General features: G+C 71.1%; 218 protein-coding genes, 1 tRNA gene, 4 pseudogenes and 1 riboswitch (2 of these 224 running past the window's edge). Of the genes and pseudogenes, 97 read left to right on the top strand and 126 right to left on the bottom strand.

Features of this window, described 5'->3' with window-relative positions:
• Positions 1-771: the 5' portion of a carboxymuconolactone decarboxylase family protein gene (locus OHA21_RS11255; protein ID WP_328472960.1), read on the bottom strand. The gene continues 219 nt to the left of window position 1, outside the view; only the first 771 of its 990 coding nucleotides appear in the window; its start codon is at positions 769-771; the stop codon falls past the left edge of the window.
• 144 nt (positions 772-915) lie between these two features.
• Between OHA21_RS11255 and OHA21_RS11250 the strand changes: the two genes are divergently transcribed.
• Both OHA21_RS11250 and OHA21_RS11245 read left to right on the top strand, forming a co-directional pair.
• Positions 916-2,046, top strand: coding sequence for a sensor histidine kinase (locus tag OHA21_RS11250; RefSeq protein WP_328472958.1), 1,131 nt, complete (start codon positions 916-918; stop codon positions 2,044-2,046).
• The gene (locus OHA21_RS11245; protein ID WP_328472956.1) at positions 2,043-2,705 is read left to right on the top strand and encodes a response regulator transcription factor; all 663 of its coding nucleotides are present in this window, start codon (positions 2,043-2,045) and stop codon (positions 2,703-2,705) included. The genes OHA21_RS11250 and OHA21_RS11245 overlap by 4 nt, the downstream gene beginning before the upstream one ends.
• Here the strand turns inward: OHA21_RS11245 and OHA21_RS11240 are convergent.
• Together OHA21_RS11240 and OHA21_RS11235 are read right to left on the bottom strand one after the other, a co-directional pair.
• Positions 2,683-5,184, bottom strand: a complete 2,502-nt coding sequence (locus OHA21_RS11240; protein ID WP_328472954.1) for an FtsX-like permease family protein — start codon at positions 5,182-5,184, stop codon at positions 2,683-2,685. The genes OHA21_RS11245 and OHA21_RS11240 overlap by 23 nt on opposite strands.
• Complete coding sequence (locus OHA21_RS11235; RefSeq protein ID WP_328472952.1) at positions 5,181-5,930, bottom strand: ABC transporter ATP-binding protein; 750 nt, start codon at positions 5,928-5,930, stop codon at positions 5,181-5,183. Before OHA21_RS11235 ends, OHA21_RS11240 begins: the two co-directional genes overlap by 4 nt.
• Positions 5,931-6,022: 92 nt before the next feature.
• On the opposite strand from OHA21_RS11235, the gene OHA21_RS11230 reads away from it, so the two are divergent.
• Entirely contained in the window at positions 6,023-7,171 is a 1,149-nt protein-coding gene (locus OHA21_RS11230; RefSeq protein WP_328472951.1) for a sensor histidine kinase, read from the top strand.
• Entirely contained in the window at positions 7,159-7,815 is a 657-nt protein-coding gene (locus OHA21_RS11225) for a response regulator transcription factor (RefSeq protein WP_328472949.1), read from the top strand. Before OHA21_RS11230 ends, OHA21_RS11225 begins: the two co-directional genes overlap by 13 nt.
• A gap of 104 nt (positions 7,816-7,919) precedes the next feature.
• Here OHA21_RS11225 and OHA21_RS11220 read toward each other — a convergent pair whose 3' ends face one another.
• The 7 genes from OHA21_RS11220 to OHA21_RS11190 form a co-directional block, all read right to left on the bottom strand.
• Positions 7,920-8,450, bottom strand: coding sequence for a hypothetical protein (locus OHA21_RS11220; RefSeq protein WP_328472947.1), 531 nt, complete (start codon positions 8,448-8,450; stop codon positions 7,920-7,922).
• On the bottom strand, positions 8,447-10,504 hold the full coding sequence (locus OHA21_RS11215; RefSeq protein ID WP_328472945.1) for a galactose oxidase early set domain-containing protein: 2,058 nt from the start codon (positions 10,502-10,504) through the stop codon (positions 8,447-8,449). The genes OHA21_RS11220 and OHA21_RS11215 overlap by 4 nt, the downstream gene beginning before the upstream one ends.
• Positions 10,501-11,658 carry a glycosyltransferase family 2 protein gene (locus tag OHA21_RS11210; RefSeq protein WP_328472943.1) on the bottom strand — a complete coding sequence of 386 codons (1,158 nt, stop codon included), beginning with the start codon at positions 11,656-11,658 and terminating at the stop codon, positions 10,501-10,503. The genes OHA21_RS11215 and OHA21_RS11210 overlap by 4 nt, the downstream gene beginning before the upstream one ends.
• Positions 11,655-13,223 (bottom strand): ArnT family glycosyltransferase, encoded by a 1,569-nt coding sequence (locus tag OHA21_RS11205; protein WP_328472941.1) that lies wholly within the window; start codon positions 13,221-13,223, stop codon positions 11,655-11,657. The genes OHA21_RS11210 and OHA21_RS11205 overlap by 4 nt, the downstream gene beginning before the upstream one ends.
• Positions 13,220-14,458, bottom strand: a complete 1,239-nt coding sequence (locus OHA21_RS11200; protein WP_328472939.1) for a glycosyltransferase — start codon at positions 14,456-14,458, stop codon at positions 13,220-13,222. Before OHA21_RS11200 ends, OHA21_RS11205 begins: the two co-directional genes overlap by 4 nt.
• Before the next feature lie 296 nt (positions 14,459-14,754).
• Complete coding sequence (locus tag OHA21_RS11195) at positions 14,755-17,640, bottom strand: hypothetical protein (protein ID WP_328472937.1); 2,886 nt, start codon at positions 17,638-17,640, stop codon at positions 14,755-14,757.
• Positions 17,641-19,156: 1,516 nt separating this feature from the next.
• Positions 19,157-19,753 (bottom strand): TetR/AcrR family transcriptional regulator, encoded by a 597-nt coding sequence (locus OHA21_RS11190; protein ID WP_328472935.1) that lies wholly within the window; start codon positions 19,751-19,753, stop codon positions 19,157-19,159.
• Between the two features lie 38 nt (positions 19,754-19,791).
• On the opposite strand from OHA21_RS11190, the gene OHA21_RS11185 reads away from it, so the two are divergent.
• Together OHA21_RS11185 and OHA21_RS11180 are read left to right on the top strand one after the other, a co-directional pair.
• On the top strand, positions 19,792-20,439 hold the full coding sequence (locus tag OHA21_RS11185; protein WP_328472932.1) for a hypothetical protein: 648 nt from the start codon (positions 19,792-19,794) through the stop codon (positions 20,437-20,439).
• A gap of 121 nt (positions 20,440-20,560) precedes the next feature.
• A complete protein-coding gene (locus OHA21_RS11180; protein ID WP_328472930.1) occupies positions 20,561-21,049 on the top strand; it encodes a hypothetical protein in 489 nt (162 codons plus the stop codon).
• Here OHA21_RS11180 and OHA21_RS11175 read toward each other — a convergent pair.
• Positions 21,046-21,927 (bottom strand): DUF5996 family protein, encoded by an 882-nt coding sequence (locus tag OHA21_RS11175; protein WP_328472928.1) that lies wholly within the window; start codon positions 21,925-21,927, stop codon positions 21,046-21,048. The two genes, OHA21_RS11180 and OHA21_RS11175, sit on opposite strands and share 4 nt — an antisense overlap.
• A 62-nt stretch (positions 21,928-21,989) precedes the next feature.
• Between OHA21_RS11175 and OHA21_RS11170 the strand changes: the two genes are divergently transcribed.
• The 4 genes from OHA21_RS11170 to OHA21_RS11155 all read left to right on the top strand — a co-directional run bounded on the left by OHA21_RS11170 (position 21,990) and on the right by OHA21_RS11155 (position 24,825).
• A complete protein-coding gene (locus tag OHA21_RS11170; protein ID WP_328472926.1) occupies positions 21,990-22,427 on the top strand; it encodes a hypothetical protein in 438 nt (145 codons plus the stop codon).
• Between the two features lie 52 nt (positions 22,428-22,479).
• Entirely contained in the window at positions 22,480-22,968 is a 489-nt protein-coding gene (locus OHA21_RS11165; protein WP_328472924.1) for a SigE family RNA polymerase sigma factor, read from the top strand.
• Positions 22,961-23,659 carry a hypothetical protein gene (locus OHA21_RS11160; protein ID WP_328472922.1) on the top strand — a complete coding sequence of 233 codons (699 nt, stop codon included), beginning with the start codon at positions 22,961-22,963 and terminating at the stop codon, positions 23,657-23,659. The genes OHA21_RS11165 and OHA21_RS11160 overlap by 8 nt, the downstream gene beginning before the upstream one ends.
• A gap of 527 nt (positions 23,660-24,186) precedes the next feature.
• Complete coding sequence (locus tag OHA21_RS11155) at positions 24,187-24,825, top strand: GNAT family N-acetyltransferase (RefSeq protein WP_328472920.1); 639 nt, start codon at positions 24,187-24,189, stop codon at positions 24,823-24,825.
• On the opposite strand, the gene OHA21_RS11150 is transcribed toward OHA21_RS11155, so the two are convergent.
• On the bottom strand, positions 24,813-25,781 hold the full coding sequence (locus OHA21_RS11150) for a helix-turn-helix transcriptional regulator (protein WP_328472918.1): 969 nt from the start codon (positions 25,779-25,781) through the stop codon (positions 24,813-24,815). The genes OHA21_RS11155 and OHA21_RS11150 overlap by 13 nt on opposite strands.
• A gap of 64 nt (positions 25,782-25,845) precedes the next feature.
• Here OHA21_RS11150 and OHA21_RS11145 point away from each other — a divergent pair, with 64 nt between their 5' ends.
• The gene (locus OHA21_RS11145; protein ID WP_328472916.1) at positions 25,846-26,196 is read left to right on the top strand and encodes a YybH family protein; all 351 of its coding nucleotides are present in this window, start codon (positions 25,846-25,848) and stop codon (positions 26,194-26,196) included.
• Here OHA21_RS11145 and OHA21_RS11140 read toward each other — a convergent pair.
• Positions 26,175-26,363 carry a hypothetical protein gene (locus OHA21_RS11140; protein ID WP_328472914.1) on the bottom strand — a complete coding sequence of 63 codons (189 nt, stop codon included), beginning with the start codon at positions 26,361-26,363 and terminating at the stop codon, positions 26,175-26,177. The two genes, OHA21_RS11145 and OHA21_RS11140, sit on opposite strands and share 22 nt — an antisense overlap.
• Before the next feature lie 48 nt (positions 26,364-26,411).
• Here OHA21_RS11140 and OHA21_RS11135 point away from each other — a divergent pair, with 48 nt between their 5' ends.
• The 3 genes from OHA21_RS11135 to OHA21_RS11125 all read left to right on the top strand — a co-directional run bounded on the left by OHA21_RS11135 (position 26,412) and on the right by OHA21_RS11125 (position 29,345).
• A complete protein-coding gene (locus OHA21_RS11135) occupies positions 26,412-27,230 on the top strand; it encodes an alpha/beta hydrolase fold domain-containing protein (protein WP_328472912.1) in 819 nt (272 codons plus the stop codon).
• Positions 27,203-28,060, top strand: a complete 858-nt coding sequence (locus tag OHA21_RS11130; RefSeq protein WP_328472910.1) for a sigma-70 family RNA polymerase sigma factor — start codon at positions 27,203-27,205, stop codon at positions 28,058-28,060. Before OHA21_RS11135 ends, OHA21_RS11130 begins: the two co-directional genes overlap by 28 nt.
• 637 nt (positions 28,061-28,697) lie before the next feature.
• On the top strand, positions 28,698-29,345 hold the full coding sequence (locus OHA21_RS11125; protein ID WP_328472908.1) for a phosphatase PAP2 family protein: 648 nt from the start codon (positions 28,698-28,700) through the stop codon (positions 29,343-29,345).
• Between the two features lie 142 nt (positions 29,346-29,487).
• On the opposite strand, the gene OHA21_RS11120 is transcribed toward OHA21_RS11125, so the two are convergent.
• Positions 29,488-30,072 carry a dihydrofolate reductase family protein gene (locus OHA21_RS11120; protein WP_328472906.1) on the bottom strand — a complete coding sequence of 195 codons (585 nt, stop codon included), beginning with the start codon at positions 30,070-30,072 and terminating at the stop codon, positions 29,488-29,490.
• Between the two features lie 38 nt (positions 30,073-30,110).
• Positions 30,111-30,995, bottom strand: coding sequence for a S1 family peptidase (locus OHA21_RS11115; protein ID WP_328472904.1), 885 nt, complete (start codon positions 30,993-30,995; stop codon positions 30,111-30,113).
• Between the two features lie 140 nt (positions 30,996-31,135).
• Between OHA21_RS11115 and OHA21_RS11110 the strand changes: the two genes are divergently transcribed.
• Both OHA21_RS11110 and OHA21_RS11105 read left to right on the top strand, forming a co-directional pair.
• Entirely contained in the window at positions 31,136-31,795 is a 660-nt protein-coding gene (locus OHA21_RS11110; protein ID WP_328472902.1) for a response regulator transcription factor, read from the top strand.
• Complete coding sequence (locus OHA21_RS11105) at positions 31,792-32,883, top strand: sensor histidine kinase (RefSeq protein ID WP_328472900.1); 1,092 nt, start codon at positions 31,792-31,794, stop codon at positions 32,881-32,883. The genes OHA21_RS11110 and OHA21_RS11105 overlap by 4 nt, the downstream gene beginning before the upstream one ends.
• Before the next feature lie 87 nt (positions 32,884-32,970).
• Here the strand turns inward: OHA21_RS11105 and OHA21_RS11100 are convergent, their stop codons facing one another.
• The 3 genes from OHA21_RS11100 to OHA21_RS11090 form a co-directional block, all read right to left on the bottom strand.
• On the bottom strand, positions 32,971-33,972 hold the full coding sequence (locus OHA21_RS11100) for an NAD(P)H-dependent glycerol-3-phosphate dehydrogenase (protein ID WP_328472898.1): 1,002 nt from the start codon (positions 33,970-33,972) through the stop codon (positions 32,971-32,973).
• Positions 33,973-34,042: 70 nt separating this feature from the next.
• Positions 34,043-35,215 (bottom strand): hypothetical protein, encoded by a 1,173-nt coding sequence (locus OHA21_RS11095; protein WP_328472896.1) that lies wholly within the window; start codon positions 35,213-35,215, stop codon positions 34,043-34,045.
• Positions 35,212-35,934 (bottom strand): DUF6308 family protein, encoded by a 723-nt coding sequence (locus OHA21_RS11090; protein ID WP_328472894.1) that lies wholly within the window; start codon positions 35,932-35,934, stop codon positions 35,212-35,214. The genes OHA21_RS11095 and OHA21_RS11090 overlap by 4 nt, the downstream gene beginning before the upstream one ends.
• 196 nt (positions 35,935-36,130) lie before the next feature.
• On the opposite strand from OHA21_RS11090, the gene OHA21_RS11085 reads away from it, so the two are divergent.
• Positions 36,131-36,847 carry an HAD family hydrolase gene (locus tag OHA21_RS11085; protein WP_328472892.1) on the top strand — a complete coding sequence of 239 codons (717 nt, stop codon included), beginning with the start codon at positions 36,131-36,133 and terminating at the stop codon, positions 36,845-36,847.
• On the opposite strand, the gene OHA21_RS11080 is transcribed toward OHA21_RS11085, so the two are convergent.
• The gene (locus tag OHA21_RS11080; RefSeq protein ID WP_328472890.1) at positions 36,817-37,977 is read right to left on the bottom strand and encodes a winged helix DNA-binding domain-containing protein; all 1,161 of its coding nucleotides are present in this window, start codon (positions 37,975-37,977) and stop codon (positions 36,817-36,819) included. The two genes, OHA21_RS11085 and OHA21_RS11080, sit on opposite strands and share 31 nt — an antisense overlap.
• Positions 37,974-38,915: a helix-turn-helix transcriptional regulator gene (locus OHA21_RS11075; protein ID WP_328472888.1), complete on the bottom strand. Its 942-nt coding sequence runs from the start codon at positions 38,913-38,915 to the stop codon at positions 37,974-37,976. The genes OHA21_RS11080 and OHA21_RS11075 overlap by 4 nt, the downstream gene beginning before the upstream one ends.
• A 104-nt stretch (positions 38,916-39,019) precedes the next feature.
• Between OHA21_RS11075 and OHA21_RS11070 the strand changes: the two genes are divergently transcribed.
• Positions 39,020-39,424 carry a VOC family protein gene (locus tag OHA21_RS11070; RefSeq protein WP_328472886.1) on the top strand — a complete coding sequence of 135 codons (405 nt, stop codon included), beginning with the start codon at positions 39,020-39,022 and terminating at the stop codon, positions 39,422-39,424.
• A 101-nt stretch (positions 39,425-39,525) separates the two neighbouring features.
• Here the strand turns inward: OHA21_RS11070 and OHA21_RS11065 are convergent, their stop codons facing one another.
• The 3 genes from OHA21_RS11065 to OHA21_RS11055 form a co-directional block, all read right to left on the bottom strand.
• A complete protein-coding gene (locus OHA21_RS11065; protein ID WP_328472884.1) occupies positions 39,526-40,410 on the bottom strand; it encodes a GNAT family N-acetyltransferase in 885 nt (294 codons plus the stop codon).
• Between the two features lie 139 nt (positions 40,411-40,549).
• Positions 40,550-41,671 carry a sensor histidine kinase gene (locus tag OHA21_RS11060; RefSeq protein WP_328472882.1) on the bottom strand — a complete coding sequence of 374 codons (1,122 nt, stop codon included), beginning with the start codon at positions 41,669-41,671 and terminating at the stop codon, positions 40,550-40,552.
• A 2-nt stretch (positions 41,672-41,673) separates the two neighbouring features.
• A complete protein-coding gene (locus OHA21_RS11055) occupies positions 41,674-42,327 on the bottom strand; it encodes a response regulator transcription factor (protein WP_328472880.1) in 654 nt (217 codons plus the stop codon).
• 110 nt (positions 42,328-42,437) lie between these two features.
• On the opposite strand from OHA21_RS11055, the gene OHA21_RS11050 reads away from it, so the two are divergent.
• The 3 genes from OHA21_RS11050 (at position 42,438) to OHA21_RS11040 (ending at position 44,806) form a co-directional block, all read left to right on the top strand.
• Positions 42,438-43,163 carry an ABC transporter ATP-binding protein gene (locus tag OHA21_RS11050; RefSeq protein ID WP_328472878.1) on the top strand — a complete coding sequence of 242 codons (726 nt, stop codon included), beginning with the start codon at positions 42,438-42,440 and terminating at the stop codon, positions 43,161-43,163.
• A complete protein-coding gene (locus OHA21_RS11045) occupies positions 43,160-44,158 on the top strand; it encodes a transmembrane transport protein (RefSeq protein ID WP_328472876.1) in 999 nt (332 codons plus the stop codon). Before OHA21_RS11050 ends, OHA21_RS11045 begins: the two co-directional genes overlap by 4 nt.
• Before the next feature lie 321 nt (positions 44,159-44,479).
• On the top strand, positions 44,480-44,806 hold the full coding sequence (locus tag OHA21_RS11040; RefSeq protein WP_328472874.1) for a hypothetical protein: 327 nt from the start codon (positions 44,480-44,482) through the stop codon (positions 44,804-44,806).
• A gap of 10 nt (positions 44,807-44,816) precedes the next feature.
• On the opposite strand, the gene OHA21_RS11035 is transcribed toward OHA21_RS11040, so the two are convergent.
• From OHA21_RS11035 to OHA21_RS11020, 4 genes are all read right to left on the bottom strand, one after another.
• On the bottom strand, positions 44,817-45,230 hold the full coding sequence (locus tag OHA21_RS11035; protein ID WP_328472872.1) for a pyridoxamine 5'-phosphate oxidase family protein: 414 nt from the start codon (positions 45,228-45,230) through the stop codon (positions 44,817-44,819).
• A gap of 19 nt (positions 45,231-45,249) precedes the next feature.
• Positions 45,250-46,188, bottom strand: coding sequence for an alpha/beta hydrolase family esterase (locus OHA21_RS11030; protein WP_328472870.1), 939 nt, complete (start codon positions 46,186-46,188; stop codon positions 45,250-45,252).
• Positions 46,189-46,233: 45 nt separating this feature from the next.
• Positions 46,234-46,455: a hypothetical protein gene (locus tag OHA21_RS11025; protein WP_328472868.1), complete on the bottom strand. Its 222-nt coding sequence runs from the start codon at positions 46,453-46,455 to the stop codon at positions 46,234-46,236.
• A 359-nt stretch (positions 46,456-46,814) separates the two neighbouring features.
• Positions 46,815-48,269 (bottom strand): hypothetical protein, encoded by a 1,455-nt coding sequence (locus OHA21_RS11020; RefSeq protein ID WP_328472866.1) that lies wholly within the window; start codon positions 48,267-48,269, stop codon positions 46,815-46,817.
• 150 nt (positions 48,270-48,419) lie between these two features.
• Between OHA21_RS11020 and OHA21_RS11015 the strand changes: the two genes are divergently transcribed.
• From OHA21_RS11015 to OHA21_RS11005, 3 genes are all read left to right on the top strand, one after another.
• Positions 48,420-48,812, top strand: a complete 393-nt coding sequence (locus OHA21_RS11015) for a nuclear transport factor 2 family protein (protein ID WP_328472864.1) — start codon at positions 48,420-48,422, stop codon at positions 48,810-48,812.
• Positions 48,813-48,917: 105 nt separating this feature from the next.
• Positions 48,918-49,139 (top strand): hypothetical protein, encoded by a 222-nt coding sequence (locus OHA21_RS11010; protein ID WP_328472862.1) that lies wholly within the window; start codon positions 48,918-48,920, stop codon positions 49,137-49,139.
• A gap of 44 nt (positions 49,140-49,183) precedes the next feature.
• A complete protein-coding gene (locus OHA21_RS11005) occupies positions 49,184-49,774 on the top strand; it encodes a VanZ family protein (RefSeq protein ID WP_328472860.1) in 591 nt (196 codons plus the stop codon).
• Here the strand turns inward: OHA21_RS11005 and OHA21_RS11000 are convergent.
• Positions 49,736-50,611 (bottom strand): alpha/beta fold hydrolase, encoded by an 876-nt coding sequence (locus OHA21_RS11000; protein WP_328472858.1) that lies wholly within the window; start codon positions 50,609-50,611, stop codon positions 49,736-49,738. The genes OHA21_RS11005 and OHA21_RS11000 overlap by 39 nt on opposite strands.
• A gap of 62 nt (positions 50,612-50,673) precedes the next feature.
• Between OHA21_RS11000 and OHA21_RS10995 the strand changes: the two genes are divergently transcribed.
• On the top strand, positions 50,674-51,312 hold the full coding sequence (locus OHA21_RS10995; protein ID WP_328472856.1) for a TetR/AcrR family transcriptional regulator: 639 nt from the start codon (positions 50,674-50,676) through the stop codon (positions 51,310-51,312).
• A 13-nt stretch (positions 51,313-51,325) separates the two neighbouring features.
• On the opposite strand, the gene OHA21_RS10990 is transcribed toward OHA21_RS10995, so the two are convergent.
• Positions 51,326-52,825 (bottom strand): serine/threonine-protein kinase, encoded by a 1,500-nt coding sequence (locus tag OHA21_RS10990; protein ID WP_328472853.1) that lies wholly within the window; start codon positions 52,823-52,825, stop codon positions 51,326-51,328.
• 110 nt (positions 52,826-52,935) lie between these two features.
• On the opposite strand from OHA21_RS10990, the gene OHA21_RS10985 reads away from it, so the two are divergent.
• Positions 52,936-54,075 carry an MFS transporter gene (locus tag OHA21_RS10985; protein WP_328472851.1) on the top strand — a complete coding sequence of 380 codons (1,140 nt, stop codon included), beginning with the start codon at positions 52,936-52,938 and terminating at the stop codon, positions 54,073-54,075.
• Here the strand turns inward: OHA21_RS10985 and OHA21_RS10980 are convergent.
• Positions 54,065-54,571 (bottom strand): putative immunity protein, encoded by a 507-nt coding sequence (locus OHA21_RS10980; protein ID WP_328472849.1) that lies wholly within the window; start codon positions 54,569-54,571, stop codon positions 54,065-54,067. The two genes, OHA21_RS10985 and OHA21_RS10980, sit on opposite strands and share 11 nt — an antisense overlap.
• A complete protein-coding gene (locus tag OHA21_RS10975) occupies positions 54,568-55,098 on the bottom strand; it encodes a putative immunity protein (protein ID WP_328472847.1) in 531 nt (176 codons plus the stop codon). Before OHA21_RS10975 ends, OHA21_RS10980 begins: the two co-directional genes overlap by 4 nt.
• A 72-nt stretch (positions 55,099-55,170) precedes the next feature.
• Between OHA21_RS10975 and OHA21_RS10970 the strand changes: the two genes are divergently transcribed.
• The 4 genes from OHA21_RS10970 (at position 55,171) to OHA21_RS10955 (ending at position 58,959) form a co-directional block, all read left to right on the top strand.
• A complete protein-coding gene (locus OHA21_RS10970; protein ID WP_328472845.1) occupies positions 55,171-55,671 on the top strand; it encodes an ArsR/SmtB family transcription factor in 501 nt (166 codons plus the stop codon).
• Positions 55,668-56,531, top strand: a complete 864-nt coding sequence (locus OHA21_RS10965) for a M23 family metallopeptidase (protein ID WP_328472843.1) — start codon at positions 55,668-55,670, stop codon at positions 56,529-56,531. Before OHA21_RS10970 ends, OHA21_RS10965 begins: the two co-directional genes overlap by 4 nt.
• 98 nt (positions 56,532-56,629) lie before the next feature.
• The gene (locus OHA21_RS10960; protein ID WP_328472841.1) at positions 56,630-58,705 is read left to right on the top strand and encodes a HelD family protein; all 2,076 of its coding nucleotides are present in this window, start codon (positions 56,630-56,632) and stop codon (positions 58,703-58,705) included.
• Positions 58,706-58,788: 83 nt separating this feature from the next.
• Positions 58,789-58,959: a hypothetical protein gene (locus OHA21_RS10955; protein WP_328472839.1), complete on the top strand. Its 171-nt coding sequence runs from the start codon at positions 58,789-58,791 to the stop codon at positions 58,957-58,959.
• Here OHA21_RS10955 and OHA21_RS10950 read toward each other — a convergent pair.
• Positions 58,956-59,402, bottom strand: a complete 447-nt coding sequence (locus tag OHA21_RS10950) for a DoxX family protein (protein WP_328472837.1) — start codon at positions 59,400-59,402, stop codon at positions 58,956-58,958. The genes OHA21_RS10955 and OHA21_RS10950 overlap by 4 nt on opposite strands.
• Positions 59,403-59,566: 164 nt before the next feature.
• Positions 59,567-60,562 (bottom strand): SEC-C domain-containing protein, encoded by a 996-nt coding sequence (locus tag OHA21_RS10945; protein ID WP_328472835.1) that lies wholly within the window; start codon positions 60,560-60,562, stop codon positions 59,567-59,569.
• Between the two features lie 85 nt (positions 60,563-60,647).
• On the opposite strand from OHA21_RS10945, the gene paaK reads away from it, so the two are divergent.
• The gene (gene paaK, locus OHA21_RS10940) at positions 60,648-61,964 is read left to right on the top strand and encodes a phenylacetate--CoA ligase PaaK (protein ID WP_328472833.1); all 1,317 of its coding nucleotides are present in this window, start codon (positions 60,648-60,650) and stop codon (positions 61,962-61,964) included.
• Positions 61,965-61,976: 12 nt separating this feature from the next.
• Positions 61,977-62,609, top strand: coding sequence for a TetR/AcrR family transcriptional regulator (locus OHA21_RS10935; protein ID WP_328472831.1), 633 nt, complete (start codon positions 61,977-61,979; stop codon positions 62,607-62,609).
• A gap of 106 nt (positions 62,610-62,715) precedes the next feature.
• Here OHA21_RS10935 and paaI read toward each other — a convergent pair whose 3' ends face one another.
• Genes paaI through paaA form a run of 8 tightly spaced genes read right to left on the bottom strand, consistent with a single transcriptional unit; the run spans position 62,716 to position 68,924 of the window.
• Positions 62,716-63,090 (bottom strand): hydroxyphenylacetyl-CoA thioesterase PaaI, encoded by a 375-nt coding sequence (paaI, locus tag OHA21_RS10930; RefSeq protein ID WP_442875160.1) that lies wholly within the window; start codon positions 63,088-63,090, stop codon positions 62,716-62,718.
• Positions 63,091-63,131: 41 nt separating this feature from the next.
• A complete protein-coding gene (locus OHA21_RS10925; protein WP_442875089.1) occupies positions 63,132-63,953 on the bottom strand; it encodes a 3-hydroxyacyl-CoA dehydrogenase family protein in 822 nt (273 codons plus the stop codon).
• A complete protein-coding gene (locus OHA21_RS10920; protein ID WP_328472827.1) occupies positions 63,950-65,122 on the bottom strand; it encodes a thiolase family protein in 1,173 nt (390 codons plus the stop codon). Before OHA21_RS10920 ends, OHA21_RS10925 begins: the two co-directional genes overlap by 4 nt.
• Before the next feature lie 13 nt (positions 65,123-65,135).
• Complete coding sequence (gene paaE, locus OHA21_RS10915) at positions 65,136-66,188, bottom strand: 1,2-phenylacetyl-CoA epoxidase subunit PaaE (protein WP_328472825.1); 1,053 nt, start codon at positions 66,186-66,188, stop codon at positions 65,136-65,138.
• Positions 66,189-66,797 carry a 1,2-phenylacetyl-CoA epoxidase subunit PaaD gene (paaD, locus tag OHA21_RS10910; protein ID WP_328472823.1) on the bottom strand — a complete coding sequence of 203 codons (609 nt, stop codon included), beginning with the start codon at positions 66,795-66,797 and terminating at the stop codon, positions 66,189-66,191.
• Positions 66,794-67,696, bottom strand: coding sequence for a 1,2-phenylacetyl-CoA epoxidase subunit PaaC (gene paaC, locus OHA21_RS10905; RefSeq protein WP_442875088.1), 903 nt, complete (start codon positions 67,694-67,696; stop codon positions 66,794-66,796). Before paaC ends, paaD begins: the two co-directional genes overlap by 4 nt.
• Positions 67,697-67,707: 11 nt before the next feature.
• Positions 67,708-68,001, bottom strand: a complete 294-nt coding sequence (gene paaB / locus OHA21_RS10900) for a 1,2-phenylacetyl-CoA epoxidase subunit PaaB (protein WP_328472821.1) — start codon at positions 67,999-68,001, stop codon at positions 67,708-67,710.
• Positions 67,998-68,924: a 1,2-phenylacetyl-CoA epoxidase subunit PaaA gene (gene paaA / locus OHA21_RS10895; RefSeq protein ID WP_328472819.1), complete on the bottom strand. Its 927-nt coding sequence runs from the start codon at positions 68,922-68,924 to the stop codon at positions 67,998-68,000. Before paaA ends, paaB begins: the two co-directional genes overlap by 4 nt.
• Positions 68,925-69,017: 93 nt before the next feature.
• On the opposite strand from paaA, the gene paaZ reads away from it, so the two are divergent.
• Positions 69,018-71,063: a phenylacetic acid degradation bifunctional protein PaaZ gene (gene paaZ, locus OHA21_RS10890; RefSeq protein ID WP_328472817.1), complete on the top strand. Its 2,046-nt coding sequence runs from the start codon at positions 69,018-69,020 to the stop codon at positions 71,061-71,063.
• On the opposite strand, the gene OHA21_RS10885 is transcribed toward paaZ, so the two are convergent.
• Together OHA21_RS10885 and OHA21_RS10880 are read right to left on the bottom strand one after the other, a co-directional pair.
• Entirely contained in the window at positions 71,050-72,009 is a 960-nt protein-coding gene (locus OHA21_RS10885; protein WP_328472815.1) for a hypothetical protein, read from the bottom strand. The genes paaZ and OHA21_RS10885 overlap by 14 nt on opposite strands.
• A gap of 940 nt (positions 72,010-72,949) precedes the next feature.
• Complete coding sequence (locus OHA21_RS10880; protein ID WP_328472813.1) at positions 72,950-73,669, bottom strand: glycosyltransferase family 2 protein; 720 nt, start codon at positions 73,667-73,669, stop codon at positions 72,950-72,952.
• Positions 73,670-73,747: 78 nt separating this feature from the next.
• Here OHA21_RS10880 and OHA21_RS10875 point away from each other — a divergent pair, with 78 nt between their 5' ends.
• Complete coding sequence (locus OHA21_RS10875; protein WP_328472811.1) at positions 73,748-74,638, top strand: LLM class flavin-dependent oxidoreductase; 891 nt, start codon at positions 73,748-73,750, stop codon at positions 74,636-74,638.
• On the opposite strand, the gene OHA21_RS10870 is transcribed toward OHA21_RS10875, so the two are convergent.
• The gene (locus OHA21_RS10870; protein ID WP_328472809.1) at positions 74,622-74,876 is read right to left on the bottom strand and encodes a hypothetical protein; all 255 of its coding nucleotides are present in this window, start codon (positions 74,874-74,876) and stop codon (positions 74,622-74,624) included. The two genes, OHA21_RS10875 and OHA21_RS10870, sit on opposite strands and share 17 nt — an antisense overlap.
• 283 nt (positions 74,877-75,159) lie before the next feature.
• On the opposite strand from OHA21_RS10870, the gene OHA21_RS10865 reads away from it, so the two are divergent.
• The 4 genes from OHA21_RS10865 to OHA21_RS10850 all read left to right on the top strand — a co-directional run bounded on the left by OHA21_RS10865 (position 75,160) and on the right by OHA21_RS10850 (position 76,733).
• Positions 75,160-75,363 carry a cold-shock protein gene (locus OHA21_RS10865; protein WP_328472807.1) on the top strand — a complete coding sequence of 68 codons (204 nt, stop codon included), beginning with the start codon at positions 75,160-75,162 and terminating at the stop codon, positions 75,361-75,363.
• Positions 75,364-75,436: 73 nt separating this feature from the next.
• Positions 75,437-75,673, top strand: a complete 237-nt coding sequence (locus OHA21_RS10860) for a hypothetical protein (protein ID WP_328472805.1) — start codon at positions 75,437-75,439, stop codon at positions 75,671-75,673.
• 75 nt (positions 75,674-75,748) lie between these two features.
• Complete coding sequence (locus tag OHA21_RS10855; protein ID WP_328472803.1) at positions 75,749-76,357, top strand: TMEM175 family protein; 609 nt, start codon at positions 75,749-75,751, stop codon at positions 76,355-76,357.
• Between the two features lie 34 nt (positions 76,358-76,391).
• The gene (locus OHA21_RS10850) at positions 76,392-76,733 is read left to right on the top strand and encodes a DUF6506 family protein (RefSeq protein ID WP_328472801.1); all 342 of its coding nucleotides are present in this window, start codon (positions 76,392-76,394) and stop codon (positions 76,731-76,733) included.
• Here the strand turns inward: OHA21_RS10850 and OHA21_RS10845 are convergent.
• Together OHA21_RS10845 and OHA21_RS10840 are read right to left on the bottom strand one after the other, a co-directional pair.
• Positions 76,690-78,012 carry a M1 family metallopeptidase gene (locus tag OHA21_RS10845; protein WP_328478369.1) on the bottom strand — a complete coding sequence of 441 codons (1,323 nt, stop codon included), beginning with the start codon at positions 78,010-78,012 and terminating at the stop codon, positions 76,690-76,692. The two genes, OHA21_RS10850 and OHA21_RS10845, sit on opposite strands and share 44 nt — an antisense overlap.
• A complete protein-coding gene (locus OHA21_RS10840; protein WP_328472799.1) occupies positions 78,009-81,920 on the bottom strand; it encodes a Pls/PosA family non-ribosomal peptide synthetase in 3,912 nt (1,303 codons plus the stop codon). The genes OHA21_RS10845 and OHA21_RS10840 overlap by 4 nt, the downstream gene beginning before the upstream one ends.
• Before the next feature lie 213 nt (positions 81,921-82,133).
• On the opposite strand from OHA21_RS10840, the gene OHA21_RS10835 reads away from it, so the two are divergent.
• Genes OHA21_RS10835 through OHA21_RS10820 form a run of 4 tightly spaced genes read left to right on the top strand, consistent with a single transcriptional unit; the run spans position 82,134 to position 85,643 of the window.
• Positions 82,134-83,045 (top strand): ABC transporter ATP-binding protein, encoded by a 912-nt coding sequence (locus OHA21_RS10835; protein ID WP_328472797.1) that lies wholly within the window; start codon positions 82,134-82,136, stop codon positions 83,043-83,045.
• Positions 83,042-83,815: a hypothetical protein gene (locus OHA21_RS10830; protein ID WP_328472794.1), complete on the top strand. Its 774-nt coding sequence runs from the start codon at positions 83,042-83,044 to the stop codon at positions 83,813-83,815. The genes OHA21_RS10835 and OHA21_RS10830 overlap by 4 nt, the downstream gene beginning before the upstream one ends.
• Positions 83,816-83,844: 29 nt before the next feature.
• A complete protein-coding gene (locus OHA21_RS10825) occupies positions 83,845-84,996 on the top strand; it encodes a sensor histidine kinase (RefSeq protein WP_328472792.1) in 1,152 nt (383 codons plus the stop codon).
• Positions 84,993-85,643, top strand: coding sequence for a response regulator transcription factor (locus tag OHA21_RS10820; RefSeq protein ID WP_328472790.1), 651 nt, complete (start codon positions 84,993-84,995; stop codon positions 85,641-85,643). The genes OHA21_RS10825 and OHA21_RS10820 overlap by 4 nt, the downstream gene beginning before the upstream one ends.
• A gap of 1,238 nt (positions 85,644-86,881) precedes the next feature.
• On the opposite strand, the gene OHA21_RS10815 is transcribed toward OHA21_RS10820, so the two are convergent.
• A complete protein-coding gene (locus OHA21_RS10815; RefSeq protein ID WP_328472787.1) occupies positions 86,882-87,766 on the bottom strand; it encodes a LysR family transcriptional regulator in 885 nt (294 codons plus the stop codon).
• 84 nt (positions 87,767-87,850) lie between these two features.
• Between OHA21_RS10815 and OHA21_RS10810 the strand changes: the two genes are divergently transcribed.
• Positions 87,851-89,152 carry an aspartate aminotransferase family protein gene (locus tag OHA21_RS10810; RefSeq protein ID WP_328472785.1) on the top strand — a complete coding sequence of 434 codons (1,302 nt, stop codon included), beginning with the start codon at positions 87,851-87,853 and terminating at the stop codon, positions 89,150-89,152.
• A gap of 139 nt (positions 89,153-89,291) precedes the next feature.
• Complete coding sequence (locus OHA21_RS10805) at positions 89,292-89,852, top strand: DUF3455 domain-containing protein (RefSeq protein WP_328472784.1); 561 nt, start codon at positions 89,292-89,294, stop codon at positions 89,850-89,852.
• A 48-nt stretch (positions 89,853-89,900) separates the two neighbouring features.
• Here the strand turns inward: OHA21_RS10805 and OHA21_RS10800 are convergent, their stop codons facing one another.
• The 4 genes from OHA21_RS10800 to OHA21_RS10785 form a co-directional block, all read right to left on the bottom strand.
• Positions 89,901-90,170: a hypothetical protein gene (locus OHA21_RS10800; protein WP_328472782.1), complete on the bottom strand. Its 270-nt coding sequence runs from the start codon at positions 90,168-90,170 to the stop codon at positions 89,901-89,903.
• Positions 90,171-90,217: 47 nt separating this feature from the next.
• Positions 90,218-90,733 (bottom strand): hypothetical protein, encoded by a 516-nt coding sequence (locus OHA21_RS10795; protein ID WP_328472780.1) that lies wholly within the window; start codon positions 90,731-90,733, stop codon positions 90,218-90,220.
• Between the two features lie 176 nt (positions 90,734-90,909).
• Positions 90,910-91,296 (bottom strand): VOC family protein, encoded by a 387-nt coding sequence (locus OHA21_RS10790; RefSeq protein WP_328472778.1) that lies wholly within the window; start codon positions 91,294-91,296, stop codon positions 90,910-90,912.
• A 78-nt stretch (positions 91,297-91,374) separates the two neighbouring features.
• A complete protein-coding gene (locus OHA21_RS10785; RefSeq protein WP_328472776.1) occupies positions 91,375-92,112 on the bottom strand; it encodes a GH25 family lysozyme in 738 nt (245 codons plus the stop codon).
• Between the two features lie 105 nt (positions 92,113-92,217).
• Between OHA21_RS10785 and OHA21_RS10780 the strand changes: the two genes are divergently transcribed.
• Together OHA21_RS10780 and OHA21_RS10775 are read left to right on the top strand one after the other, a co-directional pair.
• Positions 92,218-93,975, top strand: coding sequence for a hypothetical protein (locus tag OHA21_RS10780; RefSeq protein ID WP_328472774.1), 1,758 nt, complete (start codon positions 92,218-92,220; stop codon positions 93,973-93,975).
• Positions 93,976-94,010: 35 nt separating this feature from the next.
• Entirely contained in the window at positions 94,011-95,204 is a 1,194-nt protein-coding gene (locus OHA21_RS10775) for an FAD-binding oxidoreductase (protein WP_328472772.1), read from the top strand.
• On the opposite strand, the gene OHA21_RS10770 is transcribed toward OHA21_RS10775, so the two are convergent.
• Positions 95,168-95,962, bottom strand: coding sequence for an alpha/beta fold hydrolase (locus OHA21_RS10770; protein WP_328472770.1), 795 nt, complete (start codon positions 95,960-95,962; stop codon positions 95,168-95,170). The two genes, OHA21_RS10775 and OHA21_RS10770, sit on opposite strands and share 37 nt — an antisense overlap.
• A gap of 79 nt (positions 95,963-96,041) precedes the next feature.
• Complete coding sequence (locus OHA21_RS10765) at positions 96,042-96,521, bottom strand: LURP-one-related/scramblase family protein (RefSeq protein ID WP_328472768.1); 480 nt, start codon at positions 96,519-96,521, stop codon at positions 96,042-96,044.
• Between the two features lie 46 nt (positions 96,522-96,567).
• Here OHA21_RS10765 and OHA21_RS10760 point away from each other — a divergent pair, with 46 nt between their 5' ends.
• The gene (locus OHA21_RS10760) at positions 96,568-97,407 is read left to right on the top strand and encodes a patatin-like phospholipase family protein (RefSeq protein WP_328472766.1); all 840 of its coding nucleotides are present in this window, start codon (positions 96,568-96,570) and stop codon (positions 97,405-97,407) included.
• A 4-nt stretch (positions 97,408-97,411) separates the two neighbouring features.
• On the opposite strand, the gene OHA21_RS10755 is transcribed toward OHA21_RS10760, so the two are convergent.
• A complete protein-coding gene (locus OHA21_RS10755) occupies positions 97,412-97,798 on the bottom strand; it encodes a YybH family protein (RefSeq protein WP_328472764.1) in 387 nt (128 codons plus the stop codon).
• Here OHA21_RS10755 and OHA21_RS10750 point away from each other — a divergent pair.
• From OHA21_RS10750 to OHA21_RS10740, 3 genes are all read left to right on the top strand, one after another.
• Complete coding sequence (locus OHA21_RS10750) at positions 97,787-98,005, top strand: hypothetical protein (protein WP_328472762.1); 219 nt, start codon at positions 97,787-97,789, stop codon at positions 98,003-98,005. The genes OHA21_RS10755 and OHA21_RS10750 overlap by 12 nt on opposite strands.
• 139 nt (positions 98,006-98,144) lie before the next feature.
• A complete protein-coding gene (locus OHA21_RS10745; RefSeq protein WP_328472760.1) occupies positions 98,145-99,890 on the top strand; it encodes a serine/threonine-protein kinase in 1,746 nt (581 codons plus the stop codon).
• Positions 99,891-100,106: 216 nt separating this feature from the next.
• A complete protein-coding gene (locus OHA21_RS10740; protein ID WP_328472758.1) occupies positions 100,107-102,458 on the top strand; it encodes an AbfB domain-containing protein in 2,352 nt (783 codons plus the stop codon).
• Between the two features lie 25 nt (positions 102,459-102,483).
• Here OHA21_RS10740 and OHA21_RS10735 read toward each other — a convergent pair whose 3' ends face one another.
• Positions 102,484-103,392 carry a helix-turn-helix transcriptional regulator gene (locus OHA21_RS10735; protein WP_328472756.1) on the bottom strand — a complete coding sequence of 303 codons (909 nt, stop codon included), beginning with the start codon at positions 103,390-103,392 and terminating at the stop codon, positions 102,484-102,486.
• Between the two features lie 9 nt (positions 103,393-103,401).
• Between OHA21_RS10735 and OHA21_RS10730 the strand changes: the two genes are divergently transcribed.
• Entirely contained in the window at positions 103,402-104,445 is a 1,044-nt protein-coding gene (locus OHA21_RS10730) for an alpha/beta fold hydrolase (RefSeq protein ID WP_328472754.1), read from the top strand.
• A 54-nt stretch (positions 104,446-104,499) separates the two neighbouring features.
• Here OHA21_RS10730 and OHA21_RS10725 read toward each other — a convergent pair whose 3' ends face one another.
• Together OHA21_RS10725 and OHA21_RS10720 are read right to left on the bottom strand one after the other, a co-directional pair.
• Positions 104,500-104,757, bottom strand: a complete 258-nt coding sequence (locus tag OHA21_RS10725) for a hypothetical protein (protein WP_328472752.1) — start codon at positions 104,755-104,757, stop codon at positions 104,500-104,502.
• A 14-nt stretch (positions 104,758-104,771) separates the two neighbouring features.
• Positions 104,772-105,563 carry an SAM-dependent methyltransferase gene (locus OHA21_RS10720; RefSeq protein WP_328472750.1) on the bottom strand — a complete coding sequence of 264 codons (792 nt, stop codon included), beginning with the start codon at positions 105,561-105,563 and terminating at the stop codon, positions 104,772-104,774.
• Between the two features lie 89 nt (positions 105,564-105,652).
• Here OHA21_RS10720 and OHA21_RS10715 point away from each other — a divergent pair, with 89 nt between their 5' ends.
• Positions 105,653-106,768, top strand: coding sequence for a hypothetical protein (locus OHA21_RS10715; RefSeq protein ID WP_328472748.1), 1,116 nt, complete (start codon positions 105,653-105,655; stop codon positions 106,766-106,768).
• Between the two features lie 7 nt (positions 106,769-106,775).
• On the opposite strand, the gene OHA21_RS10710 is transcribed toward OHA21_RS10715, so the two are convergent.
• The 5 genes from OHA21_RS10710 to pdxR all read right to left on the bottom strand — a co-directional run bounded on the left by OHA21_RS10710 (position 106,776) and on the right by pdxR (position 112,305).
• Positions 106,776-107,555 (bottom strand): sulfite exporter TauE/SafE family protein, encoded by a 780-nt coding sequence (locus OHA21_RS10710; protein WP_328472745.1) that lies wholly within the window; start codon positions 107,553-107,555, stop codon positions 106,776-106,778.
• 986 nt (positions 107,556-108,541) lie between these two features.
• The gene (chrA, locus tag OHA21_RS10705; protein WP_328472743.1) at positions 108,542-109,918 is read right to left on the bottom strand and encodes a chromate efflux transporter; all 1,377 of its coding nucleotides are present in this window, start codon (positions 109,916-109,918) and stop codon (positions 108,542-108,544) included.
• Positions 109,915-110,346 (bottom strand): chromate resistance protein ChrB domain-containing protein, encoded by a 432-nt coding sequence (locus OHA21_RS10700; RefSeq protein WP_328472741.1) that lies wholly within the window; start codon positions 110,344-110,346, stop codon positions 109,915-109,917. Before OHA21_RS10700 ends, chrA begins: the two co-directional genes overlap by 4 nt.
• Positions 110,343-110,861, bottom strand: a complete 519-nt coding sequence (locus OHA21_RS10695; RefSeq protein WP_328472739.1) for a Chromate resistance protein ChrB — start codon at positions 110,859-110,861, stop codon at positions 110,343-110,345. Before OHA21_RS10695 ends, OHA21_RS10700 begins: the two co-directional genes overlap by 4 nt.
• A 55-nt stretch (positions 110,862-110,916) precedes the next feature.
• Positions 110,917-112,305 (bottom strand): MocR-like pyridoxine biosynthesis transcription factor PdxR, encoded by a 1,389-nt coding sequence (pdxR, locus tag OHA21_RS10690; RefSeq protein WP_328472737.1) that lies wholly within the window; start codon positions 112,303-112,305, stop codon positions 110,917-110,919.
• Positions 112,306-112,352: 47 nt separating this feature from the next.
• Here pdxR and OHA21_RS10685 point away from each other — a divergent pair, with 47 nt between their 5' ends.
• Positions 112,353-113,528, top strand: a complete 1,176-nt coding sequence (locus tag OHA21_RS10685; protein ID WP_328472735.1) for an MFS transporter — start codon at positions 112,353-112,355, stop codon at positions 113,526-113,528.
• Here the strand turns inward: OHA21_RS10685 and OHA21_RS10680 are convergent.
• Positions 113,485-114,126 carry a TetR/AcrR family transcriptional regulator gene (locus OHA21_RS10680; RefSeq protein WP_328472733.1) on the bottom strand — a complete coding sequence of 214 codons (642 nt, stop codon included), beginning with the start codon at positions 114,124-114,126 and terminating at the stop codon, positions 113,485-113,487. The two genes, OHA21_RS10685 and OHA21_RS10680, sit on opposite strands and share 44 nt — an antisense overlap.
• A 68-nt stretch (positions 114,127-114,194) precedes the next feature.
• On the opposite strand from OHA21_RS10680, the pseudogene OHA21_RS10675 reads away from it, so the two are divergent.
• Positions 114,195-115,151: pseudogene (locus OHA21_RS10675) on the top strand (serine hydrolase domain-containing protein); the annotation flags it as partial.
• A gap of 272 nt (positions 115,152-115,423) precedes the next feature.
• Here the strand turns inward: OHA21_RS10675 and OHA21_RS10670 are convergent.
• Positions 115,424-116,098, bottom strand: coding sequence for a GNAT family N-acetyltransferase (locus OHA21_RS10670; protein ID WP_328472731.1), 675 nt, complete (start codon positions 116,096-116,098; stop codon positions 115,424-115,426).
• A gap of 59 nt (positions 116,099-116,157) precedes the next feature.
• Between OHA21_RS10670 and OHA21_RS10665 the strand changes: the two genes are divergently transcribed.
• Positions 116,158-116,625 (top strand): GyrI-like domain-containing protein, encoded by a 468-nt coding sequence (locus tag OHA21_RS10665; RefSeq protein WP_328472729.1) that lies wholly within the window; start codon positions 116,158-116,160, stop codon positions 116,623-116,625.
• Between the two features lie 38 nt (positions 116,626-116,663).
• Here OHA21_RS10665 and OHA21_RS10660 read toward each other — a convergent pair whose 3' ends face one another.
• The 3 genes from OHA21_RS10660 to OHA21_RS10650 all read right to left on the bottom strand — a co-directional run bounded on the left by OHA21_RS10660 (position 116,664) and on the right by OHA21_RS10650 (position 120,907).
• The gene (locus OHA21_RS10660) at positions 116,664-118,076 is read right to left on the bottom strand and encodes a glycosyl hydrolase family 18 protein (RefSeq protein WP_328472727.1); all 1,413 of its coding nucleotides are present in this window, start codon (positions 118,074-118,076) and stop codon (positions 116,664-116,666) included.
• A 375-nt stretch (positions 118,077-118,451) separates the two neighbouring features.
• Entirely contained in the window at positions 118,452-119,465 is a 1,014-nt protein-coding gene (locus tag OHA21_RS10655; protein WP_328472725.1) for a LacI family DNA-binding transcriptional regulator, read from the bottom strand.
• The gene (locus OHA21_RS10650) at positions 119,462-120,907 is read right to left on the bottom strand and encodes a glycoside hydrolase family 43 protein (protein WP_328472723.1); all 1,446 of its coding nucleotides are present in this window, start codon (positions 120,905-120,907) and stop codon (positions 119,462-119,464) included. Before OHA21_RS10650 ends, OHA21_RS10655 begins: the two co-directional genes overlap by 4 nt.
• Positions 120,908-121,118: 211 nt before the next feature.
• Here OHA21_RS10650 and OHA21_RS10645 point away from each other — a divergent pair, with 211 nt between their 5' ends.
• Positions 121,119-122,156 (top strand): lytic polysaccharide monooxygenase auxiliary activity family 9 protein, encoded by a 1,038-nt coding sequence (locus tag OHA21_RS10645; RefSeq protein WP_328472721.1) that lies wholly within the window; start codon positions 121,119-121,121, stop codon positions 122,154-122,156.
• 15 nt (positions 122,157-122,171) lie between these two features.
• Positions 122,172-124,220, top strand: coding sequence for a cellulase family glycosylhydrolase (locus tag OHA21_RS10640; RefSeq protein WP_328472719.1), 2,049 nt, complete (start codon positions 122,172-122,174; stop codon positions 124,218-124,220).
• A 19-nt stretch (positions 124,221-124,239) separates the two neighbouring features.
• Here the strand turns inward: OHA21_RS10640 and OHA21_RS10635 are convergent, their stop codons facing one another.
• From OHA21_RS10635 to OHA21_RS10620, 4 genes are read right to left on the bottom strand one after another with little or no spacing between them, the layout of a single operon-like run.
• Entirely contained in the window at positions 124,240-126,357 is a 2,118-nt protein-coding gene (locus OHA21_RS10635; protein ID WP_328472716.1) for an alpha-galactosidase, read from the bottom strand.
• Complete coding sequence (locus OHA21_RS10630; RefSeq protein WP_328472714.1) at positions 126,354-127,724, bottom strand: ABC transporter substrate-binding protein; 1,371 nt, start codon at positions 127,722-127,724, stop codon at positions 126,354-126,356. The genes OHA21_RS10635 and OHA21_RS10630 overlap by 4 nt, the downstream gene beginning before the upstream one ends.
• 10 nt (positions 127,725-127,734) lie before the next feature.
• Entirely contained in the window at positions 127,735-128,688 is a 954-nt protein-coding gene (locus OHA21_RS10625; protein ID WP_328472712.1) for a carbohydrate ABC transporter permease, read from the bottom strand.
• A gap of 11 nt (positions 128,689-128,699) precedes the next feature.
• Positions 128,700-129,596 carry a carbohydrate ABC transporter permease gene (locus OHA21_RS10620; RefSeq protein WP_328472710.1) on the bottom strand — a complete coding sequence of 299 codons (897 nt, stop codon included), beginning with the start codon at positions 129,594-129,596 and terminating at the stop codon, positions 128,700-128,702.
• 96 nt (positions 129,597-129,692) lie between these two features.
• Here OHA21_RS10620 and OHA21_RS10615 point away from each other — a divergent pair, with 96 nt between their 5' ends.
• Positions 129,693-130,829, top strand: coding sequence for an ROK family transcriptional regulator (locus tag OHA21_RS10615; RefSeq protein ID WP_328472708.1), 1,137 nt, complete (start codon positions 129,693-129,695; stop codon positions 130,827-130,829).
• Here OHA21_RS10615 and OHA21_RS10610 read toward each other — a convergent pair.
• The 3 genes from OHA21_RS10610 to OHA21_RS10600 form a co-directional block, all read right to left on the bottom strand.
• The gene (locus OHA21_RS10610) at positions 130,826-131,908 is read right to left on the bottom strand and encodes a PQQ-dependent sugar dehydrogenase (RefSeq protein WP_328472706.1); all 1,083 of its coding nucleotides are present in this window, start codon (positions 131,906-131,908) and stop codon (positions 130,826-130,828) included. The genes OHA21_RS10615 and OHA21_RS10610 overlap by 4 nt on opposite strands.
• A gap of 44 nt (positions 131,909-131,952) precedes the next feature.
• Positions 131,953-135,363: an NACHT and WD repeat domain-containing protein gene (locus tag OHA21_RS10605; protein WP_328472704.1), complete on the bottom strand. Its 3,411-nt coding sequence runs from the start codon at positions 135,361-135,363 to the stop codon at positions 131,953-131,955.
• Positions 135,364-135,440: 77 nt separating this feature from the next.
• On the bottom strand, positions 135,441-137,108 hold the full coding sequence (locus OHA21_RS10600; RefSeq protein ID WP_328472702.1) for a serine/threonine-protein kinase: 1,668 nt from the start codon (positions 137,106-137,108) through the stop codon (positions 135,441-135,443).
• 140 nt (positions 137,109-137,248) lie between these two features.
• Between OHA21_RS10600 and OHA21_RS10595 the strand changes: the two genes are divergently transcribed.
• The gene (locus tag OHA21_RS10595; RefSeq protein WP_328472700.1) at positions 137,249-137,848 is read left to right on the top strand and encodes an AbfB domain-containing protein; all 600 of its coding nucleotides are present in this window, start codon (positions 137,249-137,251) and stop codon (positions 137,846-137,848) included.
• Here the strand turns inward: OHA21_RS10595 and OHA21_RS10590 are convergent.
• Positions 137,826-138,692: a helix-turn-helix transcriptional regulator gene (locus OHA21_RS10590; RefSeq protein ID WP_328472698.1), complete on the bottom strand. Its 867-nt coding sequence runs from the start codon at positions 138,690-138,692 to the stop codon at positions 137,826-137,828. The genes OHA21_RS10595 and OHA21_RS10590 overlap by 23 nt on opposite strands.
• A 128-nt stretch (positions 138,693-138,820) precedes the next feature.
• Between OHA21_RS10590 and OHA21_RS10585 the strand changes: the two genes are divergently transcribed.
• A complete protein-coding gene (locus OHA21_RS10585; protein WP_328472696.1) occupies positions 138,821-139,843 on the top strand; it encodes a zinc-dependent alcohol dehydrogenase family protein in 1,023 nt (340 codons plus the stop codon).
• Positions 139,840-141,144, top strand: coding sequence for a multidrug effflux MFS transporter (locus OHA21_RS10580; RefSeq protein ID WP_328472694.1), 1,305 nt, complete (start codon positions 139,840-139,842; stop codon positions 141,142-141,144). The genes OHA21_RS10585 and OHA21_RS10580 overlap by 4 nt, the downstream gene beginning before the upstream one ends.
• Here OHA21_RS10580 and OHA21_RS10575 read toward each other — a convergent pair.
• From OHA21_RS10575 to OHA21_RS10550, 6 genes and pseudogenes are all read right to left on the bottom strand, one after another.
• Positions 141,130-142,020, bottom strand: a pseudogene (locus OHA21_RS10575) (sensor histidine kinase); the annotation flags it as partial. The gene OHA21_RS10580 and the pseudogene OHA21_RS10575 overlap by 15 nt on opposite strands.
• 164 nt (positions 142,021-142,184) lie before the next feature.
• A complete protein-coding gene (locus OHA21_RS10570; protein ID WP_328472691.1) occupies positions 142,185-142,868 on the bottom strand; it encodes a response regulator transcription factor in 684 nt (227 codons plus the stop codon).
• A 7-nt stretch (positions 142,869-142,875) separates the two neighbouring features.
• Positions 142,876-143,727 carry a S1C family serine protease gene (locus tag OHA21_RS10565; RefSeq protein WP_328472689.1) on the bottom strand — a complete coding sequence of 284 codons (852 nt, stop codon included), beginning with the start codon at positions 143,725-143,727 and terminating at the stop codon, positions 142,876-142,878.
• A gap of 86 nt (positions 143,728-143,813) precedes the next feature.
• Positions 143,814-144,764, bottom strand: coding sequence for a VWA domain-containing protein (locus OHA21_RS10560; protein ID WP_328472687.1), 951 nt, complete (start codon positions 144,762-144,764; stop codon positions 143,814-143,816).
• On the bottom strand, positions 144,761-145,738 hold the full coding sequence (locus OHA21_RS10555) for a DUF58 domain-containing protein (protein ID WP_328472685.1): 978 nt from the start codon (positions 145,736-145,738) through the stop codon (positions 144,761-144,763). Before OHA21_RS10555 ends, OHA21_RS10560 begins: the two co-directional genes overlap by 4 nt.
• Positions 145,735-146,742 (bottom strand): AAA family ATPase, encoded by a 1,008-nt coding sequence (locus OHA21_RS10550; RefSeq protein WP_328472683.1) that lies wholly within the window; start codon positions 146,740-146,742, stop codon positions 145,735-145,737. The genes OHA21_RS10555 and OHA21_RS10550 overlap by 4 nt, the downstream gene beginning before the upstream one ends.
• Positions 146,743-146,863: 121 nt before the next feature.
• Between OHA21_RS10550 and OHA21_RS10545 the strand changes: the two genes are divergently transcribed.
• Entirely contained in the window at positions 146,864-147,484 is a 621-nt protein-coding gene (locus tag OHA21_RS10545) for a dihydrofolate reductase family protein (RefSeq protein ID WP_328472681.1), read from the top strand.
• Here the strand turns inward: OHA21_RS10545 and cpt are convergent.
• From cpt to OHA21_RS10525, 4 genes and pseudogenes are all read right to left on the bottom strand, one after another.
• Positions 147,477-148,010: a chloramphenicol phosphotransferase CPT gene (gene cpt, locus OHA21_RS10540; protein ID WP_328472679.1), complete on the bottom strand. Its 534-nt coding sequence runs from the start codon at positions 148,008-148,010 to the stop codon at positions 147,477-147,479. The genes OHA21_RS10545 and cpt overlap by 8 nt on opposite strands.
• Positions 148,000-148,212 (bottom strand): annotated as a pseudogene (locus tag OHA21_RS10535) (N-acetyltransferase); the annotation flags it as partial. The gene cpt and the pseudogene OHA21_RS10535, both read right to left, overlap by 11 nt.
• Before the next feature lie 11 nt (positions 148,213-148,223).
• On the bottom strand, positions 148,224-148,436 hold the full coding sequence (locus tag OHA21_RS10530) for a hypothetical protein (RefSeq protein ID WP_328472677.1): 213 nt from the start codon (positions 148,434-148,436) through the stop codon (positions 148,224-148,226).
• Positions 148,437-148,453: 17 nt separating this feature from the next.
• Positions 148,454-148,525: transfer RNA gene (locus tag OHA21_RS10525), tRNA-Gln, on the bottom strand.
• 649 nt (positions 148,526-149,174) lie between these two features.
• Between OHA21_RS10525 and OHA21_RS10520 the strand changes: the two genes are divergently transcribed.
• From OHA21_RS10520 to OHA21_RS10490, 7 genes are all read left to right on the top strand, one after another.
• Positions 149,175-149,741 (top strand): AAA family ATPase, encoded by a 567-nt coding sequence (locus tag OHA21_RS10520; protein ID WP_328472675.1) that lies wholly within the window; start codon positions 149,175-149,177, stop codon positions 149,739-149,741.
• 97 nt (positions 149,742-149,838) lie between these two features.
• Positions 149,839-150,873, top strand: coding sequence for an iron-siderophore ABC transporter substrate-binding protein (locus OHA21_RS10515; RefSeq protein WP_328472673.1), 1,035 nt, complete (start codon positions 149,839-149,841; stop codon positions 150,871-150,873).
• Entirely contained in the window at positions 150,873-151,916 is a 1,044-nt protein-coding gene (locus tag OHA21_RS10510) for a FecCD family ABC transporter permease (protein ID WP_328472671.1), read from the top strand. Before OHA21_RS10515 ends, OHA21_RS10510 begins: the two co-directional genes overlap by 1 nt.
• A gap of 5 nt (positions 151,917-151,921) precedes the next feature.
• Positions 151,922-152,947, top strand: coding sequence for a FecCD family ABC transporter permease (locus OHA21_RS10505; protein WP_328478367.1), 1,026 nt, complete (start codon positions 151,922-151,924; stop codon positions 152,945-152,947).
• Positions 152,944-153,759 (top strand): ABC transporter ATP-binding protein, encoded by an 816-nt coding sequence (locus OHA21_RS10500; protein ID WP_328472669.1) that lies wholly within the window; start codon positions 152,944-152,946, stop codon positions 153,757-153,759. Before OHA21_RS10505 ends, OHA21_RS10500 begins: the two co-directional genes overlap by 4 nt.
• 133 nt (positions 153,760-153,892) lie before the next feature.
• Complete coding sequence (locus tag OHA21_RS10495; RefSeq protein WP_328472667.1) at positions 153,893-154,375, top strand: hypothetical protein; 483 nt, start codon at positions 153,893-153,895, stop codon at positions 154,373-154,375.
• Positions 154,376-154,397: 22 nt separating this feature from the next.
• The gene (locus OHA21_RS10490; RefSeq protein WP_328472665.1) at positions 154,398-154,766 is read left to right on the top strand and encodes a BlaI/MecI/CopY family transcriptional regulator; all 369 of its coding nucleotides are present in this window, start codon (positions 154,398-154,400) and stop codon (positions 154,764-154,766) included.
• Between the two features lie 441 nt (positions 154,767-155,207).
• Here the strand turns inward: OHA21_RS10490 and OHA21_RS10485 are convergent, their stop codons facing one another.
• On the bottom strand, positions 155,208-156,134 hold the full coding sequence (locus OHA21_RS10485) for a M56 family metallopeptidase (RefSeq protein WP_328472663.1): 927 nt from the start codon (positions 156,132-156,134) through the stop codon (positions 155,208-155,210).
• Positions 156,135-156,272: 138 nt separating this feature from the next.
• Here OHA21_RS10485 and efeU point away from each other — a divergent pair, with 138 nt between their 5' ends.
• Genes efeU through efeB form a run of 3 tightly spaced genes read left to right on the top strand, consistent with a single transcriptional unit; the run spans position 156,273 to position 159,443 of the window.
• Positions 156,273-157,121 carry an iron uptake transporter permease EfeU gene (gene efeU, locus OHA21_RS10480; RefSeq protein ID WP_328478365.1) on the top strand — a complete coding sequence of 283 codons (849 nt, stop codon included), beginning with the start codon at positions 156,273-156,275 and terminating at the stop codon, positions 157,119-157,121.
• Positions 157,114-158,238 carry an iron uptake system protein EfeO gene (gene efeO, locus OHA21_RS10475; RefSeq protein WP_328472660.1) on the top strand — a complete coding sequence of 375 codons (1,125 nt, stop codon included), beginning with the start codon at positions 157,114-157,116 and terminating at the stop codon, positions 158,236-158,238. Before efeU ends, efeO begins: the two co-directional genes overlap by 8 nt.
• A 2-nt stretch (positions 158,239-158,240) precedes the next feature.
• Positions 158,241-159,443, top strand: coding sequence for an iron uptake transporter deferrochelatase/peroxidase subunit (gene efeB / locus OHA21_RS10470; RefSeq protein ID WP_328472658.1), 1,203 nt, complete (start codon positions 158,241-158,243; stop codon positions 159,441-159,443).
• On the opposite strand, the gene OHA21_RS10465 is transcribed toward efeB, so the two are convergent.
• Complete coding sequence (locus tag OHA21_RS10465) at positions 159,436-159,735, bottom strand: hypothetical protein (protein WP_328472656.1); 300 nt, start codon at positions 159,733-159,735, stop codon at positions 159,436-159,438. The two genes, efeB and OHA21_RS10465, sit on opposite strands and share 8 nt — an antisense overlap.
• Before the next feature lie 147 nt (positions 159,736-159,882).
• Here OHA21_RS10465 and OHA21_RS10460 point away from each other — a divergent pair, with 147 nt between their 5' ends.
• The gene (locus OHA21_RS10460) at positions 159,883-160,338 is read left to right on the top strand and encodes a hypothetical protein (RefSeq protein ID WP_328472654.1); all 456 of its coding nucleotides are present in this window, start codon (positions 159,883-159,885) and stop codon (positions 160,336-160,338) included.
• Between the two features lie 3 nt (positions 160,339-160,341).
• Here the strand turns inward: OHA21_RS10460 and OHA21_RS10455 are convergent.
• Both OHA21_RS10455 and OHA21_RS10450 read right to left on the bottom strand, forming a co-directional pair.
• Positions 160,342-160,443: pseudogene (locus OHA21_RS10455) on the bottom strand (helix-turn-helix domain-containing protein); the annotation flags it as partial.
• A 1,435-nt stretch (positions 160,444-161,878) separates the two neighbouring features.
• Complete coding sequence (locus OHA21_RS10450) at positions 161,879-162,010, bottom strand: hypothetical protein (RefSeq protein WP_328472652.1); 132 nt, start codon at positions 162,008-162,010, stop codon at positions 161,879-161,881.
• A 287-nt stretch (positions 162,011-162,297) separates the two neighbouring features.
• Between OHA21_RS10450 and OHA21_RS10445 the strand changes: the two genes are divergently transcribed.
• The 4 genes from OHA21_RS10445 (at position 162,298) to OHA21_RS10430 (ending at position 163,764) form a co-directional block, all read left to right on the top strand.
• Positions 162,298-162,432 (top strand): hypothetical protein, encoded by a 135-nt coding sequence (locus OHA21_RS10445; RefSeq protein ID WP_328472650.1) that lies wholly within the window; start codon positions 162,298-162,300, stop codon positions 162,430-162,432.
• Positions 162,433-162,521: 89 nt separating this feature from the next.
• Positions 162,522-162,983, top strand: a complete 462-nt coding sequence (locus OHA21_RS10440; protein WP_328472648.1) for an SRPBCC family protein — start codon at positions 162,522-162,524, stop codon at positions 162,981-162,983.
• Entirely contained in the window at positions 162,980-163,318 is a 339-nt protein-coding gene (locus OHA21_RS10435; RefSeq protein ID WP_328472646.1) for an ArsR/SmtB family transcription factor, read from the top strand. Before OHA21_RS10440 ends, OHA21_RS10435 begins: the two co-directional genes overlap by 4 nt.
• Entirely contained in the window at positions 163,318-163,764 is a 447-nt protein-coding gene (locus OHA21_RS10430) for an SRPBCC family protein (RefSeq protein WP_328472644.1), read from the top strand. The genes OHA21_RS10435 and OHA21_RS10430 overlap by 1 nt, the downstream gene beginning before the upstream one ends.
• Here OHA21_RS10430 and OHA21_RS10425 read toward each other — a convergent pair.
• From OHA21_RS10425 to OHA21_RS10400, 6 genes are all read right to left on the bottom strand, one after another.
• Positions 163,748-164,503, bottom strand: a complete 756-nt coding sequence (locus OHA21_RS10425) for a class I SAM-dependent methyltransferase (protein ID WP_328472642.1) — start codon at positions 164,501-164,503, stop codon at positions 163,748-163,750. The two genes, OHA21_RS10430 and OHA21_RS10425, sit on opposite strands and share 17 nt — an antisense overlap.
• Positions 164,500-165,564, bottom strand: coding sequence for a serine hydrolase domain-containing protein (locus tag OHA21_RS10420; protein ID WP_328472640.1), 1,065 nt, complete (start codon positions 165,562-165,564; stop codon positions 164,500-164,502). The genes OHA21_RS10425 and OHA21_RS10420 overlap by 4 nt, the downstream gene beginning before the upstream one ends.
• Complete coding sequence (locus OHA21_RS10415) at positions 165,561-165,980, bottom strand: VOC family protein (RefSeq protein ID WP_328472638.1); 420 nt, start codon at positions 165,978-165,980, stop codon at positions 165,561-165,563. The genes OHA21_RS10420 and OHA21_RS10415 overlap by 4 nt, the downstream gene beginning before the upstream one ends.
• A 67-nt stretch (positions 165,981-166,047) precedes the next feature.
• Positions 166,048-168,942 (bottom strand): BREX system ATP-binding domain-containing protein, encoded by a 2,895-nt coding sequence (locus OHA21_RS10410; RefSeq protein WP_328472636.1) that lies wholly within the window; start codon positions 168,940-168,942, stop codon positions 166,048-166,050.
• A gap of 20 nt (positions 168,943-168,962) precedes the next feature.
• Positions 168,963-169,961 (bottom strand): S1C family serine protease, encoded by a 999-nt coding sequence (locus tag OHA21_RS10405; RefSeq protein ID WP_328472634.1) that lies wholly within the window; start codon positions 169,959-169,961, stop codon positions 168,963-168,965.
• A 218-nt stretch (positions 169,962-170,179) separates the two neighbouring features.
• On the bottom strand, positions 170,180-170,632 hold the full coding sequence (locus OHA21_RS10400) for an NUDIX hydrolase (protein WP_328472632.1): 453 nt from the start codon (positions 170,630-170,632) through the stop codon (positions 170,180-170,182).
• A gap of 45 nt (positions 170,633-170,677) precedes the next feature.
• Here OHA21_RS10400 and OHA21_RS10395 point away from each other — a divergent pair, with 45 nt between their 5' ends.
• The 5 genes from OHA21_RS10395 to OHA21_RS10375 all read left to right on the top strand — a co-directional run bounded on the left by OHA21_RS10395 (position 170,678) and on the right by OHA21_RS10375 (position 178,879).
• Positions 170,678-171,919: a YqgE/AlgH family protein gene (locus OHA21_RS10395; RefSeq protein WP_328472630.1), complete on the top strand. Its 1,242-nt coding sequence runs from the start codon at positions 170,678-170,680 to the stop codon at positions 171,917-171,919.
• Entirely contained in the window at positions 171,916-173,922 is a 2,007-nt protein-coding gene (locus tag OHA21_RS10390) for a hypothetical protein (protein ID WP_328472628.1), read from the top strand. The genes OHA21_RS10395 and OHA21_RS10390 overlap by 4 nt, the downstream gene beginning before the upstream one ends.
• Positions 173,923-174,057: 135 nt before the next feature.
• Positions 174,058-176,853, top strand: coding sequence for a S8 family serine peptidase (locus OHA21_RS10385; protein ID WP_328472626.1), 2,796 nt, complete (start codon positions 174,058-174,060; stop codon positions 176,851-176,853).
• Between the two features lie 109 nt (positions 176,854-176,962).
• On the top strand, positions 176,963-177,979 hold the full coding sequence (locus OHA21_RS10380; protein ID WP_328472624.1) for an anti-sigma factor RsbA family regulatory protein: 1,017 nt from the start codon (positions 176,963-176,965) through the stop codon (positions 177,977-177,979).
• 33 nt (positions 177,980-178,012) lie between these two features.
• A complete protein-coding gene (locus OHA21_RS10375; protein ID WP_328472622.1) occupies positions 178,013-178,879 on the top strand; it encodes an MEDS domain-containing protein in 867 nt (288 codons plus the stop codon).
• Between the two features lie 16 nt (positions 178,880-178,895).
• Here the strand turns inward: OHA21_RS10375 and OHA21_RS10370 are convergent, their stop codons facing one another.
• The 3 genes from OHA21_RS10370 to OHA21_RS10360 all read right to left on the bottom strand — a co-directional run bounded on the left by OHA21_RS10370 (position 178,896) and on the right by OHA21_RS10360 (position 182,094).
• Positions 178,896-180,197 carry an MFS transporter gene (locus tag OHA21_RS10370; protein WP_328472620.1) on the bottom strand — a complete coding sequence of 434 codons (1,302 nt, stop codon included), beginning with the start codon at positions 180,195-180,197 and terminating at the stop codon, positions 178,896-178,898.
• A 143-nt stretch (positions 180,198-180,340) separates the two neighbouring features.
• The gene (locus tag OHA21_RS10365; protein WP_328472618.1) at positions 180,341-180,979 is read right to left on the bottom strand and encodes a response regulator transcription factor; all 639 of its coding nucleotides are present in this window, start codon (positions 180,977-180,979) and stop codon (positions 180,341-180,343) included.
• Positions 180,976-182,094, bottom strand: a complete 1,119-nt coding sequence (locus OHA21_RS10360; protein WP_328472616.1) for a sensor histidine kinase — start codon at positions 182,092-182,094, stop codon at positions 180,976-180,978. Before OHA21_RS10360 ends, OHA21_RS10365 begins: the two co-directional genes overlap by 4 nt.
• A 111-nt stretch (positions 182,095-182,205) precedes the next feature.
• Between OHA21_RS10360 and OHA21_RS10355 the strand changes: the two genes are divergently transcribed.
• Entirely contained in the window at positions 182,206-182,919 is a 714-nt protein-coding gene (locus OHA21_RS10355) for an ABC transporter ATP-binding protein (protein WP_328472614.1), read from the top strand.
• The gene (locus tag OHA21_RS10350; protein WP_328472612.1) at positions 182,916-183,629 is read left to right on the top strand and encodes an ABC transporter permease; all 714 of its coding nucleotides are present in this window, start codon (positions 182,916-182,918) and stop codon (positions 183,627-183,629) included. The genes OHA21_RS10355 and OHA21_RS10350 overlap by 4 nt, the downstream gene beginning before the upstream one ends.
• Positions 183,630-184,065: 436 nt before the next feature.
• On the opposite strand, the gene OHA21_RS10345 is transcribed toward OHA21_RS10350, so the two are convergent.
• Positions 184,066-184,323 (bottom strand): hypothetical protein, encoded by a 258-nt coding sequence (locus OHA21_RS10345; RefSeq protein WP_328472610.1) that lies wholly within the window; start codon positions 184,321-184,323, stop codon positions 184,066-184,068.
• On the bottom strand, positions 184,323-185,000 hold the full coding sequence (locus OHA21_RS10340; RefSeq protein WP_328472608.1) for an epoxide hydrolase family protein: 678 nt from the start codon (positions 184,998-185,000) through the stop codon (positions 184,323-184,325). The genes OHA21_RS10345 and OHA21_RS10340 overlap by 1 nt, the downstream gene beginning before the upstream one ends.
• Before the next feature lie 101 nt (positions 185,001-185,101).
• Between OHA21_RS10340 and ligD the strand changes: the two genes are divergently transcribed.
• The gene (gene ligD, locus OHA21_RS10335; RefSeq protein WP_328472606.1) at positions 185,102-186,259 is read left to right on the top strand and encodes a non-homologous end-joining DNA ligase; all 1,158 of its coding nucleotides are present in this window, start codon (positions 185,102-185,104) and stop codon (positions 186,257-186,259) included.
• Here the strand turns inward: ligD and OHA21_RS10330 are convergent.
• From OHA21_RS10330 to OHA21_RS10320, 3 genes are read right to left on the bottom strand one after another with little or no spacing between them, the layout of a single operon-like run.
• A complete protein-coding gene (locus OHA21_RS10330) occupies positions 186,219-187,862 on the bottom strand; it encodes a hypothetical protein (RefSeq protein WP_328472604.1) in 1,644 nt (547 codons plus the stop codon). The genes ligD and OHA21_RS10330 overlap by 41 nt on opposite strands.
• 14 nt (positions 187,863-187,876) lie before the next feature.
• Positions 187,877-188,200, bottom strand: coding sequence for a hypothetical protein (locus OHA21_RS10325; protein ID WP_328472602.1), 324 nt, complete (start codon positions 188,198-188,200; stop codon positions 187,877-187,879).
• A gap of 9 nt (positions 188,201-188,209) precedes the next feature.
• Positions 188,210-188,884, bottom strand: a complete 675-nt coding sequence (locus OHA21_RS10320; RefSeq protein WP_328472600.1) for a TetR/AcrR family transcriptional regulator — start codon at positions 188,882-188,884, stop codon at positions 188,210-188,212.
• A gap of 57 nt (positions 188,885-188,941) precedes the next feature.
• Here OHA21_RS10320 and OHA21_RS10315 point away from each other — a divergent pair, with 57 nt between their 5' ends.
• Complete coding sequence (locus OHA21_RS10315) at positions 188,942-189,325, top strand: VOC family protein (RefSeq protein ID WP_328472598.1); 384 nt, start codon at positions 188,942-188,944, stop codon at positions 189,323-189,325.
• A 10-nt stretch (positions 189,326-189,335) separates the two neighbouring features.
• On the top strand, positions 189,336-190,127 hold the full coding sequence (locus OHA21_RS10310; protein WP_328472596.1) for an alpha/beta fold hydrolase: 792 nt from the start codon (positions 189,336-189,338) through the stop codon (positions 190,125-190,127).
• On the opposite strand, the gene OHA21_RS10305 is transcribed toward OHA21_RS10310, so the two are convergent.
• A complete protein-coding gene (locus OHA21_RS10305; protein WP_328472594.1) occupies positions 190,108-190,965 on the bottom strand; it encodes a nucleoside hydrolase in 858 nt (285 codons plus the stop codon). The two genes, OHA21_RS10310 and OHA21_RS10305, sit on opposite strands and share 20 nt — an antisense overlap.
• Before the next feature lie 18 nt (positions 190,966-190,983).
• Between OHA21_RS10305 and OHA21_RS10300 the strand changes: the two genes are divergently transcribed.
• Both OHA21_RS10300 and OHA21_RS10295 read left to right on the top strand, forming a co-directional pair.
• The gene (locus tag OHA21_RS10300; RefSeq protein ID WP_328472592.1) at positions 190,984-191,364 is read left to right on the top strand and encodes a hypothetical protein; all 381 of its coding nucleotides are present in this window, start codon (positions 190,984-190,986) and stop codon (positions 191,362-191,364) included.
• A complete protein-coding gene (locus OHA21_RS10295; protein WP_328472590.1) occupies positions 191,361-191,561 on the top strand; it encodes a DUF6186 family protein in 201 nt (66 codons plus the stop codon). The genes OHA21_RS10300 and OHA21_RS10295 overlap by 4 nt, the downstream gene beginning before the upstream one ends.
• 45 nt (positions 191,562-191,606) lie before the next feature.
• Here OHA21_RS10295 and OHA21_RS10290 read toward each other — a convergent pair whose 3' ends face one another.
• The 5 genes from OHA21_RS10290 to OHA21_RS10270 form a co-directional block, all read right to left on the bottom strand.
• On the bottom strand, positions 191,607-191,927 hold the full coding sequence (locus tag OHA21_RS10290) for a hypothetical protein (protein ID WP_328472588.1): 321 nt from the start codon (positions 191,925-191,927) through the stop codon (positions 191,607-191,609).
• A gap of 115 nt (positions 191,928-192,042) precedes the next feature.
• Entirely contained in the window at positions 192,043-192,519 is a 477-nt protein-coding gene (locus OHA21_RS10285; protein WP_328472586.1) for a (2Fe-2S)-binding protein, read from the bottom strand.
• Complete coding sequence (locus tag OHA21_RS10280) at positions 192,512-194,755, bottom strand: molybdopterin cofactor-binding domain-containing protein (protein WP_328472584.1); 2,244 nt, start codon at positions 194,753-194,755, stop codon at positions 192,512-192,514. The genes OHA21_RS10285 and OHA21_RS10280 overlap by 8 nt, the downstream gene beginning before the upstream one ends.
• On the bottom strand, positions 194,752-195,963 hold the full coding sequence (locus OHA21_RS10275; RefSeq protein WP_328472582.1) for an oxygenase MpaB family protein: 1,212 nt from the start codon (positions 195,961-195,963) through the stop codon (positions 194,752-194,754). Before OHA21_RS10275 ends, OHA21_RS10280 begins: the two co-directional genes overlap by 4 nt.
• 5 nt (positions 195,964-195,968) lie before the next feature.
• A complete protein-coding gene (locus OHA21_RS10270; protein WP_442875159.1) occupies positions 195,969-197,162 on the bottom strand; it encodes an oxygenase MpaB family protein in 1,194 nt (397 codons plus the stop codon).
• A gap of 168 nt (positions 197,163-197,330) precedes the next feature.
• Here OHA21_RS10270 and OHA21_RS10265 point away from each other — a divergent pair, with 168 nt between their 5' ends.
• Positions 197,331-198,044, top strand: coding sequence for a TetR/AcrR family transcriptional regulator (locus OHA21_RS10265; RefSeq protein ID WP_328472578.1), 714 nt, complete (start codon positions 197,331-197,333; stop codon positions 198,042-198,044).
• Between the two features lie 31 nt (positions 198,045-198,075).
• A complete protein-coding gene (locus tag OHA21_RS10260) occupies positions 198,076-199,617 on the top strand; it encodes a GGDEF domain-containing protein (protein WP_328472576.1) in 1,542 nt (513 codons plus the stop codon).
• Here OHA21_RS10260 and OHA21_RS10255 read toward each other — a convergent pair.
• Positions 199,599-199,988: a DUF6188 family protein gene (locus tag OHA21_RS10255; RefSeq protein ID WP_328472574.1), complete on the bottom strand. Its 390-nt coding sequence runs from the start codon at positions 199,986-199,988 to the stop codon at positions 199,599-199,601. The two genes, OHA21_RS10260 and OHA21_RS10255, sit on opposite strands and share 19 nt — an antisense overlap.
• A gap of 98 nt (positions 199,989-200,086) precedes the next feature.
• Here OHA21_RS10255 and OHA21_RS10250 point away from each other — a divergent pair, with 98 nt between their 5' ends.
• The 4 genes from OHA21_RS10250 to OHA21_RS10235 all read left to right on the top strand — a co-directional run bounded on the left by OHA21_RS10250 (position 200,087) and on the right by OHA21_RS10235 (position 204,997).
• Complete coding sequence (locus OHA21_RS10250; RefSeq protein ID WP_328472572.1) at positions 200,087-200,530, top strand: Fur family transcriptional regulator; 444 nt, start codon at positions 200,087-200,089, stop codon at positions 200,528-200,530.
• Entirely contained in the window at positions 200,527-202,764 is a 2,238-nt protein-coding gene (katG, locus tag OHA21_RS10245; protein ID WP_328472570.1) for a catalase/peroxidase HPI, read from the top strand. The genes OHA21_RS10250 and katG overlap by 4 nt, the downstream gene beginning before the upstream one ends.
• 147 nt (positions 202,765-202,911) lie before the next feature.
• Positions 202,912-204,090: an epoxide hydrolase family protein gene (locus OHA21_RS10240; protein WP_328472568.1), complete on the top strand. Its 1,179-nt coding sequence runs from the start codon at positions 202,912-202,914 to the stop codon at positions 204,088-204,090.
• Positions 204,091-204,094: 4 nt separating this feature from the next.
• Positions 204,095-204,997, top strand: a complete 903-nt coding sequence (locus OHA21_RS10235; RefSeq protein ID WP_328472566.1) for a redoxin domain-containing protein — start codon at positions 204,095-204,097, stop codon at positions 204,995-204,997.
• A 270-nt stretch (positions 204,998-205,267) separates the two neighbouring features.
• Here the strand turns inward: OHA21_RS10235 and OHA21_RS10230 are convergent, their stop codons facing one another.
• From OHA21_RS10230 to OHA21_RS10200, 7 genes are read right to left on the bottom strand one after another with little or no spacing between them, the layout of a single operon-like run.
• On the bottom strand, positions 205,268-205,774 hold the full coding sequence (locus OHA21_RS10230; protein ID WP_328472564.1) for a flavin reductase family protein: 507 nt from the start codon (positions 205,772-205,774) through the stop codon (positions 205,268-205,270).
• A complete protein-coding gene (locus tag OHA21_RS10225) occupies positions 205,771-207,462 on the bottom strand; it encodes an ABC transporter ATP-binding protein (RefSeq protein WP_328472562.1) in 1,692 nt (563 codons plus the stop codon). The genes OHA21_RS10230 and OHA21_RS10225 overlap by 4 nt, the downstream gene beginning before the upstream one ends.
• Positions 207,459-208,313, bottom strand: coding sequence for an ABC transporter permease (locus OHA21_RS10220; protein ID WP_328472560.1), 855 nt, complete (start codon positions 208,311-208,313; stop codon positions 207,459-207,461). Before OHA21_RS10220 ends, OHA21_RS10225 begins: the two co-directional genes overlap by 4 nt.
• Positions 208,310-209,263, bottom strand: coding sequence for an ABC transporter permease (locus tag OHA21_RS10215; RefSeq protein WP_328472558.1), 954 nt, complete (start codon positions 209,261-209,263; stop codon positions 208,310-208,312). Before OHA21_RS10215 ends, OHA21_RS10220 begins: the two co-directional genes overlap by 4 nt.
• Entirely contained in the window at positions 209,263-210,894 is a 1,632-nt protein-coding gene (locus OHA21_RS10210) for an ABC transporter substrate-binding protein (RefSeq protein WP_328472556.1), read from the bottom strand. Before OHA21_RS10210 ends, OHA21_RS10215 begins: the two co-directional genes overlap by 1 nt.
• Positions 210,895-210,906: 12 nt before the next feature.
• Entirely contained in the window at positions 210,907-212,304 is a 1,398-nt protein-coding gene (locus OHA21_RS10205) for an NtaA/DmoA family FMN-dependent monooxygenase (RefSeq protein WP_328472554.1), read from the bottom strand.
• Positions 212,301-213,677: an LLM class flavin-dependent oxidoreductase gene (locus OHA21_RS10200; RefSeq protein WP_328472552.1), complete on the bottom strand. Its 1,377-nt coding sequence runs from the start codon at positions 213,675-213,677 to the stop codon at positions 212,301-212,303. The genes OHA21_RS10205 and OHA21_RS10200 overlap by 4 nt, the downstream gene beginning before the upstream one ends.
• 123 nt (positions 213,678-213,800) lie before the next feature.
• Between OHA21_RS10200 and OHA21_RS10195 the strand changes: the two genes are divergently transcribed.
• On the top strand, positions 213,801-214,715 hold the full coding sequence (locus tag OHA21_RS10195; RefSeq protein ID WP_328472550.1) for a LysR family transcriptional regulator: 915 nt from the start codon (positions 213,801-213,803) through the stop codon (positions 214,713-214,715).
• On the opposite strand, the gene nadE is transcribed toward OHA21_RS10195, so the two are convergent.
• The 9 genes from nadE to OHA21_RS10150 form a co-directional block, all read right to left on the bottom strand.
• A complete protein-coding gene (gene nadE / locus OHA21_RS10190; RefSeq protein ID WP_328472548.1) occupies positions 214,716-215,507 on the bottom strand; it encodes an ammonia-dependent NAD(+) synthetase in 792 nt (263 codons plus the stop codon).
• A gap of 38 nt (positions 215,508-215,545) precedes the next feature.
• Positions 215,546-216,625 (bottom strand): M15 family metallopeptidase, encoded by a 1,080-nt coding sequence (locus OHA21_RS10185; protein WP_328472546.1) that lies wholly within the window; start codon positions 216,623-216,625, stop codon positions 215,546-215,548.
• 105 nt (positions 216,626-216,730) lie between these two features.
• On the bottom strand, positions 216,731-217,492 hold the full coding sequence (locus tag OHA21_RS10180) for an ABC transporter permease (RefSeq protein ID WP_328472544.1): 762 nt from the start codon (positions 217,490-217,492) through the stop codon (positions 216,731-216,733).
• A complete protein-coding gene (locus OHA21_RS10175) occupies positions 217,492-218,262 on the bottom strand; it encodes an ABC transporter ATP-binding protein (protein ID WP_442875086.1) in 771 nt (256 codons plus the stop codon). The genes OHA21_RS10180 and OHA21_RS10175 overlap by 1 nt, the downstream gene beginning before the upstream one ends.
• 9 nt (positions 218,263-218,271) lie before the next feature.
• Entirely contained in the window at positions 218,272-219,129 is an 858-nt protein-coding gene (locus OHA21_RS10170; RefSeq protein ID WP_328472542.1) for a pentapeptide repeat-containing protein, read from the bottom strand.
• 13 nt (positions 219,130-219,142) lie between these two features.
• Positions 219,143-219,472 (bottom strand): PadR family transcriptional regulator, encoded by a 330-nt coding sequence (locus OHA21_RS10165; RefSeq protein WP_328472540.1) that lies wholly within the window; start codon positions 219,470-219,472, stop codon positions 219,143-219,145.
• 114 nt (positions 219,473-219,586) lie between these two features.
• Entirely contained in the window at positions 219,587-220,234 is a 648-nt protein-coding gene (locus OHA21_RS10160; RefSeq protein ID WP_328472538.1) for a class I SAM-dependent methyltransferase, read from the bottom strand.
• A gap of 2 nt (positions 220,235-220,236) precedes the next feature.
• Positions 220,237-220,593 carry a hypothetical protein gene (locus OHA21_RS10155; protein WP_328472536.1) on the bottom strand — a complete coding sequence of 119 codons (357 nt, stop codon included), beginning with the start codon at positions 220,591-220,593 and terminating at the stop codon, positions 220,237-220,239.
• A gap of 12 nt (positions 220,594-220,605) precedes the next feature.
• Positions 220,606-221,229 carry a GNAT family N-acetyltransferase gene (locus OHA21_RS10150; RefSeq protein ID WP_328472533.1) on the bottom strand — a complete coding sequence of 208 codons (624 nt, stop codon included), beginning with the start codon at positions 221,227-221,229 and terminating at the stop codon, positions 220,606-220,608.
• Between the two features lie 10 nt (positions 221,230-221,239).
• Positions 221,240-221,354, bottom strand: a riboswitch (SAM riboswitch).
• 79 nt (positions 221,355-221,433) lie between these two features.
• Between OHA21_RS10150 and OHA21_RS10145 the strand changes: the two genes are divergently transcribed.
• Positions 221,434-221,610: the 5' end (the start) of a hypothetical protein gene (locus tag OHA21_RS10145; protein ID WP_328472531.1), read on the top strand. The gene runs 489 nt beyond the window's last position; the window shows 177 of its 666 coding nt (coding positions 1-177); its start codon is at positions 221,434-221,436; its stop codon lies beyond the right edge, outside the window.

Genomic DNA, 221,610 nt, shown 5'->3' with positions numbered 1-221,610 from the left:
GTCGTCGGGCCGGCTCGGATGGCGGCCGTCCTCCCAGCTGACGGTTGCGGTCAGGGTCCGGCGGGCGGTGTCGCTGAGCAGGTCGCCGCCGGCCTCGGCGGCTTCGATCAGAGCGGCGTACGCGACACCGACCGGACTGTCCCCCGCCCAGGCCGGTGGCGCCGTGGTCGCCGGATCGAGCAGGGTCAGACCGTCGCCGGGCCGCTTGGGTTGGCGGGCGGCACGGGCGTAGATCCGCCCGCCGACGTTGCGGACCGCGGGCAGCCGTTGCAGGCCGCCGGGCAGCAGATCCGGGGCGAGCAGGGCGGACACCACGCGGTTGAGGAAGTGGAAGGTGAGCAGGGTGCCGGTCAGCTGCGGGCCGTACGGGCTGGTCCAGCCGGTCGCCCGCGGGGTGCGGCTGGTGGCGGCCCAGTGGACGAGTTCGGCGTGTCGGGGCCGGTCGGGCGTGCCGCCACCGGCGACGGTTTCGGCGAGCTCGTGTTCGCCGTGCGCGTGCAGCAGGGTGGCGTGCGCGTCGACGCAGAACCGGCAGCGGTTGGCGAGCGACACCGCCGAGGCGACGACCTCGCGGTCCACCCGGCCGGCCCCGCCGGCCAGCAGGGATTCGCGCATCAGCGCCCAGGTGGCGGCCATCAGCTGCGGAACCGCGGACAGCGCCTGGAAGGCGGGTGCGGGCCCGATGAAGTCGTCGCGCATCTGCCGGTAGACCTGCGCGGTGCGGCCGGTCGCCGCCTTCGCCGGCACCGGTGTGAAGAAGCGGTATGTCATGACTGTCGATGCTGGTCGCACCGGGCCGCGGAAGCGTCGTGCCGGTGGAGACACTTCGGCGGGCGCCGATACCGCGCCAGTGGTACGCCGGATCTACTGCGGGCGCAGGATGACCCGTGGGCGGGGCCGTCCTACAGTTCGCTCATGCGTCCCGATCTGCCCTACGCCCTCGGCGGTGTCGTCCTCGGAGTGCTGCTGCTCGGCAACGCGGCGCTGGCGCCCGGCGCCGACGCGGTGGGACTGCTCGACGTCGTCCTGATCGTGGTGATGGCGGCGGCGCTGGCGCTGTGCCGGCGGTTCCCGGTGCCGGCGCTGGCCGTGGTGACCGCGGCCATGCTGCTCCTGCACGTGCGGGTGCATGCCGGGGTGTCCGCCTCGTTCCCGGTGATCGGCGCGGTCTATCTGGCCGCCTGGCGCGGGCACCGGCTCGCCGCCGCCCTGGCCAGCCTGGTCTATCTCGGCGGGTTCCTGATCTCCGAGGTGTCGGCCGCGCCGCCCGGGCTGCCCGGTCAGCAGATGCTGGAACGCACCAGCCTGCTGGTCGGCTGGTTCGTGGCGGCCAACGTCGCGGGCCTGGTCGCCCGCCAGCATCGCGCCTACCTGGAACAGGTCGAGCAGCGGGCCGCCGAGGCCGAGCGCACCCGCGAGGAGATGGCGCTGCGCCGGGCCGGCGAGGAACGGCTGCGCATCGCCCGGGACCTGCACGACTCGCTGACCCACAGCATCTCGGTGATCAAGGTGCAGGCCGGGATCGCCGTGCACCTGGACCGCAAGAACGGTGACCAGCCGTCGGCGGCGCTGCTGGCGATCCAGGAGGCGAGCAGCACCGCGATGCGGGAGCTGCGGGCGACGCTGACCGTGCTGCGTACCCCCGCCGAGGAGGACCGGGTCGGGCTGGCGCTGCTGGACTCGCTCGCCGAGCGGACCCGGGCGGCCGGGGTGCCGGTGCAGGTGCGCGTGTCCGGGGAGCCCGCGGAGCTGCCGGCCGAGGTGGATCAGGCCGGGTACCGGGTGGTGCAGGAGGCGCTGACCAATGTGACCCGGCACGCCGGGCCGGCGATCGCGCAGGTCCACGTCGGCTACTCCCCCACCGAGCTGACCGTGGCGGTCAGCGACGACGGGCAGACGGCGGCCGGTGGGCCGGTCACGCCGGGGGTGGGGTTGCGCGGCATGCGGGAACGGGTCACCGGGCTGGGCGGGACGCTGCACGCGGATCACGGCGACGAGGGCGGGTTCACCGTACGGGCGACGTTCCCGCTGGACGGCCCGGCGTGATCCGGGTGTTGCTGGTCGACGACCAGGCGCTGATGCGGGCCGGGTTCCGGGCGCTGCTGGACGCCGAGGACGATGTGCAGGTCGTCGGCGAGGCCACCGACGGGGTGACCGGGGTCGAGCTCACTCGGCGCCTGCGGCCGGATGTGGTGCTGATGGACGTACAGATGCCGGTTCTGGATGGGATTGAAGCGACCCGGCGGATCAGTGCCGACCCGCAGCTGGCGGCGGTCCGGGTGCTGATCCTGACCAACTACGAGTTGGACAACTACGTGTTCGACGCGCTGCGCGCGGGCGCCAGCGGTTTCCTGCTCAAGGACGCCGACCCGGCCGAGCTGCTGCAGGCCATCGCGGTGGTGGCCCGTGGGGAGGCGCTGCTCGCGCCGACGGTCACCCGCACGCTGATCAGCGAGTTCGTGACCGGTGCGCCACCCGGTGACCCGGCGGCCGGGCGCGAGGTGCTGACCGCCCGCGAGCAGGAGGTCGTCGAGCTGGTGGCGCGGGGGCTGAGCAACGACGAGATCGCCGAGCGGATGGTGATCAGTCCGTTGACGGCGAAGACGCACGTCAACCGGGCGATGACGAAGTTGCACTGCCGGGATCGGGCGCAGTTGGTGGTGTGGGCGTACGAATCGGGGCTCATCGCACCGCGTCGCCGCTGACCGCACGCATGGCGATCCGGGTCGAGGTCATCACGGCGGCCCAGCCGAGCAGCGCGGCGACCGCGACGATGCCGAGATAGGTCAGCGGGTCGACGGACGGGATCAGGGTCCTGGTCAGGCCGATGCTGGTGCCGACCAGGGCCGGGATCGCGGCGAGCGTGCCGATGACGACGGCGGCGACCACGACGATCCGGGTCTCACGGTGCATCATCGCGCGGACCTGCCGGCGGGTCGCGCCGATCAGTTGCAGCAGGGCGAACTCGCGGAAGCGGGCGGCCGTCGCCATCACCAGGGTGTTCACCACGGCGATCGCGAGGTAGCCGAGCAGGACCGCGTTGAGGATCAGCCCGGCCGCCGATTCGCCGGTGGCGGCGTCGCGTTGCGCGGCGGCGAACGCGTCGCGGGTGTCGACGTGGACGGTCGGCAGGTGCCGCAAGGCGGAACGCAGCGCCTCGAGGTCGGCGCCGGCGACCAGCACCGCGAAGTCCAGGCGTTCGGTGGTGTGCTCCAGCACGACCTCGTGCGGCAGGGTGATGTCACCGAGGCCGAGGCCCCGCTCGTAGACAGCCACCACGGTGGGGGTGATCGGCGTGCCGTCGCCGAGGCGCAGATCGACGGTGTCGCCGAGCCCGGCGCCGAGGGTGCCGGCGGCGATCCGGCTCAGCGCCACGGTGTCGCCCCGCAGGCCGGCGACGTCGCCGTGCAGCACGCCGAGATCCATGGTCTCGGCGAGCCGGTCGGCGGTGACGCCCTGCGCCGCGTACGCCCTGGTCTGCACACTGTCGCCGGAGGGAAAGGTCGCCAGCGTGCGGGTGCGCACGACCGGGGTGACCGCCGCGACCCCGGGCACATCGCCCAGCAGGCCGGCGAGCCCGGGTGACAGGCCGGCGGCCGTGGAGGTGACGACGTAGTCGGCGCGCAGGCTCTGCGCGGCCTGGTCCTGCCCGGCCGCGGTCGCGGTCGTCGCGCTGAACAGCTGCCCGGCAGCGAGGGTGATCCCCATGATCAGCGGGGTGGTCGCGGCGGCGAGTCGCCGCGAGTTGGCGTGCGCGTTCGCGGTGGCGAGGAATCCGCTGACTTCGGAGCCGCGGTTCAGCCAGGGGCCGAGCAGGGTGACAGCGCCGCCGAGCAGCCGCGGCCCCAGCAGCGCGACGGCGAACACCAGCAGGAATGCCGAGAACGCGGCGCTCTCGGCGGCGGCGTCACCGGGCAGCCGCCACGGCAGGACCAGCGCGACGACCAGCCCGGCAGGGATCAGCAGCAGGCCGGCGGTCAGCCGCAGCCGGCCGAGCTTCGGCGGTTCCACCGCGGCTTCACCGAGCGCGTCCACCGGCCGCAGCCGGGCCGCGCGGCGGGCCGCGATCCGGCCGCCCAGACGGGCGGCGAGCAGGCACAACGCCATCGCCACCAGGACCGGCAGCGGGCTGATCGACAGGGTGAAGCCGGCGGGCGCGACACCGGCCAGGAACAGGTAGCTCAGTCCGATGCCCGGGATCACGCCGAGCGCCGCCCCGAGTGTGCCGACCACCGTGGTCTCCGCGGCGATCATGCCGAGGACCTGCTTCGGGGTGGCGCCGATCGCCCGCAGCAGGGCCAGTTCCCGCAACCGCTGCCGCACGGTCAGGGCCAGGGTGCTCGCCACCACGACCATGATCACCAGGACCATGCTGGCGCCGAACGCCAGGGACAGCTCGCTGAGGAACGACCGGGCGCCGCCGATGTCGAGGAACTCGGCCTCGCTGCGGGCTTCGCCGGTGTGGACGGCCACATCGGAGAACCTCGCCGCGATGCTTTCGGCCAGCTCGCCGGCGTCGGCACCGGGCGCGGCCAGCACGCCGATGGTGTCGACGCGGCCGGGCTGCCCGGTCAGCTCGCGGGCCCGGTCGTCGGTGAAGAACAGCGCGGACTGCCGGGCCGGGCCGCCGGGCAGCTCGGCGATGCCGCTCACCCGGTACGCCGACGTGGTCGACCCGACCGTGAGCCGCACCTGCTCACCGGCGGTCACACCGGCCTGCCTCGCCAGCGCCGCGTCCAGCACCACCTCGCCAGGTCCGGCCGGCGGCTGCCCGGCGCTGGTGGTGAACGGGCCGAGCGCAGCCGACTCCCAGCCGTGCCCGAGCGCGGCGACCTCGCCGTCTCCCGTCGACAGGCTGATCGCGACGCTGACATCGGGGATCGCCGCCCGCACGCCCGGCACCCGCGCGATCTCGGCGACCCGCCCGGCCGGCAGGGTGGCCCGCTCGGCGAACCGCGGATCCACGTCGTCGGCGATCGGGAGCGCCTGCGGAGCGCTGACCACGACGTCGGCAGCCCGATAGCGCTCGGTCGGCACGCTCGACCGCTGGCTGCTCTCCAGCAGGATCCCGCAGGCCGTGATCACCGCCGAGCCGAACAGCACCGCGACGAACGCCGCGACGAATCCGCCCTTGCGGCCCCGGATCGTGCTCCAGGCCAGTGCCAGCGCGCGTCTCGACATCATGCGGCCGCTCCCAGCTCGCCCAGGTGGGTCATCTGCTCGGCGATCTGCTCGGCCGACGGCCGGTTCAGCCGCCCGGCCATCCGACCGTCGGCGAGGAACGCCACGGTGTCGGCGTGCGCGGCCGCGACCGGGTCGTGCGTGACCATCAGCACGGTCTGCCCCAGCTCGTCGACGATGCTGCGCAGCAGGGCCAGGACCTGGCGGCCGCTGCGGCTGTCCAGCGCGCCGGTCGGCTCGTCGGCGCAGACCAGGTCGGGCCGGTTGATCAGGGCCCGGGCGATCGCGACCCGCTGCTGCTGGCCGCCGGAGAGCCGGCTCGGGCGGCGGTCGTGGTGCCCGGCGAGCCCGACCGCGGCGAGCACCTCGGCCAGATGTGCGGTGTCGACCGGTCGCCCGGCGAGACGGACCGGCAGGGTCACGTTGTCGGCCACGTTCAGCGCGCCGAGCAGGTTGTACGCCTGGAACACGAACCCGATCTGGTCACGGCGCAGCTCGGTCAGCCCGGTCTCGGACAGGGTGGACAGATCGGTGTCGCCCACCACGACCCGGCCCGACGTCGGCCGGTCCAGTCCCGCCGCGCAGTTGAGGAACGTGCTCTTGCCGGACCCGGACGGGCCCATCACCGCGGTGAACGTGCCGCGCGGGAACTCGGCGGACACCGCGTCCAGGGCGCGCACAGCGTTCCGGCCGGACCCGTACTGTTTCGACACCGCGTCCAGGCGCACCGCGTACCGATCAGATCTCATGCCTTCTGACGCTAGGGACGGCGCGGCGGCGACCCAATACGACCTGCTACCGGGCCGACGGTACAGCTGGCTGTAGTGCGAGACTTGGCGCCGTGCCGAAGACATGGGGGCGGGCGTGGCGCGGTACGGCGTACCTGCTGCTGTCGCTGGCCACCGGCATCGCCACACTGCTCGCGCTGCCGCTGCTGTGCTTCCCGCAACTCACCCGCCGCTGGGCGGAGCGGCACCGTGCCCGCGCCGGCCGGCTGCTCGGCGCCCCGGTCCCGCACCGGCCGCCGCCGACCACCCGCCGCGACCTGCCCTGGCTGCCGGTGAACGCGCTGACCGGCCTGCTGTTCGGCCTGCCCGCGCTGATGTGCGTGGGCAACATGGTGCTCGCCACCATCGCCACCCCGCTGTGGTGGGCGTTCACCGAACCGAACCGGCCACGGCTGTTCATCGACGTGCCCATCACCGGCTGGGCGATCGCCCTGACCCTCGGCCCGCTGCAGTTCCTGCTGCTCGCTGCCCTGGCCTACCTGCTCTTCCCGCCGATCGCGCGAGCCCACGCCCGGATCTGCATGGCGGTGCTGACGGTCCCGGACACCGAGCACCTCGCCGAGCGGGTCGCCGAACTGACCCGGACCCGCGCCGACGTGCTCGACGCCCACGGCGCGGAGCTGCGCCGCATCGAACGCGACCTGCACGACGGCACCCAGGCCCGGCTGGTGTCGATCGCGATGCGGCTGGCGGTGGCCCGGCAGGCGCTGCACGACGTTCCGCGCGACGACGCATTCGTGGAAGGGCTGCTGCGCGACGCCCACGAGGGGGTCGAGGAGGCGATGACCGAGCTGCGGGAGGTGATCCGCAGTGTGTACCCGCCTATCCTGGCTGACCGGGGCCTGGCCGGTGCGCTGAGCGCGGTGACGACCCGCAGCAACGTGCCGACCCGGCTGGACATCGGCGAGCTCGACCGGGTGCCGGCGGCGGTGGAGGCGGTCGTCTACTTCGCGGTCGCCGAGGCGCTCACCAACGTGGCCCGGCACAGCAGGGCGACCAAGGCGAGCGTACGCGTGACCCGCACCGCCTCGCGCCTGTCGGTGGTGATCGCCGACGACGGCACCGGCGGCGCCGACGACCGCCGTGGCACCGGCCTGGCCGGAATCCGCCGCCGGGTGCTCGCCCTCGACGGCGCCGTCGACGTCGACAGCCCGCCCGGCGGGCCGACCACCATCACCCTGGAGCTGCCGTGCGGGTCGTGATCGCCGAGGACAACGTGCTGCTGTCGGCCGGGCTGGAGCTGCTGCTCACCCGGTTCGGCTTCGACATCGCCGCGATCGCCGGCGACGCCGGCACCTTCCTCGCCGCGGTGCGCGAGCACCGCCCCGACGTGACGATCGTCGACGTACGCCTGCCACCGTCCTTCCGCGACGAGGGCATCCGGGCCGCCCTGCAGGCCCGCCGCGAACAGCCCGGCCTGCCGGTGCTGGTGCTCTCCCAGTACGTCGAACAGCAGTACGCCGCCGAACTGCTGTCCACGAGCGGCGGCGGCGTCGGCTACCTGCTCAAGGACCGGGTCAGCCGGGTCGACGAGTTCGCCGACGCGCTGCGCCGGGTCGCAGCCGGCGGCACCGCCATGGACCCCGAGGTGATCGCGCAGCTCGTCCAGCGGGCCGGCGACCCGATCGCCGCGCTCACCCCACGCGAACGCGAGGTCCTGGGTCTGATGGCCCAGGGCCACGACAACACCACGATCGCCGGCCAGTTGGTGATCACCGACAACGCGGTGCACAAGCACATCGGCAACATCTTCACCAAGCTCGGCCTGGCCGTCACCGACAACGGCCACCGCCGCGTCCTGGCCGTCCTCACCTACCTCAACGCGGCCGGCCTGAGCGGCCGCTGACCGGTGATGACGTCATCACCCGCGAGACCTGCACCGGGCCGGTCGCCGCGCCGTATCTGGACTTCGCCCCCTGCTCGGAGCCGGAAACCGTCTCGAAGTGACGCTCAGGTGTCGCAGGCGATGCCGTTGCCGTCGGGGTCGAGTTTCTGCCGGTCCTGGCCGGCGACCGCCAGCGGCGGATCCAGGTAGCCGCGTTCGGCCAGCCAGGCGCACTTGTCGGTGACTCCGGGCGGGAAGACCCACGGTACGCATTGCGCGCGGGTGCCGTAGGAACGGTCGCAGCCGTCCACGTTGGCCGGGACCGCGAGCGGGGCGGTCGGTGACGGCTTGCGGGGCAGCGGGCGCACGCCGGGCTGGCCGGCGAAGGTGTGCACGAACGGCGCCGGGGTGGCTTCCCGGCCGGTGGGCGCAGGCGCCGGCCCGGTGGTGGGAGGCGGCGTCGACGCCGACGAAGCCGCCGGGACCGCGACCGGGACGGAGAGCGGCCAGGTGCTGTCGGTGGGCCGCGGCACCGGCGGCGGGGCGCCGGGCTGCAGCCGGCCGGCGGCCGGGTCGCCGCCGAACCGGATGGTCAACAGCCCGGCCCCGACCAGGACCACGGCGGCCAGCATGAGCAGGACGAATCGGGTTCTCATCCGACCTTCACCCACTCCGCGACCGCCGGCACACCGTTGGTGCCCTGCAGGAACAGCATGTACCAGCCGGGCGGCGCCAGGTTCGGGTTGCTGGTCAGGTTGAGCCCGATCCGGTTGCCGTCCACGCTCATCGGCAGGTCGACCGAACGCTGGTTGGGGTCGCTGGAGTGGGTGACCGCGGCCGGCCGGATCAGGGACGCCTTGAGGATCGGCGCGTCGACGGTGACGGTGTGACTCGACCCGTACGCCCACTGCCGGTCGACCTCCCCGAGGATCTGCGGGCGCGCCCCATGGAACAGGTACGGCGGCGTGTACACCGACAGCCGCATGTCGAACGAGCCGTCCCCCGGGTTGTCCCCGACCGCCATGACCCGCCCGTCCGGCAGCAGGAACGCCGACGAGTGATAGCCGCGCGGCACCGGGTCGACCGCCATGCCGGGCGTGAACGTGTTGGTCATCGGGTCGAACATCGACGCCTCGTACACCGGGTCGGCCCGGTTGTGCAGCGCCCCGCCGGTCTCGAACACCTTGCCGTCGGGCAGCAGGACCGCGGAGACGTACATCTTGCCGGCCGGGATCGGCGGCCCGGCGGTGTAGGCCGGGCTCGGCTGTTTGAGGTCGATGATGTCGGTCAGCGGGTTGGCGTCCGGGTTGCTGTCGATGTTGCCGCCGCCGAGGGTGAGCACCCGCTGGTCCTGCGCCGGTGGCAGCAGCACGCTCATCGACTGGTCACGTTCGTCCTTGTTCTGCAGGCCGGGCACCGGGGTGATCGAACCGGCGTCGTAGTCGTAGATCGACGCGCCGGTGCCGGGCAGCCCGTTACCGAAGACGTGGCTGCCGGTGTAGAAGAGCCGGCCGTCCTGCATCAGGATCATCGACGGGTACAGACCCCAGAAACTCCACGTCTGGTTCGCCTCGTTGATGCCGAGCCAGCGTTCCTCGGCGGCGTCGAAATACTGCGTGGCGACGGTGCCGGAGGAGTCCTCGCCGAGGCCGCCGAGCGCGATCACGTCACCGTTGCCCAGGACGGTGGCCGACGGGTACCAGGAGCCGGCGCTCATGTCGTTGACCCGCTCGTAGCCGCCGGTCGCCGGGTCGAAGATGTACGAGTCCTTCAGCCCCTTGTAGCCGTGACTGAGATCGGCTGCCGGATAGTCCTTGTTCCCGCCCATGATCAGCACCCGGCCGTCGGCGAGCTGCACGTGGCCGGCGCAGAACAGGTCGGCCGGGGTGGGCACGTCGGTGAACGTGCCGGTGTCCGGGTGGTAGACGGCGGTGGTGAAGGTGCCGGCCTCGAACATCTCCTCGCTGTTTCCGGACCCGGCGACCAGCAGCACGTCGCCGTTGTGCAGCACCACGGCGTGGATGCCGCGGACCGGCGCCTCGAACGGCAGCACCTTCCAGGCGCCCTGCTCACACGCGACCCCGGCGCTGCAGCTCAGGTCCGGGGTGGGCTGGGTGGCGTCGACCATCGTGTAGTCGTCGGTGCGCAGCACGCCGGTGCCGTAGATGGTCACGCCCCACACGATCTGATCGGTGCCGGGCGGGACCTGCGGGGTGCGTACCGTCGCCTCGGTCCAGGTGGTGGCCGGGGCCAGCGACAGCAGGTCGGTCCAGTACACCCAGCCCTGCGCGGCGTCGTGCCGGAACGCGGTCAGCACGGTGTCCGGGGTGGTGCTGGTGTACCAGGCGGACAGGTCGTACTGGTGGCCGGGTGTCACGTTGGGCGCGCACGACGGGTTCTCCAGCATCATCGCCTTGCGGTCGCCGCCGCCCGCGGTCGCGGACACGGTGATCTGCATGGCGTTGGCGCCGGTGCGACCGGGATGGCTGACCGCGAACGCGTACGTGTTGCCGCCCCAGCCGGACTGCTCCCAGCACTGCGGGAAGCCGGTGCTGTCGACGGTCTCCAGACCCGGGTTGACCAGCAGGTTCACCGAGGCGTGCGCGGGACGCACCGGTGTCAGCAGCACCAGGACCAGAGTGAGGACCAGCAGCTGGGCGATGCGCCGGCGGTCCTGCCGGCTCATCCACGGCCGGGGCGGCGCGGTCACCGCTGCCGCACCAGATAGATGACGCGGTCCAGGATCAGGAACCGGATCACGAACGAGACCACCAGGGTCACCAGGTTCGCGGTCAGCACGCCGACATGCAGGCCACCGACGAGCAGAGCCAGCAACGGTACGCGCAGCAGCAGATCCGCGTTGCCCATGACGAAGAACCGGGTGAACCGGCCGGCGAGACTGCGCCGGTGCCGGTGGTTGCGGTAGAGCAGGCTGTCGATGAGCGCGAAATTCCAGGTGACCGCGACCATGTTGGCCAGCACCGCGGCCGGCAGGTAGTGCACGCCGAGCACCGAGGCGAGCAGCCAGAGGACCACCTGGTTCGGGATCAGCCCGGACAGCCCGATCAGCCCGAACCCGATCATGCGGCCGCGCCGGGCGCCGAACCGCAGCAGCGCCAGGTGTTTGAGGAAGCGCAGGCCCTCCCGCAGGGTGGACTTCGACTCGCCGGCGTGGCGGGGCTGGAAGGCGTACGGAATCTCGATGATCCGGCCCGGCCGGTTCCGGATGATCAGCTCCAGCAGGATCTTGTAGCCGAGCGGCTGCAGCTCGGCCACTTCCAGGGAGCTGGCGCGGACCGCGAACAGGCCGCTCATCGGGTCGCTGACCCGCAGCAGGGCGTTGCGGAAGACGACCTTGGTGGTGAGGGTGGAGCCGCCGGAGACGATCCGGCGGTACCCGTTGTCCAGCCCGTCGCTGCTGCCGCCGCCGGCCTTGCGGCTGCCCACCACCAGGTCGGCGCCGTCACGCACCCCGGCGGCGACCAGCTGCGGCACGATCTCCGGCGGGTGCTGCAGGTCGGCGTCCATCACGACGATCCACGCCCCATGGGCGCGCCGCATCCCCTCGACGACAGCGCCGCCGAGCCCGCCGGTCGCGTTGCGCCGGTGGTGCACGGTCACCGGCACCGGGCAGTGCTTCGCCTGCTCCCGGATCACCTCGGGGGTGTCGTCGGTGCTGTCGTCGACGAACAGGATCTCCGACTCGTCCGGCGGCAGCACAGCGGCCAGCCGCTGCAGCAGGACCGGGATGTTGTCGCGTTCGTTGAAGGTGGGCACCACGACGGTCTGGCGGACCGCGACCTCGACGGGCAGTTCGCCGATGCGGCCGAGCAGCGTGGCACGACGGGCGGTGGTGACGGTCATGGGGTGGTCTCCTTCGCGACCCGGCGGATCTCGATGCGGGCGTCCTGCGCGCCGAACTCGGCGATGACGGTGGAGTGCTCCAGCAGCGCGGCGACCGTGGGCAGACCGCCCGGGTCCTGCCGCAGCGCCGGGCTGGACACGACGTAGTCGACGTCGCGCCAGCCGCGCGGCAGGCGTTCGGCGACGGCCGAGTCCAGGTCGAGCTTGTAGAACCAGATGACCTGCTCGCTCAGGTATCCGGCGTCGACGCAGTCGAGCCACAGGACGTCGTCGACGACGACGGTCGTGTCCTGCTTGTCCGGGATGCTGGTGCGCAGGTAGGCGGCGGCCTGCGCGTACGGGGCGTTGTCGTCGGTGGTGACGGCCCGTTCGGCGCCGACGTACCAGCGCGGGACCACGAAGGTCAGCGCTACCGCGGCGAACACGGCGACCGCGGTGGCGCGCCGCCAGTCCCGCCGCGGCTGCAGCCGGGTGACGGCCACGGTGACCACGCCGGCCAGGGCCAGGGCGAGGAACGGGATGGCCTGCACCACGTACATGGCCGGCATGTAGCCGCCGGGGCGCAAGGCCACCACGGCCAGGATGGCGCCGGCCACACCGATCGGCCGCAGTTGGCGGATGGCCAGGGCGGCCAGGATGGCCAGCAGGCCGCCGATCAGGATGACCTGGTCGTAGTAGAGCCACGAGTGGATCAGGGCGTAGGTGCCGGACGAGGAGTCGAAGGCGCTGCCGGAACCGGAGCGGTTCATCAGCTGGAACTGCCAGGCGCCGATCAGCGACACGTGGTCGGGGCCGGGGAACAGTTCGCCGCGCAGGATCGCGTACAGCGGGTAGAAGCCGCCGACCAGGACCAGGCCGGTGAAGAAGGCGCCGATCGCCCACGGCCGGGTGGTGCTGCGTGCCGAGTTCTGCCACAGCGCGAGCAGCACCGCGGGCAGGACGATCAGGATGGTCTCCTTGGAGAGCACGGCGATCGCGGTGGCGGCGCCGGCGGCCGCGTAGTGCCACAGGTGGCGGCGGGTGGACAGGGCCAGGGCGAAGGCGCCGAGGATCCAGGCCACCGCGAAGCTGTCCAGGTAGATCTGCCGGCCCATGGTCAGGAACAGCGGGGACAGTCCGCAGGTGAGCAGGGCCAGCGCCGCACCCCAGCGGGGCAGCCCGAGCCGTCTGCCGACCAGGTAGATCAGCAGCAGGGTGGCGGCCTGCACCGGCAGCATGGCGATCCGGCCGGCGGCCACCGCGATCAGGCCGGGGGCGAGCAGGCCGGGCAGCCAGGAGAGGGCGGCCAGCTGGATCCAGCCGAGCGGCGGGTGGTCGTACCAATAGGTGTAGTGCGCAAGGCCGTGGCCGTGCTGGACCGCCCAGGCCTGCGCGAGGTAGGTGCCCTCGTCGTCGCTGGCCGTCGGGAAGCCGGAGATGTTGATGGCGAGCAGGATCAGGACCAGGGTGGTGAGCCCGCCGGCGAGCAGCCAGTCGGGGCTGGGCCGGCGGCGCGGCGTCGGCGCCGCGGTGATCGTGGGGTGCGCGACCCCGTTGACGCGGGCGGGCAGCTCGATGATGCTCATGCGGCACTGCCTTCGGTGCGCAGGTGGGCGCCGATGTGCGCGGTCAGCTCCCAGTTACGTTTGCCGGTGTATTCGCGCCAGATCGCGCGCAGCGCGGCGACGCCCAGCAGGATCGCGTACGGGAAGACGCCGAGGATCAGCCGGGCGTAGTCCTGCGGCCGGATCCGCAACTGGTACTGCAGGCCGAAGTCGTGCAGGCCGATCACCTGGAACACCAGGTTGGCGAGCATCGGCAACACCGGCAGGAAGGTGATCAGGGCGACGCCGACGGGCAGGTCGGCGGTGAGCGCGATCAGGACGCCGAGCGGGATCGCCAGCCCGGCGAACGCCTGCAGGAACGGCCCGGTCAGCGTGTAACGGGCCAGCATCCGCTGCCCGAAGCCGGGCAGCCGCCGCCACTCCCCCTTGCGCAGCACCTGCAGGAAACCCTGGTTCCACCGGGTGCGCTGTTTGAGCAGCGCGGGCAGCGAGTGCGGGGTCTCCTCCCGGGTGACGATCGTGGAGTCGTAGGCGACGACGACCTTGGCGCCGCGGCTGGACAACCGCACCCCCAGGTCGCAGTCCTCGGCCAGGCAGGTCCCGTCCCAGCCGTTGGCCTTGCGCAACATCTCGGTACGCACGAACACCGTGTTGCCGCCGAGCGGGATGAACCCCTTGTCGGCGTGCAGATGCAGCCGGCTGCGGAACCAGAAGAAATACTCCAGGCAGTTGTGCAGGCTGAACCAGCTGGAATGGAAGTTGATCAGCTGGACGCCGCCCTGCACCACGTCCGCCCCGGTCGAGCGGAACGCGTGGTCCACATGCTCCAGCAGGTCCGGATGGACCTCGTCCTCGGCGTCGAAGACCCCGATCACGTCGCCGCGCGCGTACGGCAGCGCCGTGTTCAGCGCCCGCGGCTTGTTCTTCACCTCGTTGTGGTCGGTGACCACCAGGATCCGCCCGGGCGCGGTCAGCGCGACCCGGTCGGCGACGGCTGCGGTCTCCGGATCGTCGTGCCCGACGATGATGATGATCTCGAAACCCTCGTGGGTCGACTGCAGCAGCCGCTGCACGGTCTGCTCGAGGACGGCCTGCTCGTGGCGGGCCGGCACGAGCAGCGTGAACGTCAGGTGCTGCTCGCCGTCGGGCGCCGCGAACCGGGTGGCCTCGAGGGTTTCCGGCGTACGCCAGGCGTGCATGGTCCACCACAGGGTGACCACCGCGAAAGTGAACAGAATGACCGAGACGAGAATCATGATGACGGCGGCCAACGTCGTTGCCTCTCCGATTCAGGTGGTTCCCCAGATTCCACCAACGGCTCCGACGTTATCGGTTCCGCACCGGGTTCTTTCAAGGGCGAATTCGGGTTCTTAACTTTCCGCAGGGAACGCTTTTCCCTGCGGAAACGGCCACGTAACCAGGCCTGCGCCAGTCCACATAGAAGCCGTCTACCGATCCAATTGGGACATACCAAATCGGTGCCGCAGATCTCACAATCTATGTGCGGAGGCTATTTGATCTGCGGTTTCTCGAATGATCGATGAGCGGCGTGTCATGGCTGTTTTACCGGCACATTTCGAATCGGCACGAAAGAGGTGGCGGCGCCGAGCAGCACCAGGCCGGCGCCGAACGCGGTGATCCAGACCGGCAGGGCGGGCGGGATGCCGAGGAACGTGACGATGCCGAGAATGCGGTGCAGGCCCCAGGGCAGCAGCGCCATCTGGTCGTTCCACGTGCTCAGCGCGGTCTCCAGGCCGACCGACCAGATCAGGACGCCGAGGGCGAGCATCGGTGCGCCGAGGACGAGCAGGACACCGCCGGCGACCCGGCGGCGTGACCAGGCATATTGCGTGCGCAGAACGGATCCGGTGGCGACGAAGAGCCAGGCGAAACCCGCAAAAGCCACTATCACGTAGGCGGTGCGCGCGCCCGGGTTCGTCCAGAAGCCCAGCCAGTAGTGGCCGGGACCGCGAGCCGCCAGCACGGCGAGCAGCAACACGGTCCGCAGCAGGGCGACGCCGCCGATCACCGTCCACATCGCGTACGGGTCGCGGCCGCGGACCAGCAGGCGGGCCACCAGGGCGAAGACCAGCCAGGCGCCGAGGGTGGCCAGCAGGTGGGCGGGGGCGGCGAACCAGGTGAAGATCTCGCGGCTGAGCAGCAGCACCGCGGCGGGCAGCAGGATCGCGACCCAGCGGGCCGTGCGGGTCGGTGCGGGCGGCGCCTTCCACGGCATGCTCGCGGCGCGCCACAGGGCGCGGATCGGCGGCCAGGGCACCAGGGCGGAGATGAGCAGCAGGGCGAGCAGGACGGCGGCCAGGATCGCCATCGCCGGGTCGCGGTCGAAACGGTCCGAGCCGAGGTCGGCGGCGGTGAAGTTGTAGGCGGGCAGGTCGAGGTCGCCGTCCCACTTCTGCACGTAGGTGTCGCGGGCTTCGGCGTACGCGATCTCCGCGGCCTCCCACTGCTGCCGTGCCGTGCCGGAGCCGGTGTCGAGCCACTGCGTGCGCCGCAGGAACATGGTGCGGTAGGCGCCGAGGGTCGCGTACAGATCGCTCTGGTAGTCGAGCGCGTCCAGCAGCTGCATGCGCAGGGCGGGGTCGCGCCAGGACGCCGGATCGGTGCCGGCCACCAGCGTGCGCTGCTCCGCGGCGACGGCGATGGCCCGGTCGCCCTCGGCGATCGTGGCGTCCAGATCGTCGCGGCTGATCTCGTAGATGCTGCTCAGCACGGCCGAGTCGCCGGTGACGATGTCCCACTCGAAGATCCACATCATGGGTGGCGGTTCGAGGCCGAGGGCTTTCACGGCATAGTCCGCGTACGGGGTCAGGTACAGACCCTTCGTCACGGCTTCTCGGGATGCCGCGAACATCCGGACGATCGCGGCCACCGTCCCCGGGTCGGTGGAGAACGTCTGGCGCACCCAGTCGGCGGTGACCTCGCCCGGGTCGGCGTCCGGGGCGCGGGCCAGGCGCCCCATCGCGTAGGCGTTCAGGTCGTAGAGCTGCCAGAAGCCCGTACGCAGATAGAGGGTTCTCGGGCCCGCGCGCAGCGGGCCGCCGTCCTGGGTCCAGAACCAGACACCCTCGATGTTCTCGTTGGCGGCGAGCAGTTCCCGCAGCGCGGAGGCGTGCAGGGCGGTCAAATCGTTGGGCAGCGAACCGAAGCCCTCGAACTCGCGGCGGCCCTGGAACTCGACGATGCGCCGCTGCGGTCCCACGGTGAGGGTGGTGTTGAGCGGCAGGTGACTGTAGAAGTCGCCGAGCGTGAACTTGGTGGAGACGATCAGGTGCGGGTCGGTGAGATCGCCGAGCACCTCGGCGTACGAATCAGGGTTGGTGTGCAGGTCCCCCACCGCGCCGACGCCGACCGTCCAGGTCCGGAAGATGATGTCCCGACCGGTCTCGCCGGCCACGGCGAGGAACGCTTTCAGCATCGCCTGGACCTGCTCGGTCGTGGTCACCGCGATCTGCGAGTAGTAGTCCCAGCCGGGCGCCTGGTAGGCCGAACCGCCCTCGCCGATGCGGATCATCAGGCCGGCGGCGAACGGCATGCCGGCGAACAGTTCGCGCAGCCCGGCCTGGTAGATCGGCCACGGGTCGTCCTGGGTCTCCAGGTAGGCCTCGAGCGGGCCGGACAGCGCCAGCATGTCGGTCATGAAGTAGACGCGCATGCCCATGTCCGCGGCGTACTGAAACACCGGCCGGAACGCCTGGACCATGGCCTGCGCGCGGGCGATGTGCGGGTCCCCAGCCACATAGACGGTCTCGCCGAACGTGACGTACTCCAGGAAGCCGGGCACGACGACCCCGTTGTAGCCCTGGGCGGCGGAGTGGTCGATGAACTGCCGGAACTCGGCGGCGATCTCGTCGACCGCGGCCGGGTCGACCCAGGGCGCCTGCGGGAGCAGCGCCGAGGTGACGATGTCGGAGTTCAGCGAGTAGTCGGTGCCGCCCTGCCAGCCTTCCGGGTCGGCCTCGCGGCCGACGGACCCGGCGTCGGTCAGGCGCAGGCCCAGCTCCGGGGTCACGCTGCCGGTTCTCAGGGGTACGCCGGAGCGCAGCTGGTCGCCGACCGCGTACAGGCCGGCCGCGGCGCCGGACTCCCCCGCCGCGGTCAGCGTGAAGCCGGATCCGGCGCGGTCGAGCCGGTAGCTCTCGTCGTCGCTGTCGCCGGTCACGGTGACGGTGAGGACGCCTTTCGCGTTCTGGCCGGCGGCGGTGACGGCCCGGGCGGCGGTGTCGAGGCGGTGGGTGTGCCGGTTCAGCGTCACCACGCCGATCGCGGGCGCGACGGCGGTGCGCTGCTGCGGCACGGCGGTCGGCGGCTCGGGCATGACCTGCGCCGGAGTCCACGACAGACGCAGGGCGCTGTCCAGCCCGTACGCCATCCCGGCGCCGAGCGACAGCAACAAGAACACGACCAGCAGCCGGCGCATGGCACTTTATAGATCACGCGCGCGCGGTTCGCTAGATGCTTCCGGGCCCCCGGCTCAGCTTTTCGGTCCCGCTCCTTCGGGGTACCCGCCACACCGCGCCCGCCGGATCGTGACCGTTCCCGCCGCTCCCCGCGAGCCGGGCGCTCCCCGCGAGCCGTGGCTACGACGGTTGTATTTGGCCCCACCAGGGCGGCTTCAAGTGGCTCCACCCTCGCCAAGATCCCCACCATGACGGTTGAAACTGGCCCCGCCTTCGACCAGCCAGAAGTCGTCCCGGAGAACGCCGAGTGGGGCCAGTTCGAGCCGTCATCGATCAACGAGGTGGGTCCAACTCGAGCCGTCATGGTGGGGCCATTTCACACCGTCGTAGCCAGAGCCGGGCGCTCCCCGCGAGTCGGGCATCGGGTCACGGCACCCAGCGCGGCCGCCGGGCCCACCCCAATGCCACCCAGTTCATCTTGCGCCTCGGCGTGCGGCCAGACCAGGCATCGCGCCCCCAGCCTCATGATCAACCGGTCGGAGTGGCGACGGCGATCCGGTGGCATTGGGGCTCACCCTGCCGGTCACACTCAAACCACAGCCGCCCGGCTACCGAGTCTGCGGGTGACAGCGCTATCGCACGGCCCGATCAACCGGCCTCAAACCGGACACCACGCTCAGACCCGGGTTGCGAGGCCGGCATTGCGATGCCCGGGTTGCGAGGCTGGCACTGCTATGCCCGGGTTGCGAGGCTGGCACTGCTATGCCGGGGTTGCGAGGCTGGCACTGCAATGCCCGGGTTACGAGGCTGGCACTGCAATGCCCGGGTTGCGAGGCGGCACTGCGATGCCCGGGTTGCGAGGCCGGCACTGCAATGCCCGGGTCGCGACGCTTGCCGCCAATAGGCGCCGGGTTACCGGGAGGCGGGCACTACTTCCGGCTCCGCAAGCCACTCTCCGTGCCAGTCGGGAAGGCAGGACCAGCGCTGGAGCGGGTGACGGCGCCAACGGACGGCTGAGGCGCTGTTTTCGGCCTGGTTGATCACCGGGCCCTGCGGTAGCGCTGTCTCACCGCCCGGCAGGCAGCGCTGGTGCGCGGCCCAGTGATCAAACAGCCTCCAAAAGCAGCCCCGGCCGCGCGTTAGCGCTGTCTACCGCCGACCGGCCGGATGCGGCTTCGAGCGTGACCAACGCGGCGGTCGCGGCTCGGCCGGTCGGCCGGATGCTGCTTCGAGCGTGACCAGCGCCGAGGTCGCGGCTCGGCCGGCCGGATGCGGTTCGAGCGTGACCAGCGCCGAGGTCGCGGCTCGGCCGGCCGGATGCGGTTCGAGCGTGACCAGCGCCGAGGTCGCGGCTCGGCCGGCCGGATGCGGTTTGAGCGTGACCAGCAGGGTGAGCCCGGCGGTCGCGTCGGCTGCCGTGACCCGGCAGCCGGCTCGCGTGGAACGGCGGGAACGGCCACGACTGAGGTGGGACGGCGTAGCTCGTACCCCCGAAACGCCGGAACCGGAAAGCTGAGGCTGACCTCGGAGAGCTCTCTAGAGCAGCTCGCGGGCCAAGGTTTCCGTCCACCATTGCTCGACTCGGGCCGGGGGCCAGCCGCGTTCGGTGGTGAGGGTGGTGTAGACGTCGACGTTGCAGATTGCGGCGTAGATGTCGACGGCCGTCTCCAGGTCCAGGCCGCTGCGCAACGGCCAGGAGTCGAAGACCTGGCGGCGGGTCTGGTCGCCGCCGCGGCGGCCTTCGCGGTAGGCGTCGGCCAGGGCCGGCTCGGTGCGGCCGGCCTCGCGGACCAGCAGGATCAGGTCGCCGGCGTTCTCGTAGAGGCGGCGGTCGTAGCCGGTCATCGCGGCGAGCTGGCGTACCGGGTCGTCGGCGGCGGCCTCGATCTCGGCGAGCGACTGCTCCGGACCGGCGGCGTTGTCGGCGGCCTCGGCCAAAGCCTGGACCAGGCCGGTCTTGTTGCCGTAGGCCGCATAGACGGTCGGCACCGAGACGCCGGCCTCGCGGGCGACGTCGCGCACGGTGGTGGCGGCCCAGCCGCGGGCGACGAACAGGCGGCGGGCTGCTGCGGCGATCTCGCTGCGGGTCTGTGCCGCCTGGGTGGCACGGCGCAGCGACTCGTACTTCCGCATGCCTTCCCCTTTCACTTTACGCCTCCTATATTCAATATATGACTCGGCAACTCGCAGGCGCGGCGGGCATCGGTTTCGCCGTGCTGATCGTCGCCCTCAACATCGTCCTCGTCCCGGCCGGCATGCCCACCACCGGCACCGGCACCGCGGAAGCCCTCACCTTCTTCGACGGGCACGCCACGGTGGTCCGGGTGGCGGCAGCCGTGGCGCCGGTGGCGTGGGTGCTGGCCACGCTGTTCGGCGCCGGCCTGGTTGCCGAGCTGCGCAGCGCGTGGTCCGTCGCCGGTTTCGCCGGCCTGCTCATGCAGAACCTAACCTTCACCGGCGTGATGGCCACCCGGCTCGCGCTGACCAGCACGCCGGATCCGGGGCTGTGGGCGCTGCACGACGCGTTGTTCGTCTTCAACGGGACGTTCCTGGCGCTGGCAATGCTCGGCCTGTCGCTGGCCGGCCTGCATGCCGGGCTGATCCGCCGGTGGCAGGCCGGGCTGGGGCTGACGGCCGCGGCCCTGCAGTTCGCGTCGGCGGTGCTCGGCCCGCTGGTCATCGAGAACCCGGGGCCGATCGGTCTGCTCGGCCTGGTCGGCTGGTTGCTCTGGGTGGTGTGGCTGATCGCGTACGGGGTGGCGCTGCTCCGGCCATCTGTCCGGTTCGGAGCACGCCGCCCAGCCTTTTCTGACCGCTGACGACGCTCGTTGACCGATCCGGATCGCTGGATCGGGTGAACCGGGCCCGGCCGTCGAACGGTGTCTGTCCTCCGCAGGTATGCGCTCATGTCCGAAACAACGCGTGCACCTGGAGCAAACCATGCGGAACAAGACGATCCTCAGCACCGTCGCCGTCACCACGGCACTCATCGTGGCTGCCTCACCGGCGACCGCGCAGGCCGCCTCGGGCCAGTACTACGGCGGTGACGACACCGTTCAGATCGTTCACAACTTCCTGAACGCCGCGGCGGTCGGGTCGGTGACCTGCGGGATCAACGACGTCGTCGGGAAGATGAAGAAGTTCAAGGGCCGTGGCGGACTGCCGGCGATCGCCGCGTACTCGTCGCAGATCAGCGCGAAGACCGCCGGGACCAGCGCGGCGTGCAAGCTGGGCAAGCAGATGGCGCTGGCCGCAGCCTGGACGGCGGCGATCGGCGCCACCGGGCAGGAGGTCTGGATCGAGGACCTTTCGTACGCCGACAGCTGCGGCCTGGTGTCACGCAAGGAACACGTCATCTACCGGATCGGGCCGTCGCCGTCGCGGACGGCCGAGTTCGCCGGCAGCGTCAAGGTGCCCTGCTTCGCCTAGATCTTCGGCCAGTCCGCCAGGGTCGCGGCCGCGGCGAAGGTCGACTCCAGGAAGGCGGTGAGCGCGGCATCGGGGTCGGAGGCCTCGGCTACCGCTTCATAGGGCAGCAGGAACTCGCCCAGCTCGTGGTCGAAGCGGGCCTCGGCGGGCAGCACGGGATGGTCGGCATAGCCGGGCGGCTGCGGGTAGGCGTACGCGTAAAAGGCTCCTTCCTGGCCGCCGCCCGGCCAGAAACCGCAACTGGCCAGCTCGTGCGAGTAACCCTCGCGCATCACCGAAGGTGGGCAGTTGGGCGCGCCGCCCGGATGCGGCGGCGCGATGCGGCCGGAGAAGCGGGTGTACGCCAGGTCCATCGCACCCCAGAAGAAGTGCACCGGGCTCGCCTTGCCGTAGAACCGTGACCGGACCTGACTCATCACCCGGTCGGCCTGCAGCAGCTGCCGCCAGAACTTCTGCGCGGCCTCGCCGTCGTAGCTGTGGTGCACCTCGTCCTCGGCGAACGGTGTGGCCGGGTCCACCTCGTTGGGCGCGGCGGTGATACGCGTCGGCACCCCCACCGCCTCCAGCGCCTGCATGGTCTCGGCGTAGAAGACGGCCACGCTCTTCGGTTCCAGGGCGACCGCGGCGGAGCCGCCCGCACTGGTCCGGACCTGCAGCTGGTGGGCGAGAAAGTCGAACTCGAGCTCGAAAGCGCCGCCGGCGTGCGGCACGGCTGAGGTGGTCAGGCCGCGCGCGCTCGGGTACAGCGTGACGTGCCACCAGTGGTTGACGAACGGCGCGTGCGCCATCCGGACCTTGCCGACGATCTGCATCCACATGTGCAGGGTGTCTTTCGTGTCGGCCCAATCCGGTACGCGCAGTCGTGGCCACGGCGACATCAACGTCTCCCCTCGTTCGGCGGGCGCTGTCACAATTCTGCAGTCTGCCCAGTCCATCAGACATGACTGTTGGAAACGCCACCCCCGCCGTGTCGTCGCTGCGCCGGCAGCTGCGGGCCGGGCTGTTCACGCTGGCCGGGCTGCAGGCGCTGGTCTCGGCCTGGCAGTACTTCCTCCCCCGATCGTTCTACGACAACTTCCCGACGGTGCGGCTCGACCCGCCGTACAACGAGCATCTGGTCACCGATGTGGGCGGGCTCGGGCTGGCGCTGACCGCGGTCCTGCTGATCGCCGCGATCACCCGCGACGACAACGTCGCTCTGGCGGCGCTGACCGGCTACCTGGTGTACGCGGCGACCCACTTCACCTTCCACGTCACGCACTTCGACAACTTCTCGGTGCTGGAGGCGCTGGGCGTCGGCACCGGCCTCGGCATCGAAGTGGTCCTGGCGATCCTCCTGCTCTGGGTGACCTGGCGGCTGCGGCGCAGCGAAACCTAGAATTCCTCCGATCGAGCGCACCATTCCGGCGGCTCCCAGCGTGTAGTGGCCGATGACGGACTTCGACGAGTTCTACGCAGCGCACTACGGCAGCCTGACCGTGCAGGTGTACGCCTACTTCGGCGACCAGCACGAGGCGCAGGAGGTCGTGCAGGAGGCGTTCTGCCGGGCGCTCGCCCGGTGGGGGCGGATCTCCGGCTACGACGACCCGGCCGCCTGGGTGCGCCGGGTCGCCTGGAACCTCGCCACCAGCCGGTGGCGACGGATCCGTGCCATGCGGACGTTGCACATCCGCTCGCGGGGCGAGCCAGTCGTCGACGGGCCCGAACCCGACCGGATCGCACTCGTCGACGCGCTCGCCACCCTGCCGGCCGTGCAGCGGCGGGCGATGGTGCTGCGCTACCTCGCCGACCTGCCCGTCTCCGAGATCGCCGAGCGCGAGTCGGTGTCCGAGAACACCGTCCGGTCGTGGCTGTACCGCGGCCGCCTCAAACTCGCCGAGCGCCTCGGCCCGGTTCCCACGGAGGAAGCACATGCCTGAGGAGTACACCGAGGAGCAGACCCGGGACGTCTTCGCCGACCTGCACACCACGATGCTGACCCGGGTGCGGCCGCCGGGGACGGAAGAGGCGATGCGCACCGTACGGTCGCGGCGCCGCACCGCGGTCGCGATGGTCGCCGCCGGGGTGGGCACCGTCCTGGCCGGCGGGATCGCGTTCGCCGGGCTGGGCGGCGTCGACCGCTCCGCCCCGCCGCCGGCCGCGCATCCGTCCCGGCCGGTGCTGTCCGACGCCGAACTCGACCGTCTTTACGCTGCCGCTCAGGCCAAGCTCGGGATCCCTTCGGTCTTGGACAACCGGCAACGCCGTGAGGAAGGCAAGGATGTGGTCGCTTTCTTCGGCGGCGGCCCCCTGAAAGCGGGGAACGGCGGGCACGTCGGCGGTGGATCCAACATGAACAAGACCGGCGAGTACACCCTGGACGTGCTGTGCGTCGGGGAGGGGACGGTCGAGGTGCATTTCTGGACCGCGGCTCAGGGCCAGCACGGACCGGCTCCGGCCACGACCGGTCCGACCTCGACGAGGCTGCGGGTGGCCTGTTCCGCCGATCCGGCCCCGAGCACGGCCACGCTCCGCGCCGCGTCGTTGAAGCACCTCGCCTACGTTGCGCTGGAGCCGGACGAGGTGGCCTTCGGACGTTCCGCTGTCGCCCACCTCACCCGCTACCCATAGCAGCGGTCGCTGTCCCACCCCGCCGGCCACGGCATACCCGGTCCGGCTGGCGCTCACGGTCGTCTCTCGCCCGCCGAAACAGCCCTGGAAGCCAGCCGGACCCGCTCAGCTGGCGCTCACGGTCGTTTCCCGCTCGCCGAAACAGCCTTGGAAGCCAGCTGGGCCGCGCAGCTGACGCTCACGGTTGTTTGCGCGGCGCCGTAGCCCTGCGGCGGCGAGGCGCGGCTTCGGCGATTCCTGGATCATGCTGGCCGCCGTAGCTCCCAGCTCGGTGGTCCGCCAGGCCGGTTTGCGGGATCGGCTGGGTGCTGTTGCTGCTTCCGGCGGCCGGAAGGGTGCGCAGCTGCCAGCTCGATGATCGGAAAGCCCGGAAACAGGGCCCGGCTGGGACTTACGGTCGTTCGTAGCGCTCGGTTGATCAGTCGGGCGTGCGGAGGTGCTGTCTCGCGGCTTGGCAGACAGGGCTGGCGGGCGGGTGCGTGATCGGTGGTTCGCAGCGGTGGTCTCGGGTCCCTACATTCATGGGGATGGAGATCCGGGCATTCACCGAGCGGGATCGGGACGGGCTGCGGGCGTTGTTCGGGCGGGCCGGGCAAGGGTCGCCGACCGAGTCGCTGTGGGGGCATGAGGAGTCTGAGGCGGCTGTGTACCTCACCCCGTACATGGATCTTGAGCCTGAGTCTTTGCTTCTTGCCTTTGTTGATGGCGAGATGGTCGGGTATCTCGCCGGATGTCTGGACAGCGGACGGTTTCCCAGTGAGAGCGCGCGGATGAGCAAGGCGGTCACCGGGCACCGGCTGTTTCTGCGTCGGCGGCCGATGGGGTTCTTTCTGCGCGCGGCCCGCGACGGGATCGGGGTCATGGTTCGGCGGGAGCCGACTGCGGGTGATTTTGAGGACGCGCGGTGGCCGGCGCACCTGCACATCAACGTCGCTGCGGAGGCTCGGGGCACGGGTGCGGCGGCGGCGCTGATGGGGCGGTGGCTGGACCGGCTGGCGGAGTTCGACGTTCCGGGATGTCACCTGCAGACGCTGGTCGAGAACACGCGGGCGGTGCGGTTCTTCGAGCGGATGGGCTTCGTCAAGCACGGGCCGAATCCGGTGGTGCCGGGCATCCGGTACGACGGGCGGCGGCTGCATCAGCAGAACATGGTCTACCCCGCGTAGCGGGTGGCGATCGCGGCGGCGCGGTCGCGGAGGACGGTACGCAGCCAGGGTGGATCCAGGGCTTCGGCGTTCGTGCTGAGCTGCCACAGGGCCCATTCGGCGTGCCGGGCGTCCTGGAAGGTCACCTCCAGGCGCTGCCAGCCGTCCGGGTCGGTCTGCTCGGCGAGGACGGCCAGGGCGGTGGCGACCAGGTCCTGGCGGCGGGCCGGGTGCAGCCTCACGCGTACCGTGACCTGGTCTCCGCCCGTGCGGAACCGCGTGCTGCGTTCCTGCCAGGCCCGGCCCAGATCGACCCGGTCGGGGCGCTGGGCGGCCTCGGCGAGTTCCTCGGCGGCCAGGATCCGCGACAGCCGGTAGGTGCGGTCCGCGCCGGATCTGGTGGCCAGCAGATAGCCCTGCTCGCGTACGGTGACCAGGCCGATCGGATCCACTGTGCGCCACTGCGGGCTCTGGTCCACGGCCGCGTAGCGGATGCGCAGCTTGTGCCCGGCGAACACCGCGCGGCGCACCTCGGCCACGATGGTGTCGGGCACCTCCTCCGCGACCTGCCGCCGGGCCAGCAGGTCGGTCTCCGGATCGATGAGCAGGCGCTGGGTCGCGCCGGCCGCGGTGTCCCGGTAGCTCTCCGGCAGCGCGTCGATCACCTTGAGCATCGCCGAGGCAAGCGCCGAACCGAGACCGAAGGCCTGCGCGCCGCGCCGTGACCCGGCTACCAGCAGGGCGAGCGCCTCGTCGTGGTTGAGGCCGGTGAGTTCGGTCTGGAAGCCGGGCAGCAGGGCGAAACCGCCGTTGCGGCCACGTTCGGCGTAGACCGGGACTCCGGCCGCGGACAGTGCCTCGATGTCGCGCAGTACCGTGCGGGTGGAGACCTCCAGCTCGCGGGCCAGCGCGGTGGCTGACAGCCGGCCGCGCTGGCGCAGCAGCAGCACCAGCGAGACCAACCGGTCGGCGCGCATGGCCGGAATCATGCCAGGAATACACGACACAGGTTGTCGTGTATTGGTTGCGAGGCTTGCTCCCATGACGAAGAACGTGGCTACCGAGCCGAACGACCTGGGCAAATACTTCATCGAGCGGGCTAATGCGGGAGACGTCGACGGGCTGGTGGCGCTGTACGAACCGGACGCCGTGCTGGCCTTCCCGCCCGGCAACCTGGCGACCGGGCACGCGGAGATCCGCAAGGTGTACGAGCAGTTCGTCGCCGCGGCGCCGGTGCTGCAGCCGGGCCGGCAGCATCTGGCGCTGGTGAGCGGTGATCTGGCGCTGACCGCGTCCACGCTGACCACCGGAGAGATGACCGTCGAGGTGGCCCGTCGCCAGCCGGACGGATCATGGCTGTGGGCCGTCGATCAGCCGGTGCTGGTCCCGTAGCCGCCACGATCGGCGTCTACGGGTTCACCGCCGAGGCGTTCCTGGAGACGCTGACCGGCGCCGGCGTGGGACTGCTGCTCGACCTGCGCCAGCGCCGCGGCGTGCGCGGCCCGGTAGAGGGTGAACCGGTAGCTCGCTGAGGGGCCGCCCGCAACCGGGACATTCAAAACCGATTCCTTTCGGGTACGGCCGCGGTCAGCACGGACATGGATGCGATGAAGCAGATGTACGCCCGATGGGCCGACGGGGACATGGGCTCCGACGACCAGTGGGGGGATGTGACGGCCGAGCCGCGTGGGCTGGACTACCTGGAGGTGTCGGCGGGTGGGGTGCCGGCGATGTGGCTGAGCCCGCACGGCGCCGACCCGGACCGGGTGATCGTCGCCTGGCACGGTGGCGGCTTCGTGGGTGGGTCGCTCTACACCCACCGCAAGATGTACGGGCATCTGGCGAAAGCGGCCGGCGTGCGGGTGCTGCTCGCCTCGTACCGGCACACGCCCGAGTTCCGGTATCCGGCGCAGGTGGAGGACGCGGTCTCGGCGTACCGATGGGCGGTTGGGCGTACCCCGAAGGTGGTGCTGGCGGGTGATTCCTGCGGCGGTGGGCTGGCTGTGCAGGTCTCGCTGCGTGCGGCCGGCGCAGCCGGGCTGTTGTTGCTGTCGCCGTGGATCGACATGGACCCGGCGCAGAGCTCGCCCTCCTATGACGACAACGCGGCCACGGACCTGTTCTTCACGCGGCCGATGGTGCAGGGTCTCATCGAGATGTATCTGCCGGACGGGGTGAGTGGTCTGTCGCCGCAGGTCAATGCGTTCCACGCTGACCTGTCCGGGCTGCCGCCCGCCTACATTCAGTGCGGTGGCGACGAGAGTGGGCGGGGTGACAGCGAGCGCCTCGCGAAGCTGACCGGTGCCCGGCTGGACGTCTTCGACGGGCAGTTGCACACGTTCCAGATGGCTGCCGGGCGTGCCCCGGTCGCCGACGAGGCGATCGGGAGGTCGGCGGCATGGGCGCGCGAGCGGCTGGGGCTCTGACCGCGGCGTTCTCGGCGGAACGCCGGGGGTTGCTGGCCCACGCGTACCGGATGCTCGGCGCCTATCACGAGGCTGAGGACGTCGTGCAGGACACGTACCTGCGGGCGCTGCGCGGATGGGAAGGGTTCGAGGAGCGGTCGTCGGTGCGCACCTGGCTGTACCGGATCGCCACGAACGCCTGCCTGAACGTGCTCGACAGCCGACGGCGCAGCGAGGTTTCCGGTCTTGTCCTGGAGCCGTTCCCGACGGATCCGGCCGACCTGGTGACGGCGCGGGAAAGCGTGCGGCTCGCCTTCGTGGCCGGGTTGCAGCATCTCGCGCCGCGACAGCGGGCGGTTCTGCTGCTACGGGAGGTGCTGGCGTTCTCCGCCGCCGAGACCGGGGAGACGCTGGGCATGTCGGTGCCGGCCGTGAAGAGTGCGCTGCAGCGGGCCCGGGCGCGGCTCGCCGAGGCGGCGCCGGCTCGCGATGGTGTGCTGGACGCGTCCTCGCCGCGGGCGCAGCAGTTGCTCGCGTCGTACATGGCCGCTTGGGAGGCGTCGGACGCGGAGGCGTTCCGTGAGGTGCTGCGGGCGGATGCGTCGATCGAGCCGCTTGGTGCGGCACGCGTGTACACCGGTCGTGAGGAGTGCCTGGCATTTGCGACGCCGTCGATGGAAGGGCCGGGTTCTTGGCGGATGCAGGCGACCGAGGCGAACGGGCAGCCCGCGGTGGTCGCGTGGTTCCGCGGCGAGCCGTTCGGGGTGGCGGTGCTGACGGTCGCCGCCGACGGGATCTTGATGATCACACTGTTCGGTGACCCGAAACTGGCGGACGTCTTCAGTCGCTGAAGCCATGTCCATACATGCGCGCGGCGCGGCACCGGATCGGTGCCGCGCCGTCGTCGTGTCTCGCTGTAACCCGGACAGCGTAACCCTTCTCCGGTCGGTCTACCGATCATTGCGAGGCGTCCCCCATCATGAATCCCGCAGTGCCTGGCGACAGGCGAGTTCCACTCGCCCTGACGGCATTGCTCTCTTCGCACGGGGTTAGGGCTGTTAAGGGGACGGCCCGACCGGCTGAGAATCTTCTCGTACCGTGGCTGGCGAGACGGCTCCAGGAAGCCCGCGGTTACGCGGTGATCGCCTTGAAGGCCGTTGGGTTCTACTTCAAGATCTCGTTCACGCCGGAGAGCCCGCCTGAACTCGAGGCGGCTGAGATTGAAGCTGCACCTGCCGGGGCGAACCCTTCCATCGGCTCAGCTGACAGCGCCGGGAACGGTGGTGGCAGCCCATGACCTGAACGCCTGCGGCGCGGCACTCCAGCTGGAGTGCCGCGCCCCGCTGTGTTTCGGAGAAGGTGATCGGACACCCCCCACTTTGGTAAGGGGTCGTCCCTGACGAATGCCGGTGGGCTGCACGGTCAACGAAATCTACGGTTTCCCACATGCCCGAAATGGGCCGGCCGACGGATTCGAAGGTGTGGGAAATGGGAACGGAACTGCAGCATGCGACCGCGGCGGATCGGATCCGCAATGTTCCGGACGTCGCCGGCGAGTGGTACGTGGACGTCGTCACGTGGGCACACACCACCCCCGGGCTGGTTCAGGCGTTCATGAAGCACTTCACCGAGTTCGGCATCGTGGTGCTCGCCGCAATCTGGGCGCTGGCCTGGTGGCGGGCCCGGGCCGCGCCGGCGCGGACCATGGCGCTCGCGTTCGGCGGCGCGGTGGGCGTGGTGCTCTCCTACGGGCTGAGCGAGTGGGCGAAGACCTATCTGGACGCGGAACGGCCCTGCCGTACGTTCTCCGACCTGTCGATCATCGCCGGTGAGTGCCCGCCGACCGGCGACTGGTCGTTCCCGAGCAACCACTCGACGATCGCCGGGGCCCTGCTGGTCGCGATCCTTCTGGTGAACCGGCGGCTCGGCCTGATCGCGCTGCCGATCGCCGCGCTGGCCGCGTTCTCCCGGGTCTTCGTGGGCGTGCACTACCCGCACGACGTGGTGGCCGGACTCCTGCTCGGGGTGGCGGGCACCGCGGTCGTGGCGCTGTTCTCGGCCGGCCCGCTGACGACGCTGGTGACCTCGCTGCGGCGCCACCCGCGGGTGGGCCCGCTGCTCAGCACTATTCCGTGAGCCCGGCCTGGTAGGCCAGCAACATCATTGCGCCGAGCAGGGCCGGGCGGAGCAGCCCACCCGGGACCGGCGGCCCGTTCCCGGGCGCGCAGCAGAAGGTCCATCGCCGCCAGGCTACGACGGGGTCGTACGGCCCCGGGAGTCAGGCGTGCCGGGTGGGGCGGTAGACGAGCTCCTGGGTGTTGCCGTCGAGGGTGTGGCTCTCGAGCAGTTCCAGGTCGAAGTCGGCGGCGTCGCGGAAGATCGGGTCGGCGCCGGTCCGGCCGCTGATGACCGGGAAGATGGTCAGCTGGATGCGGTCCACCAGGCCGGCGGCCATCAGCGAGCGGTTCATCGACAGGCTGCCGTGCGAGCGCAGCGGGACCGGGGACTCTTCCTTGAGGCGGGCGACGACGTCGACGGCGTCGCCTTTCTCCAGCGTCGCGTTCGGCCAGACCAGCGGGCCGTCCAGGGTCGTCGACACGACCGTGGTCGGCATGCTGCGCATCCGGTTGTTCACCGGGTCGTTCACCGTGGACTCCTCGGGGCTCGGGCCTAGGATCTCGACGAACTGGCGGAACGTGTTGGCGCCGAGGACCAGTCGCTGGTCCGGGGTGTACAGGGCGAGGCGGCGGTCGAGGAACTCGGGACCGTGCTTGCCCCAGTAGCCGCCCCAGTCGCCGTCGCTGGTGTACGAGCCGTAGCCGTCGAGGGTCATGAAGATGTCGAAGGTGTAGGTCGCGGTCATGATGCGCTCCTCGAGTGCGGTGGATCAGACCCGGCTCTCTACCGGGTTCTGCCACTGCTACGAACGGGTCGGCGCCATTTCGACAGGACGGTGACGCCGACGAGCAATGTGACGCCCATCATGACGATTGCGGCCGGGCTGAGCAGGGTGGCGGAGCCGTCGACGGTGTCGGCGATCCAGTCGTTGAGGGTGTCGGTGCGGGCGCTCAGGTCCGGGCCGGGATGCGGACAGTCGGGGCCGCTGCTCACCACGGCCGCCAGCTCGGCGGTTCCGTCGGGCAGTTCGCGGAAGTACGGGCCGCCGGAGTCGTGCGGGCACGGGCTGGTGTCGGCGCGCGGTGCGAGCCCGGAGGCTTCGATCAGCGTGTCGCCGACGGCATCGACGGTGAACTGGCCGGTCTGCATCCGGTTCGTGGGCACGATTGCGCCGCCGTCGACGGTCAGTCCGAATCCGGTCAGCCGCAGGACTTCGCCGGGTTGCGGCGCGCTCGCGGCGAGCCGGATCGGGGTCACGCCGGTGACCGGGTCGGCCAGTTCGGCCAGTGCCACGTCGGTGTGTTCGGCCTGGTGCACGGCGATAACCTCAGACTCGTACCCATCCCGGGTTTTGAGGTTGGTGCGGCCGATGGCCGCGATGGTCCGCTCGGCCACCACATGGCTCACCCGGCGGCCGTCGCGGTCGCGGAAGCAGTGACCGGCAGTGATCACCCAGCGGGCGGCGACGAGCGCGCCGGAGCAGGAGCTGTCGCGGGTGCCGCCGCCGTCGGCGGGCAGGCCGGTCATGGTGAGCAGGACCGAGAATCGGTACGCGCCGGCGGGGGCGTTCTCGCCGTACGCGATGGCCGCGGCCGGCTGGGCTCCGGCCGTGACAGCGACGGCGGCCAGCACGAGAACCGTGAGACAATTCCTCAGATTTCGGAGCAAGGCGGCCCTCCGTGCAGGTGCGAGAGACGGGCAAGGGACGACCATGTTTCCGGCGGGCACGTCCGGTGAGAGTCAGCGGCGCCTTTATCAACCACTTACCTGTGGTGTGGCAGCGTGGGCCCGGAGCGGAAGGATGACGGATGCGGGTGCTGGTGGCCGACGATGAACAACTGCTGGCCGACACCGTTGCCCAGGGGCTGCGCCGGATGTCCATGGCCGTCGACGTGGTCTACGACGGTGAGGCCGCGCTGGAACGGCTCGGCGTGAACCGGTACGACGTGGCTGTCCTCGACCGCGACATGCCCGGTCGCACCGGCGACGAGGTGTGCCGGTGGATCGTCGACTGCGGTGCCACCACGAAGGTTCTGCTGCTGACCGCGGCCGCCGGGATCCGGGATCGGGTCGAAGGGCTGGGTCTCGGGGCCGACGACTACCTGACGAAGCCGTTCGCCTTCGCCGAGTTGGCCGCCCGGGTGCAGGCGCTGGCCCGCCGCTCGGCGCCGGCACTTCCGCCGGTGCTGGAGCAGGACGGGATCGTGCTGGACAGCACCCGGCACACGGCGTCCCGGGACGGGCAACTGCTGGCGCTGTCGTCGAAGGAGTTCGCGGTGTTGCACGTGATGATGCGGGCCGGTGGGCGGGTCGTCAGCTCCGAGGAGCTGCTCGAGCAGGCCTGGGACGAGCATGCCGATCCGTTCACGAACACCGTACGGATGACGGTCATGACCTTGCGCCGCAAACTGGGTGACCCTCCCGTGCTGCACACCGTGCGCCGCGCCGGATATCGGCTGGGCGCATGAGCGCCGGCTCGCCGGCGCGGCGGATCCTGCTGCTCTGCGCGATCCTGCTGGTCGCCGGCCAGCTCGCGACGCCGGCCTCGGAACTGATGATCATGCTGTGGCACGAGTTCGGGCCCGGCTGGTGCCGGCTGCCGATCGACCGCGCCCCGGGCGCTGACGCCTCGTTCGTGTGCGTTCAGGTCTGGCGGCGCCCCAGCATTCCCACGATCATCACCCATGCGCTGGTGCTGGCGGCCATGCTGGCCGCCTGCTATCCGGCGGTACGGTGGTGCCTGCGCCCGCTGCGCGATGTGGTCGGGGTGATCGCGAACGTGGGCCCGCAGAACCTCGGCCACCGGCTGCGGCCCGGCCCCGGCAGCGACGAACTGGCGGTGCTCGGGCGCACCATCGACGAGATGATGGACCGGATCGCCGTCGGGTACGAAGCTCAGCGCCGGTTCGCCGCGGACGCCTCCCACGAGTTGCGTACGCCCCTCGCGGTCCAGCGCACCCTGATCGAGGTCGGCATGGCCGGGCAGCTCAGCGCCGACCAGCTCGAATTGCTCACCGCCCAGCTGCTGGCCACGAACGAGCGCAACGAACGCCTGATCGAGGGCCTGCTGGTGCTCAGCGAGAGCGACCGTGGCCTGGTGGCGCGGACGCCGCTGCGGCTCGACCAGATCGTTGCCGAGGTGCTGGCCGCGCACGGGGCGCGGGCTGCGGAGGCCGGGGTGAAGATCAGCAGCGAGCTGAAGCCGCGGGTGGTACTCGGGGAACGGATCCTGCTCGAGCGGCTGGTCACGAACCTGGTGCAGAACGCGCTGAAGTACAACCGGCCGGACGGGACGCTCACGGTCCGGGTGGGTGATGATCCGGCGCTGGTCGTCGTGAACACGGGTGAGGACGTGCCGCCGGAGGAGGTGGCGGCGCTGTTCGAGCCGTTCCGGCGGCGGGCGGCCGCCCGGATCGACCACAGTGGCGGGGCGGGGCTGGGGTTGTCGATCGCGCGGTCGATAACGCAGGCCCACGGCGGCCTGATCACGGCGTCATCCACCGGCCGCGACGGCCTCACCGTGCAGGTGTCCTTCCCACCAGCGGGCGACGCGTAACACTCGCCCTTTGGGACCGGGCAGGAGTCGAAGCACTCGCGAATGACCTACTCGGACATCGCGCGTTCATGATCTTGAGGTAGCGGATCAGCCCGGTTCGGACTCGTGACCGGCCGGGTGGGTGCGCAGCAGGCCGTCGTAGGCGCGCTCGGCGGTGATGTCCCCGGTGATGACACGGTGGATCGTGCGGGTGATCGGCATCGGCAGGCCGTGCCGGTCGGCCAGTTGGACGGCGGCGTGGACCGTCTTGACGCCCTCGGCCACCTGGCCCATCTCGGCCAGGATGTCGTCCAGGCTGCGGCCGCGGCCGAGCTGCTCGCCGACGTGCCGGTTGCGGCTGTGCGGGCTGATGCAGGTCGCCACCAGGTCGCCCATCCCGGCCAGCCCGGCCAGCGTGGTCGGCTCGCCGCCCATCGCGACCGCCAGCGTGGTCAGCTCGGCGAGCCCGCGGGAGATCACCCCGGCCCGGGTATTGTCGCCGACGCCGAGGCCCTGCGCGATGCCGGTGGCGATCGCGACGACGTTCTTCAGCGCTCCCCCGACCTCGCAGCCGATCACGTCGTGGTTGGTGTACACCCGCAGCAGGCCGCGCCGGAACACCCGCTGAATCTCGGTGGCGACGGTGAGATCCTCGGTGGCGATCACCGTGGCCGCGGCCATGCCGGCCATGATCTCCTTGGCCAGGTTGGGACCGGTGAGTGCGGCGGCGGGATGACCCGGCAGCACCTCCTTGATCACCTCGGTCATGCGCAGCAGGGAGTCACGTTCCAGGCCCTTGCTGAGGCTGACGACGGGGATCCACGGGTGCAGGTCGGGGCGGACGGCCTCCAGGGTGGTGCGGAACGCTCCGGTCGGCACGCCGACAACCAGCAGCTCCGCGTGGGCGGCCGCCTCGGCGAGGTCCGCGGTGGCGCGAAGCCGCTCCGGCAGCGGGAAGCCTTCGAGATAACGATCGTTGGTGTGCTTGGCGTTGATCTCGTCGGCCGTGGCCTGGCTGCGCGCCCAGATCAGCGACTCATGGTCCCGGCGGGTCAGAACGGACGCGACCGTGGTCCCCCACGAACCTGCACCCAGCACGGTGATCCGCATGGTTCCCCTCTCCTCGGACGCGAGGTTGAGAATACGGTGGCAGGCACCCTCTGCGGGTGCCGTCCATCAGCTATTTCGACCGGCGGCGTGAACCCGGGATCAGCTCGCCAAGTTCCTCATCCTGCGGCGCCAGCTCCTGCGTGTCCGCCGCGCGAAACTCGGCCAGCGCCTGCGGATCCGCGTGCAGGGCCGTGCTCAGCCCCGCGATGTGCCGCACTGCCTGATCGAGCAGCGACTCCAGGACCGCGTCGAAGGAGGTTCCCAGCGGCGCCTGCAACGGCAGGGCGACACCGAGTCCGTCAAGCCGGGCCCGGCGCCTCAGCTCGACCTCCTTGACCGCGCGGCGCGGTTCGTCGGCGTGGCGGCTGACCCAGAACGGGCTCGGGAATGCGGCGGTGGGCCCGCCGGTTTCCGGATGGAGCGGATCGCCGGGCGTACGGGACCAGTGCTCGCTGTCGTAGCCCACCCAGATTTCGTGCCCCAGTATGGCGAGGGAGACCCACACGGCCCGGCCCCACTTCTGGGTCCTGCTGATCCAGTCATAGTCGACCCCGGCCTCCTCGAGGCGGGCCGGCAGCGCCGCGCACAGTTCGTAGGCCACATCGACGATCTGTGTGACCGCCTGACCCACCGCGATGTCCTGAATCAACGGGGTGAACGGCACGAACGCCGGAAGTTCCTCGATCGCGGCGGCGAGCGCCACCAGGTCCGGGAACGGCTTGCCGGCGGGGTCCACGATGGCGCGCAACAGACGCCCCCACGACAGTACGAGTACCTCGCGCCCTCGCAGAGCGGTCCGGTGGACCCCGTTGCGTATCGGCAGGGTGTTGCCAAGTTGCCCCGAAGCCTGTACAGCCAGTCCCCGCACCAAGGGCTGCCTGGTGACGAGTATCAGCGCACCGCCCTCGTCGAGTTGGTCGAGGTAGCGGGTGACCTGGTCTTCGGAGGTCAGCGCCGAGTCGATTTTCGTCTCGACGATGGCCCGCGTATTGGTGCCCGATGAGATGAGGAAGTCGCGGAAGGAGCGCTTCCCAGTGGCATCACTGCGATACGCCTCCCGCTCGACCCGGCAGTCCCGCAGGTCGACTCCGGTGAGCTGACTCAATTCCTCCAGGAACGCGGCACGCAACATCGTGTCCTCGTCCAGCAGCGCCTGCAGCAGATTGTTCGTGGTGATCTCGGGTGTCCCGGTGGACCGGAGCAGGTACTGCAATGCGCGGTGAGCCACGCCGTCGTCTGTCACGGCTGCCCTACCGGGGGAAGCGTCAAGGACACAGTGTTGTAGCCCAGGCAAGACTTGGTGGTGCGGCACTTGCCGAACAACGCCTCGTGACGCATCCACAGCACGACGTCGAGGGCCCGCAGCACGGACGTCAAGTCGGACACCCCTGCCGTAGAACGCGCGTCGACCAGCGCCGCCCGCAGCGCACCGCCGTCGCCGGTGAACCGCTCGTACAGCGAAATCCAGAACGCGTCCGGCCGGCCGAACTGGCATTTGATCCGGGAGTCGTAGACGGGGATGAGGTACGGACGTTTGCGGGCCAAGAGCTTGCCCGCGATCACGTATCCGAGGCGGCGGGGGCCTTTCCGCCCGTCATACTTCTCGTTTTTGAGCGATTCATGAGCCTGGTTGGCGTCGCCCTTGTCGCAGAACAGTTCCGCCGCCTCCGGGTCGGTGATTTCCACCGATCTCGGGATGTTCGCAAGGTGCTCATTGATCTTGGCTCCGAGAGCTCCGTCGATCAGGTCCCAGCGGGCAGCGGCAGGGAACTCGACATCGAGCATCTCCACGGCTATCAAGTCGTCCCCGGTAAGTCGATCCCATGCGTCGTCGCGGTCGCCGCCGCCTGCCAGCGTTTCGAACCAACGGCCGGTGTACGTCCTGGCGGGAGGTTCGGCGAAGTACGCCGTGAGGTAGCGGGCGCCGTCGCGGCGAACGATGTCGGTCAAGTCTGCTGGCATGGCCGCATAGTAGGGGTCCACTTCGGACTGCGGCATGGTCAGTGCAGGCAGAATTCGTTGCCTTCCGGGTCTTGCAGGACGTGGGTCAGCGGACCTCAGTCGCCTTCAGGAACTCGCTGGAAGAAAGCCGGGAGCGCCGCGGGCGGTGTGCGCTTGGTCATGGCCGGGTGGATTACGCACGGTTATGGTCACGGCCATGCTGGAAACCGCTGCTCTGCCGTACGACGCCGTGCTCTTCGACTGTGACGGGGTGCTGGTGGACTCCGAGCGCATCACGAACTCGGTGCTGCGGGTGATGCTGCACGAGCTCGGCTGGCAGATTTCCGAGGCGGACTGCTTCCGGCTGTTCGTGGGGCGCGCGCTGCGCGACGAGACCGCGGTGATCACGGCGCACACCGGGTTCATCGTGACCGACGAGTGGCTCGAGACCTTCCGGCGGCGCCGCAACGACGCGCTGATGCTGAATCTGCTGCCGATTCCGGGCGCGCTCGCCGCCGCCCGCGAGATCGACCGGATCTATCAGGGCCGGCTGGCCTGTGCCAGCGGCGCCGACCGGCACAAGGTGGAGTTGCAGCTCGCCAAGGTCGGCCTGGACGACGTGTTCGCCGGCAAGATCTTCAGCGGGATGGAGACGCCGCGGAGCAAGCCCGCGCCGGACGTCTATCTGGCCGCGGCAGCGGCGCTCGGCGTCGACCCGGCCCGCTGCGCTGTGGTCGAGGACACGCCGACCGGGGTGCGCGCAGGTGTGGCCGCCGGGGCGACCGTCTTCGGCTACTGTCCGCCGCAGAGCCTGGCGCACAACCCGCCGCACGTGCTGCTGGACGCCGGCGCTGCGGATACCTTCGCCGACATGGCCGAGCTGCCGGCGCTTACCGGCGCCGCTCAGGGTGTGCGCATGGCCGGCGAGCTGTAGACGCTGGAGACGCGGAACCCGGCGAGCCAGGCGGTCAGCCGCTGCGCCTCGACGTCGAGCAGACGCTGTTCGGCGGGCGAGATCGTCTCCGCCAGGCGTACGAGCACGGTCCCGTCGGTGTCCTGCACCCAGCAGCCGACGGCCCGGCCGTTGACCCAGGCGGTGGTGCCGGCGTTGCCCCGCTGGTCGAAGAGCAGGTCGCGGTGCGGGCCGAGGTAGAAGCCGCGTTCCTGCCAGCCCATCACGGTCGGATCGAGTACGGGTAGCAGCGCCGCCCACGGTCCGGGGTCGCTGACCTCGTCGAGGTCGTCGGGTGACAGCCAGCCGATCAGGCCGGAGTCCAGGGTGACCGGCACCGCGCCGAGCTCGGCGAGCGCCTTGCGCACGATGCCTTTGGTGGCGCCGAGCCACCAGACGATGTCGTTCTCGGTGCCGGGGCCGAACGAGTGCAGCCAGCGGCGGACGATCTCGCGGTAGCCGTCGGCGGCGCTCACCGCGTCCGGCAGGTCGTCGAGCCAGTGCTGCATCAGGGTCCAGCGCGGGCGCGAGGTGTACCAGCTGCCGGTGTTCGTGCCGCGAACCAGGTCGGCGTTGAGCACGAGGTGGGTGAGCACCCGCCAGGCGACGCTCGGAGTGACCGCCATCTTGACGTCGATCATCGGGACGGCGGCGCGGATGTCCTGGGCGGTGCGGCCGTCCGGCTGGCCGGCGAGCAGCGTGAGAACCTCGGCACGGGCCTGGTCGAGCCAGACCGCGCCGTCGGTGGCCAGGCCGGCGTTCTCGAGGTCCTTCGCCGTCCGGGCGCGTGCGGTGGCGGCGACCCGGGCGGAGGGGCCGGCCCAGGCAGCCGGCAGCAGGTCGCGCGGGAAGACGAACAACGTACCCCGCATCGCCAATTGTTTGATCAGCGCGCGTTCGGCGTACAGGGAATGGTTCAGATCTTGAATGTCGAACGCGGCCATCCGCGCCTGGCAGGAGAGGTAGACGGTGGCGGGCTCGGTGGCGTGCAGGACCGTCATCGCGCGGGTGACGGCCTCGGGGGACGTGGCCCGGAAGGCTGGGGCGAGGGCATGCCGGATGGCGAGGCGGGCGCGGCGCTCGGTGTCGGTGACGTGGCGGTGTGGGGTCATCGGGCGGCCTTCGTGTAGCGGTGGGCGAGTTCGGCGCAGGCGGTCTTCAGTTCGGGTGGGCCGATGATCTCCATGTCGGCGCCGAACCGGCCGAGGGCGGCGGCGAGGCTGGTCCACGACCAGGAGCCCTGGATGAGCCGGCAGCGGCCGGGGCCGGCCTCCTCGACGACGCCGTCGCGGGTGTAGGTGGCCACGACGGTGGCGGGCAGGTCGAGGATGACCTCGCCGGTGCACGGCCAGGCCGCGGAGCTCTCGTTGCCGCGGAACCGGCCGGCGACGAAAGTGGCCAGGTCGGGGGCGGGCAGCCGGCGCGGGGTGAAACGCGGGCCGGTCGGGATGCGCGGGCTGATCCGGTCGGCGCGGAAGGTCCGCCAGTCGTCGCGGTCGAGGTCCCAGGCGATCAGGTACCAGCGGCCGTTCCAGGTGACGAGGTGGTGAGGTTCGGTGCGGCGCGGCGGTGCCTGCGCGGCGTAGTCGAAGCGGAGGACCTCGCGGGCGTGCACGGCGGCGCCGATCGCGGTCAGCACGGTGACGTCGACCGGGTCGGCCGGGGCTTCGACGGCGGTGACCTGCAAGGTGTCGATGCGGTGCCGCAGCCGGCTGGGCATCACCTGCCGGATGGTGGTCAGCGCCCGGGCCGCGCCCTCCTGGATGTCGGCGCCGGAGACCGTCGCCAGCTGCAGGGCGACGGTGATGGCCACCGCCTGATCATCGTCGAACAGCAGCGGCGGCAGTTCGGTTCCGGCATCCAGGCGGTAGCCGCCGTCGGGGCCTTTGAACGTACGGATCGGGTAGCCGAGCTCGCGCAGACGGTCAACATCGCGGCGTACGGTGCGCGGGCTGACCTCCAGCCGCTCGGCCAGCAGGCTGCCGGGCCAGTCACGGCGAGCCTGCAGCAGCGAGAGCAGGGACAGCAGGCGGGCTGAGGTCTTCGGCATGAATCTGATCATGCCTGGAGTAGCGGACACTTCCTGTCCTCTACCTCTGGGATTGTCGTTCTCGCACCGGGCAACCGGCACGACAGCAACGAGGAGAGAACGCCATGGCGATCACCACCGTCACTCACATCAACCTGCGGGGGAACGCGCGGCAGGCGCTGGAGTTCTACCGGTCGGTCTTCGGCGGGGAGCTGACCGCTTTCACGCACGGCGACGCGGGAACCCCGGATGTCAGCCCGGACCAGCTCACCTGGGGGCAGGTCCGCTCGCCGGAAGGCTTCCACATCATGGCGTACGACGTGCCGCCGGCCAGGACGTGGAACCAGGGGGACAACCCGTTCTTCGTCTCGGTTCGCGGGCAGGACGCCGACGAGATCAGCGGGTACTGGAAGAAGCTCAGCGAAGGCTCGACGGTGATCGTCGACCTCGGCCCGGCGGGCTGGTCGCCGTTGTACGGCATGCTCACCGACCCGTTCGGCATCACCTGGGTGCTTGACATCGCTGTCTGAGGCGGGCGGCCGGCCGGTGAATCCGAGATGGCACTCCCCAGCTTTACCGTCGCGACTGTCAATGCGGTTCTGCTGGAGGAGCCATTCATGCGCCATTTCCGTCAGCGGTTGGTGAACGAGACGACCTGGCCGACTTCGCGCATCCGGAGTCCTTCGTAAAGTCTGCGGGGCATCGGATAGGCGTCGTCGCCGCGCGGGCCGACGACTGCCTGGGTGGCGCCGAGCTCACGGGCGGCGCGCAGGATCTCGGTGCACAGCGCTCGGGCCAGCCCTCGGTCGGCGTGGTCCGGTGCTGTGCCGACCGGCTCGAACAGCACCGACTTCGAGCGCGGGTCGAGCCAGCCCAGACCGTAGGCGGCGAGGGTGCCGTCGGGCGCTTCGGCGACGAGGTCGAGTTCGCCGCGGTAGGGCGGCGTGCCGATCACGGCGAGATGTTTGTCGAGCGAGTAACTGGAGTCACCCTCGTCGCCGGTCACCGGCAGGTTGAGCATCTGTTTGATGCGGGCCGGCTGCCAGCAGCGGCGGTGCACGTCGACTCGGGCGGGCAGTTCGTCGGGGCGTACCTGGCGGATGGTGTAGCCGTCGGGGACGGGCCGTTCTTGCAAGTCGGTGAGGCTTCGCCACAGCTGCGCGAACCACGGGCCGTCGCAGCGCCGGAACCCTCGCTGTTTCAGCGCACGGACAAGCTCGGCGTGCTGGAGCGAAGCCTTCAGGGTGACGCGGGGCGCCACCGCCAGGATCTCGTCGACGACGGTCGCCACCTGGTGGGCGGGCAAGCCTGGCGTCAGGTGGAGAGCGGCGGTCCCCGGCAACCAGATGTCGGCGAATCCGTGGAGTGGGCTGCCCCAGGTCAGGGCCACGTCGGGGGCGGTGCCGCCGTCGCCGCGGGCGTAGGCCCACGCGACGTTGCCGATATGCAGCCGCTGCTGCGGCGTCCAGCCCTGGGCAACGCAGTCCAGGCGGGCCTGAAGATCAGCGATGTCCACCTCAGAGGCCGGGGTCGAAGCTCGCCACCACGGATTCCGCGGCTTTCCGGGTCTGGCTGACGCGGCACGGAAGGGAGGTCATCCCGAACCCGTTGAGCCGGGTCAGCACGTGGGTCACGGCGGGCAGCGTACCGGCCGGTCACACCGCTGCGAGCTCGGCAGGGATGCCGGAGAAGCCCACCTCGATGATCAGGCCGCCGCCCGGGCGGGGCCGGGCCTGGAGTGTCGCCCCGTGTGCCTGGGTGATCGCTCGGACGATGGACAGGCCGAGGCCGTGGTGGCTGCCGTCGGCGGTGCGGTGCAGCCGCTGGAACGGTTCGAAGAGCCGGTCGACCTCGGCGGCCGGGATGGTTTCGCCGGTGTTGGCGACGGTGAGCACATGCCGGCCCAGCGAGCGGTGCAGGCTGACCGAGACGCTGCCGCCGGGCACGTTGTAGTGGATGGCGTTGTCGCACAGGTTGACCAGCAGCCGGCCGAGCAGCACCGGATCGCCCGGCACCAGGGCCGGCTGCAGCGACGTGCTCACCTGCAGGCCACGCTCGGCGGCTTCCGGCGCCCGTTCGCGCAGGGTCAGTTCGGCGAGGCCGGCGAGGTCGACGAGGTCGTCGGCGGCAGCGCCGTGTTCGCTGCTGGACAGGGTGAGCAACGATTCGAGCAGCTGGCTGCGCCGGTCGTTGATGACCAGCAGGCGTTCGAAGTTGGACCGGAACGAATCCAGGTCGGCGTCCGGGTCGATGAGGGGCTCTTCGAGCAGCGCCCGTTCGATGGTCAGCGGGGTGCGCATCTCGTGGGCGGCGTTCGCGACGAACCGTTTGTGCGCGTCGAGGGCGGTGTCGAGGCGCCCGAGCAATCCGTCGACGGTGTCGGCCAGATCCTTGAGTTCGGTGCGGCGACCGGGCAGGGCGAGACGTTCGTGCACGTTGCGGTCGGAGATGTGGCGCAGCCGTTCGGTCATGGTGAGCACGGGACGCAGCACCCGGCCGGCGATGTACCAGCCGAGCGCCAGCGAGATGACCGCCATGATGGCCAGCGCGATCAGGGGCTGGGCGAGCTCCAGGGTGCCCTCGCCGAGGCCCGGCAGCGGGTCGGGTTCCGGCACCGGCCCGGTCCCGGTGAACGGGTCGGGCACCGGGGCGGGTTCCGGCACCGGCGGCACCCCCGGGGTCAGGCTTCTGGCCAGCGCCCACATGATGATCAGCAGGACGGTGCTGGAGGCCATCGAGACCAGGCAGTACATGAGGGTGAGCCGCAGGCGGAGCATGCTCAGATCCGGTATCCGGCGCGGGCCACGGTTTCGATGACCGGTGGCTCGCCGAGTTTGGCGCGCAACCGGTTCACGGTGGCTTTAACCGTGGTGGTGAACGGGTCGGCGGCTTCGTCCCAGACCCGCTCGAGCAGTTCCTCGGCGGAGACCACCCGGCTGCCGCAGGTCATCAGGTATTCGAGCACGGCGAACTCCTTCGGGCTCAGCGGCAGGCGGGCGCCGGCCCGGGTGGCGGTGCGCTGCGCCGGGTCCAGGCGCAGGTCACCGTGGACGAGCACCGGCGGGGCGGCCGGCTGCGAGCGGCGGGCCACCGCGCGGATCCGGGCGACGAGTTCGGCGTACGCGAAAGGCTTCGGAAGATAGTCGTCGGCGCCCAACCCGAGCCCCTCGACCCGGTTGGCGACAGTGCCGGAAGCGGTCAGCATCAGCACCCGGCTCGCCGAACCGGCGCCGACCAGGGCCCGGCACACGTCGTCGCCGTGCACCACGGGCAGGTCCCGGTCCAGCACGACCACGTCGTAGTCGACGACGCCGGCACGCTCCAGCGCGGCCCCACCGTCGTAGGCGACGTCGACGGCCATGCCCTCGCGCCGCAGCACCCGGGCCACCGAGTCGGCCAGATCTGGTTGGTCTTCGACGACGAGCACCCGCATGCCGAGACCCTAGCGGCCGGCCAGTCACAGCGCGGTCACAGCGGCGCGGACCGTGCTGTGACCGTCCGAAGTCTACGAATGGGGCCGACACAGAAAGTGGGGAGGACGGGATGACGTTCGTCATTCGTACCGAGAATCTCAGCAAGCGCTATCGCCGCCGGCTCGCCCTGGACGACTGCAACCTCGCGGTGCCGGCCGGGCGCATCGTCGGCCTGGTCGGCCCGAACGGGGCCGGCAAGTCCACGCTGCTCGGCCTGGTGTCCGGCATGCTCACACCGACCAGCGGAAGCATCGAGGTGCTCGGGCAGCAGCCGGCGGCCGGCGCCGGGCAACTGTCGCGGGTCGGGTTCGTCGCCCAGGACGCGCCGGTGTACGCCCGGCTGACGGTCGCCGACCATCTGGAGCTCGGCGCCCGGCTGAACCCCGGTTGGGACGGCGAGTTCGCGCATCGGCGGATCCGCCAGCGCGGGCTGGACCTCAAGCAGCGGGCCGGGTCGCTGTCCGGTGGCCAACGGGCCCAACTGGCGTTGACGCTCGCCGCGGCCAAGCGCGGCGAACTGCTGGTGCTCGACGAGCCGGTGGCCGCGCTGGACCCGCTGGCCCGGCGCACCTTCATGCACGACCTGCTCGACTTCGTCGACGAACTGAAGGTCAGCGTGGTGCTCTCGTCGCACCTGCTCGGCGATCTGGCGCAGGTCTGCGACCACCTGATCGTGCTCGCCGGTGGCCGGGTGCAGGTTTCCGGTGACGTCAGCGATCTGCTGGCCGGCGGTGAGCGTGCCGGGCTGGAAGAGCTGACTCTCGCGTACCTCAATCGGGCTGGAGGAATCCGATGATCTGGCTGACCTGGCGGCAGTTCCGCGCGCAGACCCTGGTGACCTTGGGCGCGCTGGCGGTCCTCGCGCTCTACCTCGTCGTTCTGGGCAACCAGATCCGCACCTTTTACACCACGAGGATCGCCGATTGTACGGGTGACGCGTGCACCCTCGCCCGGTTCGAGCTGCGCGCCGACTACGGCCACACGATCTCGGTGCTCGTGGTGGTGCTGCTGGCCGTACCCGGTCTGATCGGGGTCTTCTGGGGTGCGCCGTTGGTGTCTCAGGAGCTGGAGCAGCGCACCGACCGGCTGGTGTGGAGCCAGAGTGTCACCCGCACCCGGTGGCTGGTTGTGAAGCTGACTGTCATCGGCCTGTTCAGCGTGGCGGTGACCGGTGTGTTCAGTCTTTTGTTGACCTGGAGTGTGAGCCGTTACGACCAGGTGATCGGGGAACGGTTCGCGGCGTACAACTTCGGCTCGCGCAACATCGTGCCGATCGGGTACGGGCTGTTCGCCTTCGTGCTCGGCGTGGTGGTGGGTCTGCTCGTACGCCGCACGCTTCTGGCCATGGCGCTGACGCTGGCCGCCTTCGCGGCTCTGCAACTGCTGGTCCCGGCCGTGGCCCGGCAGAACCTGATGCCGCCGGTCACCGAGACCATCACCGTGGACGCGGAGGTGCTGAGGCAAGGGGTGGGGATGAGCCTGGAGGACGACGGCACCTTCACCCTCCGCGGCTACACAGTGCCCGGCGGTTGGGCGCTGACGGACTCGTCCCCGCTGCTCAAGCCGGACGGCTCGGCCTACACCGGCGACGACGCGAAGCCGTGCATCGCCATGGTCGGGGACCGTGCCGAGTCGGACGCATGCACCGCCGCGCAGAACCTGCGGTTCACCCACACCTACCAGCCGGCCGACCGGTACTGGACGTTCCAGTGGATCGAGCTGGGTTTGTACACGGCGCTGTCGCTGCTGCTGGCCGCGTTCGGGCTGTTCTGGCTGCGCCGCCGCCGGTAGCTCCCCGGGCAGACCGGCGAGGACACCCTCGAGCCGACCCCCGGGTGGGTCTGCCCGCCGCCGATCGAACCCAACCGAGCCTCGTTGGCGCAGGTGGCAGGCCCACAACCGGCAACTCGCCGCCACCCCGAAATATCCCCTGCGGGGGACATTCTCCGACCGGGGGTGTGGTCTGCTGGTGGACAGCCGCTGGCCGGCACCGGCCGGGGTGGCGCTGGTCGTCGCCGGTGCGGCGGCCGCGTTCACCGCCCGGTCGGCCGCTTCGTGCCCGGCGTCGGCCGCTTGCGCCGAGGTTGACCCACCAGGGCAGAATCCGGCGGCGTGGCATCACGTTATGAGCGGACCGTCCTGGTCGCCGCCGGTTGGTACGCCGCCGCTGCTGTCCCCTTCTTCATCAACTCTCGGTTGGCCCACGAGGACCGCTCCTGCGACGACACCGGCAACCTGTGCTTCACCGCCCAGGACAGGACGGCGCTGCTGTTCGCCGGCAGCCTGCTCTTCCTCGGCGCCTCGCTGCTCGCCGCAGCGCTGGTCGCGCTGCCGCTGTCGCGCCGCCCCATCTCGGTGTTCGCGGCTGGAACGGTGTCTGCGCTGGCCGGTTCGATGACAGCGGGCGCGGGACTGTTGCTGTGGATCGCCGCAGCATGAGGCGGCCACGCTAGGCCGAGAAGCGGTTCACCTTCTCGGGGTGCACGACGATGCGTACCAGCCCGGACTCGCGCCACTGTTCGAGCCACAGCTTGTGGTTGGGATCGTCGAAGGTCCAGTAGCGCGGGGCGAGCCGGGTCGCCAGCTCGAGGCCGCCGTCGTCGTGCAGGGTGACGGCGCCTTCGGCGGCGACCCAGTGTTCGGGTTCGCCGGCGGGGGCCGCGACCACGACGGACGCGCGCGGGTGTTCGCGCAGCCGGCCGACCTTCGGCGCGCCCGGTTCGGAGAACATCTGCAGGGTGCCGTCAGCGGCCGCCTCGAACCAGACAGGCCGCGGCGCGGGCCAGCGCTCTTCGCGCGGCGCGACGGTCAGGAAGGCGTAGAGGGGCCGCGACAGCAGGGCAAGATCCTCATCACGGAACATGAGATCCACTCTAGGCGGGCTATCGGGCCGGCTTCGACTGGGCGAGCAGGAAGTCCGTCACAGCCGGGGTGAAACCAGGACCCAACTGGGGTACGTGTACGCCTCCGTTGATCGTCCAGAGCTGGACGGTCGACCCGCCGGCGCAGCCCTGCTCGTAGGTGCGTACCGACGTCTCGGCGGCCGGCAGGTCGGCGATCAGGTCCAGAGCGGCGGCGTCGCGGGCGGTTGCGGCGCACCCGTTGAAGCCGACCCACTGAGCGACCGTGCTGGCCGCCGACGGGTAAGTGTGCCGGCCGTTGGCGCCACCGCCGAACGCGATGGTCTCGTCCACGCTGCCGTGGACCGCGAGCACGCTGACCGGTTCGGACGGCCGGCACTGCCCGGTGTCGTTCCAGGTCGCGCCGTTGAGCGAGACGATCGCGGCGATCTGGTCGGCGTGGTCGCAGGCCATCCGGAACGACATGAACCCGCCGTTGGAGTGGCCGATCAGGTAGACCCGGGCGGGGTCGATCCGGTACGACGCCTGGATGGTGGTGATGAGCTCGCTGAGGTAGCCCGAGTCGTCGGGTTTGTCGCTGCCGAAGGCGCAGCACGCGTCGGTGGCGTTCCAGAAGCGATGGCCGCGGTCGTCGGTCGATCCGTCCGGGTAGACGAAGATGAAGCCGCGCCGGTCCGCCTCGGGGCGCAGCCCGAAATACATCTCCAGCTCCTGCGGGTTCGACGTGTAGCCGTGCAACCCGAGGATCAGCGGCGCCGGCCGGGCCGGGTCGTAGGTGTCCGGGACGTGCACGTTGACCTGCCGGTTCCCGATCTGCACGGCGCCGGAGCCACTGCTCGGCATCGCCGGCGGGGTGCTGGGCGCCGGGTCGGGACGGTCCGCCGAACCGCAGGCCAGCGTCACCATGACGGCCGCAACGGCGGTCACGGCCCGCGCTGCCTGCCACCACTGTCGAGCCATGGCACCTCCCGGTCTGGGATGCGGATCTCAGGGTACCGCCGCGCGTCACCTCCGTTCTGCTCGGCCGTAGGCGCGCGCGAGCGTACGAAATGCTTCTTTGGGTTGCCGATGCCAGTCGGGGACGCCCGCCAGATAGTCGGCCTGGGTTCGCTCGCTGCGCGTCAGGTCAGCCGTGAGCTCCGGGGGCGTCTTGGTGTGGTCGACCAGCTTCCACCCCATGCCGCCGTACTGTGGCGCGCCCTCGAACGTGCACGTGCCGAACTCCATGATGGCCAGCGGCTTTCCGGGGCGGAGATGGCGCCGGAGGTCACGTGCGTAGTCGGCGCGCCGCGGGAAGTAGCTGTAATAGTCGAGTCCGACGACGCGCTCGACGATGGTATCTCCGGGGACGATGCCCGGGACGAACAGGACGAACTCGCAGCCGACGCTGAGGTGGACGAGGGCGCCCAGGTGCCCGGACGGATCCGGGCGCCTGGCCTGGGTGCACGGTGACCCGTGGTCGAAACGGGGACGGGGCGGAAGGTCGGTGAGCCGCCCGCTCTGCCGGGCCGGAGCCTCCTCCGGCTCTCTGAGCTACCGCCGTGCAGCCACAGCCTTCTCTCTTGATCGCGGCGGGCGCAACGCATTTATCGCGGCTGGGCCTGGCCGGAGAACATGCCGATCTGCCGCAGCACCGCGGCCAGCAACGGCGACGACACGGTCACCCCGTGCACGAGGTCGCGGGCCGGCGCCGGCAACTCGGTCAAACCCTGCCGGTACGGCTGGGTCCAGCCGGTGGTCTCCGGGTCCACGCCGTGCCGCATGCATGCCTCGCGGACCAGGTTGGCGTCGCAGGAGTCGTCGCCGAGCACGACGTCCCACGGCAGCGGCAGGTCGGCCCACACCTGCACGTCGGTGTGCTGGTCGCGGCCGTCGCGCCGGTGCCAGGCCGCCACGTCCGCCGCGACCAGGGCGGGGACTTTGCCGGGGCAGGACGCCTCGATGATGTCGTCGTACCCGAGGCCGCGGGTCAGGTTCAGCCAGCCGGTGCGGGCCTGGTTGAAGGCGCGGGACGCGCTGTTCCACGTCGACGAGTCGTCGCCGGCGCGCACGATCATGTGGGTGGGGTCGCGGCGCACGTCGTAGGCGCGCCGCAGCGACCGCGCGGACGCGGCGAGCTGCTCGTAGTACAGCCCCATCAGCCGGCCGCACTGGGCGTCGTCGAGCCGGTCCAGTACCGACCAGCGGGTCAGCACCGAGGCCAGCACCCACGGCCGGCAGGTCGAGGCCGCCAGCGCAGCCGCCAGCAACTGCTCGGCGAGGGTGTCCATCGGCCGCGCCTGGCGGCCGGAGGTGAACACGGTCCGCATGTTGAGCCGCGCCACGTAGTAGGCGGTGAACGCGGCGGTGGCCGGGCAGGCGGTGAAGTCCTGCTCGGTGACGAGGTACGCGAGTCGCGCCTTGCCGAACGCCACCGACGCCTCCCGGTCACGTTCGGCGGCCAGCACCTCGGTGCGCTGCTGCAGGTGCAGCACGGCTCGGACCGCCCGTCGGTATGCGCGCACCGACACCCCGGGCAGGGTGCTCCGGCGGGTGGCGGCGTCCATCCGGTCCCGGGCGTCGGCGTGTCCACCCCGGTCACCGCGGGCGCCGGACGGCTTGCGCAGGCCGTAGAAGGTTGCGCCGTTCCAGGAGGTCATCGGCGCCGGGCGGCGCGGGATGGTCCGGCGGGCCGGCCAGGGCTGTTCGCCGGGAAGGCCGAGCAGCGTCAGCGCGCCGGCGAGCCAGCGGCGCAGCGAAGCCGGGTCGGACGGGTCCGCCGGCGCGGGCTGCTCCGCGATCACCGCGACCGCGGCTCGGGCGGCCGCATAGGCGCGGGCCAGCCCGGGGTGGTGGCGCCACGTGGCCGGCATCGACGATCCGGGTGGCCGCGGATGCGCCTGCTGGTGACGCATCATCGCGTACAGGTCGCGGACCCCGACGGCGCTGAGCCACTGCTGCGCACCGAGTTCCACGATGTCCACCGCCACGTCCTGCGGCGGGCGCCGCTCGCGCAGCCCGAAGTACAGCCGATGCAGGACCACTTCTTCCGAACGCTTCACCGGCACCATGACCACCCAGCCCCGTCGTCGCCAAGGCCCGGTGAAGCGATCGCCCCCGAGCGCCGGCCGAAGGGAGGCCAGCCGCACAGTATCGGCGTGCGCGGGGCGCGACCGTCCAACCAATTACCGCGCTACCCGTACGCTGGCTTGATGATCGACTTTCGAAGTGCGGTGGAAACGCGCGACGCCGACGCCATGGCGGCGGCCCTGGCCGACAACGTGGTTTTTCACAGCCCGGTGGCGTTCAAGCCCTATCCGGGCAAGGCGATCACCGCGGCGATCCTGCGCGGGGTGCTGCGGGTGTTCGAGGATTTCCGGTACGTGCGTGAGCTCACCGGCGACGGCGGCCGCGATCACGCGCTGGTCTTCGAGGCCCGGATCGGCGATGTCGCCGTGGAGGGGTGCGACTTCCTGCACCTGGACGACAACGGCCTGATCGACGAGTTCACCGTGATGGTCCGCCCGCTGTCGGCCGCACAGGCCCTGGGCGCCGCGATGGCCGCCCAGTTCGAGCAGATCCAGCGCGAGGCCGCCGCCGGCTGACCCGGCCCGGCAAAGGTTGCGGCAGAGCCGCGCCGGATCAGGGAAGAACTCGCCGAGCGGCCTGCTGAACAGCGGGCGGCCGCGCTGGAGCGCCTCTTCCGGTTGGTGAAGGACCGGCCGGACCTGCTCTGGCGGGACTTCTTTCCCGACGAGGTGGTGGCCGCGCTTGAAGCCCTGCTGTCCGTCGCCGGCCCCGGCGGCCCATGGCATCAGGGTTGGACCAACGAGACGGACGCCGCGGAGGCGCGCGACACGATCGCCGCGCTGACGCAGGTGCTCACCCGAGTGGACGACGGCAGCGAGCCGGCCGGCTTCGGCCGTGGATAGCGCGCCGGGGATAGCATGCGCGGTCGGCGCACACGGAGGTGGCGATGCTCAACGGCTGGCACGGCTGGTTCGGCACGATCACCGGCGTTCTCGCCCTGACCGTGGCCGCGCTGCCGCTGGCTGCGCTCACGGTGTGGGTGCTGGCGCGCCGCCGTAACGCAGCCGGCACTCCCCTGGCCTGGCGCAAATCGCTCGCCGAGGTCGCCATCGTCTACGGCACCGTGCCGTGGATCTGGATGATCCTGTTGCCGAACGACCGGTCCGGTGACGATCCCGCCCGGGTGAACCTGGTGCCGCTGCGGGATCTGATCACCGTCCTGGGCGACGGACCGCTGACCGCCACCGTGCAGATCGTCGGCAACCTGCTGGTGTTCGCGGCCCTCGGCTTCTTCGGCCCGCTGCGGTTCGCGGCGCTCGCGTCGGTGCCGCGCATCCTGGCGCTCGCAGCGGGCGGCTCCGTGCTGGTCGAAACTTTGCAGTACGTCCTGCGCCTGGACCGCGTGTCCTCCGTCGACGACGTGCTGCTCAACGCCGCCGGGGCCGGACTTGCCGCGCTGGCCTCGCGCCGCTGGTGGCGCGGCCGGGCCGGGGCGCCGTCAGGCCGGCCGGGAACGGTCCTGCTGCCCGGACGCTGAGCTGTTCGCCGGGGCGCCGAAGAAGTCGGCGAGGGCGTCGACCAGGACCTGCGGGGCGCGGTTGAGGGCGTCGTGATCGGCGCGCGGCACGATCAGGGTGCGGGCGTGCGGCAACGCGCCGGCGAGCGCCTCGATGGTCGGCGGGTAGTAGGGCGGCCCGCTGGCGCCGCAGGCCAGCAGAACCTCGGCCTCGGTGGTGGCCCACTGCTCCGGCGGCCCGTCGTTGCGGTGGATCAGCGAGGTCTCGTCCAGCGTCGTCGGCAGCAGTTCCGCCATGGTGCGCCCGATCGGCGTACGCAGGAAAAGCTTGCAGAAGGCCACCTGCACAGCCAGCGGCAGGCGCGCCGCGGCCGAGTGGGTGTTGATGCCTGCGCTGGTCAGCGCCATGGCGCGCGGTAGATCGCCGGCCTCCGCCGCGGCGCGCGCGGCGGGCAGCCAGGCGGTCGGTGTGAGGCCGTTGACCTGGACCGCCGGGTCGTAGAGGGCGAGCCGGGAGATCGGCAGGCGCCGCGCGGCGGCACGCAACGCGATGAAGCCACCGGCGCTGTGGCCGATGACGTTGGACGCTTCGGTGTACGCCAGAAGCGTCGCCAGGTCGTCGATGTCCTGCTCGCCGTCGTAGGGCTCGGCGCGCGCTGCCGCGTCGGCCCGGCCGCGACGGTTGTAGAGGTGCACGGTGAACCGGTCGGCGAGGCGAACGGCAAGACGACGATACATGTCGATGGTGACGCCGCCGCCGTGCACGACGATGATGCCCGGCCCGGCGCCGAGGGAGTGCAGCACGATCTCGGCGCCGTCGGCCGCCGGAACCCGTTGAATCGTCCAGTCCTGTGTCATGACGCCTCCCCTGAGCCGCGAATCGAAAACTGCGAACGCCGTTTGCAGTTTAGAGTGTAGCAGTGACTTCCTCCATCTGGTCCCGTCCGGCCCGGGGCACCCGCGGGCCCGCCCCCACGCATACGCGGGACGAGATCGTGACCGCGGCGATCACCCTGGCCGACGCCGACGGCCTCAGCGCGATCTCGATGCGGGCGGTCGCGGCCGCGCTGAACACCGGCGCCGGATCGCTGTACCGGTACCTGTCATCCCGCGACGATCTGCTGGATCTGATGACCGACCACGCGGTGGGCGAGCTCCGGCCGTACCCGGAAATCTCTTCTGATTGGCTGGACACCATGCTGGCGATGGCGCGCCGGCAGCTGGAGCTGTACCGGCGGCATCCGTGGCTGGTGGAGCTCATGCCGCGCTCGACCGCCGTCGGCCCGCAGGGCCTGGCCTGGTTCGACCGCTGCCTGGCGGTGCTGCAGCCGGTGCCGGCGGCGACCGCCGCCAAGTTCGAGGCGATCGCGATGATGACCGGCGTGGTGACGCTGTTCGCGCGCAGCGAGGCCGCCCAGCCGGCCGGCGGCTTCGCCGAGGTCGACATGACGGCCTACCCGAACCTGGCGGCAGCCTTCACCGCCCCACCGGCGGCGGCCCCGCCGCGAGATCTGTTCGACGTCACGGTACGCAGCGTGCTGCGCGGCCTGCTGTCCTGATCAGCGCCGACGGCTACGACGGGCGGGCCGGCATGGGGTCGCGCAGCAGGAAGCCACGCTTCTGGAACTCGGCCAGCAGGGCGGCTTCGCTGCGCGGCGGGCCGTGCATCTGGCAGGAGATCGCGGCCTTGTCGTCCTCCCACCAGATGGCCCACTCGTTCTCCGGTTTCGCGGACACCGGGTAGCTGTAGAAGTTGCCGTGAAGGTCGGAGTCCTGCCGATACCAGGAGTTACGGCGCCCGCCGACCTCCTCCAGACCTCGGGTGTCCTCGCGCGCCGGGCGGTTGCCCGGCTTCGCCATCGTGGTTCGGTCGCTCCACTCCGCGCACAGCATGTCGATCGAGTCGGTGATCTCGCAGCGGTCCCGGGCCTTCTGCCCGGCTTTCCTGTTGTAGGTGGCGCAGGTGACGGCGGGCCAGAAGGCCTCGTACTGCTCCAACAGCGACAGCGCCGCCGCGGCAGACGTGGGTGGCGGGGTCGGCTCGCGTTCACTGGACGACCCGCCGGACAGCCCGGGCACGGCCCAGATCACGACTCCTGCGACCGCGACCGTTCCGATGAGGGCGGCCACGGCTTTGCCGGTCTTCGGACTGTCCGGCGGCGGCGCCGGGACGACCGGCCGTTCCACCAGCGTGGGCGGTGCCGGCACCGGCCTCGGGGGACGCTGCGCCTGCTTGACGGGGCGGGCGGCAGCCGACGCCGGTTTGGGGCGCCGGCCGAAGAGCAGCTTGCGCGCCTGACCGGCGGTCGGCCGGCGCTCCGGCGTCTTCTGCAGGCACGCCCGCACGCAGGTCAGCAGCGGCTCCTCGACGCCGTCCAGCTTGGGCGCGCGGTTCAGGATCGCGTACGCCACCTGCTCGCGACTCTCCCCCGGGAACGCCGCCGCGCCGGTGGCCGCGAAGACCATGGTCGAACCCCACGCGAACAGGTCGACCGCCGAGGTCAGCGGATCGTTGGCGACCTGCTCCGGCGCCATGTACGGGAACGACCCGGCGATCTCCCCCACCCGGTGTGTGGTGTCGAGCGCCTGCGCGATGCCGAAGTCGATCACCCGGGCGCCGCCCTGGCCGAGGATGATGTTGGCCGGCTTGAAGTCGCAGTGGATGATGCCGGCCTGGTGGATCGCCTCGAGCGCGGTGAGCGCCTGCATCGCGACCTGCAGCAGGTCGCTGTCCTTGAGCGGCCCGACCTCGCGCACCTGCTCGGCGAGCGTACGCCCCTCGATGTATTCGCTGACGATGTAGGGCAGCTCCCCCACCACGTCGAAGTCGAGCACCTTGGCGGTGACGAACTGCGCGACCTTGCGCGCGTTCACCAGCTCCCGGTTGAGGTTGCGCTTGAGGTCCCCGCTGGCATCCCAGTCGACGCGCAGGACCTTGACCGCCACCTGATTGCCGTCGGGGTCCGCGGCGAGATACACCTCACCCTGCCCGCCGCGGCCGAGCCGGGCGAGCGTCATGTACGGCCCGATCTGCGGCGGGTCGTGCGGCCCCAGCTTCGCCGGTCGCGACATGGGCGCCTCCAGACAAGCGAACACCCATTGTGTGCAGACGGTTACTGTGCGCGCAACGGCCCAGGCATTAATGGGTGTCGCTGGAGAGAGCTGACCGGTACGAAGATCACGTGCCCTTCTTAGCGCTGTTCGCCGCCGTTCTGCTGTACGGCGTCGCGGATTCGATGGTCAATTCCTACATCGTGCTGTTCGGCGCGGATGTGGCCCGGCTGACGCCCTTGCAGATCGGCGTCTGGTCCTCGGTGTTCGCGCTCAGCGGGATCACGATCAGCTGGTGGCTGGGGCGCCGGTTCGACCGTCGGCCCGCGCGGGCGTACGCGATCGTGGTGATTCTGATGTGTTCGGCCGGCTATCTCGTGCTGCCCGGAGTGACCAGCTTCCCGGTGTTGCTGCTGATGGCAGCGACCGTGCTCGGGGTGGCGAGTTCGGCGTTCCCGCAGCTGTTCTCCCTGGCCCGCGCGGTGCTGGGCGACGGCCCGGCCGGGCAGCGGTCCACCCCGCTGCTGCGGGCGGCCTGGTCGCTGGCCTGGGCCGTCGGGCCGTTGCTGGGCGCGCTCGTGCTGTCGCGCGGCGGCTATTCGTGGCTGATGTGGACGGCCTCCGCGGTGTTTCTGTTCGCCGCGCTGACCGTTTTCGTGGTGCCGCGGCCACCCCGGGCCGTCGTGACGGCGAGCGACACTCGAGGCGGCACTCCGGTGCTGCTCACGGCCAGTGTCACCCTGTTCTTCACCGCCATGTTCGCGGGCGGGCTAGCGCTGCCGCTGTTCGTCACGCGGGGCTTGGATCAGCCGGCCGCGTCGGTCGGGGTGCTGTTCAGCGTCTGCGCGGCGGTCGAGGTGGTGGCCTCGCTGGGGCTGGCTGTCCTGCCCGCCCGGGTGAGTCAGCGGGCCGTGATCCTCGGTGGCTTCGCGGCGTTCGTCTGCTATCACGCCCTGACGGTGGTGGCGTCGGGCATGGCGTTGCTGGTGGCCGGGCAGGTCTTGCGGGGAGTGGGGATCGCGATCGTGGGGACGGCCGGCATCCGCTACTTCCAGGATCTGCTCGCGCCGGCGACCGGCCGGGCCACCACGCTGTTCTCCAACGCGTCCATCGCCGGCCTGCTGGTCTCCGGCATCCTGGCCGGTCTGGCGGTCGAGCAGTTCGGGTACCGGACGACGCTGCTGCTCTGCGCGGTGGCGGCGGCGCTGGGCGGGGTCGCGTTCATCGCCGGTTCGCGCCGCCGGGCCGCCACCTCCGCCCTCAACAGGTGAACACCGACCAGCAGATGTCGTTGCGCAGCCGCTGGTCGTCGAGGACGAGCTCGCGGATCGCCTGCGGCAGTTGGTCGCGCTGCCACTGGCATTCGCGCCGGGCCGCGGCGTCGCTGGACGCCGCGGCGCGGGCCGCTTTGATCGCGTAGGCGGCGGCACCGAGTTCGTGGGCGGCGACGTGGGCGACGACGGCGGCCTGGCCCGCGGCGTACGCGGCGTGCCGTGCCGCCCCGCGCAGGTCCCGGGCGGCGCCCATCGCGTGGCCGCCCGCGGCCCGGGCCTGCATCATCCTGACTTCGCCGCGGGTCCAGGCCCGGGCCTGTTCGATCGCGTGCCGCGGTCGCGGGTCGTCGGGCCGGACCGCCTCGAACAGGTCGAGGACGTGCTCGGCGCACGTCGCGGCCCACAGGGCGAGCAGGTGGTGGTCGTCGTCGGTGAGGGTTCCGCCGCGGCGGATCGTCACAAAGCGCGGGTCCCGAACCTTCGGCAGGATCACGACGCGCCTCGCAGGGACTGGTCCAGGGCAGTCATCAGCTGGGCGACCCGGCTGCTGCCGCCATGCGCGGGTGGGTAGCGGCGGAGCACGTCGAGGAGCTGCGGGGTCGCCCGCTGCAGCGATTGCTGAAGCACGGCCTCGCCGGTCGTGCCACCTTCAAGCTCCCCGATCCGGGCGGTGCTGGCGGCGGCGCGCAGGATGTGGCCGACCTGGGTGGCCTTGGCGATGGGATGCAGGTAGGCGGCCGAGGCGGCGTCACCGGCGCACCGGGCGGCCAGTTGCGCGGCTTCCGAGGGCGCGGACCGGGCGGCGCGGTGGGCATCGACGGAGGTGACGCGCTGCAGCTTCGTACGCCGGGCGCCGTTGACGAACGTCCAGGCCGCGTCGATCGCCGCGCACGGACGGGAGTCGTCGGGAACGGCCTGCTCGAAGACCGGCAGGACGTCCTCGGCGTGCTGGACGACGTAGCGCGTCACCGCACGCAGCTCATCCATCGTCAGTTCGAAGTCTCCGGAAACGATCAGCATGCCTGTGAATCGTATCGCTGAACCCTCGGTGGAGACTTCTACGGTTCTACGTAATTACGTTATGCTGGACGGGTGAGCGATACCGACCGCCTTGCCGCGCTCGAGCAGCGCGTGGCCCACCTCGAGCAGATTTTGCAGAGCCCGTCTGGCAGCCCCGCGACGCCGGACGCCGACGTGTTCTGGGCCCTCGAAGGGTTGATCTCGCGGGTCAGCGACCCGGGCGGCGTCCTGTTCACCGGGCACGTGACGCTGCCGGACGGTCGCGCCGCCCGGTGGCAGGAGGGCGCCGGCACCGAGGAGCTGCTCGACGGCGACTGGTCGCAGCACGTCGCCGCACTGGCCGCGCTGGCGCACCCGGCCCGGATCCGGCTGCTCCAGCACGTGCTGCGCGGCGCGAGCACGGCCGGCGATCTCGTGCAGATCGACGGCATGGGCACCAGCGGGCAGGTCTATCACCACCTGCGGCAGCTGGTCGCCGCCGGCTGGCTGCACGCGGTCGGCGCGGGCCGCTACGAGGTGCCGGTCGCTCGCATCGTCCCCCTGTTAACCACGATCCTGGGAGCCCGGAGATGAAACGTACGATCGCCCGCTGGCAGACCTGGTGGCTTCGGCTGTTCGTCGTGGTCGTCATCGCGTTCACCGTCCTGCCCGTCCCGAAACCGTTCGACTTGATGCTGATGGCCGTGCCGCTGGTGCTGGCCTTCGTCCGCCCGCCACGCTCGCCGAAGGAGCCGGTCGACCTGGCGGCGCCGGTCCGCGGGCGATGGGTGGCGATCAACAGTCCCGGCACCGCCGTCCCCAGTCACGGGGTGAAGGCCTACGGGCAGACGTACGCCGTGGACCTGCTGCGACCGTCCGCGGACGCGCCCACGTCGATCGGCTGGTCGCTGCGGACCCGCGCGCCCCAGTCGTACGCCTGCTTCGGCGCCCCGGTCTTCGCCATGGCGCCGCGAACCGTGCTGCGCGCGACCAGCACGCAACGTGACCATCGCAGCCGCGACACCTGGCCGGCGCTGATCTGGATGATGACGGCCGAGGCGTTCGGCCGGGAGCTGGCCGGGGTGGGCCGCATCCTCGGCAACCACGTGATCGTCGAGCACGACGACGGCACCTATGCGGCCTACGCCCACCTGCGGCAGGGATCCACGCTGGTCAGCAAGGGCGATCGGGTGGACGCCGGTCAGCAACTGGCGCAGGTGGGCAACACCGGCAACACCTCCGAACCGCATCTGCACGTGCAGCTGATGGACCGTCCGATCCCGACGGCGGCGGCCGGCATCGCGATGCGCTGGCCCGATCTGGTCACCGCCGGTGAGGAGATCGACCCACGCTGGTCGACCGGGAAAGCGAAACCGACGGCGCTGGCCGGCTTCCCGCCGAACGGGCAGGTGTTCCGTGCAGATACGCATTCCCGCGAAAGCGCAAAAGAATGAGGTGACAATCTCTTCCCGCGTATTCGGCTGGCGATTACGGCGGCCCGGCACTTAACTTGCCGACCGAAGCTTGCCGCACCGATTCGGGGGATGTGCGAATGCGCCAGAATGCTGCGATCGACGAGGAGCAGCGGTTCCTCGACCGGGCGACGGCCCGCCGCGACCGGCTCGCCGAGCACCTGCGCGCCGAGCTGGCGTCCGAGGTCACCGACGCGGTGCAGCAGGCTCGGCAGCGCATGCTGCGCGGGCAGCACGACGAGCTGCGGCGAGCCCAGGAGGGTCTGGTGTTCGGCCGTCTCGACGCTCTCGACGGGACGGTGCGCCATGTCGGCCGCGTCGGCCTGAGCGCGGAGGAGATGGACGGCGAACCGTTGTTGCTGGACTGGCGTGCCGCGGCGGCCCGCCCGTTCTACACCGCGACGGCCGTCGACCCGCAGGGCCAGGCCCGGCGCCGACACATCCGCACGACCGGCTCGGTGGTCGTCGGGGTCGACGACGAGCCGCTGGACGGCACCGCGGCCGGCGACCTCGTCGGTGAGGGCGCCCTGCTGGCCGCGCTCGATCAGCGGCGCACCGGGCGGATGGCCACGGCGATCTCCACGCTGCAACGGGAACAGGACGAGATCATCCGGGCCCGGGCGAGCGGTCCGCTGATCGTGCAGGGCGGTCCGGGCACCGGCAAGACGGTGGTGGGGCTGCACCGGGTGGCGTACCTGCTGTTCACCCACCGTCAGATGGCGGAGCAGGCGGTCCTGGTCCTCGGTCCCTCGCCCCGGTTCCTGGACTACATCGCGCAGGTGTTGCCGGCGCTGGGTGAGACGGCGGTGGTGTCGGCGACCTGCGACACGCTGCTGCCGGGCGTCGGCGTGGGCCGCGCCGAGAGCCGGCGGCTCGCCGAGATCAAGGGGCGCGCGCTGTGGCAGGAGGCGCTCGACAGGTTCGTCGCCTCGCTGCTGCCGCAGGCTCGGGAGTTGAAGCTGCGGTGGGAGGGCGAGTTCTACGTCATCCCGGCGGCGACGGTCGGGCAGGCGCTGGCTTCGGCGGTGCCGGGTCGCTCGTACCATCAGGCCCGTCTGGTCTTCGCCGACCAGCTGCACCATCTGCTTGCCGAGGCGGTCGCGGAGCAGCGCGAAGCGCTGTTGGCAGAGATGGAAGAGGGGTACGAGGAGATCCTCGCCCGTTTCGACCGGGGCATGCCGCCCGGCACCGCCCACGGCAGCAGCAGTGACGTCGACGGGCTGCTGTCCGAGGAGGAGATCGACGAGCTGCGCGAACGGATCGCCGCCGACGCGAGCATCGCCCGGTTCCTCGAGGCGTGGTGGCCCATCCGCGAGCCCGCGACACTGTTGCGGACACTGCTGAGCGACCGCGCCCGGCTGGCCGAATTCGCCCCGCAGCTGACGCCGGAGGAGATCAGCTTGGTCGTCGCCGAGCCGGCGCCCTGGTCGTCGAGTGACATCGCGCTGCTCGATGCGATCACCGACCTGCTCGGCGACGAGGAGACGTCACTCTTCTCCGGCGGCGAGCCGGTCGCCGAGCAGGCCCGGCGCCGGCGCGGCTGGGTGTACGGCCACGTCGTCATCGACGAGGCCCAGGATCTGTCCGAGATGCAGTGGCAGATGGTGCTGCGCCGCTGCCCGAGCCGCTCGATCACCGCGGTCGGCGACATCGACCAGGCGCAGGCGGCGCACCGGCACACCAGCTGGGCGCAGGCCGTGCAGGCCGCTTTCGGTGACCGGTGGACCGCCGCGGAGCTGACCATCTGCTACCGCACGCCGCGTGAGGTGATGGAGCTGGCCGGGCCGGTGCTGGCCAGGGCCGGCAGCCACAACGCTCCCCCGCGAGCCGTCCGGTCCACCGGCATCGCCCCGTGGCAGCGCAGCGTGCCGGCGGCCGAGCTGGCCGGCGCCGCGCTCGAACTGGTGCGCCAGCTGCAGCAACGCTGGCAGGGCGGCACGGTCGGCGTCGTCGCGCCCGCCGACCGGGTCGACGGGCTGCGGGCGGTGCTGGGCGAGGTGCCGGTGCTCACCGCCACCCAGGCGAAGGGCCTGGAGTGGGACGCCACGCTGCTCGTCGACCGGGACGGCATCGCGGCGGAACCGCGCGGATGGAATGGTGTCTACGTCGCGCTCACCCGGTGCACGCAGGAACTCGGTCAGCTGAATTCGGCCTGAATAGCCGCATTCGTTGTGGGGTATATGGGTCGGCTGTGACACGGAGAGATCAGGGCGGGCACGGGGATCGCACCGCTTCGACGATGCACGACACCGCGGAACAGCTGGAAGTGGTGGAGGACCGGCTGCACCACATCGCGGAAGAGTCACCGGATCCGGGGACCACCGTGCGGCTGCACGCGCTCGGCGATCAGGTCACCGCGCAGGCGAAAGACATCGATCGGCGCGCCGATCGCCTGCGCGACGACTTTTAGGAGCGCACCGCTGCGCTGCGGCTATTTGGAGCCAGCGGTGCGCTGCGCCGCCGGGCGATGAGTGCGTCGGCCGACCACGGACCCGCGCCGATCACCGCGATGGCCAGGAACGCCCAGGCGTAGAGCGCCGGGGTGACGCCGCCGTTCTCGATCGGCAGCAGCGCCTGCGGCTGGTGGACCACGAAGTAGGCGTAGGCCATCGATCCGGAGGCCAGGACGGCGGCCGGCCGGGTGGCCAGACCTGCCAGGACCAGGGCGCCGCAGATCAGCTGGATCACGCCGGCGTACCAGTTCGGCCAGGTGCCGGGCTCGATCGCCTGGCCGGAACCGCGGCTGCCGCCGAGCACACCGAACACCGTGGCGAGCCCGTGGCACAAAAAGAGCAGGCCGACCACGATCCGGAACAGCGACCAGACCGGCTCGGCGAAACGCGGGGATGCCATAGCACCCTCCTTCGGGGGAAGGGGAACGGGGATGCCTGGCAGGTTACGAAGGGTCACAGTCCTTTAACAATGACGTTCATCTATTCGCAGGTGATTCCATGGGAGCGCTCCCATATCGCGGGAAGGACCGGGCGCCGGCCCGGTCCTTCCGGAGAGCCGCGTGGTCAGCCGCGAGAGCGGGGCAGGCAGCACTTCTTGTACTTGAGCCCGGACCCGCACCAGCACGCTCCGTTGCGCTCCGGCGGCCAGCTGATCCTCGCGGTGCCGGTGGCCAGCTTGGCCGCGTAGCCCGCGCGGGTCTCCACAGCGGCCGGATCGGCGTCGATCCCGGCCTGCGCGGACAGCCCACCCACCGTCGCGGGGAACACCACCAGCTCCGTCCGGCCGGCGCCGGCCAACCGGACCAGTTCCCGCTCCAGCCGGGCACGGTGCTCGTCCCACGTCGCGCCGTACGCCTCGGTCAGCGCCGGCCACTTGCTCACCAGCTTGCCGAACTCCGCCTGCGGCCAGAACAGCAGATCCCCGGCGGGTGCGGCGGTCTGTGCGCTGGCGTTGGCGAGCTTGGTCTCCAGCCGCTCAGCGAGGTTGTCGTGCGTGTCGTGCGGCATGCCCAGCGCGTGACGCAGCCGGTGGCGCTGCTGCAGGAGGAAGAACAGCAGGCCGGCGTCATCCGCGCTGGCCGGCTCGGGGCCGCCCCGCTCGGCCAGGCTCTGCTGGATCGCCTCGCTCAGCCACTGCTCGGCCTCGCGGCCACGCCCGCCGACGGCCAGCGCGGTGGTCAGATAGGCGGCAGCATCCGGGTACTGGGTCAGCAGCGGGCGCAGCGGCTCCACCTCGGCGACGGCCTCATCCTCGCGGCCGAGACGGAACAGGATCCGGGCCCGCAGCGCGCGGGCTGCCGCGACCTGACTCTCCTCCCGTTTCCCGTACGCCTCCAGCGCCCGGTCCACATAACGCAGGGCGGCGTCGAGCTTCGTGCGGCTCTCGGCGATCTCGGCGGCGAGAGTGAGCGCGAGACCGGCGTCCTGCGGGTCGGCGAGGCGCCCGGCCTCCGCGGCGGCCGCCAGGTCGGCGGCGACTCCGAGCGGATCGGCGGCGCCCAGAGCGGACTGCCGGATGTCGTTGAGGTCTGCGCTGGTCAGGTCAGCTTTAAGGGCCACGTCGACACCGTACTGCGCGCCGCGTCTCGACGACTGTTGATCTGAGTCACTTCCGCCGCTGTTTCCCGGCGAATACCGTGACGTGATGCTGGACCTCGCCCCGCGTCCCGGCGACCTCGAACCCATCGAGACGGCTTCGGTCGACGAGCTGCGGTCACTGCAGTTGCAGCGGCTGCAGTGGACGCTGCGTCACGCGTACGAGAATGTGCCCTTCTATCGGCGCACCTTCGACGCCGCCGGCGTCCATCCGGGTGACTGCCGCAGCCTCGAGGACCTGGCCCGGTTCCCCTACACGACCAAGCAGGACCTGCGCGACAACTATCCGTTCGGCATGTTCGCCGTGCCGCGGCAGCGGATCGCCCGGATCCACGCCTCCAGCGGCACCACCGGGCAGCCCACCGTCGTCGGTTACACCCAGCAGGACCTGGACATGTGGGCCGGCGTGATGGCCCGCTCGATGCGCGCCGCCGGCGCCCGGCCCGGTGACCGCGTGCACGTCGCCTACGGCTACGGGCTGTTCACCGGCGGGCTCGGCGCGCACTACGGCGCCGAACGGCTGGGCTGCGCCGTCATCCCGGTCTCCGGCGGTATGACCGAACGGCAGGTCCGGCTGCTGGTCGACTTCGCGCCGGACGTCATCATGGTCACCCCGTCCTACATGCTCACCATCCTCGACGAACTCGACCGCCAGGGCGTCGACCCGCGGCAGCTCAGCCTCAAGGTCGGCATCTTCGGGGCCGAACCATGGACCGAGAGCATGCGTACGGAAGTCGAGCACCGCCTCGACATGCACGCCGTGGACGTCTACGGCCTGTCCGAGGTGATCGGCCCGGGCGTCAGCCAGGAGTGCGTCGAGACCAAGGACGGCCTGCACGTCTGGGAGGACCACTTCTACCCCGAGGTCATCGACCCGACGTTCGAGAACGTGCTGCCCGACGGCGAGTCGGGGGAACTGGTGTTCACCTCGCTCACCAAGCAGGCCATGCCGATCATCCGCTACCGCACCCGCGACCTGACGCGGCTGCTGCCCGGCACCGCCCGCACCATGCGGCGGATGGAGAAGGTCACCGGCCGCAGCGACGACATGATGATCGTCCGCGGGGTGAACGTGTTCCCCACCCAGATCGAAGAACTCATCCTGCGCGTTCCCGGGCTCGCCCCGCACTACCAGTGCGTGCTGGAACGCCCCGGACGCCTCGACGAGCTGACCGTCCGGGTCGAAGCCCGCTCCCCCGAGATCCCCGATCGGGCAGCCGGCGAACTCGCCGAGCTGATCAAACACAACATCGGAGTTTCGGTACGCGTGGACGTCGTACCGCCTGCTGCCCTGGAACGGTCGATCGGCAAGGCCCGGCGCATCGTCGACCGCCGTGCCGCGTCGCCGCCGGCCGGCGCAACGTGAGACGCTTCCGCAGTGACATCACCACAGCCTCGCCGCGGTCGGGGGCGACCCGGGTACGACCAGGCGGCGGTCCTGCAGACAGCGGTGGGCCTGTTCAACCGCAAGGGCTACGACGCGACGAGCATCGGTGATCTGGCCAACGAGCTGGGCGTCACGAAGTCGGCCATTTACCACCACTTCACCAGCAAGGAAGACCTGCTGCGGCTGGCGATGGACGACGCCCTCGACGAGCTGACCGCGGTGGTGTCCGCGGCGGTCAGTGACGCCGACGGGACCAGCGCCTACGACCGGTTGCGCGAGGTCGTACGGCGGTCGGTCGAGGTGCTGGCCGGGCACCAGCCGGCGGTCACGCTGCTGCTGCGGGTGCGCGGCAACACGCCGGTCGAGGTCGAGGCGCTCAAACGCCGCCGCTGGCTCGACGACCAGCTGGCCGAACTGGTCCGCGCCGCAATCGCCGAGGGCGCCCTGCGCGACGACGTCTCCCCCGACCTGGTCAGCCGCTTGCTGTTCGGCATGGTCAACTCGCTGGTCGAGTGGTACCGCCCGCACGGCATGCACGACCCGGCCACCGTCGCGGACGCGGTGGCCTCGATCGCCTTCGACGGCCTCAGATCGGCGGGGCCCGCAAATCAGGCTGCCCAGTAGGCGGCCCCTCAGATCGGCCGGCCCCAGTGGGGGCTCCTCAGATCGCGCGGCCTCTCCTTTCGCGCGGCCCCTCCGATCGCGCGGTCCCTCCGATCGCGCGGCGCCCTTAGATCGGCCGGCCCAGTGAGCGGCTCCTTCCCCGGAACTCCGCGATGACCGTGTCGGCCCGCAGCACCGTGACGTCGTAGATGCCGGACCGGCCGCGTCGGGCCCGCTCGACGGCTCGCGCCCGCAGCTGGTCGCCGGCGCGCGCGGACTCCAGGAACGTGATGTCGAACCCGGCAGCGACCGTCACCTCGCCGTAGGTGTTGCAGGCAACCGCGAACGCCGCGTCGGCCAGCGCCGCGATCAGCCCGCCCTGGCACAGGTCCCAGCCGTTGGTCATGTCCGCCCGTACCGTCATCGCGACCTCGGCGGTGCCCGGACCGACGTGCTCCAGGGTGATGCCCAGCGAGCGGCTGGCGGCATCGCCGGCCAGCATGATCTCGGCGCTGCGCCGGGCGATGTCGTCGCCGGCCACGCTCACCACGTGAAGAACCCCTGCCCGCTCTTGCGGCCGAGGTGCCCGGCGGCGACCAGGTCACGCAGGATGGCCGGTGGCTCGAAGCGGGGCCCGAGCTCGCGGGCCAGATGCTCGGCGATGGCCAGCCGCACGTCCAGGCCGACCAGGTCGGTGGTGCGCAGCGGCCCGGTCGGATGCCGGTAGCCCAGCGTCATCGCGGTGTCGATGTCGGCGGCGGACGCCACGCCCTCCTCGAGCATGCGCATCGCCTCCAGCGCGAGGTGCACGCCGAGCCGGCTGCTGGCGAACCCCGGGGTGTCATGCACGACGATCGGGCTCTTGCCGAGCGCCTCGACCCAGCCGCGGGCCCGATCGACCAGATCAGGCGCGGTGCGGGCGCCGACCACGATCTCCACCAGGTCGCTGACCGGAACCGGGTTGAAGAAATGCAGCCCGAGGAAACGCTCCGGGGCGTCCAGCCCGGCGGCCAGGGCGTCGATGGACAGGCTGCTGGTGTTGGTGGCCAGCACGGCGCCCGGCGCGTGTTTCTCGACGCCGGCCAGCACCTCGGCCTTGAGAGCCGGGTCCTCCGGAACGGCCTCCACGACCAGGTCGCAACCGCCCAGCGCGGACGGCTCCGTCATCACCCGCAGCCGCTGCGCCGCGGTTGACGGCACCGCACCCCGGTTTAGGGACCGCTGCACCCGCTCGCGTGCCGCCTCGACGGTCTGCGCGCTGCTCTCGACGACGATCACCTCGCTGCCCGCGGCGAGGAACGCATACGCGATCCCGGCGCCCATCCGTCCGCCACCGACGACGCCGACCGTCGCGGGAAGCGTCACGGCCGTTCCACCAGCAGCGCGCTGCCCTGCCCGACGCCCACGCACATCGTCGCGAGCCCACGGCGGCCGCCACCGCGTTCGAGCCGGCCGAGCAGGGTAACCAGGATGCGGGTACCGGAGGCGCCGAGTGGGTGGCCCAGCGCGATGGCGCCGCCGTCAGCGTTCACCCGGTCCGCGTCCAGGCCGAGGTCGCGGATGCAGGCCAGCGACTGCGACGCGAACGCCTCGTTGAGCTCGACGGCGTCCAGGTCGTCGACGCTCCAGCCGGTCCGCTCGAGGACCTTGCGGGTCGCCGGGACCGGGCCGATGCCCATGATTTCCGGTGGCACCCCGGCGTTGGCGGCGGCGACCAGCCGGGCCCGTGGTTGCAGGCCCTTCCGCTGCACGAACCGTTCGCTGACCACGACGACCGCGGCGGCGCCGTCGTTGAGCGACGACGAGTTCCCCGCCGTGATCACGCCGCCGTCGCCGTGGATCGGGCGCAGCCGGGCGAGCCGTTCCAGGCTGGTGTCCGCCCGTGGGCCCTCGTCGGTGGTCACCGAGCCGTCGCGGACCGGGACGGCGACGATCTCGTCGGCGAACCGGCCGTCCTTGATGGCGGCGACGGCGCGTTCGTGCGAGCGCAGCGCGAACGCGTCGAGCTCCTCGCGGGTGAGTTGCCAGCGGGCGGCGACGGTTTCGGCGGTCTGCGGCATCGAGGCGGTGGTCGCGGCGTCGAACCGGGGATTGGTGAACCGCCAGCCGATCGAGGTGTCGAAGCTCGCGCCCGGTTTGGCGAACGCCTTGGCCGGTTTCTCTGTCACCCACGGGGCACGGGTCATCGACTCCACGCCGCCGGCAACGATCACGTCGGCGTCGCCGGCGGCGATCAGCGCCCGTGCGGTCGCGACCGCGGTGAGCCCGGAGGCACACAACCGGTTGACGGTGAAGCCGGGCACTGTGTCGGGCAGCCCGGCCAGCAGGGCGGCCATCCGGGCGACGTTGCGGTTGTCCTCGCCGGCCTGGTTGGCGGCGCCGAGGATCACCTCGTCGACGACGCCCGGGTCGATGCCGGCGCGGGCCACGGCCTCACCGACGACGAGCGCGGCCAGGTCGTCCGGCCGCACGTGGGCCAGCGCGCCGCCGTAGCGGCCGATCGGTGTGCGGACCCCGGACAGGACGAAAGCCATCGCGGAACTCCTCCTAAGCGTCGTAGTCGACGGTGACGGTGTCGCTGACCGGGAAACTCTGGCAGGTGAGCACGAAACCGGCCTCGATCTCGCCCGGCTCCAGAGCGTAGTTGCGGCGCATGTCCACCTCGCCGTCGCGAACCAGCGCCCGGCAGGTGCCGCAGACCCCGCCCTTGCAGGCGAACGGCAGGTCGGCACGGCTCACCTGGGCGCCGTCGAGGATCGTCAGGTCCTGCGGCACCGTCGCGGTGGCCTTGCGCCCGTCGAGCACGGTGGTCAGCGCGGTGGTGGCGCCGGCGATCTCGGCGACGGCGCGGCGTGGCTGCGGTGGTGGCTCGTCGACGTAGAACAACTCCACGTGGACCCGGCCGGCCGGCACGCCGAGGTCGGTGAGCACGGTCCGCGCGTCCTCGATCATCGGCAGCGGCCCGCAGAGCCAGACGTGGTCGAAGGTTTCGGCCGGGATCACGTCGGTCAGCAGGCGGCGCAGCCGGTCACGGTCGAGGCGGCCGGAGAACAGCTCGACGTCGCGGGGCTCACGGGACAGCACGTGGGCGACCTGCAGGCGTGGACCGTACCGGTTCTTCAGGTCGCCGATCTCCTCGGCGAACATCACCGTGTTGCTGCTGCGGTTGCCGTAGAGCAGCGAGACCTGCGCGTCCGGGTGGGCCAGGACGGTGGCCGCGATGGACAGCAGCGGGGTGATCCCGGAGCCGGCGGCGATGAGCAGATGCCGCTCGCCACCGGCGGGGTCGGCGTCCCAGGCGCCGGTGGGCGTCTGCACCTCGATGGTCGTGCCGGGCGTCACGTCGTGGACCAGCCAGGACGAGAACAGGCCGTCCGGAATCTCGCGGACGCCAATGCGTGGCGCGGCACCGACCGGGGCGCAGATCGAGTAGGAGCGGCGCTCCTCGCGGCCGTCGATCATGCGGCGCAGGGTGAGCGACTGGCCGGCCCGGAACGCATACGCCTCCCGCAGCTCATCGGGCACCGCGAAGGTCACCGCGACCGCGTCGTCGCACAGGCGCTCGACGCCGGCGACCCGCAGCGAGTTGAAGGCGGACACTCACAGCTCCTTGACGTGGTCGAACGGTTCGAGACAGTCCGCGCAGCGGTACAGGGCCTTGCAGGCGGTGGCGCCGAATTCGGAAACCTTCTCGGTACGCGATGAGCCGCACCGCGGGCAGCTCAGCGCCCGCCGGGTCACCCCGAGGGTGAGCGGCACCGGGCCGTCCCGGCGAGGTGCCGGGCCCGGCGGGGAGAGACCGGCGTCGCGCAACGCGGCCCGCCCGTGCTCGGTGATCCAATCGCTGGTCCAGGCCGGCTCCAGGACGACCCGCACCTCGACGCGGCCGAAACCGGCGTCGGTGAGCCGGTGCACGAGGTCGTCGCGCATGGTGGCCATGGCGGGGCAACCGGAGTAGGTCGGCGTGATCGAGGCGACGACGACGCCGTCCTCGTCGACCTGCACGTCGCGCAGCACACCGAGATCAGCAAGCGTCAGCATCGGCATCTCGGGGTCGCGAACCGCACCTGCAACGGCAGCGGCGCGCTCCCGTAGCGTGCCGGGGCCGGCCGGCGTCAGCGTCTCGGTGCCGGCGCGCTCCCGCGGCATGCCGGGGCCAGCCGGCGTCAGCTTCTCTGCGCCGGCGGTGACCGCTCCCCGCACGCTCACCACAGGCCCATCGGGTGCGCTCGGGCGACGACCTGCATCTCGGCGAGCATCCGGCTCAGGTGCTCGGTGTGCAGCCCGTCGCGGCCGGTGCGGCCGCCGACGCCGGCCAGCGGGGCGCGCTGCGGTCGGTCCACCTCGGCGACGGCGAGGACCTGGTCGAGCACGGCGTCGAACTCGCCGCGAACCGTGCTGGGATCCACGGCGACGGCCGGCGAGCGTTCGATGGGGTGCGCCACCAGCAGCTCGGCGTGCAATGGCCAGAGCTCCTCCAGGGCGGCCAGCAGCCGGCGCCGGGACTCCTCGGTGCCCTGAGCGAGCGTGACGAACCAGCGCCCGGCCCAATCACGGTGATACGTGAGCTCCTTGACGCCTTTGCCGGCGACCGCGGCGAGCACCGCGTCGCCGCTGCCGCGCAGCGGCTGCAGGATCGCCAGCCGGGCGATCGAGAACAACAGCAGGCGTACGACCACGTGCGCGAAATCGCCGTTGGGCACCTCGGCAAGCCGGACGTTGCGGAACTGCCCGGCGTCGCGGAAGAACGCCAGGGCGTCCTCGGCGGGCACCGGTGATCCCTCCGGCAGCGGTGGCACGCACGCCGGGTCGGCGGCCGCGGCCCGGGCGAGCAGCAGCCGGGCCTGCCCGAGCAGGTCGAGCGCGAAGTTCGCCAGGGCGATGTCCTCCTCGAGCTCGGGAGCGCGGCTGCACCACTCGGCGAGGCGCTGGGACAGCACCAGGGTGTCGTCGCCCAGCATCAGGCAGTAGGTGGCCAGCTCGGCGCCGTCGACGCCGGCCGGCACGGTGGTGTCGACACCGGCCAGCGGGTCCTCGAAGTCGGTGCCGAACGCCCACTGCGACGAGTCGCCGCCGAGCAGGCCGTCGTAGACGCTTTCGTCATTCATCACGGGCCTCCTCACATGTGCGGAACGTCGGCGGGGATCTCGTAGAACGTGGGGTGCCGGTAGACCTTGTCGCCGCTCGGGGCGAACAGCGGGTCCTTCTCGTCGGGGCTGGACGCGGTGATCGCGTCGGCGCGCACCACCCAGATGCTGACGCCCTCGTTGCGGCGGGTGTAGACGTCGCGGGCATGAGCGAGCGCGAAGGCGTCGTCGGGGGCGTGCAGTGAGCCGACGTGCACGTGGTTGAGGCCCCGCTTGCCGCGGACGAACACCTCGTACAGCGGCCAGTCCCGCCGGCCGGCGCTCATCGGGCGGCCTTCTCGGCGAACGCGGTCGCGGCCTCGCGGACCCAGGCGCCGTCCTCGTGGGCGGCGCGGCGGTGTGCCATGCGCTGGGCGTTGCACGGCCCGTTGCCCTTGATCACCGCGGTCAGCTCGGCCCAGTCGGGCTCGCCGAAGTCGTGGTGGCCACGCTCGGCGTTCCACCGCAACTGTGGGTCGGGCAGGGTGACGCCGAGCGCCTCGGCCTGCGGCACAGTCATGTCGACGAACTTCTGGCGCAGCTCGTCGTTGGAGTTGCGCTTGATGCCCCAGGCCATCGACTGCTCGCTGTTGGGCGACTTGTCGTCGGGTGGGCCGAACATCATCAGCGACGGCCACCAGAACCGGTCCACCGACTCCTGCACCATGGCGCGCTGCTCATCGGTGCCGCGCATCATCGTCATCAGCAGCTCGTAGCCCTGCCGCTGATGGAAGGACTCCTCCTTGCAGATGCGGATCATGGCCCGCCCGTACGGCCCGTAGGAGGTGCGGCACAGCGGCACCTGGTTGCAGATGGCGGCGCCGTCGACGAGCCAGCCGATGGTGCCGACGTCGGCATACGACAGCGTCGGGTAGTTGAAGATCGAGGAGTATTTCTGCCGGCCGGACAGCAGCATCTCGACGAGCTCGGCGCGGGAGATGCCGAGGGTCTCGCAGGCCGAGTAGAGATAGAGCCCGTGGCCGGCCTCGTCCTGCACCTTGGCCAGCAGGATCGCCTTGCGGCGCAGCGACGGCGCCCGGCTGATCCAGTTGCCCTCCGGCTGCATGCCGATGATCTCCGAGTGGGCGTGCTGCGCGATCTGCCGGATGAGCGTCTTGCGATAGCCCTCGGGCATCCAGTCGCGTGGCTCGATCCGGTCGTGGTGCGCGATCGTGGCGTCGAACGCTGCTTGTAGCTGTGCGTCCGTCATTGGCACCTCCGCGCATTTACTTAACGATCGGTCTGTAATACGGTGACACGAGTCCGCCGCTTCGCGCAACCATCAGCCGTAGGAGGAGTAAGCGTGAGCACGCTGCTGGAGAGCTACGCCGCCGGGCGCTGGTTCCGGGCCGCCGACGAGGGCGCACCGCTGCTGGACGCCGCCACCGGTGAGGAGGTCGCCCGCATCTCCAACCGCGGCCTGGACATCGGCGCGATGGTCGGCCACGCGCGGGAGACCGGTGGTCCGGCGCTGCGGGCGCTGACCTTCCACGAGCGTGCCGCCGCACTCAAGGCCCTCGCGAAGCACCTGCTCACCGGCAAGGACGAGTTCTACGCGCTGTCCGTGCGCACCGGCGCGACCAGCCGCGACACCGCCGTGGACGTCGACGGCGGCATCGGGACGCTGTTCAGCTTCGCCAGCAAGGGCACCCGTGAGCTACCCAACGACACGATCGTGCTGGACGGCGCCGTCGAGGTGCTCGGCAAGGGCGGCACGTTCGTCGGGCAGCACATCTTCACGTCGCGGCCGGGCGTAGCCGTACAGATCAATGCCTTCAATTTCCCGGTCTGGGGGATGTTGGAGAAGCTGGCACCGGCGTTCCTGGCCGGACTGCCGACCATCGTCAAACCGGCCAGCCAGACCGCCTACCTGACCGAGCTGGTGGTCCGGCGCATCATCGAGTCCGGGCTGCTGCCGGAAGGCAGCCTTCAGCTGATCTCCGGCAGCGCCGGCAGCCTGCTCGACGAGCTGACCATGCAGGACTCGGTGGCGTTCACCGGCTCCGCGCACACCGCCGGCATCCTGCGCCGCCACCCCAACGTCGTCGACGGCGGCGTGCGCCTCGGCGTCGAGGCCGACTCGCTGAACTGCTCGATCCTGGGCCCCGACGTGCGGGCCGGCGACCCCGAGTTCGACCTGTTCGTCAAGGGTGTGGTCGCCGAGATGACGGTCAAGGCCGGCCAGAAATGCACCGCGATCCGCCGGGTCATCGTGCCCGATGCGATCGCCGGGCAGGTCGTCGACGCCCTCGCCGAGCGGCTGTCGAAGATCACCGTCGGCGACCCCCGCAACCCCGACGTGCGGATGGGCGCCCTCGCGAGCCTCGGCCAGCGTGACGAGGTCCGCAAGGCGGTCGAGTCGCTGCGGGCCAGCGCCGAGGTGGTCGTCGGCGATCCCGACGGCGGCCCGCTGCTCGACGGCGACGCCGAGCGCGGCGCGTTCCTCACCCCGCTTCTGCTGCGGGCCAACCCCGGCGCCACCGAGCCACACAACGTCGAGCCGTTCGGGCCGGTCAGCACCGTGCTCACCTACGACAGCGTCGACGAAGCCGTCACGCTCGCCGCCCGCGGCAAGGGCAGCCTGGTCGCGTCGGTCGCCACCCATGACCCGGGCGTCGCCCGCTCGATCGTGCTCGGGCTTGCCCCATGGCACGGCCGGGTGCTGCTGCTCGACCGCGACGACGCCAAGGAGTCCACCGGCCACGGCTCCCCACTGCCGATGCTGGTGCACGGCGGCCCGGGGCGAGCTGGCGGCGGCGAGGAGCTCGGCGGCGTGCGCGCGGTCCTCGGCCACATGCAGCGCACCGCGATCCAGGCTTCCCCCGACCTGCTGACCGCGGTCACCGGGCAGTGGACCACCGGCGCGGCCCGCCGCGAGGACGGCGTGCACCCGTTCCGTAAGAGCCTCGCCGAGCTGCGGATCGGCGACACGATCAAGTCCGCCGAGCGCACTGTCAGCCTCGCCGACATCGAGCACTTCGCCGAGTTCACCGGCGACACGTTCTATGCGCACACCGACGCCGAGGCGGCGGCCCGCAACCCTCTGTTCGGCGGCATCGTCGCCCACGGCTACCTGGTCGTCTCGCTGGCCGCCGGCCTGTTCGTCGAGCCGTCACCGGGGCCGGTGCTGGCCAACTACGGCGTCGACAACCTGCGGTTCCTCACCCCGGTCAAGGCCGACGACACCATCGCGGTCACCCTGACCGTCAAGCAGATCAAGCCACGCAACAGCGCCGACTACGGCGAGGTGCGCTGGGATGCCCTGGTCACCAACCAGGACGGCCAGCCGGTCGCCACCTACGACGTGCTCACCCTCGTCGCCAAGACCTGGCCGCTCAATCCTCAGTGACCGTCAAGGCGCTGAACCCGCCCTCCGCGTCGAGGTCCAGGCCGCGGCCATCGTCCAGGTCGCCGGAACGCACCGTCGTGCCGGCGACCAGGCCCTCGGTGACGTGCCCGTAAAGGTCGACCCGGCTGCCACCGCGCCCAGCCACAACGCGCACCGGCAGCTGGGCCGACGTCCGGATGTTCCAGGCGCTCACCCCGCCGGACATCCGGATCGGCACGGTCGCGCCCTGCCGGCCCAACTCCATGTTGATCTCCGCGGCGCCGCCGACCAGATCAATACGGCGTACGGTGTGCGCGGCCAGATCGAATGACGCCCGCGCCACTCCCCCGGTCATCCTCAGCCGCCAGCTGAGGTCGTCGCTGAGCAGCACCTGCACCCGGCCGTTGCCGCCGTCCCCGGTCGACGTCGCCCGCACCCGCAGCAGCCCGTCCTCGAAGCTCGGGCGAACCTTGAGCCCGGAGTCGTGCGGGGTGCTGACCTTGAACGTTTGGTCCAGCTCCGTGGTGCGCACGGACAGCTCGGTGACACCGTCAACCATCTCGAACGCCACGTTCTGCGGCGGCGGTGGCGCAGCCGGTGCGGCCGGCGCCGGTGGCTTCCGTGACGGCGGCCGGGTCGCCTCCGGCGTGCGGCTCGGTGCGGCCCCAGCTTCAGCTGGTGCCGACGCCGACGGCGCCACCGTTGCCGGCGCAGCGGGCAGCACCGCGCTCGGCGCCGCAGCCGCCGGCGGCGGTGTTCCCGCCGCGAGATCGGCCGGCCCCGCAGGCTGGTTCGCCAGCTGCGCAACGATGACCCCGCACGCCGTCACCGTCAGCACCGCAACCAGCCCACCCAGCGCCGTCCGCAGCCGCCGCCGGCGCGGGCTCACCGGAGCGTCCCCGATCATGCGAGGCGCGGGGCCCTCTACCTCGATCATCCCGAGCGCGGCGTCCTCTCCGCCGATCACCCGAGGCCTGGAACCTTCTCCTCCGATCATCCGGCGCGCTGAGCCATCCGCCCCGATCCGGCGCGCAGGCCCCTCTGCCCCGGCAGGGCCCGCAGGCCCCTCTGCCCCGGCAGGGCGCGCTGAGCCCTTTCCATCGGGCGTCGCCGACCCAAGCCGGTCCGGCGACTCCGCCTCAGCAGGTGTGGCAGCGGCATCCCGCCGGTGCGCGTCCGGCCAGTAGTCCGAGATGTTCGGCCAATTGATCCCCGCTGCGCGCGCATCAGCGGCGGCCGCGGTCTCTCTGCCTTTCACGCAGCGGGTGATATAGCCCCCGACCCGCAGAGTCCGGTCGCCGTCCGACGGAAGCCGTTCCACGCCATGTCTCCCTGCTGCCACCCCGACACGCTCGGTGAGTGGTACGCGTGGCAACCCTGTGCGGTTCGATCATCCACCGAATGTCATCGATCAGATTTCAAAGGGCTCGTCCACAGAGGTTGGCAGCCGGGACGCACAGCGCAGCGACCAGGGCTTTCCCATGCGGCACGATGGCCGGTCCGCGGTCGGATGCAGCGCCCACCGGGACTGCTGGAGTGTCCGGCGGGCGAGCGAGATCATCCGGACCGCCCGCAGCAACGCAGCCATCCCTCGTTCAGCGCTACTTGCGCCGAAGAGCAGCGAGCTCCGACGGACAGCGGCGCAGCCAATGGACGGCCAGGGCGTCACATGCGCTCGAGCAGCAGAGCGGCTGGTGGAGAGGGGCGGGGCGGACAGAGGCACAGCCGCCGGACGGCCAAGGTCCGGGCGCTCAAGCAGCAGAGCAGCCAGTGGAGAGACAGAGGCGGGGCGGACAGCGGCGGAGCCGGTGGAGGGCCGGGGTCAAGGTACGAGCGGGCAGCGACGCAAGCGGTGGCAAGCCGAGGACAGGTGCGGGCCGGTAGCGGCGTGGCCGGTGTGGATCTGGTCAAGCGCGGGCCGGCAGCGAAGCGAGGGTGAAGCGCAGCAGAGGGCCGTAGACCTGCCAGGAGTCGGTGACGCTGCTGAAGTTGGAGGCGGCGTTGCCGTTCAGGTAGGTGGTTTCGATGGCTACCTCCTCGATCGGGCGGCCGCAGGCCGCGGCGTCCAGCAGGACGTTCATCTCGTATTCGAAGCGTTCGCCCTCGATGCCGCACAGGTGGTCGAGTGACTCGGCCGGGTAACCACGTAAGCCGGTCTGGGTGTCGGAGACGCTGCGGCCGGTGGCGGCTCGAAAGAGTGAGCGGGTCACCGTGTTGCCGAAGCGGCTGCGCGGCGGCATCAGCTCGAAACGGCGCACGCCGAGGACGATTCGGCCGGGGGCCGCGCGCGAGGCAACCCGGCGGATGTCGGCGGGGCTGTGCTGGCCGTCGGCGTCGGCGCTGATCACGTTCAGGCCGGGGTGGTGCTGCTGGGCGTACCGGAAACCGGTTTTCAATGCGATGCCCTTGCCGCGGTTGGCCGGATGGTGCAGCACCGCGCAACCCCGGCTGCGGGCGGCCGAGAGGATCGGCCTTGCCTGCGGGCCGCTGCCGTCGTCGACCACCACGATCCGGCCGGCGTCGGCGCCGTCGGTGAGCAGACCGGTGATGAGTTCGTCCAGGTGAACACTGGGGCGGTGCACCGGGAGCAGGATGACGGACTCGGGATAGGGGCGCTCGCTGCTCACCGGTTCTCCTTCACGTGTTGCGGGCAGACCGTCCTTACCCGATTCGAGCGCCGAAGCATCACCGATAGGGTCACGGTCATGCGGTTCGGCGTCCATCTGCCGCTTGTCGACTTCGACGGGCGGGGCTGGCTGCCGGGTGAGCTGGGGTCCTACGTCGAGGTTGCCTGCCGACTCGGGTACGCGGCGATTGCGGCCAATGACCACTTCGTGTTCCAGCGGCCCTGGCTGGACGGGATCGTGGCGCTGGCGAGCGTTGTCGAGCGCAGCGGCGACATGAGCCTGGCGACGACCGTCTCGCTGCCGGTGCTGCGCGGCCCGGCAGCGCTGGCGAAGGCGGCGGCCGCGCTGGACATCGTCTCCGGTGGACGGCTGATTCTCGGGGTCGGGCCGGGTTCGTCGGCGAGCGACTACCGGCTCGCCGGCGTCGAGTTCGATGAGCGCTGGCCGCGGCTGGACGAGTCGATCCGGGCGCTGCGCACGTACCTGGGCAGCGGCCCGGCGTTCGACGGCCGTTTCTACAGCGCGGACGCGGCGCTGCAACCCCGGCCCGCCGCCGGACCGCCGATCTGGATCGGCAGCTGGGGTTCGGCGGCCGGCCTGCGGCGGGTGGCGCGGCTGGGTGACGGCTGGCTCGCCTCCGCCTACAACACCTCGCCTGCCCAGGTCGCTGCGGCCCGGCTGAAGCTCGGGGACGGGTTTCCGTGCGCGCTGGCCACGATGTGGACCTATGTGACCGATGATCGCCCGACGAGCGAGGCCCACCTGAACAGGCTCGGCGAGATGCTGAACCGGCCGCCGGATCAGCTCAGACATCAGGTCCTCATCGGGCCGGCGCAGGAGTGCGCGGCCACCCTGCGCGCCTACGCCGGGGCCGGCATCGACCACGTCTTCATCTGGCCGCTCGCGGATCCGCACGACCAGCTGGAGCGCTTCATGTCCGAAGTCGTGCCGCTCAGCTGGAAGGCGTGAGCTGCACAGTCCACGTCCGGGCTGTCCCGACGACCGCGCTGGCCCGGCAGAGCAGCTCGCACCCCAACTGCGGGCTGCCCTCAGCGAAGCCGCGGTTGATCAACCTGATCGCTCTCGCATGATCGCCCGCGGTGAGCGCTTCCTCCAGCGCGGCGGCCAGCACCGCGGCGAGGGCCGCCTGAAAGCTGTCTGCTCCGCGCTCGCGGAGGGTCTTGCCGGGCTCGCGAGTTGTTGGCACTGAGGTGGCTCTCCTGGAGGTGTCGGTGGCGCCCGGCTGAATCCGCCATGAATTCTACGCCGGAAAGGCCGCGTACAGCGTTTCCGCGAGGCCCGGAAAATTCTGTGCTAGAGTTTCCCCGTTGCAGTTTTGATTTCCGTAGACGTTTTCGGCGCCTGATGGGTTATCTGAAACCTATCGAGGCGCTTTTTTCGTTTGTCGTGTCGGTTCGACGCGGGTGATCAACGCGGCGGCGCAAGAGTGCGCACCGTGCGTTCTCGACCAGCCTGCGAAGGAGCAGACAATGGCTACCGGTACCGTGAAATGGTTCAACGGCGACAAGGGTTTCGGCTTCATCGCGCAGGACGGCGGCGGCGCCGACGTCTTCGCCCACTACTCGGCGATCTCGGCGAGCGGCTTCCGCAACCTCGATGAGAACCAGCGGGTGGAGTTCGACATCACCCAGGGCCAGAAGGGCCCGCAGGCGGAGAACATCCGCCCGCTCTGATCCACGGTTTCTGTCACAGGCGGCTCGGCTGATGCAGCGGGCCGCCTGTGGCGCACCTTTCGAAAGGAACAGCTTGACCACGAGCACCGATCCACCCCGGGCGGCTCTTGAGACCCCCTTCCTGGCGCCGCGCAACGCCGACGAGCCGCGCACCGCCGACGAGCCACGCACCGCCGACGAGCCACGCACCGCCGATGAGCCACGCACCGCCGATGAGCCACGCACCGCCGATGAGGAGAAGAAGACACCGTCTGACCGCGGCAAGGAGGCCATGCACCGCCTTCGCCACCCCTTCACCCCGCCGAACTAAACGCGTCACAGTTCCGCACGCTGCACGGTCTTACCTCCGAAACGATGGCCCACCCATCAGTGCAGGAGGTGTCCGGTGCGGACCAACCGGCTCGAAGCGATCAGCGATGGCGTACTCGCCATCATCATCACGATCATGGTGCTGGAACTGAAGGTGCCGACCGGCCACCACCTCTCCGACCTGATCCACACCACCGGCGTGGGCCTGCTGACGTACCTGCTCAGCTTCCTGTACGTGGGCATCTACTGGAACAACCACCACCACATGTTCCACCTGGTACGCCGGGTCAGCGGCGCCGCCCTCTGGGCCAACCTGGCGCTGCTGTTCTGCCTGTCGCTGCTGCCTTTCACCACCGCCTGGCTGAGCGAGTCGCACTATGACCGCACGCCGGTGATCGTCTACGGGCTGAACCTGCTGGCCGCCGCCGTCGCCTACCTGATCCTGCAGACCACGATCATCCGGCAGGAGGGCGACGAGTCACCGCTGCGACAGGCCGTCGGCTCGGACGTCAAGGCCAAGGTCTCCAATGGACTGCTTCTGGCCGGGGTGTTGAGCGCAGTGGCGATCACCCCGAACGGCCACGTCGGCGTCTGGATCGCCCTGGCCTGCTACATCGGCGTGGCGATCATCTGGATCATCCCGGACCGCCGGATCGACCGCCTCGTCCACCAGCACGAGGCTTGACCTCAACCTCGCTTCAGGACCTAGCGTCGGCGCCATGACTGTGACGTGGGCATACATCTACGAACACCCGGAGACCGACCCGGTGATGGACCGCCGGGTCATCGACCGGGGTGGGCAGCGGACCGTGCTCGTCCCCGTGCCGGATCCGGCGCAGGCCGCACAGGTGGCGCAGGACCTGATCGCCGAGGGCGTGACCTTGATCGAGCTGTGCGGAGGGTTCTCGCTGCCCGCGGCCGCCGCGGTGAGCGCCGCCGTCGCCGGCCGGGTGCCGGTCGGGCACGTCACCTTCGCCGTCGACTCGGTGCGCGGCGCGGCGGACTACGCCAACGGGGTCACCCCAGCCGGGGCAGCGCCGGGCGGTCCAGCCACGCGGTGAAGAGATCGTTCAGCGACCGGGGCGCGAAGCGCTGGGCGTGCGCGCGGAACTGCTCGGTCGTCACGATCTGATGCTGGTGCTCGGCGGACCAGGAGCGCAGCAGCGCGAAGAATGCCGTGTCACCGAGCCGCAGCCGCAGGGCGTGCAGGGTCAGCGCGCCACGCTTGTAGACCAGCGGGTCGAACATCCGGTCCACGCCGGGGTTCGCGATCGCGACCTGCGGCCGGTGCGTGGCCACCCAGGCATGCCACTGGGCGGCGTGGGCGGCAACCGAAGGGCCGCCGGAAACCCCGGACCACAACCATTCGGCGTACGTCGCAAAGCCCTCGTTGAGCCAGATGTGCCGCCAGTCCGCGACCGTCAGACTGTTGCCGAACCACTGGTGGGCGAGCTCGTGGGCGACCAGCCGCTCGTGGGTGCGCCGCCCGTCGACGTGGTTGCGCCCGAACACGGCCATGCCCTGCGCCTCGACCGGGTCGTCCAGGTCGTCGTCGGTGACCACCACGACGTACTCGCGGAACGGGTACGGCCCGAACAGCCCCTCGAAGCTCGCCATGATCTCGCCGTGCCGGCCGAAGTCGTGCCGGAACAGCGTGCGCAGCCGCGGCGGGATCGCGGCCCGCTGCGCCACCGCTCCCCCGGCGGCCAGGTCGACGTGCTCGTAGCGCCCGATCTGGATGCCCATCAGGTACGGGGCGGTGGGTTCGTTGCGCTCGTACACCCAGGTGGTGGTGCCGGCCCGGCGGCGGCGGGAGACCAGGTCGCCGGTGGCTAGGACGGTGTACGCCGACGCGGTGGTCAAGGTGACCAGGAAACTCGCCTTGTCGTCGGGCCGGTCGTTGCACGGGAACCAGGACGGCGCCCCGTTCGGCTGGCTGGCGACGAGCACCCCGTCGGTCAGCTCGTCCCAGCCGATGTCGCCCCAGCGGCCGGCGATCGGCACGGGTGTTCCGGCGTACCGGATCTCGGTCTTGAAGGTGGCGCCGTACCCGATCGGCCGTTCCGGTTTGATCCGCAGTTTGCCGCGACCGTGGGTGAACTTGGCCGGGCGTCCGTCGACCCGGACGTCCTGCACCCGGAACTGGCCGAGGTCGAGGCTGAAGCGTGACAGCGACTGGACGGCACGCGCGGTGATGACCGCCTTGCCGCCCAGCCGGTTCGACACCACCCGGTAGTCGAGCTCGAGGTCGTAGTGCAGCACTCGGTACCCGCCGTTGCCGTGCGCGGGCAGGTAGGAGTCGGTGGAGTGATCGGCGCCGGGCGTCGCGGCAGCGGTCATCTCCACGCCGCGATGGGGTTGCCGAGCCACCGGCTGTCCTCGGGCACCGCGTCACCGCGGGTGATCAGTGAGCCGGGACCGACAGTGGTGCGCGCGCCGATGCTGGCGCCGGGCAGCACGATGCCGTGCGGGCCGAGTGTGGCGCCCGCGCCCAGAGTGACCTCGTCCATGCTCATGATCCGATCATGGAACAGGTGGGTCTGCACCACGCACCCCCGGTTCACGGTGGCGCCCGCACCGAGCCGCACCAGATCGTACTCAGGCAGCCAGAAGGTCTCCAGCCAGACACCGCGGCCGATCCGGGCGCCGAGCGTGCGCAGCCACATGCTCAGCAGCGGCGTGCCGGTGGCGAAGCTGAACAGCCACGGCGCGGCGAGCACCTCGACGAACGTGTCGGCGAGCTCGTTGCGCCAGACGAACGACGTCCACAGCGCCCGGTCGGTGACCCGGAAGCGGCCCACCAGCAGCCACTTCGCGGCCGCCGCGGTCAGCGCGGCGCCGATCGCGGCGGCGAACAGCACCGGTCCGGCGGCCAGCGCGGCCACCCAGCCACCGGCGGAGTTCCAGATCAGGGCCAGCGCGGCGAGCACGAGCACGGCCAGCGCGCCGGCGCACATCACCGGGATGACACGGCACAGTTCGATCGCGGCGCGGGCCAGCTTGAGCCGCAGCGGCGGCGCGAAGGTGCGGCTGGTGTCGGCGGCCTCGACGGTGCGGCGCAGCGGCATCGGCGGGGCGCCGAGCCACGACGAGCCCTTCTTCGCCTTGCGCGGCGCGGACGACAGCACCCCGACCAGGCCCCGCTTGGGCACCGAGCGGCCGGGCGCGGCCATCCCGGAGTTGCCGAGGAACGCCTGCTTGCCGATCCGGGCCGGGGCGACCCGCAGCCAGCCGTGGCTGAGCTCGTAGGTGGCGACCATGGTGTCGTCGGCCAGGAACGCGCCGTCGTCGACGGTTGTCATCGCGGGCAGCGCGAGCACGGTGGAGGCCTCCACACCGCGGCCGACCTTGGCGCCGAGCAGGCGCAGCCAGACCGGGGTGAACAGGCTGGCGTACATCGGGAACAGCCCGATGCGGGCCATCCCCATCAGGCGTTCGGTGGTCCACACCTGCCAGGCGACCCGGCTGTGGACCGGGTAGAAGCCGGCTCGCATGCCGATGCTGAGCGCGCGGACGGCGACGAGGACCAGCAGGGCGTAGCCGGCGAGGTAGGCGAGAGTGGCAGCCGGGACGGCGATCAGCGCGGAGCTCAGCGCCGGCTTGTCGGCGACCGTCCAGCCGAGCAGGGCGAGTGCCGGCAGCGCGGCCAGCACCGGGACCAGGCCGAGCAGTTGCGCGGTCAGGCTGTACGCGGCCACCCAGAAACGGGAGCGCGCCCGCGAACGTTCGGGACGCTGGGCCGGCCAGGGCGCGGCGTCCTTGGCGGCGGCGGGCACGGCCGGTGAGCCGGCCCAGCGCTGGTTGGCCGGGACCGCGCCGGTCACGGTGGAACCGGCGGCGATCTTCGCGCCCTTGCCGATCCGGGCGCCGGGCATCAGCGTGCTGCGGGAGCCGACCCGGGCGCCCGCACCGACACGCACCCGGCCGATCCGCACCACGTCGCCGTCGACCCAGTGGCCGGACAGGTCGGCCTCGGGTTCGATCGCGGCGCCGCGGCCGAGCTTGAGCAGGCCGGTGACCGGCGGCGCGGAGTGCAGGTCGACGTCCGGGCCGATCTGGGCGCCGAGCGCCTTCGCGTACGTGATCATCCAGCCGGCGCCGGCGACGCCGGTCGCGCCGGTCAGCTCGGCGAGCCGCTCGGCCGCCCACAGCCGCAGGTGCACGCTGCCGCCACGCGGATAGGCGCCGGGTCGCACGCCGCGCAGCAGCAGCCGGGCGCCGGCCGCGGACACGGCGATCCGCCCGGCCGGGCTCAGCAGCAGCGCCCAGCCGGCCGCGATCCACCACCAGGACACCTGCGGCGCCCAGGGCGCCGGCGCGATCAGGGACAGCACGTTGCCGAGCGCGGCGAGCACGGTCAGCCAGCGCAGTCCCACCAGGGCGAGCATCGGGAGCATCAGTACGGCCTGAGCGAACCCGGCCCGTCGCGGGGTGGGCCGGATCTCGCGCCGGGTCGTCGCGGTGGTGCCCAGCGCGTCGACGACGGCGGCCATCTGGGACAGCCGGGGCTGCTGGTAGATGTCGGCGACGGACACCTGCGGGTGCCGGTCGCGGATCCAGGCGACCAGTTGCGCGGCGTTCAGGCTGCTCCCACCGCTGCTGAAGAAGTCGGCGCTGGGCTCGGTCGGGCGTACCCCGAGAATCTCCTCCCAGCCGCCGGCCAGCCACGCCTCGGTCTCGCTCAGTTCGGCGGCCTCCGCGGCGACGGTGGCCAGCGGCCACGGCAGCGCCGCCCGGTCCACCTTGCCGGACGTCCGCGTCGGCAGCGCGTCGACGACGGCCAGCAGCGGAACCAGCGCGGCCGGCAGCTGCTCGCGGATGCGCAGCGCCGCGGCCGCGGCATCGAAGCCCTCGCCGTCGTGCGGCACCAGATAGCCGACCAGCAGCTGGTTGCCGGCGGCGGTCTTCTTCACCGCGGCGGCCGCGCCGGCGACTCCGGGCAGCGCCTGCAGCGCGGCGTCCACCTCGCCCAGCTCGATCCGGCGCCCACCGAGTTTGACCTGTTCATCGCCGCGCCCGAGGAACAGCAGCCCCTCGGGTTCGGCGCGCACGATGTCGCCGCTGCGGTACGCGCGCCGCCAGTCGAGCGCTGGCAGCGGCGCGAACTTCTCGGCGTCCTTGGCGGCGTCGAGGTAGCGGGCCAGGCCCACCCCGCCGATCACCAGCTCGCCGGTCTCACCCATCGCGACCGGCTCACCGGCCGCGTCGACCACGGCCAGCTCCCAGCCGGCCAGCGGCAACCCGATACGCACCGGACCCTCGCCGGTCATCCGGGCGGCACAGGCGACCACGGTCGCCTCGGTCGGGCCGTACGTGTTCCACACCTCGCGGCCCTCGACGGCCAGGCGCTCGGCGAGTTCCGGCGGGCACGCCTCGCCACCGAAGATCAGCAGCCGGACCTCGTCGAGCGCCGCGGCCGGCCACAGCGCGGCCAGCGTGGGCACCGTCGACACGACGGTGATGCGCTGCTCGGCCAGCCACGGGCCCAGGTCGACGCCGCTGCGCACCAGCGAGCGCGCGGCCGGCACCAGGCAGGCGCCGTACCGCCAGGCCAGCCACATCTCCTCGCAGGAGGCGTCGAAGGCCACCGACAGCCCGGCCAGGACCCGGTCGTGCGGGCCGAGCGGCTCCGCGCCGTCGTCGGCGAGGAACAGCTGGGCTTCGGCGTCCACGAACGCGGCGGCGGCGCCGTGCGAGACCGCCACCCCCTTCGGGGTGCCGGTGGATCCGGAGGTGAAGATGATCCAGGCGTCGTCGGCCGGCTCGGGCCGGCCGGTCCGCCCTTGCGGGGTACGCCTGAGCGAAACGGTCAGACCGTCGCCGAGGACGGCGCAGACGTCCGCTTCGGCGAAGACGAGTTCGGCGCGTTCCTCGGGGTCGTCGGCGTCCACCGGCACGTAGGCAGCGCCCGCGGCCAGCACGCCGAGGATCGCCAGGTAGAGCTCCGCCGAGCCGGACGAGATCCGTACGCCCACCCGGTCGCCGGCGCCGATCCCGTGCCCGGCCAGCGTCGCCCGCAGCCCCTCGACCTCGTCGGCCAGCTCGCGGTAGGTGAGCGCGGTCGCGCCGGCGTCGATCGCCAGGGCACCGGGATGGGCGTGCACCGTCGCGTCGAGGATGTCGATCAGCGTGCGGCGGATCGGGGCGGACGGGGACCGGAACACCGCCGGCGCCTCTGCTGCGAGCTCGATCGCGGGTAGGTCGATCAGTCGCAGGTCGGTCATCACGGTCACCGGGTCGTGCTCCATCCACCTCGAACGTCAACGTCGGCCAGGGGCACAGCGCTGAACCGCCCGGGGCGACAGTCAAAGCTACGGGCGGAAATCGCGAAATGACGCCGAGTTGTCAGATTCGTGTCGAGACACACACGAGCCGGCCCCTACCCCGGTCGTAGCCGGCGGCGGCGCGAACGAGACCGTGGGCGCTCCTGCGGCCGGGGTGCGCGGCCATAGCGTCGCACCATGATTGAAGTGCGGGAATTGACGAAACGCTTCGGCGCGACGACGGCGGTCGACGGGCTGTCGTTCACGGTGAAGCCGGGGCGGGTGACCGGGTTCCTCGGGCCCAATGGCGCGGGCAAGTCGACCACGATGCGCATGATCATCGGTCTGGACCGGCCGGACGCGGGGACGGCGACCGTCGGCGGGCGGCCGTACCGGGCGCATCCGGCGCCGCTGTGCGCGGTGGGAGCGCTGCTGGAGGGGCGGGCGGTGCACCGCGGCCGGACCGCTCGCGAACACCTGCTGGGGCTGGCGCGTACGCACGGGATGCCGGCCCGCCGGGTCGCCGAGGTGCTGGCGATGGTCGGCCTCACCGACGTGGCCGGGCAGCGGGCCGGTGGGTTCTCGCTCGGCATGAGCCAGCGGCTCGGGGTGGCGTCCGCGCTGCTCGGCGACCCGGCGGTGGTGATCCTCGACGAGCCGGTGAACGGGCTCGACCCGGACGGGGTGCTGTGGATCCGCACGCTGCTCAAGGATCTGGCGGCGCAGGGCCGTACCGTGCTGGTCTCCAGCCATCTGATGAGCGAGACCGCGGTGACCGCCGACCATCTGCTGATCATCGGTGCGGGCCGGCTGCTCGCGGATCTGAGCCTCGACGAGCTGATCGCCCGGGCCGGAACGACCCGGTGCCTGGTGCGGTCGCCGGACGCGAGCGCCCTGCGTGACGTGCTGCTCGCCGCCGGAGCGACGGTGACCAGCGCGGAGCCGGGAACCCTCGAAGTGCAGGGTCTGGACCCCGAAGCGATCGGTACGGCAGCGGCCGCGAACCGGCTGGTCCTGTACGAGCTCACCCCGCACCGGGCCTCCCTGGAGCAGGCGTACATGGAACTCACCCGGGGTGCCGTCCGGTTCCGCGAGGAGGTGGCGGCGTGAACGCGTACCGGGTCACCTTCTCTCGGGTGACGCACGCAGAGTGGGGGAAGCTGACCACCCTGCGCTCCACCTGGGTGGTCCTGTCAGCGGCCGCGCTGATCACCGTCGGGCTGGCCACGGCGATCAACTGGAACGTCTACCGCGACCCGAACGCCGAGGTCTCTCCCGGCGCGCTGATCGCGCAGACCTACCTCGGCATCGACGTCATCTCGCTGGTCCTCGGCGTCTTCGGCATCTTGATGGTCACCGGGGAGTACGGCTCCGGGCTGATCCGGGCGACGTTCGCCGCGGTCCCCCGCCGGGTGCCGGTGCTGTGGGCGAAGGCAGCCGTCCTCGTCCTCACGGCGTGGCCGCTGATGCTTCTGGTCTGCGTGTTCTCCCTGGCTGCCGCCGCGCTGATCGTCGGCCCCGGCGTCCCGCTCGGCGACCTTCCGGTGCGGGCACTGCTCGGCGCGGCCGTCGCGCCGGTGGCCTCGGCGCTGATCGGGCTCGGCTTCGGCGCCGTCATGCGGCACACCGCCGCCGCCATCACCGTCTACGTGCTCGTCCTGCTGGTGCTCCCGGCCCTGGTGCAACCGGCGCTCCCGGACCGGATCGCCGACGACGTGCTGCGTTTCGTCCCGGTCGCGGCCACCCAGGCGCTGTACGCGGTCGACTCCACCAACCCCTTCGAGATGCTGGCGCCCGGCCTGGCCGCGCTGACCGTCGCCGGCTGGGTGCTGCTCGCCCTGGCCGCCGGCAGCCTCGCCGTGTGGCGCCGCGACCCGTGAGCCCCGCCGGTTCCGGCCACAATGGGCGGATGAACGTGCACGGATGGCGCGTCACGGCTCAACAGCACCCCCACGTGGTCGACGCCGGCATCGCCGGGCTGGTCGCGCTCGGCTGCGGCCTGGTGCTGACCGGCCGGACCGGTGCGACCGTCGAGCCCGCCACCGCCCTGGACTGGGCGACCGTGGTCCTGTCGCCGATCCCGCTGATCTGGCGCCGCGACGCACCCGTGCTGGTCTTCTGCGCCGTGACCGCGCTGTTCTGGGCATCCAACGCGGCCGGCGCGCAGTCCCCGGCCGCGTTCGTGGTCAGCCTGACCGCTCTGCACGCCGTAGCCCGATACCGTCCGGCCCGGTTCGCGTGGCCGACCGCCGCGCTGGCCGTACTCGTCGGGTTCGACAACCGGCTGGAGCCGGCCCGGGCGTGGGGCGCCTTCGCCGCGCTGGCGGCGGTGACGGTCGCCGTCGTCCTGATCGGCATGAACCAGCGCACGCGTGCGGCGTACCTGAGCGCCCTGGAGGACCGCGCCCGGCTCGCGGTCGCCGAGGAACGGGCGCGGATCGCCCGCGAGATGCACGACGTCGTCGCCCACCACCTGGCCGTCATGGTCGCGCTCTCCGACGGCGCGGCGGCCACCGCGCCCGGCGCGCCGCAACGCGCCGCCGACGTGATGGGCCAGGTCTCCGCCACCGGACGCCAGGCCCTGGGCGAGATGCGCCGGCTGGTCGGCCTGCTGCGCGGCACGTCCGAGCCGGGCGAGAGCACCCGCGCGCCGCAGCCCGGATTCGACGACATCGACGCGCTGGTCGACCGGATCCGGGCGGCCGGAGTACGGGTCATCGTGCGCCGCGAGGGCACACCGGGTCCGTGGGGTCCGGGCGCCGGACTGGTCGTCTACCGGATCGTGCAGGAGGCGCTGACCAACACCCTCAAACACGCCGGGCCGCGGGCCACCGCCGAGGTCACGGTGCGCTACCTCGCGGACGGGGCTGACGTGTCGGTCGTCGACGACGGCGCCGGCCGGGCCGCCCGGCAGCCGGCGCCCGACGGCCGGCACGGGCTGGCCGGCATGCTGGAACGCGCCGCCGCATACGGTGGCCGCGTCGGCGCAGGTCCCCGCGACGGGCCGGGCTGGCAGGTGCACGCGACGCTCACCTTCGACCGGGCCGGAACCCGCGCATGAGCGTCTCGGTGCTGCTCGCCGACGACCAGCCGCTGCTGTCGCTCGGATTCCGGCTCGTCCTGGAGGCCCAGCCGGACATCACCGTGGTCGGCGAGGCGGGCAACGGCGCGCAGGCGGTCACGATGACCCGGGCGCTGCGGCCGGACGTGGTGCTGATGGACGTACGCATGCCGGTCCTCGACGGCATCGAGGCCACCCGGGAGATCGTCGGCGCCGGCAGCCCGGCCCGGATCCTGGTGCTGACCACCTTCGACCTGGACGAATACGTGTACGCCGCGCTGCGTGCCGGAGCCAGCGGCTTCCTGCTGAAGGACGTGCCGCCGGCCGACCTGGTCAGCGCCATCCGCGCCGTCGCCGGCGGACATGCGGTGGTCGCGCCGGCGGTCACCCGCCGGCTGCTCGACACAGTGGTGCCGCTGCTGCCCGGCCCGGCCGTCGAGGACGTGCGGCTGCAGCGGCTGACGTCGCGCGAACGCGAGGTGCTGCGCCTGGTGGCGCGCGGTCTGTCGAACACCGAGATCGCCGCGGACCTGCACCTGTCCGAGGCCACCGTGAAAGCGCACGTCGGCCGGCTGCTGAGCAAACTCGAGCTGCGCGACCGGGTGCAGATCGTGGTGTACGCCTACGAGAACAACCTGCCCGACTAAAGGGCTGGCCGGGTCGCGGTGCAGGCGCGCACCAGCCCGCCCTCTCTTTCCATCCAGCCGGACCCGCACGGCTGGCAGAGCACCGTTCGCGCGGCGGCCGGCGCTCTGCGGCGGGAGACCTTCCGAATAAACGGCCACACCCAAAGCGGGTGTACCCACACCCGCAACGGGTGTGCCAGCGTTCGGGAACCCATACGTCACCGGGACCGCCGTACCTGGCCGCCAGGCGGCGCCGAAGGCGGACGCCGGCCCCGCGGACCCCTCAGCTGGGAGTCGCGGCTTGATCCACCAACGCTGGTCACCGCCCCGCGCGCTGATCCGGCGTCACATGGCGCCCGGATGCAGGCAACGCCTTCGATGACACGCGAACAACCCCGAGCGAGCGCCGAACAACCCGGCTGGCTGTCAGGGCTGTTTGCGCGGGCGGGAAACAACCCTGAGGGCCAGCCGGACCGGGGTCTGCCCGTGCGGCGGGCCGGGTTGTACCGAGACCGGCGCTATCCGGCGGGCAGGCCTCGAGCCGCAACCGGTCTATGAGCCTTCGCGGGTCAGGGTCTGCTTGTCGGTTTCGGCCTTTGCGGGGTACGGGCTACGCCGTCGCGCCGAAGTCGTGTCCGTTCTGCCGTGCCGCGCGATCCAGGCATCGCGTCACGGCCCCGAGCGCGGCTGCCGGGCTCACCCTGATCCTCACGCTGCACCCGCGGATCGCCCTCCGCCTGTTCTGAGCGCTGCCCCCGGCCGCGCGAACCGCTCTCCACGCCCAGCCGGAAAGGCAAACTGCGCTTCGCCCAGCCCGACCGGCGCCGGGGGTTGGGTGACGTCGCCAGCGGGCGGCTGAGGCGGTGTTTTCGGCCTTGTTGATCACCGGGCCCTGCGACGGCGCTGTCTCACTGCCCGGCAGACAGCACTGATGCGCGGCCCAGTGATCGAACAGCCTCCAAAAGCGGGCCCGGCCGTGCGTTAGCGCTGCCTGCAGCCGACCGGTCGGCTGCTGTTCGGCGGCCGGGGATGCTGTTCGCTGGCCGGCTGCTGTTCGGTGGCCGGGGATGCTGTTCGGTGGCCGGCTGCTGTTCGGTGGCCGGCTGCTGGGGTTTGAGCGTGACCAACAGGATGAGCCCGGCGGTCGCGCCGGCTGCCGTGCCCCCGCGGCAGGCTCGCGCGGAACGGCGGGAACGGCCACGACTGCGGCGGGGCGGCATAGCCCGTACCCCTGACCCGGCGCAGCGGGCACTGGTTGCTCAGCCGGCTCGCAGCGCGGAGAGCACCGCGGTGATCTCCGGGCGCGGCGCCGGCGGGCGGCGGACCGCCGCGGTGATCCGGCGGGTCACCGGCGGGGTCAGCGGCCGGGTGACCACCCGGTAGCGCGGGTCGATCGCCAGGCTCGGCAGCACGGCGATCGACCGGCCCGCCTCCACCTGCTGCAACGCCAGCATGTAGTTGTTGAAGCGGCAGGTCACCGTCGGTTCGAAGCCGGCCTCCCGGCACAACCGGGTGGCCAGATCAGACATGTACGAGCCGGCCACGTCGAACGTCCACGGCTGGCCGGCACACGCCTCGACCGCCACGCTCTCGTCCGCCGTCAGCGGGTGGTCCACCGGCAGGACCAGCACGATCTCGTCCTCGGTGATCGGCATCAGGTCGATCCCGGGGTCGAGTTCGACGCCCACGTAGTCGCGGGTGGTGATGATGACGTCCACCTCGCCGCGGCGCAGCGCCGGCATGCTGTCGTGCGGCTCCAGTTCCAGCAGCACCACGCTGACGTCCGGGTGGCGTTCGGCGAGGCGGCTGATCGCCGGTCCGGCCAGGGCATGCACCGCGCTCTGGAACGCGGCCAGGGTCACCGTGCCGGCCGGCTCGTCGGCGAGGCCACGCAGCTCGGCCTCGACAGCGTCCATCGCGGCCAGGATCTCTCGGGCCCGGCCGGCCAGCAGCACCCCGGCCGCGGTGAGCCGCACGCGCCGGCCGGTGCGTTCCAGCAGCACGGTACGGGTCTCCCGCTCCAACGTGGCGAGCTGCTGGGACACCGCGGACGCGCTCAGATTGCCGTGGTGGGCGACGGCGCGGACAGTGCCGTACGTCGCCAGGTCGGCCAGCAGCCGCAACCGCCACGGATTCAGGGCCATGGCCGTGACTGTACGGCTCTGCTTAACAGCCACCGCCAGAAAGACGAGATGGACCTGACGCTCGGCGGTTCCTACGGTCGGGGTATGGCTGATTCGTTCTGGTCCGACGCCGAGCGTCACCTGGTCCGCTACATCGGTGGCGGCAGCTTCGTCCCGGAGATCATCGAGCGGGCCGAGGGCAGCTTCGTCTACACCGCCGGCGGCCGCCGGCTGCTCGACTTCACGTCCGGGCAGATGAGCGCCATCCTCGGCCACTCGCACCCGGCCGTCACCGCCACCGTGCAGCGGCAAGTGGCCACCCTCGATCACCTGTTCAGTGGGATGCTCAGCCGGCCGGTGGTCGAGCTGGCCCGGCGGCTCGCCGAGTCGCTGCCCGAGCCGCTGAGCAAGGTGCTGTTGCTGACCACCGGCGCCGAGTCGAACGAGGCGGCCATCCGGATGGCGAAACTCGTCACCGGCCGGCACGAGATCGTCTCGTTCGGCCGGTCCTGGCACGGCATGACCCAGGCGGCGGCGAGCGCCACCTACAGTTCCGGGCGCAAGGGGTACGGGCCGGCCGCGCCCGGGAACTTCGCGATCCCCACCCCGAACGCGTACCGGCCCGACTTCACAACCGCCGACGGTGAGCTCGACTGGCGGCGGCAGCTGGACTACGCGTTCGAGCTGTTCGACGCGCAGTCGGTGGGCAGCCTGGCCGCCTGCATCGTGGAACCCATCCTCAGTTCCGGCGGCGTCATCGACCTGCCACCCGGCTACCTCGCCGCGCTGCGCGACAAATGCCACGAGCGTGGCGGCCTGCTCATCCTCGACGAGGCGCAGACCGGCCTGTGCCGCACCGGGGACTGGTACGCCTTCCAGCGCGACGGCGTCGTACCGGACATCCTCACCCTGTCCAAGACGCTCGGCGCGGGCCTGCCCCTGGCCGCCGTGGTGACCAGCCCCGAGATCGAGCAGACCGCCCACGAGCGGGGCTTCCTGTTCTTCACCACCCACGTCTCCGACCCGCTGGTCGCCGCGGTCGGCAACACCGTGCTCGACGTCCTGCACGAAGAGCGTCTGGAGCTGCGGGCCGCGGAGCTCGGGGCGTACCTCTCCAAGGGCCTGCGTGAGCTCGCCGAACGCCACCCGGTGATCGGTGATGTGCGCGGCCGCGGCCTGCTGGTCGGACTGGAGTTGGTGGCCGACCGCGACACCAGGGAACCGGCCGACGAACTCGGCGCGGCAGTCACCCGGCGTTGCCTCGAGTTGGGTCTGCATATGAACGTCGTCCAGCTGCCCAAGATGGGCGGCGTCTTCCGGATCGCCCCGGCGCTGACCTCGTCACCGGCCGAACTCGACCTGGGCCTGGAGATTCTGGACCAGGCGATCAGCGACGTCACGGGATGACCATCCTTTTTGTACGATCACCCGAGGTAAGCCGGACCGAACGGACCGTGCTTGCGATGATCTAGAACTCGCATCGATGAGCATCCGTGTGTGGAGACGGTAGGCAGCTGCGCCTACCGTCTCGACGCAGGGGGAACGAATGCTCAGCACAACCCGGTCCCGGATCCGCGCGCTCGCCGCCGTGGGCCTGGCCGTGGCCGCCACCGCGGTCCTCACCGTCTCCACCGCCGGCTCGGCCGCCGCCCAGACCACCCCGCTCATCCCGGACATCATCCAGCCGCCGGCCGGCTCCAAGCTGGTCGGCGCCTACGTGGTCACGAAGGGGACCCAGACTTACACGTGCGTCGTCCCGGCCGGCGCCACCACCGGCGCGTACACCGGCGCGTCCGTTCCGGAGGCCAAGCTGTTCGGCACCGGCGGCTGGCTGCACCACTTCGGCGGCCCGAGCTGGCAGTCGGTCAGCGACGGCTCGCTGGTGACCGCGGCCCGGGTGGAGGGCTCGCCGCGCCCCGGCACCATCCCGGAGCTGCTGCTCAAGGTGACCACCCGCACCGGCAACGGGGTGCTCAGCCGCTCCGACTACATCAACCGGCTGCGCACCTCCGGCGGCGTGGCGCCCACCGGCACCTGCACCACGGGCCAGACGGCCAGCGTCGCGTACGGATCGGTCTATGTCTTCTGGGACGCCCCCGGCGTCTGACCGGCACCCGGGCTGCCGCCGCCGATCGGCGGCGGCAGCCGGCCCACCTCAGTCCCCGCCGCCTCCGCCGCCGCTGTCGCCGCCCCCACTGTCACCGCCGCCGTCCCACCAGGAACCGCCACCGTCATGGCTGTCCCCGCTTGACGAGTAGGTGCCGTCGTTCCCCGAGCCCGACCTGCGCTTGCGGCGCCCGACCTTCGCCTCGGCTTGAGCCTTCTTGAGCGCCTTGCGCACCGGGTTGTTCCGGTTGATGTTGATATTCCAAACGACCAGAACCACGACGCCGACCAGCAGCAACGCCCCCACGACAATCACCATGGCGCCAGTGTGAGGGAGCGGCTCCACCCCGATGCCAGCGGCCGCCGCTAACGTGGCAGGTTCGCCGCCGCGGCCACTCGGCCCCGCCACTCGCGCCGGATGGCGAGCAGATCCGCACGGTGCTTCTCCACCCAGGCGTCGAGTCGCTGGTCGACCAGCCGCATGGCGGCGAGGTAGGCGGGACGCCGGCAGTCCACATCGGCAGCGAAGACTGCTTTCATCTCGGCCAGACCGCGACGCCATTCCGGGCTACGCGGTACGCCGTTCAGCCTGCTCGCGAACAGGAATTCGGAGCGATCCGCGCCGACGACATAGCCGTGACGGTCCTTCATACAACCGTCGTACCCCCGCCACGCCTCGACGACCGTGGGGTCGCGATCGATCGGCTCCAGCAGGTCATGGAAGGCGGTGAGCTCGTACGCGCCGGCGGGTGGATCGATATCGAAGTACGGCTTGTAGTCGTACACGGCCCTGCATTCGTTGAGGGCATCCACATCGTCGGGCTTCACCGGCGGATCGATGACTCCCGCCTGCCGCAAACGCAGATACGCGTACTCGTTCAACTCGAACCGGCGGGTCCCGGCCGTCAAAGAATCGACCCTGCGCGTCGGCTGACGGTCGCGCCGCAGGTGCGGCCCCGCCGGCAAGAACCACGATCCAGGACACCACTGCCACCAGCCGACGCCGCATAGCGATCCAACGAACGCGAGCAGGTGTTCGTTACGTCGCAGGCTGACGGTTACCGATGACGCTGTAGCGGTGACTTGTCTCCCACGAGCCAGAGATGACCGTACGGATCGAAGAAACCACCTTGGCGGTGCGTGCCCCACGGTGCGGAATGGTCGCGCACCGGATCGTGGTAGTCAGCTCCGGCCTCCGCGGCGCCGCCGACGACGGAGTCCGGGTCATCGACGAACACCTCGATCCGGGCTGTGGTGCTGCCGAGCGCCTTCGGGCTTTCCCACCCGTTGTTAGCGGGCTCCGCGACGAAGAACGGCGCCCCCTGGAGTTCCAGGCCGACGACCGAGCCGAGGTTCCACAGCTCAGTGGCGCCGAGGGCTCGCTGATACCAAGCGGAAGCTGCTGCGGCGTCCGGCACCGCGAGCATGACGGAGATGGCGGTCATGAATGGGAGGGTAGCCGGGAACGCCGCGCAAAAGGGGGTGCCGGGCCCGGCACCCCTGATGGAACGACCTCAAGCGGCTCAGGTGTTGTTGGCCAGCGCGATCAGGCGGCTGCGGTCGCCGTTGAAGTAGTTGCGGTCGACCGCGCCGCTGATGCCGGGGACCGCGCCGCTCGCGGTGTACTGCCAGAAGCTGTAGTACGGCGCGCCCGCCGGCAGCGTGCCCGGCGTCGTGGCCCAGCGGGCGATCCACAGCGGGTGGTTGGCCCACGGGCCGCTCCAGTTGCCGGTGCAGCTCGTCCACCAGCTCGTCGTCGTGTAGATGACCGCGTACCGGCCGGTGCGGTTGCGGTAGGTGGCCAGGAAGCCCGAGATCCAGGTGCGCATCGCGGCCTGGCTCAGGCCGTAGCAGGTGGCGCCGTACGGGTTGAACTCGATGTCCAGCGCGGCGGGAAGGGTCCGGCTGTCGGCCGACCAGGCGCCGCCGCTGCTGGCCAGGTAGTTGGCCTGCACCGCGCCGCTGGAACGGTCGGGCAGGGCGAAATGGTAGGCGCCCCGGATCACTCCGGCGTTGTACGCCCCGACGTAGTTCGTACCGAAATTGGGGTCCCGATAGCTCACCCCCTCGGTGGCCTTGATGTAGGCGAACTGGATGCCCGCGTTGCGTACGCTCGTCCAGTTGATCGTTCCCTGGTAGCGCGACACGTCGATGCCGGGCGTGGCGGCGGCCGCAGCGGGTGTCGCGGTGACCGCAAGGGTGGCGGTGATCGCCGTCGACAGCGTGATCAACGCTGCGGCGAGCTTTCCGGAAATACTCATGCGGCCATTCATATAGGTGAATGCGAGAGGAGGCAATGCAACCAACCCCCGCCCTCCGGATAACCTCAGCCTGCGGCACGTCAGCAGGAGAGGAACCAACAGGCAGTGGGCAACGAGGAAGACCTGCATCTGCTGCGCGCCTACGAGCCGGTGGCCCGGTTCACCGAGGGTGAGTACTTCTTTCCGGTCCCGGTCGACCGGTACGTCAGCCGCGCCGGGCTGTGGCGCTCCGAGCCCGGGGAACGCCCGGTCCAGGTCGCCACGCCGGGCGAACTGAGCCTGGACACCCTCGCCGCGGCCGGCGGTGCTGAGCTCGGGCTCGGATATTCGCTGTCGGGCATCGACGGCGACGAGACGCATCTGCCCGCGCACATCCCGCTGCGGGACCGCCCACCGCACCTGGCCCGGTCGAGCCGGCTGGCGTCGGTCGGGCTCACCGCCCGGCTGATCGACACGCTGAACCGGTTCTCGCTGCTGTTCCGCGGCAGCGTCCCGGGTGGCAGCGCGGCCCGCTCGTTCCTGCTGCAGCGCGATCACCTCGGGCCGGGGCGGCCCACCTACTACGGGCGGGTGGTGCGCGACGACCCGTGGATCGTCTGCCAGTACTGGTTCTTCTACAGCTTCAACAACTGGCGTTCGGCGTTCGGCGGGGTCAACGAGCACGAGGCCGACTGGGAACAGGTGACGGTCTACCTCGACGCGGCCGGTCCGCCCGGGCCGGACGGGCTGCCGAAGCCGGCGTGGGTGGTGTTCTCGGCGCACGAGGAGACCGGCGACGACCTGCGGCGGCGCTGGGACGACCCGGACCTGACCGTGGTCGACGGCCGGCATCCGGTGGTCTTCGTGGGCGCCGGCTCGCATTCCGGCGCGTACCTTCCGGGCGACTACCTGATCACGGTGCGGCCGCCGCGCCTGCGCGGTCTGGTCAATGCGCTGCGCTGGTCGGGGCGGCTGCTCGCACCCTGGTCGGCGGAGGATCAGCGCAGTCTCGGCATCCCGTACGTCGACTATGCCCGCGGCGACGGCCGGGCGGTCGGCCCGGGCCGCGACGAGGCCTGGCATCCGGTGGTGATCGACGACGACACCGCTTGGGTACGGGACTTCCGCGGCTTGTGGGGCCGTGACACCCATGACCGGCTGGGCGGCGAGCGCGGCCCGGCCGGCCCTCGCTACCGGCGGGACGGCACGGTACGCCCGGCGTGGGCGGATCCGGTCGGCTGGGCGGGCCTGGCCAAGGTCGTGCCCGATGCGGCCACCGAACGCAAGCTCGCTGAGGCGCGTACCCAGCGGGATCGTGACCGGATCGCCGAGCTGGACCAGCAGATCGCTGAACTGCGGCACGAACTGACGGTGGCGGCGGCGGGCCTGCCCGCCGGTGACCCGGAGGTTCGGGCCCTGCTCGGCCAGGAGCAGCAGTTGCTGGGCCTGCGGATGGAACGCACCCGGCTGGCCGACGAGTTGCACCGCAGTGCCGTGGCCGGGCCGTTGCCGCGGCATCCGCACGCTCATCTGCTGCACCGGCGGGTGCCGATGGAGGCCTCCGCCGGGTTCCTGGGCCGGGCCCGGTCGTGGTGGGCGGTGCTCAGCACCCCGCTGATCCTGTGGGCGATCGGGGCGGTGCTGTCCCCGCTGCCGATCGCCGGGCAGGAGACCGCCCTGGTCCTGTTGCTGGTGCTGCTGATCGTGGAGGGTCTGGTCCGGAAGAAGTTCCTGGCCGTGCTGGTACGCCTACTGCTGGCCTGCGTCGCGATCCTCGCGCTGGTGGTGCTCTGGTACGACGGGCGCTACGTCGTCACTTTCACCTTCTTCGCCGCGGCGCTGCTGGTGCTGCTGGTCAATGTTCGCGAGGCGACCCGCCGCTGACCTCGTTTCAGCAGGCGCATCAGTACGGTGGATCGATGGTTCTCCCCCGGTTCGCCGCCATCCGGCCGTTCGCGGTACTGCCCTGCGCCACCCCGGCCGAGGTCGCGGCCGCACTCGGCAAAGCCCGCGACGGCGGGCACCCGGTGGCCGTACGCGGCGGCGGCCATTGCTTCGCCGGCCGGTCCACCGGCACCGGGTTCGTGATCGACACGAGCCCGATGAGCGGTGTCGAGATCGACGGCGACCGGGCCGTGATCGGCGCGGGCACCCGTCTCGCCGAGGTGTACGACGCGCTTGCCGCCGCCGGCCGTACGATTCCGGCGGGTTGCGGGCCGACCGTCGGCATCGCCGGGCTGACTCTCGGCGGCGGCCTCGGCATCCTCGGCCGCCGGTACGGTCTGACCTGCGACAGCCTCGTCGCCGCCCGCCTGGTGCTCGCCGACGGCCGGGTGCTCGAGGCCGGCGACGACCTGCTGTGGATGCTGCGCGGCGGGGGCGCTCCCGGCGTGGTCTGCTCGCTGACCTTCACCACCGTGCCGGCGCCGGACTCGACCGCGTTCCGGCTGCGGTTCCCGGCCGCCGCGGCCACCGACATCGTCGACGCCTGGCAGCACGCCCTGCCGGCCCTCGACGACGCCCTGGCCCCCAGCCTGGTGGTCACCGCTGCGCCGGACCTGGACGTGTCCGTCTTCGGGGCGGCACCGAACAGCGCCGCGGTGGACGACCTGATCAGGCGCCTCGGCGTAGCGCCGGTGTCCGACGACCGGCAGGCCGGCACGCATCGCGAGACCAAACGGTGGCTGGCCGGCGAAGACGTCCCGGACGACCGGTTCGCCTACCTGCATTCCGAGTACTTCCGCTCGCCGGTGCCGGCAGCGGAGCTCATCGCCCGCCTGCTCGACGACCGCCGGCCCGGTGAGGAGCGGGAGCTCGACTTCTCACCGTGGGGCGGCGCCTACAACCGGGTTCCGGCGGACGCGACCGCGTTCCCGCACCGCGACGCCCGGTTCCTGCTCAAGCAGACCGCCACGGTGGCGCCCGGTGCGCAGCCGAGCCCCTGGCTGGACGAGTCCTACGCGCTCATGCACCCGTTCGGCACCGGCGGCGCCTACCCGAACTTCCCGGAACCGGGCCTGCCCGCCGAGGCCTACCACCTCGGGAACACCGCACGGCTGCGGCGGCTGAGGGCCGCCTACGACCCGTCCGCGGTCTTCACCGACGAGGTCTGATCCGCGGACGCGGCCCACCAGCTGAGGATCTTGTCGACCACCGGTCCGGGCGACCGCACCCAGTAGATGTGATCGTTGCTGGCGCCCTCCGGCACGTCCTCGCGCCGGTAGAGCCACCTGGTCAGGCTCCCCGCGGCGAACAGCCGGCCGGCGAACCGGTCGACGGCCGCCGGCGGCGCCAGCCGGTCGCCCTGCAGCGCGACCACCAGCGCGGGCGTCTCCACGGGCGCGGCAGCCGGGAACGGGGTGCGCCCGGTGACCGCCATCCGCCCCCACTCCCGCATCAGGGTGCGCGCCCCGGGCCCACCGAAAGCCGGCTTGGGCAGATGGCCGAAAAGGGCGGTCAGCGCCGGCACGATCACGCCACCCATCAGGGCGAGGGGCAGACCACGGTACGGGTAGTCGCGGTGATACGGCAGGCAGGTGCCCACCGTGACGATCCCGTCGGCCGGCGCCCGGTTGAGCTGGTGCCCCACCGCGAGCTGCCCGCCCAGGCTGTGACCGAGCACGATCACCGGGCGGCCGGGCGCCTCGGCGCGCGCGGCAGCCACCGCCCGGGCCGTGTCGTCGATCTCGTCGCCGTACGACCAGTCGTGCTGACGCGAGGCCGCCGGCTCGCCGGGCTCGAAGCCGCGTCGTGGCAGCGCCCGGGCCGCCCAGCCGCGCGCCTCGAACGCCTCGACGAGCGGCCGGTAGTACCGCGAGCCGATGCCCATGGCCGGGGAGATCAGCACCAGTGGCGCGCCGGGGTCGGTCACCTGGCCATCTTCCGCGGGAGCTGCTTGATCACCCGCGTGACAGTACCGAATCCGACTGCCCGGCCGGCTGTGGAACTCCTCACGCGTCCCGGGACATCGCCACGTCGACCGCCAGCACCGACGCCAGGATCAGCAGGTGATCCTGGCCCTCGGCGATGCGTACGCCATAGGTGTCACGGATGCTGAACCACTTCTTGGAGACCGACGCCACCTCCACGCCGTCCCGCTCGATCGTGAACTCGTGATCCAGCAGATTGCCGCGGACCTCCAGGTCATTCGGCCCGGGAACGTCGATCGTGAACTTCTCCCGGAACGCGGTGAACACCTTCTTGCGCAGCTCCGCGGCCTTCTCGCCGCCGATGGTGATCTCGTACGTCGGGCGCAGCGCCACCAGATGCCGGTGCACCTGCGCCAGCTCCTGCCCCTCGAGGTCCCGGATGATCAGCCGGTTCCGCAGGGTCAGCACCTTGCCGTCGACGTGCAGAACCTTCCGACCGTCCTCGTCGGTGATGTCGAAGTCGTTGCCGATGTCGAAGAAGCGCTCCCGGATCAGATACATGCCTCCCATACTTGCCGCTGCGCACAAGACTCGCTTGGATCCGTGCATGGGTGTCGACGGCAAGGCTCTGGTGCTCGGCGGTGGCGGCGTCACGGGCGTCGCGTGGGAGATCGGCCTGCTGCACGGCCTGGCCGAACACGGCGTCGACCTGATCGATGCGGGGCTGGTGATCGGCACGTCGGCCGGGTCGTCGGTGGCGGCTCAGGTGCTGTCCGGCGTACCCCTCCAAGATCTTTATGGCGCGCAGCTCGCCGATGCCGGCGGTGAGGTCGCCGCCCGGATGAGCCCCGGCAGCCTGCTGAAGTTCGTGGTCGCCGGCCTGCGGCCGGGCGATCCGGTGCGCGGCCGCGCCTGGCTGGGCCGTCAGGCGCTGCGCGCCCGGACGATGCCGGAGGCCGAGCGCCGGGCGGTGATCGCGCGCCGCATCGGCGATGCCGGCTGGCCCGCGACCCGGTTGCTGATCACCGCGGTCGAGGCCGAGACCGGAGAGGTACGCGTATTCGACGCGGCCAGCGATGTCCCGCTGATCGACGCCGTGGCCGCCAGCTGCGCGGTGCCGCTGACGTGGCCGCCGGTGACGATCGGCGGCAAACGCTACATCGACGGTGGGGTGCGCTCGGTCGCCAACGCCGACCTGGCCGCGGGCAGCCGTCACGTGGTGGTGCTGGCGCCGGTGACCATGTCGCCCCGGCGTTCCGGCCGGCCGGCCGCGCAGGTCGCCGCGCTCGGACCGCAGGTGCGCAGCGTGGTGGTGTCGCCGGACGCGGCCGCGCGCGCCGCGATCGGCCGCAACGTGCTGGACCCGGCACGGCGTCGGCCCGCCGCGGAGGCCGGGCGGGCGCAGGCAGCCGCGGTGGCGGACCGGGTACGCGCGGCCTGGACGTGACCGGTCAGGCCGCGCCGAACGGGTTGTCGATGACGTAGCGCCACCTGCCGTCGTCGCCACGCCGGGCGATGTCGGTGGCGGTGCCCTCGATGTGCACCGGGTTGCCGTCGGGCCCGGCGCCGTCGATCGACCAGTCGGCGATCAGCAGAGCGATGTCGCCGGTGGTGTAGACGTGCCGCAGGCTGACCCGGATCGGCAGGCCGAGGCCCATGAACTTGCCGTTCGCCGCGGCCCGCGACTCACCGGTGACGGGCCGGCCGGGGCCGGGCACCAGGACAGCGTCCGGCTCGTAGAGGGCGTCGACGGCGGCCGGGTCGCCACTGTTGAAGGCGGCGGCGAAGGCGGCCGGCAGCTGGGCGGCATCGGTGAGGATGGGTTCATGGTCGGTCATGAGAACAGCGAAGCCCAGGCAGCCGTGACTCACCAAACGGAAAGTGCCGGCTGGGACCCGGAGCTGGTCCGCGACGAGGCCGGCCGCACGGACCGGCCGGCGCCGGACTGCCCGGTGGAGGTGGCCCTGGCCGCGCTGAGCAGGCACGCTCGCGGTGGGCGGCGCGTCGGACTTGAGGGATTCAACGAGCCGGTTCGGCCCCGGTGACGATCGACCGGCGAGGCTCGCGCTTCGTGGTCATTCGGGCGCCGCAGCGTTGCCAACCGCGGTGGGTGCCGTGACGATCGGCGTCGCTTCGATCCCCGTCGTCCCGCTTCTCCCGGCACAGAAAGGACTCGGCGCAAACGTGCGGTCGTCCCTCTCCCCCTCCGTTTCCGGCTCCGGGCTCGAACAGCCCGCCACCGTCGATCTGAGCAACCGCTGCGTCGGCAACTCGTACGTCCTGGTCTGCCCGGTCGGGCAGGGCGCCACCGGCACGGTCTGGCGTGGTGTGGACCGCTCCACCGGCGAGCCGGTCGCCGTCAAGCTGCTGCACGAGGGTCTGCTGCGCCAGCCCAAGCTGGTCACCCGCTTCGTGCAGGAACGCACCATCCTGCTGATGGTCCGGCACGAGAACATCGTCGGCGTCCGCGACCTGTTCAGCGTCGGCGAGTCCATCGGCCTGGTCATGGACTTCGTGGCCGGCGGCAGCCTGCGCGACCGGCTGCGGGCGGCCGGCACGCTGCCGCCCGCCGACGCCGCGCGCCTGCTGGCGCAGGTCGCGGCCGCGCTGACCGAGACGCACGCGCTGGGCGTGGTGCACCGCGACGTCAAGCCGGACAACATCCTGCTCAGCGACGCGGGCCAGGACGCCGAGGTACGCCTGACCGACTTCGGCATCGCCCGGGTGCTGGACACCGCGGGCCTCACCACCCCGCACGCGATCATCGGCACCCCGCACTACATGGCGCCGGAGACGATCAGCGGTGGTGAGGCCGCCCCGTCGGCCGACGTCTACGCGCTCGGCGTCACGCTCTACGAGCTGGTCTGCGGGCACACGCCGTACACCGGGGAGCCGCTCGGGGTGCTGCAGGGCCACCTCAACGACGTGCCGGCGCGCCCGGCCGGGCTGCCCGACGAGGTGTGGTCGGTGATCGAGGAGTGCCTCGACAAGGACCCGGCCCGGCGCCCCACCGCCGCCGATCTGCAGGACACGCTGCGCAAGCTCGCCCGCCGCACCGCGGGCGTCCCGGCCCTTCCGGTAACGGCCGGCACCGTGGTCACCGAACCCCGCGGACTCGCCACGGACCTGCCGAAACCGGCGCCGCCGCGACCCGCCCGCCGACCGCACCGCAACGGCCCGCGCAGCTGGTTCTGGAGCCGGCACGGCCTGGTGATCGCCCTGGTCTCGGGGTCGCTGGCGGCGGCCGGGTGGGGCGGTTACAACGCGTGGCAGCTGCGCGATGCGCAGCGCACACCGGCGCCCGCCACCGCGCAGGTTCCGGGGCAGAACACCGAGGCGAAACCCATCCTGAGTACGCCACCGCAGCCCCTGCCGTCCGCGCAGACCACCCCGTCCGCGCCCCCGGCCCTCGCAGCCGCCGCCGGCGTCGGTGCCGGCGTTGACGGCGGTGACGTCCGGTCCGTGGCGCCGCCCGCGGCCGGCAGATCCGGCGCGGCGCAGGTCGGGGTCACCGCCGGGCCGGGCCGCATCGGCGCCACCGTGGGCCCGGGCCAGGTCGGCGGCACGGTCGAGTTCGGGCCCTGGCAGTGCGGCGAGAAGTACAGCTGGGACCTCGGCCACCCGGTCCTGGCCCAGGCCTGCCACGCGCTGGGGCCGGCTGTCCGGGTGCAGGGCGAGATGGAGGCGGCGCCCGGCGTCCAGGCCGACATCTCCCTGGCGTTGCACGACGCGGAGACCGACGAGATCGTCGCCGGCCCGTACCGGTGCCGGGGGCTGATGTTCACCGACTTCGCCATCAAGCACAGCTGCGGCCCGGGCGAACTGAAGGCGCCGCGCGGGCGCTCCTATGTCGTCGTGCAGAAGTGGGAGTACACCGGCCGGCCGCTGCTGCCCGGCGGAACCATCCGGGGCCGCGAGTTCAGCTGGTGAACCCCCCGGCCGGCGCCCGGCTGTGCGCAAGCGATGCAGACCGACTCGCCGCCGGCGTTCCTATTTGTTCGATCCAAGTTGCTGCGTGTTCGAATCGGTTCAACTCTTGCGCCTTCTGTTAGGACTGTGTCACGTTGTCGTGGCGTACGTCTCACCCCCCGTCGCATGTGGCCGCGCCGTCCTCGCGGTCCGCCTGCCGACGCCCAAGGAGGGCGCATGTTCCGACGCACCCCGTCCCGTTCCCACCGCCTCCGCACCCGCCTCGCCGCAGCGTTGATGGCCGCCACCGCCGTCATCGCCACCGTCTCCCCCGCCGCGGCCGCACCGATCAAGACACCGCCGCTGACCACCCCGTGGACCAGCCAGGTCAACCCGGCCGCGCCGCTGCCGGAGTACCCGCGACCGCAGATGACCCGCCCCGACTGGCAGAACCTCAACGGCGAATGGCAGCTGCGCCAGTCCGCCACCAACGACGCGCCACAGTTCGGCGTGAACCTGCCGGACCGCGTCAACGTCCCGTACCCGGTGGAGTCAGCCCTGTCCGGCATCATGCGCGCGGCCAACGACAACCGGCACTACCTGTTCTACCGCCGCACCTTCACGGTGCCCGCGAACTGGTCCGGCCGCCGGGTGCAGCTGCACTTCGGCGCGGCCGACTGGGAGACCACGGTCTGGGTCAACGGCCAGCAGATGGGTACGCACCGCGGCGGCTACGACCGTTTCGAGTTCGACATCACCCCGGCGCTCAACGGCGGCACCAACGAACTCGTGGTGAAGGTCTGGGACCCCACCGACTCCGAGCAGAACGGCATGGTCCAGGCCGTCGGCAAGCAGACCAAGACGCCCGGCGGCATCTTCTACACCCCGAGTTCCGGCATCTGGCAGACCGTCTGGATGGAACCCACCCCCACCTCGTCGATCTTCAGCGTCGACTACTACCCGAACCTGTCCAACAACACCCTGCGCGTACGCGTCTTCACCAGGGGAAACGTCTCCGGTCACTCGGTGCTGGCCGAAGCCATGAACGGCACCACCGTGGTCGGGTCCGCGACCGGCGCCTTCACCGACTTCTCGGTGCCGGTGCCCAACGCCCGCCGCTGGTCACCGAACGACCCGTTCCTCTACAACCTGCGCGTCACCCTGCGCAACGCGGCCGGGGCCAATGTCGACCGGACCATGCACTACTTCGGCATGCGTGAGGTCGGCGCCGCGACCGTCAACGGCATCCGCCGGCCCACCCTCAACGGCCAGTTCGTCCCGCACGTCGGCACCCTGGACCAGGGCTACTGGCCGGACGGCCTCTACACCGCGCCCACCGACGCGGCGCTCGCCTCGGACCTGCAGCGGCACAAGGACCTGGGCTTCAACATGGTCCGCAAGCACATCAAGGTGGAACCGGCCCGCTGGTACTACCACGCCGACCGCCTCGGCCTGCTCGTCTGGCAGGACATCCCGTCGATGACCGCGGACGCCGGGGTCAACGCCAACGCGGCGCAGCAGGCGCAGTGGGAGACCGAGGCCCGCGAGATCATCGACGAGCACCGCTTCTCGCCCGCGGTGGTGCTGTACACGCCGTACAACGAGGGCTGGGGCGAGCTCAACCTGGCCACCACGACGCGGGTCGGCAACGAGCTGAAGGCGTACGACCCGACCCGGTACATGAACACGCACAGCGGCTTCAACTGCTGCCAGTCCAACGGCGACCCCGGCAACGGCGACCTGGCCGACTGGCACTACTACACCGGGCCGGAAGCGCCCCGGGCGACCAGCACGCGGTGGTCGGCGCTCGGCGAGTTCGGCGGGGTCGGGCTGCGCGCCCCGGGCAATGAATACAGCCCGAACGGGAACTTCCAGGCGTACGAAATGGCCGGCTCTTCGACAGCGCTGACCGACCGCTACGTCCAGCTGGTGAACGCGTCCGCCCAAATGGTGCGCAACGGCGGGCTCAGCGCCACCGTCTACACCGAGATCACCGACGTGGAGGGCGAGGTCAACGGCTTCCTCACCTACGACCGCAGGGTCGCCAAGATGGACCAGGCGAGGGTACGCGCAGCGCACCAGAACCTGTTCACCCAGGCGGGTCAGGCGCCCCTGCCCCGCGTCGGGCTGCAGGTCGGCTCACGGGTCTCGCTGCAGGCGCAGAACGTGTCCAGCCGGTATCTGCGGCACCAGAACTCGCTGGTCCGCACCGACCCGGTGACCGCTTCCAGTGATGCGCTGACCAAGAACGACGCCACGTTCGTGGTGCGGCAGGGCCTGGCCGATCCGTCCTGCTACTCGTTCGAGGCGGTCAACGTCGCGGGCAACTTCCTGCGGCATGCGGACTCACGCGTACGGATCGCCTCGGGCTCCGGAACCGTCTTCAACGGTGACGCCACCTGGTGCGCACGCCAGGGCCAGACCGGGTCCGGGGTCTCCCTGGAGTCGTACAACTTCGCCGGCTCCTACATGCGGCACTACAACGCGGAGGTGTGGCGCTCCACCGGTTCCGGCGGCGCCGCCTGGAACACCCCGAACCTGTTCCCCAACGACACCGTCTGGAACGTGGTCGCCCCGTGGGCGCCGTGATCTGACAGCGATGCGGTTCGGCGGCTCAGCGCCGCCGAACCGCCCCGTATCGCTCGGCGAGCACGTTGCCGATCGAGGCCAGATGGTCGCGCACACCCGGCGGGCCCGTCACCTCGAGCCATTCGACCAGCCCGGCAAGCTCTCCGGCGAGCGTGTGCTCGTCGTTGCCGCGGATCACGACCTCGATACGGCCGTCGGCCGTGGAACCTCCCACCTCGAGCCGGCCGCCGAACCCCATCCGGAGCACGCCTATCCCGTCGGGCACGCATAGCGCCCGGGCCTCGAGGGGCATTCGCCTGCGGTCGACCTCGTCGGCGATCTCGCGCCAGCTCCCGGCAAGGTCGAAGTCCACGGGCCGGTGCACGGGATCACCGGTCGGGTCGGCAGAGGACACGCGGTCGATCCGGAAGGTCCGCCGACCTGACTCGGTGCCGGCGACGAGGTACCACGACCGACCTTTGGCGACGATGCCCAGCGGGTGGACGGTCCTCTCCGTCTCGGCGCCGGTGCGGTCGACGTAGCCGAGCCGCACCTGAACGCCGCGGATCACCGCGTCCTGGAGCGGGTCGAGGAAGCGGGGTGGCCGGCGTTCGGCCCGGCCCGACCCCCATCGTTGCGGGTCCACGACCAACGACGACGCAGCCGCCTCGGCCTGCACCCGGAAGGGCTCCGGCAAAGCCCGGACCAGCTTGCGCAGCGCCGCCTTCACGGCCGGCGTCGCCGCCGAGGCCGGACCGGCGACCAGGAAGAGGGCCCGGGCCTCACTCGCGGTCAGCCCGGACAGATCGGTACGGGCGCCGCCCACGAGACGCCAGCCACCGCCCCGGCCCTGCAGGGAGTACACGGGCACCCCGGCCATGGCCAGGGCGTCGAGGTCGCGGCGGGCGGTGCGCTCGGAGATCTCCAGCTCGCGGGCGACCTCCGCTGCGGTCACCTGCTCACGGTGTTGCAGCAGGAGAAGGATGGCCATCAGTCGGTCGGCTCGCACCCCGTTGATACTTCCGGGAAAACCGGTCAGGAGGTGACCTGTTTCGGTCGGCAGGATGCCGACATGACCTCAGCAACGAGTTTGTTTCCCCAGCCGACCCTTATTTCGGTCAACGGAGTGGAACTGGAAGTCTTCGAAGCCGGCCGGGAGAATGCGGGAAACCCCATTGTGCTCTGTCACGGCTGGCCGGAGCATGCCTTTTCGTGGCGCCACCAGGTGCCCGCCCTCGCCGCAGCGGGCTATCACGTCATCGTCCCGAACCAGCGGGGTTACGGCAATTCATCCCGTCCGGCCGAAGTGACGGAATACGACATCGAGCACCTGTCCGGTGATCTCGTCGCGCTTCTCGATCATTACGGATACGAAGACGCCACCTTCGTCGGTCATGACTGGGGGGCAATGGTCGTCTGGGGCCTGACCCTGCTGCATCCCGACCGCGTGAACAAGGTGATCAACCTGAGCCTGCCCTACCAGGAGCGCGGCGAGAAGCCCTGGATCGAGGTCATGGAAGAGGTGCTCGGCAGCGACTTCTATTTCGTCCACTTCAATCGGCAGCCAGGCGTCGCGGACGCCGTGTTCGACGAGAACACCTTCCAGTTCCTGCGCAACCTGTACCGCAAGAACGAACCCCTCAGAGCGCCCCAGCCGTTGATCGACCTCGCGACAGCAGAAACGCCGCTCGGCGAGCCGGTGATGAGCGACAGCGAGCTGGCCGTTTTCGTCGCCGCCTTCGCATCGACCGGGTTCACGGGCAGCCTGAACTGGTACAGAAACCTCGACCGCAACTGGCACCTGCTGGCGGACGCGAACCCGATCATCCAGCAGCCCACGCTCATGATCTACGGTGACCGTGACCTGGTCGCGAAGTCTGAAAGACTCACTGATTTCGTGCCCAATGCGGACGTGGTCAATCTGGATTGCGGTCATTGGATCCAGCAGGAAAAGCCGGAAGAAACGAACCAGGCGATTCTTGAGTGGCTGAACCTGCCTCGAGACTGACCCTCCCGCGCCCTGTCAGCGTGTCCGCTGAAGTCCGTGGACCGGGCGCACCGATCACTCACCGAACTCAACAAAGGGATGGACGGTGGCAATCGCCTCCGGGCGAGAGCCCGCGACCCATCGGCAGGCGGCGTCGGCAGCCAGATAGATGTCGCGGGTCTGGCCAAGTGCCCGCTGCCGGCCGTTTCCGTGGAACGACAGCAGGTAGGACCCGTCCACGTCGCGCACGTTGACGAACCGATCCGCATGGGACAGGACGGCTTCCGCGGTGCCGGCCGCAGTGAAGTCAGCGTTCACGACGTCGTTGAGCACACTGGCAAGGTCATTCATCGCTTGCGGGCGACACCGCAGTACACGTTGAGCGCTTCCGGGGTGGCCGCAGGGGCGGGTCGCCACAGCGGCGTCGGCACGACGCCCGGCTCGACGACGTCGAGGCCGGTGAAGAAGCTGTTGATCTCCTCGACCGTACGCAAGTGGTAGTCGGCGCCGCTGCTGCGCGCGGTGCGGACCGCCTCGGCCGTCTCGGCGGTCACGACGCTGTCGTTGACGACCAGGTGGCTGCCGGACGGCACGGCGGCGAGGAACTGCGCGACGATCTCTGCGGGACCGGGCACGTCGGTGTCGGCAACGTTGCCGAGAATGCCGAGCATCATGACAGCGATCGGGCGCTCGAAGTCCAGGGTCTTCGCTGCGGCCTGGAGAATGGCCGCGGGGTCGCGCACGTCCGCGTCGACGTAGTCGGTGACGCCCGACCCGACCAGCAGGGCGCGGGCGTGAACCAGCACGAGCGGGTCGTTGTCGACGTACACCACCCTGGCATCCGGCGCGATGGCCTGGGCGATCTCGTGGGTGTTCCCGGCACTGGGCAGGCCCGTGCCGAGATCGAGGAACTGCCGGATGCCGGCCTCACCCGCCAGGAACCGCACGGCCCGGCCGAGGAAGTCCCGCGAGGCCCGCGCGACCTGTACGACCTCGGGATACACGTCCTTGACCTGGTCGCCGACGGCACGGTCGGCGGCGAAGTTGTCCTTGCCGCCGAGCCAGTAGTTCCAGATCCGTGCGCTGTGCGGCTGATCGGCGTTGAGCCGCGCCTGCAGGTCAGGGTTGGAACCACTCATTCGGGCCACCTCCGCCAGGATCATACTGTCCACTGTGTAAATATGGGGTCCTGGAGGAACCACGGCGGGTCGCCCGGAGTCCAACCGTCATGAGACGCGGAGCAGTGGCATTCGTGCTGGCGGGCCTCCTCGCTGCCTGCGGGCAGACCGTCGTACCGGCAGCGACCACCCCGTCCGGATGGCTGGCGCTCCCGGATTCGCCGTTGGGCCCGCGCGATGCGGCGCTCGGCCTGTGGACGGGAAGCGAGGTGCTGCTCATCGGCGGCAGCAACGGGCGGCCCTGCCCACCCGCTGCCTCCTGCGTCAAAGGTCCTCCGCCGCTCACCGACGGAGCCGCCTTCGATCCGGCCACCAACCGCTGGCGCAAGATCGCCGACTCGCCCGTGCCGTTGGCCTTCGGGCAGGGCGTGGTCATCGGTTCGGCGGCCTACATCCTGCCGGATGCGGGGGCCGAGCAACTCCTCGTCTACCAGGTCGATCATGACGAGTGGACGCGGGTGCCGCTGCCGTCGAGCGGCGGCTATCAGCTGCTTGCCGCAGGCGACCGGCTCGTGGCCTACCAGAACTCCGACGAGACCCGCCGCGGCAAGGACTACCTCTTCGACCCCCGGACGGCGACGTGGTCCGAGCTGCCACCCGATCCGCTGAGCGCCGCCTACCTCCGGACGATGGCCTGGACCGGCAGTGAACTCGTCCTTTTCGACCACGAGACGGTCCCGAACCCCGGCTCCGAGAAGCCGTCGCTCACCCGGGCCGCCGCACTGAACCTCACGACCGGATCATGGCGGCGGCTGCCCGACTCCACCATCCTGGGCACCGGCCCGTGGCTCACCGCAGGCGACCAGCTGATCAATCCGACGCTCGGCGGCGAGGACGGGGGCAAGGTCAACAACTGGGGACGGATTTATCCGTACGGCGGAAGCGTCGCCCCCTCGACCGGCGTCTGGTCACCGCTGCCGAACCCACCCGCCGGCACCTCGACCGCCGCGGGCGCGCGCACCGGCACGACGGCGGTCTACCTCGGCAATCATGGCTTCGTGCTCGACATGACAACCGGCGCCTGGCAGCCAGTCCCCGCCATTCCCGGCGACGATGTCACCGGACGAACGGTCGTCGCGGCCGGCGTACGCATGATGGTCTTCGGTGGAGCCCGATGGGATCCCACCCCGGCCGTTGTTGCCGACGCCTGGATCTGGACGCCCTGATCGTTCGTCAGCTGACGGCCTGGATCACGTAGAGCCCGCCGAGCGCGGTGGCCACCGCGCCCAGCAGCAGGCGCAGGCCGCGCTCGGGCAGAAACGGTTGCAGCCGGGCGCCGAGGTAGCCGCCGACGAGCCCGCCGAGACCACAGAGCAGGCCGAGCGTCCAGTACGGGGCGATGTCGCCGGGCGCGGTCAGCGACAGGACGCCGTAGGTGGCGGCGCCGACGATCGAGGCCAGGAACGTCGAGGCCAGCGCGGCCGGTGCGACCTGGGTCATCGGGGTGCCGCGCCCGGCCAGGATCGGGCCGAGAATGGAGCCGCCGCCGATGCCGTAGATGCCGCCGACCGTACCGGTGATGAGGCTCAGCCCGAGGATGGTGCGCGACGACAGCGGCGGCCGATCCGGGATGCCGGGCCGCAGCGCGCGGGCGCAGAGCCAGGCGCCGAGCGGGAGCAGGACAGCGGCGGCGACCAGGCGGAAGACCTGGGCGCCGGGGATGGCGAAGACCCGGATGATCGCGCCGAGGATCACGCCGGGCACCGTGCCGGCGATCAGCAGCCGGGCGAGTGGGCCGGTGAGCTGGCCGTTGCGGCGGTAGCGGAGCAGCGCGCCCGGCCCGGCGACCACGTTGTACAGCAGGTTCGTGGGGGTGACCGCCGGGCTGGGCACGTGCAGCACGCTGAGCTGGACAGGCAGCAGGAACACCGCGCCGGACACCCCGACGGGCGTGGTGACGATGGAGATCACCAGCCCGGCGAGGAACCCGGTGATCCCGGCCTGCCAGGTCATGATCAACAAGCTAGTGACCAATTGTTACAGCGGCTCCGGCGGCACGACCCGCATGACGATCTAGCCGGCCGACCGCCCGTGCCCGGCAACATGCCGCTTGCACGGCGGCCAGAATCGTCCCGCAACCCAAAACCGCACCAGCCGTCAGCCAGCCAACCCAGCTGACACCCAGCGTCGCCTCCCGCGGCCGGAAGCAGCGCCACCGGTCAGCCAGCCAACCCAGCTGACACCCAGCGTCACCTCCCGCAGCCGGAAGCAGCGCCACCGGTCAGCCAGCCAACCCAGCTGACACCCAGCGTCACCTCCCGCAGCCTGAAGCAGCACCACCGGTCAGCCAGCCAACCCAGCTGACACCCAGCGTCACCTCCCGCAGCCTGAAGCAGCACCACCGGTCAGCCAGCCAACCCAGCTGACACCCAGCGTCACCTCCCGCAGCCTGAAGCAGCACCACCGGTCAGCCAGCCAACCCAGCTGACACCCAGCGTCACCTCCCGCAGCCGGAAGCAGCACCACCGGTCAGCCAGCCAACCCAGCTGACACCCAGCGTCACCTCCCGCAGCCTGAAGCAGCACCACCGGTCAGCCAGCCAACCCAGCTGACACCCAGCGTCACCTCCCGCGACCTGAAGCAGCACTAGCGGTCAGCCAGCCAACTCAGCTGACGGTCAGCGTCGCCTCCCGTGTGCCGAGACAGCAGCAGCCGTCAGCCGAGCAATCCGGCTGACGGCAGATGCTGCTTCCCGCGGGCTGAGGCAGCATCCGCCGTCAGCCAGGCGGCGCGGGTGCCCGTCTGCGGCAGGACGCGCGCCGGTGGGGCCGTTGATGACCCTGACTGGCCACTGAGCGGCCCGTTGCGAGCGCCGGTCCGCCGCCGGAGCTGGACCCGCGACCGGCGGGGCGGGCCGCGACCGGCGGGGCGGGCCGCGACCGGCGGGGCGGGCCGCGACCGGCGGGGCGGGCCGCGACCGGCGGGGCGGGGTCGGGGGGTCAGATGCCGGGTAGGCCGGCCAGGCCGGCGAGCAGGCCCAGCACTGCGCAGACGCCCAGCACACGCAGGACCGACCATTTTGCCTTGAAGATCAGTGCGGCGGCGATGATGGCGATGGCTACCGGGGTCCAGCGGATGGTGTCCAGCTGTGGCAGCTGCAAGTTGAGGGGGCCGGCGGTGATCGTCTGGGTTGAGCTGAACAGGGTGTGCATGGCGAAGTAGAGGCCCAGGTTGGCGATCACGCCGACCACGGCGGCGGTGATGCCGGTCAAGGCTGCGGACAGGGCGTGGTTGCCGCGGAGCCGTTCCACATATGGGGCGCCCAGCAGGATGAACAGGAAGCACGGTACGAACGTCACCCACGTGGTCAGCAACGATGCCACCACGCCGGCCACCCACGGGGACAGTGCGCCGGGGTTGTGGAAGGCGCCCAGGAAGGCGACGAACTGTACGACCATGATGAGCGGGCCGGGGGTGGTCTCGGCCAGGGCCAGGCCGCGCACCATGTCGCCCGCGGAGAGCCAGGCGTAGTGTTCCACCGCGCGCTGGGCTACGAAGGCGAGCACCGCGTACGCGCCGCCGAAGGTGACCACCGCTGTGCCGGAGAAGAACAGGCCCTGTTGGGTGTAGACACTGCCGGTCCCGGTGGTCAGGGCGAACAGCGCCACCGGCAGCAACCACACCACCAGGCCGACGATGAGGATCGTCGCTGCGCGGCGGGTCGACGGGCGGTCGTGGTGCAGGGCGTCGTCGGAGATCAGCGGCTCCGGGCCGTCGGAGCCGCCGCCGTGACCGCCGCCGCTGGTCACCAGCTGCGGGCGCCAGCGGTGCAGTGCCCAGCCGGCGAGGGCGGCCAGGGCGATGACGATCGGGAACGGTACGCCGAAGACGGCCAGGGCCACGAACGCTGCCACCGCGAAGCCGATCAGCAGCGGACTGTTCAGAGCCCGGCTGCCGACGCGCCACACCGCCTGGGCGACGATCGCCACGACCGCGGGCGCCAGGCCGGCGAAGAGCGCGGTGACCAGGCGGGTGTCGCCGTACCCGGCGTAGATGGCTGACAGGGCCAGCAGCGCGACCATGCCGGGCAGCACGAACAGGGTGCCGGCGACCAGGCCGCCGCGCAGGCCGTTGAGCAGCCAGCCGACGTAGATAGCCAGCTGTTGAGCCTCCGGGCCGGGCAGCAGCATGCAGTAGTTCAGGGCGTGCAGGAAGCGTTTCTGGCCGATCCAGCGGCGCTCGTCGACCAGGTGCCGCTGCATGACCGCGATCTGGCCGGCGGGGCCGCCGAAGGTTTGCAGGGAGATCGCGAACCAGGCGCGGACCGCGTCACGGAACGGTACGACGTCGCGCCGCACCTCGGGGGTGGCGGTCATGCGGGCGGCCGGTTCAGGAGGAGGGCGCGGCGCTGGTGCTCGTACAGGCCGTCGAAGATCGGGCCGGTGAGCGAAAGGACCTGTTCATCGTCGCAGACCATGGACAGGCCGCGCAGGATGACGTCGAAGCCGGGCGCCTCCGGGGCGTCGAACCGCTCGTCGTCGATGTCGGCCTCGTGGACGATCTCGGCGATCTTCCACAGCACCGGGTCGTGCAGCTCGTAGCGGCGCAGGATCGTCTCGAAGGTGCAGTCGCCGCCGTGGTGGCCCAGGTCGACGCCGCGCATGTCGAACGGGGTGGCGTCGGCGGGGACCGCGGCCGGGTCGGCGACGAACACGAACTCGGCGCCGGGGTCGACGTGGCGGCGGACCAGCCAGGCGCACGCGGCCCGGTCGATGTGCACTCCGGCACGGGTGGCCCATTTCATGACTGCTCCCAGTTGGCGATCTCGGCCGGGTCGGAGGGCTTGGCGATGTCGGCCGGGTCGGGCTCGGCCAGGGTTTGCACGGCCGCACGGGCCGCCTCACGTTCGCGCGGTGGAAAGAAGTCGCGCCGCCCGATGCGGTGCAGCTCGCTGCGCAGGCGCCGCAGTGCCCGGGCCTGGTCGGCGTGCGAGCCGTCGCGGGCTGCGGCCGCCTCGTCGATGACCGCCCGGTACTCGTCGGCGCGGGCCTGCTGCATCCCGGCGGCGATCTGCTGTTCCTGCGCAAGTGTGGACGCGGTGGCCAGCCAGACGGTGGCCGAGCCGTCCGCCTCACCGATCTCGTCGGCGAGCCAGTCGAGCTGCTCGCGGGTCCGCGCGTCGGCCGGCAGCGCAACCAGGCCGTCGCCGAGCCGGGCGACGCCGAGGCGCTCCAGTTTGCGCCACACCGCGATGCGCGGGCGGGACGGCTCGCGGGGCATCCGGTACGCCAGGAGGACCCATTGGCCTGGTTTGTCCAAGGCACACCACCCGCCTGTAACCATGGTTCCTCCGACGGCCCTCATGTAACCACGGTTACTCCGATAGGAGAAGGTCCGCGATGGCGGCGACGCCGGGTTCAATGGCGTGTCGCGGTGTGTCGCCGAAGCCGAGGACGAGTTGCGGGGCGGCGGCGCGGGTGCCGTGGCGCATACCGGCCATCCCGTAGAGGCCGACCCCGCGCCGCCGGGCCTCGTCGATGACCTGCCGCTCATCGGTGCCGCCCGGCAGGTGCAGGACGGCGTGGAAGCCGGCGGCCAGCCCGGTCACCGGCAGTCCGGGCACGTGCCGAATCAGGGCGTCGAGCAGGACGGCGCGGCGGGCGGCGTACTCGGTGCGGGCTCGCCGCAGGCTGCGGTCGTAGCGGCCGGATTCGATGAGCAGGCCGAGCGCCATCTGGTCCAGGGTCGGGCCGCCGCGGTCGGCCAGGTGCTTGGCCCGGGCCAGGGCGGGGAGCAGCGGCGGCGGGGCGACCAGCCAGCCGAGGCGCAGGGCCGGGGCCAGGGATTTGCTGACCGTGCCCAGCGAGACGACGTGGTCCGGGGCCAGGCCCTGCAGTGAGCCGACCGGGTCGCGGTCGTAGCGGAACTCGGCGTCGTAGTCGTCCTCGATGATCACGCCGTCGCGGCGGCGGGCCCAGGCGATCAGCTGTTGGCGGCGGGGTCCGGCCAGCGCCACCCCGGTGGGCCACTGATGGGCCGGGGTGACGACGACGGCGCGGGCCGGGGTGCGGTCGAGGGCGGCGACGTCGAGGCCGTCCGCGTCGACCGGCACCGGTACGGGCACGGCGGCCGTTGCCGGGGCGGTGCCCGGGTCCTCGTAGGCGACGGTGTCGATGCCGCGCCCGGCGAGCACGCGCAGGACCAGGCCGAGGCCCTGAGCCATGCCGGAGCAGAGGACCACCTGGTCGGCGGTGGCGGTGACGGCCCGGACCCGGCGCAGGTAGGCGGCGATCACCTCGCGGGCGCCGGGGTCGCCGAGCGGGTCGCCGTAGTCGAAGGCGGTGTTCGGCGCGGTCCGGCAGACCTCGCGGACCGCCCACGCCCAGTCCTCGCGGGGTGCGAGCCGCAGGTCGGGCACGCCGTGCCGGAAGTCGGCGATCATCCGGGCCGGCGGCGCGGCGGCCGGCGCGGGCGGGGGCGCCTCCGGCCGGGTGACCGCGGCCACCCGGGTGGCGGATCCGGGACGGCTGGTCAGGTAGCCCTCGGCCTGCAACTGCGCGTAGCAGTCCTGGACCAAGCCGCGGGACAGGCCCAGCGTGCGGGCCAGCTCCCGGGAGGAGGGCAACCGCTCGCCGGCGGCGAGGCGGCCGGTGCGGATGGCGTCACGCAACTGATTCTCGAGCTGCGACCGAAGCCCGGTACGACCGTCGCGATCGATCGTCACGAGCAGCTCGGGGCTCGAACCGGCCCACTCCACAGGCATGAAACCGGACCTTATCAGGGGTCCGGTTCGCTCCTAGCGTCGAAGTCATGACCACCGACGTGCGTACCCCTCAGTTGCTCTCCCCCGCCCTGCTGCGGTGCTTCGCCGCGATCGCGGCCTCGGCAATCGCCTTCTACCTGCCGCTGTCGGTGGTGCCGATGCTCGCGGAGCAGAGCGGCTCGGCGGGCGCGGGCAACGCCGGCCTGGCGACGGTCGCGCTGTTGCTGGCCACCGTCGCTGCCGGACTGGCAACGCCACGGCTGGTGTCCCGGGTCGGATACCGCTCGGCGCTGGGCATCGGGCTGGTTCTGCTCGGCGCCCCGACGATCGCCCTGACGGTCAGTGACAGCACCGCGGTGATCATCGCGGTGAGCGTGGTCCGCGGTGCCGGGTTCGCGATCTGCGCGGTCATCACGAACGCGATCACGGCGAAGCTCATCCCGGCCGATCGGCGCGGTGAGGGACTCGCGCTCGCCGGGGTGGTCTGCGGGCTGCCGAACCTGCTCGCCCTGCCGGCCGGCGTCTGGGTGGCCACGCACTGGGGGTTCGCGCCGGTGTTCGCCGTGGCGGCAGCGGTTCCGTTAGGAGCCGTTCTGTGCGTGCCCGGACTGCCGCGATTCGCGGCGCCGGTCACGACCGGGAGCGGTCAGAGTGTGATCGCAGGACTCAGGAACGCGATGCTCGTACGCCCGAGTTTGATCTTTGCAGTCTCGACGGCGGCAGCCGGAGTCCTGGTCACCTTCCTGCCGCTGGCCGTCGGCGGCGCCTCGGCCTGCGTGGCCGTGGCCGCGCTGCTGGCCCAGCCCGCGGCTGCCACCCTGGCCCGGTGGGTCGCCGGGCGCCTCGGTGATCGATACGGCAACGCGCGCCAACTCGCCCCCGGCCTGCTCCTGGCCGCGACCGGCATGGCCGCGCTGGCCTGCACCAGCGTGCCGGCCGCGGTGATCGGTGGCGCGCTGGTCTTCGGCGCCGGCTTCGGGGTGCTGCAGAACGCGACGCTGACCCTGATGTACGCGCATGCCGCGGACGGCGGCGAGGGCGCGGTGAGCGCGATCTGGAACGCCGCCTACGACCTGGGAATGGCCGCCGGGGCACTGGGCGCCGGGCTGGTCGCCGCATCGGCCGGATACCCCGCGGCGTTTCTGCTCACCGCGGTCGTGATGCTCCCGGCGTTCGTGCTCATCCGTCGCGACCGCTCCGCCGGTGATGGCACGTGCCGGTGAAGATCCCGGCGAGCTGGCCGGCCAGCGCGGACCGGGCGGCCTGCTCGGTGATCGCGGCCGGCTCGCTGTACGCATGCAGCTTGAGCCCGTCGACCATGGCGAGCAGCCCCGCCGCCGCAGCCTGCTCGTCGACGCCGGGCTCCACCTCGCCGCACTCCTTGCCGTTGTGGACCGCCTGCGCAAGACGGGCCCGGACCTGGGCGTTGCTCTGCCCCAGCGCCTCGGCCAGCCGCGGGTTGTCCACGGTCCGGCCGGTGTAGGCGAGCTCGACCCGGCACTCGCGTCGCCGGCGCTCGTCGAGCGGCAGCAGTTCGGTCAGGACGCCGAGCAGGATCTGCTCGATCCGGGCGCCGGCCTTGTCGGCGCTGTCCGCGTCGGCCAGGACCCGCTCCTCGATCCGGGCCCGGAGCTGCGTGAACGCGTGCAGCAGCATGTCGTCCTTGGTCGGGAAGTAGTGCTGCACCAGCCCGACCGAGATGCCGGCCTCGGCGGCGGTGCGGGCCACGGTGACCGCGCCGAAGCCGTCGGTGGCGACGAGGTGTTCGACCGCGGCGGCGACCTGGCGGCGGCGGGCTTCGTGATCGGCGGTGCGAGCCATTGCATAACCATATACCGGTACGGTATATCTCGATAATCGTATCGCCATATGGTTTTGGAGGCCCGTGGATGAAGTGGCTGGTAGCGATCCTCATGGCAGTGACGCCCCAGGTGCCCACCGCCGACATCGACACCTACATGCGGGAGTATCGCGTCGCCAACCGGATCCCCGGGCTGGCGTACGCGGTCGTCGGCCGCGACGGGGTGATCTCGCAGGCGACCCTGGGCGAGGTGACCGCGCAGACCCCGTTCCTGATCGGCTCGGTCTCCAAACCGGTCACCGCGACGGCGGTGATGCGGCTGGTGGAGGCGGGCCGCGTCGGGCTCGACGATCTGGTCCGCCAGCATCTGCCCTGGTTCCAGCTCGCCGGCGGCGCCGACGGCGTCACGGTGCGGCACCTGCTCACCCACACCAGCGGCCTGGCGCAGTGGGCCTCGCGCACCGACCGCTTCGACAACAGCGCCGACGGGCTCGCCCGCTCGGTGCGCGATCTCGCTTCCGTGCGGCCGAAGAGCGTGCCGGGTACGGCGCACGAGTACAGCGACGCCAACTACATGGTTCTCGGCGCGCTGGTCGAGGAGGTCAGCGGTCAGTCGTTCGGCGACTTCCTGCATCGGGAGGTGCTGGATCCGCTCGGCATGACGCACTCGGCGACCACGGCGGAGGAGGCATCGCGGGTCGGGCTGCCTGCCGGGCATAGGTACTGGTTCGGGCAGCCGCGCCGGTTCGACGCCGGGTATGACACCTCGGGCGTGCCGTACGGATACCTCGCGGCGAGCCTGGAAGACATGAGCCGGTTCGCTGCGGCCCAGCTCCGGCTCCCGCCGCCGGAGGGCCTGGTCGACACGGGCAACGGCGGGCAGTACGGCCTCGGCTGGCGCACGAGCCGCCTCGACGGCACCGGTGATCGCCTCGTCTGGCATGCCGGCGCGACTCCGGGCTATTTCGCCCACCTCGTGCTGGTGCCCGACTCCGGCATCGCGGTGATCGTCCTGGCCAACAGCTACAGCTTGGGCATGGACGGGCGGCTCGCCGCCGCGGCGTTCGACCTCGCCCGCCTCACGCTCGGCGCCGCACCGATGCCGGCCCCCGGCGGCGATCCGCTGCTCGACGGGGCGCCCTACGCGCTGCTCGCGGTGGCAGCGATGCTGCTGGGAGGCGTCGTGTGGTCAGTGGTCCGGCTGGTCCGGCCGCGGGGACGAGTGCGCCGCAGCCGGGTCATCATGGTGGTCGCGGGTTGCGCGGTTGTCGCCGGCGGTGTCGCGGCGATACCCGGCATGCTGGGCGGCGACCTCGGTCAGGCCCTGTTGTGGACGCCGGACATCGGCTGGTCCATCGTGGCGGTCATCGTGCTCGCCTGCGCGCTGGCACTCGCCCGCGTCGGCGCCGCGGTCCACTCGGCCCGCAGCAGGACGGACACCGCGTAGGGGTCGATCTCGCCTGCGTACCGCATGCCGATCCGCTGCATCACGGCGCGCGACCGCACGTTGTCCCGCTCCGCGCACGAGACCACGGCCTGGGCGCGGAGGACGTCGAAGGCATACGCCAGACCGGCCTGGCCGATCTCCGCCGCGTAACCGCGCCCCCAGAACTCGTGGCGCAGCGCCCAGCCGAGCTCGACCCAGTCCGCGTGCGCAGGAAAGGGATCCCGGCTCTCATGAACGGCACGGACCCAGGGAAAATCCGGAAGGAAGGCGTAGATCCGCCCCCAATCGTCGTCGACCGGCGTGCGCGACAGCCCACCACGCCCGACGACCTCGCCGGTCACCCGGTCATAGGCGATCCATTTGTGTACGCCGTGCAGGCGCCACGATTCACCCATCTCCGCCGCGCGCTGCCGGGCCTGCTCCAGGGTCGGCTTCGCGCCCTCATACCAGCGCCACACCTCATCGTCGGCGTGCACGAGCCACAGATCAGCGGCGTTCGCCGGACCGACCGGCACCAGCCGCAGGCGCGGCGTCAACACTTCCATGCCGGGCGAGGGTACGCCGGGGTAGCCGGATGGCGCTGAAAATTAGAGGATCGATCGTCATGGAGATCATCGAGGCGCCGGCGGTCGTCACCAAGGATGAGCGGCACTACGCGGGTATTCGTACGGTGACGCCGTTCCGCGGAATGTTCGCCGTCCGCGACCAGCTGATGAAGGAGCTGTACGACCGGCCCGGCAACCTCTTCTTCCGGCTGCACGTGATCGACATGGCCGGGCCGATGGAGGTCGAGGTCGGCGCGCTCACCGGCGAGCCGGTGCAGGCTGACGGCCGGATCACCGCGGGGGTGCTCCCGGCCGGCCGGTACGCGCGGATGGTCTACGTAGGCCACGGGCGGCGGGCGAACCGCACGTTGCTGGAGTGGATCCGGGCGCAGGGCCTGACGATGGACGTCGTGGAGGACCCGTCCGGCGACCGGTTCGGCTGCCGCTACGAGGAGTACCTCACCGATCCCCGCACCGAGCGGATGAAGACCCGCTGGCAGATCGAGCTGGCGATCCGGCTGGCGTGACAACCGGGGGCCCGGTGAGCCGGGCCCCCGGGTCGGGCTCAGCCCAGGGCGTTCAGGAACGGCTCGTGACTGTTCCGGAACTCCCATCCGTAGAATTTGTCCCAGTTGATCGACCAGGTCATCAGTCCACGGAAGTTCGGGTTGGTGCCGCTGCGCGGGGTGTAGCTGCCGCAGTTCGTGCCCTTGACCAGGCAGTTCACCGCCTGCTGGACGCCGGGCGGCGAGACGTAGCCGTTGCCGGCGCTGACCGAGCTGGGCGCGCCGAACGCGATCTGGTCCTCGCGCAGCGCGGGGAACACGTTGGCCGTGTTGCCGGCCACCGGGAAGCCGGCGAGCAGCATGTCGGTCATCGCGATGTGGAAGTCGGCGCCGCCCATCGAGTGGTACTGGTTGTCCAGGCCCATGATCGAACCGGAGTTGTAGTCCTGGACGTGCAGCACGGTGATGTCGTTGCGCAGGGCGTGGATCACCGGCAGGTACGAGCCGGCGCGCGGGTCCTGGCCACCCCACGGCCCGGAGCCGTAGTACTGGTAGCCGAGCTGGACGAAGAACGTCTCCGGGGCCATGGTGAGCACGAAGCCGGCGCCGTAGCGGGCCTTCAGGCTCTTCACCGCGTTGATCAAGTTGACGATCACCGGGGTGGTCGGGTTCTTGAAGTCGGTGTCGCCGGTGTTCAGCGAGAGCGAGTGACCCTCGAAGTCGATGTCGACGCCGTCCAGGCCGTACTTGTCGATGATCGCGCTGACCGAGCTGACGAACTTGTCGCGCGCTGCGGTGGTGGTCAGCTGGACCTGGCCGTTCGCGCCGCCGATGGAGAGCAGCACCTTCTTGCCGGCGGCGCGCTTGGCCTTGATCGCCGCGATGAACTCGGCCTCGGTCTCCACGCCCGGGCACTCGGTGGCCGGGCAGAGGCTGAACCGGATGTCGCCGGAGGTCGCCGTGGTCGGCTCACCGAAGGCCAGGTTGATGATGTCCCAGTCGGCGGGCACGTCGGCCATCCGCAGGTAGCCGGAGCCGTTGGCGAAGCTGGAGTGCAGGTAGCCGATGAGCGCGTGCTTGGGCAGGCCACCGACCGGGATCGGGGTGCTCGGGCTGGTGCTCGGGCTGGTGCTCGGGCTCGGGCTCACGCTCGGCGACGCGGACGGTGAAGGCGACGGTGACGCGGACGAGCGGGACGGGGACGGCGACGGGTTCGTCGTGCCACCGCACGCGCCGTTGTTGATCCAGACGTCCCACTGGCCGCTCTTCAGGACCGGGTCCTCACCCTGGGTCCACCACTTCGCGGTGTAGTTGTTGCCGCCCTTGGAGACGACGTTGTCCTTGACGTAGACGGCGGACGCGCTCCAGGCGGAAGCGCAGGCCGCGGCGGCGCTCGCCATGGTGGCGACATAGACAAGTGAGCATGCGGCGGCCAGGGCAGCCGCCGCGGCAAGGATCGCGGATCGACGCATGGCCAATTATTAGGACTGTTTACTGAAGATGTAAATAGATGACGCTCAGCGTTGGTGTGGACTTCCACGATGACGGTGTGCCGGAAGTCCACAAGATCGCGAATGCCGGGTCCGGGCCGAGCGGTGACCGGCCCGGCGCCGGCGCTGTATCGGCGTCTGCGAACGGGTCGTGGGGGTTCGGCGAGGAGTTACGGCTGCCCGTGAGTCGCATGGTTTGCGAAACGGCAGCACACCCGCAGCGGGTGTAAGCACACCCGCTGCGGGTGTGGCCGCTTTCGCCGGAACACCCGCAGCGGGCATGGCCGCATTCGGCAGCGGTCGGCTGCCGGCTCTGGAACAAACGGACGACGGCGAGACCCCGGCCCCGAAAGCTCCCTACCGTGCCGGCGGCCCCGTACTTGACCGAACGGTGAGGGTGGTCGCCAGTTCCACCCCGATCTGCGCCGGGCTCTCCCCCCGCCCCAGGGCGAGCGCCATCTCGGTGGCCGCCACCGCCATCTCGGCAAGCGGCTGGTGAACCGTGGTCAACGGCGGATCCACCAGCTCGGTCACCGGCAGATCATCGAACCCGACCACGCTCAGCTCGTCCGGAATCCGCAGCCCCACCTCCCGCGCCGCCTGATAGACACCCAGCGCCTGCAGGTCGTTGCAGGCAAAGACGGCGGTCGGCCGGTCCGGCCGGGCAAGCAGGTCACGCGCAGCCTCCCGGCCGCCTTCCTGAGTCAGATCGGTACGCACGACGAGCGCCGGATCCACCGAGAGCCCCGCCGCCTCCAGCGCCGACCGATACCCGTCGAACCGCGCACTGCAGAACAACACCCGGTCCGGCCCGCCGACCATCGCGATCCGCCGGTGCCCCAGGTCGATCAGGTGCCGGGTGGCCGCCCGCCCGCCGGACCAGTTCGTCGCCCCGACGAACGGCACGTCGTCCGGCAGCTCGGAGGTCGGGTCGAAGACCACGAACGGGATGCCCTGCGCCCGCAGCTGGTCGCGTTCCTGCCGGGACAGCTGGGCGACGGTCACCACGCACACCGGCCGGCGCGACACCGCCCCGTCGATCCAGTAGCGGATGGTGCTGCCGTCCGGCCCGAACTCGGACAGCACGACGCCCAGCCGGTGCCGGCGGGCGGCCTGCTGCACCCCGCGGATGATCTCGACGCCCCACAGGCTTTCGATCTGCTCGAAGACCAGTTCGAGCGTGTTGCTGCGGGCCGGCGGGGTGGATTTGCGGTAGCCGTACGCGCTGATCAGCGCCTCGACCCGGGCCCGGGTGTCCGCCGCCACCCCGGACCGCCCGTTGATCACCTTGGAGACGGTCGGCACCGAGACGCCGGCCGTCTCCGCGATGTAGGAGATCGTCACCGGCCGGGACGGGTCGCCCGCACTCACGACGTGTAGTCCAGCCAGTCGAAGTGCACCGTGCCGGAGACCGCGTACATGCCGATCACCCGCCCGGTGAATCCGCCGGCGACCTCGGTCGACAGGTAGCGGCCGTCGAGCTCGGCGAGCACGTGGAACACGCCGTCCGGCCCCTCGACGCCGAGAACGACCGTGTCCGGGCCGTCCCGCGGATCCTGCACAGGTGCGGGGGTGATGTCGATCCGCAGGACGACCGGGCCGTCGGGCACTTCCCGGTCGCCGGCGACAGATCTGAGCGGCCCGATCCGGGCCCGCGCCGCGACGTGGCCCGCGGCCGCCTCCACCTCGTAGTGGTGGCGTTCGTCGAGCCGGACAGCCAGCCCACCACGGCCTTCGGAGGCGTCGAGACGGACCCGGATCCGGCAGGTGTGATCCTGCTGCCGCAGCCCGAGGAAGGTGACGTCCAGGTCGTCGAGGGTGCCGGGCCCGGCGTGCAGGGTCAGCCACCCGCTGCGGTCCTTGGTGGTGTACCGCTCGACGGGCCGGTGCCGCGGCGAGATCCAGCGCGGGTGCAGGTCGGCGGTGTCGAAGTCGTCGTGGCTGCGCGTACCGATGCCGGGTTTTGATGCGGTGAGCTCTCCGACGACCGGCCAGTCATCGACCCAGGTGACCGGCGCCAGGAACGTCTCGCGGCCGAGCACGTGCCAGCCGGGCGTGCCACCGCGCGGCCGCGCGCCGAGCAGCACCATCCACCACGAGCCGTCCGGGGCCTGGACCAGGTCGGCGTGCCCGGTGTTCTGGACCGGGTGGTCGGTGCCGCGGTGGGTCAGGATCGGGTTGGCCGGGCACGGCTCGAACGGCCCGGCCGGGGTGCGGCCGCGCGCGACCGCGACGCTGTGGCAGCGTTCGGTGCCGCCTTCGGCGATCACCAGATACCAGTACTCACCGATGCGGTACAGGTGCGGCGCCTCGGGCGCCTTGGCCGCCGGGGATCCGGACCAGATGGGGTACGGGGAACCGAGCGTCTCGCCCGTGCGGGGATCGAGGCGCACCTGGCTGACCCCGGCGACGGTGCAGTAACAGTTGCCGTCCTCGTCCCACGCCAGGTCCGGGTCGATGCCGGGCACTCCCCGCAGCGGGATCGGGTCGGACCACGGGCCAGCCGGGTCGGTGGCGGTGTAGAGCTTGTTGCCACCGTCGTTGACGTTCGTGACGATCAGGTGGAAGCGGCCGTCGTGATGCCGCAGCGTCGGCGCGTAGAGCCCGCCGGACGACGTCGTGCCCGCCGGCAGGCGCAGCTGCTCCGGCCGGTCGAGGGCGTTGCCGAGCTGCGTCCAGTTCAGCAGGTCGCGGCTGTGGAAGACCGGCAGACCGGGAAAGTACTCGAAGCTGGAGCAGACGAGGTAGTAGTCCTCGCCCACCCGGCAGATGCTCGGGTCCGGATAGAAGCCGGGCAGTACAGGGCTGGCCAACGTCGAGCCTCCGAAGAAAGTTTCAGGTGACGTTGTCGGACCGTATGCGCATTCGTCCACCTCAGTCAATGCTTTCATTGACTGCCGTCTTCGAAACACGTAGTGTCCCGCCCAGAAAGTTTCGAAGCGTTGCGAGGAGCCGCGCAGCGTTTCCGCGGATGCCGAGGCAAGCATCCGCACCCACACACCCGCACCGAGTGCTGGAGGCTCCGTGTCCTCATTAGCCACGCCGCGAAGGCGAATCACCATCGCGGCCATCGCCCTGTCCCTGCTCACCTTCCTGCTGATCGACGCCCGGCCCGCCGAGGCGCATGGATCGGCGATCGACCCGCCGTCGCGTCACTACGAGTGCGCCCGCCGGTGGGACACCGACTGGCAGAACCCGATCATGGCCACCCAGGATCCGATGTGCTGGCAGGCCTGGCAGGGCAACCCGGCCGCGATGTGGACCTGGAACGGTCTCATCCAGGACAACGTCCGCGACGATCACCCGGCGCGGGTCCCGGACGGGCAGCTGTGCGGCGGTGGCGACCCGACCTACGCCGCCCTGGACACCCCGGGCCGGTGGCGGGCCCGGGACGTGGCGAACACCTTCACCTGGACGATGCACGACCAGGCCCGGCACGGCGCCGCGTACGTCCGCATCTACGTGTCCAAGCAGGGCTTCGACCCGCTGACCCAGCGGCTGCGCTGGAGCGACCTGGAACTGGTCAAGGACACCGGCCCGTTCCCGGCCGAGGGCCCGACCACGACCGACCCGATCCTGAACGGCGTCTCCTACTCGTACGAGATCAGCGCCCCCGGCCGCACCGGCCGGCACATCGTGTTCGCCGTCTGGCGCGCCGGCCACGCCGACCAGAACTACTACATGTGCTCCGACGTCCGATTCCCCGGCGGGACCCCGGACCCGACGACGCCCCCGCCCCCGCCGCCGGGCGAGAACGACGGCTGCACGGCCCGCTGGTCGGCCGCCGGGCAGTGGGCCGGCGGCTTCCAGGGCGACGTCACGGTGACCGCCGGTCAGGCCGCGATCCGCGGTTGGACAGTGACGCTGGTGTTCCCGGACGGGCAGACCGTCGGCCAGTCGTGGAACGCCCAGGTCACCTCGGACGGTCCACGGGTGACCGCCCGCAACGTCGGCTACAACGGCGACCTCGCCGCCGGTGCCACAGCCTCCTTCGGGGTGATGGGCACCTGGCTCGGCGTCAACGGCGCACCCGCCCTCAGCTGCACCGCAACCGCCCGGTAGAAGGAGCCCGTACCGATGATGCGACAGATACCACGACGATCCGCCCTGGTCGCGGGCGGCGTGGCCGCCCTGCTGGTGGCCTGGATGATGACCGCGATCAGCGCGTACGCGGCGGCCGGGTGCCGGGTGACGTACACCGTCGCCGCGCAGTGGCAGGGTGGCTTCACCGCGAACGTCACCGTCGCCAACCTCGGCGACGCGGTCAACGGCTGGCGGCTGGAGTGGACGTTCCCGGCCGGCCAGAAGGTCACCCAGGCCTGGAACGCGACGGCCACCGCGACCGGGCACCGGGTCACCGCCACCAACGCGAGCTACAACGCGGCGATCGCGACCGGCGCGAGCGTGTCCTTCGGCTTCAACGGGTCCTGGTCGGGCAGCAACCCGGTGCCGGATTCGTTCGCCCTCAACGGCACCGCCTGCACCGGAACAGTGCCCACCTCGCCGTCGCCGTCCCCGTCGACCTCGGTGCCGCCGGCCGACGCCGCGGCGACCGTGGCCGCGATGCAGCCCGGCTGGAACCTGGGCAACACGCTCGACGCGATCCCCGACGAGACCGCCTGGGGCAACCCGCTGACCACCCAGGCGCTGCTGCGGCACGTGCGCTCGCAGGGCTACAACAGCATCCGGCTGCCGGTCACCTGGAGCAACCACCACGGCCCGGCGCCGGACTACACGATCGACGCGGCCTGGCTGAACCGGGTCAAGCAGATCGTCGACTGGTCCCTGGCCGAGGGCTTCTACGTGATGATCAATCTGCATCACGACTCCTGGCAGTGGATCAACACGTACCCCACCGACCGGACCACGGTGGCGAACCGCTACACGAAGCTGTGGACCCAGCTCAGCAGCACGTTCCGCGATCACTCGCCGAAGCTGGTGTTCGAGAGCATCAACGAGCCGACGTTCACCGGCACCGCCGACGACGCGGAGAACTACCGGCTGCTCGACGAATTGAACACCTCTTTCGTACGGATGGTGCGCTCTTCCGGCGGCGCCAACGCCACCCGGCTGCTGGTGCTGCCGACCCTGTACACCAACGCCGACCAGGGCCGGCTGGACGCGCTGAACGCCACCTTCGACGAGCTGGACGACCCGAATCTGGCCGCGACCGTGCACTTCTACGGGTTCTGGCCGTTCAGCGTCAACATCGCCGGCGGCACCCGGTACAACGCCGAGGTCGAGCAGGACCTGATCAGCACCTTCGACCGGGTGCACGACAGTTTCGTGGAGCGCGGCATCCCGGTCATCGTCGGCGAATGGGCGCTGCTCAACTGGGACCACAACCGGCCCGGGGTGATCGAGCGCGGCGAGTTCCTCAAGTTCATCGAGGCGTTCAGCTACCACGCCCGGATCCGGGACCTGACCACGATGGTCTGGGACGCCGGCCAGTTCCTCAACCGCAGCACGCTGCAGCAGCGGGACCCGGGCGTGTTCGCCATGATGAAGGCCGGCTGGACGACCCGCTCCGGCACCGCGTCCTCCGACCAGGTGTACGTGCCGCGTACCGGCGCGATCACCGCGAAGACGCTGACCCTGAATCTCAACGGCACCACGTTCGAGGGCCTGTGGCAGGGCGGCACCCGGTTGGTCCAGGGCAGCGACTACACGGTGTCCGGCAGCACGCTCACCCTGACCGCGGCGGCCGTGACGCGGCTGGCCGGCGACCGGGCGTACGGGGTCAACGCCACCCTGGAGGCCCGGTTCTCCGCCGGGGTGCCGTGGCCGATCAGCATCATCAGCTCCGACCCCCCGGCCCAGGCGAACACCACCGGCACCACCAGCTCGTTCGCCATCCCCACCCAGTTCCGCGGTGACCAGCTGGCCACCATGGAAGCCAAGTACGCCGACGGCAGCAACGCCGGGCCGGCGAGCTGGACGTCGTACAAGGAGTTCTGGACGCACTTCCAGCCCGACTACACCGCCGGCACGATCATCCTGAAGCCGGAGTTCTTCGCCGAGGTCAACGACGGGCCGGTGACGCTCACCTTCCACTTCTGGAGCGGCGCGAAGCTCACGTACGCCATCACCCGGGCCGGCACCACGGTGACCGGCACCGCGGGCTGACCCGGCGGGCCACCCGGCGTCAGCGCCGGGTGGCCCGCACCAGCACCAGCCGCTCCGGGAACAGCGCCGGGGCATGCACGCCGGCGACCTCGAGGGTGCGCCCGGTCAGCTCGGCGCCATCGGCCCACCACGGCAGCGGGGAAAGGGTGGGGCCGTGCACCTGATCGCCCGGCGGCAACGGGGCGATCCGGTACGTGGCGCCCGGCTCGAGGCCGGGCAGGCGTACCCGCCCGGGCGGCGACCACACCCCGGTGGCCACGCTGACCAGGGCGTACACGGCCTCCGAGCGGTCCTCGGCGACCACCCCGTGCACCCACAGCGACGAATCCGGGTGATCGCCGCGCACCACCGTGCCGCTGTGCAGCAGCCCGCGCAGCTGCTGGTAGAGCCGGATCCAGGCGGCCAGCCGGTCGCGGTCGGCCGCGCTCGCCGCGGTCAGGTCCCATTCGATGCCGAAGTGGCCGAACAGCGCGGTCCCGGCCCGGAAGTCGAGGGTGTGCGTGCGGCCGGTGGTGTGCGCGACGGTCGGCCCGACGTGCGCGCCGATCATCTCCGGTGGCAGCAGCATGCCGGTCCAGCGCTGGATGGCCTGGCGTTCCAGCGCGTCGTTGCAGTCACTGGTCCAGACCCGGTCGGTGCGTTCCAGGATGCCCAGGTCGACCCGGGAGCCGCCGGACGCGCAGGACTCGATCTCCACGCCGGGGTGCCGGTCGCGCAGTTCGTCCAGGAGCCGGTAGAGCTGCCGGGTCTGGCTGTGCACACCGGCCTCACCGCCGGGCGAGTGACCGGCCTCGATCAGGTCGCGGTTGTGGTCCCACTTCAGGTACGCGATGTCGTACTCGGACAGCAGCGCGTCCAGCCGGGTGAGCAGATATTCGTAGGCCGGCTCGTGCCCGAGGTCCAGAACCTGCTGGTGGCGGGCCTCCGGTGGGCGGCGACCGCCGGTCGCCATGATCCAGTCGGGGTGGGCGCGGGCCAGGTCCGAGTCCGGGTTGACCATCTCCGGCTCGACCCAGAGGCCGAACTGCATGCCGAGCCGGCGCACGTGGTCGACGAGCGGGTGCAGGCCCTTCGGCCAGACCGTGTCGTCGGTGTACCAGTCGCCGAGCCCGGCGTGGTCGTTGCGGCGGTGCCGGAACCAGCCGTCGTCGAGGACGAACCGCTCGACGCCGACCTGCGCGGCGGCGTCGGCCAGGGCGGTCAGCTTGGTCAGGTCGTGGTCGAAGTAGACGGCCTCCCACGTGTTGATGATGACCGGGCGCGGTGAGCGCGGGTGCTGTGGCCGCGCGCGCAGGTAGCGGTGGAACCGGGCGGACAATTCGTCGAGGCCGTGGCCGTAGGAGCCGTACAGCCACGGGGTCCGGTAGGTGCCGCCGGGCGGCAACCGGACCTCCCCGGCCAGCAGGAGTTCGCCGCCGCCGAGCAGCGACACTCCGGTGGGGGTGCGCTCGGCGAGCGTACGGTGATTGCCGCTCCATCCCACATGGACGCCCCACACCTCGTCGGCGCCGAAGCTGAAGCCGGGGGTTCCGGCAGCCAGGATGATGGTCGCGTCGGCGCCGGTGCGGCCGCGCCGGTTGTCGCGCAGCCGGGTGCCGACGCTGAACGGCTGCCGTTGCGGAATGCGTTCGCGCAGGTGGCGGCCGGTGAAGTCGAGCAGTTCGGTGGCCTCGGCCGGCACCGGCAGGGTGGGCAGCAGCCCGTCGAGCGTGAAGAGGGAGGCCGGATCGTCGTTGGTGAGCGTGGCCCGCTGCCGGATCAGCCCGGATTCCGTCATCTCCACGTCCAGCAGCAGGGAGAGCGCGGCCGCGCTGTCACGAGCGGTCACCGTCAGCCGCCGGGCCGCCGGCTCAGTCACGTCGAAGACGGTGAAGCACGTGGAGAACGCCGCGCCGTCGCGGTGCCCGGTCAGCCCGGGCGTGCCGAGCCAGCCCGCCGACTGTTCCGGCAGCAGGCTCACCGGCACGACCTCGTCGGTGGTGTTGGCGGCCGGCTGCGGGATCGCGGTGACCGCCAGGCCGGTCAGATCGCCGGCGGCGCCCAGATCGGCGCCCCAGTGCAGCACCCGGGGCAGCCGGGGCCCGGCGCAGTCCAGCACCAGGCTGACCCCGGCGGCCCGCCAGTGCAGCGGCTTCACTGGGCTACCTCGAACAGGGCGTTGAGCTGGTCGTTGAGCGTGGTGAGCGACGACACCGGCTCCTCGCCGAGGTAGACGGCGTCGAGCCGCGGGACCAGCAGCGCGGTGATGTCGGCGGCGTTGGTGGTCACCGGGAACAGGAACGTCGTCTTCTCGGTGACCTGATCGGTGAAGGGGGTGACGTCGAGGTTGCGTTCCTCCTTGTTGTAGGTGATCGCGCGGGCGGTGGCCTCCGGCCGGGCCGGGAACACCACCCCGGAGTCGGCGATCATGTTCTGGCACTCGGCGCCGGACATGAACTTGACCCACTTCGCGGCGTTGTCCGGCTGCTTCGACAGCGTGGTGATGGAGTCGGCGAGGCCGTTGAACATCGACGCGCGCTTGCCGGACGGCCCGATCGGGGTCGGCGCGACACCGATGTCGAGCTTGGCGCCGGACTCGTCGGTGAGCTTGCTGAACGTGGAGATCATCCAGGAGCCGCTGAGTCCCATGGCGGCGATCCCGGACTGAATCTGTTTGTCCGTGCCGATCGGGTTGCTGCCGCCGATCTCGGCGTAGCTCGGCATGTAGCCCTTCTCGGCCAGCCCGAAATACCAGTCGAGGGTGTCCTGGAAGGCCGGCTGGTCGAGGTTGAAGCGCGTACCCCAGGGGTTCTTGTCGGTCACCTGCCAGCCGGCGCTGCCGGTGAAGGCCGACCACTGGGTCTGTCCCCAGCCACCGCCGCCAGCGCCTTCGGAGGAGAGGCCGTGCATCGTGACCTTGTTCTTGTCGAAGCCGGGTTCGTCGCCGCGCACGCCGTTGGCGTCGACCGTCAGATGCGCGACGAGCTTCTCGAAGGTGCCGCCGTCGGACGGGTTCCAGGTGAGGTTCCGCAGGTCGGCCTCGTCGATACCGGCCTGCTTGATCGCCGCCCGGTCGTAGAACATCGCGACGGTGTCCCAGTCCTTCGGTACGCCGTACCGTTTGCCGTCCTGGCCCTTCCAGAGTTCGGCCAGGCCCTCCTGGTAGTCGGTGTCCTTGATATCGCTGGTCGGGCCCAGGTCGTCGAGCGGGCGCAGCACCTTGAGGTCGACGTACTGCGCGAACTTGGCCAAATGGTCGGTGAAGACGTCCGGCGCGGTGTCGGCGATGAAACCGGCGGTGAGCTTGGACCAGTACGTGTCCCAGCCGTTCTGGGTGATCCGCACGCTCAGGCCGGGATTCTGCTGCTGGAACGCGTCGGCGCACTTCTGGTAGCCGGGTTGCTGGCCGGAGTCCCACAGCCAGTACTCGATGACGCCGATGGTGCCGGTGCCGGTGTTGCCGCAGGCGGCGGTGAGCAGTCCCAGGGTGAGCGCGGCCGCGCCGGCCCGGATTCGCTTGATCACGGCGTCCTCCTCACTTGATGCCGCTGAAGCCGATGGAGTTGACGATGCGCTTGGCGAAGACCATGAACAGCACCAGCATCGGCAGGGCCGCGACCAGGGTGGCGGCCATCAGCCCGGACCAGTCCGGCCCGGTCTGCGGGGTCTGCGACTTGAACACCCCGAGGGCGACGGTGAGCACCCGCGACTTGTCGGTATAGCTGACCATCAGCGCCCAGAAGTACTCGTTCCAGGTGGAGATGTAGGTCAGGATCCCCAGCGTCGCGATCGGCGCGGTGGACATCGGCAGGATCACCCGGAAGAACACCCGGACCTTGGAGGCGCCGTCGATCAGCGCCGCCTCCTCGACCTCCTTGGCGATGCCGAGGAAGAACTGCCGCAGGAAGAACACAGCGAACGGCGTCATCAGCATGCTCGGCAGCGCGATGCCGAGCAGCGTGTCCACCAGGCCCAATTGCTTGATCAGTACGAAGTTGGGCAGCAGCGTGAAGATGGCCGGGATCATCAGGCCGCCGAGGAAGAACGCGAACCACTTCTCGCGGTGGCGCCATTCCAGCCGGGCGAAGGCGTACGCGGCCATCGCGGAGAAGAACACCTGCCCGGCGGTGACCAGGGTCGCCACCACCACCGAGTTGAACAGGTAGCGCCAGAAGTCGATCGGTTGCCCGGCGCCGCCGGCGTCGATCGCCTCCTGGCCGGTCTGCAGGCCGAAGACACGCTGGAAGCCACCCAGCGACGGTTGCACCGGCAGCAGGCTGTCGCTGCCCGCGTAAAGGGCGTTGTTGCTGGACAGGGCGGTACGCAGCATCCAGTAGAACGGGAACAGGCTGACCAGGATGACGAAGATCATGAACATCCAGGCGATCGCGCGGCCGACGCTGAACCTTCTGGGTTCCGGCGGTTCGACAGTGCGCGGGGGCGGTGTGGGTCCGACCGTGGTGGCCGGCGGGGCGGTGTCGATGGCCATTGCCAGTCCTCTCAGTTCAGGTCGGACGATTCGGCCCGGGTGACCCGGTACTGGACGAAGGTGATGATCACCAGGACCAGCAGCAGCGCGACCGACATCGCGGAGGCGTAGCCGAACTGGAAGCGGCCGAAGGCCACGTCGTAGATGTAGTACTGCAGCACCCGGGAGGAGTCGACCGGGCCGCCGCGCGTGGTGATGGCGACGGTGTCGAACACCTGGAACGACCCGACCACGGTGATGATCAGGACCAGGGCGAGGACCGGGCGCAGCAGCGGCACGGTGATGCTGCGGAACATCCGGGGCTCGCTGGCGCCGTCCATGCGGCCGGCCTCGTACATCGTCTCGGGGATGGTCTGCAGCCCGGCGAAGATCAGCAGGGCGGTGTAGCCGACGTGCCGCCAGACGTTGATCAGGGCGATGGTCGGGATGACCCATGCCTCCGACGACAGGAACGCGATGCGTTCCATGCCGATCGCGGCGATGATCTGGTTCCCGATGCCGAGCTGATAGTCCAGGATCCAGAGGAAGACCATCGCGGCGACGACATTGGAGACCAGGTACGGCGTGAGCACGATCCCGCGCAGCCAGGTGCGCCGGGTGAGCCGCTGCATCATCACCGCGATGACCAGCGCGAACGCGGTCTGGATGACGATGTTGACGAACACGTAGTAGACGGTCACCTTCATCGCGTTCCAGAACACCGGGTCCTGGACCATGCGTACGTAGTTGTCGAGGCCGTTGAACTCGGGCGGGGTCAGCAGGTTGAACTTCGTGAAGCTCAGGTAGATGCCGCGCAACGTCGGCCAGACCATGAAGACCAGGAAGCCGATCAGGGCGGGGGCGATGAAGGCGATCGCCAGCCGGGTGTCGTCGCGGGGACGTAACCGTACGGAAGTGCTCGTAGCCATCGTGTCTCCTTGCGGTCGGGACACGGATACTTACAACCAGAATGAAAATAATCCGGCGTCGATGCCGTGACAACGGTCACTTCGTAGACTGAACAGATGGTGCCTCAGCGGACGCTCACCGCGGGACAGTTCGCCGTCACCCGGCACCTGCTCGTCCACGGCCCGGCCACCCGCCAGGACCTCGGCGACCGGCTGAATCTCTCGTACGCGTCGATGTCCCGGCTCGCCCGGTCGCTGGTCGACCGGGGCATGGCGTCGGAGGCGCTCGAACCGGAGACCGCGATCGGCCGGCCACGGCAGGTGCTCACGGCCGTCCCCGAGGCGCGGCACGTGGTCGGGTGCAAACTCACGGCCGACACCGCGTACGGGGTGGTCTGCGACATGTTCGGCAACGTGAAGGCCACCGCGCGGGCGGCGCTGCCGGGACCGGGGGCGGACGGAGGCGTACCGGTGGACGGCGCCGTCAAGGTGATCGCGCAGCTGACCGGCCGGCTCGCCCGGCGGGTGCCGGCGGTCGACGGCATCGGCGTCGCCCTCGGTGGCGTCGTCGCCGACCGGGTCACCGTCCGGGAGGGCACCTTCCTCGGCTGGCGCGACGTCGACCTGGCCGGCCCGATCACCCAGCGCACCGGGCTGCCGGTCATCGTGACGAACGACGTCACCGCCCTGGCCCGCGAACAGCTCTGGTTCGGCGCCGGCCGCAGCCACGCCACGTTCGGCCTCATCACCGTCGGCGCCGGCCTGGGCTTCGGCGTCGTCCGTGATGGCGTGGTCGTCGAGGCGCTGATCGACAACGGCCACCTGCTCGCCCACGCCCCGATCGACCCGCGCGGGCCGCGATGCGGGCTCGGGCACGCCGGCTGCGTCGCCGCCTACCTCAACCGCGAGGACGTGTCCGCCGCGGCACACCATCCGGTCACCTTCGGCGAACTGGCCCGGCTCGGCGACCCCGCGTCCACCCGGCAGCTCGACGGCGCCGCGCACGCCCTCGGCCACCTCGTCGCGACCTTCGCCGGCGCCCTGCAGACCACCTGCGTCGTGCTCGCCGGCGAGGACGTCGCAGCGCTCACGGCGTCCCCGGCGATGCACGAGGCCATCGCCGACCGGCTGCGGCCCGGCCCCGCCGAGGTGCAGCGATGCGAGCTGGACATCATCACCACGCCGCTCACCTTCACCGACTGGGCCCGCGGCGCCGCAGTCGCCGGCATCCAGAACGTCCTCGGCGGCGCCTAACCGGCCGGGAAGCGCAGGACGCGGTCGTCGCCGTCGCGGACGTCGCCGCGGCCGTCGGTGTTCGAGGTGGTCACCCACAGCGCGCCGTCCGGGGCGACCTCGACGGTCCGCAGCCGGCCGTACTCGCCGTTCAGCTGAGCGGACGGCTCCCCCACCTGGTCGCCGTTCAGCGGCACCGTCCACAGCCGCTCCCCGCGCAGCGCCGCCACGTACGCCGTCCGTCCCGCGATCGCCATGCCGGACGGCGAGGCCTCCCGCGTCGACCACGTGACCAGCGGATTCGTGAAACGGTCGCCGTCGGTGTCGCCCTCACCCTCGACCTCGGGCCACCCGTAGTTGCGGCCGGCCCGGATCAGGTTGACCTCATCCAGTTCGTTCTGGCCGAACTCGGTGGCGAACAGCCGGCCGTCGGCGTCCCAGGCCAGGCCCTGCACGTTGCGGTGGCCGAGGCTGAAGACCGGCGAGGAGGCGGTCGGGTTGCCGGGGGCGGGGTCGCCGTCCGGGGTGAGCCGCAGTATCTTGCCGTTGGGGCTGTCCGGGTCCTGCGAGCTGGAGGTGTCGCCGGCGTCGCCGGTGCCGGCGTAGAGCAGGCCGTCGGGGCCGAAAGCGATCCGGCCGCCGTTGTGGAAGCCGGCCTTCGCGATGCCGTCGAAGATGACCTCGGGTTCGCCGCCGTCAAGGTTGAACCGGACTATGCGGTTGTCGGTGGCGGCGGTGAAGTAGGCGTACACCAGGTTGTCGGTAGCGAATTGCGGCGAGGCCGCGATGCCCAGCAGGCCGCCCTCGCCGGCCGCGCTGACCCCGGGGATCTCGGCGACCTGCTGCGGGTCGGCGCCGGGTTTCAGGCGCAGGATGCGGCCGGAGTCGCGCTCGGCGATCAGCGCGTCGCCGCCGGGCAGGAAGGTCAGGCCCCACGGTACGTCGATGCCGCGCGCCACCTCCTCCACGGCGCCGCGGCCGGGCAGCGTGGTCGCGGCCGTCTGCGGCGCGCCGGAGGCCTCATCGTCGTTGCCGCATCCGGCGGCGCCTGTTGTCAGCAGGACCGCTACCACCGCATTCGTCCACAGTCTGTTACGCACCTCTGCACCCCATCACAGCGCGCCGAAAATCGATGTAAAGATCGTCACGTGCCGTCGGGGATCGTGAGGTCGAAGCGGCTCACCCGCCCGGTCATGTCACCGACCAGAACGCCGGTGCCGTCCGGCAGCGGCGCGACGTAGGCAGCCGACCGGTCCAGAAACAGGCGGCAGAGCACGGTGCGCTTCTCCGGGTCCAGGATCTGAATCGACCGATCCCGGCTGGTGCTCCAGACCCGGCCGTCGTCATCGCTCGCCAGGCAGTAGACGTTCGAGGTATGCGCGCTGATCCGGCCCGTCATCCGGCCGGAAGCTATCCGGTAGACGAACAGGATTCCGTCCGGGTCGCCGGACTGGTGACCGTTCGAGATCAGCAGTTCGTCACCCGTGATGGTCATCGCTGTTGGCGCCGCGAGTCCGAAGCCGTCATGTCCCCGTCGCATGTACTGGCTCTTGCCCGTGCGCAGGTTCTGCAGCCGCTGGCGGCCCCGGTCCTCCCCCACTGCGATCCAGCCGCCGGGTCCGGCGGTCAAGGCATGAACCGGGGGGAAGCCGAGAAGTACGGTGGTCGCTTCGCCGCTGTCCAGATTGACACTCGCCGCGTGCTCGTCGCCGGCCACGACGACCCTTTCCTTGGCCGCGATCACCAGATTACGGATCTTGCCGCGCCCGAGTTCGAAGGTCTTCTCGGCCGTGGCGCTGGAACGCCGGAAGACCCGGACCGTGCCGTCGCGACCGGCGGTGACGAGCCGGCCCTTGCTCTCGCCGACGCCGGTGACCTCTCCGTCGTGCCCGCCGAACTCGCCGTCGAGCACACCGGTCTCGAGGTTCCGAAGGCGGGCGTAGCCGTCCTCGTACCCGGCGAACGCTCCACCGTTCACCACCGCGAGGCTGCTGACCATGCCGGTTTGCCGGGCCGCCGTCCCGGGCCGGATCGCCCCCAGGTTCCAGATGTGCACGACGTCCTGGGACTCCGCGGCCGCGATCAGCCCGCCTCCCAGGTCGGCGAGACTCTGCACCAGGCCCTCGTGTTTGAGTGGGGTGCTGACCTGCTTGCCGGTCCGCGGGTCCCAGAGCCGCACCGTGGTGTCATCCGACGCCGAAATCACCAGCGGGTCCTCCCGGCTGAGACCGCCGTCCATGAGAAGGAGGGCGTGGATCGCGGAATCGTGGGCCGGCCAACGTCGTTCGATCCGGCCGCCCGCGGCGAGGACGGCGATCGTGCCGTCCTCGGTGGCCGCAACGAGCGAACCGTCGCGAGCGGCGAGAGCAGTCACCGGAGCCCCGAGGTCACTCCTGGCCTCACTGTGCGACCAACAGTGGAGCTCACCGTCCTCGTCGGCGCTGTACACCCGGCCGTGGGAGTCGGCGGCGAGAGCGCGGATGACAGCGTGGTGACCCTGGTAGGCCTTGACCGGTTCCTGGTCGGCCCTCTCCTGATCCCATTCGAGAACGTCGTCGCCGACCACACCGAACAGCCGGCTCCCGCTGGTCACCAGAGCGGTGACGCCGAGGCCCTCGGCCCAGTGGTCGATCCGGCCGGCATCCGGGTCGACCACGGCGAATGCGCCCTCGCGATGGTTCCTCGGCGTCATCCCGACGGCGATCCGGCCATCGGCGAGAACCGCCAGAGCCTTCGGAACGTACCTGTTCCAGGTGTCTTCGGGCGGCCGCATGGGGATGACTTTGAGGGTCGCGCCGTCCCGGGGGCTCCAGATCCGCACCGTCTCGTCGTAGGAGGCGGTGGCGACACGCCCGCCGGGCAGTGTCACCACGGCCGCGACTCCCCACTGGTGACCGACCAGGCGGCGGACCAGGCCCGGGCTTTCCGGATGGGAGTCCCAGCGGCGTGACAGGTACCAGGCGTTGCGTTCGGTCAGCCGCTCGCGTGCGGACGCGGCGAGGCCGGCCGCGTCCGCCTGAAGCGCGGCGTCGAGGACCTGGCGGGCGAAGAGTTCCGGCTCGTCGGCGTGCGCCCATCGGCGCAGGTGGGTGGCGGCACGGTCGACGGCGGCCAGCTGCGGGGCCAGGGAGGTGTCCTGGCCGGCGGCCGCGGTCAGGTCGGCGACCACAGTGTCCACACCGGTGAGCGCCGCTTTGCGTTCGAGCAGGCCGACGTCGTCGACGGCGAGGCGCAACCGGTGACGGAGGGCCGCTCGCTGCGTGGCGAGGGACTCCTCGGTGATCGCCCGGGTCAGGTGGGTGTGCAGGTGTTCCACGGCGTACCGGTTCGCGGGCTCGTCCGGTGCGGCCCGGTACTCCTCGGTCAGGAACTCGGCGAGCCGGCGATGTGGGCGCTGCACCGTGATGGCCAGGTCCTCGTCCTCGACCAGGAACTCGCGGAACGACGGGTGATAGAAGGTCACCGGCGCCTGCGGTCCGGCCGACCGCAGGAACGGGCCGCAGGCGTCGAGCGTCTGCTGGACCGCCGCGGGCGACAGGCCGGTGGCGCCGCACAGATGTGCCGCGTCCAGGCCGCTGCCGCGGGCGACGGCGAGGGTGGACAGGACCGGCCAGTGCTGGCGGGTCCAGGTGGCGTCGCGCGGCTGCGGGCGTAGTTCGCGGCTCAGGAACCTGCGGTACAGGCCGCGGAGCCCGTCCGGCAGCGAGGTGGCCTCGGAGACCGGGTCGAAGACTTCGACGGCGTGGTAGGCGTACAGGAAATTGCCGCGACTCGCCTCGACCAGGTCCGCGGTCAGGCGCTCGCGCCGCTCCTCGTCCAGGCCGGAATGCCGGCGGCCGATCTCGGCGCCGACGAACTCGGCGACGTCACCCCGGTCGACGTCGGTGCTCAGGTCAACCTGGAGACCGCGCAGCCGGCCGGTCACGCGCTGATCACCGTGCCGCGTGGTCAGCAGGAACTGCAGCTTCTCGCCCGGCGCGGCGGCCGTGTCCAGCGCGTGCTGGAGCAGTTCGACCAGGTGCCGGTGCTCGTCGAAGGTCAGCGACTCGTCCAGGGCGTCGACGACGACGCGGACCGGATCAGCGTTGCCGCGCTGCCGGAGACGCTCCAAGGGCCGGCGCACCGCCCGGTCGTAGGCCACCCGGGCCGAGCGTTCCGCCAGCACCAGCTGCTGGATCGCGACGTTGGTGACGGTCGCGCCGTCGGCCGAGCCGACCTGCTGGCTGGCGTTGATCTGCACGTCGGGGTTCTGGTCGAGCAGGTCCTCGAGGAAGCCGGGGAAGCGCCGGCTCAGCGCGGTGGACAGGTTCTCGACGAAGCGGAACGGGTTCAGCGACGGGTCGTCGGTGGCGCGGCAGAAGTGCAGGTAGGTGAAGGTCTGCGACTCGAATCCGGCGCCGCCGGACCGGTTGATCTCGCCGAGCCGCCGCATCAGCGTGGTCTTGCCCGAACCGGGCGCTCCGGTCACGATCAACGGCTGGTGGTCACCGTCGGCGACCCAGCGCCGGATCAGGGCCAGCGTCTCGCGCCGGCCGACAAAGCGTCCGTCGGTCACGCGGCCTCACCGCCTCGGTCGGTCCGGGTCGGTCAACGTCATCTTTGCGCGGCCTCGACTTCGCGGGCTGACGGCGGCTATTCGTCCTCGTCCTCTTCGTTCTCGTCGTCCTCGTCCTCGTCCGACTCCTCGGCCTTCTTCGGCTTGACCTTCTTCGCCTTCTTGGGCTCGGGCTCGGCCTTCTTCGCAGCCGGCTTCTTCGGGGCCGCCTTGGCGGGCTCGGCGGCGGGCGGCCGGGTGGTCGCGGCCGCGACGGACAGGGCCGCCTGGCAGATGGTTCCGTTGACCTCGAACCGGTTGGGCAGCGTGCTGGCCGCCCGATAGGTGCCGCTGATCGTCGCGGTGCGGCTGCGCCCGGCGGCGAGGTCGCCGATCTGGGCGGAGATCTGCGGGCCGTTCTGCCGCCAGGTGCCCGGTGTCCCGGCACGGAGGCGCTGCTGCTCCCCCGGCAGGGTGAAGGTGAGCCGGGCCGCCGGGATCGGCACCGTGCCGGTGTTGGCGATGCTGACCTTCGTGGTGAAGCGGCCGTTCGCGGAACCGGCCACGGAGTAGCCGACGGAGCACTCGGCGGTCCGCTTCTCCGGGACTGCCGCGGCGGCCGGGGCGCCGGCCTGCGCGGCAGGGCCGTCCGGACCGCCGCCGGGCAGGGTCGCGGCGGCGAGTGTGCCGGCCAGCAGCACGGCCGCGGTACCGGCGGCGACCGCAATCCGGCCGCGGCGCGGCAACGCCCGCCAGCGCTTCGCCGCGATGACGAAAGGGCTGTTCAAGGCCGGTGCAGCGGCAATGACAGGTGCCGTGGCTGCGGCACCTGCCGTGGTCGCGGCAGAGGCAGGTGCCGCCGCGGTGGCGTTTGTCGTGGTCGCGGCGACGAGTGCCGTCGGTTCCGCGATGTCGGCCGTGGCTTCTTCCGCAGGCTCGCCGGGCAGGCCCAGGTTGGCCGGGCTCAGACCGGCGACCGTGGCGAGGGCCACCGCGACCTCGGCGGCGCCCGGCCGCCGATCCGGGTCCTTCTCCAGGCACTGCCGGCACAGCGCGGCCACCTCGTCCGGCAGCCCGGCGATCGGGGGCAGCGGAGACGGCTCCTGGTAGCGGTGGGCGGCGAGCATCTCGGTGGTCGTCGACGCCTGCCAGGGCAACCGGCCGGCCAGTGTGCGGTAGAGCAGCAGGCCCAGGGCGTACACATCGGTGGCCGGGCGCACGACGCCGTTCTCCAGGCGTTCCGGCGCCAGGTACGCCGGGGTGCCCAGAACCTGGCCGGCGGCCCGGTCGTCGTCGCCGGACGACGCGGAGATACCGAAGTCGACCAGTTTCACGCGGGAGCCGCCGACCACCACGTTGCCCGGCTTCACGTCCCGGTGCACCACGCCCTGCTGGTGCGCGGCGGCGAGCGCGGCAGCCACCTGCGCGCCGATCACGGATGCCAGCCGCCACGGCAGCGCACCGCCGGTGAGCAGCTGTGACAGGGACCGGCCTTCGACGACCTCCATCACCACATAGGGAAGGGGCGCCTCGCCGTAGTCGTACACATCCACGATGTTGGGGTGACGCAGCCGGGCGACCGCCCGGGCCTCGTCGCGGATGCGGGCCAGCAGCATCGCGTCGCGGGCCAGGTCCGGGGCGAGGACCTTGAGTGCCACGTCGCGGCCGAGGACCTCGTCGTGGGCACGCCAGACCACGGCCATGCCGCCGGCGCCGAGCCGGTCACGCAGCCGGAACCGCCCGTCCATCAGGTCGCCGGTGTTCATCACCGCCACCGATGCCCGCTGATCCGGGCAGGGAAACGCCGCGCAGTGGTTCAAGTCTCGGCTTCCCACCGGCGGGCGCCGCGGACCGCGGGAACCGCGTAGGGTTTCCCGGCCCGCAGAACCTCAGGAGGAATCGACCGATGACCGTCTACGGCCGCGAGCCGCGGCGCCTGCACCCCGGCGTGCTCGCCCTCGCCGTCAGCGCAGCGATCATCGTGGTCGTGGCCGTCGCGTACTGGGTTCTGCGTCCATCGGCGGACACCCCGGAGCCGATCACCCCGGCCGCCGCGGCACCGGTGGCGGCGGCGGTCTCCCCCAGCCCGGAGTTGCCTTCCCTGCGCACCGGAAAGTGGCAGCTGGCCCTGGCCGGCGACCCGCAGACCGTGCTGACCGCGGACGGCGAGTTCGCCGCGATGTCCGGCGACGACCCGATGACACTGGCCGTCGTGGCCGGTCTGGCCGACGAGTCGTGCTTCACCTTCCGCAACCCGGACGGCGACTACCTGCGCCACTTCGACTACCGGCTGCGTTTCGACGGCAAGGACGACTCGGAGCTGTTCCGCAAGGACGCCACCTTCTGCATCGAGCAGGAGACCACCGCGGGTTTCCGCTTGAGCTCGAAGAACTACCCGGCCCACGTCCTGCACCGGCGCGACGGTGAGCTCTACATCGACAAGCCGGACGGCTCGGGCGAGTTCACCACGGACAGCACGTTCGTCATCCAGAAGCCGGCTGGGTAGCCGCCGCGGCCCACGACGCGAGCAGGGTCAGCGCGTGCGCGGTCGGTGACTGCGGCTCAGCGGAGTAGATGGTTAGCGTGAGGTCGGTCTCGGCGCGCAGATCCATGCTCTCGTAGGCCAGCGTCAGCTCACCGACGATGTGGTGACGGAACTGTTTGACGCCGGTGCCGTGGATGCGCACGTTGTGCGCGCCCCAGCGGCGGCGGAACTCGTCGCTGCGGGTGGACAGTTCACCGACCAGGTCGTGCAGGCCCTTGCCGTGCGGATCCTTGCCGGCGGCGGTGCGCAGGTTCGCCACCAGCATGTCGGCCGCCAGATTCCAGTCGGGGTAGAACCGGCGGGCCGCGCTGTCCAGGAAGATGAACCGCCCGAAGTCCGGCGGGCTGACCGGGTCGGCGAGCAGGTCGCTGTGCATGGCCCGGCCGAGATGGTTGACGCCGAGCAGGTCCTGCCGGTTGTTGACCAGGATCGCCGGTACGGTGATCGCGTCGAGCGACCACTGCAGGCTGGGCCGGACGGTCCACTGCTTCGGCCGGCGGCGCGGCCGCAGCACGGCGTTGCTGCCGTCGGCCTCGTGGGCCAGGCGCAGCAGGTGGGCCCGTTCCGCCTCGTCGAGCTGCAGCGCCCGGGAGATGGCTTCCAGCACACCCGCGGAGACGCCGGCGAGAGCGCCGCGCTCCAGCTTCGCGTAGTACTCGACGCTCATCCCGGCCAGCGCCGCCACCTCGCTGCGGCGCAGCCCCGGCACCCGCCGCTGCCCACCGGCCGGAATCCCGGCCCGCTCAGGCGTCACCTTGGCACGGCGGGAGGTGAGAAAGTCCCGCACCTCAGCTCGGTTGTCCACCCCACCGACGGTACGACCCGTGCCGCCGCTCTGGGATGCCCTGCCAGTACACCCCACGTCAGGGACTTCTTCGCGGGCCGGCGGGTACGCACGCTGGAGAGGTCCGACGAGTTCAAGGAGCAGTTCCCATGCGTGTTGCCGTCATGTCCGCGCCCGGTGAGGTCCGTGTCCAGGACCGCGCCGAGCCGAGGATCGAGCAGCCCACCGACGCGATCATCCGGCTGGCCGCCACCTGCGTCTGCGGGTCCGACCTGTGGCCCTACCGGGGCATCGAGAAGCTGGACGGGCCGCGGCCGATGGGCCACGAGTACGCCGGCATCGTCGAAGAGGTCGGTAGCGAGGTCCGGAACGTGCGGCCCGGACAATTCGTGGTCGGCTCGTTCTTCGCCTCGGACAACACCTGCGAGATCTGCCGGTCCGGCTACCAGTCCGGCTGTGTGCACCGGGAGAGCGCCGCCCCGGGTGGCGCGCAGGCCGAGCGGATGCGGGTTCCCCTGGCCGACGGCACCCTGGTCGCCACGCCGGAGATGCCGTCCGACGATCTGGTGCCGAGCCTGCTGGCCGCCTCCGACGTGCTCGGAACCGGCTGGTTCGGGGCGGTCGCGGCCGAGGCCGGGCCCGGCAAGACGGTCGCTGTGGTCGGTGACGGCGCGGTCGGGCTGCTCGGTGTGATGGCCGCACAGCAGCTCGGCGCGGAGCGGATCATCGCGATGAGCCGGCACGAGTCGCGGCAGAAGCTGGCGCTGGAGTTCGGGGCCACCGATATCGTCGCCGAGCGCGGTGACGCGGGGGTGGCCGCGATCAAGGAGATGACCGGCGGGCTGGGCGCCCACTCGGTGATCGAGGCGGTCGGCACGCAGGAGTCGATGATGCAGGCCATCCACTCGGCGCGGGCCGGCGGGCACGTCGGCTACGTCGGGGTCACCCACGAGGTCGCCCTGCCCGGCATGGAGCTGTTCTTCTCCCACGTGCACCTGCACGGCGGCCCGGCTCCGGTCCGCCGGTTCCTGCCGGATCTGATCGACCGGATCTGGTCGGGCCGGATCAACCCGGGCAAGGTGTTCGACCTGGAGCTGCCGCTGGACGACGCGGCCGCCGGTTACCAGGCGATGGACCGCCGGGAAGCCATCAAGGTCCTGCTGCGCCCGTGACCAGGACAACAGCCAGGCCGAAGATCACCGCGGGGCTGGTCGCGGCGGTGGTGTTCCTGACCGCGATCGCCCCGCTGGCCACCGATCTGTACGTGCCCGCGTTCCCGCAGGTCGCCGGTGATCTGGAGGCGTCCGCGGCCCAGGTCCAGCTGACCTTGACGACGTTCTTCGTCGGCATGGCGCTGGGCCAGCTGATCGGCGGACCGGTCTCCGACCAGCGCGGGCGGCGCCGCCCGCTGCTCGCCGCCATCGCGCTGATGACCGTCGCGTCCGTCGTCTGCGCGCTCACGCCCTCGATCGGCGTGATGATGCTGGCCCGGTTCGTGCAGGGCTTCTCCGGCGGCTGGGCCATGGTGATCGGGCGGGCGGTGATCGTCGACCTGGCGACCGGCGCCCGGCTGGTGCGCCTGCTCAACGTGGTCGCCGGGGTGGGCGGAATCGCACCGGTCGTGGGGCCGCTGATCGGCGCGGTGATCCTGCAGCTGTCGAACTGGCGGATGTCGTTCTGGGCGGTGGCTGCGCTCGGGGTCGCCATGGCGATCGTGGTGCTCGTGGCCGTACCGGAATCTCTGCCCTTGCACCAACGGCACGGCGGCGGCCTGCGCGCTTTCGCGCGTGCCGGCCGGCAGGTGGTGACTCACCGTCGCTACGTCGGGTTCCTGCTGGTCAGCGGGTCGGCGATGGGGGCCCTTTTCGCGTACGTCGCCACCTCCGCCTTCGTTCTGCAGTCGATGAACGGCATGTCCCCGGTCGCCTACTCGGTCGACTTCGCCGCCAACGCCGCCGGCATGACCGTCGCCGCGCTCGTCGCCGCCCGCCTGGCCGGGCGGGTCGACACCCGCCGGGTGATCCTGGCCGGTCAGGTCGCCGTGCTGGCCGCCGGCGTGGCGTTGCTGGTGGGCGCGCTCTGGTTCGGCACTCCCTTGCTGCTGGCCGTGATCTGCTTCTTCGTGCTGATGACCGCACAGGGCCTGATCATTCCGAACGCGGGTGCGCTCGCGTCCGCCGAGGTGCCCGACCATCCCGGCACCGGCTCGGCGATGCTCGGCTTCGTGCAATGGGTGGCCGCCGGCCTCATCGCCCCGATCGCCGGGCTCGGTGGTGAGCACACCGCGGTCCCGATGGCCCTGCTGGTGGTCGGCGGCGCGGTCCTGTCGACGGTCGGCCTGTGGCTGTCACGACCCGAGCGGGTCGATGGCAGGCGGCGGTTCCTCGCCGGTCCGGTCGGCGGCCGGCAGCCACATGACGAAGGTGCTGCCCACCCCGAGGGTGGAGAACGCGGTGACCTGACCGCCGTGTGACTCGACGATCTGCCGCACGATTGCCAACCCCAGCCCGGTACGCCGTTCCCGCGACGAACCGTTGGCCCCGCGCCAGAACCGGTCGAACACCCGCGGCAGGTCGTCCGGTGCGATCCCCGGCCCCTGGTCGGCGACGGCGAGCCACATCCACGACCCGGTACGCCCGGCAGCCACCGTGACGGTCGAATCGGTGGGCGCCAGGCGTACCGCGTTGGACAGCAGGTTGCCGGCGGCCCGGCGCAGAGCGTCCGCGTCGCCGATCACGCGCAGCCCGATCCCGGCCTGCACGTTCAGGTGCAGGGGCCGGTCCGGCAGGAACGACTCCTCGCCGGCCTCTCGGGCCACCGCGCCCAGGTCGACGTCGGTGTCGGTGAGCGCGTCCGCGTCCCGGCGCGCGGTGGCGAGCAGGTCCTCGACCAGCCGGGACATCCGGGTGGTGGCCCGGTCGACGACCGCGACCGCACGGCCGCGTTCCTCGGCGGTGGCCTCCGGGGCGGTCAGGGTGGCGTCCAGATGTGTACGGATGATCGCCAGCGGACTGCGCAGCTCGTGCGAGGCGTCGTCGATGAGCTGCCGTTGCGCCTGGAACGCCTGGTCGAGCCGGTCGAGCATGGAGTCCAGGGTGTCGGCGAGGTCACGCAGCTCGTCGCGGGGGCCCGGCAGCCGGATCCGCCGGGTCAGGTCGGTGGCCTGGATCTCCCGGGCGGTCCGGGTGATCGCGCCGACCGGCCGCAGCACCCGCCCGGCCAGCACCCAGCCGATCCCGAGGCTGGCGACGAACAGCCCGGCGAGCGCGATCAGCGAGTAGGTGCGCAGGTTCTGCAGGGTGCTGTAGTTGACCGCCGCCTCGATCTGGCTGACGTCGGCGACGGTCATCGTGCCCGCCAATTGCCCGCGCTCATAGACTTTCGCGGTGCGCTCGGTGATCGGCTGCGGCGAGGTGGACTGGGCGACCGCGAAGTAGATGACCGCCAGGGTGAGCCCGGCCAGTGCGAACAGCAGCGTCGAGTAGATGACGGTCAGCCGGAACCGGATGGACCTCACGAGTCCCCCTCGGACAGCCGGTAGCCGCGGCCGACGACCGTGGCGATCCAGCCGTCGCCGAGCTTGCGGCGCAGCGTGCCGACGGTGACCCGGACAGTCTGGGTGAACGGGTCGGCGTTGGCGTCCCAGACGTGTTCGAGCAGCTCCTCGCTGGAGACCACGTGCCCGGGGCGGGTCATCAGGTACTCCAGGACGCCGAACTCCTTCGGGGTCAGCGACAGGGGTTCGCCGTGCAGGGAAGCGGTGTGCCGGGCGGTGTCCAGGACCAGCCCGCCGATGGTGAGCCGGGCGGTGGCGCCGTTCGTGTCGCGGCGCAGCAGGGCCCGTACCCTGGCCAGCAGTTCCTTGAGATGGAACGGTTTGACCAGGTAGTCGTCGGCGCCGCCGTCCAGGCCGCGGACCCGGTCGTCGAGGCCGCCGCGGGCGGTGAGCATCAGCACCCGCAGGTCGGCGGCGCCCGGCGTCGGCACCTCACCGGCACGCAGCGAGCGGCACAGGGTGAACCCGTCGCCGTCGGGCAGGTTGATGTCGAGCAGCATCAGGTCGTACTCGTTGACGGTGAGCCGCTCGTACGCCTGCGCGGCGTCACCGGCGACGTCCACCGCGTACCCGGTGCGGGACAGGCCGACCCGCAGACCCTCGGCCAGGTCCTCTTCGTCTTCCACCACGAGCAGGCGCATCTGTCGACTATCCACGGCCGATGAGGGTCGCGGCCACCTCGCGGGCCCGCTCGATCGGCACCGCGAAGCCGATGCCGATCGAGCCGCCGCCTTCGAGGGTGGCGATGGCCGTGTTCACCCCGACGACCTCGCCGCGGGCGTTGACCAGCGGGCCGCCGGAATTGCCGGGGTTGATGGACGCGTCGGTCTGCACCGCGGTCTGGCGGGTGGCGCCGCCGAGGCGTACCTGGCGGTCCAGGGCGCTGATGATGCCGGCGGTGACCGTGCCGGACAGGCCGAGCGGGGAGCCGACAGCCAGGACCGGCTGGCCGACCTGCGTGGTGCGGGGGTCGGCCAGCTCGAGACGGGTCAGTCCGGCGTCGGTGGGTACGCGCAGGACGGCGATGTCGTTGCTGCGGTCGGCGCCGACGAGTTCGGCGGTGTGCCGGCGGCCGTCGGCGCCGACGATGCTGACCGAGCCGCCGCCGGCGACGACGTGGGCGTTGGTGACGATGTGACCGCGGTCGTCGAAGACGAAGCCCGAGCCGGACGAGCCGCTGCTCACCCGCACCGACACCACGCCTGGCAGTGCCCGTGCGGCCGCCGCGACCAGGTCGGTGGGCACGCCCGCCGGGGCGGGCGCGGGTGCCGCGTAGGGCGGCGGCTCCGAGTCGCGCCCGGCCATGTAGCCGGCGGTGGCACCGGTGCCCGCCGATACCGCGATGATCGCCAGACCGCCGGCGACGAAGAGCGGCCAGCGGGACCCGCCCGGGGTCGGTGGTGGCGGCGGCGACGACGGAGGCAGGAACGGCTGAGGATCCAGGTCGGTCGAGACGAAATCTGGGCCACGAGGTGTGGCGCCAAGTCCGGTGGTAAGCATCGGAAGCCTCCTCAGGGCAGCCGGGATGGGGCAGCTGGGCTCAAGGCAGCCGGGATGGGGACGGCTGGGCTCAAGGCGGCCGGGGATCAGGGCAGCCGGGCGAACCAGAACAGCGACGCCAGCGCAGCGAGCACAGCGAACGCCAATCCGATGCCGATGAAGCGGGCCGACACGTCCTGCACCTCGGTCTGATAGCCCACCGAGCTGCCGATATCGGCGTAGGCGGCACGCAGCTCATCCACGCTGCCGGCCTCGAAGTAGTTGCCGCCGGTGGTGTCCGCGACGGCCTGCAACGTCTGCCCGTCGACCGGCACCGCCTGACCGCCCTCGATCACCCCGGACACCGTCCCGAACGAGATCGCATCCACCGGCACACCCAGCTCGGCAGCCAGCTGCGACGCCTCCCCCGGATCCTGCCCCGAGGTGTTGGCGCCGTCCGACAGCACCACCACCCGCGCCGGCGGCACGTCCTCCCCGGCCTCCGCGTCCAGCCCGCGGATCGCTTCGAGCGACGTGGCGATCGCATCCCCGATCGCGGTCCCGGCCCGCCCAGCAGTGCCCTCGGCCAACCGGTCGATGCCGGCATTCACCGTGGTCCGGTCGGTCACCGGCGGCACGAACACCGACGCCGACCCGGCGAACCCGACCAGCCCCACGTTGAACTGCTCCGGCAGCTCGGTGACGAACTCCCGGGCCGCGTCCTTGGCCGCGCTCAGCCGGTCCGGGGCGACGTCGTCGGCCAGCATCGACCGCGACACGTCCACCGCCACCAGCACGGTCGCCCGTTCCCGGGGGACCTGCACCTCGGCCTGCGGCCGGGCGAACCCGACGACCAGCAGCCCGAGCATGGCCAGGAACAGCCCGGCCGGCACGTGCCGGCGCCAGCCGGGGCGCTTCGGCGCGACCCGGTCCAGCAGTTTCAGGTTGGTGAAGCGGACGGCGTACCGGCTGCGGCGGCGCTGCGCGAACACGTACGCCACGGCCAGCGCGGCGACCGCGGCCAGCAGCCACAGCCGTTCCGGCGAGAGCCAGCTCATGCGGTTGCACCTCCAGAGTTCATCGGACGGTGAGCGCCGCGGGCCAGGCGGCGCTGCGCGTACACGTGCCGGACGATGTCGGCGACCCAGTCCCGGTCGGTGCGCAACGCGAGGTGCGCGGCCCCGGCCCGGCCGATCGCCGCGGCCACACTCTCCTGCTGGCGGCGCGCTGCTTCGGCGTACCGTCGGCGCAGTTTGTTGCTTGCCGTGTGCACCTCCCGGCGCCGCCCGGTCTCCGGATCGACCAGCGCCAGCAGCCCCACATCGGGCAGCTCCTGCTCCCGCGGATCACCCACCTGAACAGCCAGAACCTGGTGCCGCGCAGCCAGCCGCCGCAGCGGCCGCTCCCACGCCGGCGCGCCGGGCCCCAGCCCGTCCTCGTCGAGGCCGTCCAGGAAATCCGAGACCACCACCATCAGCCCGCGGCGCGGCACGGCCGCATGCAGACCGTCGATCGCCTCGGCCAGCGGCAGCGCAGCCGCCGGCACCGCACGGGGCAGGGCCAGCAGAGACCTCAGAACACCGAGCAGATGGGTACGCCCACCGCGCGCCGGAAATCGCGACACTCCCCCGCCGGTCAGCAGGTGCGCGCCCAACCGGTTCCCGGCGCCGGTGGTGAGGAACCCGACCGCGGCCACCGCGGCGATCGCCAGCTCGCGTTTCTCGAACTCGGCCGTGCCGAAGTCCATGCTCGCGGTGGCGTCGACCAGCGCCCAGGTGGCGAGCTCCCGGTCCGCGTCGACGGTCCGCACGTGCGGCACGGTGGTGCGCGCGGTGACCGCCCAGTCCATCCGCCGCACCTCGTCCTCACCGGGCCGGTACTCGCGGCTGCCGGCCGGTTCGCTGCCCAGGCCGGGCAGTAGTCCCAGGTGGGAGCCGTGCAGCAGGCCGTCCAGGCGGCGGGTGACGAGGAGTTCCAGGCGCCGCAGCCGTCGTTCCGGGGTGAGTTCGTTGAGCGAGGCACCCTCGTTCACGCGGCGGCTCCCAGGTCTTCCTGTGCCGGGGAGATCACCGGAGCCGGAACCGCGGCCAGCAGCCGCTGGACGATCGACTCCGGCTGCACGCCGTCGGCGACCGCGTCGAAGGCCAGCACCAGGCGGTGCGCGAGGACGTCCGGGGCGATGTCGACGACGTCGGCGGGCAGCACGTACTGCCGGCCGCGCAGCAGGGCCAGGGCCCGGGCGGCGGCGACCAGGCCGAGGGTGGCGCGGGGGCTGGCACCGTACGCGAGCTGGCCGGCCGCCTCCGGCACACCGAACCGGGCCGGGTTGCGGGTGGCCAGGACTAGCCGCACCACGTACTCGGCGAGGGCGTGGTGCATGAACACGTCCCGGGCGCGCTGCTGCAGGGCCAGCAGGCGGGTGGTGTCGAGGACCGGGCCGGCGGTCGGGCGTACCCCGCCCATCCGGTAGAGAATGCCCAGCTCGTCCTCGTCGCTCGGGTAGCCGACCACCACGCGCATCAGGAACCGGTCGCGCTGCGCCTCCGGCAGCTGGTAGACGCCCTCGCTCTCGATCGGGTTCTGGGTGGCGAGGACCAGGAACGGTTGCGGCACCGGATAGGTACGCCCGCCGAGCGACACGTGTCCCTCGGCCATCACCTCGAGCAGCGCCGACTGCACCTTCGCCGGCGCCCGGTTGATCTCGTCGGCGAGCACCAGGTTCGCCATCACCGGTCCCAGCTCGACGTCGAAGCTCTCCTGGCTGGGCCGGTAGATCCGGGTGCCGAGGATGTCCGACGGCACCAGGTCGGGGGTGAACTGGATCCGGTGGAAGCTGCCGCCGACCGCGATCGCCAAAGTTTCGGCGGCGAGGGTCTTGGCCACCCCCGGCACTCCTTCGAGCAGGCAGTGCCCACCGGCGAGCAGCGCGGTCAGCAGCCGCTCCACCAGCCGGTCCTGCCCGACGATCACCTTCTTGACCTCGAACAACGTCTGTTCGAGCAGACGCGCGTCGGCGTCTGCCGCGAAGTCCGTCATGTGTCTCCCTCTCGGCTGTTCGGACACTCATGACAGCAACCGGGACCGAAAACGAACCGAAGGACGACTGCCAGCTACCGCACAGCTGTCGGATCGGGGCAACGCTGTACGTGGAGGGGATATGAGTATGAGACTGACCACCATCACGAACGTCTCCGTCGACGGCGTCATGCAGGGACTCGGCGGCCCCGACGAGGACCGCAGGGACGGTTTCACGCGCGGCGGGTGGGCCCTGCCGCTCTTCGACGACGAGGCCGAGACGTTCCTCGGCGAGATCTACCAGCGGGCCGGCGCGTTCCTGTTCGGCCGGCACACGTACGACATCTTCGCCGGCTACTGGCGGCTGATCACCGACCCGGCCAACCCGATCGCGTCAGCCTTGAACAGCCGCCCCAAGTACGTCGCGTCGACCACTCTGACCGACCCGCAGTGGGCGGACACGACCGTCCTGTCCGGCGACCTGGCCGCGGCGATCGGCACGCTGAAGGCCTCCGGCGACGGCGAACTGCAGGTGCACGGCAGCGGCGCCCTGATCCGCTGGCTGCTCGCCAACGACCTGGTCGACGAGCTGGTCCTGCTCACCTACCCGGTGATCGTCGGCCAGGGCACCCGGCTGTTCCCCGATACTGGGCCGGACGCTGCCCTGGAGCTGCTCGCGTCACGGACCACCGCGAGTGGCCTGACGTTCCAGACCTACCGCACCACCGGCCGCCCCCGGTATGCACCGGCCTCGGTCAGCTGACGTGCCGGGCGATGATGCGGGCGCAGTCGAGGGACTCGGCGTGGGTGGTGTCGACCTCCACGTCGTACACAACGCCCTCATGCACTTTCGTCGCCTGCTGGGCGGCCATCCCCGGCGCCCGGTTGCCGCGGGCGAACTCGCGCGCCTCGGCGGCTTCCGGCGAACAGTGCACGCCGACCCACAGCACCCGCAGTCCGTCGAGGTGGCCGCGCAACCGCTCCTGGCTGGCGCGGCCACCGAGGAAGTTGTCGTCGATGATGACCCGCGCCCCGGCCCGGGCCATGGCAGCGATGCCGATCGTCCACGCATTCTCGATCGCGCGCCACTCGTCACCGAGGACGACGTCACCACCCTGCCCGAACGTGATCCCCGAGCCGGAGTCCAGAAGCGCGGGCGGCAGCCGCTCGATCAGGTCGTCCACGCCCAGGTTGATCCACGGCTGCGGGAGGAGGGCCTGCAGACAGCGCACGATGCCCGACTTCCCCGAACTCGACCCGCCGTTCAAAACGATGACGTCAGTGCTCACTCGACGACTCCCCGGAACGGTAGTGCACGACCTCGAACGGCCATGCCTGCGACAGCCACGCTCCCACGACATCGGTCAGCGGGCCATCCAGTTCTGCGCGGGCGGCGCTCACCCACGAGGACGCCGGCACGTCGCCCTCCGGCGTCGGGAGGTCCACCCGCCGAGCCGAGCGCTCGGCGTGACTCTCGAGGTCGGCCAGGTGGCAGCTTCACGTCAGAAGCCGAGTCCGTCGAGGATCCGCAGGACGATGTTCGTCTTCTCGTCCTTGCTGATGGGCTTGTCGGGGTCGTCGTCGGCGTCGGCGCCGGCGAGCAGCAGGATCGCTTCGTCGACCTTGGCGACGACGTCCGGCCGGCCGGCGTCCGCCGTCGCGTCCCGTAGCTGCTTGGCCAGGGCGAGAAGTGCACGCTCTTCGTGCGTAACCATCCGACCATCGTAGAAAGCTGCGGCCGGAGGACTCGAACCTCCATCTCCCGGTCCAAAGCCGGGCGTGCTGCCGGTTGCACCAGCCCGCATGGTCCGGCCGGCGAGTCGATGCGGGCTCGCCGGCCGGACTCCAGCGCGGGACGGCGCGGCCCGGGTGCCCGGACCTCCGTGGGTCCGCCGGACTTGCGCGCCTCTCACCGTGCGCTGGACACGGCCGCCGGTGGGCGGCCGCGGTGTGATGCGTGGTGCGCCGGCACGGGAGCGGTGACTGTCGCGTTGGCGGGGTAGCTACTCCCCTCCAGCGAGCCCGGCGGTCGCCTTACCCGTCGAGCCGGCCCGCGATGATCACCGTTCCCGTGCCCGGCGCCGTGATCGGCAGCCGGGCCCGATGCGCTGCCGAGATACAGAAAAGCCGCCGTCCCCGGTCCGGGTCGGCGGCGTGAACCTGACTAGCGCTGCTAGCCGACACACCACCGTGGGCGGACGAACGAGGCTTGCCACTGCATCTGTCTCTCCTGCCCGTGATGATCGGTGCTGGCTACGAACATAGGCAGGCCGGCCGGCACGGGCAACGTATTTACGGCGCCAGGCGGTAGAGGGTGAGCGCGGCCCCCGTCGGGGCGCCGGTACTCGTCCTCGCGGACCGTCATCCACGGGTTGCGGTAGACGATCCGGCTGCTCAGCTGATCCACTGGCCGATCCTCACATCGACGGTCAAGCAGGAGGGTAGGGACGGCCTTGCCGGACGCGACGCTCGTGATCATCCGCGGGAACAGCGGGAGTGGGAAGACGACTACGGCGCGGGAGGTTCGGCGCCGGTACGGGCGGGGCGCCGCCCTCGTCGAGCAGGACTACCTGCGCCGGGTGGTGCTGCGCGAGCACGGCGGGCGGTTCGATCCGGTGGCGCCGGCCTTCGTCGCCACGACCGTACGCTCCGCCCTGGATCTCGGTTATCACGTGGTGCTCGAAGGGATTCTCGACACCGCGGGGTACGGCGACGTCCTGCACCGGCTGGTCGCCGAGCACGCCGGGCCGAGCAGCGTCTTCTACCTCGACGTTTCGTTCGAGGAGACGGTTCGGCGGCATTTCGGGCGGGCCGAGCCGATTCCGGTGAGCGCTGAGCAGATGCGTGAGTGGTACCGGGAGCGCGATCTGCTCGGCGTCGCCGGCGAGCACGTCGTCACTGAGCGGACCGGCTTCGACGACGCCGTGGCGGCGATCCTGCACACGAGCGGCCTGGCGCGGACGGCGGCGCTGACCCCGTGCCCGACCCGCTGTCCCCGGTGCGCGCAGAAGGCCAGGTGAGGCCCACACCACACCCCGGGGAGTCGATCATGCAGAATGCTGGCCGAACCCTTAGGTTAGGCATGCCTTATCTGCAACGAACTGGAGTTCCCCCACCATGCGCGCACCCCGATTCCTCGCCGGAATCGTCGTCCTTACCACCGCCTTCGCGCTGACCGCCTGCGGCAGCTCGGACAGCGAGGACACCCCGGCTGCCTCCGGCAGCGCGGCGGCGACGTTCCCGGTCACGGTCACCCACGCGTTCGGCACCACCACGATCGAGAAGAAGCCCGAGCGGGTCGCCACCGTCAACTGGGCCAACCACGAGGTGCCGCTGGCGCTGGGCATCGTCCCGGTCGGCTACGCCAAGGCGAACTTCGGTGACGAGGACGGCGACGGCCTGCTGCCCTGGGACGCCGCGAAGCTCAAGGAGCTGGGCGCCCCGACGCCGGTGCTCTTCGACGAGACCGACGGCATCGACTTCGAGGCGGTGGCGAACACCAAGCCCGACGTCATCCTGGCCGCCTACTCGGGTCTGACCCAGCAGGACTACGACACCCTGACCAAGATCGCGCCGGTCGTCGCGTACCCGAAGGCCGCCTGGGCCACCTCGTGGCGTGACAGCATCAAGCTGGAGAGCCAGGCTCTCGGCCTGGCCGCCGAAGGCGATGCCCTGATCGCCAAGATCGAGCAGGAGATGAAGACCGAGGCGGCGCGCTACCCCAAGCTGGCCGGTAAGTCGGTGATGTTCCTGACCCACCTGGACCCGACCGACCTCAGCAAGATCAGCTTCTACACGACGCACGACACCCGCGCCCAGTTCTTCACCGACCTCGGCATGAAGCACCCGGCGAGCATCGAGAAGGCCTCCGCGACCACCGAGGAGTTTAGCCTCACCCAGAGCGCGGAGCAGGTCCAGAACCTCAGCGACGTGGACATCATCGTGACCTACGGTGACGCCGAGGGCACCACCCTCGCGACTCTGCAGAAGGACCCGCTGCTGTCCAAGATCCCGGCGATTGCCCGTGGCTCGTTCGTCTCGCTGCCCGGCAGCACCCCGGTGGCCACCGCCGCCAACCCGACGCCGCTCGCCGTCTCCTTCGTGCTGAAGGACTACGTCGACCTGCTCGGCAAGGCCGCCGACAAGATCTGATGACGCTCGTCGAAACCAAATCCGGGCCGGACGTCGCTTCGCTGCGACGCCCGGCCCGGGTGCGCCTGGGCTGGCTGCTGGCCGTCCTGGCCGTGCTGATCCTGGTCATGCTCGCGTCGGTCGCCTTCGGCTCGCGGATCGTCGGCTGGTCCGACGTCACCGCCGCCTTCGGCGGCACCGACGAGACGCTCAATCACGCAGCGGTGGTCAAACGCATTCCGCGTACGGTGCTCGCGGCTCTCGTCGGCGCGGCGCTGGCCCTGTCCGGCGCCGTGATGCAGGGTGTCACCCGCAACCCGCTCGCCGACCCGGGCATCCTCGGCGTCAACATGGGCGCGATGCTGGCGATCGCGGTCGGCATGGTGACCATCGGGCTGTACACCGCCACCGCGTACATCTGGGTCGCCATCGCCGGCGCGGCCGTGTCGACCCTGTTCGTCTACGCGGTCGGCTCCCTCGGCCGAGGCGGCGCCACCCCGCTCAAGATCGCGCTGGCCGGTGCGGCCACCTCCGCCGCGCTGGCGTCGATGGTGACCGCGGTCGTGCTGCCGCGCGGCGACATTGCCGAGAACTTCCAGTCCTGGCAGGTCGGCGGGGTCGGCGGCGCCACCTGGGAGAGCATCGGCCAGGTGCTGCCGTTCCTGATCGCCGGCCTGGTCATCTGCCTGCTCTGCGCCCGCGCGCTGAACTCCCTCGCGCTCGGCGACGAACTGGCCGCCGGCCTCGGCGAACGCGTCGCCCTGGTCCGCGGCGTCGCCGCCCTCGGCGCGGTCGTGCTGTGCGGCGCGGCCACCGCGGTCGCCGGGCCGATCGCCTTCGTCGGCCTGATCGTCCCGCACGTGTGCCGCCTGCTCGTCGGGCTCGACCACCGCTGGCTGCTGCCGTTCGCCACACTCGTCGGCGCCGCGCTGCTGACCGGCGCGGACGTCGTCGGCCGGGTGGTGAACCGGCCCGACGAGATCGAGGCCGGCATCATCACCGCCCTGATCGGCGCCCCGTTCTTCATCTACATCGTCCGCCGGCAGAAGGTACGTGAGCTGTGAGCACCATGACCCTCGAGGCCGTCACCCGCGGCCGGGTCCGGCGCAGCCGCCGGCGGCAGGCGGTGCTCACCGTCCTGGCCGTGCTGGTGGCCGTGATGGTCGTCGTCTCGCTGATGGTCGGGCAGACGTTCTACCCGCTCGGCGACGTGCTGCGGGTGATCCTCGGCGAGACCGTCCCGGGCGCCTCGTTCACCGTCGGCGAGTTGCGCCTGCCCCGAACCGTCCTGGCCCTGGCCACCGGGCTGTGCTTCGGGATGGGCGGCGTCACCTTCCAGACCATGATGCGCAACCCCCTGGCCAGCCCCGACATCATCGGCATCAGCTCGGCAGCGAGCGCGGCCGCGGCGTTCGCCATCATCGTGCTCAACCTCGGCGAGACCGGGGTGTCGGTGTTCGCCATCGTCGCCGCGCTCGGCGTCGCGGTCATCATCTACGTCCTGTCGTTCAAGGACGGGGTGGCCGGCACCCGGCTCGTGCTGATCGGCATCGGCATCGCCGCGATGCTCAACAGCGCCACCTCCTACATCCTGAACCAGGCCGGGCAGTGGGACTTGCAGGCGGCGACGCGCTGGCTCAACGGGAGCCTGAACGGGTCCACCTGGGACGAGACCGTTCCGGTGCTGATCGCGCTGGTCGCGTTCGGGCCGGTGCTGCTGTCGCAGGCCCGGAACCTGACGATGCTGCAGCTCGGCGACGACACCGCGGCAGCGCTGGGCACGCGCTTGGAACGTACGCGGCTGGTGTCGATCGTTGCGGCTGTCGGTCTCATCGCGTTCGCCACCTCGGCCACCGGACCGATCGCGTTCGTGGCCTTCCTGGCCGGGCCGATCGCGGCCCGCCTGATCGGGCCCGGCGGCTCCCTGCTGGTGCCGTCCGCGCTGGTCGGTGCGCTGCTCGTGCTGGTCGCCGACTTCCTCGGCCAGTTCGCCTTCGACACCCGCTTCCCGGTGGGCGTGATCACCGGCGTGCTCGGCGCCCCGTACCTCATCTTTCTGCTCGTCCGCACCAACCGCGCGGGAGGCTCGCTGTGACCACCAACCACTCGCTGACGGTGGAGAAACTGACCGTCGGCTACGGCGAGCGCGTCGTCATCGAGTCGCTCGACCTGCTCGTGCCGCCCGGCAAGATCACCGCGATCGTCGGCGCCAACGCCTGCGGCAAGTCGACGCTGCTGCGGTCGATGTCGCGGCTGCTCGCACCGCGTACCGGCCATGTTCTTCTGGACGGCCGCCAGGTGCACAAGATGCCGGCCAAGGAACTGGCCCGCACCCTGGGGCTGCTCCCCCAGTCCCCGATCGCGCCGGAAGGCATCACGGTGGCCGACCTGGTCGGCCGGGGCCGCAATCCGCATCAGCGGTTGCTGTCGCGGTGGAGCAAGGACGACGATCGTGCGGTGGCCGCCGCGCTGGACGCCACCCACACCGCTGACCTGGCCGAACGCTCGGTCGACGAGCTCTCCGGCGGGCAGCGGCAGCGGGTCTGGATCGCGATGGCGCTGGCACAGCAGACCGAGCTGCTGCTGCTTGACGAGCCGACCACGTTCCTGGACGTCAGCCACCAGGTCGAGGTGTTGGATCTGCTCACCGACCTGAACGCCGATCGTGGGACGACGATCGTGATGGTGCTGCACGACCTCAACATGGCGGCCCGCTACGCGGACCACCTGATCGCGCTGGCGGACGGTGGGCTGCACGCGGCCGGCGAGCCGGCCTCGGTGTTGACCGAAGATTGCGTACGCGCGGTGTTCGGCCTCGACAGCCAGGTGATCCCGGACCCGGTGTCGGGGCGCCCGCTGATGCTGCCGATCGGCCGTCACCACGTCCGAACGCCGGCGGCCTCGTAACACCCCTCGCCCTGGCTGGCGCGGCTACTTTGCTGGCGTGGCTGGACCGGCCGCGCCGGCTGTTTGCTGGCGCGGCTGTGCTGTCTTGCTGCGCCGGCTTTCCGGCTGGCGCGGCTGCGCTACAAAACGTGGCGTGTTCACAGTCGAGCCGCCCCAGCCGGGTTCCCGCGCCCGGCGGCCGATGTGGCCCTGGCTTCTCGCCTTCCTCATCGGCGTGCTCGCCTGCGTGCTGACCGTTCCGCTGGTGCTCGGCGAGCTGCTGGGCGGAACGACCGGCGCGGAGCGGGCGCGCGACGACGTGCTCGAGACCGAGGCGCCGCAGATCGTCCGCGACCTCGAGGTGGCGAACCCCGACCCGGGCAACCTGGGACCGGAGTCGGTGGCCTGGCTCTCCGCCCGCTTCCAGCGTGCCGGCGACACCGTGCTCAGCTCGTCGAGCACACCGGGCCGGCCGGCCAACGGGAGGATCGACGTCCGCATGATCCGCACCGGTGAGGGGACCGCGCTGGGCCAGCCGACCGGAGCCGAGACGATCACGATCTGCCTGCGCTTCGAGATCGGCTGGTCGGACACCTCCGGCGCCGAGACCACTGTCACGGAGATCGACTGCCCTTAACCGGGCCGACTATGCTGCCCGGGTGCCGCCCGAAGAGGAATCCTCGCGTCGCCCGGCCGGGGCGCTCGAGTCCGAGGTGCTGCGGGTCCTGGTCGCCGCGCCCGAGCCGCTGACCCCGCGCGAGGTCCGTGGCCGGCTGGGCTCGCCGCTGTCGTACAGCACGGTCGTCACGATCCTGACCCGTCTGCACGACAAGGGAAGGGCGGCCCGCTTCCGTGACGGGCGCTCGTTCCGGTACGCGCCGTTGACCGACGAGGCTTCGGTGGCAGCCGAGCGGATGAACGCCGCACTCGGCGCCGGGACAGACCGGGCTACCGTGCTGCGCCGTTTCGTGGCCGCGCTCCAACCGGGCGACGAAGAGCTGCTGCGCCAGCTGCTGAGCGACGATTAGAGCTATCCGGCGCGGGGATCCGGACCGGGCCAAAGCAGTAAGTCACAGCCGGGCGGGTGTTTTGCGGCGTTTCGATCATCCAGCTGCGAGCTGCGCACCCTTCAAGCCGTTGGAGGCAGCCACAGCTCCCAGCCGACCTCCGCAAAAGGGCCTCAAGGATCGCCCGGCTGGGAGTTACGGCTTTGACACAGCGCGAGCCGGCAACCCGGCTGGCTCCTACGGCTGTTGCCCGGGCGCGAAACGACACTCAGCGCCAGCCGAGCAAACCAGCTGGCTCCCACGGCTGTTTGCCCAGGCGGGAAACGACACTGAGAGCCAGCCGAGCAAACCAGCTGGCTCCCACGGCTGTTTGCGCGGGCGCGAAACGACAGTTGGCGCCAGCTGGACCGTTTGTGGAGACGGGCCGCGAAGGCGGGCCGGAGGTGCGGGATGGCGCGGGTGTCAGACGTGGGCGGCAGCGAGCAGTTCGCCCAGGTCGACGACGCATTCGACGGTCCAGACCAACGAGAACGCGGCCACTGCGACCGGGACCGCCAGCGGGAGCAGCGAGCGGGCCCGGCGCGGGGCGATCAGCGAGGCGACCCGGCGCGGGACGGCGCCGGCGCGGCGTAGGTCCTGGCGGGACGGCGCTACCCGCAGGTTGCGGCGCGGGTCGATGTGGTCGGCGACGAGGGCAGCCGTGCCGATGGCGCGGGCGACCGTGCGGCGGTCGTCGAGTTCGGTGGCGGCCCGCTCGTCGGCGGCACGTTCGACGAGGTAGTCGACCTGCCGGGTGAGCAGCCGGAACACCGGGTGGACGGCGGCCGACAGGTGGGCCAGCAGCACCAGACGATGATGGCGCCCGCGCAGGTGGGCACGCTCATGGGCGAGCAGTGCCGCGTACTGCCGGTCGTCGAGGGCGTCGCGCATGCCGGTGGTGACGACGATGCGTCCGGCCGGGCCGGGGACCGCGAACGCCTCGGCGCGGTCCTCGTCGAGCAGGACCACGTCACCGTCCACGACCGGCAGCGCGAGGTAGCGCCGGGAGAACCGGGTGTCGCGGCGATGGGTGTGCGCCACCCTGGCCAGGCCGGCCAGCGCAGCGACGACCATCGCCAGGGACAGCCAGGAGACCCAGGGTTCACGTGCGGTGTCGGCCCGCACGTACGCGTCGGAGAGGTGCAGGAACGCCCCGGCGGCGGGCAGCTCGGCGAAGGCCTTGAACCCGAAGGCCACCAGGGTGATCAGGCAGCCGGCGGCCGCGGCGGCCAGCGAGGTGACCAGGAAGGTCGCGGCGGTTTCGGGGCGCAGCCGGTCGGCCAGGTAGCGGATCGCCAGGACGACCAGCGCCGGGCAGACCAGCACCTCCCAGACGAAGTGATCGAACATCCTGGCCCCCCTTCCCGGCGCGAACGCAGTCTCGCACACCGGACGGGTGACCCTGGACAGTCAGGCAAGCCAACCCTAATCTACAGTCTGTAGAAGCAAGGTAAGGCATACCTAAACAGGAAGAGACCCATGGAGCCTTTGCTCGCCACCTACCTCATCGGGCTACGCGAAGGCCTCGAGGCCACCCTGGTGGTCAGCATTCTCATCGCGTTCCTGGTGAAGGCCGACCGCCGGGACCGGCTCCCCCAGGTCTGGGCCGGCGTCGCTGTCGCCGTCGCGCTCTCCGTCGGCTTCGGCGCTCTGCTCAGCTACACCTCCACAACCCTGCTGCGCGAGTACGAGCAACGCGAACTCTTCGAGGCCATCACCTCGATCCTCGCCGTCGTCTTCGTCACCTGGATGATCTTCTGGATGCGCCGGGCCGCCCGGTCGATCGCCGGTGACCTGCGCGGCAAGCTCGCCGACGCCCTCGCGCTCGGCTCGATCGCGGTGGCGGTGATGGCGTTCCTCGCGGTCGTCCGCGAAGGACTCGAAACCTCGCTGATCTTCTACTCCGCGGTGCAGGGGGCGAACCTCAACGGCGGGCCGCTGTGGGCCCTGCTCGGCGGGATCGCGACCGCGATCCTGATCGGCTTCCTGATGTACGCGACCGCCGTACGCATCAATCTCACGGTCTTCTTCACCGTCACCGGAGTCCTGCTCATCCTGGTCGCCGCCGGCATCCTCAAGTACGGCGTGCACGACCTGCAGGAGGCCGGCGTCCTGCCCGGGCTCACCACCCTGGCGTACGACATCAGCGCCGTCCTCGACCCGTCCGCCTGGTACACCGCGCTGCTGACCGGCATGTTCAACGTCACCCCCACCGCCAGCGTCCTCGAGGTCGTCGCCTGGGTGGCGTACGCCGTACCCGTCCTCTTTCTCTTCCTGCGCCCCACCGGGCGCAAGCAGGCCCCCGAACCGCAGCCATTGGAGAAGCCCCGTGCGTAATTCCTCCCGCGTGCTCGCCCTCGCGACCGCCGTCTCGATCGCCGCGTGCAGTTCGCCGGACGCCACGAACGAGGCCGCCGGAGGCCCGATCCCGGTCAAGGCCACCGACACCACCTGCGAGGTCGCCAAGACCGAGGTCGGCGCGGGCACCAGCGTCTTCGCCATTACCAACGGCGGCAACAAGGTCACCGAGTTCTATGTGTACGCGCCGGGCGACCGCGTGATGGCCGAGGTGGAGAACATCGCCCCGGGCCTGTCCCGCAACCTGCACGTCGAGTTGCCGGCCGGCAGCTACGAGACCGCCTGCAAACCGGGCATGATCGGCAAGGGCATCCGGGGCCCGCTGACCGTCTCCGGTTCGGCCGCCCCGCTGACCGACGACGCCGCGCTGCTGGCCGCCACCGCCAGCTACTCGCGCTACGTGAAATCGCAGACCACCGCGCTGGAGGAGAAGACCGCCGAATTCGTGGCCGCGGTGAAGGCCGGTGACATCCCGAAGGCCAAGCAGCTCTTCCCGATCTCCCGGACCTACTGGGAGCGGATCGAACCGGTCGCGGAGATCTTCGGCGACCTGGACCCGCGGATCGACGGGCGCGAGGAGGTCACCGAGGAGGGCCTGAAGTTCGGCGGCTTCCACCGCATCGAGAAGGACCTCTGGGTCGACGGTGACGTGTCGAAGTCCGGTCCGATCGCCGACCAGCTGATGACCGACGTCAAGGAGGTCGTGCAGAAGGCGAACGCCGAGAAGCTCTCCCCGCTGCAGCTCGCCAACGGCGCGAAGGCCCTGCTCGACGAGGTCGCCAGCGGCAAGATCACCGGCGAGGAGGACCGCTACTCGCACACCGACCTGTGGGACTTCAACGCCAACATCGACGGCTCCAAGGCCGCCATCGCCGCGTTGCGCCCGGTCCTGGAGGAACGCTCCCCCGAGCTGGTCACCAAGCTGGACGCCGAGTTCGCCAACGTGGACACCACGCTCGGCAAGCACCGCGCCGGTGACGGCTGGAAGCTGCACACCGACCTCACCCAGGCCGACCTCAAGGAACTGTCGGACGCGATCAACGCGCTCGCCGAGCCGATCAGCCAGGTCGCGGCCGTCGTCGCGAAGAAGGCCTGATCATGGTTTCGCGTCGTCATGTCCTCGCCCTGGCCGGCACCGCTACCCTGGCTGCCTGTGACGCGCCCGAGCCGGACCCGGTCAGCGACGCCGTCGCGTTCACCGGCGAACACCAGGCCGGCATCGTCACCCCAGCCCAGGACCGGCTGCACTTCGTCGCCTTCGACGTGATCACCAAGGACCGCGACCGCCTCGTCCAGCTCCTCAAAGACTGGACGGCGGCCGCCGCCCGGATGACCCAGGGCCGCGACGCCGGCGAGATCGGCGCGGTCGCCGGCATTCCCGAGGCGCCGCCCGACGACACCGGCGAGGCGATCGGCCTGCCGCCGTCCGCCCTCACCCTCACCGTCGGCTTCGGGCCCGGCCTGCTCCGCCGGTTCGGCCTCGCCGCCAAGCAGCCCGCGGCCCTCGCGCCGCTGCCCAAGTTCACCGGCGACACCCTCGACCCGGCCCTGTCCGACGGCGACATCGGCATCCAGGCCTGCGCCAACGACCCGCAGGTGGCGGTCCACGCGATCCGCAACCTGGCCCGCATCGGCATGGGCGTGGTCAGCGTACGGTGGTCCCAGCTCGGCTTCGGCCGCACCGCGTCTACCTCGACGGGCCAGGCCACCCCGCGCAACCTGTTCGGGTTCAAGGACGGCACCCGCAACCTCAAGGCCGAGCAGACCGATCTGCTGCGCGAGCACCTCTGGGTGCAGCCGGGTGACGGGCCGGACTGGATGACCGGCGGGTCGTACCTGGTCACCCGCAAGGTCCGCATGCTCGTCGAGACCTGGGACCGCTCGCCGCTGGCCGAACAGGAGATGATCATCGGCCGGGCCAAGGGCAGCGGCGCCCCGCTCGGCATGGAGGACGAGTTCGACGACGTCGACTTCACCTCGGTCGGCGCCGACGGTCAGCCGCTGCTGGCCGAGGTGGCCCACGTGCGGCTCGCCCACCCGGACACCAACAACGGGGCACGGATGCTGCGCCGCGGCTACAACTTCGTCGACGGGTCCGACGGGCTCGGCCGGCTCAATGCCGGACTGTTCTTCATCGCCTACCAGCGCGATCCGCGTACCGCGTTCATCCCGGTCCAGCGCAGCCTGGCCGCCCGCGACGAGATGAACGAGTACGTCCGGCACGTGTCCAGCGCGCTGTTCGCCTGCCCGCCGGGGGTATCCGGCGCCGGCGACTACTGGGGTCGCGCCCTGTTCAGCTGACCGGCGCCTCGAACATCTCGGCCAGTTCCTCGTCGACCATCAGCCGGGTGCCGGCCAGGGCAACGGTCAGGCCGGCACGGAGCCCGTCGCAGGTGGCGCAGTCGCGGCGGGCACAGTCGGCGTCGTGCGCGACCGCGGCCCGGACCAGCGCCGACTGGACCGCGGACGTGGTGTAGCCGGCCCGGTAGGCCAGCGGCATGCCACTGAGCCGGTGACGCAGGTCGCGGACACTCTGCTCGTCGACGCCGAGGCGCTCAGCCGCGTTCGCGATTTGTCCGAGTGCGTCATGCATGCGTACGTTCCTGTCCCCGATTTGCCTGAGACCAGGAAAAGTATCCGGACAGTTGATCATGGGCAATGCTCCGGACGTGCACGGCGGGACGCCACCCGTCCGGCTGCGATAGGTTGACGGTCCCGCATCGGACAGGAGCGCAGAGCGATGACAATTCGCCCGCCTGGCAATCCCGTCGTCGAAGTACGTGAACTCGAAGTCCCCGTCTACCGCGGCAATCACAAGGTTATGTGCGCCCTGCGCTGGAAGCGGCACGCCGACTTCTGCACCTTCGACATCGAACTCGACGGGCCGGACGAACCGGTCCACCGCAGCGGGCGCGACCTGTTCGACGCGCTGCAGCAGGTCCGCCTCGAGCTGGAACGCCAAGGCCTGGTGATCGCCGTCCAGGGCGCGCGCACCGACGCCTACCCGACCGGCATGATCCGCAACATGGTCGCCGCGAGCCGCGTCTACATCATGGAGATCGGCCGCGATGTGGAGCGCAAGCATCTCGTCAACACGTTCGCCGAGGCCGAGCTGCACACGATCGGCACGGTCGAGCAGCAGGACGCCCACTACCGCGAGTGGCTCGAACACCGCAACAGCGCCGGGCAGGCTTGAGCCTCACGCCTTCTTGCGGCGCCGCGCGCCACCGCGTTCTCGCAGCTGAACCCCGGATTCGGTCAAGATCCGATGAACGAATCCGTACGAACCGCGCGGGCTCGCCAGCGTGGTCCGCGTCTTGGTCCGCAACGCCTGCCCACCACCGCGGTCCTCGTCGCTGTCGAGAAACGCGCGGCACACCGCCAGTTCGCGTTCGACGATGGTCACCGACGGGTGGCCGGCACCGAACAGCTCCCGCGACCTGTCGGCTGCGGCCTCCAGCAGATCTGCGGCCTCTCGGGCTTGTGACTCGGAGTCCGTGATGCGCGCCAGGTCGGACGCCGCCGAGGCGAGATTGGTCGCGACCGTGACCGCCGTCGGATGAGCCGGTCCGAGCAGCCGTCCGACCTGGACATTCGCCTCGCTCAGCGCCTCGAACGCCTCTTGCGCGGCTGCCACGGAACGCACCATCCTGGCGTATTCGAGGCGGGCCGTGGCGATGTTCGCGGTCAGCGTCACCGCCCTGCGGTCCTGCTCGCCGAACGCCGTACAGATGAAGTGATGGCATTCCCGGAGCGTCGCGATGGCTGCGGCAGCCGTGTCGGGCCGGCCCGACTCGCAGGCGACCTCGAAGTCGGATACCGCGGCTCTCGTCCGCAGCACGATCGCCGCCCGGTGCTCCAGCCCGAACGTGGCCGTCAGCACCTGCGTCATGAGTGTCGCCGTGTCCGCGGCCCCGACCATGTCGCGCTGGGTGCCCCTGGCTTTCGCGAGGTCGAACTCCGCGAGCGCCAGATGGGCGAGCAGGCGGACTTCGTCGAGGCCGGCGAGGTCGGGATCGTTCAGGGCGCCGCCGACGATCGAGCGCAGCTGCCCGACGGCGTCCGCGAGGGAGGCCGGGGAGGCGCCGGCCCGCTCGAGCTGGATCTCCAGGATGGCCAGGAGGACGTCGCTGCGCGGGTCGTCGGTGCCGATGCCGTCGTTGCGAATCCGGTGGATCAGTTCCCGGGCGCCCTCGAAGTCCCCGGCGTTGAGGCGGACCGCGACCAGATTGACCAGGCCGAGGGGCGTGCCGGCCGCGACGTCCCGCAAAATCTCGTCGGCCTCGGTCAGCCGCCCGCGGCCGGCAGCCAGCACCGCACGCCAGTTGCCGGCCAGTGCGGCGTCGGCGCCGTCGCTCAGCTCGGCAACCGTCCGGGCCACCCGGTCAGCCTCCTCCGGCATCCCGAGGCGATCCAGCAGCGCGGCGGTGTAGAGGTGCGCGCGGCCGAGCACCTCGCCCTCCGGCACCGGCACGCTGATTCCGAGCACTGCGGCCAGGTGGCTGACGTCGAACGTCCGGAAACGCTGCAGGGCACCCCGGATGGTCGCGGCGAACAGCACATTGGCCGCCCGGTTCGGTGATTCCCGATCGAAGTACTGCTCGACCAGCAATCCGATGAGCTCGGCATGCTGCTCGAACTGCTTCTCCACCGGGCTGCCCGAATATCCGCCGTAGTCGCCGAGGTGCTGCCGGCATTTCAGCTGCAGCGCGTCAACGGTCTCGCCGCGCTCGCACTCATAAGGGACCGACGCCGCGACCACCGTCCCGTCCAGATGCGGTCAGCACGAAGCGCCGGTTGATCAGAACGCCGGCGCCGAACACCTTCTCGCCGTGCCTGAAGGTGACCACACAGCTCGACACCGCCATGGTCATCCACCTTGGACGACCGTGGTCATCTTGTCCATCGGCGCTGTCGCGTCGGCAGGGTCGGCGGCCACGGCGCTGTGTTACTCCGCGTGGTCGGCGCGCGGGGCCGCCCGGATGAAGTACACGCTGGTCGGAGCGCGGCGCAAATCCGGACTCTGACGGGAAACAGCGTCACCCTCCCGGGACATCGACCGTTCACCTCAGTGCCGAACGGCCCTGTACCGCCGGGCGTCCGGGGCCGCACCATGAGGTGACGGCCCGGCGGAGCAACCACTGGGGAGGACGACATGACGTCGCTGTTCATCTGCCTGATCCTGCTTGTGCTGGCGGTGCTGATCGTGGCCGGGCCGGTCTTGGAGAGCCTGCTGGACCGCATCCTGCCCGGATCGGGGCGAGGGCCTCGGCCGCAGCCCCGGCGGTAGCGCTCTCCGACACGACGAGCAACCAATGGTTGCGCTAATCGGTCGGCGCGACTAACCTCATCCGCAACCAAAGGTTGCGGGAGGGTCTGATGGAGTTCGGAACCATCGAGCGCGAGATCTACATCGAAGCGCCGCCGGAGATCGTCTTTCCGGTGGTGAGCGAGCCGGAGCACCTCAAGCACTGGTGGCCGGACGACGCCGACTACGACCCCACGCCCGGGTCGAGCGGGCAGATCGTGTTCGGCGACTGCAACGCCGGCGGCAAGGTCGTGGCCTTCACCGTCGTCGACGCCGAGCCGCCGCGGCGGTTCTCGTTCCGGTGGACGCATCCGCAGGGCGACGTTCCCGCCGAGGGCAACTCGCTGCTGGTCACGTTCGAGCTGGTGCCGTCGGGCGACGGGACGCTGCTGCGGATGACCGAGTCCGGGTTCCGCGAGATGGGCTGGGAGGTGGCCGTCCTCGAGGAGCAGTACCGGGATCACGTCTCCGGCTGGACCTACTTCCTGGGGCGGCTGGCGCCGTACGTGGCGACGCTGCGGGTGCGGCCGTGAGCACCGCCGTCGACGACGCGCTGTGGTCCGCGATCGGCGACCCGACGCGGCGCCGGATGCTCGACCTGCTGCTCACCGAGGGCGGCGGCACCGCCACCCGGCTCGGTCAGCAGCTGGCGGTGACCCGTCAGGGCGCCGCCAAACACCTCGTCGTGCTGGAACGCGCCGGTCTGGTCCGGGGCACCGCGGCGGGACGCGAGAAGCAGTACCGGGTGGACGACGCCCAGCTCGCCCGCGCCGCCGCCCAGCTGGCGTCGGTCGGCGAGGCGTGGGACGCCCGCCTGCAGCGGATCAAGCGGATCGCCGAGGCGATCCAACAGAAGGGACAGGACTGATGGCGGACATTCTGCACCGCGTCGGGATGCGGACCCCGGCGCCGGAGAAGGTGTACGAGGCACTCACCACGGTCGACGGCCTGGCCGGCTGGTGGACCGACGACACGAAGGGCAACGCGGACGTCGGTGGCGTCCTGCAGTTCCGGTTCCCGCCGGTCGGCGGCTTCGACATGGAGGTTCTGGAGGCCAAACCCGGCGAGAAGGTCAGCTGGCGGGTGGTCGACGGCCCGGAGGAGTGGATCGGCACGACGATCGACTGGCAGCTGCGCCAGGACGGCGACTGGACGATCGTACTGTTCCAGCACCGGGGCTGGGCCGAGCCGGTCGAGTTCATGCATCACTGCAGCACGAAGTGGGCGTCCTACCTGCTGAGTCTCAAGTCGCTGGTGGAGACCGGCGACGGCGCGCCGGCCCCACGGGACGTACAGATCAGCGACTGGCACTGACGTAACGGAACACGTTGTCCTGGCGGTAGCTGCCGTCCGGCTGTCGATGACCTGCGAGGACCTCGGCGAAGACCTCCCGGACGGCGCTCTCGCCGGCGACATCGATCGCCCGGCGCAGCGGGCCGATCGACGACTGGCCGCGCCACCCGGTCTCCAGGTCGGGGTAGGTGAACGGGCACGGCACTTCGCCGAAGCCGGTCACGGTCAGCCCGGCCGTGACCAGCAACTGCTCCACCACGCCGGCAGCCGACAGCGCCAGCGGGTCGCCGGCGGCCGAAACCAGCGCGCGGATGCGCTGGAACAGGGCCTCGGTCTCGCAGCGTTCAGGCCCGGCCCAGACGCCGATCACGACGAGGCCGCCCGGACCGGTCACCCGGGCCAGTTCGGCGACCGCGGCGGCCGGGTCGGCGGCGTACTGCACCGCGTTGAACGCGGTCACCACGGCGAAGACGCCGTCGCCGAACGGCAGGTCCTGCAGGTCGCCGACGTGCAGGTCGGCGGCCGGCAGGCGCTCGCGGGCCACCGCGAGCATCGGCTCGGACGCGTCCAGGCCGGTGACCTCGGCGCCGTACCCGGCCGCCAGCGCCAGCGCTCCCCCGGCGCCGCATCCCACGTCCAGCAGCCGCCGGCCGGCGAGTGGTTCCGCCGCGGCGAGCGCGGCCTCGTACAGCGGCCGGGTGAACGGCTCGCACACCTCGGCGAAGTCCCACGGCGCGGCGTCCCACAGCGTGCCCATCATCGATCTCCCTTCCGGGCGTAGACGGCCCGTTCGAAGTCGGCGTAGACGCGCAGCGCGTCGGGCGAGAGGAAGGGCAGCGTCTGCATGTAGAGGGCGCCGGTGATCCCGGCGGCGGGATCGATCCAGAAGAAGGTGTTGAACGCTCCGGCCCAGCCGCCGCTGCCGGCGCTGCGCATGCCGGGCTGTCCGATGGTGTTCAGGAGCAGGCCCCAGCCCCACTTCATGCCGGAGCCGGGCCGGAAGTCGCAGCTCCACGCCGGGTCGGCGGTCCGGATGGTGGCCGGGAACCACAGGTCGCCGATCTGGTTGCGGAACGCCTCCCGCACTGTCGCCGGGTCCAGGATCGGGGTGCCGCCGCCGAGCAGCATCCGCTGGAATCGCAGGTAGTCGCGGGGTGTGGAGTACAGGCCGTGGCCGCCGGCGAACCGGCCCGGCTGCTGATCCCAGTCGAAGTCGGTGGCGGACCAGGTCCCGTCGTCGTTCTTGACGTGGACCGGCACGCACCGGGCCCGCTGCTCCTCGTCGAGGACGAAGGTGGTGGAGTCCATGCCGAGCGGGGTCAGGATGTGTTCGGCCAGGTGCTTGTCGAGGGACTGGCCGCTGACCGCCTCGATCACCCGGCCGAGCCAGTCGGTGCTGATGCCGTACTCGAAGGTGGTGCCGGGGTCGGCGACCATCGGGGCGGTGAACAGGTCGTCGTCCCAGCCGGCGAGAGCGGCGTTCCAGAATCCGTAGGACAGGCCGGAGGTGTGGGTGACGAGCTGATGCACGGTGGCGCGGCTGTTCGGCGTACGCAAATGGTTGTTCTCAAGGACCTGGACCGAGGCGAAGTCGCCGCAGTAGGCCTCGACCGGCGCACTGAAGTCCAGGTCGCCGCTGTCGCGCAGCTGGAGCGCGGCCACCGTACAGATCATCTTGGTCATCGATGCGATGCGGAAGACGCTGTCCACGGTGACCGGACCGGCGGCGCCCTCGTAGATGACGCCGCCGCGGTCGGCGGCCATGCCGGCGATGTGCGGCGCCGCGCCGCTGGAGACCACCCGCTGCAACATCTCGTTCATGACGGGCTCCGCGGCGCCCAGAACTCCAGGGCGGTGTTGTCGGGATCGCGGAAGGCGAGGCCGTGGCCGAGTTCGTCGTCGGCGATGCCGCCGTGCGCGATGCCGAGTTCGTCGAGCCGGGCGCGCAGGCGTTCGAGCTCGGCGCGGTCGGCGCAGGTGAAGCCGAGGTGGTCGAGGCCGGGGCGCCGCTCATCGAAACGGTCCGCGGGCTCGGTGTGCTTGTGGGCGTGCAGGGCGAGGACAGTGCCGCCGGGAAGCACGAACAGGGTGTGGTGGAAGCCGTCGTGATGACCGGGCAGAGCGGCGACGTCCTCGTCGAGGGTGGGGCCGGCGCCCAGCAGCCGCTGGTACCAGGCGCGGCTGGCGGACAGATCAGTAACGGTCAGGGCGATGTGATGAACGGTCGCGGGAAACATGTCCCGAGCGTGGCCTTCCGCCGGCCGCACGCGCGTCGGGAGGACTACCCGAACCCGGCGTGCGGAACTACCCGGACAGTCGCGCGAAATACCCAGCCAACTGCGTGCGCCGGCGACAGCCGGTCTTGCTGAGCAGGCCGGCCACGTGCTTCTCGACGGTACGCGGCGACAGGTGCAGCCGAGCCGCGAGCTCCTGGTTGGTCAGGCCCTCCGCGACCAGCGCGAGCACGTCGGACTCCCGGCGGGTGACGCCCAGCGCCCGCAGCTGAGCGGGCACGACCGGGTCGGCCGGCCCGGGCCGTGGCACCGGTGCCCCGGCGCGGCGGAGCAGGGCACGGCACGCCGCGGCGATCTGCTGGTTGGCGCGGGCGGCGAAGTAGGCGGCCGCCTCCCGCAGCCAGGGCACCGGTGTGCCCCAGCCGTCGGTGAGGGCGGCCTCGGCGGTCAGCATCCGGGCGTACTGCTGATACCAGGCGACCAGCGGCCCCATCTCCGCGTCGGCCCGGTGGAACAGCGCACCGGCGGGTGCGGTACGCCCGTGCAGCACCGCCTCGGCATAGCCGAGCAGGCTGGCCACGATGCGATGGCGGATCGCGGACGAGGCGCGCAGCCGGGCCGCTTCCCGGCAGGCGGTGTCGTCGTCGCCGGCCACCGCCAGCAGCAGCACGCGCAGGCCGAGGAAAGGTGGGGCGACGGTGGCCGGTGACTGCTGCAGGTAGTGCGCGCCGGTCGCCATCTCGGCCAGCGCCCGGGTGCGGTCGCCGGCGAGCAGGGACGCGGTGGCTCGGCAGTGTCCCCAGGCGCTGCCCTGCACGTCCAGGTCGTCGGGTGCCAGGGTCAGCGCCTCGGCGAGGCAGTCCGCCATCTGCTCGGATCGGCCGGTCTGGGCGTACGCGGTGGCCTCCAGAACGAGCGCCATCGGCAGGGTGGCCAGGCGTAGCCGGCGCGACGCGACCACACTGTCGCGGGCAGCAGCTTCGCCCTCCCGAGGCCGGAACTGTTTGAGCAGTCCGGCGGCGATCTGCAGGTCCAGGGTGGCGACCAGGGCGAGCGCCCCCACGTCGATGGCGAGGTCGCGGGCCTGCCGCAGGCGGTCCACGCTCTCGGTGCGCAACTGGTCGACGGTGCCGAGCTCGTGCAGGGCACGCAGCCGCCAGAGCTCCAGGCCGTGGGCGGTGGCCACGGCGAGGCCCGTCGTGAACGCCTTCTCTGCGGCGTCGAGGTCACGTTGCCGGGCGACCCGGCCGGCGACCTCCAGAGCCTCGCAGGCCACCGCGGGCAGACCGGCGTGCTCGGCCTCGTCAAGGGCGGTAGCGGCCAGTCGCGCCGCCTGCTCCAGGCGTCCCTCCCCCAGCGCGACCTGCGCATCCAGGACGTCGGCGAGGCCGGGCCGCGGCCGGCCGGCGTCGATGTGCCCGGCCGCCGTCCGCCACCGGCCGGCCGTCAGCGCGGCGCGCGCCAGCCGCAGATGCAGCTCGGCGCCGCCGGCCGGCAGCCGCTCGGCCAGGTCCAGCCGGCCCAGCAGCCGGCCACCGAGGTCGACGGCCCGGTCCACCTGGCCGGAGAGCGCCAGCACGTCGATCAGCGCATCATCAACGGGTACGGCGATCCGCAGCTCGTCGGACGCCAGTTCCCGGGCCCGGCGCAACGTCGTCTCCGCGGTGGCCAGGGCGCCTGCTTCGGTCGCCCGGCGGCCCACGGTGAGCAGCAGTTCCGCGGCCCGCCCGCGGTCACCGGCGAGTTCCGCCAGGTCGGCGGCCAGCGCGGGATCCAGCTGTTCGACAACGGTCAGCGCCCGCGCGGCTATTCTTGCCCGCTCCGGCGCGGCCAGCCCGGCGAGGACCGCGTCCCTGGTCAGCGCATGCCGGAACTGGAAGCCGTCCGGGCGCGCGGTGAGCAGCTGCGCGCTCACCGCCTGCCGCAGCGCGGCAGACACCAGACGCTGATCCTCATCGGTCACGGCCGGCAGCAGCTTCCAGTCGAAGCGCCGGCCGAGCACGGCAGCGGCATGCAGCACCGCACGGGTACGCCCATCGACCGTATCCATCCGCCGGGCCACTGCGTCGGCGAAGGTCGGCGGCACCCGGCCGCCGAGCGGGCCGGTCATTGACCAGTGGCCGTCCTGCTCCACCAGCGCGCCGGCGCCGACCAGTCCGGCGAGCAGCTCCTCGATGAGAAACGGCAGGCCGTCGGCGGAGTCGGTGAGGAACGCCTCGACCGGCGCCGGCAGCGTCGTCGCTCCGAGGCAGGCTCGTGCCAGCCGCAGGGTTGCGTCGCCGTCCAGGCGTGTCACTTCGACCAGCCGGGCCGCCCGGCGGTCGACCAGTGTGCGCACCAGGGCGCGGCCCGGACTGTCCTCATCGGCGCGCAGCGTGCCGACCACGAGAATGCCCTCGCCGGCCACGTTGTCGGCCAGATACTCCAGGACGGTCAGGGATTCCTGGTCGGCCCAGTGCAGATCCTCCAGGCACAGAACACAGCCTCGCGCGTCGCGCGGGCCTCCCGCGCCTCCCGCGCCGCGCGCGCCTCGCGCGCCTCCCGCGCCTCGCGCTCCAAGCCCGTGGAGCAGCCGCACCAAGCCCTCGCCGAGAACCAGCGGCGATTCGGCGACCGGCTCCGGTGTGCGCCACTGCGGAACGAGCCGGCCGAGTGCGGCCTGGAACGGCCGCACCTCGGGCAGATCCGGCTCTCCGCTTCCCCGCAGCCCACCCAGGACGGCCTCGGCGAGCGGCCGGAACGCGACCGGCACCCCACCGGCGACGGCCCGGCCGGTCAGGACGGTCCGGCCGTGCTCGCCCGCCCGACGCGACAGCTCACGCAGCAGCCGGGATTTGCCCACCCCGGCTTCCCCGGCCAGGAACACCACGCCGCCGTGCCCGCCGGCCACCCGGTCGAGGCCGTCGAGCAGGACCTGGATCTCCTGCTCCCGGCCGACCAGCACGGGGCAGAGCACCTGGCGCATGCGGCCATTATCCGCCGGCGTTACTTGCTGAGCGTGCCCAGCTTCACCTGCAGTGTGTGCACCACGCCGGCACGGTTGACCACGACGCTCACGGTGTTGCCCGGGTGCATGGCGCGCATGACGACGTTGAGATCGCCGGCGCCGGTCACCGGCCGCTCTCCGAACCGGACGATCACGTCGCCGGCCTGGGCGCCCGCGGCGGCCAGGGGTCCGCCCTGCTCCAGCTGGCGGATCAGTGCCCCGGAGCTGACCTTCATGCCGAGCGCCTGCGCGACCGGCGCGGTGAGCGAGTTGGCCGAGACCCCGAGGTACGGGTGCGCCACCGACCCCTTCGCCAGCAGCTGTTCGGTCACGTCGACCACGGTGCTCGCCGGGATGGCGAAGCCCAAGGACACCGCACCGGCCGTCGGCGGGATGTAGGCCTCGTTGATCCCGACCAGCCGGCCCCACCGGTCGATCAGCGCGCCACCGGAGTTGCCGGGTGAGATCGCCGCGTCGGTCTGGATGAGTTCCACCATCGGGCGGCCTCCGGCGGTGGTGGCCGGAATCTGCCGTCCGAGGCCGGAGATGATGCCCAGCGTCACGGTGTTCTCGAAGCCGAGCGGGCTGCCGATCGCCATCGCGGTCTCGCCTTCGCGGGGCAGGTCCGGGCGTACCGTGACAGCCGGCAACCCGGTCCGCTGCACCTTGACCACGGCCAGGTCGGTGATCTTGTCGATGCCGGTGACCTGGCCGGCGGTGCGGGTTCCGTCGGCGAACGACACGGTGACGCTCTTGGCGCCGCCGACCACGTGCTCGTTGGTGACGATCACCCCGTCGGCGCGGTAGACGACACCGCTGCCCTGCCCGCCGGTAGCGGTGTGGATGGTGACCACGGACGGTTCGAGCCGGGCCACCACGTCCACCACCGGAGTGGTCCTGGCCGGCGCCGGCGCTGGTGCGGGTCTGTCCGCGGTGAGCACACCGGACAGCAGAACCGCCCCGATCGCTCCGGCCACCGGCCAACCCGTGCCACGCATGCGTTTCCCCCTTAAATAGGCTCAAAAGGGACGCTATCGCGATGATCGCGAGCCGGTGGATCAAGTGGGGATTACTCCCCCGGCAGGCGGACGCCGTCCGAGACTTCCTCGTAGACGTACGCCCACCAGGCCTCGCCGGTCCGGAAGGCACATCCCCTCGATCTCATCCGGAACACCGGAACCGGTGAGCAACTGCAAGGCGTCCGCCGGAAGGTCGGTCATCGGGTCCACCCGCTCAGGACGAAGGGGTCGCCGGCGCGGAAGGCCTGCACGCAGACCGCCGATGACGGGTACGTGTTCGGCGGCAGCGCGTCCGCCGGGAACCAGGCGATCGCGGCGCACTTGTGCGGCTCGGCGTTGACCGGTTCGCCGTGCCGGGTCGGCTCGTGCTCGACCGTGAACGCCAGCCCGAGCCGGCCGATGCCGGAGTTGTTGAGCCGGTGCACCGTGGTCGCCATACGCAATTCCGCGGGCTCCAGCCGTACCCCGATCTCCTCCCGAGCCTCGCGGACCAGGCCGGTCAGGGCGTCCTCGCCGCGTTCCAGCTTTCCGGACGGCAGATTCCACTGCCCGTCGGCGTACCCGGTGTCGGCTCGCAACGCCAACAGGACCTGATCGCCGCGGGTGAGCAGGAGCAGCACGTCCACCGGGTGCACCGGTTGATCAGTCACGCCCGCCGAGAATACGGCAGGGCGGCGGTCGCCTACGCTGACGGCATGGTGGGCCCCCGCGCGACCCGTCCGTCCATGCCGGATCCGAATCAGTCGTACGCCGTTCTGATCGGCACCGCGGAATACGACGCCAAGGCCCTGAACAAGCTGCCGGCCGTCGAGCAGAACCTCGTCGATCTGCGTGCGATCCTCACCGACACCGTCTACTGGGGTCTGCCGGACGAACGCTGCCGTGTCCTGCTGAACCCGGCCCAGCCCAGCGAGGTCGACAGCGCCCTGCGGGACGCCGCCATGGAGGTCGGCCACGACGGGCAACTGCTGGTGTACTTCGCCGGTCACGGCATCCTGGACGACGACGGCACGCTCCAGCTCGCTCTGCGGACCACCGAGAGATCGCTGCTCAGTACCACCTCGTTCGCGTACTCCCTGCTGCGCAGGCGGGTCCGGGACAGCGCCGCCGCGCGCCGCGTCGTCATCCTCGACTGCTGCTACGCCGCGCGGGCGCTGGAGATCATGGCCGGCGGCGACGGGGTGGAACTGCGGATCGATCAGGCGGCGGTGTTCGCTGCCACGTCCCGTACCGGGGTGGCGTTCGCACCGGCGGACGAGGTGCACACCGCCTTCACCGGGGAGCTGATCCGGACGATCCGGGCGGGGCTGCCGGACGGGCCCGACCCGCTCGATCTGCGTACCCTCTGGCGTGTCGTGCGCGGCGCCCTGGCCGCGCGGAACCTGCCGTTGCCTGAGCTGCGCGAGCACAACTCCGGTGTGCTTCTGGTCCGCAACGCGGCGCACCGGGCCGGCTTCGGCCTGATCGGCCATCTGCTGGCCAGCACCGACGGCTCGATCGATCCGGAGCGGACCGCTTGGCTGTTGGTCCTGGAGCACCAGCCGGACGTCGGCGCGGTGGCCGTACGCGTCGACGCGCCCACCGATCGCCCGGTCCACCGGTTCCTCGCCGAGTGGGCGGAGATCGCGACCGAGCCGCGGGTGCTGTTCGACGGCGGCCCGCTGGCCCGGCAGGAGGCGATCGGGCTGGCAGTGGTCGCCGAGGACGGCACCGCTCCCCCGGATTTCCGGCCCGTCGCCGGCCGGGTCGGGGTGCTCGATCTGGTGGCGAATCCGCGGCATGCCCGGGCCAGTGGGGTGCAGCTGCGCCTGTTCGTCGGCTACTTCGGATGGGGACCGGGCCAGTTGGAGGCGGAGCTGGCGGACGGCCGGCTCATCGATCACGGTTATGTCACACCGCAAGCCTTGGGGATCGCGTTGAGTCAGGAGGACAGGTGACCCGGTTCGCCGGCAGGATCGAACTGCTCGATCGTCTGAGCCGCGAACTGCGCGAGCCTGCCGGACCCCTCGTGCTGATCATCGGCCCGGACCTGCGGGCCGCGCCGCCGCCCTGGTCGGCCCGGGTGCTTCAGGCCGCCGAGGAGCACGTGCGCCGGCTGCGCAACGACGAACTCCAGGCCGAGATCGCCTGGGCTCAGCGCATCGCCGACCTGCCGGCCCGGTACGCGGCGTACCGCACCGCCTTCCACGACTGGCTCGGCCCGGAGGAGTTCGGCCTGGTCGTGCAGCGGACCGTGCTGGAGTCGTACCGACCGGACAGCGCCGAGCCGTCGGCTGACGCCCGCCCGGGCCGGCTGGTCAATGCGGAGATGGGACGGATCGTCGAGCTCGACGCCGCCTCCTGGCAGGTGGATCCGGGTCTGCAGGCCCTTGCCCGGCTCACCGCCGCCTTCCCGGACCGACTCGGCGCCGGCCTGCTGACCACCCGCCTGGATCCGGCCATCGAGGTGGCGCTCGGTCAGGTCGGACTGGCCGCCGAGCCGGTCGCCCCGGAGAGTCCGGGCGCCGGATCCGGCGCCATTCCGGTGGTACATCTGCTCGGGTACTGGCGCCCGCTGTCGAATGAGCAGCCATGGCCGCAGGTGGCGGATCGCCGAGGTGATCGCCTGCCGGAGCCGGTCGCCGGCCGGCTGCGCGAGACGCTCGCCGGCGCGACCATCTGCGTGATCGGCGTCCACGACGCCGATCCGGTCCTCGTGCAGGCGCTGCGGGCCGCCGTGTCGGACGGCGCCCGGGTCGGGTGGGCCGTGCCCGAGGAACACGGCTACCGGGAGCCGCGGATCGAGGCCGGCGACGCGGTCACGGTTCACCACGGCGTGGAAAGCGGCCGGCTGCTCGAGGACCTGGCTGCCCGGCTGCTGCCGGAGAACCGGAAGACGCCACCACTCCTGGAGACTCCCCGGCCGCGCTTCCACGAGCAGCCCAGCCTGCACCGCCTGCTCCGGGCGATACCGCTGCGCACGCCCGCGGAGAGCGCCGCCGATCTGCTCAGCCAACTGGACAAACGCTTTCGGTGGCGGCTCGAGTTGCCCGCCTCGCCGCCACCGTCCCTGCTGTTCTGGCCGGTCCGGCTGCGCGACCCGTCAGTGATCCACATGGTGCAGGCCCTCGCCGCGGCCGCCCTGTCGGCGCACGGCGTCCATGTGGTGCTGGTGCTGGACGACTTCGGCCCGTACCCCGAGTGGTTGCGGCCGGCCTTCGCGGAGCGGGTGCGGGTCTGGTTCAGCATGATCCCGCAGGCGCAGCCACCGGAGATCATTCCGCTGCGGGCGTGGATCGAGGAGGAGGAACGCCTGCAACGTCCGCACCGGGAGCGGCCCACCCGGCCCTGGCCGGTGCTGCAGGAGTACTACGGCCAGTGGAAGCCGAGCGTCTACGACGCGCTCCGGGCCGCGAAGATCCTGCCGATCGAGGAGCTGGAGAGCCGGCCGGAGGAGGCCGCCCAGATCCTGGAGCTGTTACGTGCCCATGGCGCGCACCGGCTGTTGACCGCGCCGGCGATCTGGTCGCTCTACCACACCAAGCTGCTCTACCGGCCGAGCAGCGAGGTGATGACGCTGGCCGGGATCGACGAGCTCTTCTTCTGGCAGCACCGGCAGAAGGTGAGCGGCGAACGGACCCGGCACCTCTACCACCCCGGCATCGAGAACCTGACGCTCAACTCCGGGCTGACCCGCTGGGAGCACCACCGGGACCTGCAGAGCATGATCGAACGGGCGGTCACCCGGGAGCACTGGCGCCGCCCGGACCGGTACCTGCCCTGGATGGTGGAGCACGCGTTTCTGCTGCCCGCCTATCTGCGCGGCGGCGGAGGTGCGGAACTCGCGGGCCGCAGCTTCAGCGTCTGGCAGGACGTCGTGGCGGCGCTGGCGGAGGATCCCGGGCTGGCGGATCCGCTGGCCCGGCGGATCTCCGCCTGGTTCCTCGGCGAACCGGAATGACGGGTGGCCCCAACGGGTCGCGGACTGTATCCATCTCACCACCACGCGTATAGCATCCATGAACATCGAATCGATGGATGTCAGTGGGGGGCCAGGGCATTGGACGGATTCAGCAGACCTCATCTTCGGCGCTCGGTGACCGTCTTCGCGGTCGGTGTCACCCTGGTGGGCCTGGTGGCCCCCCGAGCGAACGCGCAGGCACCGACCGACCCGGCGGAGCGCGCCTACGCGCAGATCGCCGCACTCCAGCAGTTCAAGAAATCGTTGTCCGCGACCGAACGCAAGCTCGACAGCCGTCTCGCCGTCGAGCTGCGCAAGCGCAGCAACAAGGCGGCCACGAACGCCCTGCCGAAACTGGCCACCGGCGTGCAGGTCACCGCCAGGGGTACGACCGAGGTGGAGGTGCACGCCGACCGCGTCGACGCCGGCCTGCTCTCCCGGCTGCGCCAGGCCGGCGCGGGGATCCGGTTCCCGTCGGCGAAGACCGGCACCGTCCTCGTCGAGGCCCCGGTGACGGCCCTGCCCACGATCGCCGCCTGGCCGGACGTCACCGGTGTCAACGCCCGGCGCGGCCTGATCAGCGGCCGGCAGGTGAATCCCAAGGACAAGCCGGCCGCCGAGTCGAAGGAGGCCAGGGCGGTCCGGATCGAGACCGCGGTGCGAGCGGCGCAAGCTTCGCCGCGGGTCGCGGCGAGCAGTCAGGGATCGGTGGTTTCCGAGGGCGACCGTACGCACGCCGCCGACACCGCCCGCACCCGGCACAAGGTGACCGGCACCGGCGTCAAGGTGTGCGCCCTGTCCGACGGGGTCGACTCGCTCGCCGAGTCGCAGGCCACCGGCGACCTGCCCGCCGACGTCGACGTGCTGACCGGCCAGGACGGCTCGGGCGACGAGGGCACCGCGATGCTGGAGATCCTCCACGACCTGGTCCCGAACGCGAAGCTCGGTTTCGCGACCGCCTTCACCAGCGAGGAGAGTTTCGCGGAGAACATCCGCGCGCTGCGCTTCACGGCGGGCTGCGACATCATCGTCGACGACGTCGTGTACTACCACGAGAGCCCGTTCCAGGACGGGCTGCCGGCGCAGGCGGTCAACGCGGTCACCGCGGACGGCGCGTTCTACTTCAGCTCGGCCGGCAACGAGGGAAACACCCTGGACGGCACCTCCGGCAACTGGGAGGGCGACTTCGCCGACTCGGGCCTCGGGGTCGGCAAGTTCGCCGGCACCGCGCACGACTTCGACCCGGGCGCGGGCGTACAGATCTTCAACCCGCTCTCGCCGAACAGCGCCGACCGGGTGGTCACGCTCTGGTGGGCCGACCCGCTGCTCGGCTCGGCGAACGACTACGACCTGTACCTGCTCGACCGGCTCGGCAACGTGACGGACTTCTCGCAGGACGTGCAGAACGGCGACGACGACCCGTTCGAGATCCTCGGCACCAACCTCGGCGCCGGTCAGCGGCTCGCCGTGGTGAAGTTCGCCGGCGCCGGCCGGTACCTGCAGCTCACCGCGTTCCGCGGCCGGTTCGTCGACTCGGCCGACGGGCTCAAGGGCTTCTCCACCCCCGGGGTGACCCGCGGGCACAGCGCCGCCGAGAACGCCTTCTCGGTCGCCGCCACCCCGGCGAAGGACCCGCTCGACTTCGACCTGGAGGACGGCGACCCGCCGAACCCGGCCGGGCCGTATCCGAACGTGCACACCCGGCAGTCCAAGCCGGAACGGTTCACCTCGGACGGACCGCGCCGGATCTTCTTCAATGCGGACGGCACCCCGATCACCCCGGGCGACTTCAGCTCGACCGGCGGAACCGTACGCGCCAAGCCGCAGATCACCGCGGCGGACGGCGTGACCACCTCGGTCTCCGGTTTCGCGCCGTTCTTCGGCACCTCGGCGTCGGCGCCGCACGCCGCCGCGATCGCCGCCCTGGCCCTGTCCGGCAACCCGGGGATGACCAACACCGAGATCCGGGCCGCGCTCACCGGCACCGCGCTCGACCTGGCGCCGGCCGGACCCGACAACCGCACCGGGTACGGCGTGATCCGCGCCGATCTGGTGCTGCGCAACACCGGCGCCACGCCGCAGCCGCTGGTGCGGGCCGGCACACCGACGGTCACCCCGGCCACCGGCGACGGCGACGCGTACCTGGAGCCCGGCGAGCAGGCGACGGTCGCGCTGCCCGTGACCAACAGCGGCGACGGTACGGCCACCGGCGTCAACGTCGTGGTCGACACGGACGACCCGCGGGCGACGGTGACACCGCGCGCCGCCGGTTACGGCAACATCGCGGCGGGGGCGACGAAGTCGCGCAACTACACCCTGCGGCTGGCCGCCGACTACCCGCTCGGCCGGCCGGTCACCCTGCAGGTCCGGACCACGTTCGCCGGTGTCCTGTCGCCGACCACCAGCACCGCGGTCGTACCGACCGGACAGCCGTCGGCGACGGTCCAGGACTTCGCCTACACCGGGCCGGTGGTCCCGATCCCGGACAACGACCCGACCGGCGCCGCGGTGACCGTGGACGTCGGCGCGGTCGGTTACGCCTCGTCGCTGACCTTCTCGGTCGACGGCACGGAGTGCAACGACACCGCGGCCTCACCGACGGTGGGTATCGACCACACCTTCGTCGGCGACCTGGTCGGCACGCTGACCGCACCGGACGGCCGGACCGCCACCCTGTTCTCCCGCAGCGGCGGCAACGGCAACAACCTGTGCCAGGTGGTCTTCGACGACGCCGCGGCAGCGCCGTTCACCTCGGTGCAGTCCAGCCAGGCCCCGTACACCGGCACCTGGCGGCCGAACGAACCGTTGACGTCCCTGCGGTTGTCCCCGGTGAACGGGACGTGGACGTTCCGGGTCACCGACCGGGCGAACGCCGACCGCGGGTCGATCCGGGCGGTCTCGCTGCACCTGACCGGCTTCGAGCCGGCCTGACCGGGACTGTCCGGGCGTGCCGCGGCACGCCCGGACAGTCCCGTGGTCGGCCGATCGAACGATGCTGTTCGGGTGAGTGGGTTGTGCCGGTACGAGGCACTTCGAGAGAGTGGCGCCACACAGCGTCCGCGGGGGGCCCGAACTGAACGTCACCGACACAGCCGACCGGAGATCCGGCGCGGCAAGAGGACATCAGGGCTTCTTCCATGAGACCGCGTTCTACGGATCCGACGGGGAGTTCCTGGAGATCGTCGTGCCGTTCCTCGCCGGCGGGCTGGAGGCGGGCGAGCCGGTGGTGTCGGTGTTCTCCCGGCACAATCAGGCGCTGGTGCGCGACGCGTTCGGCAGCGGCAGCGGGATCCGGTTCGTCGACGGGGACCTGCACTACGCCCGGCCCGCCTCGGCGATCCACCGGAACCGGCGGATGATGGCCGACTACGTCGCGGCCGGGGCCGGGCAGATCCGGATCGCCGGTGATGTCCCGCATCCGGGAGTGGGGGTGCCTTGGGACTGGTGGGCCCGCTACGAGGCCGCGGTCAACCGGCTCTACGGCGACTTCCCGCTCTGGGGCCTCTGCCCGTACGACCTGCGCCACCTCTCCGACGAGGTGTTCGACCAGGTGCGCAGCACGCACCCGTTCATCGCGACCGGCAGTGGGCACTTCGCCAATCCCGGGTACGTCGAACCGGACGAGTTCCTCACCGGCCGCAACTCCGCCTGGCGTGACGAACTCGAGGACGGCGCGCCGCTGGCCGAGTTCACCGATCCGCTGCCCGGGCAGGTCCGGGAGGCGCTGATCGCCGCGGGGCGCACGACCGAACTGTCCGAGACCGACATCCGGGGCGTGGTGCTCGGCGCGTCGGAGGCGGTGACCAATGCCATCAAGCACGGGCTGCCGCCGGTGGGCGTACGGATCTGGCGCTCTCCACATCGCATCGTGGTGACCGTGACCGACAGCGGACCGGGCTGGCGCGACCCGTACGCCGGGCTGTTGCCGGCGCTCAGCGGCCCGGCCGGCGGCGGGCTGGGACTGTGGCTGGCGCACCAGATGTGCAACTACGTCACTTTCGAACGTGGCCGGGAAGGTTTCACGATTCGGCTGATCGCCGGACGAGCCGAGCCGTGATTACCGCAAGAATGTTGCTCAGGGGGTGACCGCATGCTCGCCATCCAGCCAGGTGACCACATCAGCGCGACCTTCGCGTCACCGTCGCAGTTCTGCGGCACGACCATCACCTTCGCCGAACAGGCCATCGCCGCGTCCGCCCTCGTCATGATCTTTCCCGGCGATCCGGACCGGGACGAGCTCGGCGCCTTCCAGCAGCACCTGAGTGACCGGAGCCCGGTGATCGCTGCGGCGGCAGCGGGCGGCCAGGTGCAGGTCGGCGACAGCCGGCAGGTGCAGCTGGCGCCCGGCCGGTTCGACGTGGACCATCTGCGCCGGACGTACGCGGCCGCCACCGAGCAGGCGGTGGCGGCCGGCTTCCCCGGGCTGTGGGTCAGCGTGGACATGAGCTGGGCGGCCGCGGCCGACCCGCAGGCGCTCACCAGTTTCGAGGCCGAGACGGCCGGCCTGTTCACCGGCCGGGAACTCACCGCCGTCTGCCAGTACGACACCCGGGTGTTCCCGCACGAGCAGGTCGTCGCGGCGTGCCAGGCCCATCCCGCGGCCCTCGACAACGAGTCGCCGCTGCGCCATCAACGTGTCGACGACGGGCGTACGCTGCGGCTCTCCGGCGAGGTCGACCTGTCCAACTCGGCGGCCTTCACAGCGCTGGCACGCTCCCTGCGCCCCGGCGACACCCTGGACATCACCGAGATGACCTTCCTGGACGCCCGGGCCCTGGCCACCATCGTCCGCGGCGAGGCCGAGATCCCCGGCCTGACCATCCGGGCCGGTGCGGCGCAGGCCCACCTGCTCGAGCTGGTCCGCATCGGCGCCGCCTCCTTCCCCACCGCCGAGTTCCAGAGCAGCCCAGGCGGACATCTCCCTTCCCACACCGCGAGGTCGCAACTCACTGGGTGATCTTCACAAACCGGCGTCAGCTCGCGGGGACCCGCAGGGCCGTGTGCCGGGACCGGTGCGAGATCCGCCATCGGGTCGGCGCGGGGACGCGCTGGGCCGGCACGATCGACTTCTGCGTCGGGTGCCAGTTGACCCGCCAGCCCGGATAGAGGACCGCGGCCAGATAGGCGGCGCCGCAGATCCACAGTGCGGTGGACAGGCCCGCGGAGGCCAGCAGGCCGGCGCCGAACAGGCCGCCGACCGGGATGCCGGCCCAGGCCAGCGCGGTGATCAGGGTCAGCACCCGGCCGCGCAGGACCGACGGGGTCGACTCGATCTGCAGGGCCTCCAGCAGCGGGTTGAAGACGCCGGAGCCGAGGCCGGCCACCGCCCACACCGCGACGACGGCCTCCGGTGGCCAGCCGAGCGCGAGCACGAGGATGCGGGTCGGTCCGCTGATCACCACCGCGATCAGGTAGGTGGTCCGGCGGGGCAGGCGGGTGCCGAGCCAGGCGGTGAGCAGGGCGGTGCCGACGGCGGTGGCGCCGGCCGCGCTCAGGGCGATGCCGACGACCGCCGGGCTGTGGCCGCCGGTGCGGGCCCAGACCGGCAGCAGGATGCTGATCAGCGCCTGGTCGAGCAGGTTCGTCACCAGGAACATCGCGGCGAGGGCGCGCAGCGACGGGTTACGGCCGAGGTACCTTGCTCCGTCGCGCAGGCGGGTGGCGTACCGATCGGTCACCTGGTGACGGGCCGGCGCGGGCGTGGCCACCGCGAGCGTCGCGATCGCCGCCGCGGCGCCGAGGAAGGCGGCCGAGACCCACAGTGCCGGCGCGCCGCCGACGATGGCGATGAGCCATCCGGCGAGCGCCGGGCCGAAGGCGGTGGAGGCCCGTTCCAGCGCGGTGGCAAAGCCGGCGCCCCGGGTGATCGGCTGCCCGGCCGCGGTCGCGGCGGCCGGGATCAGCAGCCGTTTCGCCGCGGTGGCTGGGCCGTCCGCGGCGCCGACCCCGGCCAGCACGATCGCAATCAGCCAGATCGGCGCGGCCGGCAGGAAGGCCAGCACGGTGAGCAGCGCGGCCGCGGTCAGATCGCCGGCGACGCTGATCCGGCGCGGTCCGATGCGGTCGAGCAGCGGTCCGGACAGCCACTGCATGAGCGCGTACGGCGCGGTCTGGCACAACACCACCACCCCGGCCTGCACGGCGGCCTGGCGCACGTCGTCGGTGGCGGTCAGCAGCAGCCACGGTACGGCGACGGTCAGCACCCGGTTGGCGGAAAGGGTGCACGCCTGCGCGGTCAGCACTCCGACGAGGGGATGTCGCGCGAGGGTCACCATGGCGGTTCCCAGCATGCTCCAGGTTCGCGGCGGCCGCTGTGCCCGGATGCCTGCGGGCACAGCGGCGGATCAGATGCGTGACGGTTCACATCGAGGTTCAACGATCCACACGGTTTCACGTTTCGGGTTCGGCGCGGGCAACCTCAGCCGAGCAGGCCGTGCCGCAGAGCGTGCACCACCGCGCTGGTGCGGTCCTTCACCCCGAGCTTGAACAGCACGCTCGACACATGATTCTTCACCGTGCCCTCGGCCAGGAACAATGCCGCGGCGATCTCCCGGTTGGCATACCCACCGGCGAGCAGGCGCAGCACGGCGAGCTCCCGGTCGGTCAGCGCCGGCGCAGCTGTCGCTTGCGGTTGCACATCATTGCGTACGGCTCGAAGCACCCGTTCCGTGATGGCCGGCTGGACCAGCGTCCCGCCCGCGGCGAGGGTGCGGACCGCAGTCAGCAGTTGCTCGAGCGTCACGTCCTTGAGCAGGTACCCGGCCGCGCCGGCCTGCACCGCGCGCAGCACCAGCTCGTCGTCGTCGAAAGTGGTCAGCACCAGCACCGGGACCCGGATGCCGCGTTCCTTGAGCGCCCGCAGCGCCCAGATGCCGTCGTGCCGGGGCATCCGCAGGTCGAGCAGCACCACATCGGGCGGGTCGGCCTCGATCACGGTGAGCGCCGCGGCCCCGTCGTCGGCCTCGGCGGTGACCTCGACGTCGCCGGCCAGGTCGAGCAGGCTGCGGATGCCCTGCCGGACCAGGGTCTGGTCGTCGACCACGCACACCCGGATCACGGCGCGGGCACCTCGGCGACCACGCGGAACCCGCTGTGCCCCTCGAAACGGGCCTGGCCACCGAGCTCGCGGACCCGTTCGGCGATCCCGGTCAGCCCGTTGCCCATCACCACCCGGCCGGTGCCCGGCCCGTCGTCGCGGGCCTCGAACACGATGCCGCCGTCGTCGCCCGTACGGATGTCGATCCACACCTGCTCGGCGTGCGCGTGCCGGATCGCGTTGGTGACCACCTCCTGGACACAGCGGATCAGCACCGCCGTGCGTGCCTCGTCGGCGTGCACCCGGTCGTCGATGCGCAGGGTGACCTGCGGCGCGGGCAGGTCGGCGACGATCCGGTCCAGGGTGGCGCGCAGGTCCGGCGCGCGGTGCCGCAGCTCGCCGACCGTGCCGCGGACCTCGGACAGCAGTTCCCGGGCCATCCGCCGGGCCCGGGCGACGTGCTCGGCCGGTTCCGGTTTGTGGCTGGCGACCTCGAGCTCCAGGGCGAGGACGGTCAGCTGATGCCCGAGGGCGTCGTGCAGTTCGCGGGCGATGCGCAGCCGCTCGTCGGCGCGCGACGACTCGGCCAGCAGGGCGTGCGCGGCCCGCAGTTCGGTGTGCGCGGCCGCCAGCCGACGCGCGTTCTCCTGGGCACGGACCGTCGCGACGACGCCGACCGTGGAGGCGAGCTGCAGCAACAGGTAGAGGGCGCCGGTGGCAGTGATCGCTCCCAGGCTCGCCCCGGTCAGGGCGGTGGCCACCGCGATGACCGCGGTGTTGCCGACGATCACGGCCACGGTCGCCGGCCAGCGCACCACGTAAACGCTCAGCGCGGCCGTGTAGATCAGCAGGATGGCGGTCCAGCCGGCCCGGGGCGCGGTCAGTGCCAGCACCGGGCCGAGGATCACCAGCACTCCGAAGCCGGCCTTGACGATCCGCGGGCCGAGCTGGTCCGACCACCAGGTGCAGACCGTCTGGGCGAGCACGTAGCCGGCGAAACCCGCCCACCACCACGGGGCCGGCACCGAGGTCAGCTCGCCGCCGCGCGCCTGCACCACGAGGAACGGCAGGCCGACCGACACACAGATCGCCGACCCGTACACCGCGCCCCACAGGTCGGGATCCCACCGCCTCATCCGCCCAGCGTAGGCCGCCGGGGCCGGGCCGCGCCCGTGCCGATGGTCATGGGTGCCGGCCGTGACCGCCGGCACGCGCGCCGGCCCGCGCGGCGCACCTAGCGTCGGTGCATGGCAGCGATAGAGGTCACCGGCCTGCACAAGCGATTCCGGCGTACGGTCGCCCTGGACGGCGTCGACTTCGCCGTCGAACCCGGCGAGATCTTCGGCCTGCTCGGCCGCAACGGCGCCGGCAAATCCACCGCGGTCGCGGCGATCGCCGGACTGATCAAGCCCGACCGCGGCAGCGTACGCGTCCTCGGCCTCGACCCGATCGCCCAGCGCGCCGACGTGCGGCGGGTGCTCGGCGTCCAGCTTCAGGATGCCGCTCTGCACGGCGCGCTGACCGTACGCGAACTGATCCGTCTGCACCGCGGCCTGCACGGCGACGGCCTGGACCCGGACGCCCTGATCGAGTCGCTCGGCCTCGGCCATCGGGCCGGCGCCCGGTTCGAGCAGCTCTCCGGCGGCGAGGCCCAGCGGGTGTCGATCGCCGCCGCGCTGGTCGGGCGGCCCCGGGTGGCGGTCCTCGACGAGCTGACCACCGGCCTGGACCCGGAAGCCCGCCGCGACGTGTGGCGCATCGTCACCGACCTGCGCGACGACGGTGTCACCGTGCTGCTGGTCAGCCACGCCATGGAAGAGGTGGAACGCCTCTGCGACCGGGTCGCCCTGCTCGACCACGGGAAACTGCTCGCCCTGGACAGCCCGGCCGGGCTGATCGCCCTGACCGGGCGGACCGGCCTCGACGAGGCGTTCCTCGCTCTGACCGGAGGTGCCCGATGACCCGATGGAGACTGCTGCTCGGCGCCGAACTGCGCGTCGTCTCCCGCGACACCGCCGGCCTGATCATCCCGATCGCGCTGCCGCTGCTGGTGCTCGTCGGTAACGCCCTCAACATGCCCGCCGAGGTGCTGGCCCGGTTCGTGCTGCCGCTGGTGCTGACCATCGTCATCGCCACCATCGGCATGGTGAACACCCCGAGCATCCTGGCCACCTATCGCAAGACCGGGGTGCTGCGCCGCCTCGCCGTCACCCCGGTACGCCCGGCCACTGTCCTGGCCGCGCACCTGAGCGCCGGCACGATGCAGGTCTTCACCGGCGTACTGATCGCTGTCGCCGTCGCGATCGCCGGTTTCGGCGCCGACCCGCCGGCCGACCTGCTCGCCACCCTGGCGGTCCTGCTGCTCACCACGGTCGCCATGTTCGCGGCCGGCCTGCTCGTGGCCGCGGTCTCCCCCACGATCAACGCCGCGCTGGCCATCGGCCTGGTGCTGTTCTTCGGCTTCGGCGCCCTCGGCGGCATGTTCGGGCCGACCAGCAGCCTGCCGGGCGGGCTCGCCACCACCGGCGAGGCCCTCCCGTTCGGCGCGGCCGTGCAGGCGATCACCGCCGCCTGGACCGGAGCATCCCCGGCCTGGGGCGCCATCGCCGCGCTGGCAGGCTGCACTGTGGTGTGCGGCTTCGTCGCGATCCGCTTCTTCCGCTGGTCCTGAGAGATCAGCTTTGTGGTCAAGGCCCGGTGAACCGCGCCGGGCCGCGTTTTCGGGCGCCTTCTCGCATCCGGCTGCGTGCGGAGGCTGCCTCGCGGCGGTTCTGAGAGCCATAGTGCACAGCCGGGGGGCCGTGTGACCCCGTGCCCGGATCGCGCGGGAACGGTGGAACGGGCACGTTTCGGCGGGACAAAGGTCGCGCGTACCAGAGAAGCACCGGAACCGCCGAGCCCAACCTTGACCACCGGAGCCCTCCAGATCACCCCCGGCTGACCGTCAGCGTCGCTTCCCGGCTCCGGAAGGAGCACCGGCGGTCAGCCGGACAAGCTCGGCTGACGCCCAGCGTCGTCTCCCGCCCGCGCAAGCAACAGTGCTGGTCAGCCGCGGGGTGGCGCGGCGCCGTGGGAGCGGACCTGACGCCGGCTTGCGGTGCCGGCGGTCAGCGATCGGTGAGGGTACGGAAGAACATCGTCACGTCGGCTGCGAACAGGTCCGGGACCTCCAAGGCCGCGAAGTGGCCGCCGCGCGGGAATTCGGTCCAGTGGCGGAGGTCGTAACGCTGGGCGACCAGCGGCCGGATCGCCTGGGTGAGGTCGCCGGGCAGGACGGCCACGCCGAGCGGCGCACGGCAGGCGGGCAGCGGCCCGGCCAGGCCGCTCTCCTTGATCAGGCGGGCGGCGGACCCGGCGGTACGCATCAGCCAGTGATGGGCGACCCCCGCCACGATCCGGTCGTCGGGCACCGGTGTCGCCGGGTCGGCCCAGCGGTCGAACTTCTCGCCGAGGAAGGCGAGCAGCCCGGCCCGCGGGTGGGCAAGTACTTGACGTGCACGCCGACCACCGCGTCCGGCGCGACGACGGCGAGCTGCTGGGAGATGCCGGAGCCCCAGTCGCCGCCCTGCGCGCCGTACCGGTGGTAGCCGAGGCGGGACATCAGTTCGGCCCACGCCGAGGCGACCCGGCCGACACCCCAGCCGGGCCGGGTCGTCGGGCCGGACAGCCCGAAGCCGGGGATGGCGGGGACGACGACGTGGAAGTGCTCGGCGAGCCGGTGCACGACGTCGAGGAATTCCACCGTGGAGCCGGGCCAGCCGTGGGTGAGGATCACCGGCAGGGCGTCCGGGTCGGGGTGGCGCAGGTGCAGGAAGTGGACCCGGTCGCCGCCGATCTCGGTGACGTACTGCGGCAGGGCGTTGAGCTCGGCCTCGTGGGCCCGCCAGTCGAACTTCGCCCAATGGTCGGCGAGGGCCCGGACCCGGGCCAGCGGGATGCCGTGGTCCGCGCCGGGCAGCTCGTCGGGCCAGCGGGTGCGGGCGAGCCGGTCGGTGAGGTCGTCGAGGTCGGCCTGCGGGACGCGGAGCGAAAATTCGTTCATGTGGCTAACGTTAGTTTTCCTAACGTTAGGAGCGCAAATTACTTCGGTGTAGTTCGGCGGGGCCCCGTGACCTTGAGCCGGAACCCGGGTAGGCAGGATGGGTGAGCGACGCACTGCCCGAGATCACGCCGATGCTGGCCGCCGCCGGCCCGCTGCCGCCCGGCAGCGGCTGGGCGTACGAGTACAAGTACGACGGTATCCGCGCAGTGACCTACGTGCAGGACGGCCGGGTCCGGGCGATGACCCGCAACGGCAACGACGTGACCAGCCACTACCCGGAGCTGCAGGAGCTCGCCGGCCTGTTGCCCGGCCGGCAGGCCGTCCTGGACGGCGAGATCGTCGCGCTGGAGCCCGGTGACCGGCCGTCGTTCGCCCGGCTCGCCAACCGCATCCACGTCGCCGTGCCGACCGCCGCCCTGCTGCAGACCATCCCGGTCCGCTACTACGTGTTCGACGTGCTCCACCTGGACGACCGGTCACTGCTCGACGAGCCGTACGAGAAGCGCCGCAAACAGCTGACCGCTCTGGGCCTCGACTCCGGCAGTGTCCGCACCCCGCCGGACATCGTCGGCACCGATGGCGCGGCGGCCCTGCGCGCGGCGGAGACCGCCGGGCTCGAGGGCGTGGTGGCGAAACGGCTCGGCTCGCCGTACCGGCCGGGGAAGCGATCGGCGGACTGGACGAAGGTGCCGCTCATCCGTACCCAAGAGGTGTTGATCATCGGTTGGAAGCCCGGCGAAGGCCGGCGCCGCGGCCTGCTCGGCTCGCTGCTGCTCGCCACCTATGACCAGACCGGCCGGCTGGGCTTCGCCGGGCATGTCGGCACCGGCTTCACCGACTCGGCGCTGCGGCTGCTCGCCGACCAGCTCGGCCCGCTGGCCCGCAGCACTCCCCCGGTGCCGGACGTGCCGCGGCAGTTCACCCGGCACGCCCGCTGGGTCGAACCGACGATGGTCGGCGAGGTCGCCTTCCGCAACTGGACTCCGGACGGACGCCTGCGGCACCCGTCCTGGCGTGGGTTGCGCACGGACCGCCGGCCCGCCGAGGCCCAGCGACCGAACGCCGAGGTCGTGGGCGCGATGGCGACGCCGGACGGGCAGTGGCGGGTCGAGGTGGTCTCCCGCAGCGGCGTCGAGCTGTTCCGGCTGATGAACGGCGACAACGTGGTGGAGGCGCTGGATCTCGAAGCGCTGGAGAAGCTGCTGGCCAGCCGGGGCGTCACGATGGGAATGCTGGACCCGGTCGATCCGGCGGCCTGAAGCCGATCTTCGCGGCACCAGCGGCATCACCGGCGCGGGCCAGCGCCACCGCGACGTCGGCACCCACCCACCCCATCGCCTTCGCGTCCGGCGCGATCGCCACGGTGAACGCGAGCAGCTGCCAGTCACCGGTGTCCGCGGCGAACGTCGAGAGCCGGCTGCCCACCCACCGAGGGAACGAGAGTGGCGCCTCGATGAGTGCGTCGGGCACGAGCCGCATCTCGTCGGCGCCGAACACCTCGTACGGGAGCCAGACCGCATAGCGGTACGCCACGGCGAGCATCCGGCTGAACAGGTCCGGATCCCGGCTGGCGATGCGGGTGTGGGGCGCCATGGTGAGCAGGGCTTTCAGCGTGGCGAGGTCGGTGCGGCCGGCAGCCGCCTCAGCGAACAGCGGATCGGCGGCCGTGTGGTCGCCGTCGTCCACCCGTGCCCAGGCGAGCCCGGCGTCGGCGAGCGTCCGCGAGATCTGCATGCGGTCGCGCATCCGGGGCACGTCCGTCCCGGCGAGTTCGGCGCGGATCGCGGCGTCGCCGAGCCGGTGGACCAGCCGCACCGCCTCGACGCCGACCGCGCGCAGCTCCTGCCCGATGACGTGGTCCCCGGTGAGCACGTCGAGCACCGCTCGCAGCCGCGCCGGGGTCACCTCCGCCGGCCGGTCCACGAACCGGCGCAGAATCTGCACGGCGAGCGGCGCCGGACCGTACCCGGCGTAACGACAGTCGGGCACCTGCGCGAGATCCGTCAGCGCGTCGTCGACCCGGTCGAGCGCCAGCAGCAGACTGATCCAGCGACACCGGTAGAGGACCTGGTCGTCGCGCTGCCGGCTGACCTTCGGGCACTTGCGGTAGGCGGCGACCAGCGCCTTGGCCCGCGCAGCCGGGAGGTCCGGCGCGGCGAGGCGGAGCAGGGCTTGTTGCCGCGCGTCGGCTCCCAGAGTGACGGCCAGGGCGAAGGCCTCGTCGAACCGGCCGGCCTCGGCGAACGCGGCGACCAGAGGGCCACAGGCCTCGTCGGGGACCGTGCCGCAGCGCCGGAGGATCTCGTCGAGGCCGAGCGGGCCGAGGAGCGCCGTCGCGAAGGCGAGGTGCCGCCGGTCGTCGCCGGCCAGCAGACCGGCCAGATGGTCGAGGTAGGACGGCTCGTCACGGTGCGCCTCCGCGAGAGCCGAGACCACGACACCGACCCGGTACGGATCCACCCACATCCCCGCCGGCACCGGCTCCAGCACCTTCCGCAGCGCGGCGTCCTCCAGATCCCGGTCGCCGTCGGCCAGGCGGACGACCGTCGCCGCGACGCCACGGTGCGGGTACCCGATCACACACTCGCTGTCGAGCATCGCGAGGGCGAGCGCACGACGTCGCTCGCCCGACCGGATCCGTGTCGCCGCCTCGTCGAACCCGCCCGGCGGCTCCGACATGCGCAGCAGTCCCCGCAGCTCCGTGACGGCCCACTCCTCCAGCCCGCCGTCGAGCAGCGCGTTGATCCACCGGATCGGCTCCACATACCTCAGCCCGATGTCGGGTTCGGGCCCACCGACCCGGGCGAACGCGGCGTGAACCGCCCCAACAAGATCGACGTCGGCCTTGATCTGGGATCGCACGCGCCGACTCTAGATCATTCGGGGTTTCGGCGAGCCGCCTCCGCGCGGGCCTCCGCAACGATCCGGTCCGCCTCGGACCGCGCCTCGGCGACCGTGTCGGCGGCCTGCTCCTCGGCGAGCTTCAGGATGTCCTCGACCCGGGATCCGAGGTTGAGCACAGGCCGCTCCTTCACCCTCGCGTCCGCGATGAGGTCGCGCGGGCGAGAGCGGGCGGCGGCGAGCAGGGCCAGGCCCAGAACCACAGCGGCGTACGCCGGAAGCATCGCCGATTCCCCGACCTGGACGCCCAGGATCATGCCGCCGCCGGCGCCGAGCAGAACCAGTCCCCACCGCATCATGCCGGCATGCTACTGACCGCTGTCGATCAGCAGTGCAGCGGTGAGGATGGCGGCGGTTCGCTGCTGCCACTGCTCCGGCGTCCATCCGCAGACCTCGGTGAACTGCAGATATGTCTCGACTCCGTTGAGGGTGAAGGCGATATCGCGGGCCTGGTCGACGTCCAGCCCCGGCCGCAGGGCGTCGCGGTCGGCGAGCAACTGCGCCAGAAAACCATGCGCGGTACGGGTCTCCTGCTGGTTGGTCTCCCACTGGGCAGCGAGTTCCGGGTCGGTGCCGATGGCGCCCCGCATCACCCGCATCAGCGGCGCCACCCGGTGCAGGATCTCGCGGCCACCGGCCACCCACAGCTCGATGATCCGCCGCGGATCGGTCTCCTGCTGGATCTGCCGGGCCCAGGGCCGGTCCATCAGGGGCACCGGTTCGTCGTCACCGACCGCCGCCACGTCCATCACGTGTTTGAGCAGCGTGCGCTTGTTCCCGAAGTGGAAGTACACCGTCTGCACGGCGACTCCGGACTGCTCGGCCACCTGGTCGAGCAGCGTCGCACCGTACCCCCGGGCGACGAACTGCTCGGCGGCCGCCGCGACGATGCGCCGCCGGGTGGCGCGGGCCTGCTCGGCCCGGGTGAGCCGGCCGCCCGGCGGCGTGTCGGGTTTCGGCGCTCGCTTGACACGTTCCGTCATTCACTAGAGCCTACTCTAGTCAGTTACTAGAGGCGCTTCTAGCGAAAGGTGTTTCCGATGCCCGACCTGTCCGGCGTCCATCACGTCAAGCTGCCGGTCGCCGACCTGGATCGCAGCCGCGACTGGTACACGTCCGTGCTCGGGCTGAGCGTGGACATCGAGTTCACCGAGGACGGTGTCGTGAAGGGCGTGGCGCTCAGCGACTCCGGCAACACGGTGGCCCTGGCGCTGCGTCACGATCCGGCACGCGCCAAGACCCTGTCCGGCTTCGACCCACTCGCCCTGGCGGTCCCGACCCGCGACGCCGTTCAGGCCTGGCGCCGCCGGCTCGACGAGCTAGGCCAGCCGCACAGCGGCGTGGTGACCGGCCACCGGGGCGGTTCCGTCCTGGTCGGCCTGCACGACCCCGACGGCATCGAAATCCGCCTGTACGCAGATTGAGGAGACCGAAATGCACACCGATTCCGGCGGTCACGGCGACGCCCTGGTGCTGATCCACGGCGGCGGGCTCGCCGACTGGTTCATGCCGCTGGCGGCCGACCCGGCCCTGAGCCACCACCGCGTGGTCCGCGTGGTGCGCGACGGTTACACCGATGCACCCGCACCCCGAGGACTCACCGTCAGCGACCATGCCGAGCGCACCGCCGCACTGATTCACCAGCTCGGCGCCGCGCCCGCCCACGTGGTGGCGCATTCGTCCGGCAGCACCATCGCACTACAGCTCGCCATCGACCATCCGGAGCTGGTCCGCACGCTCACGCTCTGCGAGCCACCCCTGGTGGAGACCCTCGCCGACCCGGCCGACCACGCGATGCTCCGCGCCGCGTTCGGCGCCCTCCCCCTGGACCGCGACATCGCGACCGCGTTCGACGCGTTCATGACCCTGGTGTGCGGGCCCGACTATCGGCGCGTGTTGATCGACGTGCTCGGCGCCGACCTGGTCGAGAACACGGCGAGCCAGAACCGGTACTTCCTCGCCGAGGAGATGCCCGCCGTCGGCGCGTGGACCTTCGATCCGGCGGCCCTCACCCACCGGCACCCACCGGTGCTGCTCGTCCAGGGCGGTGGCAGCCCGCCACCGGTCCACCGCCTGATCGCCCACCTCGCCGGCCTGATCCCCGGCTCCACCATCGCCACCGTCTCCGGCGCCGGCCACCTGATGCCGTTGACCGCACCGGCCGAACTGGCCCGGCTGATCGACGACTTCTGCCGGCGGCAGGCGGTCAGCGCCGCGGCTCGGTAACGCCGGCCCGGCACACCCGGTCGACGACCTCGCGCAGCACGGCCGGCACGTCGAGATCGACGACCACCCGGTGTGGCCCGTCGTCCCGCCGCTCCAGAGTGGTGACGCCGTCGGAGTCCACCCGGATCCGGCCCGGCACGACGGTGAACAACTCGGGCCGGATCGCTGCCAGCACGGCGATCGCGTCGTGCGGGCTGTCCGGCCGCCCGAGCCACTCCCTGAACTGGTGAATCTCCGCGGCCAGCAGCTCGCCCAGCGGGCCGGACGCCCGGACCGCCGCGATCGAGTCCTCGTCCAGGACGATGCGCTCGGTCTGGTCGATCCCGGTGACGAGCGCCGGCACCTCCGCGTCGAAGACGGCCTGCGCAGCCGCGACGTCGCATTGGATGTTGTGTTCGGGCTTGCCCGAGGCGAAGTCGCCACCCATGACGATCAACTGTTCGATGTGGTGCGGCCCGGCCACCGCCTCGGCCACATTGGTCAGCGGCCCGATCGCGGCGACGGCCCGGCCCGCGCGCACCAGGGCGGTCGCGTCCAGGGTCTCGTCGACCGGCTCAGCGGCCAGGTCCGGCATCAGGGCCCCTTCGTGGCCGGCCCACCAGACCGGCCGGCCGGAGTGCGCCTGCCGCGCTCCGGCCGCGATCGGCGGGACCGGCCGGCCCGCGAGCCGGTACGCCCGGCGCACCATCCGCGCCCGCAGGACGGTGTCGCCATACACCGTGGCGACCGCGTGCAGATCGCACTCGGGTGAGCCGAACAGCAGGGCAAGGGCAAGCAGATCATCGACGTCGCTGCCGATGTCCGTGTCCAGGACGATCTTCACCGGGTCACCGCTCATTGCGGCGACAATGCCGGGATGAGCCTGGTACGTCAACCCGCGCACCGCCGAGCCGGGATCGCCGCAGTCGTGCTCACCTACGCGCTGCTGGCAGCCCTGTGCCGCCCGCTGACCTGGCCGGCTCTCGCCGCCGTGCTGCTCGCCGGCGTGCCGCTGTTCTGCATCGGCGTGTTCCGCCGCCCGCGCCGCGCCGAGCCGGCCGGCGCCCGCTCGGCAGCCGTCTGGCTCGGCGTGACCGGCGTGGCCGTGGCCTTCGAGCTCACCGTCTGGCTGGGACCGGACGACGCCGCACACCCCACCTTGAGCACACTGGCCGACCCGCTGTTCAGCACGTATCCCGGCCGGGTCCTCGGCTACCTGCTCTGGGCCGGCGCCGGCCTGTGGCTGGTGAGCCGATGACCCCGCGTGCCGCCATCATCGCCGGTTTCGCCGCGATCCTCGCCCTGGTGATCGCCACCGACCGGTACGCCCGCCGCGCCGGATCCGGCATCCGCCCGCTGCCGGCCACCCTGACCGCGGCGCTACGCTCCCGCCTCGCGCGAGTCGTCATCCTCAGCGCGTGGCTCTGGCTCGGCTGGCACTTCCTGGCCCGATAGCCCGGGTCAGCCCGGCTACGTCAGCCGCCTCGAAAGCCCCCGCCGCTAACGTGGCCAGTCGGAGTTGCGGTGCTTGGGCTGGTGGTCGGCGAGCATCGTGCGCACCGACGCCACCGCCACGGTCAGGGCCTCGTTCAGCCCGTCGCAGGTCCGGCAGTTGTCGCCGTTGCATTCCAGGCGATGATCGTACGCAATCCGGGTCAGGATCGCGTCCAGGCGGGCGCACGCGTACGTGTCCCGCTCGCCTGGCCGGTAGCTGGCCAGCAGGCCGGCGTAACGGCCGATGTCCGGCTCGTTGACCGCATAGAGGCGGGCTGCGCCCTCGATCTGGGCCAAGGCTTGCCTGGCCTCGTCTTCCACGCTCATCTGGCTTTCCCCCCGGAGGCCGTTGGACGTGAGGGCGTTGACCATACCGCGACAGCGATCAGACCGTATGGTCCGGACATCCGCTGTGCACTGTCCAGTCGGGTAACGGACAGGTTTACATGTTCTCGGCGGCAGCCCTGATCGCCTCCCGTATCCGGAAATAGGTGCCACATCGGCAGATGTTGCGCAGGCTGTCCAGGTCGGCGTCGCTGATCTCCCGGCCCTCGGCGGCGACCCGCCTGACCAGATCCACGGCCGCCATGATCTGGCCGGGCTGGCAGTATCCGCACTGGACGACGTCGTGATCGAGCCACGCCTGCTGCATCGGGTGCAGGTCCCGCCCGACCGTGGCGGCCAGCCCTTCGATGGTGACGACCTCGTCGGCCGGGCCGAGGTCGCGCACCGGGATGGCGCACGGGTTGACCGCCCGGCCGTTGAGGTGGCTGGTGCACGCCTTGCACACGTTGATGCCGCAGCCGTACTTCGGCCCGGTGATGCCGAGGATGTCCCGCAGCACCCAGAGCAGGCGTACGTCGTCGGCGACCTCGACGGTCACCTGTTCACCGTTGACCCGGAAGGTTTGCTCAGGCACGCAGGCCTCCATCGGTGGGGGAAGCGGGAATCGGCGGGATCGTCGGCTTCGGGGTGAACGAGAGCGTCCCGTGGTTGATCGGGAACCGGGTGGGCATCGCGCCGGTGGCCCGCCCGTACGCGCAGGCGACCGCCGCCATCGACGCGGCGACCCCCAGCTCGCCCGCTCCGCCGGGCTGTTCCGAGCTGCTCGGCATGACGATGATCTGCAGCTCGGGCGGGGTGTTCCACTGCCGGGTGTAGAAGTAGTTGTCCCAGCTGGCCTCCAGGAAGTACCCGTTGCGCAGGTGCAGGCTGGAGGTGAGGGCGAGCGCGATACCGTCCATGATGCCGCCCATCATCTGGGCCTCCAGGCCGCGCGGGTTCACCGCCAGACCGACGTCGACGGCGAAGACCGCCTTGGTGACGCGCGGGCCGGCCACCCCGTCGCGGATCGGGCGGTTGACCGTCGCCGGCCGGCAGTCGATCTCGACGAGGCAGGCGCTGACCGCCTTGTACTCGCCGTGGAACGCGATGCCCTGTGCGGTGCCGGCCGGCATCGACCGGCCCCAGCCGCCCACCTCGGCGACCTTCTCCAGCACCGCGCGGGACCGTTCGTCGCGCAGGAAGTCGCGGCGGAACCGGTACGGATCCTTACCCATCCGGGCGGCGACCTGGTCGACGATGAGCTCGCGGGCGCAGGTGGTGTCGGGTGAGTAGACGTTGCGCATACTGCCGGTGTTGAAGCCCTTGCCGGTCTCGCTGAGCAGCCGGCTGTGCGCGCCGAAGTGGTAGGGCGAGGTGTGGCTGAACTGGAAGAACGTCTGCGCGAAGGCGGCGTCGCCGATCGGCAGTTTCGCGGCCATGGCGGTGAACAGCTCACCCAGTCCGTGGCCGAGGTCGGTGGTGACGCTGGTGTGGCGTAGTTCGTACCCGAGCACGAGGTTGCCGGCGTAGGCGATGCGTACCCGGGAGGTGGCCATCGGGTGGGTGCGCCCCTGGCGCGCGTCGTCGGCGCGGTGCCACATCAGCTTGACCGGCTTGCCGACCTTCTGCGACACCTCGGCGGCTTCCAGCGCGGCGTCGAAGAACAGCTTGCGCCCGAACGACCCGCCGCCCTCGGTGACGTGCACGGTGACCCGGCTCGGCAGCATGCCGAGGCGGGCGGCGATGGCCTGTTTGGCGACGATCGGTGACTTCAGCCCCGACCAGATCTCGGCGCGGTCGGCGCGGACGTCGGCGATCGCGCAGTTGGGTTCGACCGCGCTGTTGCCGCGGAAGTAGAAGGTGAACTTTCCCTCCACCACCGGGGTCAGCGGGCGCGGCCCGAGCGGCAGTTCGGCGGCGGCCAGTTCCTTCAGCACGGTGTCGTCGGATTTGCCGTCGACCGGGCCCGGTCGCCAGTTGACCTTCAGCGCGCGGACCGCGTCGATGCACTGGCCGAAGGTCTCGGCCCGCACGGCCACCCCGGTGGAGATGGTCACCACGTCGGTGACGCCGGGCATCGCGCGTACCTCGGCGGTGTTGACCACCGAGCCGACCTTGCCGTTGATGGTCGGCGGCCGGCACACCATGGTCGGTTTCGCGCCGGGAACGTCGAGGTCCATCGCGAACTTCTTGCGGCCGGTCACCGCGTCGAGCGCGTCGATGCGGCTGTGCGGTCTACCGATGACGGTGAAGCTCTCCCTGGGGGCGAGCTCCACCGGCACCGCCTGGGTCTTCGCGCTGGCCGCCCGGCCGGCCAGCGCGCCGATGCCGATCTTGCGGCCGGCAGCGTCGGTGACCATGCCGTCGGCCAGCCGCAGGTCGGCGGCCGCTGCGCCGAACTCGGCGGCGGCCGCCGTCAGCAGACGCTGGCGGGCGACCGCGGCCGCGACCCGGATCGGGGTGTACGTCGAGATGGTCGTGTTCGACGCGCCGGTCAACTGGTTGAACAGCAGCTCCGGCCGGGCGTCGGCCAGCGTGACGCGGACCCGGTTGACGGCCACGCCCAGCTCCTCGGCGATCAGCATGGCCGACGACGTCGTGATGCCCTGGCCCACCTCGGCCCTGGGCAGGGCGAACGACACGGTCCCGTCCGGGTTGACCTCCACCGAGATCAACCCGGACGTCGGCAGCGCGGCCGCGGTCATGATGTCGTTGAGATCCAGCAGCTCGGTCAGGTCGGCCGCGGCCGCCGGGTCGCCTTCGAACAGGTCGGCGGCGGTCACCAGAACCGGGGCGGCCAGCACGTATCCGACGAAACGGCGCCTGTTCATTCGGGCCTGTTGACGGTCGGAATCTCGATCTTCGTTTCTCTGCCCTTCGTCAGGTAGAAGAGGATGTACTGCCGGGCGGCCTCGTCGATCACCCAGGCGACCTCGGGCACCAGCGGCAGCGGGATCACTCCCTCGCGGAAGCGGACCAGCGCCGGCCACGCGGTGGCGATCAGCGGACCCCACACCGGCTCGCGTTTGATGCCGTCCCAGTCGGCGACCTGGTCCCCGACCAGGTAGCGGGCCAGGGCGTTGACCAGTGGCCGGCTGATGCTGCCCGGGCTGGTCTGCTCGGCGAGCTGGCCGAGCAGGATGTCGGTGAGCTCCACGCCCTCGCGGGTCGGGCCCATGTTGGGCGGCAGCACCTGGTCGGACTGGGCGTTGGCGGCCGCCCAGGTGGCCGGGATGTACTCGTCGCGGATGCCGAGCAGGTGCGCGGTCACCTGCCAGACGTGCAGGTACGCCTGCGAGTCGGCCGCGCTGATCGGCACCTTCCACTCCCGCATCTTGCGCATCGCGTACGTCGGCAGGGTGTGCCAGGTGACCAGCATGTCCTCCTGGCTGATCGGCGGCCCCCACTTCCAGTGCGGCGACTGCGGCAGCAGGTGGCGCACCGCGGCGTGCACCAGCCGGGTCTTGACCGCGTTCACGATGCAGTCGCCGTCCGGCCGGTACGCGTTGAGCGCCCCGACCGCGAACCCGAGGAGGCTGGTCTTGGCGACCCGGTCCTCCATGTCGGCGCCGCCCTTGGAGTAGTAGACCGCCCACGCCTCCTTGGGGATCGCGGTGCTGAGCATGCCGCCGCCGACCCCGTTGAGCAGGTTGAGGTAGAGGCCGCGGGACTTGTTGAAGGTGGCCGCCCGCTCGAGCTTGGCCCGGTCCGCCCAGGACGGCAGCTGGCGGGCCTTCTCGATGAAGTCGTGCAGGTAACCGGGCAGTCCGGCGGGCAGCGGCTGGTCGTTGCGGATCCAGTCCCACAGCAGCCGGTTGACCTCGGGCACCGCGCCGCTGTCGAGCAGCTGGGCGGAGACCGGGTCGGCCTCGGCGTCGAACACCTGTCGCGGGTCGGCGCCGGTGCCGTCGCCGGCGATCGAGCCGGACGGCGACCAGGTCCACGGCGACACCTCCCGGGAGAAGGCCGGGGTGGGCATCCCGAACGCGCCGAACGCCCCCAGCGCGCCGCCGGTCAGCAGCATCTTGCGCCTGCTCATCTCGGTCATCGGTTCGTCACCGGGATCTCGATGCTGATCGGCTTCGCCTCGGACAGGAACAGCAGCGCGGCCTTGCGCAGGAACTCGTCGAACAGCCAGTAGGCCTTGGGCGCCAGGGGGAACGGCAACAGTCCTTCGCGTACCGCGATGAAGGGTCCCCAGGCCGTCCTGAGCAGCGGATCCCAGACCGGCTCGCGCGGGATCTTCAGCCATCCGGCGATCTCGTCGCCGAGCATGAAGCGGGTGAACGCGCCGAGGATCGGCTTGGTCAGGATGCCCGCGTCGATCGGGGTGCCGAGCTTGAGCAGGATGTCGGCCAGCTTGATGCCCTCCGGCGTGGCCGCCAGGATCGGGTCGAGGACCTCGTCGGCCTGCGAGTTGGCCTCCGCCCAGGTGGCCGGGATGTACTCGTCCTGGATCCCGAGCATGTGCGCGCCGACCTGCCAGGAGTGCAGGAAGGCGGTGGACTCGGCGGCCGGGATCGGCACCTTCCAGTCGGTCAGCTTGCGCATCACCGTGGTGGGCAGGCTGTGCCAGGTGACCATCATGTCGCGCTGGCTGATCGGGATGTCCTCGTCGGCGACGTCCGCCCAGTACGGCGACTGCGGCAGCAGGTGCCGCACGGCCGCGTGCACGAGCCGGGTCTTCACCGCGGTCACGATCATCTCGCCCTCGGGTCGGAACGCGTTGGCCGAGCCGATGTCGTACCCGAGTTTCGCGGTTTTGGAGATGCGGTCCTTCATGTCCGCGCCGCCCTGCGAGTAGTAGACGGCGCGGGCCTCCTTCGGGATGACCGTGCTCATCATGCCGCTGGCCAGCCCGTACAGGACGCCGAGGTAGAGCCCCCGCTTCTCGTTGAACTTGAAGGCGAGATCGAGTTTCGCCTGGTCGGCCCAGGCCGGCAGCTGACGGGCGCTCTCCATGAAGTCGCGCAGGTCGGCGGGCAGCCCGGCCGGCAGTGCCTGACCGTTCTTCTTCCAGGTCCGCAGCAACTCGTTGACCCGGGGCACGTCACCCCGGTCGATGAGCGAGGCGACCAGCGGGTCGGCCTGCTCGTCCCACACCCACCGCGGGTCGGCGCCCGCTCCCGCGCCCGCCACCGAACCCTTGGCGGACCACGTCCAGATCGACTGCGCTCGGGCCGGCGTCGCGGCGGTCAGCGCACCGAGTGCGCCCAGGGCCCCGCCCGCCTGCAACATCTTGCGTCTGCTGAGTTCCACGCTTCGCTCCTCCACCGAGGTTGATACGGTGAAACACTTAGTGCTTGGATGTATCAGCCATGAGAGCATAGTGTGGCAGTGATCACAAGAGACGTTCATCGATGTCTTCGACCCTTGGTACGGTGTGAAAAATCGGAGAGGACGCTGATGGCTGGCACACCCCGCGGGGAACCACTGCTGCCGGTGCTCGACGCCGTGCCCGGTTCCGACTCGCTGCTGGCCCAGGCGCTCGCCGAGGCGCTCGAGGGCTCGGGTCCCGACGACGAGGGCGGTGACGAGCCCGGCGACGACGTCACGACGCGGCTGCTCGACGCCGCGTACGTCCAGTTCTGCCGGATCGGCATCCGGCGCTCCACGATGGGCGACGTGGCCCGCCGGGCGGGCGTCTCCCGGATCACCGCCTATCGGCGTTTCGCCACCAAGGAGGTGCTGGTCAAGCAGGTGGTCCGGCGCGAGTTCCGGCGCTACTTCGACCAGTTCCAGATCGACATCCAGCAGGCCCGTACGGCTGCCGACCGGGTGGTGCTCGGCTTCGTCAGCTCGCTGCAGGTGATCCGCAACAACCCGTTGATCGGCGGATTGATGGCGGTCGAACCCGACATGATCATCCCGTCGCTGATCGCCGACGGCGGGCAGACGATGGGCACGGTGCAAAGGTTCGTCGCCGGACAGCTGCGCAAGGAGCAGCAGGCCGGTAACATCTCCGCGGCGGTCGACGTGGAGTTGGTGGCCGAGCTGATGACCCGGCTGTGCTGCTCGTTCCTCGTCACCCCGAGCTTCGTCATCGACCTCGACGACGCCGGCCAACTGCGCGACGTCGCCCTCAAGTTCCTCACCCCGATGCTGGAGCCTTTTCATTAGGTGACGCGCAGTGCTGCCGATCAGGACCTAGATGGATGGGACCCGGAAGCGCCGATGGCGAGCAACCGCCGGCCTGCTGGCCGGCCTCGTCGTCCTGATCACGCTGTTCGCAGCAGACCTCGTGGTGGCCGCCTGGGTCCTGATCGCGGCCGTCCACGGGTGCACGATCGCGGTGGCGTGGTCCACGTCCGGCATCCCTGACCTGCCCGCCTGGGCGCGCCGGTTCTGGCGCGCGGTGGCCGGCGGCGCCGGTATTTACCTGCTCGGTGACGTCGCCCAGATCATCACCGCCGCCAGGGATCCGGGGGCCGCCGTCGCGGCGACCGGTGGGCAAGCCCAGCAGATCGCCCTGGCGCTCGGCAGCGCCGTCATGATGGTCGCTCTGCTGACCGTCCCGCTGGGGTTCGGCTCGCGGCGCGAACGGTCCCGGTTCTGGATGGACGTGGCCACGGTGATGGTGGCCGCCGCCGTGGTCGGCTGGCATCTGGTGGTGCCGAACCGGCCCGGCGCGATCCTCGACATGTCGGCGCCCGCGCTGGTCAGCCCCGTGATCATCCTGCTGTGCGTGTTCGTGGTGGCGAAACTCGTCATGTCCGGCACCGCGCCGTTCACCCGGGCGTGCGGCCTGATCGCGGCGGGCGGGGCGGCGTTCAAGACAGCCGCCGACGCCATCGGGCGCGACGGGCTCGGCGACGGACGGCTGCACTGGTTCCTGATCTGCACGATCGCGGCGCACGCGCTGCTCACCATCGCGTTGCGGGTCAATCAGGTGCAGCTCGCCGGCGAGCCGGGGATCCTTCAGCCGCGGCGGCGCAAGCCCTACAGCCTTCTTCCGTACGGGGCGATCGCGGTCACCTATCTGCTGCTGGCGATCGCCGTCGTGCGGCAGGACTCGTCGACCGTACCGATCGCCCTGGCCGGCACGGCCATCAGCACCCTGCTGGTCGTGCACCGCCAGCTCACCGCGTTCCGCGACAACGCGCGCCTGCTGGAGGAACTGGACGTCAAGGTGCAGGAGCTCAACGAGTCCCAGGAGGGCCTGCGGGTCCTGCTGACCGAACGTGACGCCCTGGCCGCCCGCCTGCAGCACCACGCCTTCCACGACGCGCTGACCGGCCTGCCCAACCGCTCGCTGTACGCCGAACGCCTGACCGCCGCCCTGACCGCGGCCGGCCCGGTGGTCGTGATGATCATCGACCTGGACGGTTTCAAGCAGGTCAACGACAAGTGGGGACACGCGGCCGGTGACGTGCTGCTGCGCGAGGTCGGCCGGCGGCTGAAGGCGTGCGTGCGCGAAAGCGACACGGTCGCCCGGTTCGGCGGCGACGAGTTCGCCGTCCTGCTGCATCCCGGCACGGACGACGACCCCGGAGGCATCGCCGCCCGCATGGTCAAGGTGATCGAGGCGCCGGTGGCGATCCCGGGCGGCGACACCGCTCAGGTGGGCGCCAGCCTCGGGATCGCCATCGCCGGCGATCCGGCCATGGACGGCGACGCGCTGCTGCGCGAGGCAGACCACGCGATGTACGCGGTGAAGCGCGACGGCAAAGGCACCTACGCGGTGGCACGCTGACTGCCGGGCCGGCCCCACACCGCGACCTCGCCCCGGGCCACGCAGACGATCAGGACCCCGTCCGGGCCGGCGACCGCCCAGGACTCGACGTCGGCGTCGGCGTCCACGAGCAGCCGCCACCCACTGTCAAAGATGATCTCGAGTTCCCCGGTGTCCCGGGTGTACGCGGAGCGGACCACGTCACCGAGCAGGGTGGCGACGGCGTCCGACGGGTCGTCGCCGGGCACCACGTCGATGCGCCCGCCGGGTCCGTCGAGATGGGCGTCGGCTTCGATCAGCAGCTCGTGGCCGCCGGTGAAGCCCAGGATGATGGCGTGGCCGAGCCGGACGGTCTCGAGCCGTCGGCCGGCGAGCAGGTCAAACTTGAGCACGGCAGGACCGTAACGAGGTCTTCCATAAGAAAGCTTTAACGGCGACATGCGACACCAAAACTTGATCAGTTCCAGATTAGGGGTCTAAGGTTCCCCCTATGCCGTCCGACTTCGAGACGCAGCTACGAGCCGTCTCGTTGCGCGTGACCAAACCACGATTGGCAGTGCTCGCCGCACTGCGCGACCACCCGCACGTCGACACCGACACGGTCATCGCCCTCGTCCGGGCGGAACTTCCCGCTGTCTCCCACCAGGCGGTCTACGATGTGCTGCGTGCGCTCACCGACTCCGGTCTGGTGCGCCGCATCCAGCCCGCTGGTGCGACCGCCCGCTACGAGTCGCGGGTGAGGGACAACCACCACCATGTCGTGTGCCGCTCCTGTGGCGCGATCGCCGACGTCGACTGCGCGGTCGGCCCCGCCCCCTGTCTCACTGCCACCGGCGACCACGGGTTCGTGATCGACGAGGCAGAGGTCGTGTATTGGGGCATATGCCCCGACTGCGTGAACACACCATCCGCTAATGCAGAAGGAAGCCGATGAGCGACATCCAAGATCCGAAGCAGACCGGCTGTCCGGTTGCGCACGACTCCGTGACCGCGCACGGCAGCGAGAGTGAGAACCCGGCGATCGACTCGCCGACCCCGAAGACCGGCGGCCGTCCGCGCACCAACCGTGACTGGTGGCCCAACCAGCTCGACCTGTCGGTGCTGCACGCCCACTCCTCCAAGGGCAACCCGCTCGGCCCGGACTTCGACTACGCGAAGGAGTTCGCGAAGCTCGACGTCGAGGCCCTCAAGCGCGACATCGTCGAGGTGATGACCACCTCGCAGGACTGGTGGCCGGCTGACTTCGGTCACTACGGCGGCCTGATGATCCGGATGAGCTGGCACGCCGCCGGCACCTACCGGATCCAGGACGGCCGTGGCGGCGCCGGCGACGGCGGCCAGCGGTTCGCCCCGCTCAACAGCTGGCCCGACAACGCCAACCTGGACAAGGCCCGCCGCCTGCTCTGGCCCGTCAAGGCCAAGTACGGTCAGCAGATCTCGTGGGCCGACCTGCTCGTGCTCGCCGGCAACGTGGCCATGGAGTCGATGGGCTTCAAGACCTTCGGCTTCGGCTTCGGCCGGGTCGACGTGTGGGAGCCCGAGGAGATCTTCTGGGGTCCGGAGGACACCTGGCTCGGCGACGAGCGTTACGCCTCCGAGAAGACGATGGCCGAGGGCGTCGGCGCGACCGAGATGGGTCTCATCTACGTCAACCCGGAGGGCCCGCGCGGTAACGCGGACCCGCTGTCCGCGGCGCACTTCATCCGCGAGACCTTCGCCCGGATGGCGATGAACGACGAGGAGACCGTCGCGCTGATCGCCGGCGGCCACACCTTCGGCAAGACCCACGGCGCCGCCCCGGCCGACAACCACGTCGGCGCGGAGCCGGAGGCCGCCCCGCTGGAGGCCCAGGGCCTCGGTTGGCTGAGCACCCACGGCAGCGGCAAGGGCAAGGACACCATCACCAGTGGTCTCGAGGTCACCTGGACCGACAAGCCCACCCAGTGGAGCAACCGGTTCTTCGAGATCCTGTTCGGCTACGAGTGGGAGCTGACCACCAGCCCGGCCGGCGCGAAGCAGTGGGTCGCCAAGACGACCGACGAGATCATCCCGGACGCATTCGACCCGAACAAGAAGCACCGCCCGACGATGCTCACCACCGACCTGTCGCTGCGGGTCGACCCGGCGTACGAGAAGATCTCCCGTCGGTTCCTGGAGAACCCGGACGAGTTCGCCCTCGCGTACGCCAAGGCCTGGTACAAGCTGCTGCACCGCGACATGGGCCCGGTCAGCCGCTTCCTGGGCCCGTGGGTGCCGGAGGCCCAGCTGTGGCAGGACCCGGTGCCGGCCGTCGACCACGAGCTCGTGGGTGACGCCGACATCGCCACCCTGAAGGCGAAGGTGCTGGAGTCCGGCCTGTCCACCAGCCAGCTGGTCTCCACCGCGTGGGCGTCGGCCGCGAGCTTCCGCTCGACCGACAAGCGCGGCGGCGCCAACGGCGCCCGGGTCCGCCTGGAGCCGCAGCGCAGCTGGGAGGTCAACCAGGGTTCGGGCGACGTCATCGCCGTACTCGAGAAGATCCAGCAGGAGTTCAACGCCGCCGGCGGCGCCAAGATCTCCCTCGCCGACCTGATCGTGCTGGCCGGTTCGGCCGCCGTCGAGAAGGCCGCGAAGGACGGCGGCGTCGAGGTGACCGTGCCGTTCCACCCGGGCCGCACCGACGCCTCCCAGGAGCAGACCGACGTCGAGTCGTTCAAGGTTCTGGAGCCGCGCGCCGACGCGTTCCGCAACTACCTGCGGCCGGGCGAGAAGACCCAGCCGGAGATCCTGCTCGTCGACCGGGCGTACATGCTGAACCTGACCGCGCCGGAGATGACCGTCCTGGTCGGCGGCCTGCGCGCGCTCGGCAACAACTTCGCCGGCGCCCAGCACGGTGTGCTCACCGACAAGCCGGGCGTGCTCACCAACGACTTCTTCGCCAACCTGCTCTCCCCCGGCACCCGGTGGAAGGCGGCGGAGTCCGCGGAGCACGTGTACGAGATCCGCGACGCGTCGACCGACCAGGTGAAGTGGACCGCCACCGCGGTCGACCTCATCTTCGGTTCCAACTCGCAGCTGCGCGCCCTCGCCGAGGTCTACGCCAGCGCCGACGCCCGTACGAAGTTCGTCAACGACTTCGTCCAGGCCTGGACCAAGGTCATGGAGCTCGACCGCTTCGACCTGAACTGATCCTCCACACCGGCGAGCCCCGGTCGATCCGTCACGGATCGGCCGGGGCTCTTCCGATGCGTGTACCTATCGCCCATAACGTGCGATGTGCAGAGGGTGCGCGGCTCGCTACTTTCGGTGGGCATCGATCCCGCACGGGAGGCTCTCATGTCCGACACCACATTGCGGCCGTTCACGGTCGAGTTCCCGGAGAAGGAGCTCGAGGAACTGCGGTCGCGCATCCAGGCGACCCGATGGCCCGACCGGGAGACCGTCGGCGACACCTCGCAGGGGGTGCGCCTGGACACCATCCAGAAACTCGCCCGGCACTGGGCGTCCGGCTACGACTGGCGCCGGGTCGAGGCGCGACTGAACAGCTATCCGCAGTTCATCACCGAGATCGACGGCCTCGACATCCACTTCATGCACGTCCGCTCGCGGCACGAGGACGCGCTGCCATTGATCGTCACGCACGGCTGGCCGGGCTCGGTCATCGAACAGCTGAAGATCATCGGGCCGCTGACCGACCCGACCGCGTACGGCGCTCCCGCCTCCGACGCGTTCCACCTGGTGATCCCGTCGATGGCCGGGTACGGCTTCTCCGGCCACCCGACCACCACCGGCTGGGGACCGGACCGGATGGCGCGGGCCTGGACCGAGCTGATGCGCCGGCTGGGCTACCAGTACTTCGCGGCGCAGGGCGGTGACTGGGGCGCCGTCGTCACCGACCTGATGGGTGTGCAGGCGCCGCCGGAGCTGCTCGGCATCCACACCAACATGGCCGGGGCCACCCCACCGGACGTCGAGCGGGCCGCCATCGCCGGCAGCCCGGCGCCGGCCGGGCTCACCGAGGAGGAGCAACGCGCGTACGAGCGGCTGGTCTACTCCTACCGCCACGTCGCGTACGCCTACGAGATGGGCGACCGCCCGCAGACCCTGACCGGTTTCGCCGACTCCCCGGTGGCGCTGGCCGCCTGGATGATCGACCACGACCCGGCGAGCCACGAGATGATCGCCCGCTCGATCGACGGCGCGCCCGAGGGACTCAGCCCGGACGACGTGCTGGACAACGTCACCCTGTTCTGGCTGACCAACACCGCTCTGTCCGCCGCCCGCCTGTACTGGGAGAACAAGTTCTTGTTCTTCGCCGCCAAGGGTGTCACCGTGCCGGCCGCGATCAGCGTCTTCCCCGACGAGATGAGCCTGCCGCCGCGCAGCTGGGTCGAGCAGGCGTATCCCAAGCTGATCCACTACAACCGGGTCGGCAAGGGTGGGCACTTCGCGGCCTGGGAGCAGCCGGAGCTGTTCACCGACGAGGTCCGCACCGGACTCCGCTCGCTGCGGTGAGGTCATGAGCGAGCATCTACCCGCGTTCAGCGGCGCGACCGGGTGGCTCAACTCCGGGCCACTCGGCCTCGCCGACCTGGGCGGACGTGTCGTACTGGTCAACTTCTGGACCTTCACCTGCATCAACTGGCTGCGCCAGGAGCCGTACGTGCGCGCCTGGTCGCAGGCCTACAGCGACGACGGGCTGGTCGTCATCGGCGTGCACACGCCCGAGTTCGGCTTCGAGCACGACCTGGACCGGGTGCGGCTGGCGACGAAGGAACGCGAGATCGACTATCCGGTGGTGGTCGACAACGACTACGCGATCTGGCGGGCCTTCGACAACCACTACTGGCCGGCGCTCTACTTCGCCGACCGGCACGGGGTTCTGCGTGACTTCCACTTCGGCGAGGGCCGCTACGAGCAGTCCGAACGCGCCCTCCAGCAGTTGCTGGGCATCGAGCGCGAACCGGTCACCGTGGACGGTTCGGGCATCGAGGCAGCCGCGGACTGGGACCATCTGCGTACGCCGGAGACGTACCTCGGCGGCGCGAAGGCTGATCCCCGCGCCTATCAGTTCCCGTCCTATCTCGGCTTCAACCAGTGGGCCCTGGACGGCGGGTGGACGATCACCGGCGACTGCGCGCTCGGGACGGCCGGCGCCCGCATCGCCTTCCGCTACCAGGCTCGCGACGCCCACCTCGTGCTCGCCTCCCCGAAGGGCGAGCCCATCCCCTTCCGGGTGCTCGTCGACGGCGAGGCGCCCGGCCCGTCACACGGGGTCGACGTCGACGCCGACGGCCACGGCGTGCTGACCGACAGCCGCCTCTACCAGCTCGTCCGCGAGCACGACCGGGTCCGCGAGCGCACCCTGCAGATCACCTTCCGGGCGGCCGGCGCCGAGGCGTACGCGTTCACCTTCGGCTGAGAATCATCGACCGCACGTTGCCGCACGACGTGCACGAGCTCGCCGCCGCCGACCCCAACCAGCCGCAGATCCGGCGCAACCACATCGCGTTCGTCGAGGACCGGCTGCTGCCCACCCCGGCCGAGCCGAACACCCGCTGGCGCAAGGTGATCGCGTCCGGGGCGGTGATCGGCGGCTGTTTCTCCGGCCGCGAAACGACCGTGAGCGCCAGCCGGACAAAACCAGCTGGCGCTCACGGCTGTTTCCGCGAGTGGGAAACGACCGTGAGCGTCAGCCGGCGTGGAGGCGGCCGAAGCGGCTGCGGTGGAAGACGAGCGGCGACGATGAAGGCTGGCCGTCGTGACGGGCGGAGTGCAACCGCAGCAGCACGATGGTGTGGTCCCCCGCGATCACCTCCTGGTGGATGGTGGTGTCGAAGTGGGCCAGCCCGTCATCGAGGGTGACCGCGCCGTCGGTGGTCGCGGTCAGCGCCAGCCCGTCGAAGCGCCGGTCGACCGCCCCGGCCAGTTGCCGGGCCACCCCGGAGTGGTGGTCGGCCAGGATCGTCACCCCGACATGCCCGGCCCGGCGCAGGTCGGGCCACGTCTTGGAGGCGTTGGCGATGGAGAACGAAACGAGCGGCGGGTCGAGGCTCACCGACGTGAACGAGCTGGCCGCCAGCCCGACGGGCAGGCCGTCGACGACCGCGGCGACCGCGACCACCCCGCTGGGGAAGATGCCGAACACCTCACGCAGCCGGCGCGGGTCGAGGTCCTGGTTGGTACGAAGCGCTGTCATGCTGTCACCTCGTTGCTGGAGGGGAACGCTGAGGCCAGCCGCGGCACGGCAGTGAGCAGCCGCTGGGTGTACGGGTGCTGCGGGCGTTCGAACACGTCGTCCGCGTCGCCGTGTTCGACCGCGATCCCGTCCTTCATGACCAGGATCCGGTCGCTGACGTGGTGGATCAGGCCGAGGTCGTGGGAGATGAACAGGTAGCTGACGCCGAGCTCGTCCTGCAGGTCGGTGAGCAGGTCGATCACCTGCGCCTGGATCGAGACGTCCAGCGCGGAGGCCGGCTCGTCGCAGACGATGACCTCCGGCTGCGGGGCCAGCGCCCGGGCGATCGCGACCCGCTGACGCTGGCCGCCGGAGAGCCGCAGCGGCGCCGCGGCCAGGTGGTGGGCGCGCAGGCCGACCTGTTCGAGCAGGCGTACCGAGCGTCGCCGGGTCTCGTCGGCGGAGCTCGGCGGCTGCACAGCGGTCGACAGCGCGTCGGCCAGGATGCGGCCGACGCTCCAGCGTGGGTCGAAGGAGCTGAGCGGGTCCTGGTAGACCACGCCGATCCGCCGGCGCAGCGGCCGCCGCTGGGCCGCGGTCAGCGCCGACCACGGTTCGCCGTGCAGCAGGACGTCGCCGGCCGTGGCGTCCAGGATCGACAGCGCCATCCGGGCCAGGGTGGTCTTGCCCGAGCCGGACTCGCCGACCACGCCGAGCGTCTCCCCGGCGAACAGCTCGAACGACACGTCGTCGACGACCGTGCGGTCCACCTTGTCCGGGCCGCGGTAGACCTTGGACAGGTGCCGGCCCTGCAGCACCGGGCGGTCCCGGTCGACCGGCCGGCGGTCCCGCACGGCCGGGCCGGTGAGCCGGGTGCCGCGGGTGTGCTCGGACGGGATGGCGTCCAGCAGCGTACGCGTGTACTCGTGCTGCGGATCGTGCAGCACCTGACGCGCCGTCCCGTACTCGACGATCTCGCCGTCGCGCATCACCGCGACGTCGTCGGCGATGCGGGCCACCACGGACAGGTCGTGGCTGATCAGGATGATCGACGTGCCGCGTCTCTTGGCATCGTCGAGCAGGTCGAGTACCTGCGCCTGCACGGTCACGTCCAGCGCGGTGGTCGGCTCGTCGGCGATCAGGAGCGGCGGGTCCAGGGCGATCGCCGAGGCGATCAGGGCCCGCTGCCGCAGCCCGCCGGACAGCTCGTAGGGCCGCTGTGCCGCCCTGACCTCCGGTTCCGGCACCCCGACCGAGCGCAGCAGTTCCACCGCCTTGGCGGCGCGACTCGCCCGCGTCCCCCAGCCGTGCAGCCGCAGCGGCTCGGCCACCTCGTCGCCGACTCTGCGCAGCTGGTCGAGCGAGACGAGCGCGTCCTGCAGCACGAACCCGATCCGGCCGCCGCGAATCCTGCGCCAGGCACGTTCCGAGGTGTTCAGCAGGTCGGCGCCGGCCAGATCGATGCGGGCGGCGCCGACGCGCGCCCGGGACCCGGTCAACCCGACGAGGGTACGGGCGGTCACGCTCTTGCCCGACCCGGACTCCCCCACGATCGCCAGGCAGCTGCCGGCCCGCGCGGTGAACGAGATGCCCTTGACGACCTCGGTGTCGCCGAACGCCACCCGCAGGTCGTCCACCCGCAGCAGGGTTTCGCCCGGCGCCTCGGCCTGCTGGTCCGTGAGGTCTTCGGCAAAGTCCACGGTGGTCATCGGGATGCTCCTTGGAGTCGGTTCTGCAGGGTGCGCCCGAGCGCGGTCACCGAGAGCGCGACCAGCACGATCACCAGGCCGGGCAGGATCTCCAGCCACCACGACGTGGTGATGTGCAGCCGGCCGGCGTCGAGCAGCGCGCCCCATTCCGAGCTGGGCGGGGGTACGCCGAGCCCGAGGAACGACAGCCCGGACGCCCACACGATCGACTGCCCGACACCGAGGGTGACCACGGCGACGAGCGGGCGCATCGCGTTCGGGAACAGGTGCCGGCGGATCACGGTGAACCGCGGGTGCCCGAGCGCCGCGGCGGCCTCGATGAAACCGGACTGGCGGACCGCGAGCACCTGACCGCGGACCATCCGGGCGTAGCCGGGCGCCGAGCCGATCCCGACCGCGACGATCGAGGTGGCCAGCGACGGCCCGCGGATCGCAATCACCAGCAGGGCCAGCAGCAGGGTCGGGAAGGCGAACGCCACCTCGATGACACGGGCGATGACGCCGTCGACCAGGCCACCGGCCAGGGCTGCGGTGAAGCCCAGCAGGACGGCGATCACGAAGGCCAGGGCGGTGGCGCCGAGGCCCAGTCCGACGGACTCGCGGGCGCCGTAGATGACCCGGGTGAGCAGGTCCCGGCCGGCGTCGTCGGTGCCGAACGGGTGCGCCCAGGACGGCGCTTGCAGCGTGTTCTGCAGATCGATCGCGGTGGGGCTGCGGTCGGTGAGCAGGCTCGGGGCCAGCGCGGCGATCACCACGAAGCCGACGACCAGCAGGGCCAGGACCGTTCCGAGCCTCGGCAGCCGGATCGGCAGGGCGAACGAGCGGGCGCGGGTGAGGGTGGCGGTGGTCATCGGGCGGCTCCGGCCAGTCGGGGGTCGATCACCGCGTACGCCAGGTCGACCAGCAGGTTGGCCAGTACGTAGACGGCCGCGACGACCAGCACGATGCCGGACACGGTGGGCAGGTCCCGGGTGTTGACCGCGGTGACCAGCACCTGCCCGATGCCGGGCCGGCCGAAGATGTTCTCGGCGATGACCGCGCCGGAGACCAGCGCGCCGAGCGCCCAGCCGGACAGGGTGACCGCCGGGAGCACGGCGTGCCGCAGCACGTGCCGCAGCCGTACCCCCAGCTCGGACATCCCGCGGGTGCGGGCGGTGGTGACGAACGGCTGATCGAGGACCTGCACGAACTCGTCGCGGGTGACCTGGCCGAGGAACCCGGCGAGCGGGATCGCCAGGGTGAGCACCGGTAGCACGGTTCCCCAGGCGCTGGTGCCGCCGATGATCGGGAAGATCCGCAGCTGGACCGCGAAGACGACCAGCAGCACCACGCCGACCCAGTAGTGCGGCAGGCTGGCGGTGACCGCCTCCCACGCGCTGCCGAGCGCGGAGAGGACCCGGCCGCGTTTGACGGTCAGCAGGGTGAAGGCCAGGGCCAGCAGCCAGGCGACGACCAGGGCCGCGACGGTCAGGGTCAGGCTCGGCAGCAGCTGGCCGCCGATCACCTCGGCCACCGGCCGCTTCTGGGTGTACGAGGTGCCGAGGTCACCGCGGAACAGGCCGGTCAGGTAGTCGAGGTACTGCACGAGCACCGGGTTGTCGAAGCCGTACTTCTCGTTGAGCGGAGCGAGTTCCTCGGCCGACCACTTGCGGTCCTGCCCGGTCTGCAGGTTCATCAGCGCGGTGGCCCGGTCGCCGGGCACCGCCAGCTGGGCGAAGAAGGTGGCCGAGGCCGCGGCCAGGACCACGGCCACCGAGGCCACGATCTTGACTGCGATCCGCCGTACGAATGCGGTGCGCATCACTTCGTGAAGTAGGCGTCGGAGAACACCGGTTCGCCCTGGCTCTTCTCCAGCCAGACGTCCTTGAGGTTCTGCGCTACGGCGTACGTCGAGTTCTGGGTGTAGAGCCCGATGCCGGCCGCCTCGTCCTGGATGATCTGCTGCGCCTTGCCGTACAGATCATTGGCTTTGGTCAGGTCGCCCTCGACGTTGGCGGCCTGGATCGTCTCGGACAGCGTGTCGTTGTTGTAGAACGAGCGGTTGTTGAAGTTCGGCAGCTCCTTGGTGGACGGCCGCCAGACGATCCACAGGATCGCCGAGCTGGGGCTGGTCCAGTAGGACGGGGTGGCGTCGAAGGTGCTCGGGTCGGAGTACTTGCCGCCCCACAGCTCGGCCTGGGTGGCCGGGATCAGCTGGACGTCGAAGCCGATCTGCTTCCACTGCTCCTGGAGCACCTGCAGGACGGTCGCGCCCTCCTGGGTGAAGATGAACCCGGCGCCGTAGACCAGCTTGATGGCCAGCGGGGTGCCGTTCTTGGTGCGCACCCCGTCACCGGTACGCGTCCAGCCGGCCTGATCCAGCAGCTGCTGCGCCTTGGCCGGGTCGTAGGCGTACGCCCTGGCCGTCTCGGCGTTGTAGCCCGGAGTGGCCTGGCTGACCGACGGGTTGCCCTCGTACGGGATCACCCCGTGGAAACCGGCCTCGACCGCGGACTTGCGGTCCGCGCCGTACGCGAACGCCTGCCGGACCAGCTTGTCGCTGAACGGCCCGGTCTGGGTGTTGATGAAGAACGACACCGGCTTGCCCGGCGTGATGTAGCGGATCGTCTGGTACCGCGACTCGGCGTCCTTCCAGTTCACCGTCGGCACCTCGTAGACCACGTGCGACTCACCGGTGCCCAGCGACGCGTACCGGGCCACCCCGTCGGCGACGAACTTCCAGCGAACCTCGTCGACGATCGCCGGTCCCTCGTGCTTGGCGGTGGCCGGCCAGGACGTGTAGTTCGGGTTCTTGGCGAGCACGACCTCCTCGCCGTGCTTCCACTCCTTGACCACGAAGCCGCCGGAGCCGATCGGCTTCTCGCAGTTCTCCTGCTCGGTGCGGCTCTTGAAGGCGGTCGGCGACTGGATGCCGAAGTAGCCCTGGGTGATCAGGGTGAGGAACGGCGGGTACGGCTTGTGCAGCTCGATCTCGACCGTCTTGGCGTCGATCTCCTTGGCCGTCTTGTAGTACGGGTCGATGGAGACCTTCGCGGTGTTGTTGCCGCCCTGGTTCTCCCAGTAGTCGAAGTTCCAGGCGATCGCCTCGGCGTCGACCGGGGTGCCGTCGGTGAACTTCACGCCGTCCTTGAGGGTGAAGGTGTACTTCTTCCCGTCCGGCGACACCTTCCATTCGGTGGCCAGCCATGGCTTGACGGTGTCGTCGTCGGCGAGGGTGACCAGGTTGTCGAGGACCTGCCGGGAGATGTACGCCTGCTGGATCCAGCCGCCGAAGATGCAGGGTGGCTCCTGGACGTGGCCGTAGATGATGGTGCCGCCGGTGGTCGGTTCGCCTCCGGCCGCGCCGGCGCTGGTGCCACCGCAGGCGGTCAGGGCGCTGCCGGCCAGCAGCAGGGCGGCGGCAGCGGCCAGGTTTCGTCTGAGTCGAGTCATCACAAGGATTCCTTAGATCGAAGTCAGTTCGGGGTCGGCGATGCCGCTCACCGGGAGGTGGGCTCCGCCGCGGTAGCGCGTACCGAAGTGGTTGCCGGGCAGCCGGTCGCCGGCGCCGAAGATCCGGTCGCGCAGGGTTTCGTACTCGTCGTACTCGCGGCGCAGCCGGCCGCGGTCGCGCAGCACCGGGACGACGAGTTCGATGAAGTCGCGGGCGGTGTCGTAGGAGTGGTACTGCAGCAGGTTGATGCCGTCGATGCCGACCTCGTCGAGCCAGCGTTCGATCTCGTCGGCGACCTGCTCGGGGTTGCCGACGGCGAGCAGCGGCTGGCGGGTCAGGTCGCCGAATCCGGCGAGGTAGTCGCCGACGGTCTGCTCCGGGTCGAAGGCGCGGAACCGGCCAGCCCTGCCCTCCTCGGCGCCGACCTCGGCCAGTTGGGCGTCGGCCGGGAGGGCGGTCGGGTCCCAGGGCAGGCCGGCGTGCGCCAGGTAGCCGTCGGGGCTGGCGAGCTCCTGGAAACGGGCGAGCTTGGCCTTGGCCTCGGCCTCGGTCGGAGCCACGATGACGCCGGCGGTGGTGATGAACCGTACGTCGTCGGCTTGCCGCCCGGCGGAGACCGCCGCGGCCCGGATCCCGGCGATCGTCTTCTGGATGCTGGCCGTGTCCGGGCCGCCGGTGAAGACCACCTCGGCGTGCTTGCCGGCGAAGGCGGTGCCGGCCGCGCTGGCGGTCGCCGTGAAAAGCACCGGGGTGCGCTGCCGGGTCGGTGACGGCAGGTGCGGGCCCTCGACCTTGAACCAGCGGCCCTCGTGGTGGATCGGCCGGATCTTCGACGAGTCGGCGAACACGTTGCCGTCCCGGTCGGCGACGATCGCGTCGTCGTCCCAGGAGCCCTCCCACAGCTTGTAGAGGACGTCGAGGTACTCGTCGGCCTTGGCGAACCGCAGGTCGTGCTCGACCTCGCCGTCGTGGCCGAAGTTGCGGGCCGCGTTCGGCAGGTACGAGGTGACGATGTTCCAGCCGACCCGGCCCTTGGTGAGGTGGTCGAGGGTGCTGAGCCGGCGGGCCCAGGCGAACGGCGGCTCGTAGGTGGTGGAGAAGGTGATCCCGAACCCGAGGTGCTTGGTGACCGCGGCCATCGCCGGCACGACGGACGCCGGGTCGTTGTTGGGGATCTGCAGGCCCTCGCGGATCGAGGTGGCCGCCGAGCCGCGGAACACGTCGTAGGTGCCGATCACGTCGGCCAGGAAGACCGCGTCGAAGCCGCCCTTCTCCAGCAACTGGGCCAGCTCGGTCCAGTACTCGATGTCGTTGAACCGTTCCCGGTTGTTGTCCGGCAGCCGCCACAGACCGTGGGTGATGTGGCTGACGCAGTTCATCTCGAACAGGTTGAGTATCAATCGCTTCATGCGGCGCTCACCGGGGCGAAGGTCCCGCGGTACCGCGCCGCGGGATGCGTGTCCGGCAGCCGGTCGCCGCGGCCGAACAGCTTCTCGCGCAGCGTTCCGGGGGCGTACTCGCGCTGGGCCAGACCACGTTCGCGCAGCACCGGGATCACGTGGTCGACGAACTCCTCGTAGCTGCCCGGGATCTCGGCGTTCACCACGTTGATCCCGTCCACCCCGGCGGAGCGCCACAACGCCAGTCGGTCGGCGATCTGCTCGGGCGTACCGGTGATCCGGCCGTTGTGGGCGGTGTAGTGCGCGACGTCGCGCAGCGTGGGCTCCCGGTCGGTGACCAGGTCCTTGATCCAGCCGACGATCGACTGGACGCCCTCGGTCCTCAGCTCGCCGACCGGGCGGTCCAGGTCCTCGTGGCCGAAGTCGATGCCGACCGCGCCGGACATGTGTGACAGCTGGGCGTCGAAGTCGATCCACTGGTCGAGTTCGTCGCTCTTGCGCTTCGCCTCCTCCTCGGTGGAGCCGACCACGAAGTGCAGCCCCTGGAAGAACTTGAGATCGTGCGCCGAGCGGCCGTGCCCGACGGCGCGGGCCCGGATGTCGGCGGTGTCGCGGGCCGCGGCCTCCAAGTTCGGGGCCTGGATGAACACCGCCTCGGCGTTCTTGGCGGCGAAGGTGCGGCCCGCCTCGGAGGCGCCGGCCTGGAACAGCAGCGGGGTGCGCTGCGGGGTCGGGCTGACCAGGTGCGGACCCTCGACCCGGTAGCGCGGGCCTTCGTGGTTGATCCGGTGGATCTTGTCGTAGTCGGCGTGGATGCCGGTCTCCCGGTCCTGCAGCAGGGCGTCCTCCTCCCAGGAGCCCTCCCACAGCTTGTACGTGACGTCGACGTACTCGTCGGCCCAGGCGTAGCGCTCGTCGTGCTTGGTCAGGCCGTCGAGACCGAAGTTGCGCGACGCGTTGGGCAGGTAGTTCGTGACGATGTTCCAGGCGATCCGGCCGTTGCTGGCATGGTCCAGCGTGGAGATCCGGCGGGCGAAGTTGAACGGGTGTTCCTGCAGGATCGAGGCGGTGAACGCGATGCCGAGGTGCTCGGTGGCGTACGCGATCGCGCCGGCCAGCACCGACGGGTCGTTGCTGGGCACCTGCAGCCCGGCCTCGACGTACTTGCGCTCGTCACCGCGGTACGGGGCATACAGACCGACCACGTCGGCGAAGAAGATCGCGTCGAAGCCGCCCCGCTCCAGGGTCCTGGCCAGGTCGACCCAGTGGTTCAGGCTGTTGAAGTCGGCCTGGCGGGCGGTTGGGCGCCGCCAGGTGCCCTGGATGATGTGGCCGGCGGTGTTCATCACGAAGGCAGCGAAGTGCAGGGGCTTCTCAGACATGGATTCTCCGTCTCAATCTCTATCGGGAATATAGGCTTAGTGGGTTATGGTTCCGCAAGACGTCCCGTGCAAGTCATTGCCGATAACCCCCACACCGCCCCCGATCACCCGACGGAGGACGCCATGCGATTCGAGCAGCTCGAATACCTTGCCGCCGTGACCCGCTACGGCTCGCTGCGCCGCGCGAGTGAGCGACTGCACATCTCCCAGCCGGCGATCAGCGAAGCCATCCGCAAGCTCGAACGCGAACTCGGGGTCACCCTGCTGGACCGACACCGCTCCGGCGCACGGATCAGCCTGGCCGGCCGCGACCTGCTGCGGCCGATCGTCGACGTGCTGGAGTCGGTCGAGCGGCTCAAGGCGGCCGCCGGCGACCAGCTGGCCACCCGGCGGCTGCTGCGCATCGGCACCGTCAACGCCGGCACCGCCTCACTCGTGCTGCCGGCCGTGCGTGCCTTCCAGGCCGCCAATGGACGCGCCGCGGTCGAGATCCGCAACATGCAGCAGGACGAGATCCAGGTGGCACTGGCCGAGGGCACGCTGGACCTGGGCCTGGTCAACCTGCTCGACGGCGACGACGTGCCGCCCGATCTGGAGGCCGTGCCGCTGCTCACCGGCCGGCCCGCCGCGGTCCTGCCGGCCGGGCACCGCCTGGCCGCGCAGCCGGCCGTCTCCGCCGACGACATGCGCGGCGAACGGTTCGTGGCGATGCGCTCCGGCTACCTGATGTACCGGTTCGCCCACCGGCTCTTCGGCTCCGACCTGCCCGCGGCCTGGCACTCCACCGACGGCGCCGAGATGGGCAAGATGATGGTCTCCGAGGGCATCGGGCTGACCGTGCTGCCCGATTACAGCGTGCTCGGCGACCCGCTCGAACAGGCCGGGCTGATCGTCACCCGGCCCCTGCTCGGCGACACCACGGTGATCACCATGGCCGCCCTGCACCGCCGCCAGACCCGGGTCCTGCCCGCCGTGCTCCAGCTGCTGGAACACCTGCGCGAGCAGGCCCGCGAACCCCTCCCGGCCCGGACTGCCTGATCAGCTCGGCGGGCCGGGCGGCATGCTGCGCTTGTGCGCGGTCGCGTGGTAGCGCTCCAGGATGGCCTTCTCGATGTCCGGCGGGACCGGGCGGCCCTCCAGGAAGTCGTCGATGTGGTCGTAGCTGAACCCGAACACCTCTTCGTCGGGCAGGCCCGGGCGCTCCGACTCCAGGTCCGCGGTGGGGACCTTGCGGATCAGGCCGGTGGGCGCGCCGAGCGCCTCGGCGACGGCACGCACGCGGCGCTTGGTCAAACCCGCCAGGGGTACGACGTCCGCAGCGCCGTCGCCGTGCTTGGTGAAGAACCCGGTGACCGCCTCGGCCGCGTGATCGGTGCCGACGACCAGTCCGCCCAGCGCGCCGGCCACCGCGTACTGCGCGATCATCCGCTGCCGGGCCTTGATGTTGCCGAGGACGAAGTCCTCCTGGGCGCGGTCCCGGATCGCCAGCCCGCCGGCCCGTAACGCGGCGTATCCGGCGTCACTGGCCGGCCGGATGTCCACGGTCATCGTCCGGTGCGGCTGGATGAACGCGAGCGCGGCCTGCGCGTCGTCCTCGTCGCGCTGCACCCCGTAGGGCAGCCGCATCGCGACGAACTCGGCGCCGGCCCGCTCCGCCGCCAGTTGGCAGAGCCGGCCGGCCACCGTCGAGTCGACGCCACCGCTGATGCCCAGCACCAGCGCGGACGCCTTCGCGCCGGTCAGCGTGTCGGCCAGGAAGGCGACCCGCCGCTCGATCTCACGGTGCGCGTCGAAGTCCGTGCCGACGCCGAGTTCGCTGGCGATGTTCATGCCTCAGCACGCTACCGGCCGATGCACCGGCCCGCCGGTCAACTCCCGTTGATGGACCAGTGCCACGGCTCGGACGGCAGGTTCACGAAGCCGTACTTGCCGGCGTTCGCGGCCATCCACTTGAAGGCCTTGCTGCTGCGGGAGTTGATGGTCTTCTTGTTGTACGTCATGTCGATCGCCAGACCGAGCTCGTGCAACGACCGGCCCGGGATCGCGGTCGGCACCCGGCACGAGGACGCCGGAGCGGTCCACACGTCGGGGCAGCCGTTGATGGTGCGCAGCTCGACCTGCCGCTGCTTGGTGCGGAAACCGCCGCCGGAGAGCGGGATGCCGGCCTTCGCCGCGTCGTCGAGCATCCGCTTGAACGGGGTCGCGACGATCTTGTTGACGGTCACCCCGTACACCGTGGTGGTCTGCTCCATGGTGAAACGTGCCCGGGTCTCGGTCACCACCTGGTTGCGGATCTCCGCGGCCTGCGCGGTCAGGGCCGTGCGCCGCGCCGGCCAGGCCTTGATCGTCGCCTCGGCGCCGGTGACCGCGTTGACCGCTGTCTGGTGCGCGTTGACCGCTGCGGTGACCTGGCGAGTCGCTGACGCGTACGCCGTCTGTGCTGTCTTGAGCGCCGCCGCCGCGGTGCCCGCAGCGGCGTGCCGGGCCTTGAACGTGGCCTCAGCCGTGGTCAGCGCCTTGCGGGCCTTGGTGACCCGGCTCTTGCTGTACGGCTTCTTCTTCTTGGCGGCGCTGACCGCCTTCTTCGCCGTCTCGACCGCCTTCTTCGCCGCCATCCGCTTGGTGCGGGCAGCCAGATCGGCGGCGGCCGCGCCGGTCACCGTCGTCTCCGCGGCAGTCTGACCCCGGCGGGCCTTGGTGACCTCGGCGTTGCGGGTGGTCACCGCGGCCTTGAGAGCGGGCAGCTGCGCGGTGAGCTGGACGGCCTGCGTCTCCAGGTTGAGCTTGCGGCGAATGGTCTGCGACCAGGTCGTTCCGGCGGACGCCGCCGCATTCGCCGTGACGTCAGCCTGGGCCGGCACCGCACCGACGGTGACCGCCAGGATCAGTGCCGGACCGGTCAGGCCCAGCCATTGCTTCTTCGTCTTCGATTTCCCGTTGCCAAGCACAGTGCCGGCTCCTCCCCCATCGCACGGACGCCGGGGAACCGAATCGGTGGCGTGCCGTGCGAGGTGAAGGAATCCAGGGAAATCAACCCGTTTCGCAACCGGGGATCAGGCGATCTTCCGCCGGTAGGCGGCCATGGCGAATCCGTACGCGACGACGGTGATGCCGACGCACCAGGCGATCGCGATCCAGATGTCGTTGCCGACCGGTTGCTGTTCGAGTAGAGCTCGGATCGAATTGACGATCGAGGTGACCGGCTGGTTCTCGGCGAACGCTTCCACCGGCGCCGGCATGGTGTCGGTGGGGACGAATGCGGAGCTGATGAAGGGCAGGAAGATGATCGGGTAGGAGAATGCGGAAGCGCCGTCGGGAGAGGACGCGGACAGTCCGGCGATGACCGCGATCCAGGTCAGCGCCAGGGTGAACAACAGCAGCAGGCCGGCCACCGCGAGCCAGGCCGGCACACCGGCCGAAGTGCGGAAACCCGCGAGGAGCCCGACGCCGATGATGACGATCGCGGAGATCGAGTTGGACACCAGCGAGGTCAGCACGTGACCCCACAGCACCGACGACCGGGCGATCGGCATCGAGTTGAACCGCTCGAAGATCCCGCCCTGCAGATCGTTGAACAGGCGATATCCCGTGTACGAGACGCCGCTGGCGATCGCGATCAGAAGAATGCCGGGCATCAGATAGTTCGTGTAATTGTCGGCGCCGGTCTGGATCGCGCCGCCGAAGACGTAGCGGAACAGCAGCATGAACGCGATCGGCATGATCGTGACGGTGATGATGGTGTCCAGGCTGCGGGTGATGTGCTTCATCGACCGGCCCAGCATCACGCCGGTGTTGCTCAGGGTCAGGGTGCTCATCACTGGCCTTTCTGGTTGCTGCCGACGGTGGCCAGGAAGATCTCCTCCAGGGAGGGTTGCCGTTCCACGTATTCGACCTTCGCGGGCGGCAGCAGCTCGCGCAGCTCGGCGAGGGTGCCGGAGACGATGATGGTGCCCTGGTGCAGGATCGCGATCCGGTCGGCCAGTTTCTCGGCCTCCTCCAGGTACTGCGTGGTGAGCAGGACGGTGGTGCCGTTGTCGGCGAGGCCCTGGATGACCTGCCAGACCTCGATCCGGGCCTCCGGGTCGAGGCCGGTGGTCGGCTCGTCCAGGAAGATCACCGGCGGCTCGCCGATCAGGCTCATCGCGATGTCGAGGCGCCGGCGCATACCACCGGAGTAGGTGCCGACCGGCCGGCCACCGGCGTCGGTGAGACTGAACCGTGCGAGGAGGTCGTCGGCGATGTGGCCGGAGTCTTTGATCTGCCGCAACTTCGCGATCATGATGAGGTTCTCGCGGCCGGTGAGGATCTCGTCGACCGCCGCGAACTGCCCGGTCAGGCTGATCGATCCGCGGACCTGCCGGGGCTGGGACACGACGTCGAACCCGTTGATCGTGGCCGTGCCCTCATCCGGTCTCAGCAGGGTCGCGAGGATCCGCACGAGCGTGGTCTTTCCCGCCCCGTTGGAACCGAGCAACGCGAAGATGCTGCCCTGCTTGACCTCGAGATTCACACCTTTGAGGACCGGCAGCTTGCCGTAGGACTTGTGCACTCCGGAAACCCGGATCGCCGATTCCATCGTCTGCATTCCGCTCCCCTAGGAGACAGTCACGTTGGACAGGTTGGCGCCGAGGCCCTTGAGCCCGGCGTAGGTCAGCTTGTCCATCCGCGCCCCGTCGAAATTCACGGTGCGGATGGCGTTCCGGAACTTCCGGCTCCAGGCCCGGAACGACACGTCGCGGAAGGTCGCGCCGCGGAACGAGACGTTGCCGACCGCTGCGAACTCGAACTTCACGCTGGTGAAGGCCGCCCCGTCCAGGTTCAGCCCGCGCAGGTCGGAGTAGGAGAAGTCGACACCGGTGAAGGTGCACCCCTCGAACGTGACCCGCCGCAGGTCCGTCTTGCTCAACTTGACGTCGGTCAGCACCACGTCGACGAACCGGACGTCGGCCAGCCCCGACGTGCTCAGATCGGTGCGCACCATGACGGTCCGGCGGAAACTGGCCCGGGCCAGCTCGATAGCCGTCAGGTTCGCGTCGGTCAGGTTGGCGCCGTCGAAGTTGGCGTCCGCCACATCGCTGGCCCGGAACGAACTGCCGGTCAGGTCAGCACCCGAGAAGTCCGAGCCGCGCAGCGCGCTCGCCTCGAACCGCCCGTCGCGGGCCACGACGCCGGCGAAATCGCTCTCCTTCAGGTCGCTCGCGTCGAACCGGGTCACCATCTGCCGCTCCAGCGAGCGGGACAGACTCGACACCTCCCGCACGGTCTGCTCGATGTCGCCGATGCTGTCGACGGTCATCTCGAAAGCGGTCGCGTCGTCCTTGCCCTCGGCCTTCAGGTCCCGGAACCGCTCCTGCAGATCGGCCAGCAGATCCGCCTTCAATTCGTCGATGCTCTTCGCACCCTCGTAGGGGGCGAAAACGCCGTCCACGTACTCGTTCAGCCTGTCGCTCATCGATTCGCCTCCCTCACATCAAGGTGTCGAGCACGCGCTTCGCGTACTCCCAATTGGTTTTGTTCCGGGCGTAGGTGTCCCGGCCCTTGTCGGTGATCCGGAAATACTTGCGGCGGCCGCCCTGCGACTCGTCGCCCCAATACCACGTGATGTCGCCGTCGGCCTCCAGGCGCCGGACGCTGGAATACATCGTGGCTTCCTTCAACTCGTATTCACCCTGCGAGCGCTCGGCGATCAACTTGACGATCTCGTAGCCGTAGCGGTCCGCCTCGGACAGCAACCGCAAGATCATCGTGTCGGTGTTGCCACGCAGCAGATCTGAGGTGATCTTGCTCGTGCTCATCTCTCCGCACCTCCCGAAGTACAAGGTAGGTCGCACTACTATGACTGTCAAGGTAGTTGCCGAGCCAGGGTACCCGGAGACATGCAGTAGTAGGCGTTGAACAGCGAAAACGCTTCAGATGGCGCGGTAGACCGCCAGCCAGGCCTGGTCGCTGTAGGTAGTACGAATGTCTTCGGTACCCAGCAGCTCGCTGAGTTGCGAGCGAGTGAAGAAGTGGTGGGCATCGCTGCCCAGCAGTCGAGCGTTGATCACACCGACGAACAGCAGCGGCAGGATGATGCGCCACAGCGAGACGATTCCGCGCTCCCGTACATGCTCGCCGAGAATGGCTTTCACGCCGGCGCCGGCCCGCGGCGTCGTCACGATCAGCCGGCCGCCGGGCATCAATCGGCCCTTCAGAACGGCAACCGTCTTCGCGGGATCAGGCAGCGCATAGAGAACGTTGCCGCACAGAATCACATCGAATCGGCCGCGTAACTCCGCCAGATCGCCGTTCAGGTCGGCGCGCACGTGAGTGACCCGGGGCTTCTTTCGGCGAGCGCGGTCCAGCATCACCGGCGACAGGTCGACCGCCACGATCTCGCCGGGATTCCTGGCCCGCACCGCGCGCGTCAGATTGCCGGTCCCGCAACCGGCGTCCAGGACACGGCGCGGCCCTTCCGGGACCTCGGCCATCAATTCACCGACCATTTTCCGGTACGGCTGAAGTCGTTCTATCACGTCGTAACAGCGGGCGTAGACGTCCCACAACAGCGTGGTCATCCTCAGCTCCGACCGTCGAGGAAGTCCGCGGTCCCGTGCCAGTCGCGGCCGGCCGCCCGGATGCGCTCGGTGAAGCCGCTGACCTCGCCCCACGCCGGGTAGCCGGCGCCCGTACCATCGCTGCTGATCTTCCGGGCCACGGCGGCCAGGTCGCCGGCGGCGCTGTAGGCGCCGAACCACCGCACCCGGCCCGCATCGATCCGGTCGTGCCACGGCAGCCAGCCCTGCGCGGTCAGCGCCTGCGGCGGTAGGTGCCCGTGCCGCACGAAGGCCTGGCCCTGCAGGCGTTTCGCCTCGGCGATCGCGGCCGGCCCGGTGAGCAGCCCGCACTCGTAGAGCTGCTCCCCGCGGGCCGGCATGACCCGATCGCATCACACCACGTCAATGCGTGCTTCCAGCCGGGCGCGGCAGGCCGGCCACTCCGACGCCGTGATGGAGAAGATCGCGGAGTCGCGCAGGAGGCCGTCCTCACCCGGTGCCCACGAGCGGGACCAGGAACGCAGCACCCCCTCGAAGCGGGCGCCGACCTTCTCGATCGCGACCCGGGACCGGCGGTTGCGGGCGTCGGTCTTCAGGTCGAGCCGGGCCACCCGCCACTGTTCGAACGCGTGCCCGAACAGCAGCAGTTTCGCCTCGGTGTTCAGCCCGGTGCTCTGCGCCGACGCGGCCAGCCAGGTGAAGCCGACCTCGACCGCGCACAGGCCGGTCCCGTCCGGCCAGGGACGCGGATCCCAGTACGCGGTGGCGCCGACAGCCCGGCCGGTGCCGGTGTCGATCTGCGCGTACGGCCGCAGCTTCCCGGCTGCCGCCCTGGCCAGCTGCGCGTCGATGTAGGCGTCCACCTCGGCGGCCGACGGCACCCAGGTGAACCGGTACGAGCCGCGGTCCTCCTCAGCAGCCGCGGCCAGGTCGGCGGCGTGCCGGCGGTCGAGCGGCTCCAGACGGACGCGGCGGCCCTGCAGGACGGGCGCGGTCAGGGTAGCGGGAAAGGACACGACGGCCTCCGTTCGCGGCTTGCCCGGCGCGGGATGCGGCGGACCCGGTCATCACCCGGGGCACCCCACCCACGCAGGAGGGTTGCCGGCCAGCGAGCCGGGGCTTGGCGCTGACACTCATGACCTTGGAGGCGAAACTAGCACGATCGCCTTGCCGGTCGGGGTACGGGCTGTCCACAATGGCGCGGGGACGGGGGGTGAGCCGTGGCCTGGAATCGGGTACGCACGGCCTGGGTCGCGGCCGCTGCCGCGCTGGTGTTGGTGGCGGCGGCGGGGACCTTCGTCTACTTCCGGTACTTCCGGGCGGAGGAGCAGTTGCCCGTCGGGTTCACCATCGCGGTGGAGCCCGACAGCAGTTCCGGGAACCGGCTGTGGGCCTTC

Source organism: Actinoplanes sp. NBC_00393 (assembly GCF_036053395.1).
In the GTDB taxonomy this organism is placed as follows: Bacteria; Actinomycetota; Actinomycetes; order Mycobacteriales; family Micromonosporaceae; genus Actinoplanes.
The sequence above is the reverse complement of the archived record's forward strand: the minus strand, read 5'-3'. Positions and strand labels throughout refer to the sequence as shown.

Bases quoted from the DNA above. Each gene is read 5' to 3' on its own strand.
- OHA21_RS10340 (WP_328472608.1), bottom strand. From the start codon at position 185,000: ATGAACGAATTTTCGCTCCGCGTCCCGCAGGCCGACCTCGACGACCTC.
- OHA21_RS10175 (WP_442875086.1), bottom strand. From the start codon at position 218,262: ATGCAGACGATGGAATCGGCGATCCGGGTTTCCGGAGTGCACAAGTCC.
- OHA21_RS10620 (WP_328472710.1), bottom strand. From the start codon at position 129,596: ATGGCTACGAGCACTTCCGTACGGTTACGTCCCCGCGACGACACCCGG.
- OHA21_RS11085 (WP_328472892.1), top strand. From the start codon at position 36,131: ATGCTGGAAACCGCTGCTCTGCCGTACGACGCCGTGCTCTTCGACTGT.
- OHA21_RS11185 (WP_328472932.1), top strand. From the start codon at position 19,792: ATGACTCGGCAACTCGCAGGCGCGGCGGGCATCGGTTTCGCCGTGCTG.
- OHA21_RS10710 (WP_328472745.1), bottom strand. From the start codon at position 107,555: ATGACCTGGCAGGCCGGGATCACCGGGTTCCTCGCCGGGCTGGTGATC.
- OHA21_RS10410 (WP_328472636.1), bottom strand. From the start codon at position 168,942: ATGCGCCAGGTGCTCTGCCCCGTGCTGGTCGGCCGGGAGCAGGAGATC.
- OHA21_RS11235 (WP_328472952.1), bottom strand. From the start codon at position 5,930: ATGAGATCTGATCGGTACGCGGTGCGCCTGGACGCGGTGTCGAAACAG.
- OHA21_RS10275 (WP_328472582.1), bottom strand. From the start codon at position 195,963: ATGAGCAGGCGCAAGATGCTGCTGACCGGCGGCGCGCTGGGGGCGTTC.
- OHA21_RS10170 (WP_328472542.1), bottom strand. From the start codon at position 219,129: ATGAGCGACAGGCTGAACGAGTACGTGGACGGCGTTTTCGCCCCCTAC.
- paaB (WP_328472821.1), bottom strand. From the start codon at position 68,001: ATGAGCGCCGGCCGGCGGGACTGGCCGCTGTACGAGGTGTTCGTCCGC.
- OHA21_RS10250 (WP_328472572.1), top strand. From the start codon at position 200,087: ATGCCGTCCGACTTCGAGACGCAGCTACGAGCCGTCTCGTTGCGCGTG.
- OHA21_RS10600 (WP_328472702.1), bottom strand. From the start codon at position 137,108: ATGAACACCGGCGACCTGATGGACGGGCGGTTCCGGCTGCGTGACCGG.
- OHA21_RS11220 (WP_328472947.1), bottom strand. From the start codon at position 8,450: ATGAGAACCCGATTCGTCCTGCTCATGCTGGCCGCCGTGGTCCTGGTC.
- paaC (WP_442875088.1), bottom strand. From the start codon at position 67,696: ATGAATGACGAAAGCGTCTACGACGGCCTGCTCGGCGGCGACTCGTCG.
- OHA21_RS10615 (WP_328472708.1), top strand. From the start codon at position 129,693: ATGGTGCCTCAGCGGACGCTCACCGCGGGACAGTTCGCCGTCACCCGG.
- OHA21_RS10235 (WP_328472566.1), top strand. From the start codon at position 204,095: ATGAGCGAGCATCTACCCGCGTTCAGCGGCGCGACCGGGTGGCTCAAC.
- OHA21_RS10740 (WP_328472758.1), top strand. From the start codon at position 100,107: ATGTTCCGACGCACCCCGTCCCGTTCCCACCGCCTCCGCACCCGCCTC.
- OHA21_RS10515 (WP_328472673.1), top strand. From the start codon at position 149,839: ATGCGCGCACCCCGATTCCTCGCCGGAATCGTCGTCCTTACCACCGCC.
- OHA21_RS10990 (WP_328472853.1), bottom strand. From the start codon at position 52,825: ATGTCGCGACCGGCGAAGCTGGGGCCGCACGACCCGCCGCAGATCGGG.
- OHA21_RS10205 (WP_328472554.1), bottom strand. From the start codon at position 212,304: ATGAAGCGATTGATACTCAACCTGTTCGAGATGAACTGCGTCAGCCAC.
- OHA21_RS10370 (WP_328472620.1), bottom strand. From the start codon at position 180,197: ATGGTGACCCTCGCGCGACATCCCCTCGTCGGAGTGCTGACCGCGCAG.
- OHA21_RS10660 (WP_328472727.1), bottom strand. From the start codon at position 118,076: ATGCGTCGATCCGCGATCCTTGCCGCGGCGGCTGCCCTGGCCGCCGCA.
- OHA21_RS10640 (WP_328472719.1), top strand. From the start codon at position 122,172: ATGATGCGACAGATACCACGACGATCCGCCCTGGTCGCGGGCGGCGTG.
- chrA (WP_328472743.1), bottom strand. From the start codon at position 109,918: ATGACCGCCACCCCCGAGGTGCGGCGCGACGTCGTACCGTTCCGTGAC.
- OHA21_RS11170 (WP_328472926.1), top strand. From the start codon at position 21,990: ATGACTGTTGGAAACGCCACCCCCGCCGTGTCGTCGCTGCGCCGGCAG.
- pdxR (WP_328472737.1), bottom strand. From the start codon at position 112,305: ATGCCTGTGGAGTGGGCCGGTTCGAGCCCCGAGCTGCTCGTGACGATC.
- OHA21_RS11145 (WP_328472916.1), top strand. From the start codon at position 25,846: ATGACGAAGAACGTGGCTACCGAGCCGAACGACCTGGGCAAATACTTC.
- OHA21_RS10950 (WP_328472837.1), bottom strand. From the start codon at position 59,402: ATGGCATCCCCGCGTTTCGCCGAGCCGGTCTGGTCGCTGTTCCGGATC.
- OHA21_RS10760 (WP_328472766.1), top strand. From the start codon at position 96,568: ATGGGTGTCGACGGCAAGGCTCTGGTGCTCGGCGGTGGCGGCGTCACG.
- OHA21_RS10445 (WP_328472650.1), top strand. From the start codon at position 162,298: ATGACGTCGCTGTTCATCTGCCTGATCCTGCTTGTGCTGGCGGTGCTG.
- OHA21_RS10875 (WP_328472811.1), top strand. From the start codon at position 73,748: ATGCGGTTCGGCGTCCATCTGCCGCTTGTCGACTTCGACGGGCGGGGC.
- OHA21_RS10865 (WP_328472807.1), top strand. From the start codon at position 75,160: ATGGCTACCGGTACCGTGAAATGGTTCAACGGCGACAAGGGTTTCGGC.
- OHA21_RS10290 (WP_328472588.1), bottom strand. From the start codon at position 191,927: ATGAGCGTGGAAGACGAGGCCAGGCAAGCCTTGGCCCAGATCGAGGGC.
- OHA21_RS10840 (WP_328472799.1), bottom strand. From the start codon at position 81,920: ATGGAGCACGACCCGGTGACCGTGATGACCGACCTGCGACTGATCGAC.
- OHA21_RS10510 (WP_328472671.1), top strand. From the start codon at position 150,873: ATGACGCTCGTCGAAACCAAATCCGGGCCGGACGTCGCTTCGCTGCGA.
- OHA21_RS11180 (WP_328472930.1), top strand. From the start codon at position 20,561: ATGCGGAACAAGACGATCCTCAGCACCGTCGCCGTCACCACGGCACTC.
- OHA21_RS10375 (WP_328472622.1), top strand. From the start codon at position 178,013: ATGCTCGCCATCCAGCCAGGTGACCACATCAGCGCGACCTTCGCGTCA.
- OHA21_RS10320 (WP_328472600.1), bottom strand. From the start codon at position 188,884: ATGACGGAACGTGTCAAGCGAGCGCCGAAACCCGACACGCCGCCGGGC.
- OHA21_RS10485 (WP_328472663.1), bottom strand. From the start codon at position 156,134: ATGTTCGATCACTTCGTCTGGGAGGTGCTGGTCTGCCCGGCGCTGGTC.
- paaI (WP_442875160.1), bottom strand. From the start codon at position 63,090: ATGCTGGCCGGCGATGCCGCCAGCCGCTCGCTGGGCATCACCCTGGAG.
- OHA21_RS11160 (WP_328472922.1), top strand. From the start codon at position 22,961: ATGCCTGAGGAGTACACCGAGGAGCAGACCCGGGACGTCTTCGCCGAC.
- OHA21_RS10530 (WP_328472677.1), bottom strand. From the start codon at position 148,436: ATGGTTACGCACGAAGAGCGTGCACTTCTCGCCCTGGCCAAGCAGCTA.
- paaK (WP_328472833.1), top strand. From the start codon at position 60,648: ATGCTGGACCTCGCCCCGCGTCCCGGCGACCTCGAACCCATCGAGACG.
- OHA21_RS11055 (WP_328472880.1), bottom strand. From the start codon at position 42,327: ATGCGGGTGCTCGTCGTCGAAGACCAACCAGATCTGGCCGACTCGGTG.
- OHA21_RS10680 (WP_328472733.1), bottom strand. From the start codon at position 114,126: ATGGCTCGCACCGCCGATCACGAAGCCCGCCGCCGCCAGGTCGCCGCC.
- OHA21_RS10215 (WP_328472558.1), bottom strand. From the start codon at position 209,263: ATGCGCACCGCATTCGTACGGCGGATCGCAGTCAAGATCGTGGCCTCG.
- OHA21_RS10360 (WP_328472616.1), bottom strand. From the start codon at position 182,094: ATGAGGCGGTGGGATCCCGACCTGTGGGGCGCGGTGTACGGGTCGGCG.
- OHA21_RS11125 (WP_328472908.1), top strand. From the start codon at position 28,698: ATGGGAACGGAACTGCAGCATGCGACCGCGGCGGATCGGATCCGCAAT.
- OHA21_RS10825 (WP_328472792.1), top strand. From the start codon at position 83,845: ATGAACGTGCACGGATGGCGCGTCACGGCTCAACAGCACCCCCACGTG.
- OHA21_RS10715 (WP_328472748.1), top strand. From the start codon at position 105,653: ATGAGACGCGGAGCAGTGGCATTCGTGCTGGCGGGCCTCCTCGCTGCC.
- OHA21_RS11100 (WP_328472898.1), bottom strand. From the start codon at position 33,972: ATGCGGATCACCGTGCTGGGTGCAGGTTCGTGGGGGACCACGGTCGCG.
- OHA21_RS10965 (WP_328472843.1), top strand. From the start codon at position 55,668: ATGAAACGTACGATCGCCCGCTGGCAGACCTGGTGGCTTCGGCTGTTC.
- OHA21_RS11200 (WP_328472939.1), bottom strand. From the start codon at position 14,458: ATGATTCTCGTCTCGGTCATTCTGTTCACTTTCGCGGTGGTCACCCTG.
- OHA21_RS10210 (WP_328472556.1), bottom strand. From the start codon at position 210,894: ATGACTCGACTCAGACGAAACCTGGCCGCTGCCGCCGCCCTGCTGCTG.
- OHA21_RS10305 (WP_328472594.1), bottom strand. From the start codon at position 190,965: ATGAGCGGTGACCCGGTGAAGATCGTCCTGGACACGGACATCGGCAGC.
- OHA21_RS10810 (WP_328472785.1), top strand. From the start codon at position 87,851: ATGGCTGATTCGTTCTGGTCCGACGCCGAGCGTCACCTGGTCCGCTAC.
- OHA21_RS11105 (WP_328472900.1), top strand. From the start codon at position 31,792: ATGAGCGCCGGCTCGCCGGCGCGGCGGATCCTGCTGCTCTGCGCGATC.
- nadE (WP_328472548.1), bottom strand. From the start codon at position 215,507: ATGAACATCGCCAGCGAACTCGGCGTCGGCACGGACTTCGACGCGCAC.
- OHA21_RS11195 (WP_328472937.1), bottom strand. From the start codon at position 17,640: ATGCGCCGGCTGCTGGTCGTGTTCTTGTTGCTGTCGCTCGGCGCCGGG.
- OHA21_RS11110 (WP_328472902.1), top strand. From the start codon at position 31,136: ATGCGGGTGCTGGTGGCCGACGATGAACAACTGCTGGCCGACACCGTT.
- OHA21_RS10325 (WP_328472602.1), bottom strand. From the start codon at position 188,200: ATGATGCGGTGGGGACTGGTTCTGCTCGGCGCCGGCGGCGGCATGATC.
- OHA21_RS10955 (WP_328472839.1), top strand. From the start codon at position 58,789: ATGCACGACACCGCGGAACAGCTGGAAGTGGTGGAGGACCGGCTGCAC.
- efeB (WP_328472658.1), top strand. From the start codon at position 158,241: ATGGTTTCGCGTCGTCATGTCCTCGCCCTGGCCGGCACCGCTACCCTG.
- OHA21_RS11090 (WP_328472894.1), bottom strand. From the start codon at position 35,934: ATGCCAGCAGACTTGACCGACATCGTTCGCCGCGACGGCGCCCGCTAC.
- OHA21_RS10665 (WP_328472729.1), top strand. From the start codon at position 116,158: ATGGAGATCATCGAGGCGCCGGCGGTCGTCACCAAGGATGAGCGGCAC.
- OHA21_RS10295 (WP_328472590.1), top strand. From the start codon at position 191,361: ATGACCCCGCGTGCCGCCATCATCGCCGGTTTCGCCGCGATCCTCGCC.
- OHA21_RS10440 (WP_328472648.1), top strand. From the start codon at position 162,522: ATGGAGTTCGGAACCATCGAGCGCGAGATCTACATCGAAGCGCCGCCG.
- OHA21_RS10230 (WP_328472564.1), bottom strand. From the start codon at position 205,774: ATGACAGCGCTTCGTACCAACCAGGACCTCGACCCGCGCCGGCTGCGT.
- OHA21_RS10775 (WP_328472772.1), top strand. From the start codon at position 94,011: ATGGTTCTCCCCCGGTTCGCCGCCATCCGGCCGTTCGCGGTACTGCCC.
- OHA21_RS10225 (WP_328472562.1), bottom strand. From the start codon at position 207,462: ATGACCACCGTGGACTTTGCCGAAGACCTCACGGACCAGCAGGCCGAG.
- OHA21_RS11165 (WP_328472924.1), top strand. From the start codon at position 22,480: ATGACGGACTTCGACGAGTTCTACGCAGCGCACTACGGCAGCCTGACC.
- OHA21_RS10960 (WP_328472841.1), top strand. From the start codon at position 56,630: ATGCGCCAGAATGCTGCGATCGACGAGGAGCAGCGGTTCCTCGACCGG.
- OHA21_RS11060 (WP_328472882.1), bottom strand. From the start codon at position 41,671: ATGCTCCGCCTGCGGCTCACCCTCATGTACTGCCTGGTCTCGATGGCC.
- OHA21_RS11030 (WP_328472870.1), bottom strand. From the start codon at position 46,188: ATGGCTCGACAGTGGTGGCAGGCAGCGCGGGCCGTGACCGCCGTTGCG.
- OHA21_RS10180 (WP_328472544.1), bottom strand. From the start codon at position 217,492: ATGAGCACCCTGACCCTGAGCAACACCGGCGTGATGCTGGGCCGGTCG.
- OHA21_RS10805 (WP_328472784.1), top strand. From the start codon at position 89,292: ATGCTCAGCACAACCCGGTCCCGGATCCGCGCGCTCGCCGCCGTGGGC.
- katG (WP_328472570.1), top strand. From the start codon at position 200,527: ATGAGCGACATCCAAGATCCGAAGCAGACCGGCTGTCCGGTTGCGCAC.
- OHA21_RS11045 (WP_328472876.1), top strand. From the start codon at position 43,160: ATGATCTGGCTGACCTGGCGGCAGTTCCGCGCGCAGACCCTGGTGACC.
- OHA21_RS10300 (WP_328472592.1), top strand. From the start codon at position 190,984: ATGAGCCTGGTACGTCAACCCGCGCACCGCCGAGCCGGGATCGCCGCA.
- OHA21_RS10785 (WP_328472776.1), bottom strand. From the start codon at position 92,112: ATGAGTATTTCCGGAAAGCTCGCCGCAGCGTTGATCACGCTGTCGACG.
- OHA21_RS10835 (WP_328472797.1), top strand. From the start codon at position 82,134: ATGATTGAAGTGCGGGAATTGACGAAACGCTTCGGCGCGACGACGGCG.
- OHA21_RS11050 (WP_328472878.1), top strand. From the start codon at position 42,438: ATGACGTTCGTCATTCGTACCGAGAATCTCAGCAAGCGCTATCGCCGC.
- OHA21_RS11005 (WP_328472860.1), top strand. From the start codon at position 49,184: ATGCTCAACGGCTGGCACGGCTGGTTCGGCACGATCACCGGCGTTCTC.
- OHA21_RS11035 (WP_328472872.1), bottom strand. From the start codon at position 45,230: ATGTTCCGTGATGAGGATCTTGCCCTGCTGTCGCGGCCCCTCTACGCC.
- OHA21_RS10195 (WP_328472550.1), top strand. From the start codon at position 213,801: ATGCGATTCGAGCAGCTCGAATACCTTGCCGCCGTGACCCGCTACGGC.
- OHA21_RS10345 (WP_328472610.1), bottom strand. From the start codon at position 184,323: ATGCGTACCGCCGGGTCCGCCGCCCGCCTGATCAAGGAGAGCGGCCTG.
- OHA21_RS10425 (WP_328472642.1), bottom strand. From the start codon at position 164,503: ATGATGGGCACGCTGTGGGACGCCGCGCCGTGGGACTTCGCCGAGGTG.
- OHA21_RS10585 (WP_328472696.1), top strand. From the start codon at position 138,821: ATGCGTGTTGCCGTCATGTCCGCGCCCGGTGAGGTCCGTGTCCAGGAC.
- OHA21_RS11205 (WP_328472941.1), bottom strand. From the start codon at position 13,223: ATGAGCATCATCGAGCTGCCCGCCCGCGTCAACGGGGTCGCGCACCCC.
- OHA21_RS10850 (WP_328472801.1), top strand. From the start codon at position 76,392: ATGACTGTGACGTGGGCATACATCTACGAACACCCGGAGACCGACCCG.
- OHA21_RS11080 (WP_328472890.1), bottom strand. From the start codon at position 37,977: ATGACCCCACACCGCCACGTCACCGACACCGAGCGCCGCGCCCGCCTC.
- OHA21_RS10595 (WP_328472700.1), top strand. From the start codon at position 137,249: ATGACCGTCTACGGCCGCGAGCCGCGGCGCCTGCACCCCGGCGTGCTC.
- OHA21_RS10700 (WP_328472741.1), bottom strand. From the start codon at position 110,346: ATGAAATGGGCCACCCGTGCCGGAGTGCACATCGACCGGGCCGCGTGC.
- OHA21_RS11025 (WP_328472868.1), bottom strand. From the start codon at position 46,455: ATGGAGTTCGGCACGTGCACGTTCGAGGGCGCGCCACAGTACGGCGGC.
- OHA21_RS10720 (WP_328472750.1), bottom strand. From the start codon at position 105,563: ATGAGTGGTTCCAACCCTGACCTGCAGGCGCGGCTCAACGCCGATCAG.
- OHA21_RS10550 (WP_328472683.1), bottom strand. From the start codon at position 146,742: ATGACGGACTTCGCGGCAGACGCCGACGCGCGTCTGCTCGAACAGACG.
- OHA21_RS10800 (WP_328472782.1), bottom strand. From the start codon at position 90,170: ATGGTGATTGTCGTGGGGGCGTTGCTGCTGGTCGGCGTCGTGGTTCTG.
- OHA21_RS10420 (WP_328472640.1), bottom strand. From the start codon at position 165,564: ATGAACGAGATGTTGCAGCGGGTGGTCTCCAGCGGCGCGGCGCCGCAC.
- OHA21_RS11135 (WP_328472912.1), top strand. From the start codon at position 26,412: ATGAAGCAGATGTACGCCCGATGGGCCGACGGGGACATGGGCTCCGAC.
- OHA21_RS11130 (WP_328472910.1), top strand. From the start codon at position 27,203: ATGGGCGCGCGAGCGGCTGGGGCTCTGACCGCGGCGTTCTCGGCGGAA.
- OHA21_RS10685 (WP_328472735.1), top strand. From the start codon at position 112,353: ATGACCACCGACGTGCGTACCCCTCAGTTGCTCTCCCCCGCCCTGCTG.
- OHA21_RS11210 (WP_328472943.1), bottom strand. From the start codon at position 11,658: ATGACCGTCACCACCGCCCGTCGTGCCACGCTGCTCGGCCGCATCGGC.
- OHA21_RS10315 (WP_328472598.1), top strand. From the start codon at position 188,942: ATGCCCGACCTGTCCGGCGTCCATCACGTCAAGCTGCCGGTCGCCGAC.
- OHA21_RS11155 (WP_328472920.1), top strand. From the start codon at position 24,187: ATGGAGATCCGGGCATTCACCGAGCGGGATCGGGACGGGCTGCGGGCG.
- OHA21_RS10670 (WP_328472731.1), bottom strand. From the start codon at position 116,098: ATGGAAGTGTTGACGCCGCGCCTGCGGCTGGTGCCGGTCGGTCCGGCG.
- OHA21_RS10280 (WP_328472584.1), bottom strand. From the start codon at position 194,755: ATGAACAGGCGCCGTTTCGTCGGATACGTGCTGGCCGCCCCGGTTCTG.
- OHA21_RS11150 (WP_328472918.1), bottom strand. From the start codon at position 25,781: ATGCGCGCCGACCGGTTGGTCTCGCTGGTGCTGCTGCTGCGCCAGCGC.
- OHA21_RS11175 (WP_328472928.1), bottom strand. From the start codon at position 21,927: ATGTCGCCGTGGCCACGACTGCGCGTACCGGATTGGGCCGACACGAAA.
- OHA21_RS10220 (WP_328472560.1), bottom strand. From the start codon at position 208,313: ATGACCACCGCCACCCTCACCCGCGCCCGCTCGTTCGCCCTGCCGATC.
- OHA21_RS10200 (WP_328472552.1), bottom strand. From the start codon at position 213,677: ATGTCTGAGAAGCCCCTGCACTTCGCTGCCTTCGTGATGAACACCGCC.
- OHA21_RS10165 (WP_328472540.1), bottom strand. From the start codon at position 219,472: ATGAGCACGAGCAAGATCACCTCAGATCTGCTGCGTGGCAACACCGAC.
- OHA21_RS10350 (WP_328472612.1), top strand. From the start codon at position 182,916: ATGACCCGATGGAGACTGCTGCTCGGCGCCGAACTGCGCGTCGTCTCC.
- OHA21_RS10820 (WP_328472790.1), top strand. From the start codon at position 84,993: ATGAGCGTCTCGGTGCTGCTCGCCGACGACCAGCCGCTGCTGTCGCTC.
- OHA21_RS11240 (WP_328472954.1), bottom strand. From the start codon at position 5,184: ATGATGTCGAGACGCGCGCTGGCACTGGCCTGGAGCACGATCCGGGGC.
- OHA21_RS11015 (WP_328472864.1), top strand. From the start codon at position 48,420: ATGATCGACTTTCGAAGTGCGGTGGAAACGCGCGACGCCGACGCCATG.
- OHA21_RS10545 (WP_328472681.1), top strand. From the start codon at position 146,864: ATGAGTATGAGACTGACCACCATCACGAACGTCTCCGTCGACGGCGTC.
- OHA21_RS11070 (WP_328472886.1), top strand. From the start codon at position 39,020: ATGGCGATCACCACCGTCACTCACATCAACCTGCGGGGGAACGCGCGG.
- OHA21_RS10465 (WP_328472656.1), bottom strand. From the start codon at position 159,735: ATGCATGACGCACTCGGACAAATCGCGAACGCGGCTGAGCGCCTCGGC.
- OHA21_RS10415 (WP_328472638.1), bottom strand. From the start codon at position 165,980: ATGTTTCCCGCGACCGTTCATCACATCGCCCTGACCGTTACTGATCTG.
- OHA21_RS11075 (WP_328472888.1), bottom strand. From the start codon at position 38,915: ATGCCGAAGACCTCAGCCCGCCTGCTGTCCCTGCTCTCGCTGCTGCAG.
- OHA21_RS10975 (WP_328472847.1), bottom strand. From the start codon at position 55,098: ATGCTGATCGTTTCCGGAGACTTCGAACTGACGATGGATGAGCTGCGT.
- OHA21_RS10355 (WP_328472614.1), top strand. From the start codon at position 182,206: ATGGCAGCGATAGAGGTCACCGGCCTGCACAAGCGATTCCGGCGTACG.
- OHA21_RS10755 (WP_328472764.1), bottom strand. From the start codon at position 97,798: ATGACCGACCATGAACCCATCCTCACCGATGCCGCCCAGCTGCCGGCC.
- OHA21_RS10260 (WP_328472576.1), top strand. From the start codon at position 198,076: ATGGATGGGACCCGGAAGCGCCGATGGCGAGCAACCGCCGGCCTGCTG.
- OHA21_RS10570 (WP_328472691.1), bottom strand. From the start codon at position 142,868: ATGCGCCTGCTCGTGGTGGAAGACGAAGAGGACCTGGCCGAGGGTCTG.
- OHA21_RS10460 (WP_328472654.1), top strand. From the start codon at position 159,883: ATGACAATTCGCCCGCCTGGCAATCCCGTCGTCGAAGTACGTGAACTC.
- OHA21_RS11250 (WP_328472958.1), top strand. From the start codon at position 916: ATGCGTCCCGATCTGCCCTACGCCCTCGGCGGTGTCGTCCTCGGAGTG.
- OHA21_RS10815 (WP_328472787.1), bottom strand. From the start codon at position 87,766: ATGGCCCTGAATCCGTGGCGGTTGCGGCTGCTGGCCGACCTGGCGACG.
- OHA21_RS10625 (WP_328472712.1), bottom strand. From the start codon at position 128,688: ATGGCCATCGACACCGCCCCGCCGGCCACCACGGTCGGACCCACACCG.
- OHA21_RS10450 (WP_328472652.1), bottom strand. From the start codon at position 162,010: ATGGCGGTGTCGAGCTGTGTGGTCACCTTCAGGCACGGCGAGAAGGTG.
- OHA21_RS10310 (WP_328472596.1), top strand. From the start codon at position 189,336: ATGCACACCGATTCCGGCGGTCACGGCGACGCCCTGGTGCTGATCCAC.
- OHA21_RS11000 (WP_328472858.1), bottom strand. From the start codon at position 50,611: ATGACACAGGACTGGACGATTCAACGGGTTCCGGCGGCCGACGGCGCC.
- OHA21_RS10565 (WP_328472689.1), bottom strand. From the start codon at position 143,727: ATGCTTACCACCGGACTTGGCGCCACACCTCGTGGCCCAGATTTCGTC.
- OHA21_RS10560 (WP_328472687.1), bottom strand. From the start codon at position 144,764: ATGAGCTGGCTCTCGCCGGAACGGCTGTGGCTGCTGGCCGCGGTCGCC.
- OHA21_RS10405 (WP_328472634.1), bottom strand. From the start codon at position 169,961: ATGCGTGGCACGGGTTGGCCGGTGGCCGGAGCGATCGGGGCGGTTCTG.
- OHA21_RS10155 (WP_328472536.1), bottom strand. From the start codon at position 220,593: ATGCCGGCCCGCGGGGAGCAGCTCTACGAGTGCGGGCTGCTCACCGGG.
- OHA21_RS10240 (WP_328472568.1), top strand. From the start codon at position 202,912: ATGTCCGACACCACATTGCGGCCGTTCACGGTCGAGTTCCCGGAGAAG.
- OHA21_RS10750 (WP_328472762.1), top strand. From the start codon at position 97,787: ATGGTCGGTCATGAGAACAGCGAAGCCCAGGCAGCCGTGACTCACCAA.
- OHA21_RS10505 (WP_328478367.1), top strand. From the start codon at position 151,922: ATGACCCTCGAGGCCGTCACCCGCGGCCGGGTCCGGCGCAGCCGCCGG.
- paaA (WP_328472819.1), bottom strand. From the start codon at position 68,924: ATGACGGACGCACAGCTACAAGCAGCGTTCGACGCCACGATCGCGCAC.
- OHA21_RS10430 (WP_328472644.1), top strand. From the start codon at position 163,318: ATGGCGGACATTCTGCACCGCGTCGGGATGCGGACCCCGGCGCCGGAG.
- OHA21_RS10265 (WP_328472578.1), top strand. From the start codon at position 197,331: ATGGCTGGCACACCCCGCGGGGAACCACTGCTGCCGGTGCTCGACGCC.
- OHA21_RS10395 (WP_328472630.1), top strand. From the start codon at position 170,678: ATGGTGGGCCCCCGCGCGACCCGTCCGTCCATGCCGGATCCGAATCAG.
- OHA21_RS10160 (WP_328472538.1), bottom strand. From the start codon at position 220,234: ATGACCACGCTGTTGTGGGACGTCTACGCCCGCTGTTACGACGTGATA.
- OHA21_RS10790 (WP_328472778.1), bottom strand. From the start codon at position 91,296: ATGACCGCCATCTCCGTCATGCTCGCGGTGCCGGACGCCGCAGCAGCT.
- OHA21_RS10270 (WP_442875159.1), bottom strand. From the start codon at position 197,162: ATGTTGCAGGCGGGCGGGGCCCTGGGCGCACTCGGTGCGCTGACCGCC.
- OHA21_RS10920 (WP_328472827.1), bottom strand. From the start codon at position 65,122: ATGGCTTTCGTCCTGTCCGGGGTCCGCACACCGATCGGCCGCTACGGC.
- OHA21_RS10765 (WP_328472768.1), bottom strand. From the start codon at position 96,521: ATGTATCTGATCCGGGAGCGCTTCTTCGACATCGGCAACGACTTCGAC.
- OHA21_RS11120 (WP_328472906.1), bottom strand. From the start codon at position 30,072: ATGACCGCGACCTACACCTTCGACATCTTCATGACCCTCGACGGCTAC.
- OHA21_RS10845 (WP_328478369.1), bottom strand. From the start codon at position 78,012: ATGACCGCTGCCGCGACGCCCGGCGCCGATCACTCCACCGACTCCTAC.
- OHA21_RS11190 (WP_328472935.1), bottom strand. From the start codon at position 19,753: ATGCGGAAGTACGAGTCGCTGCGCCGTGCCACCCAGGCGGCACAGACC.